Annotated in this window: 191 protein-coding genes, 3 tRNA genes and 21 pseudogenes (2 of these 215 cut by a window edge); 115 read left to right on the top strand and 100 right to left on the bottom strand. The window is 64.7% G+C overall.

The features are described from left to right. A protein-coding gene (locus Atro_RS00285) for a hydroxyacid dehydrogenase (protein ID WP_497925885.1) crosses the window boundary here: on the bottom strand, positions 1-865 show its 5' portion. It extends 113 nt beyond the left edge of the window; only the first 865 of its 978 coding nucleotides appear in the window; the start codon lies at positions 863-865; its stop codon lies off the left edge, out of view. Positions 866-1,102: 237 nt separating this feature from the next. On the opposite strand from Atro_RS00285, the gene Atro_RS00290 reads away from it, so the two are divergent. After that, positions 1,103-1,780 (top strand): RraA family protein, encoded by a 678-nt coding sequence (locus Atro_RS00290; protein WP_497925887.1) that lies wholly within the window; start codon positions 1,103-1,105, stop codon positions 1,778-1,780. Between the two features lie 1,052 nt (positions 1,781-2,832). Then, a pseudogene (locus tag Atro_RS00295) lies at positions 2,833-4,136 on the top strand (OprD family porin). A gap of 194 nt (positions 4,137-4,330) precedes the next feature. Here the strand turns inward: Atro_RS00295 and Atro_RS00300 are convergent. Then, positions 4,331-4,519 (bottom strand): annotated as a pseudogene (locus Atro_RS00300) (IS1595 family transposase); the annotation flags it as partial. An 84-nt stretch (positions 4,520-4,603) separates the two neighbouring features. Next, positions 4,604-7,120 (bottom strand): heavy metal translocating P-type ATPase, encoded by a 2,517-nt coding sequence (locus Atro_RS00305; protein WP_497925889.1) that lies wholly within the window; start codon positions 7,118-7,120, stop codon positions 4,604-4,606. Between the two features lie 363 nt (positions 7,121-7,483). On the opposite strand from Atro_RS00305, the gene Atro_RS00310 reads away from it, so the two are divergent. Next, the gene (locus Atro_RS00310) at positions 7,484-7,768 is read left to right on the top strand and encodes a hypothetical protein (RefSeq protein WP_497925891.1); all 285 of its coding nucleotides are present in this window, start codon (positions 7,484-7,486) and stop codon (positions 7,766-7,768) included. Between the two features lie 402 nt (positions 7,769-8,170). On the opposite strand, the gene Atro_RS00315 is transcribed toward Atro_RS00310, so the two are convergent. From Atro_RS00315 to puuE, 7 genes are all read right to left on the bottom strand, one after another. Next, positions 8,171-9,262, bottom strand: a complete 1,092-nt coding sequence (locus Atro_RS00315) for an enoyl-CoA hydratase/isomerase family protein (protein WP_497925893.1) — start codon at positions 9,260-9,262, stop codon at positions 8,171-8,173. Continuing rightward, positions 9,259-10,155: a 3-hydroxyisobutyrate dehydrogenase gene (gene mmsB / locus Atro_RS00320; protein ID WP_497925895.1), complete on the bottom strand. Its 897-nt coding sequence runs from the start codon at positions 10,153-10,155 to the stop codon at positions 9,259-9,261. The genes Atro_RS00315 and mmsB overlap by 4 nt, the downstream gene beginning before the upstream one ends. Before the next feature lie 526 nt (positions 10,156-10,681). Beyond that, positions 10,682-11,872 (bottom strand): urate hydroxylase PuuD, encoded by a 1,191-nt coding sequence (locus tag Atro_RS00325; protein ID WP_497925897.1) that lies wholly within the window; start codon positions 11,870-11,872, stop codon positions 10,682-10,684. 37 nt (positions 11,873-11,909) lie between these two features. Next, positions 11,910-12,410 (bottom strand): ureidoglycolate lyase, encoded by a 501-nt coding sequence (locus Atro_RS00330; RefSeq protein WP_497925899.1) that lies wholly within the window; start codon positions 12,408-12,410, stop codon positions 11,910-11,912. 45 nt (positions 12,411-12,455) lie between these two features. After that, positions 12,456-13,451 (bottom strand): allantoicase, encoded by a 996-nt coding sequence (gene alc, locus Atro_RS00335; RefSeq protein ID WP_497925901.1) that lies wholly within the window; start codon positions 13,449-13,451, stop codon positions 12,456-12,458. 9 nt (positions 13,452-13,460) lie between these two features. After that, a complete protein-coding gene (gene uraD, locus Atro_RS00340) occupies positions 13,461-13,976 on the bottom strand; it encodes a 2-oxo-4-hydroxy-4-carboxy-5-ureidoimidazoline decarboxylase (RefSeq protein ID WP_497925903.1) in 516 nt (171 codons plus the stop codon). After that, positions 13,973-14,902, bottom strand: a complete 930-nt coding sequence (puuE, locus tag Atro_RS00345; protein ID WP_497925905.1) for an allantoinase PuuE — start codon at positions 14,900-14,902, stop codon at positions 13,973-13,975. The genes uraD and puuE overlap by 4 nt, the downstream gene beginning before the upstream one ends. Positions 14,903-15,009: 107 nt before the next feature. Here puuE and uraH point away from each other — a divergent pair, with 107 nt between their 5' ends. After that, entirely contained in the window at positions 15,010-15,360 is a 351-nt protein-coding gene (uraH, locus tag Atro_RS00350; RefSeq protein ID WP_497925907.1) for a hydroxyisourate hydrolase, read from the top strand. Positions 15,361-15,362: 2 nt separating this feature from the next. Here uraH and guaD read toward each other — a convergent pair whose 3' ends face one another. The 7 genes and pseudogenes from guaD to Atro_RS00385 all read right to left on the bottom strand — a co-directional run bounded on the left by guaD (position 15,363) and on the right by Atro_RS00385 (position 24,207). Continuing rightward, positions 15,363-16,658, bottom strand: a complete 1,296-nt coding sequence (gene guaD, locus Atro_RS00355; protein WP_497927729.1) for a guanine deaminase — start codon at positions 16,656-16,658, stop codon at positions 15,363-15,365. A 130-nt stretch (positions 16,659-16,788) separates the two neighbouring features. Further along, entirely contained in the window at positions 16,789-17,631 is an 843-nt protein-coding gene (xdhC, locus tag Atro_RS00360; protein WP_497925909.1) for a xanthine dehydrogenase accessory protein XdhC, read from the bottom strand. Further along, a pseudogene (gene xdhB, locus Atro_RS00365) lies at positions 17,628-20,005 on the bottom strand (xanthine dehydrogenase molybdopterin binding subunit). Before xdhB ends, xdhC begins: the two are co-directional and overlap by 4 nt. Beyond that, positions 19,998-21,446 (bottom strand): xanthine dehydrogenase small subunit, encoded by a 1,449-nt coding sequence (xdhA, locus tag Atro_RS00370; RefSeq protein ID WP_497925911.1) that lies wholly within the window; start codon positions 21,444-21,446, stop codon positions 19,998-20,000. Before xdhA ends, xdhB begins: the two are co-directional and overlap by 8 nt. 133 nt (positions 21,447-21,579) lie before the next feature. After that, positions 21,580-22,527: an adenosine deaminase gene (locus Atro_RS00375; protein WP_497925913.1), complete on the bottom strand. Its 948-nt coding sequence runs from the start codon at positions 22,525-22,527 to the stop codon at positions 21,580-21,582. Between the two features lie 392 nt (positions 22,528-22,919). Next, positions 22,920-23,834, bottom strand: a complete 915-nt coding sequence (locus Atro_RS00380; protein ID WP_497925915.1) for a TauD/TfdA dioxygenase family protein — start codon at positions 23,832-23,834, stop codon at positions 22,920-22,922. A 175-nt stretch (positions 23,835-24,009) separates the two neighbouring features. Beyond that, entirely contained in the window at positions 24,010-24,207 is a 198-nt protein-coding gene (locus tag Atro_RS00385) for a hypothetical protein (RefSeq protein ID WP_497925917.1), read from the bottom strand. A 43-nt stretch (positions 24,208-24,250) separates the two neighbouring features. On the opposite strand from Atro_RS00385, the gene Atro_RS00390 reads away from it, so the two are divergent. Then, positions 24,251-25,288 carry a sigma-54 interaction domain-containing protein gene (locus tag Atro_RS00390; protein WP_497927730.1) on the top strand — a complete coding sequence of 346 codons (1,038 nt, stop codon included), beginning with the start codon at positions 24,251-24,253 and terminating at the stop codon, positions 25,286-25,288. A 95-nt stretch (positions 25,289-25,383) separates the two neighbouring features. Here Atro_RS00390 and Atro_RS00395 read toward each other — a convergent pair. From Atro_RS00395 to Atro_RS00410, 4 genes and pseudogenes are all read right to left on the bottom strand, one after another. Continuing rightward, positions 25,384-26,423, bottom strand: a pseudogene (locus Atro_RS00395) (NADP(H)-dependent aldo-keto reductase). Between the two features lie 80 nt (positions 26,424-26,503). Beyond that, positions 26,504-27,124, bottom strand: coding sequence for a glutathione S-transferase C-terminal domain-containing protein (locus tag Atro_RS00400; RefSeq protein WP_497925919.1), 621 nt, complete (start codon positions 27,122-27,124; stop codon positions 26,504-26,506). 57 nt (positions 27,125-27,181) lie between these two features. Next, positions 27,182-28,135 (bottom strand): TauD/TfdA dioxygenase family protein, encoded by a 954-nt coding sequence (locus Atro_RS00405; RefSeq protein WP_497925920.1) that lies wholly within the window; start codon positions 28,133-28,135, stop codon positions 27,182-27,184. Positions 28,136-28,195: 60 nt separating this feature from the next. Continuing rightward, entirely contained in the window at positions 28,196-29,557 is a 1,362-nt protein-coding gene (locus tag Atro_RS00410; RefSeq protein ID WP_497925922.1) for an LLM class flavin-dependent oxidoreductase, read from the bottom strand. Positions 29,558-29,993: 436 nt separating this feature from the next. On the opposite strand from Atro_RS00410, the gene Atro_RS00415 reads away from it, so the two are divergent. Beyond that, positions 29,994-31,070 carry an ABC transporter substrate-binding protein gene (locus Atro_RS00415; RefSeq protein WP_497925924.1) on the top strand — a complete coding sequence of 359 codons (1,077 nt, stop codon included), beginning with the start codon at positions 29,994-29,996 and terminating at the stop codon, positions 31,068-31,070. A gap of 103 nt (positions 31,071-31,173) precedes the next feature. After that, positions 31,174-31,905, top strand: a complete 732-nt coding sequence (locus Atro_RS00420; protein ID WP_497925926.1) for a sulfite exporter TauE/SafE family protein — start codon at positions 31,174-31,176, stop codon at positions 31,903-31,905. Between the two features lie 65 nt (positions 31,906-31,970). Here the strand turns inward: Atro_RS00420 and Atro_RS00425 are convergent, their stop codons facing one another. The 3 genes from Atro_RS00425 to Atro_RS00435 form a co-directional block, all read right to left on the bottom strand. Next, positions 31,971-33,239, bottom strand: coding sequence for an OprD family porin (locus Atro_RS00425; protein ID WP_497925928.1), 1,269 nt, complete (start codon positions 33,237-33,239; stop codon positions 31,971-31,973). A gap of 184 nt (positions 33,240-33,423) precedes the next feature. Continuing rightward, a complete protein-coding gene (locus Atro_RS00430) occupies positions 33,424-34,776 on the bottom strand; it encodes a GntP family permease (RefSeq protein WP_497925930.1) in 1,353 nt (450 codons plus the stop codon). An 82-nt stretch (positions 34,777-34,858) separates the two neighbouring features. Further along, entirely contained in the window at positions 34,859-35,383 is a 525-nt protein-coding gene (locus Atro_RS00435; protein WP_497925932.1) for a gluconokinase, read from the bottom strand. Positions 35,384-36,035: 652 nt separating this feature from the next. Here Atro_RS00435 and Atro_RS00440 point away from each other — a divergent pair. The 7 genes from Atro_RS00440 to Atro_RS00470 all read left to right on the top strand — a co-directional run bounded on the left by Atro_RS00440 (position 36,036) and on the right by Atro_RS00470 (position 42,211). Then, positions 36,036-37,109, top strand: a complete 1,074-nt coding sequence (locus tag Atro_RS00440; RefSeq protein WP_497925934.1) for a PhnD/SsuA/transferrin family substrate-binding protein — start codon at positions 36,036-36,038, stop codon at positions 37,107-37,109. Between the two features lie 7 nt (positions 37,110-37,116). Further along, positions 37,117-38,328, top strand: coding sequence for an MFS transporter (locus Atro_RS00445; RefSeq protein ID WP_497925936.1), 1,212 nt, complete (start codon positions 37,117-37,119; stop codon positions 38,326-38,328). Beyond that, positions 38,325-38,732, top strand: a complete 408-nt coding sequence (locus tag Atro_RS00450; protein ID WP_497925938.1) for an ABC transporter permease family protein — start codon at positions 38,325-38,327, stop codon at positions 38,730-38,732. The genes Atro_RS00445 and Atro_RS00450 overlap by 4 nt, the downstream gene beginning before the upstream one ends. After that, positions 38,732-39,157: an ABC transporter permease gene (locus Atro_RS00455; protein ID WP_497925940.1), complete on the top strand. Its 426-nt coding sequence runs from the start codon at positions 38,732-38,734 to the stop codon at positions 39,155-39,157. Before Atro_RS00450 ends, Atro_RS00455 begins: the two co-directional genes overlap by 1 nt. A 12-nt stretch (positions 39,158-39,169) precedes the next feature. Continuing rightward, on the top strand, positions 39,170-39,943 hold the full coding sequence (locus Atro_RS00460) for an ABC transporter permease (protein WP_497925942.1): 774 nt from the start codon (positions 39,170-39,172) through the stop codon (positions 39,941-39,943). 54 nt (positions 39,944-39,997) lie between these two features. After that, complete coding sequence (locus tag Atro_RS00465) at positions 39,998-40,765, top strand: ABC transporter ATP-binding protein (RefSeq protein ID WP_497925944.1); 768 nt, start codon at positions 39,998-40,000, stop codon at positions 40,763-40,765. A 114-nt stretch (positions 40,766-40,879) separates the two neighbouring features. Then, complete coding sequence (locus tag Atro_RS00470; protein WP_497925946.1) at positions 40,880-42,211, top strand: OprD family porin; 1,332 nt, start codon at positions 40,880-40,882, stop codon at positions 42,209-42,211. A gap of 153 nt (positions 42,212-42,364) precedes the next feature. Here the strand turns inward: Atro_RS00470 and Atro_RS00475 are convergent, their stop codons facing one another. Further along, a complete protein-coding gene (locus Atro_RS00475; RefSeq protein ID WP_497925948.1) occupies positions 42,365-42,649 on the bottom strand; it encodes a hypothetical protein in 285 nt (94 codons plus the stop codon). 298 nt (positions 42,650-42,947) lie between these two features. On the opposite strand from Atro_RS00475, the gene Atro_RS00480 reads away from it, so the two are divergent. Together Atro_RS00480 and Atro_RS00485 are read left to right on the top strand one after the other, a co-directional pair. After that, positions 42,948-43,259 (top strand): hypothetical protein, encoded by a 312-nt coding sequence (locus Atro_RS00480; RefSeq protein ID WP_497925950.1) that lies wholly within the window; start codon positions 42,948-42,950, stop codon positions 43,257-43,259. Positions 43,260-43,458: 199 nt separating this feature from the next. After that, positions 43,459-43,887, top strand: coding sequence for a TOBE domain-containing protein (locus tag Atro_RS00485; RefSeq protein ID WP_497925952.1), 429 nt, complete (start codon positions 43,459-43,461; stop codon positions 43,885-43,887). A gap of 45 nt (positions 43,888-43,932) precedes the next feature. On the opposite strand, the gene Atro_RS00490 is transcribed toward Atro_RS00485, so the two are convergent. After that, on the bottom strand, positions 43,933-44,730 hold the full coding sequence (locus Atro_RS00490; protein ID WP_497925954.1) for an NAD-dependent protein deacetylase: 798 nt from the start codon (positions 44,728-44,730) through the stop codon (positions 43,933-43,935). 761 nt (positions 44,731-45,491) lie between these two features. Between Atro_RS00490 and gstA the strand changes: the two are divergent. Continuing rightward, positions 45,492-46,096, top strand: a pseudogene (gene gstA / locus Atro_RS00495) (glutathione transferase GstA). A gap of 117 nt (positions 46,097-46,213) precedes the next feature. Here the strand turns inward: gstA and Atro_RS00500 are convergent. From Atro_RS00500 to Atro_RS00515, 4 genes are all read right to left on the bottom strand, one after another. Then, positions 46,214-47,548 (bottom strand): TonB-dependent siderophore receptor, encoded by a 1,335-nt coding sequence (locus Atro_RS00500; RefSeq protein WP_497925956.1) that lies wholly within the window; start codon positions 47,546-47,548, stop codon positions 46,214-46,216. Further along, positions 47,545-48,615 (bottom strand): TonB-dependent siderophore receptor, encoded by a 1,071-nt coding sequence (locus Atro_RS00505; RefSeq protein ID WP_497925958.1) that lies wholly within the window; start codon positions 48,613-48,615, stop codon positions 47,545-47,547. The genes Atro_RS00500 and Atro_RS00505 overlap by 4 nt, the downstream gene beginning before the upstream one ends. An 80-nt stretch (positions 48,616-48,695) precedes the next feature. Continuing rightward, the gene (locus Atro_RS00510) at positions 48,696-49,649 is read right to left on the bottom strand and encodes a FecR domain-containing protein (RefSeq protein ID WP_497925960.1); all 954 of its coding nucleotides are present in this window, start codon (positions 49,647-49,649) and stop codon (positions 48,696-48,698) included. Next, a complete protein-coding gene (locus Atro_RS00515) occupies positions 49,646-50,170 on the bottom strand; it encodes a sigma-70 family RNA polymerase sigma factor (RefSeq protein WP_497925962.1) in 525 nt (174 codons plus the stop codon). Before Atro_RS00515 ends, Atro_RS00510 begins: the two co-directional genes overlap by 4 nt. Positions 50,171-50,643: 473 nt before the next feature. Between Atro_RS00515 and Atro_RS00520 the strand changes: the two genes are divergently transcribed. From Atro_RS00520 to Atro_RS00580, 13 genes are all read left to right on the top strand, one after another. Continuing rightward, entirely contained in the window at positions 50,644-50,985 is a 342-nt protein-coding gene (locus Atro_RS00520; RefSeq protein WP_497925964.1) for an HMA2 domain-containing protein, read from the top strand. Further along, positions 50,972-51,655 carry a ferritin-like domain-containing protein gene (locus Atro_RS00525; protein WP_497925966.1) on the top strand — a complete coding sequence of 228 codons (684 nt, stop codon included), beginning with the start codon at positions 50,972-50,974 and terminating at the stop codon, positions 51,653-51,655. Before Atro_RS00520 ends, Atro_RS00525 begins: the two co-directional genes overlap by 14 nt. 1 nt (position 51,656) lies before the next feature. Further along, positions 51,657-52,031 (top strand): hypothetical protein, encoded by a 375-nt coding sequence (locus tag Atro_RS00530; protein WP_497925968.1) that lies wholly within the window; start codon positions 51,657-51,659, stop codon positions 52,029-52,031. Continuing rightward, a complete protein-coding gene (locus tag Atro_RS00535; protein ID WP_497925970.1) occupies positions 52,028-52,390 on the top strand; it encodes a hypothetical protein in 363 nt (120 codons plus the stop codon). Before Atro_RS00530 ends, Atro_RS00535 begins: the two co-directional genes overlap by 4 nt. Next, positions 52,374-52,943: a hypothetical protein gene (locus Atro_RS00540; protein ID WP_497925972.1), complete on the top strand. Its 570-nt coding sequence runs from the start codon at positions 52,374-52,376 to the stop codon at positions 52,941-52,943. Before Atro_RS00535 ends, Atro_RS00540 begins: the two co-directional genes overlap by 17 nt. After that, on the top strand, positions 52,943-55,093 hold the full coding sequence (locus tag Atro_RS00545; protein ID WP_497925974.1) for a heavy metal translocating P-type ATPase: 2,151 nt from the start codon (positions 52,943-52,945) through the stop codon (positions 55,091-55,093). The genes Atro_RS00540 and Atro_RS00545 overlap by 1 nt, the downstream gene beginning before the upstream one ends. 27 nt (positions 55,094-55,120) lie before the next feature. Beyond that, complete coding sequence (locus Atro_RS00550) at positions 55,121-55,348, top strand: FeoA family protein (protein WP_349571365.1); 228 nt, start codon at positions 55,121-55,123, stop codon at positions 55,346-55,348. Continuing rightward, entirely contained in the window at positions 55,345-57,681 is a 2,337-nt protein-coding gene (gene feoB / locus Atro_RS00555; RefSeq protein WP_497925977.1) for a Fe(2+) transporter permease subunit FeoB, read from the top strand. Before Atro_RS00550 ends, feoB begins: the two co-directional genes overlap by 4 nt. An 11-nt stretch (positions 57,682-57,692) precedes the next feature. After that, positions 57,693-57,920, top strand: a complete 228-nt coding sequence (locus tag Atro_RS00560; protein WP_497925979.1) for a FeoC-like transcriptional regulator — start codon at positions 57,693-57,695, stop codon at positions 57,918-57,920. 9 nt (positions 57,921-57,929) lie between these two features. Next, positions 57,930-58,481, top strand: coding sequence for a hypothetical protein (locus tag Atro_RS00565; protein WP_497925981.1), 552 nt, complete (start codon positions 57,930-57,932; stop codon positions 58,479-58,481). Between the two features lie 143 nt (positions 58,482-58,624). After that, positions 58,625-59,680 carry a Gfo/Idh/MocA family protein gene (locus Atro_RS00570; RefSeq protein WP_497925983.1) on the top strand — a complete coding sequence of 352 codons (1,056 nt, stop codon included), beginning with the start codon at positions 58,625-58,627 and terminating at the stop codon, positions 59,678-59,680. A 24-nt stretch (positions 59,681-59,704) separates the two neighbouring features. Further along, a complete protein-coding gene (locus tag Atro_RS00575) occupies positions 59,705-59,911 on the top strand; it encodes a hypothetical protein (protein ID WP_497925984.1) in 207 nt (68 codons plus the stop codon). Beyond that, the gene (locus Atro_RS00580) at positions 59,908-60,750 is read left to right on the top strand and encodes a LysR substrate-binding domain-containing protein (RefSeq protein WP_497925985.1); all 843 of its coding nucleotides are present in this window, start codon (positions 59,908-59,910) and stop codon (positions 60,748-60,750) included. Before Atro_RS00575 ends, Atro_RS00580 begins: the two co-directional genes overlap by 4 nt. A gap of 141 nt (positions 60,751-60,891) precedes the next feature. Here Atro_RS00580 and Atro_RS00585 read toward each other — a convergent pair whose 3' ends face one another. From Atro_RS00585 to Atro_RS00615, 7 genes are all read right to left on the bottom strand, one after another. Continuing rightward, positions 60,892-61,320, bottom strand: a complete 429-nt coding sequence (locus Atro_RS00585) for an HMA2 domain-containing protein (protein WP_497925986.1) — start codon at positions 61,318-61,320, stop codon at positions 60,892-60,894. Between the two features lie 123 nt (positions 61,321-61,443). Next, positions 61,444-62,457: a sensor domain-containing diguanylate cyclase gene (locus Atro_RS00590; RefSeq protein WP_497925987.1), complete on the bottom strand. Its 1,014-nt coding sequence runs from the start codon at positions 62,455-62,457 to the stop codon at positions 61,444-61,446. A gap of 271 nt (positions 62,458-62,728) precedes the next feature. Continuing rightward, entirely contained in the window at positions 62,729-64,075 is a 1,347-nt protein-coding gene (gene aptA / locus Atro_RS00595; RefSeq protein ID WP_497925988.1) for an omega-aminotransferase AptA, read from the bottom strand. Between the two features lie 96 nt (positions 64,076-64,171). Then, positions 64,172-65,944 carry a phosphoethanolamine transferase CptA gene (gene cptA, locus Atro_RS00600; protein ID WP_497925989.1) on the bottom strand — a complete coding sequence of 591 codons (1,773 nt, stop codon included), beginning with the start codon at positions 65,942-65,944 and terminating at the stop codon, positions 64,172-64,174. 69 nt (positions 65,945-66,013) lie between these two features. Next, positions 66,014-66,778, bottom strand: coding sequence for a dTMP kinase (locus Atro_RS00605; protein WP_497925990.1), 765 nt, complete (start codon positions 66,776-66,778; stop codon positions 66,014-66,016). Then, entirely contained in the window at positions 66,775-67,452 is a 678-nt protein-coding gene (locus Atro_RS00610) for a nucleoside/nucleotide kinase family protein (RefSeq protein ID WP_497925991.1), read from the bottom strand. The genes Atro_RS00605 and Atro_RS00610 overlap by 4 nt, the downstream gene beginning before the upstream one ends. Before the next feature lie 445 nt (positions 67,453-67,897). Beyond that, positions 67,898-68,554: an ion channel gene (locus Atro_RS00615; protein ID WP_497925992.1), complete on the bottom strand. Its 657-nt coding sequence runs from the start codon at positions 68,552-68,554 to the stop codon at positions 67,898-67,900. A 127-nt stretch (positions 68,555-68,681) separates the two neighbouring features. Between Atro_RS00615 and Atro_RS00620 the strand changes: the two genes are divergently transcribed. Both Atro_RS00620 and Atro_RS00625 read left to right on the top strand, forming a co-directional pair. Then, on the top strand, positions 68,682-69,053 hold the full coding sequence (locus Atro_RS00620) for a DUF2946 family protein (protein WP_497925993.1): 372 nt from the start codon (positions 68,682-68,684) through the stop codon (positions 69,051-69,053). 155 nt (positions 69,054-69,208) lie between these two features. Then, entirely contained in the window at positions 69,209-71,281 is a 2,073-nt protein-coding gene (locus tag Atro_RS00625) for a TonB-dependent receptor family protein (RefSeq protein WP_497925994.1), read from the top strand. On the opposite strand, the gene Atro_RS00630 is transcribed toward Atro_RS00625, so the two are convergent. The 5 genes and pseudogenes from Atro_RS00630 to Atro_RS00650 all read right to left on the bottom strand — a co-directional run bounded on the left by Atro_RS00630 (position 71,251) and on the right by Atro_RS00650 (position 80,477). Further along, a complete protein-coding gene (locus Atro_RS00630; RefSeq protein ID WP_497925995.1) occupies positions 71,251-71,952 on the bottom strand; it encodes a general secretion pathway protein GspB in 702 nt (233 codons plus the stop codon). The genes Atro_RS00625 and Atro_RS00630 overlap by 31 nt on opposite strands. Next, the gene (locus Atro_RS00635) at positions 71,952-73,712 is read right to left on the bottom strand and encodes an AAA family ATPase (protein WP_497925996.1); all 1,761 of its coding nucleotides are present in this window, start codon (positions 73,710-73,712) and stop codon (positions 71,952-71,954) included. The genes Atro_RS00630 and Atro_RS00635 overlap by 1 nt, the downstream gene beginning before the upstream one ends. A gap of 156 nt (positions 73,713-73,868) precedes the next feature. Next, positions 73,869-76,097 carry an Ig-like domain-containing protein gene (locus Atro_RS00640; protein ID WP_497925997.1) on the bottom strand — a complete coding sequence of 743 codons (2,229 nt, stop codon included), beginning with the start codon at positions 76,095-76,097 and terminating at the stop codon, positions 73,869-73,871. A gap of 32 nt (positions 76,098-76,129) precedes the next feature. Next, positions 76,130-77,492, bottom strand: a pseudogene (locus Atro_RS00645) (hypothetical protein). 271 nt (positions 77,493-77,763) lie between these two features. After that, positions 77,764-80,477, bottom strand: a pseudogene (locus tag Atro_RS00650) (cation-transporting P-type ATPase). A gap of 257 nt (positions 80,478-80,734) precedes the next feature. Between Atro_RS00650 and Atro_RS00655 the strand changes: the two are divergent. The 4 genes from Atro_RS00655 (at position 80,735) to Atro_RS00670 (ending at position 86,037) form a co-directional block, all read left to right on the top strand. Continuing rightward, positions 80,735-81,991: an ADP-ribosylglycohydrolase family protein gene (locus Atro_RS00655; RefSeq protein ID WP_497925998.1), complete on the top strand. Its 1,257-nt coding sequence runs from the start codon at positions 80,735-80,737 to the stop codon at positions 81,989-81,991. Between the two features lie 166 nt (positions 81,992-82,157). Next, on the top strand, positions 82,158-83,075 hold the full coding sequence (locus Atro_RS00660; RefSeq protein ID WP_497925999.1) for an AAA family ATPase: 918 nt from the start codon (positions 82,158-82,160) through the stop codon (positions 83,073-83,075). Continuing rightward, complete coding sequence (locus Atro_RS00665) at positions 83,075-84,034, top strand: DUF58 domain-containing protein (protein ID WP_497926000.1); 960 nt, start codon at positions 83,075-83,077, stop codon at positions 84,032-84,034. Before Atro_RS00660 ends, Atro_RS00665 begins: the two co-directional genes overlap by 1 nt. Then, entirely contained in the window at positions 84,031-86,037 is a 2,007-nt protein-coding gene (locus tag Atro_RS00670; protein ID WP_497926001.1) for a transglutaminase TgpA family protein, read from the top strand. Before Atro_RS00665 ends, Atro_RS00670 begins: the two co-directional genes overlap by 4 nt. Before the next feature lie 75 nt (positions 86,038-86,112). Here the strand turns inward: Atro_RS00670 and Atro_RS00675 are convergent, their stop codons facing one another. Both Atro_RS00675 and Atro_RS00680 read right to left on the bottom strand, forming a co-directional pair. Further along, positions 86,113-86,496, bottom strand: a complete 384-nt coding sequence (locus tag Atro_RS00675) for a hypothetical protein (protein WP_497926002.1) — start codon at positions 86,494-86,496, stop codon at positions 86,113-86,115. A 31-nt stretch (positions 86,497-86,527) separates the two neighbouring features. Beyond that, complete coding sequence (locus Atro_RS00680) at positions 86,528-87,340, bottom strand: TatD family hydrolase (RefSeq protein ID WP_497926003.1); 813 nt, start codon at positions 87,338-87,340, stop codon at positions 86,528-86,530. Positions 87,341-87,563: 223 nt separating this feature from the next. On the opposite strand from Atro_RS00680, the pseudogene Atro_RS00685 reads away from it, so the two are divergent. Next, a pseudogene (locus Atro_RS00685) lies at positions 87,564-88,993 on the top strand (MltF family protein). A gap of 12 nt (positions 88,994-89,005) precedes the next feature. Here Atro_RS00685 and thpR read toward each other — a convergent pair. The 4 genes and pseudogenes from thpR to Atro_RS00705 all read right to left on the bottom strand — a co-directional run bounded on the left by thpR (position 89,006) and on the right by Atro_RS00705 (position 93,289). Continuing rightward, positions 89,006-89,536: an RNA 2',3'-cyclic phosphodiesterase gene (gene thpR, locus Atro_RS00690; protein WP_497926004.1), complete on the bottom strand. Its 531-nt coding sequence runs from the start codon at positions 89,534-89,536 to the stop codon at positions 89,006-89,008. A gap of 23 nt (positions 89,537-89,559) precedes the next feature. Further along, a pseudogene (greB, locus tag Atro_RS00695) lies at positions 89,560-90,056 on the bottom strand (transcription elongation factor GreB). A gap of 51 nt (positions 90,057-90,107) precedes the next feature. Then, positions 90,108-92,608 (bottom strand): annotated as a pseudogene (locus tag Atro_RS00700) (ABC transporter permease). Continuing rightward, positions 92,609-93,289, bottom strand: a complete 681-nt coding sequence (locus Atro_RS00705; RefSeq protein ID WP_497926005.1) for an ABC transporter ATP-binding protein — start codon at positions 93,287-93,289, stop codon at positions 92,609-92,611. It abuts the pseudogene before it with no gap. Between the two features lie 10 nt (positions 93,290-93,299). On the opposite strand from Atro_RS00705, the gene Atro_RS00710 reads away from it, so the two are divergent. From Atro_RS00710 to Atro_RS00720, 3 genes are all read left to right on the top strand, one after another. After that, positions 93,300-93,908, top strand: coding sequence for an arylesterase (locus Atro_RS00710; protein ID WP_497926006.1), 609 nt, complete (start codon positions 93,300-93,302; stop codon positions 93,906-93,908). A gap of 92 nt (positions 93,909-94,000) precedes the next feature. Next, entirely contained in the window at positions 94,001-94,294 is a 294-nt protein-coding gene (locus Atro_RS00715; protein WP_497926007.1) for a hypothetical protein, read from the top strand. Between the two features lie 65 nt (positions 94,295-94,359). Further along, positions 94,360-95,316 carry a L,D-transpeptidase family protein gene (locus Atro_RS00720; protein ID WP_497926008.1) on the top strand — a complete coding sequence of 319 codons (957 nt, stop codon included), beginning with the start codon at positions 94,360-94,362 and terminating at the stop codon, positions 95,314-95,316. 107 nt (positions 95,317-95,423) lie between these two features. Here Atro_RS00720 and Atro_RS00725 read toward each other — a convergent pair whose 3' ends face one another. Continuing rightward, entirely contained in the window at positions 95,424-95,675 is a 252-nt protein-coding gene (locus Atro_RS00725; protein ID WP_039804550.1) for an Lpp/OprI family alanine-zipper lipoprotein, read from the bottom strand. Between the two features lie 448 nt (positions 95,676-96,123). On the opposite strand from Atro_RS00725, the gene Atro_RS00730 reads away from it, so the two are divergent. Continuing rightward, a complete protein-coding gene (locus Atro_RS00730) occupies positions 96,124-96,396 on the top strand; it encodes a GNAT family N-acetyltransferase (RefSeq protein WP_497926009.1) in 273 nt (90 codons plus the stop codon). Positions 96,397-96,455: 59 nt separating this feature from the next. Here Atro_RS00730 and Atro_RS00735 read toward each other — a convergent pair whose 3' ends face one another. After that, positions 96,456-97,532 (bottom strand): 3-deoxy-7-phosphoheptulonate synthase, encoded by a 1,077-nt coding sequence (locus Atro_RS00735; protein ID WP_497926010.1) that lies wholly within the window; start codon positions 97,530-97,532, stop codon positions 96,456-96,458. A gap of 298 nt (positions 97,533-97,830) precedes the next feature. Between Atro_RS00735 and cysB the strand changes: the two genes are divergently transcribed. Continuing rightward, the gene (gene cysB / locus Atro_RS00740) at positions 97,831-98,805 is read left to right on the top strand and encodes an HTH-type transcriptional regulator CysB (protein WP_497926011.1); all 975 of its coding nucleotides are present in this window, start codon (positions 97,831-97,833) and stop codon (positions 98,803-98,805) included. A gap of 20 nt (positions 98,806-98,825) precedes the next feature. On the opposite strand, the gene Atro_RS00745 is transcribed toward cysB, so the two are convergent. From Atro_RS00745 to rloA, 5 genes and pseudogenes are all read right to left on the bottom strand, one after another. Beyond that, complete coding sequence (locus Atro_RS00745; protein ID WP_497926012.1) at positions 98,826-99,560, bottom strand: phosphoadenylyl-sulfate reductase; 735 nt, start codon at positions 99,558-99,560, stop codon at positions 98,826-98,828. Positions 99,561-99,679: 119 nt separating this feature from the next. Next, a pseudogene (pabB, locus tag Atro_RS00750) lies at positions 99,680-101,013 on the bottom strand (aminodeoxychorismate synthase component I). Between the two features lie 90 nt (positions 101,014-101,103). Beyond that, complete coding sequence (locus Atro_RS00755) at positions 101,104-102,087, bottom strand: alpha-L-glutamate ligase-like protein (protein ID WP_497926013.1); 984 nt, start codon at positions 102,085-102,087, stop codon at positions 101,104-101,106. Between the two features lie 3 nt (positions 102,088-102,090). After that, positions 102,091-103,617 carry an osmotic stress tolerance membrane protein RloB gene (gene rloB, locus Atro_RS00760; RefSeq protein WP_497926014.1) on the bottom strand — a complete coding sequence of 509 codons (1,527 nt, stop codon included), beginning with the start codon at positions 103,615-103,617 and terminating at the stop codon, positions 102,091-102,093. 5 nt (positions 103,618-103,622) lie between these two features. After that, a complete protein-coding gene (gene rloA / locus Atro_RS00765; protein WP_497926015.1) occupies positions 103,623-104,159 on the bottom strand; it encodes a retropepsin-like aspartic peptidase RloA in 537 nt (178 codons plus the stop codon). 276 nt (positions 104,160-104,435) lie between these two features. Between rloA and Atro_RS00770 the strand changes: the two genes are divergently transcribed. From Atro_RS00770 to prpF, 5 genes are all read left to right on the top strand, one after another. Next, the gene (locus Atro_RS00770) at positions 104,436-105,152 is read left to right on the top strand and encodes a GntR family transcriptional regulator (protein ID WP_497926016.1); all 717 of its coding nucleotides are present in this window, start codon (positions 104,436-104,438) and stop codon (positions 105,150-105,152) included. Between the two features lie 3 nt (positions 105,153-105,155). Then, complete coding sequence (gene prpB, locus Atro_RS00775; protein ID WP_497926017.1) at positions 105,156-106,043, top strand: methylisocitrate lyase; 888 nt, start codon at positions 105,156-105,158, stop codon at positions 106,041-106,043. Between the two features lie 82 nt (positions 106,044-106,125). Then, positions 106,126-107,289: a bifunctional 2-methylcitrate synthase/citrate synthase gene (gene prpC / locus Atro_RS00780; RefSeq protein WP_497926018.1), complete on the top strand. Its 1,164-nt coding sequence runs from the start codon at positions 106,126-106,128 to the stop codon at positions 107,287-107,289. Between the two features lie 2 nt (positions 107,290-107,291). Further along, positions 107,292-109,898 carry a Fe/S-dependent 2-methylisocitrate dehydratase AcnD gene (gene acnD / locus Atro_RS00785; RefSeq protein WP_497926019.1) on the top strand — a complete coding sequence of 869 codons (2,607 nt, stop codon included), beginning with the start codon at positions 107,292-107,294 and terminating at the stop codon, positions 109,896-109,898. A gap of 130 nt (positions 109,899-110,028) precedes the next feature. Further along, entirely contained in the window at positions 110,029-111,222 is a 1,194-nt protein-coding gene (gene prpF, locus Atro_RS00790) for a 2-methylaconitate cis-trans isomerase PrpF (protein WP_497926020.1), read from the top strand. 167 nt (positions 111,223-111,389) lie between these two features. On the opposite strand, the gene ppsR is transcribed toward prpF, so the two are convergent. Next, positions 111,390-112,208, bottom strand: a complete 819-nt coding sequence (gene ppsR / locus Atro_RS00795) for a posphoenolpyruvate synthetase regulatory kinase/phosphorylase PpsR (protein WP_497926021.1) — start codon at positions 112,206-112,208, stop codon at positions 111,390-111,392. Positions 112,209-112,369: 161 nt separating this feature from the next. Here ppsR and ppsA point away from each other — a divergent pair, with 161 nt between their 5' ends. The 6 genes from ppsA to Atro_RS00825 all read left to right on the top strand — a co-directional run bounded on the left by ppsA (position 112,370) and on the right by Atro_RS00825 (position 118,794). Continuing rightward, entirely contained in the window at positions 112,370-114,745 is a 2,376-nt protein-coding gene (ppsA, locus tag Atro_RS00800; RefSeq protein ID WP_497926022.1) for a phosphoenolpyruvate synthase, read from the top strand. 486 nt (positions 114,746-115,231) lie between these two features. Then, complete coding sequence (gene rraA, locus Atro_RS00805) at positions 115,232-115,720, top strand: ribonuclease E activity regulator RraA (protein WP_497926023.1); 489 nt, start codon at positions 115,232-115,234, stop codon at positions 115,718-115,720. Positions 115,721-115,890: 170 nt separating this feature from the next. Then, complete coding sequence (locus Atro_RS00810) at positions 115,891-116,136, top strand: CrfX protein (protein WP_497926024.1); 246 nt, start codon at positions 115,891-115,893, stop codon at positions 116,134-116,136. A 1-nt stretch (position 116,137) separates the two neighbouring features. Beyond that, positions 116,138-116,962: a mechanosensitive ion channel family protein gene (locus tag Atro_RS00815; protein WP_497926025.1), complete on the top strand. Its 825-nt coding sequence runs from the start codon at positions 116,138-116,140 to the stop codon at positions 116,960-116,962. Positions 116,963-117,048: 86 nt separating this feature from the next. Then, on the top strand, positions 117,049-117,639 hold the full coding sequence (gene sigX, locus Atro_RS00820; protein ID WP_497927731.1) for an RNA polymerase sigma factor SigX: 591 nt from the start codon (positions 117,049-117,051) through the stop codon (positions 117,637-117,639). A gap of 99 nt (positions 117,640-117,738) precedes the next feature. After that, the gene (locus Atro_RS00825; protein WP_497926026.1) at positions 117,739-118,794 is read left to right on the top strand and encodes an OmpA family protein; all 1,056 of its coding nucleotides are present in this window, start codon (positions 117,739-117,741) and stop codon (positions 118,792-118,794) included. A gap of 125 nt (positions 118,795-118,919) precedes the next feature. Here the strand turns inward: Atro_RS00825 and cobA are convergent, their stop codons facing one another. From cobA to Atro_RS00855, 6 genes and pseudogenes are all read right to left on the bottom strand, one after another. Beyond that, positions 118,920-119,657, bottom strand: a complete 738-nt coding sequence (cobA, locus tag Atro_RS00830) for a uroporphyrinogen-III C-methyltransferase (protein ID WP_497926027.1) — start codon at positions 119,655-119,657, stop codon at positions 118,920-118,922. A gap of 81 nt (positions 119,658-119,738) precedes the next feature. Then, positions 119,739-122,450, bottom strand: coding sequence for a nitrate reductase (locus tag Atro_RS00835; protein WP_497926028.1), 2,712 nt, complete (start codon positions 122,448-122,450; stop codon positions 119,739-119,741). A gap of 134 nt (positions 122,451-122,584) precedes the next feature. Further along, positions 122,585-122,909, bottom strand: a pseudogene (nirD, locus tag Atro_RS00840) (nitrite reductase small subunit NirD). Positions 122,910-123,002: 93 nt separating this feature from the next. Further along, positions 123,003-125,453 carry a nitrite reductase large subunit NirB gene (nirB, locus tag Atro_RS00845; RefSeq protein WP_497926029.1) on the bottom strand — a complete coding sequence of 817 codons (2,451 nt, stop codon included), beginning with the start codon at positions 125,451-125,453 and terminating at the stop codon, positions 123,003-123,005. 271 nt (positions 125,454-125,724) lie between these two features. After that, positions 125,725-127,398, bottom strand: coding sequence for a bifunctional protein-serine/threonine kinase/phosphatase (locus tag Atro_RS00850; RefSeq protein ID WP_497926030.1), 1,674 nt, complete (start codon positions 127,396-127,398; stop codon positions 125,725-125,727). Positions 127,399-127,488: 90 nt separating this feature from the next. Beyond that, entirely contained in the window at positions 127,489-128,700 is a 1,212-nt protein-coding gene (locus tag Atro_RS00855; RefSeq protein ID WP_497926031.1) for a nitrate/nitrite transporter, read from the bottom strand. 532 nt (positions 128,701-129,232) lie between these two features. Between Atro_RS00855 and Atro_RS00860 the strand changes: the two genes are divergently transcribed. Both Atro_RS00860 and Atro_RS00865 read left to right on the top strand, forming a co-directional pair. Next, positions 129,233-130,954 carry a sulfatase-like hydrolase/transferase gene (locus Atro_RS00860; RefSeq protein ID WP_497926032.1) on the top strand — a complete coding sequence of 574 codons (1,722 nt, stop codon included), beginning with the start codon at positions 129,233-129,235 and terminating at the stop codon, positions 130,952-130,954. Between the two features lie 98 nt (positions 130,955-131,052). Continuing rightward, the gene (locus tag Atro_RS00865; RefSeq protein WP_497926033.1) at positions 131,053-131,979 is read left to right on the top strand and encodes a 1-phosphofructokinase family hexose kinase; all 927 of its coding nucleotides are present in this window, start codon (positions 131,053-131,055) and stop codon (positions 131,977-131,979) included. 9 nt (positions 131,980-131,988) lie between these two features. Here Atro_RS00865 and Atro_RS00870 read toward each other — a convergent pair whose 3' ends face one another. Further along, positions 131,989-133,305, bottom strand: a complete 1,317-nt coding sequence (locus tag Atro_RS00870) for a leucine-rich repeat-containing protein kinase family protein (RefSeq protein ID WP_497926034.1) — start codon at positions 133,303-133,305, stop codon at positions 131,989-131,991. A 72-nt stretch (positions 133,306-133,377) separates the two neighbouring features. Beyond that, on the bottom strand, positions 133,378-134,616 hold the full coding sequence (gene alaC / locus Atro_RS00875) for an alanine transaminase (protein WP_497926035.1): 1,239 nt from the start codon (positions 134,614-134,616) through the stop codon (positions 133,378-133,380). Between the two features lie 219 nt (positions 134,617-134,835). Between alaC and Atro_RS00880 the strand changes: the two genes are divergently transcribed. Then, the gene (locus Atro_RS00880; RefSeq protein ID WP_497926036.1) at positions 134,836-135,135 is read left to right on the top strand and encodes a hypothetical protein; all 300 of its coding nucleotides are present in this window, start codon (positions 134,836-134,838) and stop codon (positions 135,133-135,135) included. A 28-nt stretch (positions 135,136-135,163) separates the two neighbouring features. Here Atro_RS00880 and Atro_RS00885 read toward each other — a convergent pair whose 3' ends face one another. The 3 genes from Atro_RS00885 to acnB all read right to left on the bottom strand — a co-directional run bounded on the left by Atro_RS00885 (position 135,164) and on the right by acnB (position 139,828). Next, positions 135,164-135,742: an ANTAR domain-containing response regulator gene (locus tag Atro_RS00885; RefSeq protein ID WP_131254461.1), complete on the bottom strand. Its 579-nt coding sequence runs from the start codon at positions 135,740-135,742 to the stop codon at positions 135,164-135,166. After that, positions 135,724-136,974, bottom strand: a complete 1,251-nt coding sequence (locus Atro_RS00890; protein WP_497926037.1) for a CmpA/NrtA family ABC transporter substrate-binding protein — start codon at positions 136,972-136,974, stop codon at positions 135,724-135,726. The genes Atro_RS00885 and Atro_RS00890 overlap by 19 nt, the downstream gene beginning before the upstream one ends. A 244-nt stretch (positions 136,975-137,218) precedes the next feature. Continuing rightward, complete coding sequence (gene acnB, locus Atro_RS00895; RefSeq protein WP_497926038.1) at positions 137,219-139,828, bottom strand: bifunctional aconitate hydratase 2/2-methylisocitrate dehydratase; 2,610 nt, start codon at positions 139,826-139,828, stop codon at positions 137,219-137,221. A gap of 387 nt (positions 139,829-140,215) precedes the next feature. Here acnB and Atro_RS00900 point away from each other — a divergent pair, with 387 nt between their 5' ends. Next, positions 140,216-140,692: a DUF1289 domain-containing protein gene (locus tag Atro_RS00900; protein WP_497926039.1), complete on the top strand. Its 477-nt coding sequence runs from the start codon at positions 140,216-140,218 to the stop codon at positions 140,690-140,692. 74 nt (positions 140,693-140,766) lie between these two features. Further along, on the top strand, positions 140,767-141,369 hold the full coding sequence (locus Atro_RS00905; protein ID WP_497926040.1) for a MiaE family protein: 603 nt from the start codon (positions 140,767-140,769) through the stop codon (positions 141,367-141,369). 12 nt (positions 141,370-141,381) lie between these two features. Here Atro_RS00905 and Atro_RS00910 read toward each other — a convergent pair whose 3' ends face one another. The 5 genes from Atro_RS00910 to Atro_RS00930 all read right to left on the bottom strand — a co-directional run bounded on the left by Atro_RS00910 (position 141,382) and on the right by Atro_RS00930 (position 147,290). Next, on the bottom strand, positions 141,382-142,725 hold the full coding sequence (locus tag Atro_RS00910) for a TolC family outer membrane protein (RefSeq protein ID WP_497926041.1): 1,344 nt from the start codon (positions 142,723-142,725) through the stop codon (positions 141,382-141,384). Continuing rightward, entirely contained in the window at positions 142,725-144,065 is a 1,341-nt protein-coding gene (locus tag Atro_RS00915; RefSeq protein ID WP_497926042.1) for an HlyD family type I secretion periplasmic adaptor subunit, read from the bottom strand. The genes Atro_RS00910 and Atro_RS00915 overlap by 1 nt, the downstream gene beginning before the upstream one ends. A 6-nt stretch (positions 144,066-144,071) precedes the next feature. Beyond that, positions 144,072-145,799, bottom strand: a complete 1,728-nt coding sequence (locus tag Atro_RS00920; protein ID WP_497926043.1) for a type I secretion system permease/ATPase — start codon at positions 145,797-145,799, stop codon at positions 144,072-144,074. A gap of 266 nt (positions 145,800-146,065) precedes the next feature. Then, positions 146,066-146,791 (bottom strand): UDP-2,3-diacylglucosamine diphosphatase, encoded by a 726-nt coding sequence (gene lpxH / locus Atro_RS00925; RefSeq protein WP_497926044.1) that lies wholly within the window; start codon positions 146,789-146,791, stop codon positions 146,066-146,068. A 4-nt stretch (positions 146,792-146,795) separates the two neighbouring features. After that, positions 146,796-147,290, bottom strand: coding sequence for a peptidylprolyl isomerase (locus tag Atro_RS00930; protein WP_497926045.1), 495 nt, complete (start codon positions 147,288-147,290; stop codon positions 146,796-146,798). Positions 147,291-147,447: 157 nt separating this feature from the next. On the opposite strand from Atro_RS00930, the gene Atro_RS00935 reads away from it, so the two are divergent. Both Atro_RS00935 and cysS read left to right on the top strand, forming a co-directional pair. Further along, positions 147,448-149,139 (top strand): glutamine--tRNA ligase/YqeY domain fusion protein, encoded by a 1,692-nt coding sequence (locus tag Atro_RS00935; protein WP_497926046.1) that lies wholly within the window; start codon positions 147,448-147,450, stop codon positions 149,137-149,139. Continuing rightward, positions 149,120-150,504, top strand: a pseudogene (gene cysS, locus Atro_RS00940) (cysteine--tRNA ligase). Before Atro_RS00935 ends, cysS begins: the two are co-directional and overlap by 20 nt. 98 nt (positions 150,505-150,602) lie before the next feature. Here cysS and folD read toward each other — a convergent pair. Further along, positions 150,603-151,457 (bottom strand): bifunctional methylenetetrahydrofolate dehydrogenase/methenyltetrahydrofolate cyclohydrolase FolD, encoded by an 855-nt coding sequence (gene folD, locus Atro_RS00945; protein ID WP_497926047.1) that lies wholly within the window; start codon positions 151,455-151,457, stop codon positions 150,603-150,605. Positions 151,458-151,715: 258 nt separating this feature from the next. Here folD and Atro_RS00950 point away from each other — a divergent pair. The 3 genes from Atro_RS00950 to Atro_RS00960 all read left to right on the top strand — a co-directional run bounded on the left by Atro_RS00950 (position 151,716) and on the right by Atro_RS00960 (position 152,051). Continuing rightward, positions 151,716-151,792 (top strand) — tRNA-Arg (locus Atro_RS00950). A gap of 38 nt (positions 151,793-151,830) precedes the next feature. Further along, positions 151,831-151,906, top strand: a tRNA-His gene (locus Atro_RS00955). 60 nt (positions 151,907-151,966) lie between these two features. Continuing rightward, positions 151,967-152,051: transfer RNA gene (locus tag Atro_RS00960), tRNA-Leu, on the top strand. Positions 152,052-152,067: 16 nt separating this feature from the next. Here the strand turns inward: Atro_RS00960 and Atro_RS00965 are convergent. The 10 genes from Atro_RS00965 to Atro_RS01010 all read right to left on the bottom strand — a co-directional run bounded on the left by Atro_RS00965 (position 152,068) and on the right by Atro_RS01010 (position 157,109). Then, positions 152,068-153,180 (bottom strand): tyrosine-type recombinase/integrase, encoded by a 1,113-nt coding sequence (locus Atro_RS00965; protein ID WP_497926048.1) that lies wholly within the window; start codon positions 153,178-153,180, stop codon positions 152,068-152,070. Next, on the bottom strand, positions 153,078-153,374 hold the full coding sequence (locus tag Atro_RS00970; protein ID WP_497927732.1) for a helix-turn-helix domain-containing protein: 297 nt from the start codon (positions 153,372-153,374) through the stop codon (positions 153,078-153,080). The genes Atro_RS00965 and Atro_RS00970 overlap by 103 nt, the downstream gene beginning before the upstream one ends. 5 nt (positions 153,375-153,379) lie before the next feature. Beyond that, positions 153,380-153,562, bottom strand: a complete 183-nt coding sequence (locus tag Atro_RS00975) for a hypothetical protein (protein ID WP_497926049.1) — start codon at positions 153,560-153,562, stop codon at positions 153,380-153,382. Next, a complete protein-coding gene (locus Atro_RS00980) occupies positions 153,559-153,981 on the bottom strand; it encodes a hypothetical protein (protein ID WP_497926050.1) in 423 nt (140 codons plus the stop codon). Before Atro_RS00980 ends, Atro_RS00975 begins: the two co-directional genes overlap by 4 nt. Then, entirely contained in the window at positions 153,978-154,238 is a 261-nt protein-coding gene (locus Atro_RS00985; protein WP_497926051.1) for a hypothetical protein, read from the bottom strand. The genes Atro_RS00980 and Atro_RS00985 overlap by 4 nt, the downstream gene beginning before the upstream one ends. Before the next feature lie 285 nt (positions 154,239-154,523). After that, on the bottom strand, positions 154,524-154,646 hold the full coding sequence (locus Atro_RS00990; protein ID WP_497926052.1) for a hypothetical protein: 123 nt from the start codon (positions 154,644-154,646) through the stop codon (positions 154,524-154,526). Continuing rightward, positions 154,643-154,837 (bottom strand): hypothetical protein, encoded by a 195-nt coding sequence (locus Atro_RS00995; RefSeq protein ID WP_497926053.1) that lies wholly within the window; start codon positions 154,835-154,837, stop codon positions 154,643-154,645. The genes Atro_RS00990 and Atro_RS00995 overlap by 4 nt, the downstream gene beginning before the upstream one ends. Before the next feature lie 35 nt (positions 154,838-154,872). After that, positions 154,873-155,400, bottom strand: a complete 528-nt coding sequence (locus Atro_RS01000) for an adenylyltransferase/cytidyltransferase family protein (RefSeq protein WP_497926054.1) — start codon at positions 155,398-155,400, stop codon at positions 154,873-154,875. A gap of 139 nt (positions 155,401-155,539) precedes the next feature. Further along, a complete protein-coding gene (locus Atro_RS01005) occupies positions 155,540-156,367 on the bottom strand; it encodes a hypothetical protein (protein ID WP_497926055.1) in 828 nt (275 codons plus the stop codon). A 100-nt stretch (positions 156,368-156,467) separates the two neighbouring features. Then, positions 156,468-157,109 (bottom strand): LexA family transcriptional regulator, encoded by a 642-nt coding sequence (locus Atro_RS01010; RefSeq protein WP_497926056.1) that lies wholly within the window; start codon positions 157,107-157,109, stop codon positions 156,468-156,470. A 111-nt stretch (positions 157,110-157,220) separates the two neighbouring features. On the opposite strand from Atro_RS01010, the gene Atro_RS01015 reads away from it, so the two are divergent. Then, positions 157,221-157,448 carry a helix-turn-helix transcriptional regulator gene (locus Atro_RS01015; protein ID WP_497926057.1) on the top strand — a complete coding sequence of 76 codons (228 nt, stop codon included), beginning with the start codon at positions 157,221-157,223 and terminating at the stop codon, positions 157,446-157,448. A 135-nt stretch (positions 157,449-157,583) separates the two neighbouring features. Further along, positions 157,584-158,081, top strand: a complete 498-nt coding sequence (locus Atro_RS01020; RefSeq protein WP_497926058.1) for a hypothetical protein — start codon at positions 157,584-157,586, stop codon at positions 158,079-158,081. A gap of 31 nt (positions 158,082-158,112) precedes the next feature. Here Atro_RS01020 and Atro_RS01025 read toward each other — a convergent pair whose 3' ends face one another. Together Atro_RS01025 and Atro_RS01030 are read right to left on the bottom strand one after the other, a co-directional pair. Continuing rightward, positions 158,113-158,406 carry an addiction module antidote protein gene (locus tag Atro_RS01025; protein ID WP_165893270.1) on the bottom strand — a complete coding sequence of 98 codons (294 nt, stop codon included), beginning with the start codon at positions 158,404-158,406 and terminating at the stop codon, positions 158,113-158,115. Beyond that, positions 158,407-158,697: a type II toxin-antitoxin system RelE/ParE family toxin gene (locus Atro_RS01030; RefSeq protein WP_090620103.1), complete on the bottom strand. Its 291-nt coding sequence runs from the start codon at positions 158,695-158,697 to the stop codon at positions 158,407-158,409. Between the two features lie 146 nt (positions 158,698-158,843). Here Atro_RS01030 and Atro_RS01035 point away from each other — a divergent pair, with 146 nt between their 5' ends. After that, entirely contained in the window at positions 158,844-159,893 is a 1,050-nt protein-coding gene (locus Atro_RS01035; protein ID WP_497926059.1) for a PriCT-2 domain-containing protein, read from the top strand. After that, on the top strand, positions 159,890-161,617 hold the full coding sequence (locus Atro_RS01040) for a primase-helicase family protein (RefSeq protein ID WP_497926060.1): 1,728 nt from the start codon (positions 159,890-159,892) through the stop codon (positions 161,615-161,617). The genes Atro_RS01035 and Atro_RS01040 overlap by 4 nt, the downstream gene beginning before the upstream one ends. Positions 161,618-161,682: 65 nt before the next feature. On the opposite strand, the gene Atro_RS01045 is transcribed toward Atro_RS01040, so the two are convergent. Beyond that, positions 161,683-162,495, bottom strand: a complete 813-nt coding sequence (locus tag Atro_RS01045; protein ID WP_497924896.1) for an IS5 family transposase — start codon at positions 162,493-162,495, stop codon at positions 161,683-161,685. A 344-nt stretch (positions 162,496-162,839) separates the two neighbouring features. Between Atro_RS01045 and Atro_RS01050 the strand changes: the two genes are divergently transcribed. Further along, positions 162,840-163,343 (top strand): hypothetical protein, encoded by a 504-nt coding sequence (locus Atro_RS01050; protein WP_497926061.1) that lies wholly within the window; start codon positions 162,840-162,842, stop codon positions 163,341-163,343. 159 nt (positions 163,344-163,502) lie between these two features. Here Atro_RS01050 and Atro_RS01055 read toward each other — a convergent pair whose 3' ends face one another. Both Atro_RS01055 and Atro_RS01060 read right to left on the bottom strand, forming a co-directional pair. After that, a complete protein-coding gene (locus Atro_RS01055) occupies positions 163,503-164,501 on the bottom strand; it encodes a hypothetical protein (protein WP_497926062.1) in 999 nt (332 codons plus the stop codon). 386 nt (positions 164,502-164,887) lie between these two features. Further along, complete coding sequence (locus tag Atro_RS01060) at positions 164,888-167,029, bottom strand: ATP-binding protein (protein WP_497926063.1); 2,142 nt, start codon at positions 167,027-167,029, stop codon at positions 164,888-164,890. Between the two features lie 310 nt (positions 167,030-167,339). Here Atro_RS01060 and Atro_RS01065 point away from each other — a divergent pair, with 310 nt between their 5' ends. The 18 genes from Atro_RS01065 to Atro_RS01150 all read left to right on the top strand — a co-directional run bounded on the left by Atro_RS01065 (position 167,340) and on the right by Atro_RS01150 (position 181,984). After that, positions 167,340-168,629: a phage antirepressor N-terminal domain-containing protein gene (locus Atro_RS01065; RefSeq protein WP_497926064.1), complete on the top strand. Its 1,290-nt coding sequence runs from the start codon at positions 167,340-167,342 to the stop codon at positions 168,627-168,629. Between the two features lie 267 nt (positions 168,630-168,896). Beyond that, positions 168,897-169,229 carry a phage holin family protein gene (locus Atro_RS01070; protein ID WP_165893261.1) on the top strand — a complete coding sequence of 111 codons (333 nt, stop codon included), beginning with the start codon at positions 168,897-168,899 and terminating at the stop codon, positions 169,227-169,229. After that, positions 169,229-169,630: an HNH endonuclease signature motif containing protein gene (locus Atro_RS01075; RefSeq protein ID WP_497926065.1), complete on the top strand. Its 402-nt coding sequence runs from the start codon at positions 169,229-169,231 to the stop codon at positions 169,628-169,630. Before Atro_RS01070 ends, Atro_RS01075 begins: the two co-directional genes overlap by 1 nt. A gap of 95 nt (positions 169,631-169,725) precedes the next feature. After that, a complete protein-coding gene (locus Atro_RS01080) occupies positions 169,726-170,250 on the top strand; it encodes a P27 family phage terminase small subunit (RefSeq protein WP_497926066.1) in 525 nt (174 codons plus the stop codon). Next, positions 170,234-171,907, top strand: a complete 1,674-nt coding sequence (locus Atro_RS01085; protein WP_497926067.1) for a terminase large subunit — start codon at positions 170,234-170,236, stop codon at positions 171,905-171,907. Before Atro_RS01080 ends, Atro_RS01085 begins: the two co-directional genes overlap by 17 nt. Before the next feature lie 88 nt (positions 171,908-171,995). Continuing rightward, a complete protein-coding gene (locus Atro_RS01090; RefSeq protein ID WP_497926068.1) occupies positions 171,996-173,216 on the top strand; it encodes a phage portal protein in 1,221 nt (406 codons plus the stop codon). After that, a complete protein-coding gene (locus tag Atro_RS01095) occupies positions 173,137-173,850 on the top strand; it encodes a head maturation protease, ClpP-related (RefSeq protein ID WP_497926069.1) in 714 nt (237 codons plus the stop codon). Before Atro_RS01090 ends, Atro_RS01095 begins: the two co-directional genes overlap by 80 nt. Positions 173,851-173,919: 69 nt before the next feature. Next, complete coding sequence (locus Atro_RS01100; RefSeq protein WP_497926070.1) at positions 173,920-175,164, top strand: phage major capsid protein; 1,245 nt, start codon at positions 173,920-173,922, stop codon at positions 175,162-175,164. A 55-nt stretch (positions 175,165-175,219) separates the two neighbouring features. Beyond that, on the top strand, positions 175,220-175,429 hold the full coding sequence (locus tag Atro_RS01105) for a hypothetical protein (protein WP_165893255.1): 210 nt from the start codon (positions 175,220-175,222) through the stop codon (positions 175,427-175,429). A gap of 4 nt (positions 175,430-175,433) precedes the next feature. Next, positions 175,434-175,967, top strand: a complete 534-nt coding sequence (locus tag Atro_RS01110) for a head-tail connector protein (protein WP_497926071.1) — start codon at positions 175,434-175,436, stop codon at positions 175,965-175,967. A 3-nt stretch (positions 175,968-175,970) separates the two neighbouring features. Beyond that, positions 175,971-176,519: a head-tail joining protein gene (locus Atro_RS01115; protein WP_165893253.1), complete on the top strand. Its 549-nt coding sequence runs from the start codon at positions 175,971-175,973 to the stop codon at positions 176,517-176,519. After that, complete coding sequence (locus Atro_RS01120; protein WP_497926072.1) at positions 176,519-177,070, top strand: hypothetical protein; 552 nt, start codon at positions 176,519-176,521, stop codon at positions 177,068-177,070. Before Atro_RS01115 ends, Atro_RS01120 begins: the two co-directional genes overlap by 1 nt. Then, the gene (locus Atro_RS01125) at positions 177,067-177,498 is read left to right on the top strand and encodes a hypothetical protein (RefSeq protein ID WP_497926073.1); all 432 of its coding nucleotides are present in this window, start codon (positions 177,067-177,069) and stop codon (positions 177,496-177,498) included. Before Atro_RS01120 ends, Atro_RS01125 begins: the two co-directional genes overlap by 4 nt. Positions 177,499-177,557: 59 nt before the next feature. Next, on the top strand, positions 177,558-177,734 hold the full coding sequence (locus Atro_RS01130; protein WP_497926074.1) for a DUF7210 family protein: 177 nt from the start codon (positions 177,558-177,560) through the stop codon (positions 177,732-177,734). Next, on the top strand, positions 177,727-178,509 hold the full coding sequence (locus tag Atro_RS01135; protein ID WP_497926075.1) for a phage tail tube protein: 783 nt from the start codon (positions 177,727-177,729) through the stop codon (positions 178,507-178,509). The genes Atro_RS01130 and Atro_RS01135 overlap by 8 nt, the downstream gene beginning before the upstream one ends. Then, positions 178,509-178,949 (top strand): DUF6631 family protein, encoded by a 441-nt coding sequence (locus Atro_RS01140; protein WP_497926076.1) that lies wholly within the window; start codon positions 178,509-178,511, stop codon positions 178,947-178,949. The genes Atro_RS01135 and Atro_RS01140 overlap by 1 nt, the downstream gene beginning before the upstream one ends. After that, positions 178,946-179,089 carry a hypothetical protein gene (locus tag Atro_RS01145; protein WP_497926077.1) on the top strand — a complete coding sequence of 48 codons (144 nt, stop codon included), beginning with the start codon at positions 178,946-178,948 and terminating at the stop codon, positions 179,087-179,089. Before Atro_RS01140 ends, Atro_RS01145 begins: the two co-directional genes overlap by 4 nt. A 45-nt stretch (positions 179,090-179,134) precedes the next feature. Continuing rightward, positions 179,135-181,984: a coiled-coil domain-containing protein gene (locus Atro_RS01150; protein WP_497926078.1), complete on the top strand. Its 2,850-nt coding sequence runs from the start codon at positions 179,135-179,137 to the stop codon at positions 181,982-181,984. 3 nt (positions 181,985-181,987) lie between these two features. Here the strand turns inward: Atro_RS01150 and Atro_RS01155 are convergent, their stop codons facing one another. Further along, positions 181,988-182,224 (bottom strand): hypothetical protein, encoded by a 237-nt coding sequence (locus Atro_RS01155; protein WP_497926079.1) that lies wholly within the window; start codon positions 182,222-182,224, stop codon positions 181,988-181,990. Between the two features lie 109 nt (positions 182,225-182,333). Here Atro_RS01155 and Atro_RS01160 point away from each other — a divergent pair, with 109 nt between their 5' ends. The 15 genes and pseudogenes from Atro_RS01160 to Atro_RS01230 all read left to right on the top strand — a co-directional run bounded on the left by Atro_RS01160 (position 182,334) and on the right by Atro_RS01230 (position 199,429). Next, a complete protein-coding gene (locus Atro_RS01160; protein ID WP_497926080.1) occupies positions 182,334-183,488 on the top strand; it encodes a hypothetical protein in 1,155 nt (384 codons plus the stop codon). Then, on the top strand, positions 183,488-184,378 hold the full coding sequence (locus tag Atro_RS01165) for a hypothetical protein (protein WP_497926081.1): 891 nt from the start codon (positions 183,488-183,490) through the stop codon (positions 184,376-184,378). Before Atro_RS01160 ends, Atro_RS01165 begins: the two co-directional genes overlap by 1 nt. Then, positions 184,379-186,094 carry a hypothetical protein gene (locus tag Atro_RS01170; protein WP_497926082.1) on the top strand — a complete coding sequence of 572 codons (1,716 nt, stop codon included), beginning with the start codon at positions 184,379-184,381 and terminating at the stop codon, positions 186,092-186,094. Positions 186,095-186,096: 2 nt separating this feature from the next. Then, positions 186,097-186,915 carry a phage/gene transfer agent baseplate hub protein gene (locus Atro_RS01175; protein ID WP_497926083.1) on the top strand — a complete coding sequence of 273 codons (819 nt, stop codon included), beginning with the start codon at positions 186,097-186,099 and terminating at the stop codon, positions 186,913-186,915. Positions 186,916-186,925: 10 nt separating this feature from the next. Continuing rightward, positions 186,926-187,162 (top strand): hypothetical protein, encoded by a 237-nt coding sequence (locus Atro_RS01180; protein WP_497926084.1) that lies wholly within the window; start codon positions 186,926-186,928, stop codon positions 187,160-187,162. A gap of 38 nt (positions 187,163-187,200) precedes the next feature. Next, the gene (locus tag Atro_RS01185) at positions 187,201-187,425 is read left to right on the top strand and encodes a hypothetical protein (RefSeq protein WP_497927733.1); all 225 of its coding nucleotides are present in this window, start codon (positions 187,201-187,203) and stop codon (positions 187,423-187,425) included. Next, positions 187,412-189,562 (top strand): hypothetical protein, encoded by a 2,151-nt coding sequence (locus Atro_RS01190; protein WP_497926085.1) that lies wholly within the window; start codon positions 187,412-187,414, stop codon positions 189,560-189,562. The genes Atro_RS01185 and Atro_RS01190 overlap by 14 nt, the downstream gene beginning before the upstream one ends. A gap of 45 nt (positions 189,563-189,607) precedes the next feature. Next, positions 189,608-190,096, top strand: coding sequence for a hypothetical protein (locus tag Atro_RS01195; RefSeq protein ID WP_497926086.1), 489 nt, complete (start codon positions 189,608-189,610; stop codon positions 190,094-190,096). Continuing rightward, a complete protein-coding gene (locus tag Atro_RS01200) occupies positions 190,093-190,533 on the top strand; it encodes a 3TM-type holin (RefSeq protein WP_497926087.1) in 441 nt (146 codons plus the stop codon). Before Atro_RS01195 ends, Atro_RS01200 begins: the two co-directional genes overlap by 4 nt. 442 nt (positions 190,534-190,975) lie before the next feature. Continuing rightward, on the top strand, positions 190,976-192,286 hold the full coding sequence (tig, locus tag Atro_RS01205; protein ID WP_497926088.1) for a trigger factor: 1,311 nt from the start codon (positions 190,976-190,978) through the stop codon (positions 192,284-192,286). An 88-nt stretch (positions 192,287-192,374) separates the two neighbouring features. Further along, positions 192,375-193,009: pseudogene (gene clpP / locus Atro_RS01210) on the top strand (ATP-dependent Clp endopeptidase proteolytic subunit ClpP). A 106-nt stretch (positions 193,010-193,115) separates the two neighbouring features. Beyond that, positions 193,116-194,396, top strand: coding sequence for an ATP-dependent Clp protease ATP-binding subunit ClpX (gene clpX / locus Atro_RS01215; protein WP_497926089.1), 1,281 nt, complete (start codon positions 193,116-193,118; stop codon positions 194,394-194,396). 129 nt (positions 194,397-194,525) lie between these two features. Next, positions 194,526-196,919 carry an endopeptidase La gene (gene lon, locus Atro_RS01220; protein ID WP_497926090.1) on the top strand — a complete coding sequence of 798 codons (2,394 nt, stop codon included), beginning with the start codon at positions 194,526-194,528 and terminating at the stop codon, positions 196,917-196,919. A gap of 136 nt (positions 196,920-197,055) precedes the next feature. Then, on the top strand, positions 197,056-197,328 hold the full coding sequence (hupB, locus tag Atro_RS01225; protein WP_012700946.1) for a nucleoid-associated protein HU-beta: 273 nt from the start codon (positions 197,056-197,058) through the stop codon (positions 197,326-197,328). Positions 197,329-197,554: 226 nt separating this feature from the next. Next, the gene (locus Atro_RS01230; protein WP_497926091.1) at positions 197,555-199,429 is read left to right on the top strand and encodes a SurA N-terminal domain-containing protein; all 1,875 of its coding nucleotides are present in this window, start codon (positions 197,555-197,557) and stop codon (positions 199,427-199,429) included. 309 nt (positions 199,430-199,738) lie between these two features. On the opposite strand, the pseudogene Atro_RS01235 reads toward Atro_RS01230, so the two are convergent. Beyond that, a pseudogene (locus Atro_RS01235) lies at positions 199,739-200,042 on the bottom strand (integrase core domain-containing protein); the annotation flags it as partial. Between the two features lie 10 nt (positions 200,043-200,052). Next, positions 200,053-200,855, bottom strand: a pseudogene (locus tag Atro_RS01240) (IS5 family transposase). A 102-nt stretch (positions 200,856-200,957) separates the two neighbouring features. Between Atro_RS01240 and Atro_RS01245 the strand changes: the two are divergent. Then, positions 200,958-201,980 (top strand): IS630 family transposase, encoded by a 1,023-nt coding sequence (locus Atro_RS01245; RefSeq protein ID WP_497926092.1) that lies wholly within the window; start codon positions 200,958-200,960, stop codon positions 201,978-201,980. A 63-nt stretch (positions 201,981-202,043) separates the two neighbouring features. Here Atro_RS01245 and phaC read toward each other — a convergent pair whose 3' ends face one another. From phaC to Atro_RS01265, 4 genes and pseudogenes are all read right to left on the bottom strand, one after another. Further along, positions 202,044-203,747, bottom strand: a complete 1,704-nt coding sequence (gene phaC, locus Atro_RS01250; protein WP_497926093.1) for a class I poly(R)-hydroxyalkanoic acid synthase — start codon at positions 203,745-203,747, stop codon at positions 202,044-202,046. Positions 203,748-203,991: 244 nt separating this feature from the next. Beyond that, positions 203,992-205,170, bottom strand: coding sequence for an acetyl-CoA C-acetyltransferase (locus Atro_RS01255; RefSeq protein ID WP_497926094.1), 1,179 nt, complete (start codon positions 205,168-205,170; stop codon positions 203,992-203,994). A 63-nt stretch (positions 205,171-205,233) separates the two neighbouring features. Beyond that, positions 205,234-205,977 carry an acetoacetyl-CoA reductase gene (phbB, locus tag Atro_RS01260; RefSeq protein ID WP_497926095.1) on the bottom strand — a complete coding sequence of 248 codons (744 nt, stop codon included), beginning with the start codon at positions 205,975-205,977 and terminating at the stop codon, positions 205,234-205,236. Positions 205,978-206,184: 207 nt separating this feature from the next. After that, positions 206,185-206,484 (bottom strand): annotated as a pseudogene (locus tag Atro_RS01265) (integrase core domain-containing protein); the annotation flags it as partial. Positions 206,485-206,528: 44 nt separating this feature from the next. Here Atro_RS01265 and Atro_RS01270 point away from each other — a divergent pair. Then, positions 206,529-207,214 (top strand): annotated as a pseudogene (locus Atro_RS01270) (transposase); the annotation flags it as partial. 55 nt (positions 207,215-207,269) lie between these two features. Continuing rightward, positions 207,270-208,071, top strand: a protein-coding gene (locus tag Atro_RS01275) for an IS5 family transposase (RefSeq protein ID WP_497926096.1) whose coding sequence is annotated in 2 segments (ribosomal slippage) — positions 207,270-207,604 and positions 207,603-208,071 — 804 coding nt in all. Because the reading frame shifts where the segments join, the coding sequence is not laid out codon by codon here. A 9-nt stretch (positions 208,072-208,080) separates the two neighbouring features. Here the strand turns inward: Atro_RS01275 and Atro_RS01280 are convergent. After that, positions 208,081-209,237 (bottom strand): IS3 family transposase gene (locus tag Atro_RS01280; RefSeq protein ID WP_497926097.1). Its coding sequence is split into 2 segments (ribosomal slippage): positions 208,081-208,979 and positions 208,979-209,237, totalling 1,158 coding nucleotides; the frame shifts between segments, so codons are not numbered across the junction. 68 nt (positions 209,238-209,305) lie between these two features. On the opposite strand from Atro_RS01280, the pseudogene Atro_RS01285 reads away from it, so the two are divergent. Continuing rightward, positions 209,306-209,695, top strand: a pseudogene (locus Atro_RS01285) (endonuclease); the annotation flags it as partial. A gap of 53 nt (positions 209,696-209,748) precedes the next feature. Here the strand turns inward: Atro_RS01285 and Atro_RS01290 are convergent. Together Atro_RS01290 and Atro_RS01295 are read right to left on the bottom strand one after the other, a co-directional pair. Then, positions 209,749-210,267, bottom strand: a complete 519-nt coding sequence (locus Atro_RS01290; RefSeq protein ID WP_497926098.1) for a GNAT family N-acetyltransferase — start codon at positions 210,265-210,267, stop codon at positions 209,749-209,751. After that, positions 210,267-210,542 carry a type II toxin-antitoxin system TacA family antitoxin gene (locus Atro_RS01295; protein ID WP_497926099.1) on the bottom strand — a complete coding sequence of 92 codons (276 nt, stop codon included), beginning with the start codon at positions 210,540-210,542 and terminating at the stop codon, positions 210,267-210,269. Before Atro_RS01295 ends, Atro_RS01290 begins: the two co-directional genes overlap by 1 nt. Before the next feature lie 658 nt (positions 210,543-211,200). On the opposite strand from Atro_RS01295, the gene Atro_RS01300 reads away from it, so the two are divergent. After that, the gene (locus Atro_RS01300; protein WP_497926100.1) at positions 211,201-212,175 is read left to right on the top strand and encodes a helix-turn-helix domain-containing protein; all 975 of its coding nucleotides are present in this window, start codon (positions 211,201-211,203) and stop codon (positions 212,173-212,175) included. Here the strand turns inward: Atro_RS01300 and Atro_RS01305 are convergent. Continuing rightward, complete coding sequence (locus tag Atro_RS01305) at positions 212,165-212,713, bottom strand: helix-turn-helix domain-containing protein (protein WP_497926101.1); 549 nt, start codon at positions 212,711-212,713, stop codon at positions 212,165-212,167. The genes Atro_RS01300 and Atro_RS01305 overlap by 11 nt on opposite strands. Positions 212,714-212,873: 160 nt before the next feature. Between Atro_RS01305 and Atro_RS01310 the strand changes: the two genes are divergently transcribed. The 6 genes and pseudogenes from Atro_RS01310 to Atro_RS01335 all read left to right on the top strand — a co-directional run bounded on the left by Atro_RS01310 (position 212,874) and on the right by Atro_RS01335 (position 223,418). Further along, positions 212,874-213,698: an alpha/beta fold hydrolase gene (locus Atro_RS01310; RefSeq protein ID WP_497926102.1), complete on the top strand. Its 825-nt coding sequence runs from the start codon at positions 212,874-212,876 to the stop codon at positions 213,696-213,698. 74 nt (positions 213,699-213,772) lie between these two features. Next, a pseudogene (locus tag Atro_RS01315) lies at positions 213,773-214,350 on the top strand (cysteine hydrolase family protein). A gap of 73 nt (positions 214,351-214,423) precedes the next feature. Continuing rightward, positions 214,424-215,065: a cysteine hydrolase family protein gene (locus tag Atro_RS01320; RefSeq protein WP_497926103.1), complete on the top strand. Its 642-nt coding sequence runs from the start codon at positions 214,424-214,426 to the stop codon at positions 215,063-215,065. Positions 215,066-215,129: 64 nt separating this feature from the next. Next, entirely contained in the window at positions 215,130-216,185 is a 1,056-nt protein-coding gene (locus tag Atro_RS01325; protein ID WP_497926104.1) for an aldo/keto reductase, read from the top strand. Positions 216,186-217,203: 1,018 nt separating this feature from the next. Further along, positions 217,204-219,774, top strand: a complete 2,571-nt coding sequence (locus tag Atro_RS01330; RefSeq protein ID WP_497926105.1) for a GH32 C-terminal domain-containing protein — start codon at positions 217,204-217,206, stop codon at positions 219,772-219,774. A gap of 1,037 nt (positions 219,775-220,811) precedes the next feature. Next, positions 220,812-223,418 (top strand): alpha-L-rhamnosidase-related protein, encoded by a 2,607-nt coding sequence (locus Atro_RS01335; RefSeq protein ID WP_497926106.1) that lies wholly within the window; start codon positions 220,812-220,814, stop codon positions 223,416-223,418. Between the two features lie 288 nt (positions 223,419-223,706). Here Atro_RS01335 and Atro_RS01340 read toward each other — a convergent pair whose 3' ends face one another. Next, positions 223,707-223,928: a hypothetical protein gene (locus Atro_RS01340; RefSeq protein ID WP_497926107.1), complete on the bottom strand. Its 222-nt coding sequence runs from the start codon at positions 223,926-223,928 to the stop codon at positions 223,707-223,709. A 534-nt stretch (positions 223,929-224,462) separates the two neighbouring features. Here Atro_RS01340 and Atro_RS01345 point away from each other — a divergent pair. The 3 genes and pseudogenes from Atro_RS01345 to Atro_RS01355 all read left to right on the top strand — a co-directional run. Continuing rightward, positions 224,463-225,107, top strand: coding sequence for a sensor histidine kinase (locus Atro_RS01345; protein WP_497926108.1), 645 nt, complete (start codon positions 224,463-224,465; stop codon positions 225,105-225,107). A gap of 5 nt (positions 225,108-225,112) precedes the next feature. After that, complete coding sequence (locus Atro_RS01350) at positions 225,113-226,531, top strand: sigma-54-dependent transcriptional regulator (protein WP_497926109.1); 1,419 nt, start codon at positions 225,113-225,115, stop codon at positions 226,529-226,531. Between the two features lie 218 nt (positions 226,532-226,749). Continuing rightward, positions 226,750-226,812, top strand: a pseudogene (locus tag Atro_RS01355) (transposase) (its annotated part continues 201 nt past the right edge of the window); the annotation flags it as partial.

The following is a 226,812-nucleotide window of genomic DNA, read 5'->3' on the forward strand; positions in this document are numbered from 1 at the left end:
TGGTATTGGCGCCGACGTGGGGTGTGGCCACCAGAGTCGGCAGTCCCAACAGAGGGCTGTCGGCCGGCGGTGGTTCTGGGTTGAAGGTATCGAGGCCGGCACCGGCGATCTGCCGTTCGCTCAGCGCCTGGATCAGCGCTTCGGTATCGATCAGTTCACCGCGGGCGGTGTTGATCAGGATGCTAGCTGGGCGCATGCGCGCGAACTGCTCAGCACCGAACAGCTTGCGGTTGGAGTCGGTCAGCGGGCAATGCAGACTGATGATGTCGCTATCGGCCAGCAGTCGCTCGAAATCCTCCTCGCGCTCGACATAGTCGCGCTTGGGCAGTTGCTGGAGATAAGGGTCATAGACCTTCACACGCATCCGCAGCGGTGCCACCAGGTCCATCAGGATGCTGCCGATCGAGCCTAGGCCGACCAAACCCAGGGTCTTGCCGAACAGCTCCATGCCATTGGCGGTGGCCTTGTCCCAGTAGCCGTCACGCATGCGTGCGTCGAGCAGGGCGGTCTGCCGCGCTACGCTGAACATCAGCGCGAAGGCGTGCTCGGCCACCGACTGGGCATTGGCGCCCAGGGCGATGGTTACCGGAACGCCGCGGGCGCCAGCGGCCTGGATGTCAATACTGTCATAGCCCACGCCGTGCTTGGCGATGATCGACAGCTTCGACGAGGCTTCGATCATTTCGCGGGTCAGCTTGCCTTGGCGCACGATAATCGCATCGGGCTGCTCGGCGCGGATGATCGCCTCCAATTCCAGGGCGGGCAGGTAGGGGGTGGTAGGGATCACCCTGATGCCTTCGGCGGCAGCATGGTTCATGGCATCTGCGGTGAGCTCGGGGCCAGTCAGCAGGATGGTACGGGTCATGGTATGCACCTTTGTTTTTGTCTTGAAGGTCTCGCTTGCACCGCGGGAAACGGCGGCAGGACCTTTTGAACCCTACCACAATGAAATGCCATTTCAAAAGATCATTTGAAATACCGGTTTATTGGCTTAAAAACTGTGTTTTTGGCTGTTGCAACGATAAAAATAAAATGACATTCTAAAAGAAGGCTTCGACATTTCAGTCGACGACATCAAACAACACCAACAGAGGAATGTCAGATGAGCATTGGATTCAGGGTCCTAAACCGAGCGTGCAAGGTCAGTGCTGAGTGGGTATCGCGCTATCGGGAAGTGCCGGTTGCCAACGTCAGTGACTCAATGAACCGCATGACCGCTGCGGGCGCGCGCTTGCGTCCGATGCATCGCGAGGGCGTGCTGGTCGGCCCTGCGCTGACCGTCAGGGCTCGCCCCGGCGACAACCTCATGCTGCACTACGCCCTGGACATTGCAGAGCCGGGCGATGTGATCGTGGTCGATGCCGGCGGCGACCTGACCAACGCCATGATCGGCGAGATGATGGTGGCCTACGCGGTCAAGCGCGGCGTAGCCGGGATTGTGATCAACGGTGCCATCCGCGATGTAGGCGCCATCGGCGCGGGCGATTTTCCGCTGTTCGCCGCTGGGGTCTCGCATCGTGGCCCGTACAAGGACGGTCCGGGCGAAATCAACGTGCCGATTGCTATCGACGGCATGGTCATCGAGCCGGGCGACCTAGTGATCGGCGACGAAGACGGTCTGCTCTGTGTGCCCTGCGATCAGGTGGCCGAGGTGTATGCTCGGGCCGCGGCCAAGCACGCTGCTGAACAGAAGCAACTCGACCAGATCGCCCAGGGGCAGAACGACCGCTCCTGGGTACTGGACTCTTTGAAGAGGAAGGGTTGCTTGCTGCCCGAGTAACTCGCGTAGGCCGCGCGCCGGTAAAGGTGCGCGGCCGTGGAATGGATCACACGGGTATTGTCACGTTGTTAGCGGTTGACTGAGATACGGCGACAATCCTGGCTATGAATCGAGCCACCGTGCCTGCCGGTGTAGTGTCGGTTACCGCTTCCTGGCCGGCGTGATGTACTACCGTTTCTCCCTGAGTCTGCGCATGGCCGGGAGTTGCCGGCCGCGTGCGGCATGGAGCCGGGCTGCGAGACAGTGTAACGCTGGTCGATGGGGTTTGGCTTGGGCATTGCCCGGCATAAACAAGCCCAAGAGTTATATGGCGACGAATAGGGAAATGGGAGTGAACCTCGAACACCACCACACAGACGCGCAGCAGAAACGGGTGGTGTGTACTCAAGCCTTCGTGGCTTGGGAAAGAGTGACGTATGCCCTGATGTTCGAACCGCTCACCGCGTGAGTTCATTATCTTCGGAGCCAGATTTTCGTTCGACCACAGATCGCAACGTGGCACTACCTATATAAATATGAGCAAAAACATCATTTCTGCATGGACATGTGATGCTAAAAAGCCTGGTTGGCTGTCCGGTAGCTCGTTTACTTATGAAGTAGGTTTGTGTGCGGCGAAGCCGTGCTAGCGCTCCTGTTGGCGATGCTCCTGATATCTAGAATGGATAAGCTGACCAATCGAGCTGGCTGCTATTAGTCCGGCAATACAATAGGGTACTTTCTAGCTTTGTTTTTTCTATGAAAATCAAAAGATTATACAAATTCAAGCATGTGCATTATTTGTACTTTCGTATTGCCGGATTAATAACGGTACGGCTTTGCACTGCTAACGATTGTCGAAAAACATTCCTCAGAAGGATTGGGGTGGCGACACGATAGAGTTTAATCTGCTGCCGTTATAGTACCGCAGTTGATTATGTGTTCAAGAGGTACTTATGGCATGTGCTGCCATCTAAAGTGGCATGGCAGTCGTACGCCTCAAATATTGATGTTTGTAAAGTGGATCATATAACAACAATAGCGAGATAAATGAAAGAATGAATAAATCAGGCTCAATGCTGGTCATAACTGCAAGTATGTTAGGCCAGGTATTGTTTCAGCAGGTTTACGCTGCGGGGTTTATTGAGGACAGCAAGGCCACGCTGAGCTTCAAGAACTACTACATCAACCAGGACGTCCGCAACCAGGATGCGCCGCGCTCGGAGGAGTGGGGCCAGGGCTTCTTCCTCGACTTCAAATCCGGCTTCACCGAAGGCCCGGTCGGCTTCGGTCTCGACGTGCTGGCGATGCACGCCATCCGCCTGGACGGCGGCGGCCGCGCCGGCAAGGCGGACATCGAACGCACCCCGGGCACCATGTTCCCGCTGGAGAGCAACGGCAAGGCCAAGACCGACTTCGGCCGGGTCGGCGTGACTGGCAAGCTGCGCATCTCCAAAACCGAAGCCCGCCTCGGCACCCTGATGCCGAAGATGCCGGTGCTGACCTACAACGACGGCCGCCTGCTGCCGCAGCTGTTCCACGGCGCGCAGATCACCTCCAACGAGATCAAGGACCTGACCCTGACCGCGGGCAAGATCGAGCACTCCACCGAGCGCAACTCCAGCGACAGCCACGGCCTGTCCATCGGCGGCGCCAACAGCGGCCCAATGCCCGGTTCAGCAACGAGTTCTACTTCGGCGGCGCCGACTACAAGCCCACCAAGGACCTGCTGCTGCAGTACTACTACGGCAACCTGCGCGACTTCTACAAGCAGCACTTCTTCGGCCTGGTGCACGACTGGAAACTGCCGGTCGGCGCGCTGCAGTCCGACCTGCGCTACTTCACCAGCGACTCCGACGGCAAGAACGAGAGCGCCTTCGGACGTGCCGAGGGCTACCGGAGCAGCGGCGCCAACGGCAGCAGCGGCGAGGTCGACAACAACCTGTGGAGCGCGATGTTCACCTACAGCCTGGCCGGCCACGCGCTGAGTGCCGGCTACCAAAAGGTCACCGGCAACAGCGACTTCCCGCACATCAATCTGGGGACCGGGCGCACCCTGTACCTGATCACCAACGCCCAGATCGGCAAGTTCGCCAGCGCTGGCGAGAATACCTGGGTGGTTGGGCATACCTATGACTTCGCCGCGATCGGCGTGCCGGGCTTGAAGACCAAGCTGACCTACTTCAGCGGCGACGACATCGACGCCGCCGGCAGCGACAACAAGGAGTGGGAACGCGACTTCCGCGTCGACTACACGGTACAGAAAGGCATGTTCAAGGGCGTCGGCCTGTCCTGGCGCAACGCTGCAATTCGTGGCAACGACGGTCGTGACCTGGACGAGAATCGCCTAATCATAACCTACAGCCTTCCCCTGCTCTGATTTCCCTTTTAGGAATACCGCTTTTATCCGAGTAACTACCAACATAGAGGGAGTATTGAATTGATCGCTTCTGGACTTGCCCCTATCAAACCGGACACCGCCACCCCATTAAGTTGATGTTCCCGCCAGGCGCCTGAACTCCCAAGGCGAGCGGTAGTTCAAGGCGCTGTGCGGATGGTGCGGATGGTGCGGATGGGCAGGCCAGCACCGGAGCCCCACGGCCGCAACTCGCTGAACTGGCAATGCGGGCAACTACTGGGCGTGCCGATCATGCCCTGTGGAGGGTCGCCGGACACCGAAAGGCATGCCTCAAGCTGCTGGCGCTGCTCCGGGGTGAGACTGGCGAGCTGGGCTATCCAGGTCGTGAGCTGACTCGCCTTTATGATCACACTCCCGAAGCTGGCGATCTCATGACCAGCTTAGCTTTCTGAAACAGCTAATCCAGACATAGCCTTCTTTTTTCCGGTTCAGCCCTGGAGTGCCCCTGGTGCGTCCGGTCGGCGCAACGCTGGCTGGAAATGCTTCAGGCGCAGCGCGTTGCCGAGCACGAACACGCTGGACAGGGCCATGGCGCCGGCGGCGAGGATCGGCGAGAGCAGCATGCCGTTGACCGGGTAGAGCACGCCGGCGGCCAGCGGGATCAGCGCAGTGTTGTAGGCGAAGGCCCAGAACAGGTTCTGGCGGATGTTGCCGAGGGTCGCGCGGGACAGGGCGATGGCCGTGGGCACGCCGCGCAGGTCGCCGGACATCAGCACCACGTCGGCGGCCTCGATGGCGATGTCGGTGCCGCTGCCGATGGCCAGGCCGACGTCCGCCGCGGCCAGCGCCGGGGCATCGTTGATGCCGTCGCCGACGAAGGCGAGGCGGCCATGGGCGGCCTTGAGGCGCTCGACCGCGGCGACCTTGCCGTCCGGCAGCACCTCGGCGACCACCTCGTCGATACCCAGCTGGCGGGCGATGGCCTCGGCGGTGTAGCGATTGTCGCCGGTGATCATCGCCACCTTCAGACCCAACTCATGCAGTGTGCGGACCGCCGCCGGGGTGCCGTCCTTGAGCGGGTCGGCCACCGCCAGCATGGCCGCCAGGCGACCGTCGATAGCGGCGTACAGCGGGGTCTTGGCCTCGTCGCCGAGCCGTTGGGCTTGAGCGGCGAAGATCGCCACGTCGAGGCCGAGCTGCGCCATGAAGCGATCGGCGCCGATCTCCAGCCGCGCGCCGTCCACCGTGGCGCGCACGCCGTAGCCGGTGACCGACTCGAAGTTCTCCAGCTGGCCGAGGGCGAGGTTTTCCGCCTCTGCCGCCGCGACGATGGCGCGGGCGATGGGGTGTTCGGACCGGTCCTCGACGGTGGCGACCCTGGCCAGCACCATGCCGCGCTCGAAGCCCTCGGCGAGGATCAGGTCGGTCAGCGCGGGCTTGCCGCGGGTCAGGGTGCCGGTCTTGTCCAGCGCCACCACTTGGGCGTCCTTGAGCAACTGCAGGGCTTCGCCCTTGCGGAACAGTACGCCCAGCTCGGCGGCGCGGCCGGTGCCGACCATGATCGAGGTGGGCGTGGCCAGGCCCATGGCGCAGGGGCAGGCGATGATCAGCACGGCCACCGCGTTGACCAGCGCGAAGGTCAGCGCAGGCTGAGGGCCGAAGAGCATCCAAGCGAGGAAGGTGAGCAGCGCGGCGAGCATCACCGCCGGGACGAACCACAGGGTGACGCGGTCGACCAGCGCCTGGATCGGCAGCTTGGCGCCCTGGGCCTGCTCGACCATGCGGATGATCTGCGCCAGCACGGTGTCGCCGCCGATCCGGGTGGCGCGCATGGTCAGCGCGCCGTTCTGGTTGATGGTGCCGCCGACCACGCCGGCGCCGGGGACCTTTTCCACCGGGACCGGCTCGCCGGTGATCATCGACTCGTCGACGAAGCTCGCCCCCTCGATCACCTCGCCGTCCACCGGGATGCGCTCGCCGGGGCGCACCTCGAGCAGGTCGTCGCGGCGCAACGCCTCGATGGCTACCTCCTGTAGCCGGCCGTCGCGGCGTATCCGAGCGGTCTTCGCCTGCAGGCCGATTAGGCGCTTGATCGCCTCCGAGGTGCGGCCCTTGGCGCGGGCCTCGAGGAAGCGGCCGAGCAGGATCAGGGCGACGATCACCCCCGCCGCCTCGTAGTAGACGTGCACGGTGCCGGCCGGCAGCAGGCCGGGGGCGAAGGTGGCGACCAGCGAGAACAGCCAGGCGGCGCTGGTGCCGACCGCGACCAGCGAGTTCATGTCGGGAGCGCCGCGCAGCAGGGCCGGGATGCCTTTCTGGAAGAAGCGCCGGCCGGGACCGAACAGCACCGCCGTGGTGAGCGCGCCCTGCACGATCCAGCTGGCCTGCTGGCCGAGGGTGGCGAGGATCAGGTGGTGCAGGGCGGGGATCAGGTGCGCGCCCATCTCCAGCAGGAATACCGGCAGGCTGAGGGCGGCGGCCAAGGTCAGGTCGCGCTTGAGCGAGGCCAGTTCGGTACTGCGCCGTGCCTCTTCGGCATCCAGCAGTTCGCCGGCGGCGACCGCGGGGCTGGCCGTGTAGCCGGCGCGTTCGATGGCGGCGATCAGCGCGGTCGTCGGCAGGCCGCGCAGAACGCGCACCCGGGCGCGTTCGCTGGCCAGGTTGACGCTGGCATCCGTCACCCCCGGCACTTTCTTCAGCGCCCGTTCGACGCGGCCGACGCAGGAGGCGCAGGTCATGCCGGTCACGCTCAGCTCGACGCTGTCCTCGGCGACCTGGTAACCGGCTTTGTGTACGGCAGCAACGGCGGCGCCGACGTCGGCGGCATCGGCAAAGGTGATTTCCGCCCGCTCGCTGGCCAGATTGACGCTGGCGCCCGTGACGCCGGGCACCTTGTTCAGGACGCGCTCGACCCGCCCGACGCAGGAGGCACAGGTCATGCCCTCGACCGCCAGGCTCAGATGCGCCCCCTGATTCGGGCGATCGATGCTGATTGATGAATCCATGCAGGCCTCCTTGAGAGTCTCGACTGCCGGCACCTTAGAGCTTGCTGTGGTGGCAAGGTCAAGCCTCGGCGAGCGTGTGCACGCCGTTGGGTTGTCCCAAATCATCGGTTGGCGCAGGGCTGGCTGGCAAAATGGCATTGTCACAAGGACGACCCGGGGCAGGCACATGCCCGGATTCCCGCTGCGGACCAGGGAGGGAATCAATCCATCGCTTTTTCACTCGATATTGCTGTCTTGCCATGTCCCCGCTCCGTCGCGACGGAGTACCGCCCGTGCGGATACCGCAACGCTGTACTGCAGCGGATCTGCGGGGGTCGGGAATGGCAAAAACCAGCGCGACGTTCCTCGGAGGGAACCGCCACCATGAAAACATCCGGCGCCCTAGCCCTGACTCTCAGTCTGTTGACTCTCGAAGGTGTGTCCGTCGCCAAGGCCGACGACAAAGCCGAAGAACAAGCCACCGGCCGGTCGCTAGGCGGCATGAACGGCATGATGATCGGCGCCATCGGCGGACCGATCGGCATGCTGGTCGGTGCCGGCGTCGGCCTGCTGGTCGGCGACGGCGCGGAGGAGGTGGCCGAGAATGCCTTGTCCGACAGCGACAAGCCAAAGTCTGCCGACACGGACAAAACCACCATCATCCGCTGAAGACCTGCCGGCCCGGTGCGATCCAGCGGGCCTTTTCTTCGATGCAAACAAAAAGCGGCGAGAGGATCGCTCTCGCCGCTTCATGTCGTTCCTTCGTCCCTGGGTTCATCGTCCTGATGATGCCGCTATCCTGCGGCTTTCCCTAGCCTCCATCCCTGGCAGCTTCCATCGTTCCTTCGATGTCGCTGTGGGAGTGAATCTACCGGGATGGCCGCGTCGGATAAATTGGCAAGGCTCCTGATCTTTCGTAGGTCAGGGCTTACACGGAGTAAGCGCTCGGCAAGCCGGCACCCGGATAGCCTTGGGCCGCAGGGGCGCTACCGCTCGCGGCCGGTGCAGACCTGTGGATGGAGCAGGCCGTAGCGGAGGCGGCAGGAAGCGTAGCCGAAGGCTTTCCTTGCATCACATCGCCCACCTGAGCTGCTCTTCGCCGGGCTTGAAGTCGGCAAAGAAGGCCTGGACCTGCTCGGGCCTGACTTCGGCGAGGGTCGGCGGGTTCCAGCGCGGGGACTTGTCCTTGTCGACCAGCAGCGCTCGCACGCCTTCCATGATGTCGCCTTGGGCGAACCACTGGCGGTCCAGATGCAGTTCCAGGGCGAAGCAGTCGTCGAGGGACAGGTGGCGGCCACGCTGCAGCAACTCCAGCGTCACGCAGAGCGACAGCGGCGAGCGGCTGTCCAGCAGGCGGACGGTTTCCTCGGCCCAGGCGCGGTATTCCGGACGATGCTCGGCGAGCAGCGAGGCGCGGATGGTCGGGATGTCCGGCAGGGAGAAGTGGGTTTCGATGGCCGGGTGCAGCTTCTTGAGCTCCGCGCCCGGCAGGTGGCGCTTGCCGAAGGCGGCCAGCAGGTTGCCGAGCGCCTGGCGCGGGTGCTTGTCCCAGGTCAGCTCGTCGAGACTGCGCTCCAGCTCGGCGAAGCCCTCGCTCGGCAGGTACCAGTCGGCCAGGCCGGCGTAGAGGGCGTCGGCGGGGGACAGATGCACGCCGGTGACGCCCAGGTAGAGGCCCAGGGCATCGGGCAGGCGGGACAGGAAGTAGCTGCTGCCGACGTCCGGGAAGTAGCCGATGCCGACTTCCGGCATGCCCATCCGGGTCCGCTCGCTGATCACCCGCAGCATGCTGCCCTGGACCAGGCCCAGGCCACCGCCGAGGACGAAGCCGTCCATCAGGGCCAGTACCGGCTTGGGATAGCAGTGCAGATAGTGATCGAGGGCGTATTCCCGCTCGAAGAAGGTCAGGTAGCGGCCGTCCTCGGCGCGGAAACTGTCGTACAGCGCACGGATGTCGCCGCCGGCGCAGAAGGCCTTGTCGCCGGCGCCGTGCAGCACCACGGCGAGGATCGTCGGGTCCGCTGCCCAGGCTTCGAGCTGGCGGTGCAGGGCGCAGACCATCGGCAGGGTGAGGGTGTTGAGGCTGTCCGGACGGTTCAGGGTCAGGTGGCCGATGCGGTTGCGTTCCGTAACCAGTACGGGACAGTCGGAAAGGTGCGTCATGAATGATTGTCCTTATTGTAGAGGTGGATAATCGCGGAGAAGTCCAGGGCCTCGTTGCCCTGGGCGACGAAAACTTGGTAGAGCTGCTGGGCGAGGGCGCCGAGGAGCACCGGCTGGCCGACTTGGCGGGCGGCTTCGCTGGCCAGGCCGAGATCCTTGAGCATCAGGTCGCTGCGAAAGCCGCCGCTGTAGCCGCGCGCGGCGGGAGCCTCGTCCAGCACGCCGGGAAAGGGGTTGTAGGCGTCGGTGCTCCAGCAGCGGCCGCTCGAGTTGTTGATAACCCCGGCCAGCACCCTGGCGTCCATGCCCAGCGCTACGCCCAGGCTCATCGCCTCGGCGGCGCCGATCATCGAGATGCCGAGCAGCAGGTTGTTGGCGACCTTGGCCACCTGACCGTTGCCGGCAGCGCCGCAGTGGACGATGTTCCTGCCCATGGCGGCGAGGATCGGCCGGGCCTGCTCGAAGTCCTCCGCGGTGCCGCCGACCATGAAGGTCAGGATGCCGGCCGCGGCGCCCGCCGTGCCGCCGGAAACCGGCGCATCGAGCATGGGGTTGCCATGGACCCGGGCGGCGGCGGCGACTTCGCGGGCGCTCAGCGGGTCGATGGTGGAGCTGTCGATCAGCAGGAGGCCGGGGCGGACCTGTCCGAGCAGACCGTCTTCGCCCAGGTAGACCGCCTTCACATGGGCGGCGGCGGGCAGCATGGTGATGATCAGTTCGGCCTCGCTGTGCGCCACGGCGGCGGGCGAATCGCAGGCGCTCGCGCCGGCTTCGACCAGGGCGGCGACGGCCGCTGCGGAGAGGTCGCAGACGCTCAGCCGGTGGCCGGCCTTGAGCAGGTTGCGCGCCATCGGCGCTCCCATGTTGCCGAGTCCGATGAAACCGATGTGCATGGCGATCTCCTCCGGCTCACTCGAGGGCGGTAGTGGCGTCCAGTGGGCTACCGAGTCGATCTCCGTCGCACCGGCGTGGAGCGACGAGGTGTCCGCGGGTCGGCTGCTGGTGCTTGAGGAGGGTGGGCGCGTGGGCAGCGATCGGTGCCCTGCGACGGGTACGGAGGGTTGCACTTGACTTCGAGCCGGTGACGAAGGAGTCGCGAATCAGGATTTTCCGGGTGGCCGGATCGACTGCAGTGCGCCACTGTTCACTGGCGGAGTCGACGAAACAGCCATCGATCAGCAGCCTGACGCGGTGAATGGCGCCTTGCTCGCTCATGGGGAACCCCCGATCTTCTTGTTTTCGTCCGATGCCGCGTCGGAGCGGACTCTGTCTAGGAGGCTAGCAGTGGGATGCTGTAGGTGCCATTGGCGGTATTGCTAATTGCATTGGCATGGCAATCAACCAGCCCTGCGCGGATTGTGCGGCATCGTCAGGGAGATGTACTGGCCGAGGTCAAGGAATGTGCGATGTCCGCACGCTTCAGTCGATCCGTGCTCCGGCGGCGATCCAGGCGCCGATCAGCTCGCGCTCTTCCGGGGTCATGCCGGTGAGGTTGCCGAGCGGCATGAGCTGACTGGCCACCGCCTGGGCATGGATCTTCGGCGCCAGGGCGCGGATCTGCGCGGGACTGTCGAGCATCACCCCGCCCGGTGCGCTGGCGAACAGCGGGCTGCTTGGCCGGGCGGAGTGGCAGACCGTGCAACGCTCGTGGATCACCGCGGCGACCTGGACGAATTGGCCGGTTGGTGCCGTGTCGCCGGCGACCGGCACGGGCGTCTGCCGCGGCGCGCTGACGAAGGCCAGGCAGAGCAGGCCCAGGGCCGCGGCCGGCAGCGCCCAGGCAAAGCGCTGGCTGGCGTGCCGGGTGTTGAAGTAGTGGCGCACCAGCACCGAGAGCGCGGAGAGAGCGGCGAGGATCGCCCAGTTCCACGAACTGCCGTAGGTGCTGGGGAAGTGGTTGCTGATCATGATGAACAGCACCGGCAGGGTCAGGTAGTTGTTGTGCCGCGAGCGCAAGAGGCCCTTGGCCGGCAGACGCGGGTCCGGTACGTGGCCTTCCGCGATGGCTTTCACCAGGTCGCGCTGCGCCGGCATGATGATGCGGAACACGTTGCCGACCATCAGGGTGCCGATCAGCGCGCCGGTGTGGATGTAGGCGGCACGGCCGCCGAACACCTGGCTGTAGCCCCAGGCGGCGAGGACGATCAGCGCGAACAGCACCCCGCCGAGCAGTGCCGGGCGCCTGCCCAGCGGCGAGTCGCACAGACGGTCGTAGACCAGCCAGCCGGCGATCAGCGAACCGAAGCCCAGTGCCACCGCCGCTGCCGGCGGCAGCGCGCTGCCTGGGGCGAGCAGGTAGAGGCCGGGATTCAGGTAGTAGACCGCGGTGAGCAGGGCGATGCCGGACAGCCAGGTGCTGTAGGCCTCCCACTTGAACCAGTGGAGTTTCTCCGGCATGCGCGGCGGGGCCAGCTTGTACTTTTCCAGGTGATAGATGCCGCCGCCGTGGATCGCCCAGAGCTCGCCGGCGAGTCCTTCGCGGGGATTGTGCCGGTCGAGGTTGTTTTCCAGCCAGACGAAATAGAAGGAGGCGCCGATCCAGGCGATGCCGACGATCATGTGAATCCAGCGGATGGCGAGGTTCAGCCATTCGGTCAGGTGTGCTTCCACGCAAGATACCTCTGGTCCGCGCCAGCGGACCTGTCTGTCACGGATGGCGCAGGAGCAGTTGCTCGTCTTCGCCGAAGAAATGCTCGTCGCAGTTGGGGCCGGCGCCGCTGCGGTCGATCACCAGGAATTCGTCGTCGTCCACCAGCGCCAGCACCGGGTGGTGCCAGACGCCGCGCTGGTAGTTGACGCCCTGGCGGCCGTTGCCGAGGAAGGCGCGGACCTGTTCCGGACGCGGGGCGTCGCCCGGCGGGGCGACCACGATCAGGAAGGGGTTGCCGCGCAGCGGCACGAACGCCTGGCTGCCCAGCGGGTGGCGCTCCAGCATGCGAATGGTCAGCGGCATCGGCAGGCTGCGGGCGACGAAGATGCTGACGATGGCCCGGTCCTCCGGCGTGCTGGTCTGCACCTGGGCGAGGGCGTGATAGCGGCGGGTCGAGCCGTTATTGATCATGAAATAGTCGCTGCCCTCGGTTTCGATCACTTCGCCGAAGGGGGCGAAGGCGGCCTTGCTCAGGGGTTCGATGCTCAGGGTGTGCATGGGGCCTCCAGTGGCTCGCTCTCCCCTCGGGGGAGAAGGGTGGGGTCAGCGGGCCAGCCGCCCGAACAGCCGCAGCCGGCTGACGCCGCCGTCGGGGAAGACGTTCAGGCGCACGTGGGTGATCGGCCCGAGCGGCCTGATCTCTTCGACGAACTCGTGCTCCTGGTGCATCGAGAGCTTCTGGCTGGGCAAAAGCTCGCGCCAGAACAGGCTCTGGGTCTCGATCTGGCTGTCGGTGCCGCCTTTCACGTAGGCCGCCTGGATCGAGCAGCTGTCCGGATAGTTGCCCTTGAAGTGCAGGGTGTCGACGACGATCCGCTCGATCTCGCCGGGATGGCCCAGGGCGACGATCACCCAGTCGTTGCCCGGGGTGCGCCGGCGTGCGGTTTCCCAGCCGTCGCCCATGTTCACCCCGCGTCCCGGATTGAGCAGGTTGCCCATGCGTCCGAAATGCTCGTCGGAGCAGGCCAGGGCGCGCCCGCCGTTGAGGGCCGCGGCCAGGTCGATCGCCTCGTCGGCGCCGACCGCGCTCCAGTCGCGATGCGGAATGCCATAGACGCGCAGACGCGCCACGCCGCCGTCCGGGTAGATGTTGAAGCGCAGGTGGCTCCAGGGACGCGAATCGGCGATGGCGTGGTAGTGGTGGCTGTCGCCCTGAAGCTCCACCGCCGGCAGCACCTCGACCCATTCGGTGCGCTCGTCGGGATCGCCTTCGGCGAGGAAGCAGGCCTCCAGCGAGGCGGACGGCGGGTAGTTGCCGGTGAAATGGCGGGTGTCGATGTCCACGCCCTTGATCGTGCCGGGCATGCCGAGGCGCAGCACCGCATGGTCGTAGCCCTCGAAGCGCTTGCGCCGCGACTCCCAGCCGTCCATCCACTTGCCGTTGTCGTCGTAGACGCCTTCCTTCCACTCGGGCTCGGTGGGCTGGAGCATCCGCTCGACCGGCGCGAACCAGTCGTCGGTGACGTAGAGGGCGCGGGTGCCGAGGCGGGCGTCGGCGAGGTTCAGGTATTTCTCGAAGGGCGCGGCGTAGTTCTTCATGTGTGGTCCTTACATCGCCTGCAGGCGGAACAGGGCGATCTTGTCGATTTCGGCCAGGGCGCGGGCGAATTCCTGCTCGGGCGTGTTGTTCAGGCGCTCCTCGAAGGCGGCGAGGATCCGCTGCCGGTGGCTGCCCTTCACCGCCATGATGAAGACGAAGCCGAAGCGCGCCTGGTAGGCGGCGTTGAGGCGCTCGAAGCGCTCGAACTCCTCGGGCGTGCAGTCCTGGATGCCGGCGCCGGCCTGCTCGGCCGTGCTGGCCGCGCTCAGTTCGCCGCGCACCGCGGCCTTGCCGGCCAGATCCGGGTGGGCCTGGATCAGCGCCAGCTGCGCCGCGCGGGACGCCGTGCGGACGACCTGCGCCAGGCGTGCGTGCAGGCGCTCGATATCGTCGTCCGCAGCGCTGATGCCTTGAGCGAGCAGTGTTTCGGCGATCCACGGCGAATGCTCGTAGACGCCGCCGAAGGTTTCGACGAACGCCTCGCGGGACAGGGTCGAGGGCTTGACGGTGGCGAAGGCGGTCATTGGCCGGCTCCCGGAAAGGGGTGGGTGGCATGCCAGTGGCGGGCGATGTCGATGCGTCGGGCGAACCAGACCTTGTCGTGGCCCTTCACGTAGTCGACGAAGCGCTGCAGGGCGGCGAAGCGCGCCGGACGGCCGAGCAGGCGGCAGTGCATGCCGATCGAGAGCATCTTCGGCGCGCCGGCCTCGCCCTCGGTGTAGAGCACGTCGAAGGCGTCCTTGAGGTAGGTGAAGAAGTCGTCGCCGCTGTTGAAGCCCTGCACCTGGGTGAAGCGCATGTCGTTGGTATCCAGGGTGTAGGGAATCACCAGGTGTGGCCTGTCCGCGGTGGATGCCGGGTCCCAGTAGGGCAGGTCGTCGTCGTAGGCGTCCGAGTCGTAGAGAAAGCCGCCTTCCTCGCGCACCAGCCGGCGGGTGTTGGGGCCGAGACGTCCGGTGTACCAGCCGAGCGGGCGCTCGCCGGCGATCCGGGCGAGGATGTCGATGGCCCGGTCCAGATGCGCCTTCTCCTCGGCCTCGTCCATGTACTGGTAGTCGATCCAGCGGTAGCCGTGGCTGCAGATCTCATGGCCGTCGGCGACCATCGTCCCGATGACTTCGGGATGACGCTCAGCGGCCATGGCCACGGCGAACACGGTGAGCGGAATGCCCTCGCGGCGGAACAGCTCGAGCAGGCGCCAGACCCCGGCGCGGCTGCCGTATTCGTAGAGCGACTCCATGCACAGGTTGCGCACGCCCGGCAGCGGCTGGGCGGCGACCATCTCGGAGAGGAAGGCCTCGGACTCCTTGTCGCCGTGGAGGATGCAGCGCTCGCCGCCTTCCTCGTAGTTGAGCACGAAGGACAGGGCAATGCGCGCTTCGCCCGGCCAGTGCGGATGGGGCGGCTGGCCGGCGTAACCGATCAGGTCGCGGGGGTAGGGGCTGGTCACGGGACTCTCCTGTCGGTGGGCTTGAAACTATCGGGACAAGGGTATCTCCTGCAAATCTACCGCTCATCCGGATGCAGGAGGAAGGGGCCGCCGGCTCCGCAGTACCCATGGCCAGACTGACCACCCACGTGCTCGACACCACCCACGGCTGCCCCGGCGCGGGCCTCGCCATCGACCTCTACCGCCTCGACGGCGAGCGGCGGCAACTGCTGGCCCAGGCCGTGACCAACGCCGACGGGCGCTGCGATGCGCCGCTGCTGGAGGGGGAAGCGTTCCGCGCCGGCGTCTACGAGCTGCATTTCCACGCCGGCGACTACTACCGCCGCCGTGGCCTGGAGCTGGTCGAGCCGGCCTTTCTCGACGTGGTGGTGCTGCGCGTCGGGCTGAGCGGCGAGGGGCATTACCACGTGCCGCTGCTGGTATCGCCCTACGGGTATTCGACTTACCGGGGAAGCTGAGCTCAGCCGCGCCGATGCACCGAACGCCCGGCGGCGAAGGTTTCCCGCACCGCCCGGTCGTCGCCGAGGATCATCAGGGCGAACAGCTTCTCCTCGAGGCTGCGCGCCTGTTCCAGGCGGCGGGCAAGCAGCGGCGTGGCCTTGTGGTCCAGCACCACGAAATCGGCGTCCTTGCCCCGCTGCAGGTTGCCGATGTGCTCGTCCAGGTAGAGCGCCCGGGCGCCGCCGAGGGTGGCCAGGTACAGCGCCTTGAACGGGTCGAGTTTCTGCCCCTGCAGCTGCAGCACCTTGTAGGCCTCGTTGAGGCTCTGCAGCTGGGAGAAGCTGGTGCCGCCGCCGACATCCGTACCCAGGCCGACGCGCACGCCGTGGCCTTCCAGCCTGGCCAGGTCGAACAGGCCGCTGCCGAGGAACAGGTTGGAAGTCGGGCAGAAGGCCACCGCCGAGCCGCTCGCGCCGAGGCGCCGGCACTCGTCGTCGCAGAGGTGGATGCCATGGGCGAACACCGAGCGGGCGCCGAGCAGGCGGTAATGGTCGTAGACGTCCAGGTAGTGCTTGCGCTCGGGGAACAGCTCCTTCACCCAGTCGATCTCCGCACGGTTCTCGGACAGGTGGGTGTGCAGGTAGAGGCCGGGGTATTCGCCCAGCAGCCGGCCGGCCAGCTCCAACTGCTCGGGCGTGCTGGTCGGTGCGAAGCGCGGGGTGACGGCGTAGTGCAGGCGGCCCTTGCCGTGCCAGCGCTCGATCAGCGTCCGGCTCTCGTCGTAGCCGGAGGCGGCGTCGTCGCGCAGGTCGTCCGGGGCGTTGCGGTCCATCAGCACCTTGCCGGCGATCATCCGCAGGTCGAGCCGGCTCGCTTCCTCGAAGAAGGCGTCCACCGACTGCGGATGCACGGTGGCGAACACCAGCGCGGTGGTGGTGCCGTTGCGCAGGAGTTCTTCGAGGAAGAAGCGCGCCTGGGCACGGGCATGCGCCGGGTCGGCGAAGCGCGCCTCGGCGGGGAAGGTGTAGGTCTCCAGCCATTCCAGCAGCTGGGTGCCGTAGGAGGCAATCACGTCCAACTGCGGGTAGTGGATGTGGGTGTCGACGAAGCCGGGGACGATCAGCGCGTCATGGTACTCGACCACCTCGACCCCGGCCGGCAGGTCCGGCAGCAGGCTGGCGGCATCGCCGATCCGCGCCACCTTGCCGTTCTCGACCAGCAGCAGGCCGTCCTCGAAGTACTGGTAGGAGCGTTCGATGCCCACCAGGCGGGGATCGGCGAGGCAGTGGAGCAGGGCGGCGCGGTAGGCGTGCATCGGACGGTCCTTCATGTGTTGAGTCGGTCCCGACAAGGCAGGAGCCAGCTGGCTGGCGATCAGTTTGCAGGGTGGACAACGCCGCAGGCTTGTCCACCATGGTGGATGGCTTCGACCATCCACCCTACTTTCAGGCCGGACTGCGCCGCGAGGCCGGCAACAGTCTGGCGATGCTCTCGCCGCCCTGGCTCTCCTCTCCGAAGCGGGCGTTGTAGGTGGCGATCACCTCGCCGGCGATGGAGATGGCGATCTCCAGCGGCAGCTTGCCCTTCACCTCGGGCAGGCCCATCGGGCAGCGCATGCGCTGCACCACCTCGGGCGCCAGGCCGCGTTCGTGCAGGCGGTGCTCGAAGCGGGCGCGCTTGCTCTTCGAGCCGATCAATCCGAAGTAGGTGAAGTCGTTGCGCTTGAGGATGGCTTCGGCGAGCTGCAGGTCGAGCTGGTGGTCGTGGGTCATGACGATGAAGTAGCTGCCGGCGGGCATCCGCTCGACTTCCCCGAGCACCTCGTCGTTGATCACCCGCTCCACCCCGGCAGGCACGGGATCGGGGAATTCCTGCGCGCGCGAGTCGATCCAGCGCAGCCGGCACGGCAGGCCGGCGAGCAGCGGCGCCAGGGCGCGGCCGACGTGGCCGGCGCCGAACAGGGCGATGCGCGCCTGCGGCTGGCCCAGCGGCTCGAACAGCAGCACGGTGGCGCCGCCGCAGCACTGGCCGAGGCTGGCGCCGAGGGCGAAGCGCTCCAGGCGCGCGGCCTGGCTGCGCGTCTCCAGCATCTCGCGGGCGATCTGCAGGGCCTTGAATTCCAGATGGCCGCCGCCGATGGTGTCGTGCAGCCGCTCGCGCTCGACCACCATCTTCGCCCCGGCGTTGCGCGGCGTGGAGCCCTGTTCCTCGACGATGGTCACCAGCACGCAGGGCTCGCCACGGCGCTGCAGGTCGGCGAGGGCGTCGATCCAGCTCATGTTGCTCATGTGCGGCTCTCCGATTCGCGGGGCAAGTGCAGCCTTTTCATCTGTTCCACGCCCCAGAGCACCCGCTCCGGGGTCGCCGGGGCGTCGATGGCGGGCTGCAGGCGGTAGTCGGCGAGGCTGGCCACGGCGTCCTTGAGCGCGCACCACACGGCGATGCCGAGCATGAACGGCGGCTCGCCGACGGCCTTGGAGTGGAACACCGTGTCCTCCGGGTTGCGGCGGTGCTCCACCAGCTTGACCCGCAGGTCGGCCGGCACGTCGGCGACCGTGGGGATCTTGTAGCTGGCCGGCCCGGCGGTGAGCAGCCGGCCCCGGTCGTCCCAGACCAGTTCCTCGCTGGTCAGCCAGCCCATCCCCTGGACGAAGCCGCCCTCGACCTGGCCGATGTCGATGGCCGGGTTCAGCGAGGCGCCGACGTCGTGGAGGATGTCGGCGCGCAGCAGGCGGTACTCGCCGGTCAGGGTGTCGACCAGCACCTCGGCGCAGGCCATGCCGAAGGCGTAGTAGTAGAACGGCCGGCCGCGCGCCTGGGCGCGGTCGTAGTAGATCTTCGGCGTGCGGTAGAAGCCGGTGCTGGAGAGCGATACCTGGCCGACGTAGGCCGCCTGGATCAGCTCCTCGAAGCTCAGGTAGCGGTCGCGGATGCGCACCTGGCCGTTCTTGAACTGCACGTCCTCCTCGCCGACCTGCCAGTGCCGGGCGGCGAATTCGACCAGGCGCTGCTTGATGGTCTGCGCGGCTTCCTTGGCCGCCTTGCCGTTCAGGTCGGCGCCGCTGGAGGCGGCGGTGGGCGAGGTGTTGGGCACCTTGCCGGTGTTCGCCGGGCTGATCTGGATGCGCGAGACGTCCACCTGGAACACCTCGGCGACCACCTGGGCGACCTTGGTGTTGAGGCCTTGGCCCATCTCGGTGCCGCCATGGTTGAGGTGGATGCTGCCGTCGGTGTAGACGTGCACCAGCGCGCCGGCCTGGTTGAGAAAGCTCGAGGTGAAGCTGATGCCGAACTTCACCGGGGTCAGCGCCAGGCCCTTCTTCAGCACCGGGCTCTGCGCGTTGAAAGTGCGGATCGCCTCGCGGCGCGCGGCGTAGGCGCAGCTTTCCTCCAGCTCGGCGGTCATCTCCTCGAGCAGGTTGTGCTCCACCGTCTGGTGGTAGTGGGTGACGTTGCGCTCGCTCTTGCCGTAGTAGTTGAGCTTGCGCACCGCCAGCGGGTCCTTGCCGAGCCGGCGGGCGATGGCGTCCATGATCTCCTCGATGGCGAGCATCCCCTGCGGGCCGCCGAAGCCGCGAAAGGCGGTGTTGGAGGCGAGGTTGGTCTTGCAGCGGTGGCCGTCGATCAGCGCCTCGCCCAGGTAGTAGGCGTTGTCGGCGTGGAACATGGCGCGGTCGACGATGGCCCCGGAGAGGTCCGGCGAATAGCCGCAGTTGGCCGCCAGCTGGATGTGCACGCCGTGCAGGCGGCCGTCGTCGTCGAAGCCGACCTCGTACTCCACCTGGAAGGGATGGCGCTTGCCGGTGATGCGCATGTCCTCGTTGCGCGGCAGGCGCATCTTGGTCGGCCGTCCGGTCAGGCGGGCGATCACCGCGCACAGGCAGGCCGGCGCCGCGGCCTGGGTTTCCTTGCCGCCGAAGCCGCCGCCCATGCGGCGCATGTCCACCTCCACCTTGTTCATCGGTACGCCGAGCACCTCGGCGACCAGCTTCTGCACCTCGGTGGGGTGCTGGGTCGAGCTGTGGACCAGCATGCCTCCGTCCTCGGTGGGCAGCACCGCGGCGATCTGCGTCTCCAGGTAGAAATGTTCCTGGCCGCCGATCCGCAGGCTGCCGGCGAGGCGATGGGGCGCGCCGGCCAGCGCCGCGGCCGCGTCGCCGCGTTTGTGGCTGTGGCTGTCGAGGACGAACTGCCGGCGGCGCAGGGCCTCGTCCACCGTCAGCACCGGCTCCAGGTCCTCGTACTCGATCACCGCCGCCAGTGCCGCGCGGCGGGCGTTCTCCAGGCTGTCGGCGGCCACCGCCAGCACCGGCTGGCCGAGGTACTGCACGGTGCCGTCGGCGAGCAGCGGATCGCCGGGGAATACCGGGCCGATGTCCAGCTTGCCGGGCACGTCGGCGCTGGTGATGGCGATGGCCACGCCGGGACGGCGTAGCAGGGCGCGGTGTCGATCCTGAGGATGCGCGCATGGGCGCGTTCGGAGAGGCGCGCGTAGACGTGCAACTGGTTGGGGAATTCCAGGCGGTCGTCGACGTAGAGCGCCTCGCCGGTCACGTGCTTGGCCGCGCTCTCGTGCCTGACGCTGCGGCCGACGCCGCTGACCAGCTCCGCGCGAAACAGCGCGGCGAGTTCTTCCTGGGTATGGGGGGTGAGGCTAGACATGATCGGTTACCCGGGTCGGCAGTGCCGGCGTGTGCAGTTCGAGGAAGGCCTTGCGCAACAGGTTCTGCGCGGCGAGCAGGCGGTATGCGCGGCTGGCGCGGAAATCGCTGAGCGGGTCGAAGTCGCCGGCCAGCGCCGTGCAGGCGCGCTCGATGGCGGCGGCCTCGAACGGCTGACCGCGCAGGGCCTGTTCGCAGGCCGCGGCGCGTCTGGGGATCGCCGCCATGCCGCCGAAGGCGATGCGCGCCTCGCGCACCCGGCCGTCCTCGATCGCGAAGTTGAAGGCGGCGCAGACCGCCGAGATGTCGTCGTCCAGGCGCTTGGACAGCTTGTAGGCGCGAAACGCCTGGCCGGGACGGGCGCGCGGCACGAGGATCTTCTCGATGAACTCGCCCGGCTCCAGGGCGGTGACCTTGTAGTCGAGGAAGAAGTCCTCCAGCGCGAGCGTGCGGCTGGCCTCGCCCCGGCGCAGCTGCAGACGGGCGCCGAGGGCGATCAACAGCGGCGGCGCGTCGCCGATCGGCGAGGCGTTGCCGATGTTGCCGCCCAGGGTGCCCTGGTTGCGGATCTGCAGGGAGGCGAAGCGCGCGAGCAGGGCGCCGAAGTCCGCGTACTCGGCGGCCAGCGCCGCATAGCAGTCGGTGAGCGGCGTGGCGGCGCCGATCTCGAGGACGTCGGTGCCGATCTCAACCCGCTTGAGCTCCTCGATCCGGCCGAGGTGGATGGTCAGCGGCAGGGCGCGGTGCTGCTGGGTCACCTCCAGGGCGAGATCGGTGCCGCCGGCGAACAGCCGCGCCTCGGGGTGGGCCACGTAGAGCGCGGCCAGCTCGGCGACGCTGGCCGGCAGCAGGCAGCGTTTGTCGCCGTCGGCCAGTTCGGCGCTGTCCCGGGCGATGGCCTTGAGCGCGGCGACGATCTCGGCCTCGGCGGCGTCGAACTGGTCCGGCTGCGGGGCGCTGCAGGCCTGCTCGGTGGCGGCGAGGATCGGCCGGTAGCCGGTGCAACGGCAGAGGTTGCCGGCCAGGGCCGCGCAGGCCTGTTCCCGGTCGGGGCTGTCGGCATTTTTCTGCAGGGCGAACAGCGACATGACCACGCCGGGCGTGCAGAAGCCGCACTGCGAGGCGTGCTGGTCGACCACCGCCTGCTGCACGCTGTGCAGCCGTTCCCGGTGCTTGAGGTCCTCGACCACCAGCAACTGCTTGCCGTGCAGGGCGGCGACGAAGGTCAGGCAGGCGTTGAGGCTGCGGTAGCGCAGGCGTTCCCGGCCTTGTTCGCCGACCAACTCGCCGACCACCACGGTGCAGGCGCCGCAGTCGCCGGAGGCGCAGCCTTCCTTGGTGCCGGTCTTGTGCAGGTGCTCGCGCAGGTAGCGCAGCACCGTGAGGTTCGGGTCGAGGGCGCGTTCGCTGCGCAGTTCGCGATTGAGGAGAAACTGGATCACTGCATCCTCCGGGGATTCGACGGTAGCGCATGTAGGGTGGGAAACGGCCGCAGGCCTTTCCCACCGGCGGCGCGGTCATGGTGGAAAATCGCGACGCGAGTTTTCCACCCTACAAGAGCCATGGGCCGGCCCCTCAGACCAGACGGGCATCCAGGCTGTTCTGGACCAGGCGCTCGGCCTGCTCGCAGGTCATGCCGAGGCTCTCCTGCAGGGCCACGAAGTTCTCCGTGACGTAGCCGCCGAAGTAGGCCGGGTCGTCGGAGTTCACCGTCACCTTCACGCCCATTTCCAGCAGCCTGAGGATGTTGTGCTCGGCCATGTCCTTGAACACGCGAAGCTTGACGTTGGACAACGGGCAGACGGTCAGCGGGATCTGCTCGTCGACCAGCCGCTCCAGCAGCTTCGGGTCCTCGGCGGCGCGCACGCCGTGGTCGATGCGCTTGACCTTGAGCAGGTCGAGGGCTTCCCAGATGTACTCCGGCGGGCCTTCCTCGCCGGCATGGGCGACGGCGGCGAAGCCCTCGGCGCGGGCGCGCTCGAACACCTGGCGGAACTTGCGCGGCGGATGGCCCCTCTCCGAGCTGTCCAGACCCACGGCGATGAAGGCGTGGCGGAAGGCCAGGGCCTGGTCGAGGGTCTTGTGCGCTTCTTCCTCGGGAAGGTGGCGCAGGAAGCTGAGGATCAGCCCGCTGCTGATGCCGAGCTGCCGGCGGCCGTCCTCCAGCGCCTGGGCGATGCCGCTCAGCACCGTCTCGAAGGGAATGCCGCGGTCGGTATGGGTCTGCGGGTCGAAGAAGGGTTCGGTGTGGACGACGTTCTGCTCCTTGCACTTCTGCAGGTAGGCCCAGGTCAGGTCGTAGAAGTCCTGCTCGGTGCGCAGCACGTTGGCGCCCTGGTAGTAGAGGTCGAGGAATTCCTGCAGGTTGTGGAAGGCATAGGCCTTGCGCAGGCTTTCCACGTCGGGCCAGGGCAGGGCGACCTTGTTGCGTTCGGCGAGGGCGAACAGCAGTTCCGGCTCCAGCGAGCCTTCCAGATGCAGATGCAGTTCGGCTTTGGGCAGGGCATTGAGCCAGGCGTACATGGGAGCGGCCTCCGGTCTTCGTGGGCAAGGCGGGCAGGGCGTTCGGAGCGGCCCTGCCTTTGTTGACTAGCTTGCCTCTTGTCGCCGCGCCCTGCCACTGCCGCGAGGGCCGTGGGCACCGGCACGGCGCTCCGACGAAAGCGATGCTGTGGACTGGCGCACAGGCGGTTGGCGGGAGGGTGTGCGAGCGCCGTGACGGATGGCGGAGCTCGAGGTTTTCGCCGGAATGCGGGCAGGAAGCGGTAGGGGCGGATCCGTCTGCGACCGACGCCAACCTCGAAAGCGTCGCAGCGAATCCGCCCCTGCCAAGCCAACGTCAACCTGATCTCTGGGGTTTGCCTCCTATCTGTCCGTGGCTATGGAAACGTGCGGTGGTCCGAGCGGACCGGCTTTCAGCCGGCCTTCTTCAGCGCCAGCCGGTCTTCTTCGCTGCGCGGGATGCGGCTTTCCGGGCTGGGCTTGATCGCCCGGCTGGTTTCGCCGCCGACCGATACCGGGATCTCGCCGAGCACCGTGGTGCGGCGCACGATGCGCCGGGCGCTGCCGTAGTCGTCGACGGCGATGTGCTGGGTGGAACGGTTGTCCCACAGTGCCACGTCGCCCTCGCTCCAGCGCCAGCGCACGATGTTCTCCAGCTTGACGGCGTGCGCCTGGAACAGGTCCAGCAGCGCCCGCGAATCGCGCGAGTTGAGGCCGACGATCCTCTCCGCGAAGTGGCCGAGCACCAGCGCCTTCTCGCCGGTTTCCGGATGCACGCGGACCAGCGGGTGCTCGCTCTCGTAGACGGTGGAGGTGAACTGCTCGCGGAAGCGCTTGTTGGCCGCCACCTCGATCTGCTTGGGCGCGGCGTAGTCGTAGTCGTTGGTATGACGTACCCACAGGCTGTCGGCCAACCGCTGCAACGGCTCGGGCAGGTCCTGGTAGGCGCTGACGGTGTTGGCGAACACGGTGTCGCCGCCGGCCTCGGGGATCACCTCGCCGCGCAGGATGGTGATCTTCGGGTAGTCGACGACGAAGGTGATGTCGCTGTGCCAGGAGTTGGCCCGCGAGCGCTCGGAGTCCACGTCGAGGATACCGGCGGTGTTTTCCGCGCTGTGCACGGTCGGATGGACCACCAGCTCGCCGAAGCGACGGCCGAAGGCCTCCTGCTCGGCGTCGGTCAGATGCTGGTCGCGCAGGAACAATACCTTGTGCTCGAGCACGGCCTGCTGCAGCTCGGCGAATTGCGCGTCGTTCAGATCGGTCAGGCGCACGCCGCTGACGATGGCGCCGATACGGCCGGTGACGGGGCGGATATCCAGGGACATGGGTTTCTCCTGTGGGGCTGCTGCGGCTCCTTGCCGCAGGCGAATGGTTGAGCCTGCGCGGCGCATCGGCCGGCGGCAGGGTGTGCGGCGGGCGGGCCCGCGCCTTCCTCGACCAAGACGGAGCAGAAAGCGTGCCAGCGCTCGTTGACCAGGAATTTCGCGGCTTTTGGCCGCTTCATGGCTGCAGAACTGTTGGATTTCGCGCAGCTTGCGCGGGCCGCTGGCGGTTATCCGGCAGCGGTCGCGGGTGTTCGGGCAGGTTGTCTCTTGGATTAAATGGAATATACAAATCAAATTTGATTATTTTTAAACATAAGCATTGGCCGCTAGAGTCCTGCCGCACCGAATATCCGTCCGCGAGGCCGTCGTCCATGAACGCTCCCGTCCTGACCCTGGCTCCCCACGAAAACAGCCGCATGGAGATCCGCGCCAAGGCCCTGCTGTTCGCCGACGCCCGCTCGCAGCAGCTGCTGGCCCAGGCCGAGCTGGTCGCCGACAGCCCGGTGCCGGTGCTGATCCAGGGCGAGACCGGCACCGGCAAGGAACTGCTGGCCCGCCACCTGCACCAGCGCAGCGGGCGCAAGGGGCCCTTCGTCGCGGTGAACGGCGCGGCGATCAGCGAGACCCTGGCCGAGAGCGAGTTCTTCGGCCACGAGGCCGGCGCCTTCACCGGCGCCGCCGGCCGCCGCGAAGGCTGGTTCGAGGCGGCCAACGGCGGCACCCTGTTCCTCGACGAGATCGGCGACCTGCCGCTGGCGCTGCAGGTCAAGCTGCTGCGCGTGCTGCAGGAGCGCGAGGTGGTGCGGGTCGGCGGGCGCAAGCCGATTCCCATCGACGTACGACTGGTCACCGCGACCCACGTCGACCTGCAATCGGCGATCGCCGCCGGACGCTTCCGCGAGGACCTGTTCTACCGCCTGAACATCGTCACCCTGGCCATCCCGCCGCTGCGCGACCGGCCCGGCGACATCCTGCCGCTGGCCCGCCACTTCCTCGGCCAGTTCGCCCGCGAGCACGCCCGCGAGGAGCCGGCGCTGACGCCGGTGGCCGTCGAGCGCCTGCTCGGGCACAGCTGGCCGGGCAATATCCGCGAACTGGAGAACGTGCTGCTGTCCGCCGCGCTGATGGCCGGCGGGCAGCCGATCGAGGCCCGCCACCTGCAGCTGCGCCCGCGCAGCACGCCGCCGGCGAGCGCCCGGCCGCTGACGGCGCCGGCCGAGGCCCCGGTCGATCCGCTCTGGCAGGGCATCCGCAGGCAGCTCGGCGAACTGCTCGACCGCGGCGACGACGGCCTGCTGGCGCGCTGGGAGTCGCTGCTGCTGGAGACCACCCTGCAGCGCCATCGCTACAACCAGGTGCACAGCGCCGACCGCCTCGGCATCAGCCGCCACGCCCTGCGCACCCTGCTGAAACGCTACGACCTGTTGCCGGAGACGCGCGCGCCGCGGGTTTGAGGCGTCCTCGGGGGCTGCGGTAGGGTGGATGGCCGAAGCCATCCACCACGGCGGACAAGCCTGCGGCGTTGTCCGCCCTACGGAGGCGCCGCCTCTCAGGGCGCCGGGTTGGGCTGCTCGGTGTGGATGCGCTCGATGCCGGCCAGCAGCTCGTCGCTCGGCTCCAGGTCCAGGCTGGCGATGTTGCTGTCCAGCTGTTCCAGGGTGGTGGCGCCGATGATGTTGCTGGTGAGGAACGGCCGGCTGGTGACGTAGGCCAGGGCCAGCTGCGCCGGATCGACGCCGTGCTCGCGGGCCAGGGCGATATAGGCGCTGGCGGCGCGTCGCGCCTGCGGGCTGTTGTAGCGCTGGAAACGCTCGAACAGGGTCAGCCGCGCCTTGGGCGGCTGTGCGCCGTTCTCGTACTTGCCGGAGAGCAGGCCGAAGGCCAGCGGCGAGTAGGCGAGCAGGCCGACCTGTTCGCGGATGGCGATTTCCGCCAGACCCACCTCGAAGCTGCGGTTGAGCAGGTTGTAGGGGTTCTGGATCGACACCACCCGCGGCCAGCCGCGGGTTTCCGCCAGGTGCAGGAAGCGGTGCACGCCCCACGGCGTCTCGTTGGACAGGCCGATATGGCGGATCTTGCCGCTCTTCACCAGGCCGTCCAGGACCTCCAGGGTCTCCTCGATCGGCGTGATGTGGGCGTCCGGGTCGTGCCGGTAGCCGAGCTGGCCGAAGAAGTTGGTCTGCCGGTCCGGCCAGTGCAGCTGGTAGAGGTCGATGTAGTCGGTCTGCAGGCGCTTGAGGCTGGCGTCCACGGCGGCGGTCAGGTTGGCGCGGTCGAAATGGTTGCGGCCGCCGCGGATGTGGGTGATGCCGTTGCCGGGGGCGCCGCCTTGGTGGCGAGGATCCAGTCGCCGCGCCCGCCGTGGCGCCTGAAGTAGTTGCCGATGATGGTCTCGGTGGCGCCGGCGGTTTCCGCGTTGGGCGGCACCGGGTACATCTCGGCGGTATCGATGAAGTTGATCCCGGCCGCCTGGGCGCGGCGGATCTGCTCGAAGCCCTCGGCTTCGCTGTTCTGTTCGCCCCAGGTCATGCTGCCGAGCGCCAACGCGCTGACCTGGAGACCGGTCCTGCCGAGTGGACGGTAAAGCATTGGAAATTCCCTTTGCTGAGGTGGATGGAAGGGCAGAGTACCCCATGTGGCGGCCCGCCGCGGATCGGCGGGCGCCGGACCTACAGCAATCCTTCGGCGGCCAGCGCCTGGCGGACCGCCGGGCGGGCGCGGAAGGCTGCGCCGACGCGGGCGATCTGCGCGAGGTCGGCGAAGCGCTCGCCGAGGCGTGGCAGCCAGCCGGCGAACACCCCGAGATAGGCGTCGGCGATGGTGTAGCGCTCGCCCACCAGCCACTGCCGCCCGTTCAGGTGGCGCTCGATGTGCGCCAGCGCCTGGTGCAGCTGTTCGGCGGCCTGGGCGCGGATGCCCGGATGGGCGCCTTCGTCGGCCGAGTAGCGCTCCGGACGGTTCAGCGGGCGGAAGCCGCCGACATGCACCTCCGAGGTCAGGTAGCCGATCCAGCTCTGGATCCGCGCGCGCTCCCGGCTTCCGGCCGGGGCGAACAGCTCGGCTTCCGGCCGCAGGTCGGCCAGGTAGGGCAGTAGCGCGCTGTTCTCGGTGAGCACGCTGCCGTCGTCCAGTTGCAGCGCCGGCACCCGGCCCAGCGGGTTGACGGCGTGGATCGGCGAGTCGGGGGTGCGCAGGGCCACCGACTCGATGCGGATCGGCAGGTCGAGTTCGTGGACCAGGCTGTGGGCGGCCAGGGAGCAGGCGCCGGGGGCGATGTACAGGACAGTCATGCGATACCTCGTGGGCGGGGGCGACAGCAGGTCCGTGCCCCCGGTGGGTGGAAGAACTCAGGTAGCCGACCAGGCCAGCACCGGCTCGCCGGCGATGGCGCGGGAGGGGCGGCCGTCCGGGCCGACGGGGACGTCGCCGACCAGGGTGATGCGGTACAGCTGGCGGGGCAGGTCGGTGGCGTGGATGTCCGTCGGCGGCTGGTGGGCGGTGACCCGGTTGTCCCAGAAGGCCAGCGAGCCGGGCCGCCACTTGAAGCGCACGGTGTATTCGGGGCGGATCGCCTGCTCGAAGAGCAGTTCCAGCAGCTGCTCGCTCTCGCGCGGGCTGAGGCCGACGATGCGCTTGAGGAAGCTCGGGCTGACGAACAGCGCCTTCTCGCCGGTCTCCGGATGCACCCGCACCAGCGGGTGCTCGCTGACCAGCGGCCGGGACGCCAGCGGCTCGCTGAAGCCCTGCCGCGCCTCGGCGCCCTCCGGCGGGGTGAAGCGGTGCTCGCCGCGCAGGCCGTCGACGAAGGCCCGCAGGGTCGGCGACAGGCCGTTGTAGGCGGCCACCAGGTCGGTCCACTGGGTGTCGCCGCCATAGGGCGGGATGTCCACACCGCGCAGGATCGCCGCCGCCGGCGGGTTGACCGCCGCGCTCACGTCGGTGTGCCAGCCGCTCCACGGGCGCACCAGGCGCTCGTCGGTGAAGCGCGCCTTGAAACGGTCGCGGCCGACCGAATAGATCTCCGGGTGGCCCTCGACATGGCCGAACACCGGGTGGCCGACGGTCAGCTCGCCGAACTGCCGGCCGAGCGCCACCTGCTGGGCATGGTCGAGGTGCTGGTCGTGGAAGAACAGTACCTTCCAGCGCAGCAGGGCGGCGCGGATGGCCTCGCGCTGGGCGGAGGGTAACGGGCGCGACAGGTCGATCCCGTCGATCTGGGCGCCGATGTGCAGGGACAGCGGGGTGATGACGAGCGCCTCGGCTCGAGGCACGGCCTGCTGCAGGCGGGCGGGGGACGGCATGGCAACTCCTTGTGCGGATGAAACGCTGGGGCGGGCCGCAGTGGCCCGCCGGGACGGGGGTCAGCTCGCTGCGCGCCGGTCGCGCTCGGCGGCATGACGGTTCTGCGGACGGGCCAGGCCCAGGTGTTCGCGCAGGGTGGTGCCGCTGTACTCCTCGCGGAACAGCCCGCGGCGGCGCAGTTCCGGCACCACCAGCTCGATGAACTCCTCCAGCCCGCCGGGCAGCCAGGGGGCCAGCACGTTGAAGCCGTCGGCCGCACCCTGCTCGAACCAGCTCTGGATCTGGTCGGCGATCTGCACCGGGGTGCCCACCACCGTCCAGTGGCCGCGGGCGCCGGCGATGCGCAGGTAGAGTTCGCGGATGGTCAGGTTCTCGCGGTGCGCCAGTTCGAGCAGCAGGGCCTGGCGGCTCTTGTTCTGGTTGGTGGCGGCCAGCTCGGGCAGCGGGCCGTCGACATCGAAGCCGGACAGGTCGCTGCCGATCAGCGCGCTGAGCAGGTTGACGCCGACCCGCGGGTCGGTCAGCTCCTGCAGCTCGCGGTACTTGGCCTGCGCCTCCTCTTCAGTGCGGCCGACCACCGGGAAGATCCCCGGGAGGATCTTCAGTTCCTCGGGCGCGCGGCCGTACTTGGCCAGGCGCCCTTTCACGTCGGCGTAGAAGGCCTGGGCGCTTTCCAGGCTCTGGTGCGCGGTGAAGATCGCCTCGGCGCTGCGCGCGGCGATTTCCCGGCCCGGCTCGGAGGAGCCGGCCTGCACCAGCACCGGATAGCCCTGCGGCGGGCGCGCCACGTTCAGCGGGCCGCGCACCCGGTAATGCTCGCCCTCATGGTTCAGCACGTGCAGTTTGGCCGGATCGAAGAACTGGCCGCCGGCCTTGTCGCGGACGAAGGCGTCGTCCTCCCAGCTGTCCCACAGGCCCTGCGCCACGTCGAGGAACTCCGCGGCGCGCCGGTAGCGCTCGCCGTGGTCGGGCAGCTCGCTCTGGTCGAAGTTCAGCGCTTCGGCCGGCGCCGAGGAGGTCACCAGGTTCCAGCCGGCGCGTCCCCTGGAGATCCAGTCCAGCGAGGCGAACTTGCGCGCCAGGTGGTAGGGCTCGTTGTAGGTGGTGCTGACGGTGGCGATCAGGCCGATCCGCTCGGTCACCGCGGCCAGCGCCGAGAGCAGGGTGAAGGGTTCCAGGCGGGTGCCGCGGGCGGTCAGCGCCAGTTCCTCCAGGCCGCTGCCGCCATTGCCCGCGTTCACCGCCACCGAGTCGGAGACGAACAGCGCATCGAACTTGGCCGCCTCGGCCAGGCGGGCCACGCGGACGTATTCGCCGAAGTCGTGGTTGGCGTGCTCCGGCACGTCCGCACGCCGCCAGGCGGCGATGTGATGGCCGGTCGGCAGGATGAAGGCATTCAGCGCAAGCTGGCGTTTGCTCATGGCGCGTTTCCTCGGCAGGGAGTCGTGAAGAAGGCTTCCGGATTGGCCGGAAGGTCGGTGAAGACCTCCAAGGCAGAATGCATGCCAGCACTTCGCCCTGCCGCTGGAGGCCGCGCCGGATCAGGGCTGCAGGGGACCGCCGGGATTCCCGGCGTCCGCTGCGGCAGAAACGGCGGGCGCGCGCTGGGAGATTTTCAACAGTTGGCCGCGGCGGCTGCGCCGTATGCAACAGTTGCCGCGCTCGAGGATGCCGCGAATTCTGGCCGTTCGCCGGGGAGAACCGGCCGGCGGCGCCGCGCCAGCGGCGGGAAGCGCTCCTCGCCCGGCCATGACGCAGCCGGAGCTTCGTCCGCTTCGGCACAGCGCTTGCTCCGTGGCTGTCGGGCGGTTGCCCCGCACGCCGCCAAGCCCCTCGAGCCGAATAAGGACATCCGCGATGAAGAAGACCAACCTGCTGGCTTCCCTGCTGCCCGGACTGCTGAGCACGGCTCTGCTGCTGGCGCCGCTTCCGCTCAGCGCCGCCGAGCCCCTGACCATCCGCTTCGGCGTCGCCCAGGTCGGCAAGGGCGGCGTGCCCTTTTCCAACGGCGGGGTGGCCGGACTGGCCGACCAGCGCAAGGCGCTGCAGGAGGAACTGGGTGGCGACGTGAAAGTCGAGTGGCACTACTTCAAGGGCGCGGGACCGGCGGTCAACGAGGCGCTGGCCAACAAGCAGCTGGATTTCGCCGTGCAGGGCGACCTGCCGGCGGTGGTCGCCAAGGCCGGCGGCCTGGACACCCGGCTGATCACCGCCGACAACCTGCTCACCTCCACCTACCTGGTGGTGCCGGCCGACTCCCCGGCCAGGCGCCTCGCCGACCTCAAGGGCAAGCGCGTGGCGCTCTTCAAGGGCACCAACCTGCACTTGGCGATCCTGCGCGCCCTGAAGCAGCAGGGCCTCGGCGAGCGCGACTTCCGCACCCTCAACATGGATTTCGCCACCATGGCCGCCGCGCTGACCTCGAAGGACATCGACGGCGCCTGGTTCGACGCGCGGGCCTTCGATCTGCAGGCTTCCGGCGTCGGCCGGATCCTCTACGACACCCGCGCCGTCGATCCGCGGCTGACCCGCCAGGGCCATGTGCTGGTGCGCGGCGAGTTCGAGCGCGAGCATCCCGAGCTGGTGCAGAAGGTGGTGACCGCGCTGGTCAGGACCGCGGCCTGGACCTCGGAGCCGGCCAACCGGGAAACGGTGCTTTCGCTCTGGGCCAAGTCCGGCACGCCGATCGAGGCGCTGCGCGCCGAGCAGGAGGGCCAGTCGTTCCAGCGCCGCTATTCGCCGCTGCTGGACGACTTCTTCGTCGAGCGCTACCGCACCACGGTGCGGGAATCCAAAGAGCTCGGCCTGATCCGCGGCGATGTCGACGTGGCCCGCTGGATCGAGCCGAAGTACGTCCAGGCCGCCATCGAGCAGCTCGGCCTGCAGAAGCTGTGGACTCCCTACGACGCCGACAACCGTCCCGTCGTCCGCTGAGTCCCGCTCCGGCGCTTGCATTCCCTCTGGCCGGCTGTTTGCATCCGCTCGGGCTGCCGCCCCGCTGGAGGCGGCGGTGAGGATCCCGATGGAGAAGGCACGCGTGCAGACAGAAGCGATCATCCTGGCCGGCGCCCTGAGCGGCGGTTTCGTCACCGGCCTGGCCGGGTTCGGTACCGGCCTGACCGCCCTCGGCTTCTGGCTGCATGCCGTGGAACCGGTGGTCGCCGCCGCCCTGGTGGTGATCTGCTCGGTGGTCGGGCAGCTGCAGTCGCTGTTCAGCCTGCGCCGCGCCGTCGTCTGGCAGCGGGCCTGGCCCTTTCTCGTCGGCGGTCTGGCCGGCGTGCCGCTGGGCGTAGGCGCCTTGCGCGTCCTGGACGTCGAGACCTTCAAGCTGCTGCTCGGCGTCCTGCTGGTCGGCTACACCGGCCTGATGCTCGGCCTGCGCCGTCTGCCGAGCGTCCCCGCGTGGGGCGGGCGCCTGGCCGACGGGCTGGTCGGCGCGGGCGGCGGCGCGCTCGGCGGGATCGCCGGGCTGTCGGGCCCGTTGCCGACCCTCTGGTGCGGCCTGCGCGGCTGGAGCGCGGACATCCAGCGCGGCGTCTACCAACCCTACAACCTGGGCATTCTCTGCGTGGTGCTGGGCCTGTACGCCGGCCAGGGCCTGCTGACCGGGGAGGTCTGGGAACTGGCCGCGCTCTGCCTGCCGGCCACCGTGCTCGGCTCCTGGCTGGGCACGCGCCTGTTCCGGCGGATGAGCGACTGGCAGTTCCGCTACCTCGTCCTCTGGCTGCTGCTCGTCTCGGGTCTGGTGCTCAGCCTGTCCAGCCTCTAGTCGAGCGCTCGCGTGCGTCATGCCGGCTATCGAGGCTGTGAAGCGCGACAGGCCTTGCAAAGGGTTCAGAACAGCGACAGCGGGTACTGGACGATCAGCCGGTTGTCGTCGAACTTGTTGTTCGCCCCCCAGTCGCGGCGCACCGTCGAGTTCCGCCAGCGCAGGGTCAGGTTCTTCGCCGGGCCGCTCTGCACCACGTAGCTCAGCTGGGTCTCGCGGTTCCATTCCTCGCCGTCGTCGACCGTGCCGGCATGCACGTTGGTGCCCTTGATGTAGCGGGTCATCAGGGTCAGGCCGGGCATGCCCAGGGTGGCGAAGTCGTAGTCGTAGCGCGCCTGCCAGGAGCGTTCGCGGGCGTTGTCGAAGCTGCCGTTGTAGCTGTCGTTGGCCGCCGTGCCGCCGCTGGTGCCGTTGACCCGCAGCCAGCGGTCGTCGCCGCTGACCCGCTGCAGGCCCAGGTAGAAGACGTGCGCGCCGTGCTTGAGCGAGAACAGCCCGGAGAGCAGCGTGTTGTCCAGCTTGCCGGCCTGGGCGCTGCCGTCCTCCTCGCCGTCGAAGTAGCCGATATTGGCGCCGAGGCTCCAGTCCTTGCCCAGCGGCTGGGTATGCACGAGCTGGAAGTAGCGCTGCTTGTAGATGTCCTCCAGCTGGCCGAACCAGGCGCCGACGGTGGTGCGGTTGTCGTTGAAGGCGTATTCGGCGCCGGCGAAGCTGAAGCGGTCGGAGGTGACCGTGGCGTTGCCGACCCAGCTCATGTCGTTGAGGCTGCTGTCGTCGCGCGGGCTGTTGCCGCGAAAGCGCCCGCCGTAGACCGTCAGGTTCTTGATCTCCTTCGAGGTGAGCATGCCGCCCTGAAAGGTCTGCGGCAGCGAGCGGCCGTCGTCGGAGCGCAGGATCGGTAGTGCCGGCGACCATTCGCCGGCCTTCACCTCGGTCTTGGAGAAGCGCAGCTTGCCGGCCACTGCCAGGCGGCCGAACTGGTCGGCCGGGTCGCCGTCCTTGCCGACGGGCAAGAGCTGGGTGCCGCCGGTGCCCTTGCCGCCGTCGAGCTTGACCGACCAGAGGCCGAGGACGTCGATGCCGAAGCCGACGGGGCCTTCGGTGTAGCCGGACTGCAGGTCGAGGATGAAGCTCTGGGTCCATTCCTCGGCCTTGCTGCGGGTGGCGCTGTCGTCGACGAAGTTGCGGTGGATGTAGAAGTTGCGCAGGGTCAGGGTGCCCTTGGCGTCGTCGAGGAACTCGGCCTGGGCACCGGGCAGGACGCCTGCCAACAGCAGAGGCAAAGCGAGCGTGCGGGAGCGATCCAGCAGGGAAGGTTCATGGCTGTTTTTCATTATTGTTGTCCTGGCAAGCGATGAAGATCGGGCGGCATCCGCTGCCGCCGCTATGGGCTGAAAAGGAGGGCTTATCGGTCGCTGCCGGCACCGGACGGCCGGGAGGAGCCGATTGGGAGGAAGTTGTCCGGGGCTGGCGGCGCTCCCGGCTCGTCGCGCGGGCCGGGAGCGCCTCCGGGCTCGATCAAACCACCAGCGAGAGCAGCAGGATGAACACCAGGCCGACCACGGAGAGCAGGGTCTCCATCGCGGTCCAGGTCTTGAAGGTTTCGCTGACGGTCATGTTGAAGTACTGCTTGACCATCCAGAAGCCGGCGTCGTTGACGTGGGAGAGGATCAGCGAGCCGGCACCGGTGGCGAGCACCAGCAGCTCCCGGTTGACCCCCGGCATCATCTCGATCACCGGCACCACGATGCCGGCGCCGGTGATGGTGGCGACCGTGGCCGAGCCGGTGGCGATGCGGATCAGCGCGGCGACCAGCCAGGCCAGCAGGATCGGCGAGACCTGCGCGCTCACCGCCATCTGGCCGATCACGTTGCCCACCCCGCTTGCCACCAGCATCTGTTTGAAGCCGCCGCCGGCGCCGATGATCATGACGATGGCTGCGGTCGGCGCCAGGCTTTCCTCAAGCAGCTTGAACACCCGCTTGGGCGCGAAGCCGCGGGCGTAGCCGAAGGTGTACAGCGACAGCAGCAGGGCCAGCAGCAGGGCGCTGATCGGGTGGCCGATCAGGTCCATCCAGGCGCGGACCAGGTGCCCTTCGGGCAGGGCCACGTCGGCGAAGGTCTTCAGCAGCATCAGGAACACCGGCAGCAGCACGGTGACCAGGGTCACGGAAAAGCTCGGCAGGTTGCTGGCCTCGGTCTCGTGGGCGAGCTGCTCCATCAGCTCGGGCGAGGGGGTGCCGGGCACGTGGCGGGCGATGAAGGAGGCGAACAGCGGGCCGGCGATGATGCCGGTCGGCAGGGCGACGATCAGGCCGTAGAGGATGGTCTTGCCGATGTCCGCGCCGAACACGCCGATGGCCAGCAGCGGGCCGGGGTGCGGCGGCACCAGGCCGTGGACCACCGAGAGGCCGGCGAGCAGGGGGATGCCGATCTTGATCAGCGAGACCCCGGTGCGCCGGGCGACGATGAACACCAGCGGGATCAGCAGGACGAAACCGATCTCGAAGAACAGCGGAATGCCGACCAGGAAGGCGGCGAACATCATCGCCCACTGCACGCGTTCCTTGCCGAAGGCCTGGATCAGGGTGCGGGCGATCTGATCGGCGCCGCCGGACTCGGCCATCATCTTGCCGAGCATGGTGCCCAGGGCGAGGATGATGCCGACGAAGCCGAGGACGCCACCGAAGCCTTCCTGGAAGGACTTGATGACCTTGTCCACCGGCATGCCCGAGGTCAGGCCGAGGAACAGGGCGGAAATGATCAGGGCGAGGAAGGGATGCAGCTTGAAGCGGGTGATCAGGACGATCAGACCGACGATGGCGACCAGCGCATCGAGCAGCAGCAGGGTGTTGTGGGACAGGCCCAGCATGGGAATTCTCCTATTGTCGTTGTTTTTGGGGGAGCAGTCTGAGACAGCGCTATCTTTGGAGGTTAAATAAAAAGTCGTTCAGTCAGTCTGGCGCATGCTGGCGCCACCACTGCTCGGCCGCGGCGGCCAGTTGCGGAATAGCCTGGCGCGAGGCATCCAGGACCAGGGTCAGGGGTTCGTCCACGGGCGGTTCGAGGGCGGCGAACTGGCTGTCGATCATGCTCGCCGGCATGAAGTGGCCGGGGCGCTCGGCGACGCGACGGGCGGCGACGGCGGGGCTCAGTTCGAGGAACACGAAGCCGAGCCCCGGCACGGCGCTGCGCAGGCGCTCGCGGTAGCTGCGCTTGAGCGCCGAGCAGGAGAGTACCGGGCGCTGGCCGGCGGCGATGGCGCGGTGCAGCTCGTCGCAGAGGATGCCGAGCCAGCCGCTGCGGTCCGCGTCGGTCAGCGGAATGCCGGCGCTCATCTTGCGGATGTTTTCCGCGGGGTGGAAGGCATCGCCCTCGATGGGCGTGGCGCCGTTGAGCGCGCAGATCGCCTGGCCGACGCTGGACTTGCCGCAGCCGGCGACGCCCATGATGACCAGAGCATGGATGGGTGGAAGCATAAGGCACCTCAGTATTCAGACAGCGCTATCTTTACCTGATCAGGAAAATCAGAAGCTAATAACGTTACTGATTTGTTGTCGTTAACATGGGTATGCCCCAATTATGGCTGCCTGTAGGCGATGGCGTGCAGTCATAAAAGCATATGAATGCTGCGTTGGCCATAAAGACAGCGCTATCTTATGGGCAGGCTTTTTGTTTGACAAGTAGCCCGCCAGCCCACGTGGCAAGGCGCCGGTTTGCAGGTGATGCTCAAGCGAGTCGGAGCGAATTCAAGAGATCTTGTCGGGTTTTAGGGGCGATTATCCGCCAAAGAGCATAAACCCGTTTCCGATCCAACGCTGCCCGGCAGACCAGGGCAGGCCGGCCTTGGGCTTTTTCATGGCCGCCCGCTGTGGCATTTCCCGCAGTGCGCGGCACCTTCTGCCGGAATTCCCGCAGTAGCGATGGCGCAGGCCGCGGGTGGAAGTCGCCGGCGAATCGCTCCGGCAGGGCAGGCGAGGGCGCGGCAAGGCCCGAGCCAGGGCTCTTTATGCTCTTTTCGCATGTTTTTTCTGAAAAACAAGAAGTAGTTGGCATAACCCCTGCAGTACCGGCCTTCACCCGCCAGGGCTGCACGGGGCAGCCCGGCATCCGGGCACAGGAAGCCAACCCATGAAACGCACGCTGTTCCTTCCCCTCATCGCCGCGCTCGCTGGCACCTGGCTGGGCATCGCCCCGGCCGGCGCTGCGGACAAACCGCAGGTGATCCGCTTCGGCCTGGCCACTGTCGGCAAGGGCGGCATTCCCTTCGCCTCCTCCAGCGTCACCAGCCTGGCCCACCAGCGCCAGGCCATCGAGAAGGAACTGGAGGCCGACGGCATCAAGGTCGAATGGACCTACTTCAAGGGCGCCGGTCCCGCGGTCAACGAGGCGCTGGCCAACAAGCAGCTGGACTTCGCCTGGCAGGGCGACCTGCCGGCGGTGATCGCCAAGGCCGGCGGCCTCAATACCAGATTGATCGCCGCCGACGGCCTGCTCGCCTCCAACTACCTGGTGGTGCCGGCCGACTCGCCGGCCAAGACCCTGGAAGATCTCAAGGGCAAGAAGGTGGCGCAGTTCAAGGGCACCAACCTGCAGCTGGCCACCGCGCGTACCCTCAAGCGCGCAGGCCTGAGCGACCGCGACTTCCGCACCCTCAACATGGACTTCCCCACCGCCGCGGCGGCGCTGGCCTCCAGGGACATCGACGGCGCCTGGCTGTCGTCCACCGCTTTCGAGCTGCAGAAGAACGGCGTCGGCCGGATCATCTACGACACCCGCGCGGTGGACGCCCGTCTGACCCGCCAGACCCACGTGCTGGTGGACGGCGACTTCGAGCGGCAGCATCCGCAGCTCGTCCAGAAGGTGGTCGACGGCCTGGTGAAGACTGCCGCCTGGGTATCGGCGCCGGAGAACGATAACGCGGCGTTCGAGCTGTGGGCCAAGTCCGGCACCCCGGTCGACTCGCTGCGTGCCGAGCAGGGCGACCTGACCCTGAAACGCCGCTACTCGCCGCGCCTCGACGAATTCTTCGTCGACCGCTACCGCGCCACGGTGCGCGAGTCCCGCGAGCTGGGCCTGCTGCGCGGCGATGTCGACGTCGGCGGCTGGGTCGAGCCGAAATACGTGAACGCGGCCATCGACCGGCTCGGCCTGCAGGCGCTGTGGCCGGCCTACGATGCCGACAACCGCCCGCAGGCCCGGTGAGACGCGCATGACCCCGACCGCTCCCGGCCTGGCCGACACGCGCACCCTGGCAGCCTTCATCCTGCTGGCCAGCCTGTCGGGTATCGGCGTCGGCCTGGCCAAGGTGAACTTCGCGCTCTACGCCCTCAGCCTGGAGGCCTCGCCGCTGGAGCTGGGCCTGGTGGCCGGGGCGCAGACCGCTGGCCTGCTGCTCGCCAGCCTGCCGTGCGGGATGCTGGTCGAGCAGTTCGGCCCGCTGCGCCTGTACCTGTTCGGCAGCCTGGCCGCCGGTGGCCTGTTCCAGCTCCTGCCGCTGGTCGGCCAGCCGCTGCTCCTGCTGCTGCCGACCCTGGCGATCGGGCTGTGCATGCCGTGCCGGCTGGTCTCGCTCAATGCGGTGTTCATGCAGCAGCTGGCCCAGGTCGGCGAGGCGCGTGCCGGCTGGTTCCGCGGCTCGCAGATGATCGGCATGCTGCTGCTCGCGCCGCCTTTGGCGGCGCTGTTCGCCGGCTGGCTGGGGGCGGGCGGCAGCTGGCTGCCGATCGGCCTGCTGTTCGCCCTCCCGGCGCTGCTGGCGCCGCGGGTGCTGCACATCTATCCGAGCCGCCGGCAGGGTGCCGAGCCGCTGAGCCTGGCCGCGCTGGGCCGCCAGCTCGGGGTGCTGCGCGAGCAGCCGGCGCTGCGCGACAACTGCCTACTGGAGTTCTGTGTGCAGGCGGCGGCGATGTTCTTCTCCTATTTCATCGTCGCCATCACCGTGCAGGACTACGGCTGGTCGGCCGGCGAGGCCGCCGCGCTGCTCAGCGCCCACGGGCTGGCCTACATCGTCGCGCTGTTCGGCTTCGGCCGGCTGCTCGGCGGCAGCGGCCAGGCCGGCTTCGCCGCCAGCCTGCTGCTCTGCGCCGCCGCCCTGGCGAGCCTCGGCCTGAGCGGCCGGGCGCCGCTGCTGTGGGGCGGGGCGCTCTTGCTCGGCCTGGGCCTGGGCATGCTGCAGGTCGTCACCCTGTCCGCCTATGCCCGGCACGGCGCGCAGCTCGGCCACGGGCGGATCGCCGGCCTGGCGGTGCTGGCCGGTCCGGGCGGCAGCCTCGCCGGCAGCGTGCTCGGCGGCGTGCTCGGCGAGTGGTTCGGCCTGCAGCCGCTGTTCCTGCTCTTCGTTCCGCTGTTTCTCGGTTTTCTCTTGCGGCCGTCGCCGCAGCATCCGCAACCCGCGCTCTGCGCAAGGAGGATTTCCCGATGAGCACGATTCAGGCTTCGCATCTGCTCCATCCGTTCCCGACCCGCCCCTGGCCGGGACTCGCCCGCGGCCTGCGCCGGACCGGCGCCGCAAGCGCCGCGCTGCTGCTGCCGGCGCTGCTGCTGGTCGTCTGGCAGGTCGCCGTCGAATGGCACTGGGTGTCGGCGCAGATCCTGCCGCCGCCGTCGCGGGTGCTGGAGACCTTCGGCGAGCTGTGGGCGAGCGGCGATCTGTGGTTCCAGCTGTCGATCAGCCTACAGCGGGTGCTGATCGGCTCGCTCATCGGCGGCGCCCTCGGCCTGCTGCTCGGCCTTGCCATGGGCCTGTCGCGCCAGGCCGAGGCCTATCTGCTGCCGCTGTTCCAGGCGGTCAGTCAGGTGCCGGTGCTGGCTGGATTCCGCTGCTGATGATGCTGGTCGGCATCGACGAGGCGCTGAAGTACCTGGTGATCGCCAAGGCGGTGCTGGTGCCGCTGACCCTCAACACCTTCTCCGGGATCCGCAGCATCCCGCCGAGCTACCTGGAAGTGGCCCGGGTGTACCGCCTCGGAGCGCTGCTGCGCCTGCGCCGGGTGATCCTGCCGGCGGCGCTGCCGAGCATCTTCACCGGGCTGCGCTTCGCCCTCACCAAGGGCTGGATCGCCCTGGTCACGGTGGAGCTGCTGGCTTCCAGCGAGGGTATCGGCTACCTGATGGTCGACGGCCGGCAGATGTTCCAGCTCGATCTGGTGATCGTCGCCATGCTGGTGGTCGGGCTGGTCGGCCTGGCCCTCGACCAGGGCCTGGCGCTGATCGAAACCCGCCTGCAGCGCTGGCAGCGCCAGGCCTTCTGAAGGAGCGCGCGCATGTCCGAAGCAACCCGCAAACGGCCCGATCTGCGCGGCTGGGTGGTGCCGGGCGTCCTGCTGCTGCTCTGGTGGCTGGCCACCGCGCAGGAGTGGGTGGATACCAAGCTGGTCGCCAGCCCCGCGGCGGTGCTGGAAACGGCCTGGCAGGCGGCAGCCAGCGGCGAGCTGTGGCGGAGCCTCGCCGCCAGCCTCGGCCGCAACCTGTCGGGCTTCGCCCTCGGCAGCCTGGCGGGCCTCGTCTTCGGCGGCCTGCTCGGGCTGTCGCGGCTGGCCGAGCGGCTGGCCGGGCCGACCTTCCACGCCCTCAAGCAGATCGCCCTGTTCGCCTGGATTCCGCTGCTCTCGGCCTGGTTCGGCTTCGGCGAGCCGGCCAAGGTGGCCTTCATCGCCCTGGCGGTGTTCTACCCGGTGGCGCTGAACAGTTTCGAGGGCATCCGCGCCACCCGCCACGAGCTGCTCGAAGTGGCCCGGGTGCTCGGCCTGAGCCCGGCGCAGCGGCTGTTCAAGCTGGTGCTGCCGTCCGCCGCGCCGGCGATCTTCACCGGCCTGCACCTGGGGCTGATCTACGCCTGGCTGGCCACGCTCGGCGCCGAGTACTTCTTTTCCGCCGGGCCGGGGATCGGCAACACCATGATCGACGGCCGCGAGCATTTCGAGATGGACCAGGTGATCTACGGCCTGCTGGTGGTCGGTGCCGTCGGCCTGATCCTCAACCGCCTGGCCGCCTGGATCGAGGCGCGCGCGCTGGCCTGGCGCACTGGCGGGCGCTGAGCAGTACGTAACTGGACGAAAAGGTTTTGCAATTCAATGTGATGGGAGTTTTCGATGAGAGGGACCGGTTTTCTGAGTTTGCACGGCGTGGACAAGCGCTTTCCCTTGAAGGAAGGCGAGCTGCACGTCCTCGACGACATTTCCCTGGACATCCGCCAGGGCGAGTTCGTCAGCATCGTCGGCGGCAGCGGCTGCGGCAAATCCACCCTGCTGCGCCTCTTGGTCGGCCTCGAGGAGGCCAGCGGCGGCAGCCTGCGCCTGGATGGCGTGCCGATCCGCGGCACCGATCCGGCGCGCGGCATCGTCTTCCAGGACCACCGCCTGTATCCCTGGCTGACGGTGGAGGACAACGTGCTGCTGGCGCTGGCCAACTCGCCGCTGGACAAGGCCGAGCGCCTGGCCCGGGTGCATGCGCACCTGGAGCTGGTCGGCCTGCGTCACTTCGCCAGGGCCTGGCCGGCACAGCTCTCCGGCGGCATGAGCCAGCGCGTGGCGATCGCCCGCGGACTGGTCAACCGGCCGAAGGTCCTGCTCCTCGATGAACCCTTCGGCGCCCTCGACGCGCTGACCCGTGCCCAGCTGCAGGACGAGCTGGCGCGCATCTGGCAGACCGAGGGCATCACCACCGTGCTGGTCACCCACGACGTCGACGAGGCGGTGCTGCTCGGCGACCGGGTGGTGGTGATGGAGCCGCGCCCCGGACGCATCCGGCGCATCGTTCCGGTCGACCTGCCCCATCCCAGGCACCGCGACCATCCGCAGCTCGCCGAGCTGCGCAGCGACATCCTGCAGGACTTCACCCGCCGCCAGGCCATCGCCTGACGCCGCGGGTTTCCTCCAAGCCGACACCTTCACGGGGGTCGGTCGCGACAGCCCATTCGACGACGAAACGTTTTCCCGGCCGACCCGACCATTACACGCTTCCGGAGTCGAAGCATGAGAACGTCCATTCTGGCCATGGCCACGGTGGCGGGCGTCGTGGGTCTGCCATGCGCATCCGCCGCAGGTTTCATCGATGACAGCAAGGCCACCCTCGGCCTGCGCAACTTCTATTTCAACCAGGATTACCGCAGCGGCGAGGCGGCGCCCTCGAAGGCCGAGGAGTGGGGGCAGGGCTTCCTCCTCAACCTCCAGTCCGGCTACACCCAGGGGCCGGTCGGCTTCGGCCTCGACGCCCTCGGCCTGCTCGGCGTCAAGCTGGACTCCGGCGGGCGCACCGACAAGGCCGGGCGCAGCCGCAACCCCGGCCAGCTGTTCCCCCTCGACCACGACAACAGCGCGGTCGACCACTTCGAGTCTGTCGGCCTGACCGGCAAGCTGCGCATCTCCAAGACCGAGGCGCGCATCGGCACCCTGCAGCCTCGCCTGCCGGTGGTGGTGTTCAACGACGGCCGCCTGCTGCCGCAGACCTTCGAGGGCGGGCAGATCACCTCCGCCGAGTTCGCCAACCTGACGCTGATCGGCGGGATGCTGGAGCACGCCAAGGGACGCGCCTCCACCGACCGCCAGGCGCTCAGCGTGCCCGGCAACCGGACCCGGCGCAGCAACAAGTTCTACTACGGCGGTGCTGATTATCGAATCGGCAAGAACCTGCTGCTGCAGTACTACTACGCGACCCTGGAGGACTTCTACGAGCAGCACTTCTTCGGCCTGACCCATACCCTGGCGCTGCCGGTCGGCAGCCTGACCAGCGACCTGCGCTACTTCCACAGCGAGCCGGACGGCGACAACGCCAGCGCCGCCGGCCGCGCCGACGGCTACACCATCGGCGACGCGCGGCTGGCCAACGATCCGGAGAAGGGCGAGGTGGACAGCCGGCTGTGGAGCGCGCTGTTCACCTACCGCCTCGGCGGCCATGCGCTCGGCCTCGGCTACCAGCAGAACGAGGGCGACAGCGAGCTGCCTTATCTCAACCAGAGCGATGGTGCGACCAGCTACACCATCGCCACCCGCCAGATCGGCGGCTTCAGCCGCGCCGGCGAGCGCGTGCTGGGCGCGACCTACAGCTACGACTTCGCCACCCTCGGCCTGCCCGGCCTGAGCGCCCGGGTGATCTACAACAAGGCTTGGCATATCGACGTCGCCGGCCGCTCGCGCAGCGACCGGGAATGGGAGCGCGACCTGCGCTTGGACTACGTGGTGCAGAGTGGCCCGCTCAAGGGCCTGGGCATCGCCTGGGCCAATGCCTCGCTGCGCAGCCACGTGGCCAGCCAGCGCGACATCGACGAGAACCGGCTGATCCTCCTGTACAGCATTTCGCTGCGCTGAGCGGCGGGCCCGCGCCGGTCGGGCTCTTGCCGAGTCGGAGGGAGCCATCGAACGACGGGGATGATCGTGCCCACGCTTCTGCGTGGGCATGGTGCAGACCTGAAATGGCTGGGCTTCAGGCCGTCCCTCCGGACGTGCCGAAGGGCAGGGGGATCAGTCGTTCTCGCTCCACAGGTACTGATCGATTTCCTGCATCAGGTAGGCGTTGCTCTTGATGTTGCGCGCCACCGATTCGGCTTCTTCCTGGGTATAGCCGTTCAGGGTGAAGCTGGTCCGGCCCACCGGCTCGGCTTCGTAGAACAGGCGCACCTCCAGCAGCCAGGTGTCGGCACGGTGCGGATCGGACAGCAGGCGCAGATAGGCCTTGAGCTTCCTCTCCAGCGGGACGATCAGATTGAACACTTCCGTCGCTGCAGGCGATGACTTCACCTCACCCATTGGTTTCCCCTTGTCACGGCAAGGCCGCCGGGGCACCGGGCCTTGCGCTTCATGATGTGCTTCCGTCCATGCCCGGCGGGCTGCCCGGCTTGTCGTTGCCGTCCGACGAGCGGTTTGGCAACATGCCGGCACCCCATCGAGCCGCTTCGGTGGGGTCGACGGATGCCGGGCCGAGCCGCCGGTCGGGCCGCATTAGAGCAGATCGTCATTTGCCTTGATACCGCGTGAAACGCTCGGTTTTTGCAACCGGTTTTGAGTCAGGCTGTTTCGACGGCGGCGGGAGATACGGAGCGCGAGCATGAATATCTGGGCGCTGGACAAACATCAGGATATCCGTCACGTGCTGTTGCTGCTGCAGGAGCAACTGGGGCCGGAGGCCTTCGGCATCGATGCCGCGACCTCGCTGGACCCGCGGGCGGTCTACCTGCTGCACCGCGAGGAGCCCGGCGTGCGCGCCTGGCTCTACACGCTCGGACAGAGTGCGGACCGCTACGGCGTGCACCTGGAATATCCGAACAGCACCGATACCCACGAGAACGTGCCGCTGGCCGAGCTGGTGGCGATGCTCGCCGTGCATTTCGACGTGCCGACCATCCGGCCGTTGCCCTGATTTCCCGCCGGCAGCTTGTCTATCCACCATGCTTTGGCGATTCGCCGACCGAAGGCCGGATTGCCGTTGTTCCGCCGATACGGGATGGCCGCTACAGTGTCGTACGCATGGCCGGTCGGTCCGCAGTGGGTCATGCGGGAAAGGCCATGCCGATTGGCACGAATCCTTGTACTTGCGCATCCGTTATAAGGGAAACAGCATGAAGGTCAGCGCCCGCAACGTGCTCGAGGGCACCGTCAGCGCTTTGAAGGAGGGCGTTCTCAACGCCGAAGTGGATGTCACCCTGGAGGGCGGCGACAGGCTGGTGGCCGTGGTTTCTCTGGAAGGCGCCAAGTCGCTGGGACTGGCCACCGGCACGAAGGTGGTGGCCATGGTCAAGGCGCCCTGGGTCATGCTGGCGATCGACGGCAACAGCCACCACCTGTCCGCGCGCAACATCCTGGCCGGCACCGTCGAGTCGGTCGAGGCGGGCACGGTCAATGTCGAAGTCACTCTGGCCCTGCCGGGCGGCACCCGGATCACCTCCGTGGTGACCAAGGAGGCCGCCGCCGAGCTGGGCCTGAAAGTGGGGGCCAAGGCCAGCGCGGTGATCAAGGCGTCCAGCGTGATCCTCGGCGTTCCGGCCTGAGTCCGGCGTCTCGCCCGCCGCTCGCGGCGGGTGGGACGCAACGCGCTACGCGCTTCCCAGCCGCTCGGCCAGCCAGGGCAGCACCTGCTCGCAGGGCCGTTCGATCTTCAGGTTCAGCAAGGCTTCGGCACGCATCGCGCCCTGGTTGATGGCTGCCAGCGGCTTGCCCTGCTCGGCGATCGAGCGGCACAGCCGGAAGCTCGAATAGGTCATCACCGTCGAGCCGACGACCAGCAGCGCCGCGGCCCGCGCGATGCTCGACGAGGCCGCCTCGGTCTGCTCCGCCGGCACGCCCTCGCCGTAGAACACCACGTCCGGCTTGAGCAGGTCGCTGCCACAGCAGGGGCACCAGGGGATGCGGAATTCTTCCAGATACGCCTCCGCCAGCCGGGCGTCGCCGTCCGGGGCGAGGGCCGCCTCGACGCCCTGCAGGTAGGCGTTCTCCTCCTCCAGCACGCTCTGCACCTCGCTGCGCCGCAGCCGCTTGCCGCAGTCCAGGCAGCGCACCCGGTGCAGGTTGCCGTGCAGTTCGATCACCTCCTCGCTGCCGGCCTGCTGATGCAGCCCGTCCACGTTCTGGGTGATCAGGCCGGCGATCCGCCGTCCGGCCGCCAGTCCGGCCAGGGCCCGGTGCGCCGCGTTCGGCTGCGCCTGGCGCATCTTCGGCCAGCCGATCATGCTGCGTGCCCAGTAGCGCTTGCGCGCCGCGATCGAGCCGGTGAACTCCTGGTAGGTCATCGGCGCCCGGCCGTGGCGGACGCCGTCCTTGTCGCGATAGGCCGGAATGCCGGAGGGCGTGCTGATACCCGCCCCGGTCAGCACCAGCAGCGGCTGCCGGGCCATGAGTTCGCCCAGCTCCAGCAGGGCGGCGGGGGATCGAAGTCGTGCGGCATGGACGTCTCCATATCTGTGGGTTCGGTGCGGGCGGGCGGCCGGTCAAGCGGCATCTCGGCGGAGGGCGCGACGGAAAAGCCGAGCATAAGACAGTGCGGATTCGGCTGTGGTACAGCATCGTTATCCCTCAGGTTATCCACAAATTTTTCTCCGTTTACAGTTGACAGGCCTAGGCTTGTAGTACCTTCGGGTCGGCTGATTATCGCCCGCCGGTCTACTGGAAATGGCTTGATATTTCAGGTGGTTATGTGCTGGCATGGGGCTTTGTCAGGGGATTGGTCAAAAAACGATCAGCGGCCTGCAAGCCAGATTTCATCGGCTCTGCATCGACTCATACCTGACTTATCCACACTACAATCCACACCTTCTGTGAGCAAACATGCAGCCAGCGGCCCGGATGTCCGGATGCCATGCCGGCGGCCGGACTGCGCCAATCCTCCTGCGGTCTTCGATCTTCTGGTGCCCATATTCGAGAATCATCGGCATCTGCGGGCTTGCATGCATGGGGATGCCCGAGTGAGCGAGGGTATCGCCAGGCGGAATCATCCGCAGCGGTGCCACGCCGACCGGCATGGTTGGCTGCATTGGCGGCCGGCGGAGAGGCGAGGGCGCCGCCGCTTGGGCGTTTTCAACGCTCGGTTAGCGGAGGGGCCGGGGCCGTTCTAAGATTGCCCGGCGAGCCGAGTAATTCGTCGATCCAAGGAGAAACCATGAAGCTTTACTACACCCCGGGGGCCTGCTCACTGGTTCCGCATATCGTCCTTTGCGAGCTGGGCCTGCCCTACGAACTGGAGAAGGTGGATCTGAAGAGTCATACCCTCGAGGGTGGGGGGATTACTACAACGTCAATCCCAAGGGCTATGTGCCGACCCTGCAGCTGAACGACGGCCAGCGGCTCACCGAAAGCGGGGCCATCGCCCTGTTCCTTGCCGAGAAGCTGCCCGAGGCCGGCCTGCTGCCGGCCAACGGTTCCCTGGAGCGTTTTCGCGTCCACGAGTGGCTGTTCTTCATCGGCAGCGAACTGCACAAGGAAATCGGCCAGCTGTTCAATCCGCAGCTCACGCCGGAGTGGAAGAAGGCTGCGCTGGCCGCCATCGAACGGCGCCTGGCCTACGTCGACAAGACGCTCACCGGCCAGGACTATCTGACCGGCGTGCGCTTCTCCGTGGCGGACGCCTATCTGTTCACCGTGCTGAGCTGGACCAAGCCGCTGGACATCGACCTTTCCCCCTGGCCGGCCCTGCGTGCCTTCCACGACCGCGTAGCGGCGCGGCCCGCCGTGCAGAAGGCGATGCAGGCGGAAGGGTTGCTCTAGTCCGGCCGGTTCGATGAGCCGGCTCCGGCGCCATGGGCAAAAGCCGGCAGGCCGAAGGGCCCTGCCGGCACCCGATTCGCCCTTTTCTCTTTTCGGTCCTCGGCGCCGGCCGGGGGCCTACCAGCGATAGCTGAGCGTGCCGATGGCCGTGCGTTCGTCGCCGTAGCGACAGGCGTTGGCGCAGTACAGGTAGCGCTTGTTGGTCAGGTTCTGCACCTTGGCGGTCATCTGCCAGTGGTCGTCGAACTCGTAGCCGAGCAGTGCGTCGACCAGGGTATAGGCCGGAATGTTGCGGTCGCTGACGCTCGCCGAGGTGCGCGTGGTGCCGTTGTAGCGGGCGCCGGCGCCGATCTTCAGCTTCGGCAGGCCGAACCTGGCCAGGCGATAGTCCAGCCACAGGGAGGCGCTGTGATAGGGGATGCCCTCGATGCGCGAGCCTTCGAGCACTGGATCGTTGTCGGCGATGATGTGGGCATCGGTATAGGCGTAGGAGGCGCTCAGGTTCAACAGGGGCGTCAGGCCGGCCTTGAGTTCCAGTTCGAGGCCTTTGCTGCGTTCCTTGCCGGTCTGCTCGTCGAAGTCGGAGCCGGGAATCGAGCTGACCACGTTCTCCTGGGTCAGCCGGTAGACGGCCGCGCTGAGCATCAGGTCGCGGCCGGGCGGCTGGTAGCGCAGGCCGATCTCGTACTGTTCGCCCTCGGTGGGTTCGAAGCTGCGGCCTGCGCTGTCGACGCCGTCGGTGGGCAGGAACGACTGGCTGTAGCTGATGTAGGGCGCCAGGCCGTTATCGGCGAGGTAGACCATGCCGATGCGGCCGGACAGCTCCTGGTCGCTCTTGGTGCTGCGGCTCCGGTCGCGATAGTTGCGGGTGTGGCTGCTGGCCCAGTCCTGACGCAGGCCGAGCACGAATACCCAGCGTTCGGCGAATTTGGCCTGTTCCTGCAGGTAGAAGCCGGCCTGCCGGCTGTGCAGGTCGGAACCCCGGTCGATGCTGGTGTTGACCGTGGGCAGATTGCCGTACCTCGGGTTGGCCAGGTCCAGCGAGGGCGCATTGCCGCTCCAGCGATGGCTGTCGTAGGTCTTGTAGTAGTAATCGAGGCCGGCGACCAGGGTGTGCTGCCAGCGGCTGCTGTCGAACGACCATTGCAGGCTGCTGTCGCTGGCCCAGCCGGTGGCGATGTCCTCGCGCGAGTTGTAGCTGCGGGTCAGGGTGGAGAGGTTCGCGCCGGTGACCCGGCTGCTGTTCAGGCTGATGTAGTCGTAGTCGCTTTCGGAGTGGAAGTAGCGCAGGGCATGGCGCAGTTCGAGGCCGTCGTCGAGCCGGTGTTCGAAGAGGTAGCCGAGGGTGCCCATGTCGCCCGAATAGTCGTCGAAGCTCGGCTCGCCGGCGAACAGGTCGTAGGGGATCTTGCGGCCGGGCGTCGCGCTGTATTTGGTGACGTTGTAGTTCATCGCCGGGTCAGGGTCGTGCGGGTTTCCTGATAGGTGGCGAGCAGGGTCAGGCGGGTATCGTCGTCGATGTGCCAGGTGAGGGCCGGGGCGAAGAAGCGCCTGTCGTCGTCGATCGAGGTGTACTGCGTTTCGCTGTCGCGCCAGAGGGCGGTCAGCCGGTAGGTGAAGCGTCCCGACTCGTCGAGCGGACCGCCGTGGTCGGTGGAGATCTGGCGGCGCTGGTAGTTGCCGTATTCGACGTTGATTTCGTGCAGCGGATCGTCGGTGGGGCGTTTGCTCACGGTATTCACCAGGCCGCCGGGAGACAGCTGGCCGTAGAGCACCGAGGAGGCGCCCTTGAGCACCTCGACCCGCTCCAGTCCATAAGGCTCCTGGCCGCCCTCGAACTGGGAGCTCTGCAATTTCAGGCCGTCGCGCAGCACGCCGCCGGTGCGCGGGCCGATGTCGAAGCCGCGCAGGCGATAGTCATCCGCCACGCGGCTGTAGCCGTTCGGCTGGGTGACCACGCCGGAGGTGTACTGCAGCGTGTCGGCGAGGCTGTCGTGCCGGCGGGTCTGCATCTCTTCGCGGGTGATCACCGAGATGGCCTGGGGCGTTTCGCGCAGGGCCGTGTCCGTCTTGGTCGCCGTGGCGCTGCGCCGGGCCACCAGGCCGTAGGCCGGCCCCCGGGCGTCCTCCTGCCAGGAGTCGCTCACCAGAAAGGACGAGAGTTCCAGGGCAGCGCCGCTGTCGGGCAGGGCCTCGATGTTCAGGGTGCCGCTTTCGGTGACGCGCAACCGCAGGTTACGCCCCTGCAGCAGCCGCTCGATCGCCTGCTCGACGGTGAAGTCCCCGTGCAGGGCCTCGGCCTGCTCCCCGCGCATTAGCGCGGGATCGAAGAGAATGCCGCGGGCGCTCTGCCGGGCGATGGCGGTCAGGCTGTTTTCCAGGGGGCCGGCCGGCACGTCGAAGGCCAGGGCCTGCTGCTGCGTGGTGGCCGGGTCCGTGGCCAGGGCCGGCGGGGCGAGGCAGGCCAGCAGCAACGACAGGGACACCGGCGACAGGGGAAAGGACAAACGGCGAGACATGACGGCTCCGCTGAACAGGCAAGGAATACCGTTCATGTGCAACGAGGCTCCGGAATTTTCAGGGGGCGTGCGAAAAAAACTCAGCTGTGCTTGATGGTCGTCCACCAGCCCAGGTAGCGCTGGATGCGCAGCGGCAGGATTTCTTCGAGCGAGGCCAGTACCTGCTCGCTGTCGTCCAGGGCAAACAGGCCCGAAATACGCAGGGCGGCGGCGTCCGGGGACAGGCGCAGGTGGCCCGGGTGATAGGGGCGCAGGGCGGCGATCAGCACGTCCAGCGGGCGGTCGTGGAGTTCCAGCCAGCCGTCCTGCCAGGCGAATTCGTTCCTGCGCTGCGCTTCCAGGCGCTGGCAGCCGTCCCGGTCGAAGCGGGCGCCTTCGTCGGCCGCCAGTACCAGGCTGTTGCCGGAGCGGGTTTCCAGACGGACCTGCGCCTCCTGCACCCAGACCGTGGCATCCCGTTCGCCGAGCGCGACGCTGAAGCGCGTGCCCAGGGCCTGTACGCGGCCGAAGGGCATTTCGACCACGAACGGCCGCCGGGCATCGGCCGTCACCTCGGCGAGCAGGGCGCCGCGGCGCAGACGCAGGCGCCGCTGCCGTTCGTCGAAATCGAGATCGACGCGGCTTTGTGCGTTGAGCAGCACGCTGCTGCCGTCGGCCAGTGCGAAGCGCCGGCGCTCGCCCGTGGCGGTGCTCAGGTCGGCGACCAGGCCGTCCAGCGGCATGCCGGGGCGGGTCAACCCGAGGCCGCCGAGCCCGAGGCCAGCCAGCGCGAGAGCCCCGCGCAGGGCCTGGCGCCGGCTGCTGCCGGCGCTCAGCAGGGTGCTTCGCGCCAGGTCGGCAGGCTGTCCGGCGAGGCCGGCGAAGGCGCTGTCCAGCCGTCGCTGCAGGCGTTCCCAGGCGCCGCGATGCCGTTCGTTTTCGGCGAGCCAGCGTTCGAAGCGCTGCCGCTCGGCATCGCTCATCCGGCCGGAGCGTTGCAGGGCCAGCCACTGGATGGCGGCGGCTTCCTCGGGTGACAGGCGGGGCGGGCTCATGCCGGCTCCAGCGCCAGGTAGCAGGTGGTCAGCCCCTTGACCACGTACTGGTGCACGCGGGTGACGGACACCCCGAGGCGGCCGGCGATCTCGGCGTAGGTCAAGCCTTCCAGCTGGCTATAGAGAAAGGCTGCGCGGGCCTTCGGGGATAGTCCGTCGAGCAACTGGTCGATGGCCGTCAGCGCCTCCAGGGCCAGGATGGTTTCCTCGGCAGAGGGCTGGACGGCCTCCGGCTGCTGCGCCAGAGCCTCCAGATAGGCGCGTTCCAGGTCGCGGCGGCGCCAGCTGGCGTAGATCAGGCGCTTGGCGATGGTGGTGAGCAGGGCGCGTGGCTCGCGGATGGCGCCGGGGTCGTCCAGGGCGACGACCTGGGTGAAGGTTTCCGAGGCGATGTCGGCGGCGTCATGGGCGCAGCCGAGCCGGGCGCGCAAGCGTCCGAGCAGCCAGCCATGATGCTCGCCGAACAGGCGATGGAGAACCTGGAGGCGCAGCGCGGAGGGCAGTTGCAGGGAGGCGGTCATCGGATCGGGTCGATAGTCTACTAATGATAAGCAATATCATTAACAAAAGGGCTAGGCCGGGCAAGCGTCGGGTGCGGACGGATGCGCATGGCCGGACAGGCGGTTGGATGCGCAGGGAACAGGCAACGATTGCGGGCGTCTCCATTCCCTGTCGGCATGGATGCGCGATAAGCGTGGAAACGCCAAGATCGAAATGCGATCTGCTCGCATTTTGACAGCTTCGAACAATGCTGCCATAGCTTGATCGGCGCCATGACGGGGTTGTCGGTTCGCTTGTCCGAATCGAGGTTCGCTTCGGTATCGGGCCGTTGCTGCAGGCAGCGACTGGGATCGGTTTCTCCGTCGCACGGAGCGAAGGCCTGCGCGGCCGTTGCCGCCGGTTGGCCTGGGATGACCGTTCTTCGTCTCGCCGGCTTCTTTCCGACCTGCCCGGTGCCGCTGGGGCGCCGGCTCTTTTCCGTCCCGGGGGTCTCATGGCTCTGCCCTTCGACGAACTGCGCGGCTACCTCGTGCACATCCGCATCGCCCACCACATCCACGGGCGCATCCGCCTCAAGATGATCTCCGGCTACCAGTCGCTCGCCGGGCGCAGCCGGCAGGCCCGGGAATTCCAATCTATTCTGGATCGCACGCCGGGCGTCCATTCGGTGCGGGTCAATCTGCTGGCCCGTTCGTGCTCCGTGGAATACGACCCGCAGGTGATTCCGTCCGAGGCCTGGAACGATTTCCTGGCCGGGGTCGAGTCGCCTGCCGCCGCCACCCTCGAGCAGATTCTGCGTGAGATCTATCGGGAGATCATGCATGAGAAACTATGACGAGCCGATTCTGCGCAGTCAGCGGATCGATCCCGCCGCCCCTTTTCCCGTCCTGCACCAGGCCGTGCGCATCGCGCTCTATGCCGAATACGCCGCCCAGAGTTTTCATGCCGGCGCCGTCGAGGCGTTCGGTCGGCGTCAGCCGTTCGCCGATCTCCTGCGCGCCGAGGAGCGGCACATCGCCGCGCTCTCGAACCTGTGCCAGCGCTTCGGCATTCCCCGCCCGCTGAATCCCTTCCCGCAGGAGACCTCGGTCGCGCCCGGCTGGCTGGCCACCTGCGAGCGGGCCGTCGCCGGCGAGATCGCCAAGCTCCGCCTGTACGACTACCTGCTCGCCCAGCTCGGCGAGCCCGAGGCGCGCCGGGTATTCCAGAGCCTGCAGGCGGATTCGCTGGAGCGCCAGCTGCCGGCCTTGCGCCAGGCGATGGCGGATGCCCTGGCGCAGGAACGCTACCACGCGGCCCGGGGCATCCCGCCGCAGGAAGCTTACGTGCAGCACGGCCCGCTCTCCGACTTCATGGAGCGGGCGCTCGCCCATGCCGGCCCGCTCGGCATTTTCAGCCCCCTCTTGCGTCACAGCCATCCCGCCATGCTGGCCGGCATGGTGGCAGGCGGAGCAGGGATCTACCTGTTGAAGAACCGGCCAGGTCGAAATCGAAAGGAGGACTGAGATGTTCCACATCATTCCCTTTGCCGTCGGCGTCGTGACGGGAGCCGTGATTCTCAAGCTGTTCAAGAACGACAAGACCCAGGAGGGCCTGGAAAAGGCCCAGGGGGGCTTGCGCGGCGCCACCGTCTCCGGCCTGCAGGCGATCGAGAACGCCTCGGCCCGGGCGCGCGCGCGCCTCGCCGCCAGGGAGGAGGCGCCCGAGGCTCCTCCCAGCCAGCCACCGCACCTGAGCGAAGAGGAGGCGGCTACGGCGCGGGCTGCCGCCGAGCCGGCGAAGGGCGCGCAAGGCGCAGCGGGCGGGGGCGAGCACCATCACTGGACCGCCAGCGAGTCCCTGCAGAATACCGAGGGCAGCAAGGGAGGCCGGGCACCATGAGATATCCGCCCCTCGGCCCAAGCCATGCGGCTTATCCGGCCTATCCGTTCTATCCGCCGGCGCTACCCCTGAGCAGCGAATTCACCCGCGCCTTCGTCGCCACCGCCTGCCTCTCGGCGTTCCAGGGCGGCTCTCGTCCGGCCTCGCCGGCGCAGCTCCGGCGCTTGCTGCGCCAGGCCCTGCAGGGCGGCACGGCCTTCGCCGCCGGCTCCCGGGCCGCGACGGCCGTCCGTCAGGGCGACTACTCCAGCGCGCTGCTTGCCGCCGCGGTCGGCGCCGGGGGCGTGCTGCTGCTCGAACAGCTGCTGCGCGATGCGGCTCGGCTCGACAAGGAGAGACAGGATGGCCAAGAAGAATAAGCAGCGGAAGATGCAGCCCGGCTGCCCGGGGCCCGAGGGCATGGGCTACGGCTACCCGCCGCCGGACGCCGCCGCGCCGCCTTATGGCGCCGGGCCGGAATACGGCATGGCGCCGGACTACGGTGCCGGGATTCCCCCGCAGGGCGGCTACGCCGGCTATGGCGGCGGAGCGCACCCGCATGCGCACCACGGCTATGGCTACGGTTACGACCCGGCGGGCGCCGCCTTCCATCATTCGCCGAAACACCAGGGCTATGGCTACGGGTATGGCGGGGGCGCTCCGGGCGGCTTTCCCGGCGCCGGCCTGTTCGATGCCGGCCTGCTGCAGAACATGCCGGCCTTCCTGCGTTCGGGCAATGCCGAGCAGTTCCTGCTCGGTGCGGTGCTCGGCGCCACCGCGGCCTGGGTGCTGGCCGACGAGGAACTGCGCGGCAAGCTGATCAAGGCCGGCATGAAGCTCTATGCCGGCGTCGCCGGCGGCTTCGAGGAGATGAAGGAGCAGATGGCCGACCTCAAGGCCGAGGTCGCCGCCGAGCGCCACGGAGAGGACTGATGGACGGCGCCTGGTTCGTCCGGCTGCAACCGCTGCACCGGACGCCCGGTCGGGTGCGCTACCGCTACCGCTGCCGGGCCGGCACGCCGCTCGATGCGCACAGCATCGAGCACGAGGTGCGGACCCTCAAGGGCGTGCTGCAGGTGCGCGCCAATCCGGCGGCGCGCTCGCTGGTCGTGGAGTTCGAGCCGGCCGTCACCGGTCCGGACAGTCTGGCCGCGGCGATCCTCGCCCTGTCGCCGTCGGGCCTGCCGCTGCCGGTCGCCAACCACCGGCACAGCGAGGCCGCGCGCCTGGGCGCGGTGGCCATGAGCGGCGCCACCCTGCTGGCCACCCGCACCCTGCAGCCGCCATTCCAGGCGCCGGTCGCCTTCGGCGCCGCGGTGCCGCTGCTCGGCGAGGCGGTCGACGACTTCCTCGAACGGGGCATCACCTCCCATGTGCTGGAAGCCCTCGCCGTGGGCATCTCCATCGGCCGCAACGATTTTCTCGCCGCCAACACCACTTCCTTCCTGCTGGCCCTCGGCGAATACCTCGAGGAGTCCATCGAGCGCCGTTCCGACGAACTGCTCAAGCATCTGCTGCGCCCGCCGGGCGGCGAGGTGTGGGTCGAGCGCAACGGCGTCGAGACGCTGATCGACGCCGCCGAGGTGCAGGTCGGCGACAGCGTGATCGCCGCCACCGGCACGGTGATCCCGGTGGACGGCACCGTGCTCGGCGGCGAGGCGCTGGTCAACGAGGCGACCATGACCGGCGAGGGCGTGCCGGTGGTGCGCCGGCGCGGCGACCGGGTGCTGTCGGCGACCCTGGTCGAAGAGGGGCGCCTGCGCATCTACGCCGAGCGGGTCGGCCGGCAGGCCGCCGCCGCGCGGATCGCCGAATTCGTCGAGCAGTCGCTGTCGGTGAAGAGCGAGACCCAGCTCGAAGCGGCGCGCCTGGCCGACCGCCTGGTGCCGATGGTGCTCGGCCTGGCCGGCGCCACCTGGTTGCTGACTTCCGACGGCCAGCGGGTCGCCGCGGTGCTGCAGGCCGACTATTCCTGCGCCCTCAAGCTGGCCACGCCGGTGGCCTTCAAGGCGGCGATGTACCGCGCCGGACAGTCGGCGATCCTGATCAAGAGCGCCAAGGCGCTGGAGCGCCTGGCCCGCGCCGACACCTTCGTCTTCGACAAGACCGGCACCCTGACCACCGGCGTGCTCAAGGTGACCGACTCGATCGCCTTCAGCGCCGCCTATACCTCGGAAGACCTGACCAACCTGGCCGCCTCGGTCGAGGAGCACTACGTCCACCCGGTCGCCGAGGCGGTGGTGGCGGCCGCCCACCGACTCGACCATCCGCACCACTTCGACCACCAGGCCGTGCAGTTCGTCGTCGCCCATGGCGTGGCGAGCGTGATCGACGGCCAGCGCATCGTGGTCGGTTCGCGGCACTTCATCGAGGACGACGAGGGCATCTCCACCGCGGCCCATGCCGAGGTGATCGAGCGCCTGCACGGGGAAGGCAAGATCCTGCTCTACATCGGCTTCGGCGGCGAGCTGATCGGCGTCCTGGCGCTGACCGAGAGCGTGCGCGACAACGCCGCGCAAACCGTGGCGCGGCTGCGCGAACTCGGCATCCGGCGCCTCCTGATGCTCACCGGCGACCAGCCGGAGCGCGCCGGCGCGCTGGCCGCGGAGCTGGGCCTCGACGAGTTCCGCGCCGGCCTGCTGCCGGAGCAGAAGGCCGAGGTGCTGCGGCAGCTCGCCGCCGAGGGTGCGCGTATCGCCTTCGTCGGCGACGGGGTGAACGACGCGCCGGCGCTGACCGGCGCCCACGTCGGCATCGCCATGCACCACGGTGCCGACATCGCCCGCCTGGCCTCCGACATCACCCTGTTGGAGGACGACTTTTCCCGGGTCGCCGATGCCCTGGCGCTGGCGCTGGCCACCCGGCGGCTGATCGACGGCAACTTCAAGCTCACCGCCGGGCTCAACACCAGCATCCTCGGCGCGGCGGCCTTCGGCCTGCTGACCCCGGTGGCCGCCTCGATGCTGCACAACGGCAGCACCATCGCCATCCTCCTGCGCGCCCTGGCCGGCGCCGGCCTGCCGCGCCAGAACGGGGCCCGGACGAAACGCCGCGCCGCGAAGCGTTCCACCACGGGCCATTGACCGAATCCGCACAGGGAGGTTTTTTCCATGCTGCTCAGGGAATTGCACGTCGGCGAGCGCGCCAGGGTCCTCGGCTTCGCCGAGGGCGGCGGCGCCTACCGCCGCAAGCTGCTGTCGATGGGCCTCACGCCGGGCGCGGAAATCAGCGTCACCCGGGTGGCGCCGATGGGCGATCCGGTGGAGATCCGCGTGCGCGGCTTCGCCCTGTCGCTGCGCCGCGACGAGGCCGACGCGCTCTCGGTGGAGCGGCTATGAAGGACCTCTACCGGCTCGCCCTGGTCGGCAATCCCAACTGCGGCAAGACCACGCTGTTCAACGCCCTGACCGGCGCGCACCAGCGGGTCGGCAACTGGCCGGGGGTGACGGTCGAGCGCAAGAGCGGCGAGTATCCGTTCCGCGGGCTGCGCTTCGAGGTCGTGGACCTGCCGGGCACCTACTCGCTGGACGTGACCGACCAGGAAATCTCTCTCGACGAGAAGGTCGCCCGCGACTACGTGCATGGCAACGATGCCGATCTGGTGATCAATATCGTCGATGCCGCCAATCTGGAGCGCAACCTCTACCTGACCAGCCAGCTCGCCGAGATGCGCGTGCCGCTGCTGGTGGTGCTCAACATGGTCGACGTGGCCGAGGCGCGCGGCATGACGCTGGACGCCAAGACCCTGGCCGAACGCCTGGGCTGCCCGGTGGTGCCGGTGGTCGCCTCGGAAGGCGAGGGCATCGAGACGCTCAAGGCGGCCATCGCCGAGGCCGTCGCCGCGCGCCGCGGCGCCACTGCCACGGTCGCCTACGACGCGGCGCTGGAGGAGGCGATCGCCGCCCTGGCGCCGCAGCTGGAGGCGACCGCCGCCCGGGCCGGCACTTCGGCGCGCTGGCTGGCGGTGCGCCTGCTGGAGGGCGACGATCTCGCCCGGCAGACCGCCGGCAGCGGGCTGAGCGGGCAGGCGGAAACGCTTGCCGCGCAACTCGGCGAGGACCTCGATATCCGGGTGGCCGATGCCCGCTACGGCCTGGCCAACCGCCTGGCCGGCGAGGTGGTCGGGGTCGGCGGGCGGGTCGGGCGCGACCTCACCGAGCGTATCGATCGGGTGGTGCTCAACCGCGCCCTGGGCATCCCGATCTTCCTGGCGATGATGTATCTGATGTTCATGCTCACCATCAACCTGGGCGGCGTGTTCATCGATTTCTTCGAGCAGCTTGTCGGGGTGCTGCTGGTCGACGGTCTGGGCGCGCTGCTCGCCTCGTTCGGCGCGCCGGGCTGGCTGGAGCTGCTGCTGGCGCAGGGCGTCGGCGGCGGCCTGCGGGTGGTGGCCTCCTTCATTCCGATAATCGGCTTTCTGTTTCTGTCCCTGTCGCTGCTGGAGGACTCCGGCTACATGGCCCGGGCCGCCTTCGTGATGGACCGCTTCATGCGCTGGATCGGCCTGCCGGGCAAGTCCTTCGTGCCGCTCTTGGTCGGCTTCGGCTGCACGGTGCCGGCGGTCATGGCGACCCGCACCCTGGAGCACCGCCGCGACCGGCTGATGACTATCGCCATGGCGCACTTCATGTCCTGCGGCGCCCGCCTGCCGGTCTACGTGCTGCTGTCCGCGGCCTTCTTCGCCGAGGGCGCGCAGAACGTGGTGTTCGGCCTGTACCTGATCGGCATTTCGGTGGCGGTGCTGACCGGGCTGGTGTTGAAGAACACCCTGCTGCAGGGCGAGGCCACGCCCTTCGTCATGGAGCTGCCGCCCTACCACGTGCCCACCGCGCGGGGCGTGCTGATCCATGCCTGGGACCGCCTGAAGCGCTTCATCTTCCGCGCCGGGCGGGTGATCGTGCCCATGGTGCTGGTGATCAACGTGCTCAACGCGCTGGGCACCGACGGCAGTTACAGCAATGAGAACAGCGACCGCTCGGTGCTGGCGGCGGTGGGCCGCGGCGTCGCGCCGGCCTTCGCGCCGCTGGGGCTGGACGAGGAGAACTGGCCGGCGGTGGTCGGCATCTTCACCGGCGTGCTGGCCAAGGAGGCGATAGTCGGCACCCTGAACGCCGCCTATGCCTCCCTGGCGACGGGGCCGCAGGAAACCGGCGAGCCGGCGCCCTTCGCGCTGGGCGCCGGCATCGCCGCCGCCTTCGCGACCATCCCCGCCAACCTCGCCACCCTGGTCGACGGCTGGCTCGAGCTGCTGCCGGGCAGCGCCACCTGGCGCCGGGATGTCGCCGGGGTCGACGAGCAGAGCCTGCCGGACGCGGAGCAGGCACGCGCCAGCGGCGTCTTCGGCGCCATGGCCGGCCGCTTCGACGGGCGCGCCGGCGCCTTCGCCTACCTGCTGTTCATCCTGCTCTACATGCCCTGCACCTCGGCGACCGCAGCGATCTACCAGGAGTCCGGCCCGCGCTGGACGCTGTTCGTGGCGTTGTGGACCACCGGGCTGGCCTATGGCATGTCGACCCTGTTCTACCAGGCGGCGACCCTGAGCCGTCACCCGTTGTCCTCGCTGCTCTGGATCGGCGCACTGCTGACCGGCTTCGGTCTGGTGCTGTACGCCATGCGCCGTTTCGCCGGCGGCGAGAGCGCCGTAGCGGCCGTGCCCCAGCGAACCTGAGGAGGTGGACCATGATCCTTGCGGAGATCGGCCAGTACCTGCGCCAGCACGGCCGGGCCAGCCTGCATGATCTGGCGACGGCCACCGGCAGCACGCCGGAGGCGGTCGAGGCCATGCTCGCCACCCTGGAGCGCAAGGGTCGCGTGCGCCGCCTGCCGGCCGGCTCGACCTGCGGCTCGTCCTGTTGCCACTGCGACCCGAGCACGCTCGCGCTCTACGAGTGGACCGGCGACTGCTGAGCGGCACCGATGAACAGCCCCCAGACGTTGCTGGTGATCGGCATCCATCGCGAGGAGCTGGCCTTCGGCCAGGCCGTGGCCCGGCAGCTGGACCCGGCGCAGGTGGCGGTGCTGGAGATTCCCGAGGGGCTGTCCGGACAGCCGCCGCCCGCCGCGCGGCGCTTCCAGTACGAGGCCCTGCACCGGGCGCTGTACCTGCAACTGCTGCCCCATGTGCTGAACCGCCACCGCCTGCTCGTCGACCTGCACAGCGGCGCCGACCCGCAGCTCGGCGCCGACCTGATCTGCGCCGACCCGGCGCTGTGCGCCGGCCTGCGCACGGCCCTGGCCGGCGCCGAACGCCTGGCCGGCATGGAGGTCCGCGTGGTGCCCCTCGGCGACGAGGGCGCCGATCTGTACGCGCGGACCATCATCCCGCCGCAGGTGTGGCGCAACCCGGCCTTTCTCTACCTGGGCCTGGAGATCTACCTGCCGGAGGCGGCGGACGAATGGCCGGCCGCCTGCGAACTGGCCGGCGACCTGATCGCCATCGCCGCCGGTTGCGTCGCGCAGCGAAAGTAGCGACGAGCCGATTATTCGCTCGGAGCACATTCTGAATCCCCAGCCAGGCTGATTGTTCTCCCATCGAGGGGGAGTAGCTTCTTGCGGCAAGCCAAGCCACCGAATGGGCTGCGGCATATACCGACAAGAGAGGGAAAACCCCCATGAAACTCAGCATTGCCGTTGCGGGCGCCGGTTACATCGGGCAGGCCCATCTGGGCGTCCTGCAGCAAAGCCCGACGTGCCGGCTGTCTGCCGTCGTCGACCCGTCTCCCGCCGCCGTCGACATCGCCGCCAAGGCGGGGGTGCCGCTCTACAGGTCACTGGACGAACTGATCGAGAAAGACCGCCCGGACGGCATCGTGCTGGCCACGCCGAACCAGCTGCACGTCGAGCAGGCGACGCTGTGCATGGAAGCCGGCCTGCCGATGCTGCTGGAAAAGCCCATCGCGCCCTCCGTCGAGGAGGGCCGCCGGCTGGTGAGGATGGCCGAGCGGACGGGGGCCAGGATATTGATCGGCCATCACCGCGCGCACAGCCCGATCATGGCCAAAGCCCGCGAAATCGTCTCGCAGGGCAAGCTCGGCCGGCTGGTCGTGGTGATGGGCAGCGCCACCTTCTTCAAGCCCGACCAGTATTTCGCCGACGCCCCCTGGCGGCGCGAGCCGGGCGCCGGGCCGATCCTGCTGAACATGATTCACGAGGTGCACAACCTGCGCATGCTCTGCGGCGACATCGTCGCGGTCCAGGCCTTCGCCTCCCACGCCGTGCGCGACTTCCCGGTCGAGGACACGGTGGCCATCAACCTGCGCTTCGCCAACGGCGTGCTGGGCACCTTCATGCTCTCCGATAGCGCCGCCTGCCCGCGCAGCTGGGAACAGACCTCCCGGGAGAACAAGGCCTACCCGACCTACGAGGACGAGGACGAGGACTGCTACGTCATCGCCGGCACCGACGGCAGCCTGTCGATTCCGACCATGCGCCTGAAGACCTATCCCCGTCCCGAGGAGCGCTCCTGGTGGAAGCCGTTCGAGGTGGGCGTGGTGGGCATGGTCCGCCAGGACCCGCTGATCCAACAGATCGAACACTTCGGCGCGGTGGTGCGCGGCGAGGCCCAGCCTCTGGTCAGCGCCCGCGACGGGCTGCGCAATCTGGAAATCACCGAGGCGATCGTCGAGGCGGCCAAGACCGGCCGCGTGATCCCGCTCGGCGACGGCTGATCATTCGCGCCCAGGAGAGGACGCGTGAAGGTACTCATGCTGCATGGCATCAATCACAACCATGCGCGTGCCGTTCCGGCGTTCGTCGAAATCGTCACGGGGCAGATCCGCGGGTTCGGCCTGCACCGCTCCTGCTCGGCCTGCGCGCGGCGGCCGGCGGCTGAGTCGCGCCGCTCGCCGGCGCGAGGCAAGATGACGGTCGAGCTGTCCGGACATGATCTGCCGCGATGAAAAACCAGAATGTGCAACTGACCAACAACGATCCCTTCCTGCGCGACCTGCTGCTGTTCTGCACGGTGGCCCGGCGTTCCAGCTTCGTCGCCGGCGCCAACGAGATGGGCCTGTCGCCGGCTCATGTCAGCAAGCGCATCGCCATGCTCGAGGAGACGCTCGGCGTCAAGCTGTTCAACCGCACCACCCGGCGGGTGAATATCACCAGTGACGGCGAGGCGGCCTTCCGCTGGGCGCGCAAGATCCTCGAGGACGTCGAGGGCATGCTCGAGGCGGTTTCCGGCAGCCGCGGCGAGCCGCGCGGTGTCCTGCGCATCAGCGCCAGCCTCCGGCTCGGGCGCGACTACGTCGCGCCGATCCTCACCGAGCTGCGGCGGCGCCATCCGCTGCTGGAGCTCTGGCTGGAGCTGCTGGACCGGCGCGTCGATCTGATCGGCGAGAACTTCGATATCGACATCCGCGTCGGCGAGGTGCACGAGCCGCACCTGATCGGGCACAGGATCGCCGAAAACGCGCGCATTCTCTGTGCCGCGCCGGCCTATCTGGAGCGCTGCGGCAGGCCGAAGACGCTGGCCGAGCTGGGCCAGCACGATTGCCTGCTGTTCCGCGACCGCGACCAGAGCTTCGGCGTCTGGCGCCTGGAGGGACCGAGCGGCGAGGAGAGCGTCAAGGTCACCGGCCCCATGGCTTCCAACCACAGCGACATCGTGCGGCGCTGGGCGATCGAGGGCTACGGGATCATCATGGCGTCGATCTGGGACCTGGCCCCCAGCATCCGGGCCGGTGAGCTGGTCCGCGTGCTGCCGGCCTACCGGCGCCGGCGGACGTCTGGGCGGTGACCGCGGCCCGCACCTCGGGCTCGGAGCGGGTGCGGGTGTGCATCGAGTTTCTCAAGCAGCAGCTGATCGATGGGCCGCATGCGCTGGCCACGCGGCTGGAGGACTGAGTGGCCGCGGCTTGCGGCGCCGCTGCCGCCGCTTTCAGCGCACCAGCGAGCGGCGATGCACGCCCAGGTGCACGCCCAGACAGGCGACGAACAGGCCGCCGGTGATGGCGTGCGCGCCTTTCTTGCCGGCTGCGGCCAGTGCCAGGGAGGCGGTCAGGCTGCCCAGCATGCCGAGCTTGGCGCCGCGGTTGATCTGCATCTTCAGCGAGCGCCGGCGCGGTGCGTGGGGGCGGGCCAGTTCGGCGTCGATGATCGAGTCGACCTGCGCCTCCAGCGCCTCGACGGCGATCCGCGCGGCGTCGAAGTGCAGCACGAGGCTGCCGGCCCGGGCATTGGGTTGCAGGCTGGCGATGCCTTCGAGGCCGGCGAGCGCCTCCTCGATCCGGGCCAGACGCGCCCGGTCCCGCAGCGCTCGGTCACGGATGCGGATGCGCCCGGGCAGCGCGGAAACGATACGACTCATGGGGGATTCATCCTGTACGACAGATGAGCGACGGCCCCGGCAGCCATGGTTCGGCATGGCTGTCCGCAAGCGGAGGGCGGGGAAGTCGTCGTCAACGGGGTGTGCGAAATTGGCGAGTGATAATTATACGCATTTGCCCATGAGGGCAAGTGAAACCGGATGCTCGGTCGGCCGGGCGATTGGCCTGCCCGCGTGCTCCACCCGGTTGCGCCCGTTGCGCTTGGCCTGGTACAGCGCCGCGTCCGCCAGGCTGAGCATGTGCTCGAGGTCCTGCGAGCCGTCCGCGCAGGCGGCGACGCCGAAGCTGGCGGTGCTGCGGATGTGCGGCGAGCCATGGGCGAGGCTGCCGGCGGCGAGGGTTTCGCGCAGGCGTTCGGCGGCGATCAGCGCTTCGGGCAGGGTGGTGCCCGGCAGGATCAGCGCGAACTCCTCGCCGCCGAGACGTCCGCCGATGTCCGCTTCGCGCATGTGCGAGCGCAGGCTGTTGCCCACCGCGACCAGCACCTTGTCGCCGACGAAGTGGCCGTGAGCGTCGTTGATCTGCTTGAAGTGATCGAGGTCGAACATGACGACGGCGATGGGGGCGGCGGCGCGGGCAGCCTGCCGGAAGGCCTGCAGGCCCAGCTGGAAGAACGCGCGGCGGTTGTTCAGGCCGGTGAGTTCGTCGAGGTGCGCCAGGGCTTCGGCCTGGCGCTTGGCTTCGGCCAGTGCTTCTTCGAGGTGCTTGCGTTCGGTGATGTCGGTGGCGATCTCGATGCGTACCAGGCGGCCGTCCGTCCAGTAGCGGGCCTGATCGCGGCATTCGTACCAGCGGCCGGTGCGGGTGTTGCGGATTTCCCAGACGTAGACCCCGGCCGGTTGGCTATTGGCATCGAGCAGCCGCGGGTTGCTGCAGAAGGCGCAGGGGCCGGTCTGGCCGGCCTGCAGCAGCTGCCAGCATTTCATCCCCTCGGGATCGCCGTAGTGACGGCGCCCGTAGCTGTTGAGATAGAGCAGGTCGTAGGTGTGCATGTCCGCCGCGTAGACGATGGCGTCGATGCCGTCGAGGATGGTTTCGAAGCCGGCGGCGCCGTTGCAGTCGGCGGCCGTCCCTGGCCGGCGACTGGTATTCTCGGGATTGCTTTCTGGCGAATGCATGTTCGGTCTACTGCTGGGCCGGCACTCCGGCCGGCGGGAACATACCCGTCTGCATCGCACGCGGCAGACGGAACTGGAGAGCCGGACGGAGGAGGATACCGATTCGGCTGTCGACGAGGTTTCGCCCCTATCATTTCATGCCTTTTCGTATCGTGAAATTGTCCTCACCCTCGCTGGGTGAAACCACTCCATTTCATTCGAATATGTAAACGCATGTTGGGATTCGTGCCGTCCCGCTGGGTGGCGTCCGCTCCATCGGCGGCCCCGCTCGTCAGTCGATGTGGTCGAGCGTCTCGCCTACGGCATCGAACAGGCGGTCGAGTTCGGTGGCGGAGCTGGTGAACGGCGGGCCGAACTGCAGGGTGTCGCCGCCGCAGCGCACGTAGAAGCCCCGGCGCCAGAGGCGCATGGCCGCCTCGAAGGGGCGCACCAGGGCGTCGCCGTCGCGCGGAGCGAGCTGCAGGGCGCCGGCCAGGCCGCAGTTGCGGATGTCGAGAACATGCCGCGCGCCGCGCAGGCCGTGCAGGGCGTTCTCGAAGTGCGGGGCCAGTTCCGCCGCCCGCTGCACCAGGCTCTCGCGTTCCAGCAGTTCGAGCGCGGCGAGGGCGGCGGCGCAGGCGACCGGGTGGGCGGAGTAGGTGTAGCCGTGGGCGAACTCCACCGCGTGTTCGGGCAGGTCCTGCTGCATGAAGGTGGCGTAGATCTCGCCGCTCGCCACCACCGCGCCCATGGGGATGGCGCCGTTGGTGAGCTGCTTGGCGAGGTTGAGGATGTCCGGCACCACGCCGAAGCGCTCGGCGCCGAACAGCGCGCCGCTGCGCCCGAAACCGGTGATCACCTCGTCGAAGATCAGCAGAATCTGGTGGCGGTCGCAGATCTCCCGCAGCCGCGCGAGGTAGCCCTCGGGCGGGACCAGGACGCCGGCCGAACCGGACATCGGCTCGACGATCACCGCGGCGATGTTCGAGGCGTCGTGCAGCTCGATCAGCCCGAGCAGCGCGTCGGCCAGCGCCGGCCCGCCGTGCGCGGGCAGGCCGCGGCTGAAGGCGTTTTCGGCGAGCAGGGTGTGCGGCAGGTGGTCGGCGTCCAGCAGCGGGCCGAAGGCCTTGCGGTTGCCGCCGATGCCGCCCAGGGCGGTGCCGCCGACGTTGACCCCGTGGTAGCCGCGGGCGCGGCCGATCAGCTTGCTCTTGCCGGGCTTGCCCTTCAGGCGCCAGTAGGCGCGGGCCATCTTCAGCGCGGTGTCGGCGCATTCCGAGCCGGAGTCGGTGAAGAACACGTGGTCGAGGCCGGCCGGGGTCATGCCGGCGAGCTTCTCGGCCAGGCGGAAGGACAGCGGGTGGCCGAACTGGAAGCCGGGCGAGTAGTCGAGGGTGCCGAGCTGGCGCGCCACCGCCTCGGCGATTTCCCGGCGGCCGTGGCCGGCGCCGCAGCACCAGAGGCCGGAGAGGCTGTCGTAGATCTGCCGGCCTTCGGCGTCGGTCAGGTAGTTGCCCTGCGCCGCGACCACCAGGCGCGGGTCGCGCTGGAAGTTGCGGTTGGCGGTGAAGGGCATCCAGTGGGCGCGCAGGTCGAGTCCGGCGGCCAGGGAGGAGGGGGTGTCCAGCGGCTGGTTCATGGGGGCCTCGCAGCAGGGCGTTCGGGTGTGCTCCCAGTCTAGCGGCCTGAGTTGGCCGGTTCGACGGGGCGCCTGCTGCGCCCGGCCCCATGCGCCTTACATCGTCCGGTCCTTGGCCGCCGGCTCCTGCTGGACCAGGTCGGCATTCGCAGGCGCGGGCTTCTTCGGCTTGATCAGGCTGAAGTCGATCAGGCTCTTCGGCTGTGCCGGATTGCCGATCAGCAGCGGATGCGGCTTGAACGCATCGCTCACCAGGCTCTTGCTCGGCTCCAGCTCGTCGAAGCGCAGGCCGGCCAGATCCGCCCAGGTGTGGATGAAGTGCGAGCTGCTGTAGGGACGGTGCAGGCTGGCGCTGAAATCGCGCGGCTGCTGCGCCTGCCACTTCGGCGCGTTCCACAGGATGAACGGCACGGTGTACATCGGGCCGGTCGGCGCGGCCTCGTTGCGGCCGAGCACCTGGGGATCGGGCGCGTCGAACACCGCCTCGCCGTGGTCGGCCAGATACAACAGGAAGCCGTTGGGGTCGGTGGCGCGGAAGCGCTCGATCAGCGAGGAGACCACGTAGTCGTTGTACAGCACGGCGTTGTCGTAGCTGTTGTAGGTCGGCAGCTGGTCGTCGGTGACGCTGGCCGGCACGCCGCTGCGGTCGGTGAAGCGCTCGAACTCCTCCGGATAGCGGTACTTGTAGCGCATGTGGGTGCCCAGCAGGTGCACCACCACGAACTTGCGCGGCGCGTCGTCGGCCAGCACCCTGGCGAACGGCTCGAGCACGTCGCCGTCGTATTGGCTGGTGGTGTTCTGGTCGCGGTTGTTGTTCAGATAGACCTGCTCGTCCGCCTGCCTGGAGAAGGTGGTGAGCATGGTGTTGCGCTTGGTCATCGTCTGCTGGTTGGTGATCCAGTAGGTCTTGTAGCCGGCCTGCTTCATCACGCTGACCAGCGAGGGCGTGGTCAGGTAGAGGTCCGGGTGTTCCTGGTCGGCGAAGGTCAGCACCTGCTGCAGCGCCTCGATGGTGTAGGGGCGCGGGGTGACCACGTTGTCGAATACCTGCAGCTCGCCGCGCAGCTTGTCGAGGTTGGGGGTGGTCGGCCGCGGATAGCCGTAGAGGCTCAGGCGCTGGCGGTTGGTCGATTCGCCGATGACCAGCACCAGGGTCGAGGGCTGTCCGGCATGGGCGTCGACCAGGTTCTTCAGCGGCGGAATCCGTTCCTGGCTGGCCAGCTGGTCGGCCATGCCCTGCAGCTGCCGGCGATACTGGTGATAGCCGACCGCCAGTTGCCAGGGCGAGGCCGCCTCGATGTTCTCCTCGAATTCGTCGATGGCCCGCTGCAGGGTGTCGCGCTTGATGTACTGGCGCACCGCCTCGTAGCCCATCGAGACGCCGAACAGCAGCAGGCAGGCGAGCAGCAGCGCCCGGCGCGGCAGGTACACCGGGCGCACCTTGCGCCACAGCAGCCAGCCGCCGAAGCCGTAGGCGATCACGGCCAGCACGATCCACCAGGCGAAGTAGTGCCCCAGGTATTCGCTCGCCTCGGCCACGTTCGATTCGAACATGATGAAGATGACGCTCTGCGAGAACTCCTGGCCGTACACCAGGAAATAGCCGAAGCCGCTCAGCGAGCACAGCCACAGTAAGGTGCCGATCAGCCCGGCGAGCAGCCTGGTCCGCGCCGGGAACAGCAGCAGCGGGATCAGCCACAGGGCGCTGGCCATCGAGGCCTGGCGCAAGCCCTGGAGGCCGGCGACCCCGGAAAACGCGATCAGCGTCTGGGTGACGCCGGAGAAATACCAGAAGAACAGGAACATCCAGCCGAGCCCGGCCCAGTCGATCCGGGGGCGCTCGGTAAAGAGAAGTCTCGTCGTTGCCATAATGTCCTCGATCGCCGCGCACCGGCGCCGCAACTGCCGGTGCGCGGACAGGTCAGGCCGGCCCGGTGCCTACGCCACCGACCATACCAATTCCGCGGCGGCGGAAGCCTTTATGCGTATCGCCTGTTGCACGGCCGCCAGGACGGCGGCGCGGACAGCCTCGTAGGGCTGGCGGGCATCGATGTCGAGGATCGGCGCGCCGTTGAAGCGCAGCAGCGGGGTGGCGGCCACCTTGTCGCGCAGCAGATCCAGCTCATGATCCGGTTTGCGGGCATGTGCGGTTTCGGCGTCTATGTTCAGGCGGATGACCAGCGTCGGCCGGTGTTGCACCATGTGCTCGTAGAGCTTCAACTCCTGCCGGGCGATCCACTCGACCAGCGGCCCGCCGGCGCGGGCCGTCGAGAGGCCGGGGCCGTCGTAGAAGCCGGGCGCCTCCAGTTGCGGGTAGCGGTCGCAGATCACCACCTGCCCCTGCTTTCGCAGCTTCAGCATGTGCTTGAAGCGCAACAGGCGCCGCGTGGAAAACCAGAAGATCACCAGTGCGGTCAGCAGCCCCGGGATGCGCTGGCCTTTCGTGCGGGCCTGCCGGGCCTTGGCGGAAAGCCGGCGCACGAGCGGCTTGCCGATCAGCGGCCAGGTCGCGATCCGGTCGGCGATGCCGCGCGAGCCGAGGCCGAGATAGCAATAGGTGGCCGAATGCTCCTGCAGCGCCGAGCATATCTCGGAGGCGAGCGTGGTTTTTCCCGAGCCGTCACAGCCGACGATGGCGATCAGCGGTTCTTGATCGGCGCTGCCCTGCACCCGAGCATCGATGAAGTTGATCGGCGCGTTCATAGGCTTATCGCCAGGCGGGAGTCGATGGCCGTTCTCACCCCGGCGAGTACGTTCGCCAGCGGCTCACGGGTGTCGAGGTCCACGATCGGCGCCCCCTTGTACTCCAGCAGAGGCGTTGCCTCGATCTTGGCCTTCAGGGACTCGTAGCGGTGATCGGGCTTGCGCGCGTAGGCCGTTTCGACATCGACGTTCAGGCGGATCACCAGGTCGGGCCGGTAGCTGGTCATGTAGGCGTAAAGCGCCTTTTCGCGGCGCGCCAGGAAGCGGACGAAGCCGTTGCGCAGCGGCACGTTGGACAGGCCGGGACCGTCGAGCTTCAGGCTGGGCACGGCGACTTGCGGGTAGCGGTCGGCGACGACGACGATCCCCTGGCGGCGCAGTGCCATCATGCGCTGGAAGCGGAACCAGCGGCGCAGGGAGAGCAGGTAGATCGCGAAGGCCGCCAGGCTGGTCGGCCCTTCGTCCGGCCCGTCCTGCGCTACGCGGCCGCGCTTGGAGTTGCGTTCGATCAGGCGCTCGGCGCTCCGTCCGATCAGCGGCAGCCGGATGATCGCCTCGCCGATGGTCTTGGACTGGATGCCCAGGTGGCAGTACTCAGCGGGGCGGAAGGTCCGCATCCATGCCAGGGTGGCTTCGGAAACCGTGGACTTGCCGGCCCCGTCGCAACCGACCATGGCGACCAGAGGCGCCAGCTCGCGATTGCCGCGTGAGAATTTGCGGGTCGTGCGCCGAACATGATCGTGAAGGGAGTTACACAAGGCCGATTTGGCGACGCCAAATTTTTGGCACAAGGAATCTTCTTTATGAACTAAAGACATGGTCACTAGACACCCTTAGAAAGGCTATCCCGCCGCGATCCCAACGCGGCGACTGAAGGAGAGCCTTCCCGGGCCCACTGCAAGGCAAGCAGCATGTTTTATTAATCTATGATTAATATAAGGTACATGATTTATTACAGGATGTATCTAAGAGCGTATTGTCAATTAGTAGCGTCAAATTATTGATGCATATGGGATTGACACGCAGGAGCGAGGCGAGGGCGGGAGGCGTTCGTTTTGCGGCGGTCGGTGCGCTTGGCCGGTCGTCGGATGGCCGGAGCGCCGCGGCCGGGCAGCGCTGCTAGCGCTGACTGATCGTCAGGCCGATCAGGCGCGACACCACCAGGGTGAAATACATCACGCCAGTGAACTCCTCGAGCATCACCAGGGCGCGGGCCATGGGCCGAAGCGGGAGGATGTCGCCGAGGCCGACGCCGGACAGGGTGCTGAAGCTGAGAAACAGCAGCTCCAGCCAGCTGCGTGGCGCCTGGGGATCGAGCAGGGCGGTGAAGCTGCCCGGGGCGAGGAGCTGGCAGGCGCCGAACAGGTAGGCGAAGGCCCAGGCCAGCAGGGTGAAGGTCGCGCCGGCGGCGAACAACTCGTCGGTGGTCGCCCGCCGGTCCTCCATCATGTAGAAGATCAGGCTGCCGGCCGCGTAGAAATAGAAGGCGCCTTCCAGCAGGGCGAGTCCCAGGCGGATTTCCTGGACGGAGACCAGGGCGTTGGCCAGCATCAGGACGAGGATGGCGCCGGCCAGCAGCAGGGCGATCCGGGTTTCCGACGAGCTGCGGCGCACCATGCGCAGCGCCGCGCCCAGCACGATCACCCCGAATGCGCCGAGCAGCGCCCGGCCGGTCTGGGTATCTTCCATCAGCGGATAGAGCAGCACGCCGAGCAGCTGGATGAGCAGCAGTCCGGCGGAGGGCAGGCGGATGAGGTGCTGAACGAGTGGCGGCATGGGCGGTCTGGAAATCGGCCGGGAACGGCAGGCATGGGCAAGTGTAAAGAGGAATGCGCGGGGCTGTCATGGAACCTGGCCATCGGCTAGATTCTCCGTCCCCGAATCTTCGGTCCGCCCGCCGCCCATGAACCTTTCGCGCGCCCCTCGCTCGCTGATCGCCTGGATGCTGTGTTTCAGCGTCCTGCTCAGTGCATTGCACTGCAGCATCGGCCACGGGCAGTCGGCGGGCTTCACGCTGGCCGGGCTCGGCGGGGCGTTCTGTTCGGCCGAGGGGCACGCCGGGCCGGCGCTGGACGGCGATGCCGGCGATCTCGAGGCCGCCCCGGCCTTCGCCAATTGCCCGCTCTGCAATTCCCCCGCCCTGGTCGACCTGGCCCTGCTGGTCGCCCTGGGTATCTGGCTGCGCCCGGCGCGCCACTGGTGTTGCCGCCCGACACAACGCGGCAAGTCGCCGCCCCGCCAGCACTGGCCGCCGGCCAATCCCCGCGCGCCCTGATTCCCCTGCGGCCTCGCCGCCGCTCCCTCCTCCGGGCCTGCCCGGAGCGGACGCCTGCGCCGGCGAAGCCGACCCTTCCCGAGACTTCGGTGTGGCCCCGGCCGCGGCCGGGCCATGCCCGACATGGAACGAAGAACAACTTCAGGAGAACGGGGATGCGCCCTTCATCCATTTTGAGCCTGCTGGCGCTGAGCGCTGGCCTGGCAACCCCTGCGCTGGCCGAACAGGTCGAGCTGGACAGCATGACCATCGACGGACAGCGCGAGTCGGACCCCACCGCGCCGAGCCTGGCCGAGAAGCGTGCCGAGTTCGACCGGATTCCCGGTGGCGCCACGCTGGTCGACGGCGAAACCTACAAGACCGGCCGCAGCAGCACCCTGCAGGACGCCCTGGGGATGGCCACCGGGGTGTTCGTCCAGCCGCGCTTCGGCGCCGAGGAGTCGCGCCTGTCGATCCGCGGCTCCGGCCTGCAGCGCACCTTCCACGGCCGCGGTCTGCTGCTGATGCAGGACGGCGCGCCGGTCAACCTGGCCGACGGCAGTTTCGACTTCCAGGTCATCGAGCCGCTGGCCACCGACCACATCGAGGTGCTGCGCGGCGCCAACGCCTGGCACTACGGCACGGCCACCCTCGGCGGGGCGGTCAACTTCGTCGCGCCGACCGGCAAGAGCGCGCCGCCGGTGGATCTGCGTTACGAGGGCGGCAGCTTCGACTACCGCCGGATGTTCATGGCGGTCGCCGAGGACTTCGGCGACTGGGACGCCTACCTGAGCCTGAGCGACTCCTCCCAGGACGGCTTTCGCGAGCATGCCCGGCAGGACAACCAGCGCTACTTCGCCAACCTCGGCGGACGGCTCACGGACCGGCTGTCCACCCGCTTCTACCTGACCCATGTGGAAACCGACTCCGAGCTGCCCGGCAACCTGACCAGGGCGCAGATGCATGACGACGACGAGCAGGCCGCGCCGAACAACCTGCGCAACGACCAGCGCCGCGACTTCACCCTCGACCGCCTCGGCAACCGCACCGTCTGGACGCTGGACGGCGGCCACAGCCTGGAGCTGGCCAGCTTCTACAGCGAGAAGGATCTCTGGCACCCGATCCATCAGGTGTACGACGTGGACAGCGAGGACTACGGCTTGCGCCTCACCCACAAGTGGCAGCGCCAGGGCTGGCGCTGGACCGGCGGCATCGAGGCCAGCCATGGGCGCAACCACGACGTGCGCCACCAGAACGTCGGCGGCCACTCCGGGCGCAAGCTCAACGAGCTGCGCCAGACCGCGCGCAACCTGAACGCCTTCGCCGAGCTGGAGATTCCGCTGGCCGAGCGCTGGGCGCTGATCGGCGGACTGGCCTGGCTGCACCAGGAGCGCGAGGTCGACGACCGCCTCAAGTGCAGCACCGCGGTCACCAGCCGTTGCGTGGCCCAGGACGAATCCTTCGAGGCGACCTACGTCGGCCGCGTCGGACGCATCGGGCTGCGCCACGATCTGGCCGAGGGCGTACAGCTGTTCGCGAACTTCAGCCAGAGCTACGAGCCGCCGACCTTCAGCGAGCTGACCGGCGGGCAGATCGTCAGCAAGAACGACGCGCAGCGGGCCAGGACCTGGGAGGCCGGCCTGCGCTACAACCGCGGCGGCGTGGACCTCGACCTGGCGGTCTACCGCAGCGAGATCCGCGACGAGCTGCTGGCGCTCAACGACGCCAACGGCGATCCGCTGGGCACGATCAACGCCGACCGCACCCTGCACCAGGGCGTCGAGCTGGGCGGCGCCTGGTCGGTCGGCGCCTTCGTCCTGCGCGGGCAGTACCTGTTCAACGACTTCCGCTTCGACGACGACGCTGTCTACGGCGACAACCGCCTGGCCGGCGTGCCGCGCCAGTTCGTCAAGGGCGAGCTGCTCTGGCAGCGGGCGGGCTGGTACGCCGGGCCGACCTTCGAGTGGGTGCCGAGCCACTATGCGGTGGACCATGCGGAGACCCTGTATACCGACCGCTACGCCCTCTGGGGGCTGAAGGGCGGCTACCGGGCGGCGAGGGGCCTGGGCTTCTTCGTCGAGGGGCGCAACCTCTCCGACCGTCGCTACGCCGCCACCACCGGGGTGATCGCCGATGCCCGCGGCAGGACAGCGCGCAGTTCCTGCCCGGCGACGGGCGCAGCGTCTATGCGGGGCTGGAGTGGCGGTTGTGAGCGGCGTCAGCGCGGGCGGAAGCGGAAGCCCCGATAGTTCAGCACCACGCCGTCGCTGGCGATCCGCTCCACGACGATGCCGGGGCCGGCCAGGTCGCCCTGGTGCAGGATGCGCTCGTTGATCACCGCCATGCGCAGCTGCGGCTCCTCGGCGTAGGAGAAGCCCGAGACGGACAGGTGCGGCAGGCTCTGGCGCAGCTCGGCGGGCAACTCCTGGAGACCGAGTACCCGGTCGGGCGGCGTCGGCAGGGGGGCGGGCCGGACTGCCGGTGGGGCGGCGGCGAGCGCTGTGTCGGCGGGCGCCGGCGGGTCCAGGCGGATCAGCGGCTCCGGGGCGACGGCCGGAGGTGTCGACGGTGGGTTGGCGATGACGACTGGCCCGGCCGGTTCCGGGAGCGCTGCGGGGCTGGCGACAGGCGCCGCCGGAGCCGGCTCGGCGGAGGCCGGAGGTGCACTGTGCGGAGCGCGCGTTTCCGCTGGCCGCGCCTGAGCGACGGCACCGGTCGGCGCGTCCTGCCAGGGGCGCCACCAGCCGAGACCGGCGCCGGTCAGCGCCAGGCCGAGCGCCAGCAGCAGAGCGGCCGGCAGGCGGCGGGCGGCGCTCTGGCGAGGCGGCGGGAGCAGCGGTGGCAGGCTGTTGAGGACCGCGGCCTTGCCCTGCTGGCGGGCATGTTCCGATTGCTTCAGGGCTTCGAGTATGTAGGACATCAGTGGATAGGTCTCGTCGTCAGCGCGGCCATTTCGGTGCTGCCAAGATCGGCCAGCCGTTGCAGGGTCTGTGCGCCGACCACGCCGTCGGCGAGCAGGCCGCTGGCTTGCTGGAAACTGCGCACGCGCCGCTCCAGTTCGCTGCCGAACAGCGGGTCGCCGGCACGCGGCCGGGTCTGTCCTTCCCAGCGCGCCAGTTGCAGGTCCACCCAGGCCACGTCGGCGCCGCGGCTGCCCAGGGTCAGGCGCCGGCTGCGGGCCAGCGGCGCCTGCTGCAGGAGGACGTAGCGGCCGCTCCAGCGCCGGGCCAGCGCGGCGAGGCCGACCTCGCGGACTTCGCCGGCCACGACCAGCCTGGCCCGGCGTTCGTCCCGCGCCAGCAGGGTGGCGAGGAAGGGCGGCCCGTCGGCCGGGGCGAGCTCGACGATGAACGGCGGCGGCAGGCTGGCCAGGGCTTCCGGGCCGCTCTGCCGGCGCAGGCAGCGCAGGCTCATTTCCTCGACCTGCCGGCAGGCGCCGTCCAGGTCGCTGGGCTGGCGGATGGCCGCCTGCCACTGGCCGAACAGGGCGCGCACCGCCAGCGCCTCGTGCAGCCAGTGCTGTTCGGCGGCGGGGCCGGCGACGTCCTCGTCCTTCTCCGGCACGACGGGCTCGGGGCGCGGCGGCTCCAGCGGCGGCTCGCTTTCGTTGGCCGGAGAGTCGGCCGGTGCGGCGGGCGGCGCGGGTGCGTCGTCCTTGCCGGGGGCCTCGGGTGCCGGCGCGGGCGCGGGGACGGATACGGGCGGACTGGCCTCGGCCGGCGCGTCCGCGCCGGCGAGCAGGCGCTCCAGGCCGCTGCGGCCCACCTCGCGCACGGGCTGCGGCGCCAGCTGCCAGCCCGCCGTGGCCACGCCGGCGAGCAGGCTGATGCCGAGGGCCGCGGCCAGGGCGGCGGGGGCTTTCGGCCGGCGCGCCGGGCCGAACACCTCGCGGGCGGCGTTGTCCAGGGTGGCCCGGTCCACCGCGGCCTTGCCCTGCACGTAGGCGCCGAGCAGGGCACGGTCGCAGAGCACGTTGATCAGCCGCGGCGTGCCGCCGCTCAGCCGGTACAGGCGTTCCAGCAAGGGCGGCGCGAAGAGCGCGGCGCGGGTGCCGGCGACGGCCAGGCGATGGCGCACGTAGGCGCCGACCTCCGGGCGCGACAGCGGCTCCAGGTGGTAGCGGGCGACGATGCGCTGGGCGAGCTGGCGCATGTCCTCGCGGGCGACGAGCTCGCGCAGCTCGGTCTGGCCGAGCAGGATGATCTGCAGCAGCTTGTGCCGGTCGGTTTCCAGGTTGGTCAGCAGGCGCAGCAGCTCCAGCACCTCGGTGGACAGGTTCTGCGCCTCGTCGACGATCAGCACCGTCTTGCGGCCGCGGGCGTTGCTCTCCAGCAGGTGGGCGTTGATCCGGTCGAACAGCGCCTTGAGGTTGCAGACGCCGTCGGGCAGGGCGATGTGCAGCTCCTCGCAGAGGGTCTTGAGCAGCTCCAGGCGGCTCAGTTTGGGGTTGAAGATGAAGGCGATGTCGCAATGCTCCGGCACCTGTTCCAGCAGGCAGCGGCACAGGGTGGTCTTGCCGGTGCCGACTTCGCCGGTGAGCAGCACGAAGCCACCGTCGATCTGCAGGCCGTAGAGCAGGTGAGCCAGGGCCTCGCGGTGCCGTTCGCTCATGAACAGGTAGCGCGGATCGGGCGAGATGGAAAAGGGGGCCTCGGAAAAGCCGAAATACTGGTTGTACATAAGCGTGCTGTCTGCGTTCCGTGGCTATGGCATTTTCAGGGTAGACCCATCGCGCGACAGCTTGACGGCAGAATCTGGCCTTCCGTCTTCGGCGACGCGCTGGGGGGCGTTTCCGGCCTTGCCCCATCCCTCGGCGGGCGAGGGATGGGGCGGACCTCACTGCACCTGCACGGGGACCACCAGGCTCTCGGTCAGGCTGCTGCCGACCACGATCGTCCCGCCGCTCGGCGGTGCCACGCTGCTGTTGTTGGCGCGAACCTGCCAGCGGCCGTTCTGGCTGGGCGTCGCCGTTCCCAGGGTGACGCCGTCGACCAGCACCCGGATGCTGTTGCCGTTCACCACGTTGGTGGTGCCGCGGATGTCCCAGCTCCAGCGGTTACGCCCCTTGGCCTGCACGGTGGCCCGCTGCACCGCCAGGTTTTCCTGGACCACCGGCGCCGTGACCGCGACGCTGACACTGGCGCTGGCGGAGAGGGCGCCGAGGCTGTCCCGGACCTGGTAGGTGAAACTGGTGGCGAAGTTGGCGGTGACGCCGCTCGGCGGGGTGTAGGTGACCTGGGTGCCGTCGCTGGCGACTGTGCCCTGGCCGCTGGCCGGCTGGGTCAGGTTGACGACAGTCAGCGGCTGGTTTTCCGGGTCGCTGTCGTTGGTCAGCACGTCAATGGTCACCGGTGTGCCGTTGCCGATGGCACTCGCCGTGTCGTTCGCCGCGCTCGGCGCCTGGTTGGGCGCCACCCTGACGGTGACGGTGGCCGGCTCCGAACGGCCGCCGCGGGCGTCCTGGACCCGGTAGGAGAAGGTCGTGACCAGCTCGCTGGCGAGCGGGGTCGGCGGCGTGTAGGTCACCTGGGTGCTGCCGTTGAGGGCGGCGCTGCCTTGCCCGCTGGCCGGCTGGGTCAGGTCGACCACGCTGAGCGGCGTGTCGCCGTCCGGATCGCTGTCGTTGGCCAGCACGGCGATGGTCACCGGATCGCCCTCGAAGGTCGTGGCGCTGTCGTTCGCCGCCACCGGCAACTGGTTGTCCGGGATCGGCGGCGCGCTGTCGAGCACCGTCACCGGCTCGGTATCGCTGCCGCCGGCGGCGGATTTCACCGTGACGCTGGCCGGTGGCTGGGCCAGGTCGGTCACGGTCAGGGTCTGCAGGGGGCCGGTCTTGGCCAGGAGTCCGTAGCCTTCGGCGGCGAGGTCGGGCAGCGCCGTTTCGTCGCTGGAGCTGGCCTCGATGGTCAGGCTGCGGTCGGCCCAGGCGTAGCGGGCGGTCCTGATCTTCACCACGTCGCTGAGACGGGCCGACAGCGTGCTCGGCCGGGTCGCTCCGGAGGGATCGCTGGCGGTGACCACCACGAAGGGAGGCAGGTCCCCGCTCGGCGGATTGCTGGCGAAGAAATGCCCGTTGTTGTCGCCGCTCAGCGTGTGCAGGCAGGGCGAGGGCGGGGTGCCGCCGACCAGTTCCAGGGTTTCGCGGTAGCAGAGTTCGGCGTTCGGGTCGCCGTCGCCGGAGCTGGCGAACAGGTCGATGCGCGAGCCCTCGGCGGTACGCCCGTAGGTGGCGCGCCCGACCGCCAGCGGAGTCGCCGGGCGGGCGTCGCGCACCTTGCCGGACAGGACGAACTGGTCGGTCTGGATGGCTCGTCCGCCGGGGCCTTCGATGCGCACGAAGTTGTTGTTGGACAGGCCGCCGGTCACGCCGGTCGTCTCGTTGGGATCGCCGATGAAGGTTTCGGTCTGGCCGGTTTCCGGGTTGACGGCGCTGATCCGGGTGCCGTCGGCGCGGCTCAGGAAGGGGCCGATATCGCCGGCGAGGGCGCCGCTGAAGTCGCCCGGCGCGCCGATGCCGATGTCGCGGGTGATGTTGATCGCCCGCCGGCCGGGGCTGGTGACCTGGAGCTTTTCCACGCCGTAGGGATGGGTGATGGTGTATTCGCCGGGCACCGGCACCGAGGCGCGGATGCGAATGCGCGCGAAGCTCTGCTGGTCGCCGTCCCTGGGTTGTTCGAGGGCGAAGGCGGCCTCGACGGCGGCAGCGTAGACCTCCAGTTCGAGGCCTCCGCTGTCGGGGATGCTGGTCTCGGCGAGGAACCAGAAGAGCTCCGGCGGCCAGTTGTCCGGGAAGACCATCGGTTTGCTGTCGTCGTAGACGCCCGGTTCGGGGAGCAGGGTGCACAGGTAGGCCGGTGCGTCCGGCGTTCCGGGCACCGTCGGGCTGAGCGCCTTCGACTGGCAGAGTTCCAGGCTCAGCCCGGTGTCGTCCTGATACCACTGGGGAAAGCCGCCGGTCGCCGGGGTGTAGGGGCCGGGGTCGACGGCCGCGAGTTCGGCCCAGGCCGCGCCGGTCGCGGCGACCAGCCCCAGGGCGCCGAGCAGTAATCCTGTCCGCTTGTTCATGATGCCTCCTGGCAATGTGGGTGCGCTGCGGGTCACGGGCGGATGAGCACTTCTTCGGTGTCGCTGCCGCCGTTCGCGGAAGTCACCGTGACCCGTGCCGGGGGGATGGAGCTGATGATGCTGGCCAGGGTCTTGAGCGCGCCGTCGCCCTCGTCGAGCGGACCGATCGGCGTGCCGCCGGCATCGCTGGCGGTCAGTGCAGGCAATGCGATGCGGTCGCTGGAGCTGGCCACGATCAGCAGCTGGCCGGAGCCGAGGCTGTACTCGGCCCGCTCGATGGTGACCTGATCGACCAGCGTGGCGGACTGGCTGGTCGGCGGATTGGGCGGCGTGGCGCCGCTGTTGTCGGCGCTGACCTCCAGCGAGGCCAAGGGTGTTGGGGTAGCGGCCGACTGGCCGTACCAGTTGCCGGTGCCGTCGGCATCGCTCATCTCGACGCTGGCGCCGGCGCTGTCCCTGAACTGGGCCTTGCCGGGCGGCGGCGGGGCCTGGACGAACAGGTCCTGGCTCTGCAGCGGCGCGCCGCTTTCGTCGCTGTCGCGCGAGTAGGTGCTGCGCTGGATGACCAGCGGGGTCGGCCGCTGCAGCGCGGAGAGCTTGCCGGAGAGAGCGAAGACTTCGGTGCGCAGATCGAGACCGTTCGGCCCCTGGATGCGCACGTAGTTGGTGGCGAAGGGGCTGCCGGTGGCGTTCTCTTCGAGGTTCGGGTCGCCGACGAAGAGCTCCAGCGCGCCGGTGTCCGGATTGGTTTCCTGGTAGGGGCCGTTGACGCTGCGCAGGAAGGGCCGACGTCGCCGGCGAGGGCGCCGCCGTAGTCGCCCGGCGCGCCGATGCCGATGTCGCGGATCAGGTTGATCGCGTTCACGCCGTCGCCGCCGATGTCCTCGGCGCTGACCGTGAACACCTCGATCCCGTAGGGGTGGGTGATGGTGTAGCTGCCGGGGTGGTCAGGTCGACGCGCAGGCGGATGCGCGCGAAGCTGATCTGGTTGCCGTCGACCGGTTGCTCGGTGTTGAAGGCGGCTTCCAGGGCCGCGCCGTAGGCGAGGTTGATCCCGCCCTGCTGGATGAAGGCATCGGCGGTGAACCAGAAGGCCTCGCTGGGGAAGTTGCCGGGAAAGGCGAGCGGCTGGGTGTCGTCGTAGACGCCCGGTTCGGGCAGCAGCGTGCACATGTAGCTGGGAGCACCGGGCGTGCCCGGCACCCGCGAACTGAGCGCCTTGGACAGGCACAGGTCGAGTACCCGGCCGTGGTTGTCTTGGTACCAGGCGGCGAAGCCGCCGGTGTCGGTGCCGTAGGGGCCGGGGTCCACGGCGAAAAGCGCCGCCTGGGCGGCATTGCCTGCCGCGAGGCCGAGCAGGGCTGCGGTCGCGGCTGTCGAGAAGGTTCTGCGCATGAGTCTCTCCCTGATGATGAGCAGGGCCGCTCGTGGACTTCTGGACTGCCTGTACACACCACTGGCTGGCTGCCATCAGCGCAGAGCAAATTTCATACCAGGCCGCTTCGTTGATGGCGAAATAGCGAAACGGCGAGGCCTGGCAGAATGCCGCTGTCCGGAGCGCGGGAGGCGGGGAGGCGGGAAGACACCCGGAGTTGGGTGTTTTTCGGGGAGCGGGTGGGGGAAGGGGACGGGCGTGCCGCGCGCCGGCAAAGGCACGCCCGTCGGTTCAGCGGGCCGCCGCCTCCCTTCCGGGACGGCCTGGCTGGCGCCGGCGGCGGAAGGCCTTTTCCAGCTCCACCGCCAGACACACGCCGACCGCGCCGAGCAGGCACCAGCCCAGGCGTTGAGGCTGAGGGCGGCGGTGCCGAACAGCTCCTGCAGCGGCGACCAGTAGGTGAAAGCCAGCTGCAGCAGGAACAGCAGCAGCACCATGGCCCAGACCATGGGGTTGCGGCGCACGCCGAAGTCGGCCGGCTCGCGCAGGCGGCGACAGCTGAACAGGTAACCGATTTCGCCGGCGACCAGCACGTTCACCGCCAGGGTGCGGCTTTCCTCCAGGCTCCAGCCCTGCTGCTGGGTGAGCAGGAACAGGCCGAGGCTGGCGGCGGTCAGCAGCAGCGACACGCAGAACACCCGCCAGAGCAGCCAGCCGCTCAGCAGCGGGGCCTTCGGATCGCGCGGCGGCTGCTGCATGAGGCCGCGCTCGGCCGGCTCGAAGGCCAGGGTCAGGGCCAGGGTCACGGCGGTGATCATGTTCACCCAGAGGATCTGCAGCGGGGTGATCGGCAGGGACAGGCCGAGGGCGATGGCCACCAGCAGCACCATGGCCTGGCCGCCGTTGGTGGGCAGGATGAACAGGATCGACTTCTTCAGGTTGTCGTAGACGGTGCGGCCCTCGGCCACCGCCTGCACCAGGGTGGCGAAGTTGTCGTCGGCCAGCACCATCTGCGCCGCCTCCTTGGCCGCCTCGGTGCCCTTGATGCCCATGGCGATGCCGATGTCGGCGCGCTTCAGCGCCGGGGCGTCGTTGACCCCGTCGCCGGTCATCGCCACGCGGGCGCCGCCGGCCTGCAGGCGCTCGACCAGGCGCAGCTTGTGGGTCGGGCTGGTGCGGGCGAACACGCAGGTCTCGGCGAGCCGGGCATCCAGCTCGGCATCGTCCAGGCGATCCAGCTCGGCGCCGGTCAGCGTGCAGCCCTCGCCGAGGCCCAGGCGCTGGGCGATGGCGCCGGCGGTGGCGGCGTGGTCGCCGGTGATCATCTTCACCGCGATGCCGGCATTGCGGCATTCGGCAATGGCGCGGATGGCCTCCTCGCGCGGCGGGTCGATCATGCCGACCAGGCCGAGGAGGATGAAGCCCTCGTTCAGGTCGTCCTCGTCGAGCTGCTGGCGGCTCTGCTCCAGCGGCCGCATGGCCAGGCCGATCATGCGCAGGCCCTGGCGGGCGCCCTCGTCCAGGCGCTGGTGCCAGTAGCGCCGCTCGAGGGGCTCGTCGCTGCCCGCCCGCCACTGCCGCTGGCAGATTTCCAGCAGGCGCTCCGGGGCGCCGAACTGGTAGATCAGGCCGTGCCCGGCGTGGTCGTGGTGCAGGCTGGCGAGGCTGCGCCGCTCGGAGCTGAAGGGAATGGCATCGACCCGCGGCAGGCGCTGGTTCTCCTGGTGCAGCTTCAGCCCGACCTTGCCGGCCAGGGTGAGCAGGGCCGCCTCGGTGGGGTCGCCGGCGATGCCCCAGCCGTCCGGCAGGCGATGCAGGCTGGCGCTGTTGGCCAGCAGCCCGGCGCGGGCCAGCTCCCGCAGGTCGTCGGCGGCGTCCAGCTGGCACAGTTGGCCGTCGTCGCAGTGGATGGTGCCCTGCGGCGCATAGCCGACGCCTTCCACCTCGTAGCTGTGTTCGCGGGTGAAGACGCACTGCACGGTCATCTCGTTGCGGGTCAGGGTGCCGGTCTTGTCCGAGCAGATCACCGTCACTGCGCCGAGGCTTTCCACGGCCGGCAGGCGGCGGATGATCGCCCGGTGGCGGGCCATGCGCTGCACGCCGAGGGCGAGGATGATGGTCAGCACCGCCGGCAGCCCTTCGGGAATGGCCGCCACGGCCAGGCCGACCGCGGCCATCAGCATGTCGCCGGCCGAGTAGTCGCGCAGCAGCACGCCGAAGGCGTAGGTCAGCGCGGCCAGGCCGACGATGATCAGGGTGAGCTGGCGGGCGAAGTGCGCCATGTCGGCCAGCAGCGGGGTCTGCAGGCGCTGCACGTCGCCGAGCAGGTGGCTGATGCGGCCCAGCTCGGTGTGCCCGGCGGTGGCGACCACCAGGCCGACGCCGCTGCCGGCGCTGACCAGGGTACCGGAGTAGGCCATGCTGCTGCGGTCGCCCAGGCTGGCGGCGGCGCCGACCGGCTCGCGGCCCTTGTCGCTGGGCAGGGACTCGCCGGTCAGCGCGGCTTCCTCGATGCGCAGGTTGCGGGTGTCGAGCAGGCGCAGGTCGGCCGGCACGCGGTCGCCGGCCTCGAGCAGGACCAGATCGCCCGGCACCAGGTGTTCGGCGTCGACCACGCTGACCTTGCCGTCGCGGCGTACCCGGCTTTCCTGGGTGAGCATCTTTTGGATGGCGCGCATGGCCTGTTCGGCCTTGCCCTCCTGGATGAAGCCGACCAGCGCGTTGATCAGCACCACGCCGAAGATCACCGCGCTGTCCAGCCACTCGCCGAGGATCAGAGTGACCCCGCAGGAGGCCAGCAGCACGTAGATCAAGAGGTTGTGGAACTGCAGCAGGAAGCGCTTGAGCGGCCCATCGCCCTTGCGCTGCGGCAGGCGGTTGGGGCCGTGCTGTTCGAGGCGGCGCTGGGCTTCGTCGGCGCTGAGGCCGTCCGGGCCGCTGTCCAGCGCGGCCAGGCTGTCCTCGGCCGGTCGGGTGTGCCAGTCGCTGTGGGGGTGTCCTTGCATCGCGTTCCTCGTCCTGTCTGTCTATCGTCGCGGCGCCGCCGGCGGTGGCCGGGTGCTTTCTTGCTCCCGTTCCAGCCGCATATCGTCGGCAGTCGGACAACATAGCGCATCCGGCACGACAAGCGCCGTTCATCGACTGTTTCCAGATTGTGCCGGAATCTGTCCGGCCCTGCGCCTCGGCGGGTACGACACGAGCTGTCGCACGCTGCAGGCATGCTGACTCCATTCACCGGCACCCCCGCATGGAGTCTTTCACGATGCTCGCACTGGAACGGATTCACCCCTGGATGCTGCTGCGCGACAGCCGCTGCGGCACCTTGCTGCGCGTCCTCCGGGTCGGCCCGCTGCTGGCGGGCTGCGTCGCCGTCGATGGCCAGGATCAGCTGGGAAATCCTGCGGAAATAACCCTTTCGCGCAGCGACGAGGCCCACCTGCAGCCGGTGGACGATGCCCCGCGCCTGAAGCGCGACCCCGCTGCCGTGCTCGGCTGCCTGCTCGGCGGGGCGGTGGGCGATGCCCTGGGCGCGCCGGTCGAGTTCCTCCACTGGGCCGAGATCGAGCGGCAGTTCGGCACGCGGGGCATCGTCGATTTCGTTTCGGCCTACGGGCAGCTCGGTGCCATCACCGACGATACCCAGATGATGCTGTTCACCGCCGAAGGCCTGCTGCGCGCCTGGGTGCGCGGCGTGTCCCGCGGCGTCTGCCATCCGCCGAGCGTCATCCACCATGCCCTGCTGCGCTGGCTGCTGACCCAGGACGAGCACGCGGCCACCACGGTGGGCCGGGATGGCTGGCTGTTCGGCGAGCGGCGCCTGTGGTCGCGTCGTGCTCCGGGCAACACCTGCCTTACCGCCCTGCGCGCCAGCCGCCGCCTCGGCGAGCCGGCCGGCAACCGCAGCAAGGGCTGCGGCGGGGTGATGCGCGTGGCGCCCTGCGCCTTTTTTCCCAGCCCCTTCGACAAGGCCGCCGATTCCGCGCGCCTGACCCACGGTCACGCCACCGGTTACCTGGCCGCCGGGCTGTTCGCCGACATCCTCGCGCGCCTCTGGAACGGCGAGACCTCGCTGGCCGAGGCGACCCGGGCCAGCCTCGCCGCGCATGGCGGGCGGCCCGGCATGGAGGAAACCCGCCGCCTGCTCGGGCACGTCCTCGCGCTGCACGCCGAGGACATGACGCCGACGCCCCGGCGCATCGAGCAGCTCGGCGGCGGCTGGGTCGCCGAAGAGGCGCTGGCCATCGGCCTCTGGTGCGCGCTGTCGGCCGACAGCCTTGAGGACGGCGTGATCCGTGCGGTCAACCACAGCGGCGACAGCGACAGCACCGGCCTGATCGCCGGCCACTTCCTCGGCCTGCTCCACGGTCCCGAGGCCATTCCCGCGCGCTGGGTGGACAATCTGGAGCTGCGCGACGTGATCGAGCGCGTCGCTCTGGATCTCTGCCTGGTGCCCGGCAGTTACCGGGCCGACGGCAGCGAGACGAGCCGGGCGCTCTGGGAGCGGTATCCGGGGTGGTGAGTGAATAACCTTTCATGAAGAGTCAGGTGGCTGCGGATTGGGGCAAGTGGCGTTGCCGCGGCTCGGTCCAATGCCTGCTTCACATTTTTACTTCTGGGTACATCCGCAGCCTTGCCCTCGCCCGGCAGGCCGGTAGCATCGGGCTTTCGCAATCGAGGAGTCAGGCATGCGCACGCGACTGGAAAGCTGTTTGCAGAGTATCGACCGGGTGTTGCTGGGCAAGGAGTTGCAGGTGCGGCTGGCCCTGACCTGTCTGCTGGCGCGTGGCCATCTGCTGCTCGAGGACCTGCCCGGCATGGGCAAGACGACCCTCAGCCATGCCCTGGCCAGGGTGCTGGGCCTGGGTTTCCAGCGCATCCAGTTCACCGCCGACCTGCTGCCCGGCGACATTCTCGGTACCTCGGTGTTCGACAAGGAAAGCGCACAGTTCGTCTTTCATCCGGGGCCGATCTTCGCTGAAGTGATCCTGGCCGACGAGATCAACCGGGCTACCCCGAAGAGCCAGAGCGCGCTGCTCGAGGCGATGGAGGAGGGCCAGGTGACCATCGAGGGCGCCACCCGGCCGCTGCCGGCGCCGTTCTTCGTGATCGCCACCCAGAATCCGGTCACTCAGGGCGGTACCTTCGCCCTGCCGGAGTCGCAGCTGGACCGCTTCCTCATGCGCCTGTCGCTGGGCTATCCGGCGCGAGCCGCGGAGAGGGCGCTGCTGCTGGCCGGCTCGGGACGCCAGCGCCTGCCGGAGCTCGAGCCGGTCCTCGACCATGCCGCGCTGGCGGCGATCCAGGCGGAGATCCCCCTGGTGCGGGTCAGCGATGCGCTGGTCGACTATGTGCTGCGGCTGGTCGAGGCCACCCGCAGCCAGCCGCAGTTCGCCTGGGGGCTGTCGCCACGGGGCAGCCTGGCGCTGCTGGCGGCGGCCCGGGCCTGGGCCTATCTCGCCGGGCGCGACTACGTGATCCCGGAGGACGTGCAGGCGGTATTGCCGGCGGTGGCCGGCCACCGTCTGCGCGAGCGGGCCGACCCGGCGGGGCATGGCGGCGGCACGCTGGTGCAGTGGCTGCTGCGCGAGGTGGTGGCAGTCTGATGCCGGCCGAATCCCTGAAAGGCATCCGTCCCCGCTGGTCGGGGCGGATCGTCCGCGCCGCGGGTGGCGTGCGGCTCGACCGCCGCTGCATCTTCATCGTTCCCAGCCGGGTCGGCCTGGCCTTCGGCGTGGCCTTGCTGCTGATGCTGCTGGCGGCGATCAACTACCGCAACAACCTGGCCTATGTGCTGACCTTCCTGCTCGGCTCGGTATTTCTGGTCGGTGTGCTGCACACCTATCGCAACCTGGCCGGGCTGCGCCTGCAGGCCGGGGCGCCGGCGGCGCTGTTCGCCGGCGGGCAGGCGCGCTTTCCGATCCGCCTGGAGAGCGACGGCCGTGCCCATCAGGCGCTGGCGCTGGGCTGGTCGAGCGGCGATCTGCAGCTTCACGACCTGCCTGCCGAGGCTGCCGCCAGCGTGGAGCTGAGCCTGCCCGCGCCGCGCCGCGGCTGGCTGCCGGCGCCGCGCCTGCGGGTCGAGAGCCGCTTTCCGCTGGGGCTGATGGTGGCCTGGAGCTGGATCGATCCGGGGCAGCGCGCGCTGGTCTATCCGCAACCGCTGGCCGGCGACCTGCCGCTGGCCGCCGGCGCGCCGGAGGAAGCCGAGGACGAGGGCCGGCAGGCGCGCGGCGAGGGCGTGGACGACTACCAGGGACTGCGCGCCTATCGCCCCGGCGACTCGAAGCGGCGCCTGGACTGGAAGGCCTATTCCCGCGGCCGGGGCCTGTTGGTCAAGGATTTCGCTGCGCTGGAGGGCCGCGAGTTCTGCCTCGATTTCAGCGCGCTGGCGGGCGACGGCGAAAGCCGCCTGTCGCTGCTCTGCCACTGGGTGCTGGACCTGTCGGAGCAGCAGCGGCCGTTCGTCCTGCAGCTGCCCGGCCAGCGGCTCGGCCCGGCCAGCGGCGAGGCGCACCGCGACGCCTGCCTGCGTGCCCTGGCACTGTACGGGGAGGCGCCATGACGACGGCGAAGTCCGGCGCGGCGCTGCAGCCGATTCCGCGGGTCGGCCTGACCTGGCTGCTGGTCGCCCAGCTCCTGGTGGTCCTGCCGCACCTGGGGCATCTGCCATTGTGGATCGTCGGCCTCTGGCTCGGCTGCGCCGCCTGGCGCATCCAGATCTTCCGCATGCGCGCGGCCCATCCCAACGGCTGGATCAAGGCCGGGCTGATGCTCGGCACCGGCTTCGGCGTGTATCTCTCCCGCGGCGGGCTGGTCGGCCTGGAGGCCGGGGTGGTGCTGCTGATCGCCGCCTTCATCCTCAAGCTGGTGGAGATGCGCAGCCGGCGCGACGCCCTGGTGGTGATCTTCCTCGGCTTCTTCGCACTGGCCACCGCCGGCCTGTTCGAGGACGGCATCCTCGCCGCGCTCTACTACCTGCTGCCGCTCACCGCCCTGCTGGCGGCGCTGATCGGTCTGCAGCAGAGCGCCCTGGCCGCCGACCCCTGGGCCACCCTGCGCCTGGCCGGCGGCCTGCTGCTGCAGGCGGCGCCGCTGATGCTGCTGCTGTTTCTGTTCTTCCCGCGCCTGGAGCCGCTGTGGAGCCTGCCGGGGCCCCGCGAGCGGGGCGTGACCGGGCTGTCCGACAGCATGACGCCCGGCGATATCGCCGAACTCGGCCAGTCCGGCGAGCTGGCCTTTCGTGCCAGCTTCGAGGGGCCGCTGCCCGAACGCAACCGGCTCTACTGGCGGGCGCTGACCCTGGAGCATTTCGACGGGCGGCGCTGGTCGCAGGCCCAGGGGGCGGCGCAGGTCGAGCCGCCGCTCTGGGAGCGGCGCGGCGAGCCGCTCGCCTACAGCATCGTCATGCAGCCGAGCAACCAGCCCTGGCTGTACGGCCTGGACGTCGCCGAGGGCGGGCCGGACGATGCCCGCCTGCTGGCGGATTTTCGTCTGCAGCAGCGCCGCCCGGTGACCCGTCCGCAGCTCTACCGGCTGACCTCCTGGCCGGATGCCCTGCGCGAGCCGGAAGGCTCCGTGCCGGCGCTGCAGCGCGCCCTGCAATTGCCGGAGCAGGGCAATCCGCAGAGCCGCGCCTGGGCCGCCGAGCTGCGCCGCCGCCATCCGGAGCCGGAGGCGCTGGTGCAGGCGCTGCTCGGACATTTCGGCCGCGAAGCCTTCCACTACACCCTGAAGCCGCCGCGGCTGGGGCGCGACAGTGTCGACGAATTCCTGTTCGTCACGCGGCGCGGTTTCTGCGAGCACTTCTCCAGCGCCATGACCTTCGTGCTGCGCGCCGCCGGGATTCCCGCACGGGTGGTCACCGGCTACCAGGGCGGCGAGCTCAACCCGGCCGGCAACTACCTGCTGGTGCACCAGTTCGACGCCCATGCCTGGGTCGAGTACTGGCAGCCGCGGCACGGCTGGACCAGCGTCGATCCGACCTTCCAGGTGGCGCCGGAGCGTATCGAGCGGGGGCTGCAGCAGGCGCTCGGCGAGGAGCAGGGCTTCCTCGAGGAGGCGCCGCTTTCACTGGCGCGCTATCGCGGCATCGAGTGGCTAAACCGATTGCGGCTGTCCTGGGACAACCTGAACTACGGCTGGCAGCGCTGGGTGCTCGGCTACCAGGGCGAGCAGCAGATGCAGGTCCTGCGCAGCTGGTTCGGCAGGGCGGACCTGCGCTTGCTGGGGCTGACCGCCGTTGCCGCGATCGCGGCGACGCTGCTGCTGGTCGCGCTCTGGCTGTTCAAACCCTGGCGGCGCGAGGGCGATGCGCAGCAGCGGCTGTTCCGGCGCTTCGAGAAGCTACTGGCGCGCCACGGCCTGCACCGAGCATCCGGCGAGGGGCCGCGGGCCTTCGCCGAACGGGCGGCGCGGCGCTTGCCGGCCCAGGCCGGGGCGATCCGCGCCTTCGCCGCGCTTTTCGAGGCGCAGCGCTATGCCGGCCGGCAGGGCGCGCCGGGTGAACTGGGACGGGCACTCCGCCAAGTGCGCCGGGCGCTGCCCTGGCGCTCCGGCGAGGGGTGACTTCGGCCGGGCCGGCGCTGGCCGCTCACTCGCCCTTGCGCTGGCAGGCCCGCCAGGCCCGCCGCCAGGCGCCGCTCAGGACGAACCAGGGAAGGTCAGGAACTGCTCGACCAGCAGGTGGGATACGGAGTTCTCCGGGTGCCGGGGGTCCGCGCCGGCCTCGAAGTGGTGACCCTGGGCGATCAGGGCGAGGGCGGCGGACAGGCCGAGCCCGCCGAGGGTCAGCGTCAGCAGATCCCGTTGCACCAGCGCGCTCGCCAGCACTAGGCAGGCCACGACGAACAGGGGCAGGGCGAGCATGTGCAGGGCCAGGTTGGTCTGGTTGTGATGGCAATCCTCGTAGTGTTGCCAGTGTCGGTGCAGATATTCCGCCGCGCGCTTGCCCATGTTCGTACTCCTCTTCGAGTTCGAGGCGATGAGGATCAGTGTAGGCTCCAGGCCGGCTTCTCGCCGGGGCATGGACGAGTGAGCTCCATCGGCGCTGATCGCCTCAGCGGGTGCTTATGTCCGGCAGGCCGAAGAAGCGCCGGGCGCAGGCGGTGCTGTGTCCGGCCAGCGCCTCCTCGGATTCGCCGCGATGGCGGGCGACTTCGCGCAGCACCTCGGGGAGGAAGGCCGGTTCGTTGTGTCCGCTCTTCGGCCGGGGACGCAGGGTGCGTGGCAGCAGGTAAGGCGCATCGCTTTCCAGCATCAGCCGCCCGGCGGGGATTTCCCTCACCAGCGGGGGCAGGTGGGTGCCGCGGCGCTCGTCGCAGATCCAGCCGGTAATGCCGATGTGCAGATCCAGGTCGAGATAGGCGAAGAGGGCCTGACGGTCGCCGGTGAAGCAGTGCACCACGGCTGCCACCAAGCTGTCACGGTAGTGACGGAGAATGGCGACCAGCCGCTCGCTGGCATCGCGCTCATGGAGGAATACCGGTTTGCCGCACTCGACGGCCAGCGCCAACTGCTCCTCCAGGGCCTTTTCCTGCCGGGGACGCGGGGACAGGTCGCGGTTGAAGTCCAGGCCGCACTCGCCGACGGCGCGGATACGCTCTTCCTGCAGCAGGTCGCGCAGCTGGCGAGCCCTGTCGGGCGCCCACTCGCAGGCATCGTGGGGATGGACGCCGGCAGTGGCGAACAGGCGCTCGCCGGTCTCGTCCAGTTGCTGGCAGAGGGTCAGGGCCTGTTCGCTGTCCGCCACGCTGGTGCCGGTCAGAACCAGCTGGCAGACCCCGGCCTGGTAGGCTCGGGCCAGCAGGGCTTCGCGCTCGGGGACGAAGCTGGGATGAGTCAGATTGACGCCGATGTCGACAAGTTGCATGGCAAAATCTCGGAAAATAACGCAGGCAGCATAGCAGAGCCTTTCCGGCGAAATTAAAAAGCCCGTTAAATCAGCAGGTTGATAGTTGTACAGACGAGCTGGCCTGGCCCTGGGCGGCACACTGTGAGACTCTTGGCGGTCCATGCCCTGGGGAACTTGCTCCAGACACAGGGTTCTCATCGCTTTCGTTTGCCTGTCGAACACGGCTTTTTCTGGAGACCGGATGACAACAACAAGAAGAAGACTGCTAATCCTGTCCTGTCTGTTGAGTCTGCTGCCACTTCCGGCGGCAGCGCGCCTGGCCGGGCCGCCGGAGGCCTGGCAGCGGCCGGGAGAGGTCCGCGATCTGCCGCAGGTGCGCACCAGCGGCGTACTGCGGGTGTTGGTGAACCAGAGCCGGAACAGCTCGGGCGAAGTCAATGGACAGCCCATCGGCGTCGAATACCGGCGCTTGCGCGCTTTCGAGCAATACCTCAACCGTACCGCCAAGGACGGTCGCAGCCTCCGCCTGGAGATCATTCCCAAAGCCAAGGACCAGCTGATTGCCGCTCTGCAGCGCGGCGAGGGCGATCTGGTCGCGCCTGGCGAGCTGGTCCCTCTGCGCGGTCAGGGCGACATCAGCCCCAGCGCGCCGATCATGAGCCGGGTTCCGCTGGTCCTGGTCGGTCGTCAAGGCGCACGCCGCTACCGGCGGCTCGATCAGCTGGCCGGCAAGACTCTGGTGCTGCCGGCCGGCAGTGCCGTCGGTGCGGCCGTTCACAAGGTCAACGAGCAGTTGGTGGCGCGCAGGCTGCAACCGATCGGTATCGAGTGGCTTGATCCCAGCCTGGCGGTGGAGGACGTGCTGGAGATGGTGCAGGCCGGCATCTATCCCCTGACTGCAGCGGAACTGCCGATCGCCGAGCGCTGGGCCAAGGTCCTGCCCAAGCTGCAGGTGGAGCCCGAACTAGCCTTCTCCCGCGACGACAACCTGAGCTGGTTCGTGCGCCGCGATGCCGGCGCACTGCGTGCCAGTGTCAATCAGTTCCTCAAGGACTACCGCAGTCCGGCGGATCAGGATGCCGTCTTCCAGCGCACCTACCGACGCCTCTACAAGGTGCACAATCCGTTGGGGGGGACGGGCCCAGGCGACTCGCGAAGGTCCGTCCGGTCCTGCAGCAATATGCCGAACGCAACGATCTCGACTGGCTGAACCTGGCGGCGGTCGCTTTCAAGGAGTCGACCCTGAATCCGGCGGCGCGTGGCGCCGGCAGCGCCACCGGGCTGATGCAGGTCACCCCGGCTGCCGCCCGCAGCGTCGGCGTGGGCAATATCCATCGATTGGAGAACAACGTTCAGGCCAGCGCCCGCTACCTGGCTTCGCTGCGGCGGAAGTTCTTCTCCAGCCCGCGCCTCAACGAGCGCGAGCGCATGGCCTTCACCTTGGCGGCCTACAATGTCGGGCCGCAGCGGGTGCAGCAGATGCGGGCGGAGGCGAAGCGGCGCGGGCTGAACCCCGACCAGTGGTTCTTCCAGGTCGAGCGCGTCGCCGCCGAGCAGGTGGGCATGGGCGTGGTCAGCTACGTGAACAGCGTGAACAAGTACTTCCTCGCCTTCCACCGCGAGCGCAATGTCCTGGAGTCGCAGCCGCGGGTCGCCAGCCGCGACGAGTGACTGGCTGCCCGCTCAGGGCTGCGGCACGGCCAGCGGCCAATGGAACAGGGGGTGATAGAGGCTGCCCTGTTCGTCGCTCGTCGAATGGAACAGCACGAAGCGTTCGGCCGTCCAGGCGAACGTTGGCGGGTTGTCGAGGCGCGGATGCTTTCGGCATTGCCGGGCCAGGGTGAGATGCGGCCAGAAGGCACGCTCGTCGAGAGCGTAGCCGGCGGCGCGCAGCGCACCCTGTAGCTCGCCGGCCAGGCGCATCAGCGCTTCCGGTGGTTGGCCGGTACCCAAGGAGACCAGACCATGCCGGCCGGCCTCCAGACGATCGAGACGTAATTGGAAGCCTTGCCCCTGTACCTGGCCGGCCAGTTGTTGCAGTTCCTCCAGGCGCTCGACCGGCTGGCTGCCGAGAAAGGCCAGGGTCAGGTGCAGATTGCGCTTGGCGACGGGACGACCGTCGAGCCCCAGCCCGGCGCGCCAGGCATCGATCGCCGTGGCCTGCCGGTACGGCAGGGGCAGGCCGAAGAACAGGCGCAGACCCGTGACGTTCATGACGTTCCCTTGTTGTCCTCGACTCAAGGGTAGTCGATCGCAGTCACATACCAGGTCTTCTCCCCGGTGGGCGTCGGCACCCGGACCTCGGCGTCCAGCTCCTTGCCGACCAAGGCGCGGGCGAGCGGCGCGTCGATGCTGATCAGATTCTGTTTCAGGTCCAGCTCGTCCGGGCCGACGATGCGGTAGCGCGTCTGTTCGCCGTCTTCGTCCTCCAAGGTGACCCAGGCGCCGAAGTAGACCTTGTTCGGGTCGGCGGGGCGCTCGCCGACGACTTTGAGCTTCTCCAGTCGCTTGGTGAGAAAACGCACGCGGCTGTCGATTTCCCGCAGCATCTTCTTGCCGTAGGTGTACTCGGCGTTCTCCGAGCGGTCGCCCTGGGCGGCGGCCTCGCTGACCGCCTGGGTCACCTGCGGGCGGCGCACGTGCCAGAGTTCATGCAGCTCGGCGCGCAGGCGCGCCTCGCCTTCGGGGTGATCAGGGGGGTTCCGGCGGGACGGGGAGGGCGATAACGGCTCATGGGCTTGGTTGTGTCGAAAAAACGAGAAGATAGCAAAGCCTGCCGCTGCGCTCAGCCCTCCCGCAGTACCTGCAGCGGGCTGGCGTTCAGGGCGCGGCGGGTGCCCAGCAGGCCGGCAGCGCCCACCAGCAGCGCGCCAAGCGCCGGCAGCAGCAGGAGCCAGGGATGGGGGTGCCACGGCAGGTCGAAGGCGAAACGATAGAGCAGGGCGCTGATCAGTTCGCAGCCCAGCGCGGCGAGCAGGCCGCTGAGTGCTCCCAGCAGGGCGAACTCCAGGCGTCTGGCCTGAGTCAGCAGACGCCGCTCGGCGCCCAGGGCGCGTAGCAGGGCACCCTGGCGGAGGCGCTCGTCGAGAGTGGTCTGTAGCCCGGCGAACAGCACGCAGAGGCCGGCGGCGAGAACGAACAGCAGCACGTATTCCACGGCTAGGGTGACCTGGGCGAGGATGCCGCGCAGCTGGGCGAGCAGGGCCTCGACCTGGAGCAGGGTCACCGTGGGGAAGCTGCGTGCCAGGCGAACCGCCTCGGCGTCTTGGCCAGGCGGCAGGTAGAAGCTGGTCAGGTAGGTGGCCGGCAGGTCCTGTAAGGTGCCGGGCTGGAAAATCATGTAGAAGTTCGGCTGGAAGCTGTCCCAGTGCACTTCGCGCAGGCTGCTGACCCGGGCGTCGCGGGTGATACCACCGACGCTGAAGGTGAGGCGGTCACCGAGCTGGAGCTTGAGGCTCTTGGCCAGTTCGGCCTCGACCGACACGCCGGGCAACTCGCTGTCGTCGAGCTTATCCCACCACTGGCCGGCGCTCAGGCGGTTGTCGGCGGGCAACCTTTCGGCCCAAGTCAGGCTGAGGTCGCGCTGGGTGGCACGCTCGCCGCGCGAGTCCTTGCTGACAATCTGCTTGACCGGTTCGCCGTTGATGGCGGTCAGACGCCCTGCCACCACTGGATAGAGAGGCGCGCTCTGCGGAGCGATACGCGCCACGTCCGCCATGAAGCGTTCCTTTTCTGCCGGCAGGATGTTCAGAGCGAAGTGATTGGGGCTTGCTCCGGCAGCTGGCTCTGCCAGGTGTCCAGCAGCTCGCCGCGCAGCAGGGCGACCAGGGCCATGGCCAGCAGGATCAGGCCGAAGGCCAGGGCCTGCCCGGCGGCGGCAAGGGGCTGGCGCAGCAGCTGGCCGATTCCCAGACGCCAGGCCAGCGGTGCCGTGGCCAGCAAGCGGCGCAGGGTGCGCAGGCCGAACAGCATCAGGCCGCCGAGGGCGAAGGCAGCGAGCAGGCCGCCGCCGATCAGGGCCAGGGTGAGCCGCAGATCCAGGCTCAGTCGCCACATGATCAGACCGAGCGCCAGCAGGGCGGCGCCGTAGGTCAACCAGGCACCGGGCGGCACCGGCAGGAGGTCGCGCCGCAGCACTCGCAGCGGCGGTACCCGGCCGAGAGCGGCGAGCGGTGGCAGGGCGAAGCCGGCCAGGGCCACCAGTCCGGTCGCGCCGCCAGCGAGCGCCGGCAGCAGCCCGGCGGCGGGGACCCCAGTTGGCAGCAGTCCCTGCAGCAGCCGGAACAGCACCTGCTGGGCCAGATAGCCCATCCCGGCACCCAGGCTGCAGGCGAGCAGGCCGAGCAGGCCCAGTTGCAGCCCGTAGAGCGTGAGGGTGGCACGCCGTGACAGGCCGAGGCAGCGTAGCAGGGCACTGGCATCGAAGCGCCGGGTCGCGAAGCGCGCTGCCGACAGGGCCACGGCGATGCCGGCCAGCAGCAGCGCGGCCAGGCTGGCAAGATTCAGATAGCGTTCGCCGCGGGCCAGAGCAGTGCCGATCTGCCGATTGCCGTCGTGCGCATTCTCCAGTCGCTGGCCGGCGACGAGCAGCGGCTGCACCTGCTGGCGATAGGCCTGGAGCGCTTTCGGGCTGCCGCGCCACAGCTCGCGGTAGCGCACCCGGCTGCCGGGCTGCACCACGCCGGTGGCGGCCAGATCGTCGAGGTGCATCAGCACCCGCGGCGTGAGGCTGTAGAAGTTGTCGGAGCGGTCCGGCTCATAAGTGAGGACACGGGTCAGGCGCAGGCTCTTCTCGCCTACCTCGAAGCGGTCGCCGACCCTGAGGTTCAGGGCGGCCAGCAGGCGCGCCTCGGCCCAGGCCTCGCCGGGGGCAGGGCCCTGGCCGGGGGTATCCGGCTGGTAGGGAGCCGGCGCGCTCTTCAGCTCCCCGCGCAACGGGTAGGCACTGTCGGCTGCCTTGACACTGGCCAGCTGGATGGCGGCCTCGGTGGCGATCACGCTGGAGAATTCGACGACCCTGGCATGCTCCAGCCCGAGTGCCGTGCCGGCCGTCAGCTGCTCCGCAGAGGCTGGAGAGCTGCCGCTCAGGCGCAGATCGGCACCGAGGAATTCGGTGGCGCGCAGCAGCATGCCGGCATTCAGGCGCGCACCGAAATAACCGATGGCGGTGGTTGCTGTCACCGCCACCAGCAGGGCGAAGAACAGTACCCGCAACTCCCCGGCGCGGGCGTCGCGCAGCAATTGACGGACAGCCAGGCTCAGCAGGCGGCGGAGCGATAGGTCCATTCAGGGCTCCGAAGCGACCAGGCGCCCGGCCTCCAGGCGTATGGAGTGCTGGCAGCGCCGCGCGAGTCGCGTGTCGTGGGTGACCAGTACCAGTGTGGTGCCGCGCTCTTGGTTAAGGGCGAAGAGAAGGTCGCTGATCCGCTCGCCGGTCTGGCTGTCGAGATTGCCGGTCGGCTCGTCGGCAAAGAGGATGTCCGGCTCGGCGGCGAAGGCGCGGGCGATGGCGACACGCTGCTGCTCGCCGCCGGAGAGCTGCTTCGGGTAGTGGGTGAGGCGTTGATCGAGCCCTACCCGCTCGAGCAACTGGCGGGCACGGTCGCGGGCGTCGGAGCGGCCCTCCAGCTCGAGAGGGAGCATGACGTTCGCCAGGGCGTCGAGCGTATCGAGCAACTGGAACGACTGGAAGACGAAACCGACATGCTCGGCACGGATGCGTGCCCGGCGATCTTCGTCCAGCCTGGCGAGGCTGTGACCGGCCAGCACAACCTCGCCGGCGCTGGGCAGGTCGAGTCCGGCCAGCAGGCCGAGCAGGGTCGATTTGCCGGAGCCGGAGCTGCCGACGATGGCCAGGCTGGCCCCATGGGGAAGGTCGAGATCGAGCCCGTGGAGGATGACCAGCTCGCCTTCCGCACTGGAAACCACTTTGCTAAGGTTGCGCGCAACAAGAATGCTCGGGTTCATGGAGATTCCAATGCGTGGATGGTTGCTGGGCGGTGTTCTTGCTTCGCTGCTCTTCTGGGCGCATGGGGCGCTGGCGGGGACGGTGCTGGTTGTCGGCGATAGTATCAGCGCCGCTTTGGGTGTGGAAACCAGCCAGGGCTGGGTCTCCCTGCTGGAGCGGCGTCTCGCCGAGCGCGGTCTGACGCACCGTGTGGTGAATGCCTCGATCAGCGGCGACACCAGTGCCGGCGGCCTTGCGCGCCTCCCTACGCTGCTCGCCACTCACCATCCGGAGCTGGTCATCATCGAGCTGGGTGGGAACGATGGCCTGCGTGGGCAGTCGCCACAGCAATTGCAACAGAATCTTGCAGCGATGATCGACCACTCGCGCTCCAGCGGAGCGCAGGTCTTGCTGCTGGGCATGCAACTGCCGCCGAACTACGGACCTCGCTATAACCTGGCCTTCAGCCGGGTCTATGCGGCCCTGGCCGAGGAGAAGCAGATATCGCTGGTACCGTTCTTTCTCGATGGGGTTGGTGGTGTGCCCGGGATGATGCAGGCCGATGGCATACATCCGACCGCGAAGGCCCAGTCGAAGATGCTGGACAATCTCTGGCCTGCCTTGGAGCCGCTGCTCTGATCTGGGGAGAGAGCTCTTTGTGAAAGGGGCTTTGCGGACTTTTCCGCGCATGCCCTTTCGGCTAATGTTGCGCCCCCTTTCTGGAGCCCCCGATGCCGCGCCTTGCCTGGTCTTTGCACGCTTACTACCTGATCGAGCCGGATGAACAGCTCGATCTGTTCGCCTGTCGCGAGGTGCGTCTGCACCTGGTTGGTCGCCAGCTGGAGCTTGGCGGTCAGATCGATCGGACGCTATGTGGCAATCTGCTGCCCGCACAGCCGCGCTGGCGCGGGCTTACCAAGCCGCTGTTGCGCGATGATCGGCTGTGTCCAGCCTGCCGGGCAGCGCTGGAGGCGCAGCGTCGGGGCGATTGCTTAGGCTGGTCGATACCCTGGGTTCTTGGCTAAATCGTCCAGTGATGCGGTACAATCAGGCATTCTCACTTGGGCTACCCATGCCAAGGACTGTTCCGATGCTTGCGCGTGTTGCTGCTTCCCTGTCTTTTTCAGCTCTGTTGAGTGCTCCTCTGGCGGCTCTGGAGCTGCCCCTTCCTCCACCCGGCGAGGATGTGGTCGGGCAGGTGCAGGTCATCAAGGCCAAGTATGAGGACACCTTTGCCGATATCGCCCAGGCCAACGACCTTGGCTATCTGGAGATGGTTGCGGCCAATCCGGGGGTGGATCCCTGGCTGCCGGGAGCGGGCACCGAAGTGCTCCTGCCGACGCGCTATATTTTGCCGCCCGGCCCGAGGGAAGGGATCGTCATCAATCTGGCCGAGTACCGCATGTACTACTTCCCCAAGGATCAGAATGTAGTGCATACCTTCCCCCTGGGGATCGGACGTGAAGGATGGGGATCGCCCATCGCCGAAACCCGTATCACCGGCAAGGTCAAGGACCCCGCCTGGTATCCGCCGAAATCGATCCGCGAAGAGCATGCTGCGGACGGCGACCCGCTGCCGACCGTGGTCCCGGCCGGTCCGGACAATCCCTTGGGACCCTTCAAGTTCACTCTGGGTTTGTCCGGCTATCTGATTCATGGCTCGAACAAGAAATTCGGTATCGGTATGCGGGTCAGCCATGGCTGTTTCCGCATGCTGAACCACAATGTATTGCAGTTGGCGAGCATGGCCCCGGTGGGCACTAAGGTGCGCATCATCAATGAGCCCTACAAGTTTGGTATCTCGGGCGGCAAGGTTTACCTTGAGGCTCATGCTCCGCTGGAAGATGACACCGAGAAGTCTTCCGTGGTGGACAAGCATGCAGCTCTGGTTGACGAGTTGCTCAAGCGTAATGACTTGTTGGGTCAGCGGCGACTGGACTGGGAAGTTGTGCGAGAAGTCGTGGCTGCAGAAGATGGTTTACCGGTCGAAATATCCGGGAGCGATTCGGGGTTGGCCAGCACTACTACTAATGAGTCGCCTCTCTGAGAGTTGTTCTAGGCTTTAGGTGGCCAATACTGCCTTAGTCTTATTTGCCGTATCCAAATAAAAAGCCGACCCATTCGTGGGTCGGCTTTTTGTTTCGAGCGAAACAATTACTTGCGGCTGGCTTTTTCCAGCATGCGCAGGGCGCGCTCGTTGGCTTCGTCAGCGGTCTGCTGAGCGCGCTGAGCTGCTGCCAAGGCTTCGTCGGCCTTGCGGTAGGCTTCATCGGCGCGAGCCTGAGCGCGAGCAGCGGCATCTTCGGTAGCGGTGATGCGAGCTTCGGTTTCCTTGGAGGCGCTGCTGCAACCGGCGGCCAGCAGGGCGGCCAGGGTCAGAGCGGAAATTTTCAGAGCGTTGTTCATCGTGTTCCCCTTTTGAGGTGGCTTTCATCTTAAAAGCAATTTCCCATGCGAGGGAAATTCGCCGAGCAACATACTACCTATAACTTTTAGTAAGTAAACTGAGCATGTGCAAGACTGCTATGTTTTTTTTCGAACGAATCCAAAGGGTTCACGAATTTGTCTAAAATTTATCCAAAATTATGCACTCCAAGGTTCTGTTACGATTGAAAATTACTTGATGGAGCGACCTTGGACGATTGTGCTGTTGCTTCTCTCTGTACATGGCAGTGAGGGCTCAGGAAGGTCCTTGCTGCTCATCTGATCGGCGAGCGGTTTTCCCAGAGGCATGCTACACAGAAAACAAAAATTTGTTGGTCATGTACAGAGATAAAATTCAGTACTTTTCGTCGAAGTAAGCGCGTAAGGTGCATGGCGTACAAAAATAAGACAAGACTTGAGGGGAGACGGAATGAGCGAGGCATTATCCATTCACCATGATCGGGCCGGACATCAGTTCGAGACTGTCGTAGATGGGCACCGTGCCTATTTGGCCTATATGGATCTAGGAAAAAATACCTTAGATATCTACCGCACCTATGTTCCCACTTCCTTGCGCGGTCGGGGTATTGCAGCTGCCTTGACGGCTGAGGCGCTCGATTACGCCAAGCGTATGGGGTATACGGTGATTCCGTCCTGCTCTTACGTCGAGCGCTACATTGAGCGTCAGCAGCACCAGCCGTGAATAGAGGCATGAAAACAGTAAAACGCCGGGATTGTCCCGGCGTTGTTGTTTTTTGATGCTCAGGGGCGCTTCCGTTTCGGCAACACATCCTTGAGCTTGGCATGCATTTCTCGTACTGCCGTGACCGTGGCATCCCAATCGATGCAAGCATCGGTGATGGAGACCCCATATTTGAGATCGTCCAGATTGGCGGGAATCGACTGGCTGCCCCAGCCCAGGTTGCTTTCCACCATCAGGCCGATAATGGATGTATTGCCCTCGAGAATCTGGTTGGCGACGTTAGACATTACCAAGGGCTGCAGAGCGGGGTCCTTGTTCGAGTTGGCGTGGCTGCAATCCACCATGATGTTCGGCAGGATGCCGCCTTTGCTCAGTTCCTGCTCGCAAATAGCAACGCTGACCGAATCGTAGTTGGGCTTGCCGTTGCCGCCGCGCAGCACGACGTGTCCGTAGGTGTTCCCCTTGGTAGCCACGATGGAGACGCTGCCCTGTTGGTTGATGCCAAGGAAGCGATGAGGCCTGGATACCGATTGCAGGGCGTTGATTGCGACGGTCAGGCTGCCATCCGTGCCGTTCTTGAAGCCGACGGCAGACGAGAGGCCGGAGGCCAGCTCGCGGTGTGTTTGGGATTCGGTGGTACGAGCGCCGATGGCCGACCAGCTGAACAGGTCCTGCAGGTACTGCGGGGAAATCGGATCCAGGGCCTCGCCGGCAGTCGGAAGTCCCATTTCGGCGATATCGAGCAGCAGCTGGCGGGCGATGTGCAGCCCCTCTTGAATCTTGAAAGTGTCATCTAGGTAGGGGTCGTTGATCAAACCTTTCCAGCCGACGGTGGTGCGGGGTTTCTCGAAGTAGACGCGCATCACCAGGAACAGGGTATCGGAAACCTCGGCGGCGAGGGTCTTAAGCCGCTCCGCGTATTCGTGTGCCGCCTTGACATCATGAATGGAGCACGGGCCGACCACCACGAACAGGCGATGGTCTTTGCCGTCGAGAATGTTGCGGATGACTTCGCGACCGCAGGAGACGGTGTTCATGGCGATAGCGCTCAGAGGAATCTCGGCCTTGAGCTGCTCGGGAGTGATCAGGGGGTCGTTGGAGACAATATTGATGTCATTGATCGGTAAATCAGCCATCGGGTTACTCGTCAGGTCACGGTGCCGGCCGCCAGCATCCCCGCGCGGCGGGGCACGGCATGTCAGGCAATGGGGAAGGAAAGAACCTTAACGCGTTATGCGCGACGTCGACAATGGGCTTTCGAAGAATACCGAGAGGAGAAATATGTCGGCTTTTCCGGGCGGGTTGAACTGCCAGTCGAAACCCGAATGCGACCGAGCTGACAAAGCGTCTGGATTTATTCGATAAACTATCAATAATGGTTATAAGAATGCTGTCATTTTGCGGGCGTTCGTTATCTGGGTTTGAGGAAAAGCCATGAAGCTTCAGCAACTACGTTACATCTGGGAAGTTGCTCATCACGATCTCAATGTCTCAGCCACCGCCCAAAGTCTTTACACGTCGCAGCCCGGAATCAGCAAGCAGATCCGTCTCCTGGAGGATGAGTTGGGGGTGGAGGTTTTTGCGCGTAGCGGCAAGCATCTGACACGGGTGACGCCGGCTGGCGAGCGAATCATCACCACTGCCGGGGAAATCCTGCGCAAGGTAGAAAGCATCAAGCAGATCGCCCAGGAGTTCTCCAACGAGAAGAAGGGCACCCTGTCCATCGCAACCACTCACACGCAGGCGCGCTATGCCTTGCCCCCGGTAATCAGTGCCTTCATCCGGCAGTATCCGGAGGTTTCCCTGCACATGCACCAGGGGACACCGACGCAGATCGCCGAAATGGCGGCCGACGGAACCGTCGACTTCGCCATCGCTACCGAAGGGCTGGAGCTGTTCAGCGACCTGATCATGATGCCCTGCTACCGCTGGAACCGTTGTGTGGTGGTGCCGCAGGGGCATCCCTTGACCAAGCTGCCCAAGCTGACGCTGGAGGCGGTGGCCGAATATCCCATCGTTACCTATGTGTTCGGCTTTACCGGGCGTTCCAAGCTGGACGAGGCCTTCCTCAATCGCGGCCTGACCCCCAAGGTGGTGTTCACCGCCGCCGATGCCGATGTCATCAAGACCTATGTGCGGCTCGGTCTGGGCGTGGGCATTGTGGCCCGCATGGCCGTGGACGAAAGGCTCGACAGCGATCTGGTTGCCCTGGACGCCAGCGAACTCTTCGAGTCCAGCGTGACCAAGATCGCCTTCCGTCGTGGCACCTTCCTGCGCGGCTTCATGTGCGACTTCATCGAGAAGTTCGCCCCACACCTGACCCGGCCGGTCCTGAGCAAAGCCATGCAGTGTCACAATAAGGCCGAACTGGATGAGTTGTTCGAGGGAATCGAACTGCCGGTATATTGATGGGGCGAATGCTGGCCGGATCAGCCTTTGCCGATCAGGTTTCCGGCATGTAGCCCGCATTCCTTGTGGGTGGCTTCCTCCCACCACCAGCGGCCTTCGCGCTCGTGCTGGTTGGGCAATACCGGACGGGTGCAGGGTTCGCAGCCGATGCTGATGTAGCCCCGTTCATGCAGCGGGTTGTAGGGGATTTCCAGCATGCGGATATAGCCCCAGACCTCTTCGCTGCTCATCTGTGCCAGCGGATTGAACTTGTACAGCGACTTGTCCGGGGAGGAGAAGGCTCCATCCACTTCGAATTCGGCGACCAGGCTGCGGGTCCCGGGACTTTGGTCGCGACGTTGCCCGGTGGCCCAGGCGTCGACGGTGGCCAGTTTGCGCCTGAGTGGCTCGATCTTGCGGATGCCGCAGCATTCGCCGTGACCATCCTTGTAGAAGCTGAACAGTCCTTTTTCCCTGACCAGGGGTTCGAGCAGGCGGGCATCGGGCGAGAGCACTTCGATGCTCATGCCATAATGCTCGCGCACCTGTTCGATGAACCGGTAGGTTTCTGGGTGTAGGCGGCCGGTGTCCAGAGTGAAGACCTTGACGTTCTTGTTGAGTTTCCAGGCCATGTCGACCAGCACCACATCTTCGGCGCCACTGAAAGAGATCCACAGCTCGTCGCCGAAATGATCGAAAGCGATCTGCAGAATGTCCTGGGGCGATTTGCCGGCACAGGCGGCGGCTAGTTCGGCGGTATTCACGGCTTGCTTCATCAGGCGGTTTTCCTAAGTATCGTGAGCGGCTGGGGATTGTGCGTCGCGCATGCTAGCAAAGGAAGTTTCCTCCCCTAAATAGCCGATCTCCAGCGGCAGGTTCGTTTTCGTTATGGAGGCTACAAGGTGCGCAAGGTTTCCAGCAGTGTGCGAACCTTGGTTATGGACTCTTGGTACTCCGCCTGCCAGTCCGAGTCGGCGATGATGCCGCCGCCACCCCAGCAGATGATTTTCCCATGGCGGGCCAGCAGAGTGCGGATGGCGATCGAGCTGTCCAATTCGCCGCGCACATCCAGATAGAAGAGGGAGCCGCAGTAGATCGAGCGGCGTCGGCCTTCCAGCTCCTCGATGATCTGCATGGAGCGGATCTTCGGCGCGCCGGTGATGGAACCGCCCGGAAAGCTGCCGGCGAGCAGGTCCAGGGCATCCTTTCCGGGGGCCAGTTCGCCGCTGACGCAACTGACCAGGTGATGCACGTTCGGATAGCTCTCCAGGGCGAATAGCTCGGGAACGCGTACCGAGCCTGGGCGACAACTGCGGCTCAGGTCGTTGCGCAGCAAGTCGACGATCATCAGATTTTCGGCGCGGTCCTTGGGGCTGTTGCGAAGTTCGTCGGCGAGCAGGCGATCTTCTCTGGTGTCGCGACCGCGCGGACGGGTGCCTTTGATGGGGCGGGTTTCCACCCGTCTATGCGTGACTTGCAGAAAGCGTTCCGGTGAGAGGCTGAGAATGGCATTACCGCCGGGCAGGGACTGGTATCCGGAGAAGGGGGTCGGGCAGGCACGGCGCAGCGCTTGATAGGCAATCCAGGGATCGCCCTGGAAGGGCGCCTGGAAGCGCTGGGCGAAGTTCACCTGATAACAGTCACCGGCCTGGATATAGGCGAGGATGCGCTCGATGGCCTGGCGGTAGTCGTCGGGCCTCAGGTTCGACGTGAAATCCGCATCCAGATGGAATTCCGTGGTCTGGGCTTCGGTCGGCGAAGAAAACAGCCATAGCAGACGTTCGTATGCTGTGTTGTCCAGGCTGGGATGACAGACCAGGGTGGTGGTTCGCAACTGATGATCGCTGATCAGCGCCCAGGTATACAGGCCAAGCTGGGCGTCGGGGAGTTCCAGGTCGTCGAGAGCCGTATCGGGTAGGCGCTCCAGGCGACGGGCGAAATCGTAGGACAAATAGCCCATCAGGCCGCCGGCAAAGGGAAGTCCGTGCACTTCCGCATGGCCCAGGTTCGCCACTGCCTGACGAAGGCGCTGGAGGAAGTCGTGGCCGGTTTCGCCGGGAGCAGGACTGAATGAGGCCTGGGGCCAGGCACTCAGCAGATCGTAGCGCCCCGCTGCGATGCCGGCTGGCCGCTGTCGAACAGCACTGCGCCGGGTGCCTGGCGAATCCTCTCGAAATAGGCGGTTGGATCGGCACTATAGGGAAGGGCGTGAATGCGACAGCTGGGCATGCGGGGGTGTCGGTTGTGGCGGGAGACTGATTGTAGCGCCAGGCGCCCCCGGACTGCTGCCTGCGGCAATCCGGAGGGGCGGAGAGGGGGTCAGGTGGAAGCAGCGACGTGGCCGAACAGCTCCTGGGAGAAGCGCACGCGCTCAGCCGGTGTCTCCTGGACGCCACGCTCCTTCAGTTCGGCCAGATGCGCCTCGATCGCATGGGTGCGCAGGGTCAGGCCGCAGTCGTTGGCGATCTGAATATTCAACCCTGGTCGGGCGTTGAGTTCGAGAATCAGCGGCCCCTTGGTTTCGTCCAGCACCATGTCCACGCCGATATAACCGAGGCCGCAGAGTTCGTAGCAGCCTGCCGCCAGTTTCATGAAGCCGTCCCAGTCCGGCAACTGCACGCCGTCGACCGGGTTGGTGGTGTCCGGATGCTTGGCGATCTTGTTGTTCAGCCAGGTGCCGCGCAGGGTGATACCGGTGGCCAGGTCGACACCGACACCGATAGCGCCCTGGTGCAGGTTGGCCTTGCCGCTGGACTGGCGGGTCGGCAGGCGCAGCATCGCCATCACCGGATAGCCCATCAGCACGATAATGCGGATATCCGGCACGCCCTCGTAGCTGATGCTCTTGAAGATCGGGTCGGGCTTGACCCGGTATTCGATCAGCGCCCGGTCGCGGTGCCCGCCGAGGGAGTAGAGGCCGGTGAGGATGCTGGAAATATGGTGCTCGAGTTCGTCATGGGTGACGATCTTGCCGGACACCGTCTTGTAGCGGCCCTCGAAGCGGTCGGCGATGACCATGATGCCGTCGCCGCCGGCCCCCTGGGCCGGCTTGATCACGAAGTCGCTGTGCTCGCCGATGATCTGGTCGAGCTTCTCGATTTCCTTCTCGGTCTCGATGACCCCGTAGAGTTCCGGCACATGGATGCCGGCCTCGATGGCGCGGTGCTTGGTAATGATCTTGTCGTCGACGATAGGGTACAGGCTGCGCTTGTTGTACTTCAGCACATAGTCCGCATTGCGTCGGTTGATGCCCATGATGCCCCTGGCTTCCAGGGCCTTCCATCTCTTCCACAGGTTGATCATGACTCAGTCCTTCAGGAAGGCCTTGAAGCGGAACAGTTCCGTCAGGCGGTAGCCGCGGTAGCGACCCATCGCCAGCATGAAGCCCACCAGAATCAGCAGCACTGTCGGGAAAGTGAAGACGAAGTAGGTCAGCTGCGGAATGTTCATCAGCAGGTGGGCCAGCGAGGCGGCGATCAGGGTGCCGAGGGCGACCTTGAAGGCATGGCTGCCGCCGCGCTCTTCCCAGGTGATCGACAGGCGTTCGATGGTCATGGTCAGGATCACCATTGGGAACAGCGCCACCGACAGGCCGCGCTCGAGGCCGAGCTTGTGGCTGAGCAGGCTGATGACGGCGATCAGCACCACCACGAAGGTCAGCACCACCGACAGGCGCGGCAGCATCTGCAGCTTCAGGTGTTCGAGATAAGAGCGCAGCGACAGGCCCAACGCGGTGATCAGGGTAAAGAGAATGATGCCGAAGCCCACCTGGGTCTCGCGGAAGGCCAGGGCGATCAACACCGGGGTGAAGGTGCCGAGAGTCTGGATGCCGATCAGGTTGCGTAGGATCAGGATCACCAGTACGCCGATCGGGATCATGATCATGATCTGGTAGGTCTGCTGGGTCTGCAGCGGCAGGCCGTACAGGGTGTACTCCAGGAAGTCGGCATCGGTGTTCTGGTCGGTCATCTTGGCCAGGCCGATGGCGTTCAGCTCGCTGTTGTTCAGGGTGAAGCTCACATTGGCCTGTTTGCCGCCGTCCACGCTGATCAAGGGTTCGTCGCCGGTCCACCAGATCAGGCGGTCGGCCGGCAATCCCTGTTCGCCGGTATCGGGATTGAAGTACAACCACTTCTCGCCGTTGAAGCTGCGAACCCAAAGTTCGGGGCTGACCGTCTGGTCGGCGATCAGTCGCAGGGTGTGCACACGCTCCATCGGTACGTGGGCGAAGGACAGCAGGAGTTCGACGATGCGGACCCGGTTCGAGGTCGAGGTATTGCCGGCGGTGAGCAGCTTGACGTTGTCGTCGTTGAGGTTGTTGACCCGCTTGATGGCCTCACCGATGAAGGTTTCGACATCGGCGGAGTGCTCGCGGATGGGCGCCAGCAGGGCGTCGGCGGCGATCTTCTCGGCGCCCTCCAGGGGGATGCTGTCGCGGAAGACGGGCCCCTTGGGCTTGGGTAGGTCGCCGCTGTAGCGCTTGGTCAGCGCCAGTCGGTAGTAGAGGGTCTGCTTGCCGCTGGTGCGCCGTGCCGACCAGGTTACCTTGCGATTGTTGCCGACCTGATTGACGCTCACTCCATAATTGTTGGAGATGAAGCTCTCGTTGAGGCTGACGTAATCTTGGTTGAGCGGCGGAGCGAACATCTGCACTTTTACCGGCTCGCGGGGGTTGGCCTGAAATTCGACGCGCGCGTCGATGTTCCACAGGTCGTCGGTTTCGTCCTCGGTCACCGGAATGCCCAGGACGAAGATCTGATACGCCGTGACCAGAACCCCGATCGACACCAGCAGAACGATCAGTATTTTCAGATGCAGATTGAGAGCGCGCATGCGTATTACTCGGCGGAATGTGCAGCGGTGGCGCAGCCGGGCTTGCCGGCTGCGTATTTAATGCTCGGATCGACCAGGGCTTCGAAGCTTGCGAGTGCGTCGGAGCCGATCAGCAGCGGGTATTGGAATGTGCTCCGGTCGGTCAGGTTCACCTCGATGGTGCGCAGGGTTTTGCCCATGCAGAAGTCCAGCTCGATCACCGGGCGAGCCGTATAGGTCTTGCTTTCTTCCGGGTCGTAATCGCCGGAGCGGCGCTTGATCTTGCTGATTCGCGCCAGCGGTCGCTCGATGGGATGCGCGTGGCTGTCATCGATGGCCAGATAGAAGCGCACCCAAGTCTCGCCGTTACGCTTGATGCGGGTGATGTCGCGGGCACTGAGCGACGCCGTCTCGGCACCCGTATCCAGCTTGGCCGCTACCTCCAGCTTGAACTCAGGCAGCAACACGTATTCGTTCAAGCCGTAAACGGTCTTCTCGGCCGCGAGGAGATGGTCCGGGATAAACAGCAGGCAAGACAGCAGAGCGAAGGGCTGGAATCTCATAAGTCCTGTAGGCAAAAACAATCGACAGGTTCAGGCATCGGCTTGGCGGGGGCCTCGCTGCCTGGGCGGCGCTCGGCTTGAAGGCAGGCTGCCGGCCGCGTGCGGCGCGCATTCTAGCACGGGTTTCCCACCTCGGCAGACTCTTGCCTCGGCTCTTGGGAAAGGTGCGGAGAGGCGCACGTCATTCGACGATTGTCGACAATCATAAAGATTTGTTTGACATGATAGCCATGCGAGCCTAATTTCTGCGCACCAAAAGAACAAAGTGTCGACAATATGTTGGACGCTACTTACTCATCCCAAGCTGTTCCAAGCGATTCCGAAACGCTCTCCGAGCATGTGTTTAGGCGCATCCAGGCCGCCATCGTGAAGGGCGAGATCGCTCCGGGCAGCAAGATTTCCGAGCCCGAGCTGGCGCGTACCTACGGCATCAGTCGTGGCCCCCTGCGCGAGGCCATCCATCGTCTGGAGGGGCAGAAGCTGCTGGTGCGGGTACCCCATGTGGGGGCCAGGGTGGTTTCCCTCAGCCATCAGGAGCTGATCGAGCTGTATGAAATCCGCGAGTCCCTCGAAGGCATGGCTTGCCGGCTGGCGGCCGAGCGCATGACCCAGGCCGGCGTCGACGAACTGCGGCAGGTGCTGGATACCCATGAGCGCGATGCGGCCTTTCAGGCCGGGGTCGGCTATTACCAGCAGGAAGGCGATTTCGATTTCCATTACCGGATCATCCAGGGTAGCGGCAACCAGACGCTGGTACGCATGCTCTGTGGGGAGATGTACCAGCTGGTGCGCATGTATCGCATCCAGTTTTCCTCCACGCCCAACCGGCCGCGCCAGGCCTTCAACGAACACCATCGCATTCTCGATGCCATCGCCGACCGCGACGGCGAACTGGCCGAGCTGCTGATGCGCCGGCACATCGCCGCGTCCCGGCGCAACATGGAGCGTCATTACGAAAACGCTCCGGTCAATACAGCCAAACAAGAGGGGTAAGTCATGACTCAGACGTCTGCCGGCCAGCGCTTCCGCGATGCCGTTGCCAGCGAACACCCGCTGCAGGTGGTTGGCGCCATCAACGCCAACCATGCGCTGCTGGCCAAACGTGCCGGCTTCAAGGCCATCTACCTGTCGGGTGGCGGGGTGGCGGCCGGCTCCCTGGGCCTTCCGGACCTGGGCATCACCGGTCTGGACGACGTGCTGACCGACGTGCGCCGCATCACCGACGTATGCGATCTGCCGCTGCTGGTGGACGTCGATACCGGCTTCGGCTCCTCGGCCTTCAATGTCGCGCGTACCGTCAAGTCGATGATCAAGTTCGGTGCGGCCGCCATCCATATCGAGGATCAGGTCGGCGCCAAGCGCTGCGGTCACCGCCCGAACAAGGAAATCGTCTCCCAGCAGGAGATGGTCGACCGGATCAAGGCGGCCGTGGATGCCCGTACCGACGACAGCTTCGTGATCATGGCGCGTACCGACGCGCTGGCGGTCGAGGGTCTGAACTCCGCGCTGGATCGTGCCGCTGCCTGCATCGAGGCCGGTGCCGACATGATCTTCCCCGAGGCGATCACCGAGCTGGCGATGTACAAGACCTTCGCCGACCGGGTGAAGGCGCCGATCCTGGCCAACATCACCGAGTTCGGTGCCACCCCGCTGTACACCACCGAGGAGCTGGCCAGCGTCGATGTGTCCCTGGTGCTCTATCCGCTGTCGGCGTTCCGCGCCATGAACAAGGCGGCCGAGAACGTCTATACCGCGCTGCGCCGCGACGGCACCCAGAAGAACGTGATCGACACCATGCAGACCCGCATGGAGCTCTACGAGCGCATCAACTACCACGCCTTCGAGCAGCACCTCGACGCACTGTTCGCTGCCAGCAAGAAGTGACCCGGCACCCGGGCCGGCCCGGGTGGGGCGGCCCTGGGGAAAAACAAAGACAAATATCCAACCGGATTAGGAGAAACGAGCGATGAGCGCTACCGCAGAAACCACCACCGTAGGCTTCAAGCCGAAGAAGTCAGTGGCCCTGAGTGGCACCGCCGCCGGCAATACCGCTCTGTGCACCGTGGGTCGCACCGGCAATGACCTGCACTACCGCGGCTATGACATTCTCGACTTCGCTACTCTCTGCGAGTTCGAGGAAGTCGCCCACCTGCTGGTGCATGGCAAGCTGCCCAACGTCGCCGAGCTGACGGGCTACAAGGCCAAGCTCAAGTCCCTGCGTGGCCTGCCGGCCGGCGTGAAAGCCGCTCTCGAGCAGCTGCCGCCTTCCGCCCACCCGATGGACGTGATGCGCACCGGTGTTTCCGTGCTCGGTTGCCTGTCGCCCGAGAAGGAAGACCACAACTACCCGGGCGCCCGCGACATCGCCGACAAGCTGATGGCGTCCCTGGGCTCCATGCTGCTGTACTGGTACCACTTCAGCCACAACGGCAAGCGCATCGACGTGGAGACCGACGACGACTCCATCGGCGGTCATTTCCTGCACCTGTTGCACGGCAAGAAGCCGAGCGACAGCTGGGTGCGTGCCATGCACACCTCGCTGATCCTCTACGCCGAGCACGAGTTCAACGCCTCCACCTTCACCTCCCGGGTGATCGCCGGCACCGGTTCCGACCTGTTCTCCTCTATCACCGGCGCCATCGGTGCCCTGCGCGGTCCGAAGCACGGCGGCGCCAACGAGGTGGCCTTCGAGATCCAGAAGCGCTACGACAACCCGGACGAGGCCGAAGCCGACATCCGTGCCCGCGTCGAGCGCAAGGAGGTCGTGATCGGCTTCGGCCATCCGGTCTACACCGTCGCCGACCCGCGCAACAAGGTGATCAAGGAGGTCGCTCGCGAGCTCAGCGTCGAGCAGAGCAACACCAAGATGTATGACATCGCCGAGCGTCTCGAGAGCGTGATGTGGGAAATCAAGAAGATGTTCCCCAACCTGGACTGGTTCAGCGCGGTCAGCTATCACATGATGGGCATCCCCACCGCAATGTTCACTCCGGTGTTCGTGATCGCCCGTACCTCCGGCTGGGCCGCCCACGCCATCGAACAGCGCATCGACGGCAAGATCATCCGGCCGAGCGCCAACTACGTCGGTCCGGAAAACCTGAAGTTCGTGCCGCTCAGGGAGCGCAAGTAAAGATGAACACCCAATATCGCAAGAGCCTGCCCGGTACCCAACTGGACTACTTCGACACCCGCGCGGCGGTCGAAGCCATTCAGCCGGGTGCCTACGACAAGCTGCCGTACACCTCCCGCGTATTGGCCGAGCAGTTGGTGCGCCGCTGCGATCCGGCCATGCTGACCGACTCGCTGAAGCAGCTCATCGAGCGCAAGCGTGACCTGGACTTCCCGTGGTACCCGGCCCGCGTGGTCTGCCACGACATTCTCGGCCAGACTGCGCTGGTTGATTTGGCCGGCCTGCGTGATGCGATTGCCGAGAAGGGCGGCGATCCGGCCAAGGTCAACCCGGTGGTGCCGACCCAGCTGATCGTCGACCATTCGCTGGCCGTGGAATATGCCGGCTTCGATCCGGATGCGTTCGAGAAAAACCGTGCCGTCGAAGACCGTCGCAACGAGGATCGCTTCCACTTCATCGAGTGGACCAAGACCGCGTTCAAGAACGTCGACGTGATTCCGGCCGGCAACGGCATCATGCACCAGATCAACCTGGAAAAGATGTCGCCGGTGATCCAGGCCCGCGGCGGCGTGGCCTTCCCGGATACCTGCGTCGGTACCGACAGCCACACCCCGCACGTCGACGCCTTGGGCGTGATCGCCATCGGCGTCGGCGGCCTGGAAGCCGAAACCGTGATGCTCGGCCGTGCCTCGATGATGCGTCTGCCCGATATCGTCGGCGTCAAGCTGAGCGGCAAGCGTCAGTCCGGCATCACCGCCACCGACATCGTCCTGGCACTGACCGAGTTCCTGCGCAAGGAGCGCGTGGTGGGGGCCTACGTCGAATTCTTCGGTGAGGGCGCCGACAGCCTGTCGATCGGCGATCGCGCGACCATCTCCAACATGTGCCCGGAATACGGCGCCACCGCGGCGATGTTCTACATCGACCAGCAGACCATCGACTACCTCAAGCTGACCGGCCGCGAGCCGGAGCAGGTGGCTCTGGTCGAGAACTACGCCAAGACTACCGGCCTGTGGGCGACCGCCCTGGAAGGTGCCGAATACGAGCGCGTGCTGGAGTTCGACCTGTCCACCGTCGTGCGCAACATGGCCGGTCCGTCCAACCCGCACAAGCGTCTGCCGACCTCGGCCCTGCACGAGCGCGGCATCGCCGACGAGGCCAAGCTGGCCGCCGCCCGTGCCGAGGAAGCCGAAGGCCTGCTGCCGGATGGCGCGGTGATCATCGCCGCCATCACCAGTTGCACCAACACTTCCAACCCGCGCAACGTGGTCGCCGCCGGCCTCTTGGCCAAGAAGGCCAACGAGCTGGGTCTGGTGCGCAAGCCGTGGGTGAAGACCTCCTTCGCCCCGGGTTCCAAGGTCGCCAGGCTGTACCTGGAAGAAGCCGGCCTGCTGCCGGAGCTGGAGAAGCTCGGCTTCGGCATCGTCGCCTACGCCTGTACCACCTGCAACGGCATGTCCGGCGCACTGGATCCGAAGATCCAGCAGGAGATCATCGACCGCGACCTGTACGCCACCGCCGTATTGAGCGGTAACCGCAACTTCGACGGGCGCATCCACCCGTACGCCAAGCAGGCCTTCCTCGCTTCGCCGCCGCTGGTGGTCGCCTACGCCATCGCCGGCACCGTGCGCTTCGACATCGAGCAGGACGTGCTGGGCACCGACAAGAACGGCAACCCGATCACCCTGAAAGACCTGTGGCCGAGCGACGAGGAAATCGACGCCATCGTTGCGGCTTCGGTAAAGCCGGAGCAGTTCAAGCAGGTGTACATCCCGATGTTCGACCTCGGCACCGTGGAGGAGGCCAAGAGCCCGCTGTACGACTGGCGCCCGATGTCCACCTACATCCGCCGTCCGCCGTACTGGGAAGGTGCGCTGGCCGGCGAGCGAACCCTCAAGGGCATGCGTCCGCTGGCGGTGCTGCCGGACAACATCACCACCGACCACCTGTCGCCCTCCAACGCTATCCTGGCGGACAGCGCCGCTGGCGAGTACCTGGCCAAGATGGGCCTGCCGGAGGAGGACTTCAACTCCTACGCCACCCACCGCGGCGACCACCTGACCGCGCAACGCGCCACCTTCGCCAACCCGCAACTGGTCAACGAGATGGCGGTGGTCGATGGTCAGGTCAAGAAGGGTTCGCTGGCCCGCGTCGAGCCGGACGGCAAGGTCATGCGCATGTGGGAGGCCATCGAAACCTACATGGAGCGCAAGCAGAACCTGATCATCGTCGCCGGTGCCGACTACGGGCAGGGTTCTTCGCGTGACTGGGCGGCCAAAGGCGTGCGTCTGGCCGGTGTCGAGGCCATCGTCGCCGAAGGCTTCGAGCGCATCCACCGCACCAACCTGGTCGGCATGGGCGTGTTGCCGCTGGAGTTCAAGCCGGGCACCACCCGCAAGACTCTGGGCATCGACGGCACCGAAACCTTCGACGTGATCGGCGAGCGCAAGCCGCGCACCGACCTGACCTTGGTCATTCATCGCCAGAACGGCGAAAGCCTGAAGGTGCCGGTGACCTGCCGTCTCGACACCGCCGAGGAGGTGTCCATCTACGAAGCCGGCGGCGTGCTGCAGCGCTTCGCCAAGGACTTCTTGGAAGGCCAGGTCTGACCGTCCGCCTCTGTCTGTGAACGGTGCCCCGTTGCCCTTTGGCAGCGGGGCACCGGTTTGGACGACTCCCGAACGAATTCGTATCGCTGGCCTGCCGCGAGCAGATCAGCTTCATGAGGATCCGCTGCCCATGGCTCACGTACCCCAGATCAAAATTCCCGCTACCTATATCCGTGGTGGCACCAGCAAGGGCGTATTCTTCCGCTTGCAGGACCTGCCCGAGGCCGCCCAGGTGCCGGGTGCGGCGCGCGATGCGCTGCTGCTGCGCGTGATTGGCAGCCCGGACCCGTACGGCAAGCAGATTGACGGCATGGGCGGCGCCACTTCCAGCACCAGCAAGACGGTGATCCTCGCCAAGTCGGAAAAGGCCGATCACGACGTCGACTACCTGTTCGGCCAGGTGTCCATCGACACCGCCTTCGTCGACTGGTCCGGCAACTGCGGCAACCTGTCGGCGGCGGTTGGCGCCTTCGCCATCAGCAGCGGGTTGGTCGATGTCGCTCGCATCCCACAGAACGGTGTCTGCACCGTACGCATCTGGCAGAAGAACATCGGCAAGACCATCATCGCCCACGTGCCGATCACCAACGGCGAAGTGCAGGAAACCGGCGACTTCGAGCTGGACGGCGTGACTTTCCCGGCCGCCGAGGTGCAGCTGGAGTTTCTCGACCCGGCCGACGAGGGCGAAGGCGAGGGCGGCGGCTCGATGTTCCCCACCGGCAAACTGATCGATGATCTGGAAGTGCCGGGCGTCGGCACCTTCAAGGCGACCATGATCAACGCCGGCATTCCTACCGTGTTCGTCAATGCCGAGGATATCGGCTACACCGGCACCGAGTTGCAGGACGCCATCAATGGCGACGCCAAGGCGCTGGCCATGTTCGAGACCATCCGTGCCTACGGTGCACTGCGTATGGGCCTGATCGCCAACGTCGATGAAGCTGCCAAGCGCCAGCACACGCCAAAGGTGGCCTTCGTCGCCAAGCCAAAGGATTACGTCGCCTCCAGTGGGAAGCTGGTGGCCACCAGCGACGTGGATCTGTTGGTCCGCGCCCTGTCGATGGGCAAGCTGCACCACGCCATGATGGGTACCGCCGCGGTGGCCATCGGCACTGCGGCGGCCATTCCGGGCACGTTGGTCAACCTAGCTGCTGGTGGCGGTGAGCGTAATGCCGTGCGCTTCGGTCATCCGTCCGGCACCCTGCGTGTCGGCGCTGAGGCCAGGCAGGTCAACGGCGAGTGGACGGTGACCAAGGCGATCATGAGCCGCAGCGCCCGCGTGCTGATGGAGGGATGGGTCCGCGTGCCCGGCGACGTATTCTGAGGTGCATTACCGATGAGGTGGCATCCATGATGCTTCGGCAAGATGGATGTCCCCATCGGCTGTTTCATCGATATTTGGCTATTTGATATCGAGGTTCGGATGCAGGCGCTATAAAAAAGCCAGAGTCGATGGCTCCGGCTTTTCAGGCCTGCATATCCTGTCGGTAATTATTTCAGGCGTCGTTCCACGCCTTTTTCGACAAGAATCTTGGCCGAGATCTCTTCCACCGAGAAGTGAGTGGAGTTGATGTAGGGAATATTCTCACGGCGAAGCAGTTTTTCCACTTCGCGCACTTCGAATTCACATTGAGCGAAGCTGGAGTAGCGGCTATTAGGCTTGCGTTCGTGGCGAATGGCGGCCAAGCGCTCGGTGTCGATTGTTAGACCGAACAGCTTGTCCCGATAGGGTTTTAGAGCTGTTGGTAGCTGCAGGCGCTCCATATCTTCTTCGGTGAGTGGGTAATTGGCAGCGCGGATGCCATACTGCATGGCCATGTACAGGCAGGTTGGAGTTTTTCCGCTGCGGGAGACTCCTAGCAGAATCAGGTCCGCTTTGTCGTAGTAGTGAGTGCGGGCGCCGTCATCGTTGTCAAGGGCGAAGTTGACGGCTTCGATGCGCTCCATGTAGTGGGCATTGTGGCTGATGGAGTGCGATTTGCCCACGGAATAGGAGGAGTGGGAAACCAGTTCGTGCTCCAGTGGAGCAAGGAAGGTCGAAAAGATGTCGATCATGAATCCGTTGGATTTGGCCAGAATGTCACGGATTTCCTGATTGACCACAGTGTCGAAGATGATCGGTCGGGCGCCATCCTTCTCTGCTGCGGCATTGATCTGTTGAACCATGCCGCGCGCTTTGTCCGCTGTGTCGATGTAGGGGCGTGTGAGCTTGGTGAAGGAAATGTTTTCGAATTGCGCCAGCAGGCTCTGGCCAAGGGTTTCCGCGGTGATGCCGGTGCCGTCGGAGATGAAGAAAGCGGTTCGTTTCATTGCGCCCTTGGCCTTAAGAACATGACGACAGTTAGGCTATGATAAACCCCGGCATTGCCGGGTATTCTTGCCCGACATTGTCACTTATTTTCATGGGTCAGGCCAGAATCGCGCGGAGAGTATCCCGCCTGCGCCTCCAAACCCCTAGTGGAGAATTCATCTTGGTAGAGTACGTAGTTTCCCTTGACAAGCTCGGCGTCCACGATGTGGAGCGAGTAGGGGGCAAAAACGCATCCCTGGGCGAAATGATCAGCAACCTGTCCGGCGCCGGCGTATCCGTTCCCGGCGGCTTTGCCACTACTGCCCAGGCCTACCGTGACTTCCTCGAGCAAAGCGGTCTGAACGAACGTATCCATGCGGCACTCGACGCGCTGGATGTGGACGATGTGAATACGCTGGCCAAGACCGGTGCGCAGATCCGCCAATGGGTGATGGAGGCCGATCTACCTGCCCAGCTCGATGCCGACATTCGCAAGGCTTTCGCCGAAATGTCGGGTGGCAACGAGCACCTGGCCGTGGCCGTGCGCTCCTCTGCCACTGCCGAAGATCTGCCTGACGCCTCCTTCGCCGGCCAGCAGGAAACTTTCCTCAACATCCGTGGCGTGGACAACGTGATCCGTGCAGCGAAGGAGGTATTCGCCTCTCTTTTCAACGACCGCGCCATTGCTTATCGGGTACACCAGGGCTTCGATCACAAGCTGGTTGCCCTGTCTGCCGGCGTGCAGCGCATGGTGCGTTCGGAAACCGGCACCGCAGGGGTGATGTTCACTCTGGATACCGAGTCCGGTTTCCGGGATGTGGTATTCATCACGGGTGCCTATGGTCTTGGCGAAACCGTGGTGCAGGGAGCGGTGAATCCTGATGAGTTCTATGTGCACAAGTCGACCCTCGAAGCCGGTCGTCCTGCCATCTTGCGCCGCAATCTGGGTAGCAAGGCGATCAAGATGGTCTACGGCGAGGAAGCCAAGGCCGGCAAGTCGGTGAAAACCGTGGAAGTAAGCACTCAGGATCGTGCCCGCTTCTGCATCAGCGACGCTGAAGTCACTGAGTTGGCCAAGCAGGCGCTGATCATCGAGAAGCACTACGGGCGGCCGATGGATATCGAATGGGCCAAGGACGGGGATGATGGCAGGCTCTATGTCGTCCAGGCACGTCCGGAAACCGTGAAAAGCCGCGACAGCGCCACCGTGATGGAGCGCTACCTGCTGAAGGAAACGGGCAATGTCCTGGTCGAGGGGCGTGCAATTGGTCAGCGGATCGGCGCCGGTCCGGTCAAGGTGATCCACGACATTGCGGAAATGGATAAGGTCCAGCCGGGCGATGTACTGGTTTCCGACATGACCGATCCCGACTGGGAGCCGATCATGAAGCGCGCCAGCGCTATCGTCACCAACCGTGGCGGGCGTACCTGCCATGCGGCGATCATCGCCCGCGAACTGGGTATTCCGGCGGTCGTCGGTTGTGGCAACGCCACTACCGTGCTGAAGGATGGACAGGGTGTGACCGTCTCCTGCGCTGAAGGCGACACCGGCTACATCTTCGAAGGCGAACTGGGCTTCGATGTTCGCAAGAACTCCATCGATGCCATGCCGCAGTTACCGTTCAAGATCATGATGAACGTCGGCAATCCGGACCGCGCCTTCGATTTTGCCCAGTTGCCGAATGAGGGCGTGGGTCTGGCCCGTCTGGAGTTCATCATCAACCGCATGATTGGCGTGCACCCCAAGGCGCTGTTGAACTTCGCCAGCTTGCCGCCGGAGGTCAAGAACAGCGTCGAGAAGCGTATCGCCGGCTATGACGATCCGGTCGGCTTCTATGTCGAGAAGCTGGTCGAAGGCATCAGTACGCTGGCCGCAGCCTTCTGGCCGAAGAAGGTCATCGTGCGCATGTCCGACTTCAAATCCAACGAGTATGCCAACTTGATCGGCGGCAAGCTCTACGAGCCGGAAGAAGAGAATCCGATGCTCGGTTTCCGTGGGGCTTCTCGCTATATCAGCGAATCCTTCCGTGATTGCTTCGAACTGGAGTGCCGGGCAATCAAGAAGGTACGCAATGAGATGGGACTGAACAACGTCGAGATCATGATCCCCTTCGTGCGCACTTTGGGCGAGGCCAGTCAGGTCATCGACCTGCTCGGTAGCCATGACCTCAAGCGTGGAGAGCACGGCCTGCGCGTGATCATGATGTGCGAGTTGCCCTCCAATGCGCTATTGGCCGAGGAGTTTCTCGAATACTTCGATGGTTTCTCTATCGGCTCCAACGACCTGACCCAATTGACTCTGGGCCTGGACCGCGACTCGGGTATCGTTGCCCATTTGTTCGATGAGCGGAATCCTGCCGTCAAGAAGTTGTTGTCTAACGCCATTCACGCCTGTAACAAGGCGGGCAAGTACATTGGCATTTGCGGTCAGGGTCCGTCGGACCATCCGGATCTGGCCAAGTGGCTGATGGAGCAGGGTATCGACAGCGTCTCGTTGAACCCGGACTCGGTACTCGATACCTGGTTCTTCTTGGCAGAGGGACAACTGAGCAACTGATTCCAAGTTTTGCTGATACGTGAAAAGGGTGGGCAGCTCCCACCCTTTTCCCATTTAAGGATTTGTATATTCGACGTAGGTCGCTCCCTGTCTGTGCTTTTTTTCAATCGGTCTGCCATTTAACCCAGCTAGGCCCGTCGCTAATATGTGCGACCATCTCATTGTCGATGAAAGCGCAATGATTGTTGTACTTGAGCGGTTGTCGTATCTGCGCGGGAGACAGCGCACTTTTCGAGCCGCAAGGTGCAGTCGTGGGTCATTAAACATCGAAAACAATTCTGTATTGCTGGAAAACCGATATCCATAACCGGCTACGGAATCTGCTCGGGATGGCTGGATGTTGAGTGCAAATGCGCGGAGTTGATAGTGATGACGCTTGGTCATGAGGGGGAAGTCGCACGGGCATCTTCTACCCCTTCGAGCCATCTAGCCAATGGCTAGGCAGAGTTCACCTATTCTATTGTGATCTTCCAAAGGAGTTTTGCCATGCAATATGTCACCCCCGATCTGTGTGACGCCTATCCCGACCTGGTGCAGGTGGTCGAGCCGATGTTCAACAACTTTGGCGGTCGTGATTCCTTTGGCGGCGAGATCGTTACTATCAAATGCTTTGAGGATAACTCGCTGGTCAAGGATCAGGTTGACACCAACGGCAAGGGCAAGGTGCTCGTGGTGGATGGTGGTGGCTCGTTGCGCCGTGCCCTGCTGGGCGACATGCTCGCTGAAAAGGCCGCTCGCAACGGTTGGGAGGGTCTGGTCGTCTATGGCTGCATCCGCGATGTGGATGTAATTGCCCAAACTGACCTCGGCGTTCAGGCGTTGGCCACCCATCCCATGAAAACCGACAAGCGTGGCATTGGTGACCTGAATGTTCCGGTGACCTTCGGCGGCGTTACCTTCCGGCCGGGCGAGTACCTGTATGCTGATAACAACGGCATCATCATTTCTTCTGAACCTCTGAAAATGCCCGAGTAATCGCTCGTTGCCTGCCCCGCTGCAGGGTTTCGACCCGGCACAAAGGGGTAGGCCTCCTGTTCTCCGCTTTCTTGGCACTGATTGCGAATGGGGATTGTGATGTTTGGCCGCACTCGATGTGACCTGTCGGCAAACGACCTCGTCTAGGCCTTACATCCAGAGAGGTGCGCATGCACGATCCATTCGAAGAGTCCTTACGCGACCTGCTCAAGTCTGCGACGCTCACGCATGATGACCAAGCAGCCTTGGGACGTGTCCTGAAAATGGCAAATCGCCAGGCAGGTGCAGGCGATTTGTTCGCTCTGTTGGGACATTGGTTCGAGGCTCTGATGCTCGGCCTGAGCAAGGGCTCGCCTCATGTCATGCCTGTCTCTCATCGTGACACTCTTGATTCATCTGTAGACAAGGCTGACTGAAATGGAACTCGACCCCTGGACTCAAAGCCTGATTGCTGTAATGAAAGCGCTTTGGACTAAGGTAGCCAGCTTCATTCCCAATCTGTTCGTTGCTCTGATCGTAGTGTTGCTTGGCTTCGTCGTGGCCAAACTGCTCGATACTCTGTTGTCCAAGCTGCTGGCAAAGGTGGGTCTGGATCGTCTGATGTCGGGAACCGGGCTGACCCGGCTGTTGGTCCGGATCGGCATTCAGGTGCCGGTTTCCACCCTGATCGGCAAAGTCGTCTATTGGTTCGTGCTTCTCGTATTCATGGTTTCGGCCGCCGAATCCCTCGGTCTGGCGCGGGTTTCTGCGACGCTGGACGTGCTGGCGCTCTATCTGCCCAAAGTCTTCGGTGCAGCACTGATTCTGCTCACCGGATTGCTGCTGGCACAGTTGGTCAATGGACTGGTGCGTGGTGCGGCAGAGGGCGTTGGCCTCGACTATGCCAGCGGGCTCGGGCGCGTCGTGCAGGGGCTGGTGATCATTATCAGCATTTCCGTAGCGATCGGCCAACTGGAGGTCAAGACCGATCTACTCAATACGGTCGTGGCCATTGTGCTGATCTCCATAGGCGTGGCTGTTGCCCTGGCATTAGGCCTGGGCAGTCGCGAAATTGCCGGTCAGATCATCGCCGGCATCTATGTCCGCGAGCTTTACCGGGTGGGGCAGGCTGTCAAGATCGGTGACCTCGAGGGGCATATCGAGGAGATCGGTACGGTCAAGACAATTCTGCTGACTTCCCATGGTGAACTGGTTTCACTGGCCAACCGGGCTCTGCTGGATGAACGGGTTAGCAGTCGTTAAGACGAAGATCTGGTAATCTATGCCGCCAATTTGAACCAGAGGTCTGGGCTTTGGCGGCCGTGACCCGACTGCCAGCCTTTTTTGTCTTGAACACAGACCACTCACTTTCTTCGCGATATGACCCTAAGGCGCTGTCCGACGAGGAGCTGGTTGAGCGGGCACATGACGAGCTGTTTCACATTACCCGGGCTTATGCAGAGTTGATGCAGCGCTATCAGCGCACGCTGTTCAATGTATGTGCCAGATACTTGGGTAACGAGCGGGATGCTGACGATGTCTGTCAGGAGGTCATGCTCAAGGTTCTCTATGGTTTGAAGAATTTTGAAGGAAAGTCGAAATTCAAGACTTGGCTTTATAGCATCACGTACAACGAATGCATTACCCAATATCGAAAAGAGCGGAGAAAACGGCGTCTAATTGATGCATTGAGTCTCGATCCATTGGAAGAGGCTTCAGAAGAAAAAGCGCCAAAACTGGAAGAGCGAGGCGGTCTTGACCGTTGGTTGAAACACGTCAATCCTATTGATCGCGAGATACTAGTGCTTCGTTTTGTCGCGGAACTGGAGTTCCAAGAAATTGCCGACATCATGCATATGGGGCTGAGTGCCACCAAGATGCGCTACAAACGTGCTCTAGACCGCTTGCGGGAAAGATTTTCGGGGCTTGCCGAACCTTAGCTTGACAGCTAGCCTCTTAGCGAATAGCGATCTCACTCCTCTAATTGAAAGTAAATCGAGATTGTCTTTACCGTCAAACACCACGATGGGGAAATACGGATGAAACTGAAAAACACCTTGGGCGTCATTATTGGCTCAGCGGTCGCCGCATCTTCGTTCAGCGTGCTGGCTCAGGGCCAGGGCGCAGTTGAGGTGGAAGCTTTCGCCAAGCATTACTTCAGCGATGAAAGTTCTCGGGACTTCGAGAATAGCGAAGCCGAGCTGTATGGTGCGTCCATTGGCTACTTTCTGACCGATGATGTGGAGTTGGCTCTGTCGCATGGCGTTTACAGGGACGTGACCACCGATGACCCCGTCGGTGATGGTGGCCACAAGGACATCAAGGGTGAACTGACCTCCCTCGATGCCCTCTATCACTTTGGCGAGCCAGGCGCAGGCCTGCGTCCTTACGTCTCGGGTGGCGTGGCTTATCAGAGCATCGGTCAGGCCAAGAGTGGTCGTGATCAGAGTACCTTCGCCAACCTCGGTGCCGGCCTGAAGTGGTACATCACCGACATGCTCTACGCTCGGGCTGGCGTTGATGGTATGTACAACATCGACGAAGGCGATACCGAATGGCAAGCCGGCGTAGGTGTCGGTCTGAACTTCGGTGGCAGTGCAGGCAAGAAGGAAGCGGTAGCGGAGCCGGTGGCTGAAGTCTGCGCCGACGTCGATAACGATGGTGTCTGCGATAACGTCGACCGTTGCCCGGATACTCCGGCCAACACTACCGTCGATGCCGAAGGCTGCACCGCCGTCGCCGAAGTGGTTCGCGTCGAACTGGATGTCAAGTTCGACTTCGACAAGTCGAAGGTTAAGGAAGAAAGCTACGCCGATATCAAGAACCTGGCTGACTTCATGAACCAGTACCCGCAGACCACCACCACTGTGGAAGGTCACACTGACTCCGTCGGTACTGATGCCTACAACCAGAAGCTGTCCGAGCGCCGTGCCAATGCTGTGCGTGATGTTCTGGTCAACCAGTACGGTATCCAAGGCAGCCGCGTAGATTCCGTCGGTTACGGCGAATCCCGCCCGGTTGCCGACAACGCTACCGAGTCCGGCCGTGCGATCAACCGTCGCGTGGAAGCGGAAGTGGAAGCCCAAGCCAAGTAAGCTTGGCAAGCGCTTCGAGAAAACCCGGCATTGCCGGGTTTTTCTTTTCCATGAAAAAAGTGGAAAGGTTTCGGGCTTCTGTTCTCAAGCGAGCATCAAGCTGGCGATAGGAGAGGTTGAGGCGCTCAGGCCGTTTGGGCCATGAGCAATTGCTGAGCGACTGCGGCGACTTCGCCGATTACCAGAATCGCCGGGCTCTTCAGGCAGAAGGCGGCTGCAGCCTGCTGCATGCTGCCTAGACTGCTGCGGCATTCGCGTTGCTGCGGCAGCGAGGCATTTTCGATCATGGCTACCGGCATGTCGGCACGCATGCCACCGGCCAGCAGCCCGTCGCGGATATCGGCCAGCTTGGCCACGCCCATGTAGACCACCAGGGTGGTGCCACCCTGTGCCAGTGCCTGCCAATTGAGGCTGCTGTCGTCCTGGGTGTGGGCGGTGACCAGGGTCACGCCGCGCGCCACCCCACGCAGGGTCAATGGGATACCGCAGTTGGTGGCGCCGGCCAGTCCGGCAGTGATGCCGTTGACGATTTCCGTGGCGATGCCATGCCTGGCCAGCCAGTCGGCCTCTTCGCTGCCGCGGCCGAAAATGCACGGATCACCGCCCTTCAGGCGTGCCACGCATTTGCCCTGGCGGGCATAGCGCAGCATCAGGCGGTGGATGAAGTCCTGCGGCGTGGAACGGCAGCCGCCGCGCTTGCCGACGCTGATGATTTGGGCCTGAAGGCAGTGTTCGAGGACCGCCGGATTGACCAGATCGTCGATCAGCACCACTTCGGCCTCGCCCAGGGCACGCACGGCCTTGAGGGTCAGCAGTTCCGGATCGCCGGGACCGGCACCGATCAGCCAGACCTTTGCGCTCATCTTGTTTCTCCTCGGGCCTGGCCCGTATATCCGTCGGTGTATGTCGTCGTTCTTGTGGCAGGCTTTGATCCGTCCGCAGGATCAGGCTTCTGCAGTCACCGGCTGCGCCAGCAGCCGCTTGATTTCCGGTACGCAGGAGCCACAGCTGGTGCCGCACTTCAGTTCCTGCTTGAGCCCGTCGAGGTCGAGGCCGCGCTCGATGCCGGCACGAATCGCCGCCTCGCCGACGTTCATGCAACTGCACACCGTCTTGCTTTTGCAGGCACCGATACTTCCCGGCGGGGTGCTGAGCGGAGCGAGCAGCCAGCGGCGCAGCTCGGCATCGGCCTTGCCTTCGCTCCACAGCGCCTTGAGCCACTCACGTGCGGCGGTTTCGCCAGCCAGACGCAGCGCGGTGATGCGTCCGTCCTCAATGCGCACGCGCTTGCCCACGGTACGCCGCGGGTCGTCGTAGGCCAGTACCGGACCTGCGTCGAGGTCGAGCAGGGCGTCGATGCGTGCGAGCAGGCCGGCTTCCGGCGGCACGGCGCTGGCCGCCTTGACCAGCAGGGCAGGACGTTCGCGGCCGGTAAGGGTCAGGCTGGCATAGGCGAACTCTTCCAGCAGCGGACGCAGCTCGGCGAAACGCCGTTGCACCTCGCCTTCGACCAGGGCGAACAGCTGCCACGGCAGCTCGGCCTTCTCTACCTCGACTCCGGCGTGCTTGAGTTCCGGCTGCTTGGACAGCGGGTCGAAGGCCGGCAGGGTCAGCACATTGGTGCCTAGGCCCTTGAGAAAGCGGTCGCCCCAGTGCATCGGTAGGAAGGCCTGGCCGGGGCGTACGGATTCGTCGGCCTGTACCGGCAGGATCAGGCTGCCGCGGCGGCTGCGTAGTTTGACCAGATCGCCGTTGGCCAGGCGACGGCGGCGCAGCTCGTCCGGGTGCAGGCTGAGCACGGCTTCTTCCACGTGGCCGAACAGTTGGGCAACGGTGCCGGTGCGGCTCATGCCATGCCACTGATCGCGCAGGCGGCCGGTGTTGAGGGTCAGCGGATAGCGTGCTTCACGCTTTTCCTGTGGTGCCCGGTAGGGATCGGCATGGAAGCGGGCGCGGCCGCTGGCGGTGGGGAATACCCCGTCGGTATACAGGCGCGGCGTGCCGCGGCTAGCGCCGGCCGGGAACGGCCATTGCTGCGGGCCGAGGTCGTCGATCAGGGCGTGGCTCAGACCGGACAGGTCGAGGTCGCGACCGGCCGTCAGTTGCTTGTATTCATCGAACAGCGTGGCGGGGTTCTCGAAGTCGAACAGGCTCGGCTGGCCCGGGCGCAGGTGTTTTTCCAGACGGCGGGCGAAATCGCAGACGATCGCCCAGTCGGCCCGTGCCTCGCCCGGTGCCGGTACGGCCTGGCGCACATGGCTGAGACGCCGCTCGGAGTTGGTCACCATGCCTTCCTTTTCGCCCCAGCCGGCGGCGGGCAGCAGCAGGTCGGCGTAGCGGCAGGTCTCGGTGGTCGCGTAGGCTTCCTGCACCACCACGAACGGGCAGGTAGCAAGGGCTTCGTGGATCTTCTGCTGGTCGGGCAGGGATTGTGCCGGGTTGGTGCAGGCGATCCACAGTGCCTTGACCTTGCCTTCGCGCACCGCTTCGAACAGCTCGATGGCGGTTAGGCCAGTCGCCTCCGGTAGTCGGTCGACGCCCCAGTAGCCGGCGACTTCCGCACGGTGACCGGCATTGCCGGCTTCGCGATGGCCGGGTAGCAGGTTGGCCAGGCTGCCAGTCTCGCGGCCGCCCATGGCGTTGGGCTGGCCGGTCAGGGAGAAGGGGCCGGCACCGGGCTTGCCGATCTGCCCGGTGGCCAGGTGCAGGTTGATCAGTGCGCTGTTCTTGGCGCTGCCCGACGAAGACTGATTCAGTCCCATGCACCACAGCGACAGAAAGCTGGGCGCCTGGCCGATCAGTTCGGCGCAGGTCTGCAGGCTGTCCACCGAGATGCCGCAGATTTCCGCCACCGCCGCCGGGGTGTAGTCGCGCACCAGTTTCTTCAGCTCGTCGAAGCCTTCGGTGTGCGCGTCAATGAAGGCACGGTCGATCCAGCCTTCCCAGAGCAGGATGTGCAGGATGCCGTGGAACAGTGCCACGTCGGTGCCCGGCAGGATCGCCAGGTGCAGGTCGGCCAGCTCGCAGGTGTCGGTGCGCCGCGGATCGACCACGATGATCCTCATCTCCGGGCGACGCTCCTTGGCCGCCTCCAGGCGGCGGAACAGCACCGGATGGGCGTAGGCCATGTTGCTGCCGGCGATCAGCAGGCAGTCGCTCTGCTCCATGTCCTCGTAGGAGCAGGGCGGGGCATCGGCACCCAGGCTGCGCTTGTAGCCGACCACCGCCGAGGACATGCACAGTCGCGAGTTGCTGTCGATGTTGTTGGTGCCGACCAGTGCGCGCGCCAGCTTGTTGAAGGCGTAGTAGTCCTCGGTCAAGAGCTGACCGGAAATGTAGAAGGCCACGCTGTCCGGACCGTGCTCGCGGATGGTTTCGGCGAACACCGCGGCCGCATGATCCAGCGCGCCGTCCCAGTCGGCATGGCTGCGGGGCAGCGCCTTGCCCAGGCGCAGCTCGGGATGGAGCGCGCGGGCGGCCAGATCACCGGTCAGGTGCAGGGTCGAGCCCTTGCTGCACAGCCGGCCGAAGTTGGCCGGATGCGCCGGGTCGCCGGCAACGCCGGTGATCTTCTCGCCGTCGTGCTCGATCAGCACGCCGCAACCGACGCCGCAGTAGCAGCAGGTGGAGGCGGTGGTCTGGGTCGGCCGGGTCATGGCAGTCGCTCCGTGTCGTAGGGTGAACAACGCTTCGCTGTCCACCGGTTCGGGGTGTTCCTGGTGGAAAACGCCGCGCGGTTTTCCACCCTAGGTTTGTGCATCGGTGTCGCCGGTAGGAAAAGCCTGCGGGGTCAGGCGCAGTCCTTCAGGGATTTCAGGGCCAGCAGCACGCGGCCGTCCTCGATCTTGACCGGGTACTTGTGCGAGCAGCCCACGTCCGGCGCCAAGGCCTCGCCGCTTGCCAGGTCGACCTGCCAGTTGTGCAGCGGGCAGGCGACGCGCTTGCCGTAGATCAGTCCCTGCGACAGCGGCCCGCCTTGTGCGGGCAGCGGTCGTCGAGGGCGAAGACCTCGTCGCCAGCAGTACGGAAGATGGCGATGTCGCCCTTGGGCCGGCGACGATGCGCGCGCCGAGCACGTTGATCTCTTCCAGGGCGCAGATATCCAGCCAATTCATGTCGTTTCTCCAGATGCGGTGCAGTTTGGCTGCAGGAGCGGACTCATCGGCGACTGGCGCGAATGACTCCGTTCCTGCAGGGAGCAAGGGATGTCAGGCGGTTTCCACTTCCCTGACCGGGATGCGCTCGAACTCCTTCTTCAGCGCCGGGGTCTCGATCTGCTGCTGCCAGGGGTCCTGCTCGAAGGACAGGGCGAACAGCAGGCGCTGGTGCAGTTCCTTGCGCCGAGCCTCGTTCTCCAGCACTGCTTGCTTGATGTGCTCCAGGCCGACGCGGTGCATGTAGTGCACGGTGCGCTCCAGGTAGAAGGCTTCCTCGCGGTAGAGCTGGAGGAAAGCCAGGCTGTACTCCATGACTTCCTCGGCGCTCTTGACCTTGACGAAGAACTCGCCGGCCTCGGTCTTGATGCCGCCGTTACCGCCGATATACAGCTCCCAGCCCGAATCCACGCCGATGATGCCGACGTCCTTGATCCCCGACTCGGCACAGTTGCGCGGGCAACCGGATACCGCCAGCTTGACCTTGTGCGGCGACCACATGCCGAACAGCGCATGCTCCAGGTCGATGCCCATCTGCGTGGAGTTCTGGGTGCCGAAGCGGCAGAACTCGCTGCCGACGCAGGTCTTCACGGTACGGATGGATTTGCCGTAGGCATGGCCGGAGGGCATGTCCAGATCGCGCCACACGTTCGGCAGGTCTTCCTTCTTCACGCCGAGCAGGTCGATGCGCTGGCCGCCGGTGACCTTGACCATGGGGATCCGGTACTTGTCGGCCACGTCGGCGATACGCCGCAGCTCGGACGGGTTGGTGACGCCGCCCCACATGCGCGGCACCACCGAGTAGGTACCGTCCTTCTGGATGTTGGCGTGAGCGCGCTCGTTGATCAGGCGCGACTGCGGGTCGTCCTTGGCCTCGCCCGGCCAGGTGGAGATCAGGTAGTAGTTCAGCGCCGGGCGGCAGGTAGCGCAGCCGTCGGGGGTGCGCCATTCCATGGTCTTCATGGCCTGGCCCAGGCTGGTCAGGTGCTGTTCGCGGATCGCCTGGCGCACCTGGCCGTGGTTGAGGTCGGTGCAGCCGCATACCGGCTTCTCGCTCTTGGGCTTGACGTCCGCGGCGCCGCCGACGGTGTTGATCAGGATCTGCTCGACCAGACCGGTGCAGGAGCCGCAGGAACTGGCCGCCTTGGTGTGCTTCTTCACCTCGTCCACGGAGAGCAGGCCGTTTTCCTGGATCGCCTTGACGATGGTGCCCTTGCACACGCCGTTGCAGCCGCAGACCTCCATCTCGTCGCTCATCGCTATGGCCTTGTTCTGGCCCTGGTGACCGGCGTCGCCGATGGCGTTCTCGCCGAACATGAGGAGGTCGCGGATCTCGGCGACGTTGTGGTTCTCGCGGATCTGCCGGAAGTACCAGCCGCCGTCGGCGGTGTCGCCGTACAGGCAGGCGCCGACCAGCACGTCGTCCTTGACCACCAGCTTCTTGTAGACGCCGCCGATGGGGTCGGAAAGGGTGATGGTCTCGGTGCCTTCCGAGCCCATGAAGTCGCCGGCGGAGAACAGGTCGATGCCGGTGACCTTGAGCTTGGTGGAGGTCACCGAGCCTTCGTAGCGGGCGTTGCCGAGTTGAGCCAGGTGGTCGGCGCAGACCTTGGCCTGCTCGAACAGCGGCGCTACCAGGCCGTAGGCGATGCCGCGGTGGTTGGCGCATTCGCCGACGGCATAGATGGCCGGATCGGAGGTCTGCAGGCAGTCGTCGACCAGGATGCCGCGGTTGCAGGCCAAACCTGCGCGTTCGGCCAGTTCGGCGTTGGGACGAATGCCGGCGGCCATCACCACCAGATCGGTGGGGATCTCCTCGCCGTCGCTGAAGCGGGCAGTGGCGACCCGGCCTTCGCCGTCGTCGAGCAGGGCGGCGGTGTTGGTGTTCAGGCGGAACTGGATGCCGCGCGCCTCCAGGGCGCTCTGCAGCAGCTTGCCGGCGGTCTTGTCCAGCTGGCGCTCGAGCAGCCAGTCGCCGAGGTGCACCACGGTCACCTCCATGCCGCGCAATTTGAGGCCGTTGGCCGCCTCCAGGCCGAGCAGACCGCCGCCGATCACCAGCGCATGGCGGTGGGTCTTGGCGGTTTCCATCATCATCTCGGTATCGGCGATGTCGCGGTAGCCGATCACGCCCTGCAGGTCCTTGCCGGGGATCGGCAGGATGAAGGGGGTGGAACCGGTGGCGACGAGCAGGCGGTCGTAGTCGGCCACGCTGCCATCCTCGGCGATCACCCGGCGATTCTCGCGGTCGATGTCGACCACCTTGCAGCCGATGCGCAGGTCGATGCCGTTGTCCCGATACCAGTCCAGATCGTTGAGGATGATCTCCTCGAAGATCTGTTCGCCGGCCAGTACCGGAGAGAGCAGGATGCGGTTGTAGTTCGGGTGCGGTTCGGCGCCGAACACCGTGATCTCGTAGAGATCCGGGGCGAGCTTGAGCAGTTCTTCCAGGGTACGCACCCCGGCCATGCCATTGCCGATCATCACCAGCTTGAGTTTTTCCATCGCTCTTCTCCGTTACGGAAAGCGGAAAACAAAAAAGGCGTCCCGCCGGTTACCCAGCGAGGACGCCTTTGTCCATTCCCGTTCTGTCGGGAAACACCGCCCTCCACGTTGAAGGCAGTGTTTATGTGATCTGTCGAGATTTTCTGATGCAGATGCTGTGCCAACTATATGAGCAGCTGATTTACAAAGGCTTTTCCTAGTAATAGGCTGGGGTTATGCATTTGTTTCTGCGCTACCTTGGGGCGTTGTGCTCGATTTTGGTGCTTCATGGCTAGCGGGTAGCGACCAGCAGGGCGAACAGCATCAGGTTGAGCAGTAGGGACAGCAGGGCGATACCGCGCCATACCTTCAGCGGCTCGCGCTCCAGCCAAGGGCGGGGGCGCAGTTCCTGGGGCCGGCGTTCTCCCTGCTCCAGTTCGAGCAACCATTGCTCGGCGGTCTCGAAGCGTTGCGCGGGGTCGGCGACCAGTGCCCGGCGCAGGATTTCGTCGAGCCAGGCGGGCAGATCGGGACGGTAACGGCTGGCTGGGCTCGGGGTGCCGAAGCGCGGATGCTGGAAAGCCTCGATCTCGCCATAGGGGTAATGGCCGGTCAGCAGGAAATAGAGGGTGACGCCGGCGGCGTAGAGGTCCTGGCGGGCGTCGGGCGCGGCGCCGGCGAAAGCTTCCGGGGCGATGTAGCTGGGCGTGCCCGGCAGGCTGTGGGCCTCGTCGCGGGACAGCCCCGGGCAGTAGGCCAGGCCGAAATCGAGCAGGCGCAGCTCGCCGTCCTCGCTCCACAGCAGGTTCTCCGGCTTGATGTCACGATGCAGGATGTTGCGCCGGTGCAGCATGCCGAGGGCGCGCAGCAGGCGGGGTGCCAGGTCCAGCCACTGGGCGAGCGCCAGCGGACCGTGCGCATTCAGGTGTTCGGCCAGGGTTTGGCCGGGATATTCGCGCTGCACGTAGTAGAGGTGCTGGCGCTGCGGCAAGGGGGCGACCTCAGGGAAATAGCGGCCCGCCACCCGGCGCAGGAACCATTCCTCCAGCAGCAGGGCTTGGCCGGCCTCGACCTCGTTGCGCCGGGCGGGCGGCAGGGTCTTCAGCAGCCAGCGGCGCCCCTGGCCGTCGCGCACCCGGTAGACCAGGGACTGGCGCGACTCGGCGAGCAGGCCGTCGATCCGCCAGCCCTCGAACAACTGGCCGTCGCGCAGCGCGGGCGGCGGCGGCCAATGTTGCAACTGTGCCAGGCTGTCGGCCAGCGAGCTTTCCGGCAGGCGCTCGATGCGCAGCAGCAGGGCACTGGCATTGTCCGGGCTGCCGGCCAGGTGCGCGGCGCGCACCAGCGCTCTGGCCGCGGCCGAGGGGTCCTGTTCGTCGGCGAGGATGCGGCGGATACCCGAGTCGTCGAGGGTGGCCCAGACGCCGTCGCTGACCAGCAGGAAGGCGTCGCCTTCCTGCAGATCGCCGTCCAGATAGTCGACCAGCAAGTGCTGGTCCAGGCCCATCGCGCGCTTGAGCACATGGCGCATCTCGGGCTGTTCCCAGACGTGCTCCTCGGTCAGCCGCTCGAGCTGTCCGTTGCGCCAGCGATAGGCGCGGCAGTCGCCGACATGGGCGAGGGTGAAGCGCCGGCCGCGCAGGACCAGAGCAGTCAGGGTGGTGAGCAGCGGCTGGCCGCCGCCGTTGGCTTGCAGCCAGCGGTTCTGCGCCAGCAGCAGGCGGTCTAGGGCCTGCGCCACAGCCCAGGTTTCCGGGGTGGCGTAGTAGTCCATGGCCAGCGCCTGCAGGGTGGCGCGTGCCGCCAGGCCGCCATCGGCGCACTGGCTGACGCCGTCGGCCAGGGCGAACAGGCAGCCCTTGCTGGCCGCCAGGGCCGGGGCCGGGGTGACCACGCGCAGGGCGTCCTGGTTTTCCGGGCGGGGGCCGGCGGCGCTGGCTTCGCCGATGCTGAGTTGCAGGGTCATGCGATCTCCGGGCTGCGAAGCGGCTGGATACGAAATGGCCCCCACGCAGAGCGTGGGGGCCATTCGAGGCTATGGGCGCTGTTGCCGGGATCAGACCCGCGCGGCGGTCACCGCGGCGCTGCCCCAGGTGGTGCGCCAGCGCTTCTTCACGCCGTGCAGGCCGATCCAGGCGATGACGCCGAGGGCAGCGAACAGCCACAGGCCCAGCTGGTAGTCGCCGGTGGACTGCTTGATGGCGCCGAGCCCGGCGGTCAGGGCGAAACCGCCGATGCCGCCGGCCATGCCGATCAGGCCAGTCATCACGCCGATCTCCTTGCGAAAGCGCTGCGGAACCAGCTGGAACACCGCGCCGTTGCCGGCGCCCAGGCTGAGCATGGCGACCACGAACAGGGCCAGCGCGGCGGTCGAGCTGGGCAGGTTGAAGCCGACCACGGCGATGCACAGGGCGGCCAGGGTGTACATCACCAGCAGGGTGCGGATACCGCCGATGCGGTCGGCCAGCGCGCCGCCGAGCGGGCGCAGCAGGCTGCCGGCGAACACGCAGGCGGCGGTGTAGTAGCCGGCCTTCACCGGGTCGAAGCCGTACTGGTCGTGGAAGTAGCCGGGCAGGGTGCTGGCCAGGCCGAGGAAGCCACCGAAGGTCACGCTGTAGAACAGCATGAACCACCAGCTGTCACGGTCGGCGAGGGCTTTCATGTAGTCGGCGACGGCCTTGGGCTGCGGGCGCTCCGGAGCATTCTTGGCGACACTGGCGAAGATGATCAGGGTCAGCACCAGCGGAATCAGCGCCAGGCCGAATACGTTGTTCCAGCCGAACGCGCTGGCCAGGCTGGGAGCGAAGAGGGCGGCGAGCACGGTACCGGAGTTGCCGGCGCCGGCGATACCCATGGCCTTGCCCTGGTGCTGCGGCGGATACCACTGCGAGGCCAGCGGCAGGGCCACGGCGAAGGAGGCGCCGGCGAAGCCGAGGAACAGGCCGAGCAGCAGTGCCTGCTGGTAGCTGTGGATGCCCATGCTCCAGGCCACCGCCAGGGCGGCGATGACGATCACCTGGCCGAGGATGCCGGCACTCTTCGGCGAGGTGCGGTCGGCCAGCATGCCCATGACGAAGCGCAACACGGCGCCGGAGAGGATCGGCGTGGCGACCATCAGGGCGCGTTGCTGGGTGGTCAGCCCGAGGTCGGTAGCGATCTGCACGCCCAGCGGGCCGAGCACGTACCAGACCATGAAGCTCAGGTCGAAATAGAGGAATGCGGCGAACAGCGTGGGGGTGTGGCCAGCCTTCCAGAAACTCGTATTCATCGAACACCTCATCGGTGGCAAGGAACTCCGGTGGGGTGGCAGGCGATGCGCGTGCCTGGACCGGAGCCACAACAGATTGAAAAGGGCGGGCCACGAGGGCCTCCGTTCACCACCCGGACACTGGGGCTGAAACGCAAAAGGCGCCACACCACGACTCGCCGGAGCGAGGGTGATGCGACGCCTTTGTCGTTCAACAGGCAACCGCCGTTGGCTGCCCTGTACCGATTAATTAGCAATACCTGTGCCGGAAATGAACAGCCGTGCTTCCGGGGCTTCCGGAGTTTTTGTAGGGGAATTCTGAGCCAAAACGAGGCGGATGATCGATAGTTGCACAGTATTGGAGCATTGCTGCTCTCATTGGCTGGGCGATAAGGCTGATTTCGCCTTCGAGACCGGTCGTCGCGTCGTTTCATCCTGCTGGGCCGTGGCTTGTGCATCGCAAGCTCGCTGCTAATGTTACGGAGAAGTTACCTGTTCTTGGGCCCCTTCCAGGATGTCGGCGATGCCGCTGGAGCAGATTGGAAAGGAAGCCATGCTCATTTACCTGAAGGAGTTGCTGCTCGGGCTGTATCTGCTGATTCACTTCGACTATTACCTCGAGCGCCTGATGGCATTGGAGAGCGGCGTGCCGGTAGTGCTGTTCGCCGGGATGTTCGCCGTGCTGCTCGTAGCCCTTTGGCTGACCGCCTATATCCGCTGGGCGCCTGTGCGCTATCTGTTCGCCCTGTTGTTTTTCGCCAGCACCTTGTTCTTCGACGTCTACACGCAGGTCACGACCGAGTACCTCAAGTACAGCACCTTCGTGTCGCTGATCTATTCCGGCGGCTTCATCGACGAGGCCTTGTACCAGTACCGGGCGAGCATCCTGAGCTGTGCCGTCGGGGCTTCGCTGTTGCTGTTCGGCATCGCACTCGCGCCCCGGCGACGCCTGCCGCTGCCGGGATATGTGCTGGTTGCGGCGCCGCTCGGCAGCCTGCTGCTGCTGACGACGATTTTGTTTGTGCGCAGCGGCGAAGGTGCCCGTGGCCTGCCGGCGATGTACACGCCGCTGGCCTATCTCAACCTGTTCGCCTACGAGTCGACGAGCAGCACCGTGGGACCGCGGGAGACGGTGAGCCTGCCGCGCCATGCCCAGGCAGTCGGCCACGACATCGTGCTGATCATCGATGAAAGCGTGTCCGGCAATTATCTGGACATCAATGCCGACAATGGCGTGCGCAGCAACCTCAAGCAGTCTCCACCGGGCGCGGCCATCTACAACTACGGCTATGCCGCCTCCATCGCCAACTGCAGTGCCGACACCAACATCACCCTGCGCTATGGCGGTACGCGCAGCGACTACCTGCACATCAATTCGACCATGCCGTCGATCTGGCAATACGCCAGAAAGGCCGGGCTGCGCACGGTCTATATCGACGCGCAACGCACCGGCGGCCGCCTGCAGAATCTGATGACCGGGAGCGAGCGCAAGGAAATCGACGAGTTCGTCCAGTTCGACCATACGCCAGTGCGCGACCGCGACATGGCCGCGGCACAGAAACTCATCGAACTGCTCGGCAACGACACGCCGGAACTGGTCTACCTCAACAAGGTCGGGGCGCACTTCCCGGTGCACGACAAATATCCGGACGACTTCATGCTTTACCGTCCGGTACTGCCGCGCGGCCAGCATGCCGAAGTGTCCGACACCGGCGAGCGCGATGGCTTTGGCGGACAGGCCGACGATTGGGGACGTTACCGCAACGCCTACAAAAACACCCTGCTGTGGAACGTCGGCGAGTTCTTCGCCCGGGTATTCGCCCAGGGCCGGCTCGACAATGCGCTGCTGATCTACACCTCCGACCATGGCCAGGACCTTCACGAGCGCGGCAACCCCGGGCTCGATACCCACTGTGGCGGCGACCCAGTGGTGGAGGAAGGTTTGGTGCCGCTGGTGGTGATCCAGGGCCAGAGGGTGCGCGGCCTCGACTGGCAGCGCGAGCTGGCGGGCAACAAGGACCGCTCCAGTCACTACAACATCTTCCCCACGCTGCTGCAGCTGATGGGCTACGACCTGACGGCATTGCAGGCGATCTATGGCAAGCCGCTGAGCCAGCACACCGCGGACGAGTTCACCTTCAACACCCGCTTCAATGCACGGCTGGGGGAGAAACCGACCTGGAAGTACATCGACCTGCAAGAGGTGGTGACCCCCACGCTGCAGGGCATGTGGCCGGTCGAGCCAGGTAGTACGGCTGCTTCGGGGAGCCGATGAGGCCGGCTGGGCGAGCGCGCTGCTATCATGGCGCCCGGCGAGAGCGAAGACTTGCGATCCTCTCGTGAATCAACGAGCAGGACAGTCTGGAGTTCGCCATGTCCCTTATTGCCACTCTGACCCTGAATCCGGCGATGGACGTCTCGACGATCGCCGCGCGGGTCGAACCGACCCGCAAGCTGCGTTGCGGACTGCCGCGCTACGAGCCGGGAGGCGGTGGGATCAATGTGGCGCGAGTGATCCAGAGCCTCGGCGGCGAAACCGTGGCGGTCTATCCGGCCGGCGGTCCGTTCGGCGCCATGCTGCAGCATGCGCTGGAGACGCTCGACCTGCCCCAGATGCGCGTGCCGATCACCGGCGATACCCGCGAGAGCTTCACGGTGGACGAGGGCGAAACCGGTCTGCAATACCGTTTCGTCCTGCCCGGCCCGACGCTGATCCCGGCAGAACGGCAGGCCTGTCTGGAGGCCATCGCCGCGCTCGTGCCGGCGCCATCGCATCTGGTCGTCAGCGGCAGCTTTCCGCCTGATGTGGCGTTGGGGTTCCACGACGAGATCGTGGATCTGGCCGAGCGCATGGGTGCGAAATTGGTACTCGACTACTCGGGAGAGGCCCTGCGCCATGCCGTGGCTCGGGGAGGCATCCATCTGCTCAAGCCGAGCCTGAGCGAGCTGTCTATGCTGATCGGCCGCTCCCTGGAGAGTGAGACCGAGCAGGAGGCGGCGGCGTGCGGGCTGGTCGAGCGGGGCGCTGTGGAGATCGTGGTCTTGTCCCTCGGTGCCGGCGGCGCGCTGCTGGCGAGCCGGGAGGGGGTGGAGCGCTTTCCCGCCTTCGAGGTGCCGCTGCGCAGCGCAGTGGGGGCCGGCGACAGCGTGGTCGGCGCCACGGTGCTCGCCCTGAGTCGCGGCTGGAGCCTGCACGATGCGGTGCGCTATGGCATGGCCGCGGCGGCCGCGACGCTGATGTGCCCGGGCACCGGACTGTGCCGGGCGGAGGACGTGGAGCGGTTGTTCCGCCAGGGCTGAGCCCGGCTCTCAGAGGGCGGCGAGGCTGGCGCTCAGGGTGGCGAAATCCGGCCGCTGATCGATCCGCGCGGTCATGCACTGCTCCTGCAGAAGGCGCAGGCGCTGCTGGCGTGCAACCTGTTCGTCCGCCGGGCAACGCTCCAGCAGTTCTTCCAGCAGGCAGCCGAAGGCTCGTGTCTCGATGCGCTGCAGGGCTGGGCCGGCAGCGCTGCCCGGAGCGAAGAACGAGGCGGCGCCGAAGTCGCCGAGCAGGCAGTCGCCGTCGCCGTTCACCAAGAGGTTGTGGGCATATAGATCGCCATGCAGGATGCCGCGTGCATGCAGATGCGCCACCGCCGCGGCCACGCCGCGGGCAATGCGCAGCGCCTCGTCGAAGGCGAAACGCCGCTCCGGCACGTAGCAGTCGCGGGTGCAACTGGCCAGCGAGGGCGGCCCGGCGAGCACGCGAAAAGCCGGGTCGATCAGCTCCAGCAGCAGGCCCGGTGGCGCACCCGGCTGTTCGGCCAGCGGCCCGGCCACGCGGATCAGGTTGGCCTGCTCGCCGGCGGCGATACAGGCGGCCATTTCGCTGTGCGGCAGGCCATCGCTGGTCACACTGCCCTTGAACAGCTTGGCCGCCATGGCCTGCGCCGGCTGTCCGGGGCGCTGCCAGTCGGCGCGGTGAATGATGCCGGATGCCCCTTGGCCGAGGATTTCCCCAAGCTCGATGCTGCCGCGTGGAATCGGCGGCAGCGGATGCTGGCGCAGGATCTCCGTTTCGCTGGCGTCGCTGAAGGGATTGCCGGCGAACGCCAGCCAGGACAGCCGGGGCAGCTCCGCCAGCCAGCCGGGCAGGGCTTCGAGGCGGTTGGCGGCGATGCGCAGCAGTTCCAGCCGGCTCAGGCCGGCCAGGCCAGGCGGCAGTGTCTGCAGGCGGTTGCCGGCTAGCATCAGCTTCTGCAACCGGCCACAGTCGCCCAGTTCGGCGGGCAGGCGTTCCAGCCGGTTGTCGGTCAGGATCAGCCAGCGCAGCTGCGGCGGAAGGGCGACGGCGGGCAGGTGCTGGATGCGGTTGGCCTTGAAGCCGACCATTTCCAGCTGCGGGCAGTCGCCGAGCACCTCCGGCAGCGAGGCGAACGGATTGTCCGAACAGAACAGGATGCGCAGCTTGCGCAGGCGCGGCAGGTCCGCCGGCAGGTCGGTCAGGCGATTGCCCGAGAGGTTGAGGATCTCCAGGCTGTCGGCCAGGGCGAAGATTTCCTCGGGAAATTCGTGAAGGTCGGCAGAGAGGTCCAAGCGCGTGCTGCCGGCCAGTTCGCCGCGGCGCAGTTGTTCGAGGGTGGACATGGGAGGCAAGGTTTTCTTTCCGGTCAGGATCGAGGAGCGCTCGCCCCGTCACGGGACGGGGCAAGCTCGGGCTCAGTGGTCGGCGTCGGCCTTGCGCGCCTTTTCCACGCCCTCGAGCAGGCCGTCGGCGCGGAACATGGTCTTGATGCCGCGGATCGCCTGGCGAGTACGGTCGAGGTTCTCGATCAGGGCGAAGCGCACGTGGTCGTCGCCATAGTCGCCGAAGCCCAGCCCCGGCGAGACACAGACCTTGGCCTCGGCCAGCAGCTTCTTGGAAAATTCCAGCGAGCCGAGGTGGGCGTAAGGCGCGGGGATCTTCGCCCAGATGTACATGGAAGCCTTGGGTTTTTCCACCATCCAGCCGATCTCGTGCAGGCCCTTGACCAGCAGGTTGCGGCGCTGGCGGTACTGCTCGGCGATGTCGCGCACGCATTGCTGGTCGCCTTCCAAGGCGGCGATGGCCGCCACCTGCAGCGGGGTGAAGGTGCCGTAGTCGTGGTAGCTCTTGATTCGCGCCAGGGCGCTGACCAGCTCCGGGTTGCCGACCATGAAGCCGATGCGCCAGCCGGCCATGTTGTAACTCTTCGACAGGGTGAAGAACTCCACGGCGATGTCTTTGGCGCCCGGCACCTGCATGATCGACGGTGCCTTCCAGCCGTCGTAGACGATGTCGGCGTAGGCCAGGTCGTGCACCACGAGGATATCGTACTGCCTGGCCAGGGCGACCACGCGCTCGAAGAAGTCCAGCTCCACGCACTGCGCGGTGGGGTTGGAGGGGAAGCCGAGGATCATCATCTTCGGCTTGGGAATCGTCTCGCGGATCGCTCGCTCCAGTTCGGCGAAGAAGTCCATGCCGGGCACCAGCGGCACCGAGCGCACCTGGGCTCCGGCGATCACCGCGCCGTAGATGTGGATCGGGTAGCTGGGGTTGGGTACCAGCACGCTGTCGCCGTGGTCGAGGGTGGCCAGCATCAGGTGTGCCAGGCCCTCCTTGGAGCCGATGGTGACGATGGCCTCGCTGTCCGGGTCGATCTCGACGGCGTAGCGGTCCTTGTACCAGTGCGAGATGGCGCGGCGCAGGCGCGGAATGCCGCGGGAGGTGGAGTAGCCGTGGGTGTCCTCGCGGCGGGCGACCTGCACCAGCTTCTCGACGATGTGCGGCGGAGTGGCGCCGTCGGGGTTGCCCATGCTGAAGTCGATGATGTCCTCGCCGCGGCGGCGGGCAGCCATCTTCAGTTCGGCGGTGATGTTGAAGACGTAGGGCGGGAGACGATCGATGCGCGCAAAGCGGCGCTTGCCGTGTTCGGCCATGATTTCCTCGAAAGACGTAGGCGCCCGGAACCGTCCGAGCGACGTTGGCCAGTGCGCTGGCCTGCCCGCCGAACATACGCGTGTGGCTGGCGGGCTGGCAAGTCAGACCTTGTGATGAGCGCGTGGCACGCGCGATGGGGGCTGCGGCACACGCAAGGCTGGGTTTCGGCACGGGCGTTTTGGTAGATTGCCCCGCATTCTCAACAGGGGGTGAAATCCATGAAACCAGTCAGCAGCAGGTCGTCCACGCAGCGTTCGTCCGGCAGCGAATTTCTTGAAACCCGCTTCGGCGACAAGGTGCTCCGCGTCACGGTCACCATGAAGCCGGACCGGCTGGTGGCCGAGCAGATGATGCCCGAAGGCGACGAGGTGCAGGTGGCGGTGCTGCAGAATCCGTTCGGGGTGACCCGCCAGCTGACCAACCTGTTGAGCGGGGCGAAGTCCGGCGATTCGCTGGTGATCGTCTGCGCCGGCGACAAGATCTACCGGGCGGCGCTGAAGTTTCTCGGCCTGGCCTGACGCGCGAGGCTGAGGGGCCGGGGTCCCCTCAGCTGCCGAGCATGTCGTGCATCGCGATGACCTGCTCGGCGACCTGAATCAGCTTCTGCTGGCGGCTCATCGCCTGGCGGCGCATCAGGGTGTAGGCCTCTTCCTCGCTGCAGTTCTTCATCTTCATCAGCAGGCCCTTGGCCAGTTCGACGCGCTTGCGCTCGGCCAGTTGTGCCTCGCGGGCCTGCAACTGGGCGCGCAGGGCCTGGTCGCTCTCGAAGCGGGCCATGGCCACGTCGAGGATCGGCTGCAGGCGCTGGGTCTGGATGCCTTCGACGATGTAGGCGCTGACCCCGGCCTGGATGGCCTGGCGCATTACCTTCGGATCGTGCTCGTCGGTGAACATCACGATCGGCCGCGGCTGGTCGCGGCTGACCAGCACCACTTGCTCCATCACGTCGCGGCCGGGCGATTCGGTGTCGATGAGAATCACGTCGGGGCGTACGGCTTCGACCCGCGCCGGCAGGTCGATGGTCAGGCCGGACTCGTCGACGACTTCGAAGCCGGCCTCGACCAGGGCGCTTCTCAGGCGGCCGACTTTCTTCGCGGTGTCGTTGATCAGGAGGATGCGCAGCATGGTGATGTTCCTTGGTCGTCGGCCGAGGAGGACGCCTCGTTCAGGGCGTGCAGGGCGAAGCTGCGAGCGTAGACCGCCGGATCGGAGCCGTCCCAGCGCTTGCCGTCCAGCAGGGTGGCGCTGCGCATGGGCGAGGCGGGTTGCGGGATGCCGAGGGCACCGGCGGCGTCGCGATACAGTTCGAGTTGCTGCACCTGGCGGGCGATGGCGAGGTAATCCGGATCTTCGCGCAACAGCCCCCAGCGGCGGAACTGGGTCATGAACCACAGGCCGTCGGAGAGATAGGGCAGGTTGACCTCGCCGTCGCCATGGAAGCGCAGGGCATGACTGTCCCGCCAGGCATGGCCGTTGCCGTCCTCGTAGTTGCCGAGAAAGCGCGGTTCGATCACCTGGCGCGGCGCCGCCACGTAGGCGTCGGCGCTGATCAGCTGCGCGGTACTGGTCTTGTTCTCTTCGCTGGCATCGATGAAGCGGCTCGCCTCCAGCACGGCCATGACCAGGGCACGGGCGGTGTTGGGATATTGTTCGACGAAGGCGCGGGTGCAGCCGAGAACCTTTTCCGGATGGTCCGGCCAGATCGACTGGCTGGTAGCAACGGTGAAGCCCATGCCCTGGTCGATGGCATGGGCGCCCCAGGGCTCGCCGGCGCAGAAACCGTCGATGCGCCCGGCGCGCAGGTGCTCGACCATCTGCGGCGGCGGCACCACCAGGGTGTTCACGTCCTCAAGCGGATGGATGCCTAGGCTGGCGAGCCAATAGTAGAGCCAGAGGGCATGGGTGCCGGTGGGGAAGGTCTGGGCCAGGGTGAGTTTCGCACTGCTGCGGTGCACATGCTGGGCCAGTGTTTCGCCGGTGCACACGCCGGCCTGTCGGAGCGCTGCCGACAGGTTGATGCTCTGGCCGTTCTGGTTGAGCCCCATCAGCACCGCCATGTCGGTCGCCGGTGCGCCGCCGATGCCGAGCTGCATGCTGTAGATCAGGCCGTACAGTCCCTGGGCGGCGTCCAGTTCGCCGCTGATCAGCTTGTCGCGCAGGTTCGACCAGGACACCTGGCGCTTGAGATTGAGGCTCAGCCCGTAGGGTTCGGCGAAGCCCTGGGTGGCGGCTACAATCAGCGACGCAGAGTCGGTGAGCGGCATGAAGCCCAGATTGAGCGAGCTCTTCTCGGGGGCATCGCTGCCCGTGACCCAGGCCTGGGTGTCTGCTCTGGGAGTGATTCGGTGATCTGTCATGGTGTTTTCCGGCGCTGAACGAAAAGGCGTCGCCCGGCAGCTGCCTGGGGCAGGGCCGAAAGCGACGCCATTGTCGGTGAGTGGGGTCCCGCCGTTGGGACCGCCGATGCTGCCAGACACCAAGCAAGCGATATGCCAGAGCCCTGAGCACCGGCCTTTCGACCTGTCGCCACTCTAGCGCAGGAGCCTGGAAAAGAAGAAGCCCCGCACGGGGCGGGGCTTCTCCATTCGGCGCGAGTGACGCTTAGACCTGCAGGACCGGGAGTTCGGCCTTGGCCGCGGCTTCCTTGTACTCGGCGATCTGGTCGAAGGACAGGTAGCGATAGATATCGGCAGCCATGGTGTCGATGCTCTTCGCGTATTCCATGTACTCCGCGACGGTCGGCAGCTTGCCGAGGATCGAGGCGACCGAGGCCAGCTCGGCGGACGCCAGGAACACGTTGGTCGCGTCGCCCAGACGGTTCGGGAAGTTGCGGGTCGAGGTGGAGACCACGGTCGAACCGGTCTGCACGCGGGCCTGGTTACCCATGCACAGCGAGCAGCCCGGCATTTCCATGCGCGCACCGGCCTTGCCGTAGATGCCGTAGTAGCCTTCCTCGGTCAGCTGGTGGGCGTCCATCTTGGTCGGCGGAGCCAGCCACAGACGGGTCGGGATGCCGCCCTTGACCTTGTCGAGCAGCTTGCCGGCGGCGCGGAAGTGACCGATGTTGGTCATGCAGGAACCGATGAACACCTCGTCGATCTTCTGGCCGGCGACGGTGGACAGCAGGCGGGCGTCGTCCGGGTCGTTCGGCGCGCAGAGGACCGGCTCCTTGACGTCGGCCAGATCGATTTCGATCACGGCGGCGTACTCGGCGTCCTTGTCGGCTTCCAGCAGTTGCGGCTTGGCCAGCCAGGCTTCCATGGCCTGGGCACGACGCTCCAGGGTGCGCGGATCGCCGTAGCCTTCGCCGATCATCCAGCGCAGCATGGTGATGTTGGACTTCAGGTACTCGGCGATGGCCTTTTCCGGCAGCTTGATGGTGCAGCCGGCAGCCGAACGCTCGGCGGAGGCGTCGGACAGCTCGAACGCCTGCTCGACGGTCAGCTCGTTCAGACCTTCGATCTCGAGGATGCGGCCGGAGAAGATGTTCTTCTTGCCCTTCTTCTCGACGGTCAGGAGGCCGGCCTGGATGGCGTAGTAGGGGATGGCATGCACCAGGTCACGCAGGGTGATGCCGGGCTGCAGCTTGCCCTTGAAGCGCACCAGCACGGATTCGGGCATGTCCAGCGGCATCACGCCGGTGGCGGCGGCGAAGGCCACCAGGCCGGAACCGGCCGGGAAGGAGATGCCGATCGGGAAGCGGGTGTGCGAATCGCCGCCGGTACCCACGGTATCCGGCAGCAGCATGCGGTTCAGCCAGCTGTGGATGATGCCGTCGCCCGGACGCAGGGACACGCCGCCGCGGGTCATGATGAAGTCCGGCAGGGTGTGGTGGGTCTTGACGTCGATGGGCTTCGGATAGGCGGCGGTGTGGCAGAAGGACTGCATCACCAGGTCGGCGGAGAAGCCCAGGCAGGCCAGGTCCTTCAGCTCGTCGCGGGTCATCGGGCCGGTGGTGTCCTGGGAGCCGACGGTGGTCATCTTCGGCTCGCAGTAGGTGCCCGGACGCACGCCCTGGCCTTCCGGCAGACCGCAGGCGCGGCCGACCATCTTCTGAGCGAGGGTGAAGCCCTTGCCGCTGTCGGCCGGCGCTTCCGGCTTCTTGAACAGGGTGGACGGCGCCAGGCCCAGCTCGGCGCGGGCCTTCTCAGTCAGGCCGCGGCCGATGATCAGCGGGATACGGCCGCCGGCGCGGACTTCGTCGAGCAGCACGTCGGTCTTCAGCGCGAAGCTGGTGACCAGCTCGTCGCTGCCGTTGCGGCGCACTTCGCCCTTGACCGGGTAGACGTCGATCACGTCGCCCATGGCCAGGTTGGTGCAGTCGAACTCGATCGGCAGGGCGCCGGCGTCTTCCATGGTGTTGTAGAAGATCGGGGCGATCTTGGTGCCGAAGCAGAAGCCACCGGCGCGCTTGTTCGGAACAAAGGGGATGTCGTCGCCGAAGAACCACAGCACCGAGTTGGTGGCGGACTTGCGCGAGGAACCGGTACCGACCACGTCGCCGACGTAGGCGACCGGGAAGCCCTTGGCCTTGACCGCTTCGATCTGCTTCAGCGGACCGACGGAGCCCGGCTGGACCGGCTCGATGCCGTCGCGGGCCATCTTCAGCATGGCCAGGGCGTGCAGCGGGATGTCGGGGCGCGACCAGGCGTCCGGAGCGGGGGACAGGTCGTCGGTGTTGGTTTCGCCCGGGACCTTGAACACGGTCAGGGTGACTTTTTCCGGAACGGCCGGCTTGGCCAGGAACCACTCGCCGTCGGCCCAGGACTGCAGCACGGCCTTGGCGGCGGCGTTGCCCTTCTTGGCGCGCTCGGCGACGTCGTGGAAGGCGTCGAACATCAGCAGGGTGTGCTTGAGTTGCTCGGCGGCCACGGTGGCCAGCTCGGCGTTGTCCAGCAGCTCGACCAGGGTGGCGATGTTGTAGCCGCCCTGCATGGTGCCCAGCAGCTCGACGGCGCGGGCCTTGCTGATCAGCGGGGAAGCGGCTTCGCCCTTGGCGATGGCGGAGAGGAAACCGGCCTTGACGTAGGCGGCCTCGTCCACGCCCGGCGGAACGCGGTTGGTGATCAGGTCAACCAGAAAGGCTTCTTCGCCGGCCGGCGGGTTCTTCAGCAGTTCGACCAGGCCTGCGGTCTGCTCGGCGTTCAGCGGCTGGGGCACGACGCCCTGGGCGGCACGCTCTTCTACGTGTTTGCGATAGGCTTCAAGCACAGTTTTACCCTCATCAGTGGTCCCAGGGGTTTCCGGGACACGCATCCTGGGAATCTCCGCACGCAAGCGCTTTCGCCGCTTTATGGGCGGCACGGCCAAGGTGACGGCGATCCCCCTCCAGAAGCTGTTTTCAAAGTTTTACGCCGAGGAGGGGAGGCGTCCGGCACCCCCTGGCGGGGTGCCTGCGCCGTTCCATTCGGGTCGACTGTGCTCGTGACGCTTTGAAAACAGCTTCGACTGGACAGTGGTGCCAAAAAGGCGTTGGCAGTGTACTGGAAAGCGATGGTCGAGTTAAAGCCGCCAAGGGCTTCAGGCGGGTGACCGAGCCTAGACAAAGGGCTAAGATGCCGGCCCATTCCTCGCTTTGCCCAGGCTCCCCCTTCGCCTATGTCCCATCAGCGTATCAAGACGCCCTGCATCGGTCTCTGCTCAACGGTCTATGGCGATCTGGTCTGCCGGGGCTGCAAGCGTTTCCATCATGAGGTGGTGAACTGGAACCAGTACACCGAGGAGGAGAAGCGCGCCGTCTGGGTGCGCCTGGAGGCGTTGCTGGTGCAGGTGGTGCAAGCCAAGTTGGAGGTGTTCGACGCACAGCGCCTGCGCCAGCAGCTGGAGCAGCGGCAGATCCGCTTCGTGGCCGAGCAGTCGGCGTATTGCTGGGCCTACCAATTGATCGTCCGCGGCGCCCGGGCGATCAACCAGCTCGAGGCCTACGGTATCGTCCTGCTGCCGGAGTTCCGCGACTGGGAGCTGCCGGTCCTGCGCGATGCCATCGACCGCGAGTTCTTCCTGCTCTCCGAGGCCCACTACGAGCGCTATATCGCCCCGCGCTTCCTGCGCGAGGGCATGCAGATGCGCATCTGAGAAGGGGCGACCGGCTCCTCCGCAACGGACGGGAGCCGTATAATGCCGGGCCTTCCAAGACCAGCCAGATTGCCATGTCCCTGCTTCCCGAAATCGAAAGCTTCCTGCTTTGCCCGACCCCCCAGGCCTGGATCGAGCAGGCACTGCAGCACCCCGAGATCCTGTTGATCGATCACGCCAACTGCGAGAAGAAGGCGGCCGGCACGGCGCTGACCCTGCTGTTCCGGCATGTCGACAAGGAAGACCTGCAGTACAAGCTGTCGCGTCTGGCCCGCGAGGAGTTGCGCCACTTCGAGCAGGTGGCCGAGTTGATGAAGAAGCGCGGTGTCGTCTACCGGCAACTCAGCGCCTCGCTTTATGCCCAGCGCCTGCATGCGCACATCCGCAAGAACGAGCCGGGCCGGCTGGTGGATACCCTGATCGTCGGCGCCTACATCGAGGCGCGCTCCTGCGAGCGCTTCCATCGTCTGGCGCCGTTTCTCGACGAGGAACTGGAGCGTTTCTACGTCTCGTTGCTCGCCTCGGAGGCGCGGCATTACCAGGACTACCTGGGCATGGCCCGCCAGTACGCCGGCGAGCCGATCGACGAGCGCGTGGCATTCTTCGCCGAAGTCGAGCGCCAGGCGATCCTAACTCCCGATGCGGAGTTCCGTTTCCACAGCGGCGTGACAGCCTGACGGCTGCTGACTTCAATCGGTCAGAGCCAGCTCCGGCCCCAGGTAGGCATTGGTCTGCTCGATGTCGTCGTCGCCGAGCAGCCCGACGGCTTCGGCCAACTGCAGCCGTGCCTGCAGGTAGCGCAGCTTGGCCTCCAGCAGGTCGCGGCGGGCGATGAAGATCTGTTCTTCGGCATTGAGGATGTCGAGATTGGTGCTGGAGCCGGCGAGAAAGCCCTTTCTGGCCGAGTCCTGGGCCCTTTCGCTGGAGGCGACGGCCTTTTCCAGTGCCCTGATGCGCGCTTGGCCGCTCTGTACGCCGCGGAACTGGCGGGTAGTGGTCGAGAGCACCTCCTCGCGGGCAGCATTCTCTTCCTCGATGCTCTGTTCGCGGCTGGCCACGGCCTGTCTCACCCGAGCGCTGACACCGCCGCCGGCGAACAGCGGCATGTTGAACTCCACGCCGGCGGTGGCATAGCGGTTCTGCTGGTCGAGTGTGGAGATCGAGTCGCTTTCGCTGTCCGTGTAGCCAAGGACCAGATCCAGAGTCGGCCAGTGTCCGCTTCGCATCCGCTTGACCTCCTCGTCGGCGACGCCCTGCTTGTAGTGCTGCGCCCGCAGCGTCGGGTTGCTCGCCCGGGCCTGGCTCAGCCACTCCTGCAGGCTGGTCGGCTGCAGGGCCGGCGTGGGGAAGTCCTGCCGCAGGGCGGCGAGCTTGTCCGGCACGCCGCCGAGCAGTTCCTGCAATAGGCGCAGCGCGACTATCAGGCCATCCTGTGCCTCGATCAGTTCGGCCTGGGCGAGGTCGCGCCGGGCGGTCGCCTGATCGACGTCGGTGATAGTGCCGTCGCCCAGATCGAAACGCCGACGGGCGGCGGCGACCTGCTGTTCGAAGGCCTTGAGTTTGGCGCTCGCCAGATCGATGGTTTCCCGGGCCAGCAGTACGTCAAAGTAGCGACCGGCCAGGCGCACTGCAGCGTTCTGCGTCTTGGCGTCGAAGATCGCCTCGCTGTAGCGGGCGCGCTGCTTGCCCTGACGGTACTCGGCGAGCTTCTGCAGGTTGAGCAGCGGCTGGCGCAGGCGAACCGCCAGGTTTTCCGAGTCGTAGTCGAGGTTGCGCTCCACCGTGCGTCCACTGGCGTCCGGCTCGTCGCGGGTGCCGTCCAGGCGGCTCTTGCCGGCCATGGCACTGATCTGCGGCAACAGGCCGGCGCGGCCGATGGCGCGATTCTCCAAGCCCGCGTCACGTTCGTGCAAGGCCGCACGATAGGTCGGTCCCTGGGTTTGCAAGAGCTCCCACGCGCTCTTGAGATCCATGGCGCAGGCGGGCAGGCAGGCCAGGCAGATCAGGCCGGCCAAGGCAAGGCGGACTGCCATTATTGCTCCTTGAAGGCGCTGTCGATCCGGGCGAGCATCGGTTTCATCAGATAGCTCATCAGGTTGCGCTCCCCGGTCTTGATGGTCACGGTGGCGGGCATCCCGGCGCGGATATGGTTGCTGCCGAGCATGTCCATGCCCGCGGCGGTCACCTCGATCTGAGCCAGGTAGTAGGGCTCCTTGCTGGTCTCGTCGATCAGGCGGTCGGCCGATACGGTGAGCACTCGTCCCGGAATGTTCGGGGTCTGCGCGTGGTTGAAGGCGGGGAAGGTAATCTCCACCGGCAATCCCGGCGCCATCTTGTCGATGGCCTGCACCGGGATCATGGCGTCCACCTGCAGCGGCTCGTTCGCCGGCACCACGTTCATGATTTCCGAACCCGGCTGAATCACGCCGCCGACAGTGGTGACATTGAGGCCGAGCACCAAGCCGTCGATGGGCGAGCGGATCACCGTGTGGGCTACTTCGTAATCCAGGGCTTTCAGACGGTCGGCCAGGCTGGCGGCCTCCTTCTGCACGTCGGTCAGTTGCGATTGCACGTCCTTCTGGTAGTCCTGCTCCAGTTGCAGGATGCGCAGCTTCAGCTCGGCGATCTGATTGCGCGTGCGGCCGATGTCGGTAATGGTCTGCGCCCGCTGGGCGTTCAGCTCGGCAGCGTTGCGCTCCAGCTCGAGCAGGCGGTTGCGGGCGACATAGCCTTCGGCGGCGAGGTGGCGTACCCCCTCCAGTTCCCGGTCGAGCAGCTGGATCTGCGCGTTGCGCGCGGCCTGCACCTGGTTCAGGCCCTTGAGCTGCTCCTCGGCGCCACGGATGTTTTCCCGAAGGATGCCGGCCTCGCCGGTCAGTGCCGTGCGGCGGGTGGCGAACAGTCGCGCCTGCAGGCCGAGTGCAGCCTGCAGGCGAGGGTCGCCGGCGAAGCGTTCGAGCAGTTCGGGGGCGAAGTGCACATTCTCCAGTCCGTCGCGCTCGGCCTGCAGGCGGCTTTCCACGCTGCGCGCCACGATGTACTGGGCGCTGATCGCCCCCTGTTCGGCGATGGCGCGGGTCGGGTCGAGTTCGATCAGCTCCTGATCGCGCCTCACCCGGTCGCCTTCGCGCACCAGGATGGCCTTGACCGAGCCGCCGGTCAGGTGCTGGACGGTCTTGCGATTGTCGGTCACGTTGACCGTGGCGTTGGCCACCACGCCGGCATCCAAGGGAGCCAGGTTGGCCCAGAGAAGAAATCCGCCGAAACCGGCAGCTACCAGCCACAGGCCCCAGCGTCGCGGACGGCGGTCGTCGAGATCGATTGGCGGTACGTCCTTCGCCTGCTGTTGATTGCTCGGCCCGAAATCAGGCATGGCGCATCACTCCTTGGTCTTGACCGATGTCAGGGGCGTGGTGGTGCCTGCCATGCCGGCCTGGCGCAGGGCGGCGAGGACCTCGTCGCGGTTGCCGAACATGTGCACCGTTCCGTCGCGCAATACCAGCAGCTTGTCCACGATGTTCAGGACCGTCGGGCGATGGGAGATCAGCACCAGGGTCTTGCCGCGCCGCTTCAGATCGCTCAGGGCATGGATCAAGGCCATCTCGCCCAGGTCATCGAGGCTGGAGTTCGGTTCGTCGAGGACAAGCAGCGCCGGATCGCCGTAGAGGGCGCGGGCGAGGGCGATGCGTTGCCGCTGGCCGCCGGACAGCGAGCCGCCGTCGGTGCTCAGGCGGGTGTCGTAGCCCTGCGGCAGGCGCAGGATCATGTCGTGTATGCCGGCCTGCCGGGCCGCGAGGATCACCGCCTCGCCATCGAGTGTGCCGAAGCGGGCGATGTTCTCGGCGATGCTGCCCTCGAACAGTTCGACGTCCTGCGGCAGGTAGCCCAGCCAGGGACCGAGCTCTTCCTTGTTCCACTGGAACACATCGGCGCCGTCGAGGCGGACCTTGCCGGATTGGGCAGGCCAGATGCCGACCAGCAGGCGGGCGAGACTCGACTTGCCCGAGGCCGACGGGCCGATCACGCCCAGGGCTTCACCGGGCGCCAGGCTGAAGGAGATGCTGCGCAGGATCGAGCTCGACGAACCGGGAGCGCAGGCAAAGGCTCCCTCCACGCTCAGCCGGCCTGCCGGCTTGGGCAGCGCCATGGCCGGCTGGCGCACAGGAAACTCCTGCAGCAGGGCCGACAGGCGTTTCCAGGCCGCACGACTGGACAACAACTGCTTCCAAGTGCCGATCATCTGCTCGACGGGGGCCAGTGCGCGTCCGCCGAGGATGGAGCAGGCGATCATCATGCCCGGAGTGATCTGGCCCTTGATCGCCAGCAGCGCACCGGTGCCCAGGATCAGCGACTGCAGGGTGATCCGGATGAAACGGCTCAGACCGTTGATGTAGGCGGCGCGATCGGAGGCCAGGGTCTGCAGGTCGAGAATCCGCAGATGGTTGCCGAACCAGCGCTGCCGAATGGCCGGCAGCATGCCCATGGCCTCGATGACTTCGGCATTGCGCAGGTTGTTGTTGGCGAAGCTGCCGGACGCCAGGGCGGCCTGGTTGGCTTCGGCGAGCGGCTTGCGGGTGCTGAGTTCGGTCAGCCAGGCGAGACTCACCAGCAGCAGCGAACCGATCAGGGTGATGATGCCGAGCAGGGGGTGGATCAGAGCACTGGCCAGCAGATAGATAGGGATCCAGGGGGCATCGAAGAAGGCGAACAGGCCGCTGCCGGTAAGAAATTGGCGGACCTGGGCGAGATCCTGCAGGGCCTGGGCCGGGTTGCCGCCGGCCCGTTTGAGGTTGCGTTCGAAGGCGGCGCTGAAGACCCGCTGGTTGAGCATCATGTCGAGCCGGTTGCCGACGCGGATCAGCACGCTCGAGCGCACCACCTCCAGCAGGGCCAGCAGTACATACAGGCCGACGACCAACAGGGTCAGCATCAGCAGGGTGGTGACGTTGCTGCTGACCAGGGCTCGGTCGTATACCTGCAGCATGTAGATCGCCGGCGCCAGCATCAGCAGGTTGATCACTCCGCTGAAGAGGGCAAGGGCGTAAAAGGTTCGGCGCAGGCGAAACAGGGTTTCGGCCAACTCGGAGTGGGGTTGCAGCATATCCATGCTTATCCTCGGTGCTGGCGATTGCAGGGTTGTTGGACGTGTCCAAGATTTCCCCACAGCCTCAAGCGTCCCGGAGCGGGTGCGAAAGCGTTCCGGTCGGATGAAAGAGGAAGCTACCGCTAAGTTATAGATCAGGATTATGGCGTTGCAGTGGCCAGATGATGGGGAAGTGCCTGCATAGGGGGCTGTCTGGCCTTAAGCTGGCAAAGCGGGGGGAGTGAAGCCTACCCCCCACGGCGGGAGCCGGTCGTTGTTCCGTTTCAGGGTCAGTCGATGCGGAACGAATCCAGGCGATAGCCGCGAGCGTCGACCTCCAGTACCCAACCTTCGTGGTTCCAGTCGCCTAGGACGATGCGCCGGGCGGCCCGGCCATCGATCTGCAGCTCGTGCACGGCAGGGCGATGGGTGTGGCCGTGGATCAGGGTCAGCACGCCATGGGCGGCCATGATTCGCGGCACTTCCTCGGGGGTGACGTCGACGATTTCGGTGGCTTTCTGGCGGACCTGCTGGCGGCTAGCAGTGCGCCATTTATGGGCCAGCTGCTGACGCTTGGAAAGAGGCAGGTGGCGCAGGAGCCATGTCGACACCGGGTTGCGCAGGCGCCGGCGAAAACGCATGTAGGCGATGTCGCGGGTGCACAGGGTGTCGCCATGCATCAGCAGCACGGGGGCGCCGTTCAGCTCGATGCGGTTCGGATCGTGCAGCAGGGTGCAACCGGCCAGGCGGCAGAATGCACGGCCGACGAGAAAGTCGCGGTTGCCGTGCATCACGAAGATTCGCGTGCCTTGATCCGCCACTTCGCGCAGGGCTTCGGCGATGGAGCGCTGGAAGGGCGTCATGGCATCGTCGCCGATCCAGACCTCGAAGAAGTCGCCGAGGATATACAGCGCTTCGGCCTGGCTGGCGCGCTCCTTCAGGAAACGCAGGAACGCCCGGGCAATGGCCGGGCGCTCCTCGTCGAGATGCAGATCCGAGATCAGCAGCGTGGTCATCGGATTAGTCGACGATCTCGGCCTTTTCGATGATCACGTCATTCAGCGGCACGTCGCCATGGCCGGCACGGCTGCCGGTGGCCACGGATTTGATCTTGTCGACCACGTCCATGCCTTCCACCACTTCGCCGAACACGGCATAGCCCCAGCCCTGTGCGGTCGGAGCGGTGTGGTCGAGGAAGGTGTTGTTGGCGACGTTGATGAAGAACTGCGCGCTGGCCGAGTGCGGGTCCATGGTGCGGGCCATGGCGATGGTGCCGACCTTGTTGGACAGGCCGTTGTTGGCCTCGTTCTTGATCGGCGCGCGGGTGCTCTTCTGCTTCATGCCCGGCTCGAAGCCGCCGCCCTGGATCATGAAGTTGCCGATCACGCGGTGAAAGATGGTGCCGTCGTAATGGCCTTCCTTCACGTACTGCTCGAAGTTGGCCGCGGTTTCCGGCGCCTTGTCGGCGAACAGTTTCAGGGTGATGGTGCCGTGGTTGGTGTGCAGCTTAATCATGACTGAGTTCCGCAGGGTGTGGGTGGGGATGCCCGGAGTGGGCCGGCCGATGGTCGTTGCTGCCGGGTCTCTGTCAGGGGCATGACGGGTCCGCTATGATAAGCCCTTTGCATTGGCCGGCCTACCCTGGCCGGCGCCGACATGTTTCAAGGATCCCATGAGCAAGCCCGAGACTCCCGCCGCTGCCGCGAACTTCCTCCGTCCGATCGTCCAGGCCGACCTGGAGTCGGGCAAGCACGTTAAGATCGTCACCCGCTTCCCGCCGGAGCCCAACGGCTACCTGCACATCGGCCACGCCAAGTCGATCTGCCTGAATTTCGGTCTGGCCAAGGAGTTCGGCGGCGAGTGCAACCTGCGCTTCGACGACACCAACCCGGCCAAGGAAGACCAGGAATACATCGACGCGATCAAGAGCGACGTGCAATGGTTGGGGTTTCAGTGGGCTGGCGATGAGCGCTACGCCTCCAACTACTTCGACCAGCTCTACGCCTGGGCCGTGCACTTGATCGAGGCCGGCAAGGCCTACGTCTGCGACCTGTCGCCGGACGAGGCGCGCGCCTTCCGCGGCAGCCTGACCGAGCCGGGCAGGAACAGCCCGTTCCGCGAGCGCAGCGTCGAGGAAAACCTCGACCTGTTGGCCCGCATGAAGGCCGGGGAATTCCCCGATGGCGCCCGTGCTCTGCGCGCGAAGATCGACATGGCCTCGCCGAACATGAACCTGCGCGACCCGATCCTCTACCGCATCCGCCATGCCCATCACCACCAGACCGGCGACAAGTGGTGCATCTACCCGAGCTACGACTTCACCCACGGGCAGTCGGACGCCATCGAGGGCATCACCCACTCGATCTGCACCCTGGAGTTCGAGGATCACCGCCCGCTGTACGAGTGGTTCCTGGCCAACTTGCCGGTGCCGGCCCAGCCGCGCCAGTACGAGTTCGCCCGCCTCAACCTGAACTACACCATCACCAGCAAGCGCAAGCTCAAGCAGCTGGTCGACGAGGGTCATGTCAATGGCTGGGACGACCCGCGCATGTCGACCCTGTCCGGCTACCGCCGCCGCGGCTACACGCCGGCCTCGATCCGCCAGTTCTGCGACATGATCGGCGTCAACCGCGCCGGTGGCGTGGTCGACATCGGCATGCTGGAGTTCGCCATCCGCGAGGACCTGGACGCCAACGCCGCGCGCGCCATGTGCGTGCTCAAACCGCTGAAGGTGGTGATCACCAATTACTCCGAAGGTCAGGTCGAAAACCTTGAGCTTCCGCGTCATCCGAAGCAGGACATGGGCGTTCGCGTGCTGCCGTTCTCCCGCGAGATCTACATCGACGCCAGCGACTTCGAGGAAAATCCGCCGGCCGGCTACAAGCGCCTGATCCCTGGCGGCGAAGTGCGCCTGCGCGGCAGCTACGTGATCCGCGCCGACGAGGCGGTGAAGGACGAAGCCGGCAACATCGTCGAACTGCGCTGCACTTACGACGAGAACACCCTCGGCAAGAACCCGGAAGGCCGTAAGGTCAAGGGCGTGATCCACTGGGTGCCGGCCGCCGAGAGCGTCGAGTGCGAGGTGCGCCTCTACGACCGCCTGTTCAAGGCCGCCAACCCGGAGAAGACTGACGAGGAGGACGGCAGCTTCCTCGACAACATCAACCCGGATTCCCTTGTGGTACTCAAGGGCTGCCGTGCCGAGCCGTCACTGGCCAATGCTGCGCCGGAAGAACGCTTCCAGTTCGAACGCGAAGGCTACTTCTGCGCCGACCTCAAGGACTCCAAACCGGGCGCGCCGGTGTTCAACCGCACCGTCACCCTGCGCGATTCCTGGGGCAGTGATGACGCTTTCCATCTATAGCACCCTGTCCAAGAGCAAGGACGAGTTCAAGCCGCTGGAAGGCAACAAGGTCCGCATGTACGTGTGCGGCATGACTGTCTACGACTTCTGCCACATCGGCCACGCGCGGGTGATGGTGGCGTTCGACGTGGTCGCCCGCTGGCTGCGCCATCGCGGCTATGAGCTGACCTACGTGCGCAACATCACCGACATCGACGACAAGATTATCAAGCGCGCCAACGAGAGCGGCGAGTCGTTCCAGGATCTGGTGGGCCGCATGATCGCCGCGATGCACGAGGACGAAGCGCGTCTCAACGTGCTGCGCCCGGACATCGAGCCGCGCGCCACCGACCACATCGCCGGCATGCACGCGATGATCCAGACCCTGATCGACAAGGGCTTCGCCTACGCCCCGGGCAACGGCGACGTCTACTATCGGGTCGGCAAGTTCGAGGGCTACGGCAAGCTGTCGCGGCGCAAGATCGAGGACCTGAAGATCGGCGCGCGCATCGAGGTCGATGAGGCCAAGGAAGATCCACTCGACTTCGTCCTGTGGAAGGGCGCCAAGTCGGGCGAGCCGAGCTGGGAGTCGCCCTGGGGCCCCGGTCGTCCGGGCTGGCACATCGAGTGTTCGGTGATGTCCACCTGCTGCCTGGGCGAGACCTTCGACATCCACGGCGGCGGCCCGGACCTGGTGTTCCCGCACCATGAGAACGAGATTGCCCAGAGCGAGGCGGCCACCGGCAAGCTGTATGCCAACGCCTGGATGCACGCCGGCGCGGTGCGCGTCGACGGCGAGAAGATGTCCAAGAGTCTCGGCAACTTCTTCACTATCCGCGAGGTGCTGGAGAAGTACCCCCGGAGGTGGTGCGCTACCTGCTGGTGTCCAGCCACTATCGCAGCCCGATCAACTACTCCGAGGACAGCCTGCGCGAGGCGAAGGGCGCCCTGGAGCGCTTCTACAATGGTCTCAAGGGTCTGCCGGATGCGGCGCCTGCCGGTGGCGACGAGTTCGTCGCCCGCTTCGGCGCGGCGATGGACGACGACTTCAACTCGCCGGAAGCCTGCGCGGTGCTGTTTGAGATGATCCGCGAGGTCAACCGCCTGCGCGAGTCGGATCTCGCTGCCGCCGCCGCGCTGGCCGCGCGTCTCAAGGAACTGGCCGGGGTGCTCGGCGTGCTGCAGCTCGACCCCGGCGCCTTCCTGCAGGCCGGTGCCGAGGGCAAGGTAGACGCTGCCGAGGTGGAGGCGCTGATCGCCGCGCGCCTGCAGGCGCGGGCCGAGAAGAACTGGGCCGAATCCGACCGTATCCGCGACCAGCTCACCGCCATGGGTGTGGTATTGGAGGACGGCAAGGGCGGCACCACCTGGCGTCTGGCTGAGTGAGGGTGTGACCTATTGGCGGCCAACTAAGGGCAGCCATGCTTGAGTATGTCTGCAAATAAAAATGGCATCCCCGGGATGCCATTTTTATTTTTGCTGGATCACTGGTGCAGCTGTTCGGCTGCGTATAGCGTGTTTTCCAGAAGACAGGCGCGGGTCATAGGGCCAACCCCGCCTGGTACAGGAGTGATCCATCCTGCACGCTTGACCGCGGTAGAAAACTCCACGTCGCCAACCAGTCTGCCGTCCTCCAGGCGGTTAATACCGACGTCTATAACAATGGCGCCAGGCTTGATCCATTCGCCCTTGACGAGGTCTGGCTTGCCGGCTGCGACAACCACTAGGTCGGAGCGGCTCACATGCTCCACGAGGTTGCGAGTGAAGCGGTGGGTCACAGTCACGGTACAACCAGCCAGTAGCAGCTCTAATGCCATTGGGCGACCAACGATATTGGAGGCGCCGACTACTGTGGCATCCAGGCCATACAGATCTACGCCGGTACTCTGCAGAAGCGTGATGATGCCTTTGGGGGTGCAGGGCCGCAGCAATGGCATGCGTTGGGCGAGGCGGCCGATGTTGTAGGGATGGAATCCATCCACGTCCTTGTCCGGGCGGATGCGTTCAAGCAGCAGGGAGGCGTCAAGGTGCTGTGGGAGAGGCAATTGCACCAAGATACCGTCGATCGTCGAATCCTCATTCAGTTGGTCGATCAAGGACAAGAGGTCGTCTTGAGTGGTGCAGGTGGGAAGGTCGTAGGCTTGGGAATGAAACCCCACTTCTTCGCAGTCCTTGCGCTTATGGGATACATAGACTTGGGACGCTGGGTCTGTTCCTACTAGGATGACTGCCAGGCCGGGGGCTCGCAGACCCTGCTGGCGTCGCTCGGCGACACGTTGGGCGATCTGCTGGCGAAGACTGGCGGCGATCGCTTTGCCGTCGATTAGTTTTGCAGTCATGACGCTTGCTTAACCATGAGGTTGATGAGACGAAAAGAATATTCTCTCATGGTGAGGCTGGTGGGCCAATGTGCAGACAGCTGAGTGCTGCTGTTGCTCCTTACATCTTGCTGATTTATTTAAAAATATCGTTGACAGGAATTTTCATGCTCTATAAGATTCGCCCCGCTTGTCGAGCGCGGCCTGTTGCAGAGTGAGAGTGCAAAGCCAACCTTAGGGTTTCTGAGTTTGTGCTAGGCGTCATGATGCAGGTGAAAGGCGCCCGTAGCTCAGCTGGATAGAGCATCCGCCTTCTAAGCGGATGGTCGCAGGTTCGAGTCCTGCCGGGTGCGCCAATATGCGGTTCGGTAGCGGGCAAGCAATAGCAAATATGGTGGGCGTAGCTCAGTTGGTAGAGCACAGGATTGTGGCTCCTGGTGTCGTGGGTTCGATTCCCATCGTCCACCCCATATTCCAAAGCGCCAGGCATGAAGCCTGGCGTTTTCGTTTCTCAAGGGTCTGATGGCCACGCGGATGTGGTGGAATTGGTAGACACACTGGATTTAGGTTCCAGCGCCGCAAGGCGTGAGAGTTCGAGTCTCTCCATCCGCACCACCTTTGAGTTCACGGCTTAGAGCCGTTTCCCTCCCTCCGAAACAAGACGCACTGGATTGTCAGCGTAGCGAGATCGTGACACGGCCTCATCACGCTCGGCGTTCAGCCTGTCCAGCACCGAAACCGCATCGCGCACTCTGGCAGGTGCCAGGTGGGCATACCGCTCGGTCATGGTGATCGTGCTGTGGCCCAACAGGTCGCGCACCTCTGCCAGCGGAACACCGGCACTGATCAGATGCGCCGCGCATGTGTGCCGCAAGTCGTGAATCACGAAATCCGTAATGCCGGCCCGCTTGCACGCATTCTCGAATCCGACACGGATCGACACCGCACGCTCTCCGTCAGATCGAGCGAATACCCACGGGCTGGCAGGGCAGTGCTTGGCGCGGAATGCTTGCCTGCTCAGCAGCGCAGACAGCGCGCCCTGGTTGATCGGTATCGACCGTCGCTTGCCTGCCTTGGTGTGCTGTCCCTCCAGGTGGATCAGCCGGTTGTGCAGGTCGACGCGGCGCCACTCGAGCCCGAGCATCTCTTCCTTCCGGCAGCCGGTATTGACCGCCAGCCGGATGAACGCTTCGATCAGCTCCCCGTTCCTGCCTTCCATGGCGGCCCTGCACAGCGCGTCGACCTCCGCTCTGGTGATCCAGCGCACCCGGCCTTCCGGCTCCTTCATGATGCGTCCCTTCACAGGGTTGGGCAGCGCCCACTCCAGTTCCGTGTTGCACCAGTTGATCGCCGCCGAGAGCGCGGCCAGCTCGCGGTTGATGGTGGCTGCCGAGGCGCCGGCCTTGCTGCGCTCGGTGATGTATTCCCTGATGCCTTGTCCGCCCAGGTCGTTGATGATCTGGCCGGCGAAGTGCTTCCTGAGCTGTTTCACTCGATGAGCTGTCGTCTCGTAGCTGCGCTGATGCTGGCGAGCGTGCTGCAGGTACGGGATGATCACCTCCTCGAAGCTCCGGGGCGGATTCACGCCCCATTCCTTTTCCTTCCAGACGTCTGCCCTGGCTTGCTGCTCTAGCGCCTTGGCTACCGCGTGGTCTTCTGTCCCAGAAGATCGTCTAACGTACTTTCCATTTGGAAGCTTGTAGCTGACCCACCAGTAGGGCGAGTCTCCTCGTTTGTACGGCATGATTTCTCCTTCACGCCGCCCGCGGCGCGAATACTAGCAGCGGCTTCTTCTTCAAGCATTGCCTCCAGCTTCTCGCGGTGGATGCGCAGGCTGCGGCCGCGCATTCTGACCACCGGTATCCGGCCATCGTTGGCCATGTTGTAGACGGTTCTGGTGCAGACGCTCATTAGCTTTGCAGCCTGCTCGACAGTCATCAGGCTCACAGGCAAAAGTCTCCTGCCCGGCGCAGGCCGGGGAGTGTGTTATGCGGTTCTGGTTGAATTCGCTTGAACTCGACGACCAAGGCCCATGGGTTTGTGGTCCACAGGACGCCGACGCCGGCCATGCGGGCGCCGGTAGACCAGCCACCCAGCCCGGCGAAAAGATCGACTGCCTTGATCATCGGCCAGCCTCCCGCTTCCCGCTCTCCATCCGGTCCAGCCTTTCGATCTCCGCCAGAATCAGCGCCCCGGCCTTCACCAGATCGCGGCGGGCGCTGGTGGGCTTCCAGTAGGCTTCGCTCCACGGCCAGCGCGGCGGCGGGTTGCAGGTGTCGTAGCCGATGGCCTGCCAGTGGGCCGAGGTGGCGTAGCTTGCGGCGGCGCAGGCGAGTTCGCCGCGGGTGTACTTGTCGTCGTGCTCCGGGCACCACTGCTCCTGCCCGATCTGCCGGCGGCGCTCGGCGAGGATGTCGGCGGCCGCCTGGCTGGCCGGGGACGGCTGGAGGTAGACCGGGGTGAGCCGTTGCTCGCCGTTGGCCACGCCTTCCAGGCGGGTGGGGTAGAAGCCGGCGCTGCCGATCCAGGCGTAGGGTGTGCTCATGCCGCCACCTCCTGCTGCTCCGGGCCGAGGACGGCTGCCAGCTCGCGCAACTGCCCGGCCACGGCGCGGGCGTCGCGGGCCTTGCGGGTGGCGGTCATGGCATCCCAGGTGGCGGCGGCCAGGTCCAGATTGATGCAGGCCTGGCGCAACAGGGCGCTGTGCCCGGCGTTCAGGCCCTGCGCTGCGTCGAGGCGCAGGGTGGCTTCCTCCAGGGCTTCGGCGGCCTGCCGGCGTTCGCGGGTACGCTGGTCCTGCACATGGCCCAGCTCGGCCTGGGTGGCGGCGAGGATGCGCTCGGCGCTGTTCAGGCGCCGGGTGGTTTCGTGCAGATCGGGTTCGAGCTGGTCGAGCGCTGCGCCGTACCCGTCGCGGTGGCCGCGTTGCAGGCCGAGGCGGATGCCCTCGGCCTTGCCGGTGATGTAGCAGGTGGCGGCGGCGAGGGTGGTGCCGACGATGGCGGCGATCTGCTCGGGGGAGTTCCATGCTTGCTGTGCTCCTTGTCGGGCCGCGCCGGCGGTCGTGGTGGGCCGGCGCGGGCAGGGTCATGCCACCTTGGTGGCGTCTTGTTCGGCGCGGTCGAGAAACGCCGCCAGATGGCTCAGGTAGACGATCAGCGGGGCGCGTGCGCTGTCCTCCCGAGGGAGTGCCTGTGCTGCGGGCGTCACGCGGCATCCCCTCCGAACGGGCCTAGGTCGGCGTCGGCAGGGCGCAGGGCGGCGGGCTTGCGGCTACCGCCAGCGATCACCAGCAGGCCGGTGCGGCGCTGGATGCGGGCGATGACAGCGGGGTTGGAGGCTGCTGCCGGGTGCAGGTAGACCGGGCAGCGGGGGGAAGGCTTGCTGTGTTGGGTGGGCATGGTGGGTGCTCCGTGTATGGAGATGCACGGAGATATTACGTATCGTATTTTTTATGGTAAATACATTTTGTGCTTTTGCTGCCGGCTCTTGAGAGGGCGCTATGCTCAGTGGGATAGCGTTGCTGGGCTACAATGCTCGTAGAAATACCCTCTGTATACGGAATTACAATAAGCTCAATCGATAATTCAGCAAGTAACAAATAACGGGATTGCTTTAGGGTTCGATTATTTGGGATAAAGAACCTATTCGGTTTGAGTGTTTTAAATAGCTCATCTGATGATGCTGTTTTTATAAATATTTCCTTTGTTAATTTAAGTCTTAAAATTTTATCTGTTCGTGTTTTTATCTTTTCAAACGGGCGATTATTTCCCTTTTTTTTCTTTACTAGCTCATCATCATCGATCCCGATGATTAGGGTGTCGCAGAAGGACTTGCATAGTTTTAAGTATTTTATATGCCCTTCGTGGAGAAGGTCAAAAACCCCAGATGTGTAGCCGATAATATTCGGGCTTCTTTGTGGTTTGCTTGCAATTTTATTTGGATTTTGGAGGGGGTTGCTCATTTTAGTTTTAATAATTTGTTTGCAAGAAATGCTGTGTCTGTAATTCTATAGGTTCCAATATATACGTTTAGCGGGTGGTTGCTGTTGGTTAGTTCTTCTATTAGTGGTGATATTGTTTTTAAAATGGCTTCTTCTTTTGCTATCCCCCGCTGCCTAGGCCAAAGACTGGAATGAATAGTGATGAGTAGTTTTTTGTTTTACAGTGCTGAATGGCGAATTTAATGATTTTCCTGTTGGTTGGTTCGTCAATGAGTTTTATGCCTGATCCTAGTTTTTCAAGTGCGACTGCATGAATAATTGACTTTATCCCTACGTGGGATGCATTAAATGGTGGGGCTGGAACGCATACTCCTAATTGATAAGGGCCGGCATGTGGTTGATTTGACTTCCATTGGTCAATATGCTTTTTCAGTAAATCATCATTTAGCGTCCCGTCTTTATTGAAAGATGCTGCAAGTGTTCGGATTCTTCCAGAAACAGATGTTCCGTTAATACTCCCTAGATCTAGGCTGGTATCCTCTGATGTGACGATAGCTTCGATGTCAGAAATTGCTAGCACTGACCCGCAGTAAGAGTAAATATTTGAAAGTCCAACTCTGGCAAGGTGGGTGATTGACTTTTTATCGACGATTGGCTCTGGTTGGTTTGTTGTATACCGCTGGGCAAGAGCGGCGAACAATAAAGTCACAGCTAGAAATAATGTTCCAGATAGTGCTGGTGGAATTTGATCACAGAGTTGTTGTGGGTGGGATTTTGATAAAGTGCCTTCCAATAATTGTAGCCAAAACGAGCTTGTAAAGGCTCCCCCGCTGATTACTAGTGATGTTAGTGCGAGCTTCGTATAAGGGGTGCGCGGACTGGTGATGATTTTGATAAATCTATCGAAAATCAGGCTTGCTATAAAGCTAATTAGTTTCATTTTGGTGCTGGTTTGCTTTGGATTTGATTTTGGGTGAAGTCCCTGCATGGACTCTGTGGTTTAGTTGGGGTGGTGTTGGTGGGTAGGTGTAAAACCTTTGGTTTTACTCGTTAGGTGGTTTTTGTAGCTTTTCGTAGTGCTTCAGCGATCAGTAGCTAATTTTACTCGGCGGCACTATCCCCCCAATCGGGTGAATATGCTCAATCTCACTCAACGGAATCGTCAGCCTTCCATAGTTGGCGTTGATTGACATCAGGCTCACGCACTCGCTATTGGCATAGAGCAGTTCCTTGACCATCTGCCGTCCGTTGGTGCAGCGGACCATCACGTATTCGCCAGGCACGGGATCGCGGTTTGGCTCGCACCATACTGCCCAGCCATCGCGGATGGCTGGGGACATGGAGTCACCGCGCACGCGCAGGGAGTAGGCGTCCGGGTCGCTGGAGGGGATGTCGACCCAGCCGCCCGCGTAATCGAGTACGTCCCAGTATCCGTCCGGGCCTAGTTGTGCGATGCCTTTCATTGGTGCGCGCCGGAATGCGCTCGGCTCCAGTTTCCCTTCGTGTACGAGTGGTGTTTCTTCGCTCTCTGCTGGCGGAGCCGTCACTACCAAGGGCGGTAGGTTGAGCAGCTCAAGCATCTGGTTGATGACTTCCAGCTTCGGTTCGCGGCGGCCATTGAGCCAGTGGCCGATGGCGCCCTGGGTTACGCCCATGCGCTCGGCCATCTGCTCTTGACTGATTTGCCGCTCGCGCATGCGCGCTTTGGCTTGTTCGTACCATGTGCTCATGGCTCAGATCCTACATTCCGTATTATTTTCGGCAATCGACATGCTGTATTGCTATTGCGTCGATCAAATACAAATTGTATTTTTTTGCGCCGAAGCACATTGGAGGTCGCCATGAGCGCACTCAAGAACATCCGTACCGCAGCACGGATCACGCAGCAGCAACTGGCCGCAAAGCTTGGCATCACGCAGGCCGCTATCGGCCATTACGAGAAAGGGCGCCGCCAGCCGAAGCTGACCGAGGCACGGCGATTGGTTGCCGCACTCAACGAGCTTGGCGCGGTATGCACGCTGGAAGAGGTATTCCCGCCGGAAGCAGAAGAAGACGCGCAGGCCGCGTAGAGGAAAAGGTGCTGGCGGGGCACCCACCACGGCAACCACCGCCAGCGTGACGTCACACAGCAAGCATCACGTCGCGGCAGATGATAGGCCAGTTGGTCTTCGTCTGGCCACGGCGTGGGCGAGGAATTAACGCCAATGTCTCGAATAGATCCCACCCGTGGCCTCGGCCCCGCTCTGACCCTGGAGCAGGCCGTGGACCACGACACTCGCCGCGAACGCGGCGGCCCGGTCGCGGTGTGCGCGACGCTGGGCCTTCCCTACAACAGCTACCAGAAGAAGCTTTCCATCAGCTACCCGGACCACCTGCTGAGCGTGCGCGATTTCGAGCGCTGGCTCGAACTGGTGGAGGCGGCCGAGACGCTGCGCACCATCGCCCGCATCAAGGGCGGGGTGTTCTATCGCGCCCGGCCGGTGCCGGCCACGGCGGATGCGCTGCAGGCGCTGGCCGAGGTGCTGGCCCGCAAGAGCCGCTTCGTCGGCAGCCTGCACGAAGGCCTGGCGGACAGCCGCTGGGACGAGCGCGAGGTGCTGCAACTGGAGCGCCACGGCAACGAGGTGATCGAGGCGGTGCTGGGCATCATGGCCGGCGCCCGCGAGGCGATGGAGCGCGATCGGGAGGGGTGCGATGACTGATGCCCCGAATCAGGCCCGCGTTCAGCCGCGATCAGGCGGGCGTGACCGTCAGTTTGAAGCCCAAGGCATGAATAACCTTGAGCAGCGTTTCCGTACTGGGGGTCCGCTCGCCGGACAAGCTCTTGTACAGGCTCTCACGCGACAGGCCGGTTTTCTTGGCCAGTTCGGTCATGCCGCGCGCACGAGCGATATCGCCCAGGGCGACGGCCAGCAATTTTGGATCGTTATCTTCCAGCACCACGTCGAGGTAGGCCGCAATGTCCTCTTCGCTGTTCAGGTAGTGGGCCGCATCAAAGGGGCGCGTTTTCAATTTGGCTTTGGTCATTCAGAGCTCCTTGGACAACTGAATTGCCCGCTCGATGTCACGTTGCTGGTTGGACTTGTCGCCGCCGCCCAGCATGATCAACAGCACATCGCCCCGTTGCACGTAGTACATCCGCCAGCCGGGGCCGAAGAACTCACGCATCTCGAACACGCCCTCGCCAACGGGCTTCACGTCGCCCAGATTGCCCAGCGCCGCACGCTGCAAGCGCTTGATCAGCCGCATACGGGTGATGGTGTCTTTCAGCCCACTCAGCCAGTCGCTGAAGGCTTCGGTTTCGATGATGGAATACATGGCTCGCACTGTAGCCAAAAGGCTACACCTGTCAAGCGCACGGGATGCGGTGCGGCGCCCTTGCTCCCTCGTCTTCAGGGGCATCGACTTGGCCAGTTTGGCCTGCATGTTTTCTTTGCCGTGGGTAGGGATAAGGAGCGACGCCGATGAGCGGCAAGCTGGATCTGCAACTGGCCGATCTGCCGTTGCTGCTGCGCTTCATCCCGGCGGATAGCCGGGAGGTGTGGATTCAGGTCGGCATGGGGCTGAAGGTTGAGTTCGGCGAAGCGGCCTTCGATGCCTGGGACGACTGGAGCCAGTCCGGCACCGGCTACAGCCCGCGCGATGCCAAGACGGTGTGGCGGTCGTTCCGCAAGTCGGGCACCGGCATGGGCACGGTGATCAAGTTGGCGAAGGACGCCGGCTGGCTGCTGGAAAAGCGCGAGCTGAGCCGCGAGGATCGGCGCCGGCTGGCCGAGCAACTGGAGGCGAGGCGTCAGGCGCGGCAGGCCGAGGTGGAGGCGGACGAAACCCGTTCGGCACGGATGCGCGAGGCGGTGGCCGAGGCGTGCGGGCGGATCTGGGCCGAACACTGCCGGCCCGAGGGCGCGAGCGACTACCTGCAGCGCAAGCGGGTGGGCGGCCACGGCGTGGGCCACTTCTCGCGGCTGGTGGTGCTGGAGATCGACGATCAGGCGGAGCGTTGCCAGATCTGGGTCGGCGAGGATGCCCAGCGCTGGCTGGGCCTGGTGCCGAAGCCACGCCCAGCGCACCTGTCGATGCTGGTGTTCCGCAAGGGCTACATGGCGGTGCCGCTGCGCGATGCGGCGGGGCGGCTGTGGGCGTTGCAGTCGATCAACGGGCAGGGCACCAAGCTGTTCCCGAAGTACGGGCGCAAGCAGGGCTGCTTCCACCTGATCGGCGAACCGGCCGGCGCCGCCGTGCTGGCGGTGGCCGAGGGCTATGCGACGGCAGCCAGCGTGCACGAGGCCACCGGCTGGCCGGTGGCAGTGGCGTTCGATGCGGGCAACCTGCTGGCAGTCGGCCGGGCGCTGCGCGAGCTGCACCCGGAGGCCGCATTGCTGTTCGCCGGCGACGACGACCCGAGCCAGCCGGGCAATCCGGGCCGCACCAAAGCCGAAGCCGCCGCGGCGGCGCTGGATGCGGTGGCGGCCTTCCCGGCGCTGCCGGCCGGGGCGATGGAGCACGCGGCATGACGAACGAAGCACGGAAGCTGGACTGGAACGACCTGCACGTCGCGCACGGGCTGGAGGCGGTGCGCGCGCAGCTCGCGCAGGCGCTGGCTCTTCCCCGCGCCCCATCTGAGGTGCAGCCGCCCGAGGCGGCTGCGGCTTCCGAGGGGGACGGGGAGGGTGATGAAGCCAAGGCGCGGCGGGAGGGCGCGATTGCCGCGAAGGTCTTCCAGCGATTTGCGCTGGTCGAGGGCAAGACGGCGGTCTTCGACATGCACAAGCAGGCGATCGTCAAAAAGGCGGCGTTCGAGGCGCTGGTGACCAAGCCGGTGGCCAGCGCCTGGTTCGAGCGGCTGGACAAGAAGCTGATCGCCGAGGATCAGGCGCAGCGGCTGGTCGATCAGGCGAAGCTGGCCGGCAAGGCGGCACGCGAGGGCGGCACCGGGCTGCCGCCGACCGAGCGCTACATCTATATCGACGGGACCAAGGATGCCTGGGACGTGGCCAAGCGCCGGCGCGTGCCGGAGGGGGCGGTGAAGATGGCCCTCGGCGATGCCTACGGCCTGTGGCTGAACAGCCCGCAGCGGCGCACCGTGGACATGGATCACATCGTCTTCGACCCGACCATGACCAAAGACCCGGAGGTCTACATCAATACCTTCGAGGGTTTGCCGCTCACGCCGCTGGACGCGCCGGAGAAGTGCCGGACGCTGCGCGGGATGATCGGCTTTCTGTGCAACGGCGACCCGGAGGCCACGCACTGGCTGACCTGCTGGCTGGCGTACCCGCTCCAGCACCAGGGCGCGAAGATGGACACGGCGGTGCTTATGCACTCGACGATGGAAGGCTCGGGCAAGAGCCTGCTGTCGGCGGACATCATGGGTGCGATCTACGGCGCCTACGCCGCCACGGTCGGCCAGGCGCAACTGGAGTCGAACTGGACGGTGTGGCAGTCGAACAAGCTCTACGCCGTGTTCGAGGAAGTGGTGAGCCGCGACCAGCGTTACAACCAGGTCGGCAAGATCAAGCACATGATCACCGGCAAGACGGTGCGAATGGAGTCGAAGTTCGTCAACGGCTGGGAAGAGGCCAACCACATGAACGCCGTCTTCCTCTCCAACGAAATCATGCCCTGGCCGATCAGCGAGAACGACCGGCGCATGCTGGTGATCTGGCCCGAGAAAACACTGCCCGAGGCGCGGCAGAAGGACGTGGAGTACGAGCTGGCCAACGGCGGCCTCGAGGCGCTGTACGGCTACCTGCTGAGCTATGACCTGGGCGACTTCAACCGGCGCACCCGCCCGCCGCACACCGAGGCGCGCGACCGGCTGGTGGCCCTGAGCCGGGCGAGCTGGGAGAACTTCTTCGTGGCCTGGAAGTACGGAACCCTCGGCGTGCCCTTCGGCGTGGCGCGCACCGAGGACGTTCACGACCTGTTCCTGGTCTGGTGCTCGCGCAACCGCGAGCACACCCTCAGCGCCACCAAGCTCTCGTTGTTCCTCTCCACCAAGGTGCCCAAGACCAACGGCCAGATCGGCTGGTACGGCGACGACGGCGTGCGACGACGCTCGATGCTCTTCGTCCCCGAGGAAGACAGCGTGAACCCCAGCGACGGCAAGGCCGTGGGCGCGAAGATCCGCGCCTTCCGCCGCGCTGCGCACTGGGCCGGCTGGGAGCCGGAGAAGTGGGAGAAGTGCCAGGGCTTCACCGTGCCCATGGAAGCCGAAAAACCCATGGAGGTGGCCTGATGGCTCGCCTGTCTAGGGTTGCTAGGGTCTGTCTAGAGCCTGTTATTAACCCGTTCGTTTCTTGATCAGCCGAGTGTTGCCAAGGCCTTGAGAGCAGTCGGCAACATCAGGCAAACAAAGGCTATGAAGTGAAAGCCCGCCAGCGTCGAGGCCAGGCGCTCGTAATCCCGACTCAGTCTTCGAAAGCGGGCCATCCAGCCGAAGCTGCGCTCGACCACCCAGCGCCGGGGCAGCAGGATGAAGCCCTTCTTCGCTTCCGTGTGCTTGATCACTTCCAGCTGGATGCCATGCGCCTCTGCCTGTCGGGCCGCCGACTCGCCGCTGTAGCCCTGGTCGGCGAAGGCAACCTCCACCGCCTCACCGGTCACCCGCTGCACCTGCTCGGCGAGGGCGGCCACCTGGGCGCGGTCCTGTTCGTTGGCGGGCGTCACCCGCAGGGCGAGCAACTGCCCCAGCGTATCCACGGCCATATGCACCTTCGAGCCCTTGCGGCGTTTGGCCCCGTCATAGCCGGCCCGTGCGCCGCTTTCCGGCGTCGACTGCAGGGTGCGGCTGTCGAGGATCACGGCGCTGGGCTGAGCCTTGCGCTTGTCCGCCACCCGGATCAACTCGCGCACATCATGCAGCAGTTCCTCGAAGACGCCGGCCTCGATCCAGCGTCGGGTCTGCTGATACACCACCTGCCACGGCGGCAGATCATGCGGCATCTGCCGCCAGAGCAGGCCGCCGCGGACGATGTAGCGCAGGGCATTGAAGACCTCGCGCAGGCTGTGGACGCGATGGGCGGAGGATTCGGGCATCAGCGCCAGATAGGGCGCCACGAAGGCCCACTCCTCATCGCTGACATCGGTGGGGTAGGGTTTTCGGGTTAACTGCAAACGATAACCAAAGCAGTGGTTAATAACAGGCTCTAGGGTCGAAAACACCAACCCTAGCCAGCGCAAACCCGCGTCGTTACTGGCTTGGCGGGAGTCTGTCCAGGGTGTCTAGGGTTCACGCGGGCGCGCGCGTACGCGGGCACGTTTATTCGCGGTAACTGCGGCACCTCGAAGCGTGCCGACGATTTTTTCTCATGCGTGAAGGAAAACCCCTAGCAACCCTAGACACCCTAGTAAATGGCTTTCAAGCCTTTGAATTTAAAGGCTTTCCAGTGTCTAGGGTTCTGTCTTGGGTTGCGGGTTTTCTGACTAGGGTTCGATTCGACCAGAAGGAGAGCAGGGATATGACGGTTGAGAGCGCAGAAAAGGGCCGGGTGCGCGCCGGCGGCATGGTGGCGGCGGTGGACGACCTGTTGCGCCAATGGGGCCAGGAACGCGCAGCGCCGGCCCTGGAAGCCTCGGTGCGCTCCCCGCTGGGGGATACCGACCAGTGGCTTGGCGGCGGCCGCAGCAGCGGCGGAGAGCCCGGCCTGGGCGTGGCGGCGATGTTCGCCCAGTACAGCCGCGTCTGCCGCGTGCTGGACGACGTGCTGCGCTCCCTGAGCGCCCCACGCGAAGAAGGCGGCCTCGGCGGCCGCGGGCTGACGCTCTACACCCTGGCCAGGGTCCGCTACGTCCACGCCGGCGAGCAGCCCTCAGTGGCCGCCCAGCTCGCCGAGCTGGCGATCAGCGAACGGACCTACCGCACGCAGGTGGCCGAGCTGCACAGGGCCGTGCTGGAGCGGTTGGAGGGGCGATTGCGGGCGGCGGATCGGGCGGCTTGGCGGGTGTTGGTGGGGGAGGGTTGAGAGAGCTGGGTGGCGGCTGGACAGTGGAAGGCCAGGCGGGGAGGGCGGGCCTTTGGGCTGCTGCGTAGTGGTCAGCCGTAGGGTGGGTAACTCGCGCAGCGATTACCCACCGTTGGCATCGGTAGACAAGGCTGGGCCGTTGTCTATCCCACCGGCTTTCTATGTTGGGACATCATCTCCATCAAGATTTACAATTGTAAGTTTTAAAATGGAAATTGATGGTGGGAAGTTGGCTTGCGTATCTGATGCTTTCCCTTCTGGTGGGCGCTTTGGTGGTGTAGGTGGGATATTTTTGATAATTGTCTGTGTGCCTGAATGGTAAAGTGAACAAAATTCGCAGGAAGTGTTTATTCTTTCTTGTCCGCCATATCCACTCATGTGGGATCCGAGATAGTTTCCGCGAAGATCGTTGACTAGGCGGGTCCACTCGCATGTGAATGGGTTTGTTATTTCCTTCCCGATTTCGCCAAGTAATACCATCCGCTGAACTGCCTCCACAATGCCTCTTGGGGACTGGAGGTATGGAGATCGAATTGACCGTGGCCAGCCGACTTGAAAGGGAGCAATTGTTAGGCGATCCGAAGGATATGTAATTAGATCAAAAATACGCCACTGGACTGATTTTGGCATGAGTAAGTAGCGGCTGCAGTCGCCCATTCCGAAAGGTATGCCGTTTAAGATATATGATCCTATTTTTGATGAGTGGCTAATTTTTGTAGCTCTATACAGCTCGATAGGCTTTGATCTATCCATGCCCTCAAGAAGCTGACGTTCTTTTTTTGTTGAGCTGCCAGATGTTAGTTTGTTGTGCTTAGGTGTTGCTTTCCCTTGTATGAGTAGTCCTGTCTCTTTTTGGATGTTTCCATTTGTGCTCTTTTCTTCAAGTATGAATAGCAGGTCTGCGAGTTCGCACTTTATTTGTAAGCCTGAAGAGGTTTCTGCTACGGCTTGTGGTGTTCCATCAATCCAAATTGACTCGGCAGAAACTATGGAGTGTCGGCCGTTTTTTCCGAGGACTGATGCAACTGAATAAGCTAAAGACTCTAAGGAAGATTTTGAGTGTAAGTAGGATAGTCCCCAGCGCTCGATTGATTTGCGCCCACTTTTTCGGAATTTAGCGTGTAGTCTCCGCCATTGACTCCATCCAAACTTTTGCATTTCAATGTTCCCTGGTTTGTAACTATTACTGGCATATAGAGTGCGTATGCTAATCGATATTCTGCGGTAATTGGGTAAGGAAGGCTTTTTGTCGGCTTCTACACCCTGACTAAGATGCGCTACGTCCACGCCGGCGAGCAGCCCCTTGTGGCTGCCCAGCTCGATCAGCGAGCGAACGTACCGCACGCAGGTGGCGGAGCTGCACCGCGCCGTGGCGGAGCGGCTGGAGAAGCGGTTGTGGGAGGCGGATAGGGTGGCTTGGAAGGTGTTGGTGGGTGGACCTTGAGGGGCGTGTGGTGGCTGAAAGGGAAAGGCCCGGCGGGGAAGCCGGGCCTTCAGGTAGTAGATAAAGCTGCGCAGTTGTCTGCTTTTTATGATCACTTATTTTAGCGTTTGAGGCGAATATTTACCTTTCGCGCATCGATCTCAAGACTCTGAAGTGATTCAATTATCTCCTCAGGTGTGCCATTATTTAACTCAATAGAGACAAATGCAAATCCTTTGTTGTTGCTCTCGGCCCTAAATTCTTTTTTGGGAAGAGGAATGTCAATGGATAAAATGCTAAATTTATCGGCAAGCGCTGAGTAAATTGCCTCCCTGTCAGTGGTGTAATTCAGGCCGCCTATAAATAGCGTGCACTCGGCAGCAGCAGTAGCATCAACATCAACATCAACATCAACATCAACATCAACATCAACATCAACATCAACATCAACATCAACATCAACATCAACATCAACATCAACATCAATATCAACATCAGTAACTTGCTCAGGCTTGATGCTTATTTCGATGCTGGGTTCGTTCAGGGAAGGAGGTGTTAGCTCGTTCGGATTTGAAATTACACGGAACATCGGGACAGAGCGCTTTGGTATTTTTTTGGCTTTGGATATTGCAATTGCTTTCGCGTCGTTCTTTGTTCGCGTGACTAATTTTAGAGTCCGCAAGGGGGTGAGGATTTGTCTAACTTGGTCTGTGTCTACAATTCCAAGTCGATCAATAATGTCTTGCGTCGAGAACTCGCGCCCTTCAAATCCAAGCGCCAAAACGGCCATCTGGTTTTCAGGTAGCTTGTAGCCATCGAAGAGTGATAGCCACAGCTTTACACGGGGGTCATAAAGTGAGCGATGGAATAGTGTTACTATAAAGCTGTCATCTCCGCTTTGTATGTCAGGCTCTGCTAAGGCGTTGCTTCGCATGACATCAAATATTCTACGAATTCCCTCGCCCATCTCCCGGACATAACCTACTTCGCGTAGTACTCGCGCTACCAACGGGTTGCGTGACTCATGGGCGCCTTGTAGTTTTCGGATATCATCCAAAGAAATGGTTGAGAGAAGGCGCCCTGGGCTTGCAATTTCGAGGCGGTCAGCAAATATGCTTATTTCAATTCCTCGTCCTTGGATTGCATAGTTTCTATGTACGATAGCATTGATTAGTGCTTCGCGGCATGCGGTTTGAGGATAAAGATAGCTTTGCTTAAATTTTGCATTATCAGTTAGTGCGGTGTGCATTGTTAATGCGTAGCTCAATCGCTCCCATGCCGTCTCAACCAATGTTAATACATTGTCGGAAACTATGTCGTCTTTGACTACGTTGAAGGACTCGCCTGACCTCCTCTCCTTTCCATTGATAGTGAAGATGCGAACAAAGCAGCCGGGGTGGAATTTTCGTACATCTTTGGCGAAAAGTAGTAGGGCTGCTGACTTTAGCTTAAGGCCGGAAGGAGTGAACTCGGCAATGCCAAGGTGTTGTAAGCATTTCTCTGCAGTAACGCCGTAGGCTATCTGGTTTGATACCTGTTGTAGTAATGGGAGGTCAAGATCGTCAAGTGTTGCTGTTGGCTCGATCGTTCGATCCCAAGTTCGAGAGGCTAACTCAAGTCGCTCGGCAATAATTTTTTCAGACCCGACAGGTACGGACTCCAAGTCCATGCGCTTCAGGCATTTCCCGTCTACGGTTAGGTATGCGTACTCATTTCCTTTTGTGATAGAGAAATATAGGATTTGCTTCCCATCGATTGAAACAAGGCTGATTTGCGGTCTGGGTAGGGGTGTGTCTTTATGGACGTGGGTCTGATAGGCAGATTTAAGGAGTTCAATTTCTGAGGGCTCATTTGCTAAGCCTGAGATTGAGCCGTCATCCTCAATTCCAACGAACAATTCGCCGCCGTCCGAGTTTGCAAATGCAACTAACGTCTTGGCGATGTCTGAGCAAATATCTTTGGTTGGCCTTTTTTTCTTGGCCTCTGGAGGACCTTGAAGCGCACTTTTGAATTCCCTGTAATGGCTTTCACCGATACGCGTAGCTAGTTGAACGCGCTCAGTTAGTAGTAAAACTTGATCCATCTGGCTTCCTTGTTTTGCGTACTTGCAAGCAGAATTATTAAACATGGCCACAAGGTGTTGACTAATGCAGCCTCCCTGCAAGGGAGTAGCGAGAAACCTATCACGCTCCCAGCGCTGCTGGGTTTGCTGTTCTACTGACCGTTTGTCGGGTTTATAGCTGCGCCCCAGAGCGCCCGGCAAGCCTTTTCTTGCGGAGCATCACAGCTCCGCCAATCGGTTGACTCACCCGCCCTGATCCCGCTAAGGTTCCCCCGCTGCCGCCAAATCGGCAGCCTGGGCTTGGCGGCCCGGAACTCCGAGGCGGACACAACACCGCCCTAAAAAGCGGTTTTTTTGTGCCCGCAGCATGGCTACACCTGTTATGGGCGGGCCGTGTGTGGGTGCCTTCGGGCACGCCGGTGACTCGGACCGGTCCGCCAACCCGCACGGTTCCGCTCACCCATCTTGGCGGATGGGCGCGGTTACGACTCCGCATCCGAGAATTCAAGCAATGCCGAACACCAGCCCCGTACTTGCCGCAGTTGATTTCCACGGCCAACCCCTGACCGTGCTCACTTCTGCCACTGGCGAACACCTTGTGGCGATGAAGCCCATCTGCGAAGCCATCGGCCTCCAGTGGGAGGCGCAGCTCAAGCGAATCAAGCGACACCCCGTCCTGTCGATCTGCATGTCCATCATGGACATTCAGATACCCGGCGACGATCAGCACCGCGAGCTGGTCTGCCTTCCCCTCGACTACCTCAACGGCTGGCTGTTCGGCGTGGATGCCTCCCGCGTCAAACTGGAAATCCGCGAGCGACTGGTGCAGTACCAGCGCGAATGCTTCGCCGCACTGGCCGCCTACTGGCAGCAGGGCGAGGCGCTGAACCCGCGCACGGCGGCTCCGGCTGCCGCCGAACCCATCCACCTCACCTACAACGACCGCCCGTTCCGCATCGTCCCCGAGGGGGCAGCGCTCTGGTTCGTCGCCATCGATGTGGCCCGCGCCCTGGACATGCGCGACGCACACGGCCTTACCCGTCATCTGCGCACCGAGCACAAGGCACAGCGGCAGGTCGGCCACCGGCGCCTCGGGTTGATCGACCGGGCCGGGCTGGAGCTGGTTCTGCATCACGCCAGCCCGGCGCGGGCCGAGCCGCTGCGGCTGTGGCTGGAAGCGGCGCTGGAGCAGTTCGTGACCGGGGAGGCGCCGGCGCATGCGTTGCCGGGTGGGCTGTCCGGCGAGCAGCAGGGTGCGCTCAAGGCGCTGGTCAGGGCGCGCACCGCCGCTCTGCCTTCCGGCCGGCGCAAGGCGGCGACGCTGCGTTGCTGGTCCGCGCTGCGCGCCGAGTTCGGTTGCGGCTATCGGGAGATCGATCCGGCGCACTTCGACGAGGCGCTCGGTCTGGTGGCGAGCTGCGTTCTGGAGGGCGAGCTGATGGAGCCGGAGGCGCCCAAGGTGCTTGGCCGTCTGCCGATCGACTTCCCCATCGAGGACTGGAAGGCCCGCAATCCCCACCAGTTCCAGCACGACGATCCGCAGAGCAGCACGCTGACGATGACCTGCGGCGATGTGCTGCTCAACGAGTATTCGCCCGGCGAGGCGCTGCTGGGCCAACTGGCCGAGGCCGGCTACCGGGTGGACGGCCCGCTGTACGAGCTGCGCTCCCTGCGCTCGCTGGCCAGGCGTCTAGACCTGACCATGCGGCTGATGGCCGGCAACCTGCGCCAGGCCCTGGAGGGCTTCGAGAGCGACCGCCGCACCTTGCAGCGCTTCGAGGGCGCGAAGGGCAGGCCCTGAGGCGGGGCATTCGGCTTACCGTTCGTCGGGGTGGGTTGCCGCGAGTTGGCGGCGAGTAGGCTGCGAGCAGGCGACGAGTCGATTTGGCGTTTCCCGGCCGTTTACGCCACTGCCGGTCGGGGGGTAAAAAGCCGCTACGTTTGTGGTTGCTGTGACCGGCGACCTTCCCCGAGCACTTGCTGTGTGCCCCGACCGTTCTTGCTGGCGGTCACCCTGGACCCCGCTTCGGCGGGGTTTTCTATTTCCGCTTGCCGGTAAGGAGCACCGATGTCGACCGAGCAGCACACGCTGGCGGACATGCCGTTCTGGATGCTGGTCCTGATCTCCCTGGCCGGGCTGTCCGGGGAGATGCTGCGGGCCTCGAAGTCCGACCTGACCTTCGGCCAGTTGCTGTTGCGGGTGGTGCTGCGCTTCTCGGCCTCGGCGCTGCTCGGTGTGGCCTCGATGCTGTTCGCCGTGGCGCTGTGGGGCGACCAGATGATCGCCGGAGGCATTGGCATCGTGGTCGGCGTGATCGGCGCGGACGTGGCCGGCGGGCTGTATGCGCGGGCGCTGGCAAAGCGGGCAGGGCTCGCCGTTCAGGTCGTGCGGGAGGATTGATGGCCCGGCATGCTCCAAGGCCCTGCATCCATCCGGGCTGTGGCCGGCTCGTCGAGACCGGCAGCTACTGCGGCGAGCACCAGGCGCTGGCCGACCTGCGCCGTGCCGAACAGCGGCGCAAGGTGCATGTGCAGTACAACCGCACGCGATCCGACTCGGACAGCTTCTATGGTTCGGTCGCCTGGCGGCGCTTTCGCAACAGCTACCTGATCCTGCATCCGGACTGCGAGGTCTGTCTGGCTCATGGGCTGGTGGTCGAGGCCAAGGTGGTCGACCACATCAAGCCCTACAAGGAGCGGCCCGATCTGGGGCTGGACGAGTCGAACATGCGCAGTCTCTGCCGTGCGTGCGACAACCGCCTGCGCCACGACCGGACGGGGAGGGGCGGGTCGAAAGTCTAGGCCCCGAAGGCCCGAACGACGGGGGGAGCCATCTTTCGCGCATGTGTGATTTTCAAATAGGGGGGGTCAAAATCGGCCTCCCTTGGGTGATTGCTATGGATACCCGATATCCGCGAGTCATCGAGGGCGGTCTGGGCGACATCGATTCCGCCGCTGCGAAGACCGTCGAGGCCGAGTCGCCGGAGCCCGCCGCCAAGCTGAGCGCGAAGGAGCGCAAGCTCTGGGACTACGTCACCCAGGCGATGGTCGACTACGGGCTGATCCACCGCACCGACGGCATGCTGCTGACCATCATCTGCAAAACCTTCTGCGACTGGGTCGCCCAGGAGGAATTCCTGCAGAAGCTGGTCCGCGAGAACGGCAGCTACTACGTCAAGACCCCGAACGGATACGAACAGCCCCACCAGGCCTACTACGTCGCCCGCGACAAGAAGCGCGAGCTGCTCAAGTGGCTGCCCGAGGCGGCGCTGACCATCCCGAGCTTCCACAAGCTGAAGGCCGAGCAACTGCAGCCGCAGGGCGATCTGTTCGACGATCCGATAGAACAGTTCCGAGCCCGCAAGGCCCAGATGGGCATGCGGGTCATACCAGGCGGCGTGATCGATGACGGAGAAGCCTGAGAGCGATCGGCGCCTCTTCGACTGGGACCTCTACGGCCGCCGCGTCATGGCCGGCGAGATCCCCGTCTGCAAATGGACCCGCCTGGCCGTCGAGCGCCACTACCGCGACCTCGAAACCGGCGCCGGGCGCGGCCTCTGGTTCAGTGAGGCGCATGCCCAGCACGCCCTGGAGTTCTTCCTGTACCTGCGCCACTCCAAGGGCGAGTGGGCCGGGCAGCAGTTCGTGCCCTCGCTGTGGCAGCAGTTCTGGATCGCCGTGGCCTTCGGCTGGATGCGCGCCGACGGCTCGCGCCGTTTCCGCGAGGTCTGGGAAGAGGTACCCCGGAAGAACGGCAAGTCCACCAAGCTCTCGGGCACCGGGCTCTACCTGTTCTTCGCCGACGGCGAGGGCGGTGCCGAGATCTACACTGCGGCCACCAAGCTGGACCAGGCCAGGATCACCCACGACGAAGCCGTGCGGATGGTCGAGTCCAGTCCGCTGCTGAAGCGGCACATCAGCGTGCGCCGCGGCGAGCTGTTCCTGCGTGGCCGTGCCGACTCCTTCAAGCCGCTGGGGCGCGACAGCAAGACCATCGACGGCCTGAACCCGCACGGCGCGATCTTCGACGAGGTGCATGCCCACAACGACCGCGGCATGATCGATGTGATCAAGTCCGGTACCGGCGCCCGCCGCCAGTGGCTGATCTGGATGATCACCACCGCCGGCATCAACCTGCGCGGACCCGGCTTCGAGCTGCACGGCCATGCCGAGAAGGTTCTGGAGGGGCTGATCGAGGACGACGCCTTCCTGGCGATCATCTACACCGTCGACGACCCCGAGAAATGGCAGGACCCGCTGGAGTGGCGCAAGGCCAATCCCAACTTCGGCGTCTCGGTCTACGAGGAAGGCCTGCGCGAAGCCTGCGAGCGCGCCGCCAAGGTCCCCAGCGAGCAGCCGGAGTTCAAGACCAAGCGCTTGAACATCTGGCTCAGCGGCGGCGCCAAGTGGATACCGCTGGCCGAGTGGCGACGCTGCGAGGACAAGACGCTCAGCCTGGAGCGCTTCCGCGGCAAGCGCTGCTGGATCGGCCTCGACCTGGCCGAGCGCCGTGACATCGCCGCCATCGCCCTGGTGTTCCGCGAGGCCGGCAAGTACTACGTGTTCTTCCGCTTCTACATCAACGAATACCAGGCCAACCTGCCGGAGAACCGGCACTACCTGAAGTGGGAGCAGAGCGGGCACCTGATCGTCACCGAGGGCAACGCCACCGACTTCGACGTGATCGCCGACCACCTGCGCGACTTCAAGCGTCAGTTCGCGCTGGAGGAGGTCGACTACGACCCGAAGTTCGCCCCGTACTTCGCCAAGAAGCTCCTCGAGGAGGAGATGCCCATGGTCGAGATCGGCCAGAACCCCAGCACCTTCACCGCGCCGATCATCGAAGCCGAAAACCTCATCCTCACCGGCGAGCTGGTCCACGAGCACAACCCGGTGATGGACTGGATGGTCTCCAACGCCAAGCTGCTCAAGTCCAAGTTCAACGGCCTCTGCCAGATCGGCAAGGACCGCGAGAGCGAAAAGATCGACGGCGTCATGGCCATGCTCATGGGCATCGCCCGGGCCACCGCCGCCGAGTTCGAAGAAAAGCCCGCCGACCCCGGCATCATCCTGCTCTGAGGCAACTCCAGTGCTGACGAAACTTCTTGGCGGCCGGCGGCGAGCGTCGGAGCGCGTGGAGCCGGTCCTCGGCGCGGATCGCGCGCCTGTGTCCACCGGCGACCGCGAGGCCATCCTCGATCTGTTCAACGTCTCCGCCAGCCACGCCGGCCCGGTGGTCAACGCCCGGACGGCCATGCGCAGCTCGGCGGTCTACGCCTGCGTCGCCACCATCGCCGGAGCCATCGCCGCGCTGCCGCTGCCGGTCTACCAGCGCACCGCCGACGGCCGCGAGCGGGCCGATCATCCGCTCTGGTGGCTGCTCAACGAGCAGCCGACGCCGGGCTTCAGCGCCTATGCTTTCTGGGAGTACGTGGTGAGCAGCAAACTGCTGCGCGGCGACGGCCTGGCCATGATCGCCCGCAACAACGCCGGCCAGCCCCAGGAGCTGATCCCGTTGCCGCGCAGCCAGACCCTCATCGAGAAGCGCGACGGCCGGCTGGTCTACTACGTCGAGCTCGACGGCGACTACATCGGCCTCGACCAGGACGACGTGCTGCACTTCCCCAGCCTCGGCTTCGACGGCATCAAGAGTCCCTCGGTCATCAGCCTGGCCGCCAAGCAGGGCGTCGGCGTTTCCCTGGCGGCCGAGGAGTACGCCGGCCGTTTCTTCAGCAACGGCGCCCGCCCGGACTTCGCCCTGAGCCACCCCGGCAACCCGACGCGGCAGCAGGTCGACCTGATCCGCGAGATGTGGGCCGAACGCCACCAGGGGACGGCCAACCGGCACCTGCCGGCGGTGCTGGTCGGCGGCATGGAGGTCAAGGAGCTGACCATGTCGGCCGAGGACTCCCAGCTGCTGGAGACCCGCAAATGGCAGGTGGTCGACATCGCCCGCGCGTTCGGCGTGCCGCCGCACATGATCGGCGAGACCGAGAAGAGCAGCAGTTGGGGCACCGGCATCGAGCAGATGTCCATCGGCTTCGTCCGCTGGACCCTCAACCGCCACCTCAAGCCGATCGAGCAGGAGCTCAACCGCAAGCTCTGGCCGCGCAGCGCCCGCTACTTCGTCGAGTTCAACCGCGAAGGACTGATGGCCGGCGACAGCAAGGCCGAAGCCGAGTACTTCACCAAGGCGCTCGGCGGCCCGGGCGCCCAGGGCTACATGACCGTCAAAGAAGTGCGCCGCATCAAGAACCTGCCGCCGGTCGAGGGCGGCGACATCCTCTACCGACCGGAGAACGCCGGCAATGCCCAGCCCCCTGCTGAACCTGATCAAGGACAACCTGAAGGCGAAGAAGGCCTTCGAGATCCGCAACACGGAGAGTGACGCCCCGGAAATCTTCCTCTACGACGCCATCGGCGACTGGTACGGCATCGGCGCCGAGTCCATCGCCCGCGCCCTGCGCGAGCTGGACGGCAAGGACGTATCCCTGCGCATCAACAGCCCGGGCGGCGACGTCTTCGAAGGCCGCGCCATGGCCACGGCCATCGTCGCCCACAAGGGCAGGGTGACCGCCTATATCGACGGCCTGGCCGCCAGCGCGGCCACCTACGTGGCCCTGGCCGCCGCCGAGGTGGTCATGGCGCCGGGCAGCTTCTTCATGATCCACAATGCCTGGACCCTAGCCATGGGCAATGCCGACGAGCTGGACGAGACCGCCGCCCTGCTGCGCAAGGTCGACGACAGCATCGTCGACGACTACCGCCGCAAGACCGGCGCCGATGTGGAGCAGGTCCGCGACTGGATGAAGGCCGAAACCTGGTTCAACGCAGACGAGGCGCTGGCCAACGGCTTCGTCGACCGCCTGGCCGGGCAGCAGGCTTCGGCCGGAAACCACTGGAACCTGGCGGCCTACAACAACACCCCGGCCGCCTTGCTCAACCGGCAGAGCGACTCGCCCGGGTACGACCGGGCTCGCGCCGAGCGGCGCCTGGCCCTGCTGGAACGCATCGCCGCGTAGCGGGCTCCCGCGCGCAACACCCGAACCGCCGCCCGGCGGTTTTTTCATTTCTGAAACGAGGAAAGACCCATGCCCAGCATTCAGCAGAAGCGGGAGCAACGCAGCGCTCTGGCCACCGAAACCCGCGCCCTGATGGACGCCCACCCGGGGGAGCAGTGGGGCGATGAGCAGCAGCAGAAGTACGACGGCCTGGTCGCCCATATCGAGCGCCTCGATGCCGAGATTTCCCGCGAGCAGAAGGTTCTCGACATCGAGGCCCGCCAGAAGCACAAGGTCCGCGATCGCGCCCGGCGCGACGGCATCAGCGACGACGAGGCCGAGCACCTGCAGAACCAGGACAAGGCCGTGTTCCGCGCCTGGCTGGCCGGCGGCGTGGACAACCTCAGCGCCGAGCAGCGCGAGATCGTCGCCCAGCGCCGCGAGGCCCTGCGCAACACCATGAGCACCACCACCGGCAGCGAAGGCGGCTATCTGGTGCCCAACGAGTTCAGCGCCACCCTGCTGGAGTCCCTCAAGGACTACGGCGGCATGCGCAGTGTGGCCGAAGTCATCCGCACCGAGACCGGCGCGTCCATGGACTTCCCGACCACCGACGCCACCTCGGAGGAGGGCGAGATCGTCGGCGAGAACGCCACCGTTTCCAACGCCGACGCCAGCTTCGGCACCCTGGCCCATGTGGTTTACAAGTTCAGCTCCAAGGACATCGCCGTGCCCTTCGAGCTGCTGCAGGACAGTGCCATCGACCTCGAGGCGCACATCCGCATGCGCCTGACCGAGCGCCTCGGCCGCATCACCAACCGCATGTTCACCACCGGCACCGGGACCGGCCAGCCGCACGGCGTCGTGGCCGGCGCGGCATCCGGCAAGATCGGCACCACGGGGCAGACCACCAGCGTCATCTGGGAAGACCTGATCGACCTGATCCACAGCGTCGACCCGGCCTATCGCCGCTCGGCCAGCTGTTCGCTGATGTTCCACGACAACACCCTGCGCGAGCTCAAGAAGCTCAAGGACAGCCAGGGCCGCCCGCTCTGGCTGCCGGGCATCGACGTCGCCGAGCCGGCCACCATCGCCGGCCAGCGCTACACCGTGAACCAGGACATGCCGGTGATGGCCGCGAGCGCCAAGTCGATCCTGTTCGGCGACTTCAGTCGCTACATCATCCGCGACGTCATGCAGGTCGCCCTGTTCCGCATGACCGACTCGGCCTACACCAAGAAGGGCCAGGTCGGCTTCCTCGCCTTCATGCGCAGCGGCGGCCGGCTGATGGATGTCGGCGGCGCGGTCAAGTACTACCAGAACTCCGCCACCTGATGAGCCCGGGCCGGCCCTGCAGCCGGCCAGCCACCGACTCCACGAGGAAGAACCCATGGCAAACCCGAAAACCGTCAAGGCCCTGGTCTTGGTCGACGAGCCGGCCCACGGCCTGAAATGCGGCGCCGTTGCCGAGATCCCCGCCGAACTGGCCGAACAGCTCGCCAGGGCCGGGCGCATCGACACCCACGCCAAGGCCGTCGCCGCCGCCGAGGCCGCGCAACCGGCGGCTCCCGCAGCGGACGTGATCGAGGCAGAGGACTGATCGCATGCGCCTGTCCCGCATCCAGCCGCCGGCTGCCGAGCCAGTCACGCTCGATGAGGCCAAGTACCAGTGCAAGGTCCGCCATACCCAGGCGGACGCGGCCCTGACCAGGGCCATCCGTGCCGCCCGCGAGCTGGCCGAGCAGCGCACCGGGCGAGCGCTGATCACCCAGCAATGGAGACAGACCGAGCCCTGCGCGCCGACCGAGATACGGCTGCGCGTCTGGCCGGTGACGGCCGTCGACAAGGTGACGGTCGACGGCGTCGATCTGACGCCCGCGGACTACACCGCCTACCTCGGCGACGACCCGCGCCTGCTGCCGAACGGCGACGTCGTCTGGCAGGGGCGGCGGGTCGACGTCGAATACACGGCCGGCTATGGCGCGAGCGGCGACGACGTGCCCGCGCCGATCACCCGCTGGATGCTCCACCAGATCGGCAACGCCCATGAGCACAGCGGCTCGGTGGTGCTGGGCATTTCCGTCAGCGAGCTGACCTTCGTCGACCACCTGCTCGATCCCTGGATCGTCCCGAGGTAACCCATGCGCGCCGGCCGCCTGAACACCCCAACCGACATCCTGATCCTCGCCGCCGACCTCGGCCTGCAGGTACTCGACTGGATCTGGACCAACATCGCCGCCAAGGACAGCGCCGACGCACCGGCCCCCACCAGCCTGCGCAGCCCCGCCAAGGTCGAGGTCCGTGCCTGGTGGGACGACCGCCTGCTGCAGGGCCGCTACCTGCGCGCCGAAGGCCGGCTGTTCCACATCGACAGCGTGCGCGACGTCACCGGCCAGCAGGCTGAGCTGACCCTCACCGCCACCGAGCTGGTCGGTGCCGTCGCCGAGTACCGCCCGGCAGTCGGCGCTCCCGTCGCCTGCCGGGTCCTGCTGACCCACGGCGCCCCCTACCTCGACGAGCTGGGGCAGGTCACCGACTACCGCACCCGCGCCGAAGTGGCGCTGATCGAGGTCGGCCGCCCGCAGGTCGACGACCAGCTGCTGGTGGGTGGCACCCTCTACACCGTCATTGCCTACGCCGACGACACCGACGACGGCGTGGTGCGCGGGCTCTGGCTGGAGGCTTCCTGATGCAGGTAAATATCCGCCTGCAGGGTGTTGAGCAGTTCCAGAGAGCGCTGGCGGCGGCCGGTCGCAAGATCGATCCGGTGTTGCGCGGCGCGCTCAACACCACGGCGACGAAGGCGCGTGCCGAGCGCTACACAACGCCGCTGCGCCCTGTACTGAAGCCGAAGTTCGTCCGCTCGGCGATGAAGATCAAGCGGGCACGGCGAGGGATGATGAACAGCCGAATCATCCCCTCCAGCTCGGGAGTGCCGGTTACCCGCTACGCAAGCTGGGGGTTCGACCCCATCGACAAGACCCGTGCCCGCCTGTGGGTACGCGGCCCGAACGGGCGGAAGGTCGCCGCCGGCTTCGTCAACCCGGCCAGTGTCGGCAAACAGCCGTGGCGCACCCGGGGCGTCAAGAGGGCAGGAACCCTGCAGCCTGCGCTCGGCCCATCGGTCGCCTACTGGTTCAAATCCCTCACCGACCAACAAACGATCACCTGGATCAGCGACTTCCTGCAGCGTGAATTCGAGGCCCGTTTGCAGAAAGGACTTGCCAAGGGGGCGAGATGACACGAGCAACCGATCTATCCGAGGCCATTCTGGCTCGCCTGGCCGCGATCAGCGTGGCCAACGGATTCCACACCGATATCCAGTCGGTCTACGGCTTCGGCGAGCGCAAGCCCGATCGCGCCCTGCCGCCATACCTGCTGGTGCGCATCGATGCCGACGAAGCCGTCAAGCGCTCCTGCAACACCGCGCAGCGCATGGCGACCTACAGCATCGAGGGCGTTCTGTCGCGCGCTGCCGGCCTGCAGGATCTCCAGCGCCTGCACCACGACATCCTCCGGTCGCTCGGCATGGGGCAACTGCCCATCGTGAGCCGCCAGCGTGCCGAGTGGCTGGCCGAAGAGTCGGTCGAGTTCGACCCCGACCAGAACGGCAGCACGGCCCGGACGCTGATCTGCATGCTCCAGATCCACTATCTGGAGGAGTACTGAGCCATCCGCCGTCCGCCAACCAGCCCGCTGCCCTGCGGGCTTTTTTATGGGAGTCCGAAATGGCCACTGTGAGCGTCACCCTCGTTAAGCCGCATACCCATGCCGGCCGGCAGTACCCGGCCGGCGCCGAGCTTCGGCTCTCGCCGTCCGACGCCAAATACCTGCTGGACCGCAAGGTCATCGCCAGGCTGCCGGCCGTAACCTCAACCACCGATAAGGAAGCGACCCATGAGTAATCCCGATCAGTACCACTACGGCCAGGGCAGACTGCTGCTGGCGATCATCGCCGCCAACGGCACTACCGGCCCGTGGCGCTGGGTGGGCGACGTTTCCGCCTTGAGCGGCGCATTCGCCGAAGAGACGGTCAGTGCCCGCGAAAGCTGGTCTGGCTCCAAGTCGAAGGTGCGCGAGTTCAACATCTCCAAGGACATGACCTGGAGCGCCACGCTGCATAGCCTCGTTTCCGAGAACCTGGCGCTGTTCACCGATGGCGCCGCCACGGAGATCGCTGCCGGTACCGTGACCGGAGAGGTGCTGCCGAGCGGGCTGGTCGCCGGCGACATCGTGTCGCTGCAGAATATCGGCATCAGCGATCTGGTCATCACCGACAGCGCCGGCACGCCGGCTACCCTCGACCCGCAGCATTACACCCTGGCGGCGAACACCGGCAGCATCGAGATCGTCAGCCTGCCGACCTCGCCGGCGCCGACCCAGCCGTTCAAGGCGGCATATACCAACGCTGCCGCCAGCCAGGTGGCATTCCTCAAAGCCGCGGCGCGGCCCAGCGTCGCCCTGCGCTACGAAGGCATCAACCTGGCCGAGAATGGCGCGGCGGTGGTGGTCGAGCTGTACAAGCTCAGCCCGTCCCTGCTGCAGGAGCTGTCGCTGATTGCCGACGGCACCGACGTGCTCGGCATGCCGGTGACCTTCAGCTCGCTGCGCGACACTCGCAAGTCCGCCACGGGCGACCTCGGCCAGTTCGGTCGCATCCTGCAAGGGCTGGCTGCCTGATGAAGCCTGGTGCTGACGACCTCGAGGTGCTTCATCCGGAGCGCCTCCTCACTATCGCTGGCCGGGAAATCACCGTGCGCGAGTACGGTTTCGTCGAGGGATTGCGCCTGCTGCGCATCGCCGAGCCGATCATCGCCGGACTGCAGGGCGGTATGGGCAGCAGCGTGCCGGCCTTCGAATCGATCATGGGGGTCATCGCCGAGCACGCCGGAGTGGCGGTACAGCTGATGGCGGCCGCCGCCGATGTCGAGGTGGAGTGGATCGAGTCGCTCAGCCAGGACGACGGGCAACTGCTGCTGATGGTCTGGTGGAGCGTCAACGGCCCTTTCTATCTGCGCACCGCGGCGACTCGGGCAGTCGTGGCGGCGCGCGCTGGGGCGACGTCTACGCCACCCTCGTCGGCGCCGGCTACGGAAGCCCCGCCGAGCTCGGGCGAATGACCCAGCGGCAAATCCTCCTGCACTACGACTGTGCCCTGCGCCGGGAGCGCCGGCTGCGCGCCGAGCGGATCGTCGACGTGGGGCACGGCATGGCTGGAGGAAAGGAGGCGCAGGCGTTGGTCAAGGATCTGCTCAAGTAGAACGCAGCCCCGCTTCGGCGGGTTTTTTATTGTCCGGAGAAACCCATGGCCCAGAAGATCGAAGTCGTCATCGACGGTAAGAACAACGCCGGCAAGGCCATCGGCGAGGCAGGATCGCAGCTCAATGAACTGGGCGCCGTGGTCGCCAACGTCGCCAGCGCTCTTGGCGTCGCTCTGTCGGTTGATGCCTTCGCCGGCTGGATCAAGGGCAGCCTGGACGCGGCCGCCCGGATTCGGGAGTTCGCTCAGGTATCCAGTGCCTCCACTGCCGAGTTCCAGCGCTTTGCCGTGGGCGCGCGCACGGTAGGCATCGAGCAGGAGCAACTCGCCGACATCTTCAAGGACGTCAACGACAAGGTCGGCGATTTCCTGCAGACCGGCGGCGGCGAGCTGAAAGATTTCTTCGAGGGCATCGCCCCGCAGATCGGCGTCACCGCCGAGCAGTTCAAGAACCTGTCAGGCCCGCAGGCCCTGCAGCTGTACGTCTCCAGCCTGGAAAAGGCCGGGCTGAACCAGCAGGAAATGACCTTCTACTTGGAGGCCATGGCGGACGACGCCACCAAGCTGCTGCCGCTGCTGCAGAACAGCGGAGCAGGCATGAAGACCTGGGCCGACGAGGCCGAGCGCATGGGGCTGATCCTCAGCGAGGACACCATCGTCCAGGCGGCTGCGTTCAGCGAGCAAATGAAGGTCGCCGGCCTGGTGACCGACAACCTCGGCACCCAGATCGGCGCCGCGATGCTGCCGTCGCTGCAGGAGCTGAGCGGCCTGCTGATCGACGTGGCCGGCGATGCCGACACGGCGAAAATCGCGGCGGATATATTCGGCACGGCGCTCAAGATTCTGGCCATGTCGGCCATTGCTGCAGGCAGCACCCTGACCAGTGTCGGCAGAGCCATAGGCGGCCTGGCGGCTGCGGCGAGCGCGGTGGCCAGTGGCGAGCTGAAGCAAGCCGGCGAGATCATCCGGCAGCTCACCGAGGACAACAAGAAGAGTGCGGCCGACGCCGAAGCGCGCATTCGCAACCTCTGGTCAGGGGAGTTTCAGCAGGCAGGGAAAAGGGCAGCGGACGTCAACAAGCAGGTGGCGGACTCGCAGGAAAAGACCGCTGCCGCTGCCGGCTCAGCCGCGGCGATGACCGCCAAGCAGAAAACCGAACTCAAGGCGCTCAACGACGAGCTGGAGAAAGAGCGCGGCAAGATCGCCGACCTGAGCAAAGAGCAGGAGGCGATCAACAAGCTCAAGGAGCTCAACGTCGATCTGACCTCGAAGGAGGCCAAAGCCGCCATCGAGAAGGCCAGGCAGGTCGATAACGAGCAGAAGGCCTCGGAGGCCAAGAAGAAGGCCGAGCAGGAGGCGGAAAGCGCCGCCAAGAAGCGCGCCCAGGAGCAGGCGCAGCAAGCCAGGCAGCAGGAGTCCTACGTCCTCGGCCTCGAAAAGCAGGCCGCTGTCCTCGGGCTGACCGCTGCCCAGGTGCGCGCCTACGAACTGGCCGAGAAGGGCCTGGCCGGCGCGCTGAACGACCGCGCGAAGGCGGCGCTGGCAGCTCTCGCTGCCTACGAAAAGCAGCAGCAGGCCGAGCAGAACGCCGCCACCAACGCCGGCCTGCAAGCCGACTACCTGCGCGCCGCCGGGCAGCCGGTCGAAGCGGCCCTGCTGGAGATCGAGACGAAATTCGCACAGATGCGTACGCAATTCGCCAAGGACAGTAACGACGCCGGCCTGGCCTTGATCGACCAACTGATCCCGGTCGAGCAGGCCCGCGCCCGCTTGGACGGCCTGCAGGCCGAGATCGACAAGGCCTTCGATCGCCGGGGCCGCGGCGAGCAGAGCATCGATGCCCAGGTCAACGCCGGGCTGCTGACCGAGTCCGAGGGGCGGGCAAGGCTGCTCGCGCTGCACCGGCAGACCGCCGATGTGGTCGAGCAATACCTGCCCGAGCTGGAGCGCATGGCCCAATTGCCCGGCCCACTGGGCGAGCAGGCGCAGGCTGCGCTGGATAACGTGCGGAGCCAGGTGCTCGAGCTGCGCAGCGCCTCCAGCGATCTGGAGATCGCTCTGCGCGACGGTCTGCAGGGCGGGATTCAGGAGGCGCTGGCCGGCTTGGCGGATGGCACGCTCAGCCTGCGCGATGCGGTGATGAACCTGGTCGCCAGCGTGGCCGATGCCATGGCCCGGCTGGCGGCGCAGCAGCTGGCCGAGCAGGCGTCGGCGGGCATCATGGGCCTGCTGGGCGGCGGACAGGACGACAGCAGCATGACTGCCGGCGCGGCGGCAGTGACCGGCTCGGCTGCGGCACTGTCGACTGCCGGCGGCACGCTACTGACCGGCGCCGCGGCAATTCAGGCGGCGGCCGCCAGTCTGGCCGCGGCCAACGGCATGAGCGGTGTGGCCGGCGGCGGTGGCGGTGGTTTTCTGTCCGGCATCGGCGACTGGTTCGGCGGCCTGTTCGGCGGAGCAGGATTCGCCACCGGTGGCCATGTCACCGGCCCCGGCACCACCACCAGTGACTCGATCCCGGCGATGCTCTCCAACTGGGAGTACGTCACCCGCGCCGCAGTGGTCCGCCAGCCCGGCGCTCTGGACTTCCTGCACGCCTTCAATGCCCGTGGCATGGACGCCCTAGACGACTACGCCCGCCGCGCGCGCCACGCCACCGGCGGTCTGGCCGGCGCGCCGGCCCCGGCCCTGCCGGCGCCGAGCCTGGGCAGCACACGGCTGGCCGAGCCGGCCAAGGCAATGGCTACCACCGTCAAGAATGCTGTGAATCTGCACGTCTACGACGATCCGGTTCGGATTACCCAGGCGGCATTCAACTCCCGCCAAGGGGAGGAGGATTTCGTCGTGATGCTCTCGAAGGATCCGGCCAAATACCGGTCGATCCTGCAGTTGTGAGGTTCAGGAGCGCAGTTTTTCGCGAGCCAGCAGGCCGACGATGATGTGTGCGGCGCGGGATAGCTGCCCCAGGTAGAGATCGCGTACCGCTGGCATGATCGCCGCGACCTGCTGGTCGCTCAGGGCCGCTTCGGGCGGGATGCTGAGCTTGCTCTTTTCCATGTCGAACAGGCTTTCATGGATTGGCTTGTACTCGGCAGCCACCTCCAGGGCCATTTCTCGCGTCAGCCCTCCTTTCATACAGGTCTTCACGATCCAGCTCTCGGTCTGCTGGAGGGTTCGGCCATGGACCGGGAACTCAACAACTTCACCCACTACTCGATCTCCCTACAAAAGGTAATGCCGGACTATGCCCCACCAGATCGGCTTCGTCGACAACGCCAACAGCCAGTTGGCCCACTACAATCTGCTGGCCGCCATCCGCCTGTTCTGCGGCGGCTTCGGTGTGATCGGCACCCTCGGCGGCACCCGCACCGGCAACGGCACCCTCAGCGGGCTGGAGGCCTCGCCGGCGTCGGTGACCGAAACCTGGACCCTCACCTGCACCGCGGCGGCGGCCAACGCCGGCACCTTCTCGGTGGTCGGCTCGGTGTCCGGCGCCAAGCCCGATGCCACGGTCGGCAGCGCCTACGACAACGGGCTGCTGAAGTTCACGATCGGCGACGGGGCGACCGACTTTATCGTCGGCGACACCTTCACCATCCCCGTCACCCAGGGCGCCGCAGCGGCTGCCGACGCCCAGTGGGAGGTGCTGCGCTACGACACCGTCTCGACCAACCGCGAGCTGATCCTCAAGGGCACGGGCCTGAGCCGCACCGAGGAAATCTTCGTCGGCTTCCGCACCTACCACGATGCCAGCGCCGACTACTACAACCTGCTGGCCGGGGTGTTCACCGGCTACGTGGCCGGCAACAGCTTCGACACCCAGCCTGGCGCGCGCCTGTCCGGCGTGCCGGCGCACAACCAGCGCATCGACTACTGGCTGACCCTCAACGGCCAGCGCATCGCCATGGCCCTCAAGGTCGGCACGCCGGTCTACGAGAGCTGCTACGTCGGCAAGATGCTGCCCTACGGCCGGCCCAGCCAGTACCCGTACCCGGTGGTCTGTGGCGGGATGCTCTCCGGCGCGGCGGCGACGCGCTTTTCCGACACCGCGCACTCGGGCTACTTCAAGGGCAACAAGGCCAATATGGCCATGCGCTCCAACGATGCCTGGCAACAGCCGTACTGCTACCCCTGGGGCAACACCTACGTCGCCGGCACCGGCGCCTCCTCGAGCAATACCAACCTGCGCGACACCGGCGGCATCTACCACCTGTTGCCGGTCGAGCTGCACGACAACACGGCGAACCTCTGGGGGGCGCTGGACGGAATCTTCTACATCTCCGGTTTCAACAACGCCGTCGAGAACACCCTGACCCTCGGTGGAGTGACCTACATCGTCATGCAGGACGTGTCCCGGACCGGCCATACCGACTATTACGCAATGAGGCTCGACAGCTGATGGCCTACTACACCGGAACCGCCAACGACATGTCCGCGCTGCGTCAGGCGCTGATCGACGCCTGCGTGCTGGAGGGGTGGGCATGGGACAGTGGCAATGAAGTGCTGAGCAAGGGGTCGATGTTTTTGCGGTTGCAGGTCGTCAGCGGCTACCTGCGCCTGACGGGGCGTACCGGCACCACGGCTGGCGACTCGCCGAACGTGGTACAGATCGGCCCGTTCACGGCCAGCCTGCGACCGCTGCCGGCGCTGACCTACCCGATCAGCTACGAGTTGTTCGTGTTCGCGCAGGAGGTCTATTGCGTCATCAACTACGCCGTGGACTGCTACCAGTGGTGCGCATGGGGAAAGTCCACCGTGCAGGGCCTGCCGGGGACGGGGATGTGGCTGGGGGCGACTGCGCCCAGGGCGGAAACCAATTACCCATACGGATTCGTCATTGGAAAAAACTACGGAACCGCCAATGGCAACAACCTGTGCGGGGCGCTGTTCTGGAGCAACAGCGGGGCGTGGTATGCCGATTATGTCCACTCTGACCTGGACAGTCAGGGCTGGTGGACTGGGCAGGCGTCAACTGCAGATCCCATCGGCATTTTGGCCGGTGCTCCCCTGATCGGACTACTGCCCAATGTTTGGAACAGCGAGGCCGTGCTGCTGCCGATCCGCGCCTACAAGGTTCGTGCGTCCAACAAGGTCAGCCTGGTCGCCGACGTGGAGAACGCCCGCTATACCCGTGTCGACAACTACGCCCCCGGGCAGATCATCACTATCGGCACCGACCGCTGGAAGATTTTTCCGTGGTATCGCAAGGATAGTTCCGTGCGCGATGGCGGCTCCAACATCACCCACACCGGCACCTTCGGCTGGGCGATCCGCTACGAGGGGCCGTAAATGGCCGTGCTCAGCGGGCAATTGGCCCGCCTGGCGCAGGGTGGCCTGACCGACAACCCGAACCTGACCGGTAATCACTGGTCGTTTACGTGGGTCAACCAGTTCGCCCCGTCGCCGTTCGTCAGCGATACCCAGCGCGCCGGGCAGGCGGCAGCGACCACGGCCTGGCCGGTCGAGGCCAACGGCCGCAGCATCGCCGGCCAGAAGGTGCGGGCCCACCTGGACGACTGGTACTACCGCATTCACCTCAGTCCCCGGCAGCTCGACCTGGGCAACGTCGTCTCCACCCAGACCACGGCCGTCTCCCTGTGGAACGCCTACCTGGCACCGCGCACCCTGACCGCCCTCGAGGGCGTGGAGGAGGGCCTGCTGGTTGCCGGCCAGCTGGAGCCGCCGCTGCTGTTCAACGGCCTGCAGGAGCGCGCGTGGCAGGTGTCGGTCACCCCGGACGGCCAGCCGGTGCTCGACACCGCGGTGGTCTGGGTATTCGACAACGGCGATACCGCCGGCCTGCGCATCACCGCCAACCGCATCATCGCCTGGAGTTTCGCCCCGGACTGGGCCGACGGGGTGCTCGAGCGCCTGACCTGGGCCACCGACATCCTGCAGTCCGAGTCGGGCGTCGAACAGCGCCGGGCGATCCGCCTGGCGCCGCGCCGCGAGTTCGAGGCGCCGATGCTGGTCGAGGGCCGCGAGCGGCAGCTGCTCGACCTGGCGCTGTTCGGCTGGGGCTCTCGGGTGTGGGCGGTGCCGGTGTGGCCGGACATCCAACTGCTGGATCAGCCGGTCGCCCTCGGTGCCACGCGCATCGACTGTGCCACGGGCGGCCTGGACTTCGCCGCCGGCAGCCTGGCCATGCTGCGCGGCGAGTCGGCCTTCGCCTACGAGGTGGTCGAGGTCGCCGCCATCGACGCCGCCGGCCTGGACCTGGTACGGCCCAGCCAGCAGGCCTGGCCGGCCGGCGCGCGGCTCTACCCGGCGCGCCCGGCGCAGCTGCTCGAGCAGCCGAGCCTGACCCGGCTGACCGACACCGTGCAGAGCGCCGAAGTGCGTTTCCGGGTGGTGGAGGCCTGCGACTGGCCGGAAGTCCTGCCGGCCACCCTGTATCGCGGGCGGCCGGTGCTCGAGCAGCGCCCGGACGAGTCCGAGGAGCTGACCGCCAGCTATGCGCGGCTGCTGTCCGAGCTGGACAACGGCGCGGCCCTGCCGCGCGTCACCGACGTGGCCGGCCGGACCTTCCCGGTGCAGGGCCATCGCTGGCTGGGTCTGGGGCGCAGCGAGCGCGGGGCGTTCCGCAGCCTGCTCTACGCCCTGCGCGGCCGGCAGGTGCCGGTCTGGCTGCCGACCCATGCCGACGACCTGGAGCTGGTCGCCACCGTCACTGGCGTGGCCACCAGCCTCGACGTGGCCAACGTCGGTTACACCCGCTTCGCCAGTGGCAAGCCGGGGCGCTGCGATATCCGCCTCGAGCTGTGGAACGGCACGGTGTTCCACCGCCGCATCAGCGGCAGCACCGAGCTGAGCGCGGACGTCGAGCGCCTGGCGATCGACAGCACGCTCGGCGTGCCAGTCGAGCCGGCCGATGTGGCGCGCATCAGCTGGATGGCGCTGTGCCGGCTGGACAGCGACGGCATCGAGATCCACCACGAAACCGACAGCGAGGGCGTGGCCAGCTGCGCCCTGGTGTTCCGAGGAGTCCGCGACGATGAGTTTTGACCATGACCTATGACGCCAGCGAGCGCTCGCTCGCCGACGGTCGGCCGATCCGTCTCTACCAGTTCAGCCGCGGCACCCTGGCCTGGCGCTACGCCAGTGCCGACCGCGACATCGTCCACAACAGCCAGACCTTCGCCGCCCTGCGCGGCGGCATCGCCGACAGCGGCGTGCGGCAGACCGGGCAGACCAGCCCGGACACCCTCAAGCTGACCGCGCCGGCCGACCTCGAGGTCGCCCAGCTCTACCGCGGCGCGGCGCCCAGCGCGGCGGTGTCGCTGACGGTGTTCGCCCGCCACTACGGGGTCGACGACTACCTGGTGATCTGGGCCGGCGAGATTCGCTCGGTGCGCTGGCCGGCGCTGGACCGCTGCGAGATCCAGTGCTCGCCGCTGACCGAGCGCATGGAGATGCAGGGCCTGCGCCTGGGCTGGGAGCGCAACTGCCCGCATGCCTTGTACTCGCTGGCCTGCGGGGTCAACCGCGACCTGTACCGGATCGAATCCAGCATCCAGTCGATGGACGGGGCGAGCCTGAGCAACGGCGCCTTCGCCGCCCAGCCGGACGGCTATTTCACCGGCGGGCTGGTGGAGTGGGCCATCGGCGGCGGCGAGTACGAGCGGCGCGGTATAGAGCGGCATGCCGGCAGCAGCCTGACCCTGCTCGGCGGCACGTCCGGCCTCGCGCTCAACCAGGCGATCCGCGTCTATCCGGGCTGCGCCCAGACCACCGCGGCCTGCCAGGCCTTCGACAACCTGCCGAACTACGGCGGCATCCCGCACCTGGCCGGCGAGTCGCCGTTCGACGGCAATAACTATTTCTGAGGAGGCGGCAATGGACCCGACCACGATCCAGCTGGTCGTCATGGTGGCCTCCATGGCGATCAGCTCCCTGATGCGCCCCAAGGCGCAGAAGCCCAAGCCGGCCGGCCTGAGCGACTTCGACATGCCGGTACCGGACGAAGGCACGCCGCAGGCGGTGTTCTTCGGCGACTGCTGGACCGGCGACTGGCAGGTGCTCAGCTTCGGGCGCTTCCGGACTTCCAAGATCAAGAGCAAGAGCGGCAAGTGATGAGCGACGAAGTACTCCCTGCTACCGGGTCCGACGACCTGTTCGTGACCCTGGACCATCTGCACAGCGTACCGGCCTGGGGCAGCCGTCCCGGCTACTGCCACCGCGGCGCCCGGGCGCTGTGCGCACAGTACGGGCTGGACTGGACGGCCATCGTCCGCGACGGCGGTATCCCGGCCAGCGCGCTGCTGGCCACCGGCGACGCCCTGGCCCTGCACCTAGTCGAGCATGCCCGGCAGGAGGTGACCCATGGGAATGGGTAAGAGCGTCGTCATCGGCTACAAGTACTACCTCGGCCTGCACATGGGCCTGGGCCGCGGCCCGGTCGACGAGCTGGTGGAGATCCAGGTTGGCGGCAAGACCGCCTGGAGCGGCAGCGTCACCGCCAGCGGGCGGATCACGATCGACAAGCCCAGGCTGTTCGGCGGCGACAAGAAGGAGGGCGGTATCAAGGGCACGCTCGACGTGCTGATGGGCGAGCCGACCCAGACCACGCCGGCGCTGCTGGCCGGCATGCTGGGCGGCGACGTGCCGGGCTTTCGCGGCATGGTCACGCTGTTCTACGACGGCCTGGTCTCGGCGATGAATCCCTACCTGAAGACCTGGAAGGTGCGCGTCAGGCGCAGTACCGCCGGCTGGGACGGCGGGGCCTGGTATCCGGAGAAGGCCAAGGTCGAGCTGGCAAGCGGCGCCATCCACGCCATGAACCCGGCGCACATCCTCTATGAGTGCCTGACCAACCGCGAATGGGGCGGCGGCATGGACCGCTCGCGACTCGACGACGCCTCCTTCCGCGCCGCGGCCGACCAGCTGTATGCCGAGGGCTTCGGCCTGTGCCTGCGCTGGACCCGGCAGGACTCGGTGAAGGAGTTCGCCCAGACGGTGCTCGATCACATCGGCGGCAACCTGTATCTGTCGCGCTTCGACGGCACCTTCCACCTGACCCTGGTGCGCGACGATTACGACGCCGCTGCGCTGCCGCTGTTCGACGAGGACTCCGGCCTGCTCGGCATCGACGAGGACGACAACGCCGCCAGCGCCGGTGCCGCCAACGAAGTGATCGTCAAATGGCGCGACCCGCTCAAGGATGAGGACCGCCAGTGGCGCGAACGCAACCTGGCGGCCGTGCAGTCGGACGGGCAGGTGCTCTCCACCAGCATGGATTTTCCGGGTCTGCCGACCGCCGAGCTGGCCGGCCGGGTGGCAGTGCGCGAGCTACGGCAGCGCGCCGGCAGCCTCAAGCGCTTCAAGGTGCGCCTGGATCGCAAGGGGTACACGATAGAGCCCGGCCAGCCGTTCCGCATCAGGAGCCTCAAGCGTGGCATCGAGGACCTGGTGGTGCGCGCCGGGCGCATCGAGGACGGCACCCTGGACAGCGCCACGATCACCATCACCGCCGTGCAGGACGTGTTCGGCCTGCCGTCCAGCAGCATGGCCAGCGTGCAGCCCTCCGGTTGGGAGCCGCCGGACCGCACGCCGACCGCCATCGCCGTGCGCCGCCTGGCCGAGCGAACCTGGCGCGACCTGGCCCGCACCACCGATCCGGCCAACCTGCAGCTGCTCGACGCCACGGCCTGCTACCTGAGCGCCCTGGCGGTCAAGCCAACCAGCTTGTCGCTCGGCTATTCGATGGAAACCCGGGTCGGCTCGGCCGCGTGGACGGAGCAGGACGACGGCGGCAGCTTCTGCCCGAGCGGACTGCTGGTGAGCGCCCTGGGGCCGACCGATACCGCCTTCACCCTGACCGGCGGGGCCGACCTGGACTTCGTCGAGGTGGGCGGCGCCGCGCTGCTCGGCGACGAGATCGTGCGGGTGGACGCCTTCGATCCGGCGACCCTGAGCGGCACCCTGGCCCGCGGCTGCGTCGATAGCGTGCCGGCCAGCCATGCCGCCGGCACTCGCCTGTGGTTCCTGGACGACGACGTGGCCGCCGACCCGACCGAGTACGCGCCGAGCGTCACCGTACAGGCCCGCCTGCTGACCCAGACCAGCGAGGGCCAGCTCGACCCGGCGCTGGCGTCGACCGACAGCCTGACCACCTCCCAGCGGCAGGACCGGCCCTATCCGCCGGGGCTGTTCCGCATCGACGGCGCGGCCTACCCGGCCAGCGTCACCGGCGACGTGGTGCTGACCTGGGCGCACCGCGACCGCTTGCTGCAGGCCGACCAGCTGATCGACACCACCCAGGGCAGCATCGGCCCGGAAAGCGGCACCACCTACAGCGCCCGACTGTTGCGCGCCGATACCAGCGCGGTGCTGGTCAGCCAGACCGGCATCGTCGGCACGACGGTGACCCTGAGCACAACCTATGTCGGCGACGTGATCGCCGAGCTGTGGAGCGTGCGCGACGGGCTGGATAGCCACCAGCGATGGCGGCACACCTTCTCCCACGCGATCTGATACCCAGCCCGCCGCGTGCGGGCTTTTCGTTTCTGGAGATCCACCATGACGCTATCCGAGATCCGCGCCGCGGCTATCGCCCCGGCGCTTGCGCTGCTGCCTGCGCGCATGAGCAGCCCCCAGGCCGAGGCCATGCTGCTGGCCATCGGCCTGCAGGAGTCCTGCCTGGTCCATCGCCGGCAGCACAACGGCCCGGCCCGAGGTTTGTGGCAGTTCGAGCAGGGCGGCGGGGTGCGTGGCGTGCTGCTGCACCCGCTGAGCAGGCCGCATGCCCTGACGGCCTGCGAGGCCCGCAGCGTCAAGCCGTCGGCTGCCGCCGTGTATGCCACGCTCGAGCACGACGACATCCTCGCCGCGGCCTTCGCCCGTCTGCTGCTGTGGAGCGATCCTGCGCCGCTGCCGGCGGTGGGAGAGGTGGCCAAAAGCTGGGACCTGTATGTCAGAACGTGGCGGCCCGGCAAACCACACAGGAACCGCTGGGACGGTTGCTATGCGCGGGCCATGGATGCGCTGGCGGGGGAGGTGACGGCATGACGCTGCTCGCCACCGCAACGGCGTTGCTGCCGACCCTCTCCGGCCTGCTTGATCACGTGATTCCAGATCCAGAGCAGAAGGCCAAGGCTCAATTTGAACTGCTCAGGCTTCAGCAGGAGGGCGCGTTCAAGGAGCTGGACGCGGCCCTGCAGGTCAATTTGGCCCAAGCCCGTATCAACGAGGTCGAGGCGGCGAGCCAGTCGGGCTTCCAGGCACTTGGACGGCCGCTATGCTTGCTGGCCTGTGCTGTTGGGCTCTGGTACCAGTTCCTGGTTCGTCCTCTGCTTCCGTGGCTTTTGACCGTCTGCGGTGTGCATGGGGTTCCGGACTTGCCGTCCCTTGATGATTCTCTGCTGGAGCTGACGTTCGCGATGCTAGGCCTTGGCATGCTTCGGACGGCGGATCGGTGGAAGAGGGTGAATGCTTTGTCAAAGTAGGGAAGTGATGTGCCCAAGACGGACGAGGAGGGAGGCGGCGGCCCAGTATTCCAGCACCCGGCCGCCACCGTGCCTGATGCTTTGATATGTAGGCGAGCCGATGCTACCTGCAGTGCCATGCTGTGTGTGGCGTAGCAGCAACGTGACACACAGTTTCCGACTGCGTGACATGGAGTTTAATTTTTTTCACAGCGTAGCGGTTGCGGGCGGCGTAAGCTGTTGATTTAATTGATACAGAGCGCCATGCTTAGGGTTTAGGTTCCAGCGCCGCAAGGCGTAAGAGTTCGAGTCTCTTCATCCGCACCATTTCTTATCTCTCTGCTCTCTCTCGTATGTCGCCTGCGCTCTGTAGGGTGACTTCTGTAATCCGACCCACTAGAATGCATGCCCTTGATTTGGGGCCATCAATGGCCGGCTAACGTCTGTGCAACGAGGAATATCCATGCAAGTTTCTGTTGAAAGCACCTCCGTTCTTGAGCGTCGCCTGACGATCGGCGTGCCGGCCGACCGCATCGAGACCGAAGTCAACAAGCGTCTGCAGCAGACGGCACGTCGTGCCAAGATCCCCGGCTTCCGTCCCGGCAAGGTGCCGATGAACGTGATTCGCCAGCGTTATGAGGAGTCGGCTCGTCAGGAGGCTTTGGGGGATCTGATTCAGGCCAGCTTCTATGAGGCGGTGCTCGAGCAGAAGCTGAAGCCGGCCGGTGCTCCTTCGGTTGAGCCGAAGGTTTTCGAAAAAGGCAAGGATTTGGAGTATATCGCCACTTTCGAGATTTATCCCGAGTTCGAGGTTGTCGGTCTGGAGGGGATCGCCGTCGAGCGTTTGCAGGCGGAAGTGGCCGAATCTGATGTCGATAACATGCTGGAAATTCTGCGTAAGCAGAATACTCGCTACCAGCAGGTCGAGCGTGAGGCAAAGAGTGGCGATCAGCTGAATATCGATTTTGTCGGCAAGATCGACGGTGAAGCCTTTGCTGGTGGTTCCGCTAAGGGAACGTCGCTAGTGCTGGGCTCCGGGCGAATGATAGAAGGCTTCGAGGCGGGGCTGGTTGGCGCGAAAGCCGGTGAAGAGCGCATTTTGTCTCTCACCTTCCCCGAGGACTATCAGAATCTGGATCTGGCGGGCAAGGCTGCTGAATTCGCAGTAACCGTCAATACGGTGTCTGAAGCGGAATTGCCTGAGCTGAACGCGGAATTTTTTGCCTTGTTCGGCATTGCCGAGCCCAATCTAGAAGGCTTCCGTGCGGAGGTTGGCAAGAACATGGAGCGTGAGTTGCGCCAGGCGATCAAGTCCAAGGTCAAAACTCAGGTGATGGATGGTCTGCTGGCAGCCAATCCCATTGAAGTGCCCAAGGCATTGATTGAAAACGAAGTAAATCGCCTGCGTGTTCAGGCGGTGCAGCAGTTCGGTGGCAATATTAAGCCGGAGCAGCTACCGGCGGATCTGTTTCAGGATCAGGCCAAGCGTCGTGTCGCGTTGGGGTTGATTGTTGCTGAGCTGGTCAAGCAGTTTGAAATCAAGCCGGATGAGGCCAAGGTGCGCGCTCTGATCGAAGAGATCGCTTCCGCTTATCAAGAGCCGGAGCAGGTTGTTGCTTGGTACTATGGCAATGAGCAGCAACTCAGTGAGGTTCGCTCGGTTGTGCTGGAGGAGCAAGTTGTAGATACTGTCCTTCAGAAGGCCAATGTAACCGATAAATCGGTCTCTTACGAAGAAGCTGTCAAGCCGGCGGAAGTTCCGCAAGCTGCCTGATTCTTCCCTCGTGTGAGTACTCCATAAGCCAGCCTTCGTGCTGGCTTATTTGTATCTTAAGACCTGACCATTAGGGAGCGATCAGGACATGACCAATCATCTTATGCAAATGCCTGAAATCCAGGCCGCTGGCGGCTTGGTGCCGATGGTGATCGAGCAGTCCGCTCGCGGTGAGCGTGCGTACGATATCTATTCGCGCCTCTTGAAAGAGCGAGTGATATTCATGGTTGGCCAAGTGGAAGATTACATGGCGAACTTGATTGTTGCTCAGTTGTTGTTCCTTGAGGCGGAGAACCCCGACAAAGATATCCACCTCTACATCAACTCGCCTGGCGGCTCTGTGACAGCGGGTATGTCAATTTATGACACCATGCAGTTCATCAAGCCCGACGTTTCCACCATCTGTATTGGTCAAGCCTGTAGCATGGGGCATTGTTGCTGGCCGGTGGGGCCGCTGGTAAGCGGTACTGCCTGCCGCATTCGCGCATGATGATCCATCAACCGCTGGGGGGATTCCAGGGGCAGGCCTCGGACATCGAAATTCATGCCCGGGAGATTCTTACCATTCGGGAACGTTTGAATAAGATCTTGGCGCACCATACCGGGCAGCCTATCGATGTGATTGCTCGGGACACGGATCGTGACAATTTCATGAGTGGCGAGGAGGCAGTCAAGTATCGGCTCATTGATCAGGTCCTCGTGCACCGTCAACTGGTGGGGTAAGTTCCTTTCATAGGGGGCGGCTTGAAATTGGAGCTGCCCTCGGGCTTGAAAATGCCCGCATTTGCCTTCATCTTGTGTTGCAAGCCTACCGGATTGGATTGATCGAATGACTGACACCCGTAATGGCGAGGACAATGGCAAACTGCTTTATTGCTCCTTCTGCGGCAAGAGCCAGCATGAGGTGCGTAAGCTGATTGCAGGACCCTCGGTCTTTATCTGTGACGAGTGCGTCGACCTGTGCAATGACATTATCCGAGAGGAAGTGCAAGAAGCTCAGGCCGAAAGTAGTGCGCACAAGCTACCCGCCCCCAAGGAAATCAGTACCATTCTTGACCAATATGTCATTGGCCAAGAGCGTGCCAAGAAGGTCTTGGCGGTGGCGGTATACAATCATTACAAGCGTCTGAATCAGCGTGACAAAAAGGATGATGTCGAGCTAGGTAAGAGCAACATCTTGCTGATTGGCCCAACTGGGTCTGGTAAAACTCTGCTGGCCGAGACTTTGGCGCGTTTGTTGAATGTTCCTTTTACAATTGCTGATGCGACCACCCTGACTGAAGCGGGTTACGTTGGCGAGGATGTCGAGAACATCATTCAGAAACTGCTGCAAAAGTGCGATTATGATGTCGAAAAAGCCCAAATGGGGATCGTCTATATCGATGAAATCGACAAAATTTCGCGCAAGTCTGACAATCCATCAATCACTCGAGACGTCTCTGGGGAAGGGGTGCAGCAGGCCCTGCTCAAGCTAATCGAGGGAACTGTGGCCTCCGTTCCACCGCAAGGCGGGCGTAAACATCCGCAGCAAGAGTTTCTGCAGGTCGATACGCGCAATATCCTCTTTATTTGTGGTGGTGCCTTTTCCGGCTTGGAGAAGGTGATCCAGAATAGATCGACAAAAGGCGGAATTGGCTTTAATGCCGAGGTCCGCAGTCCTGATGCCGGCAAGAAGATTGGCGAGGCTCTTCGGGATGTGGAGCCGGACGATCTGGTCAAGTTCGGGTTGATTCCAGAGTTTGTAGGACGTCTGCCAGTCATTGCTACGCTTGATGAATTGGACGAAGCAGCCTTGGTGCAAATCCTCACAGAGCCGAGGAATGCATTGACCAAGCAGTATGGCAAGTTGTTCGAGATGGAAGGGGTAGAGCTTGAGTTTCGCCCTGATGCACTGCGAGCTGTGGCTTTGCGGGCTCTTGAGCGAAAGACGGGGGCTCGTGGATTGCGTTCCATTCTCGAAGGTATCCTACTGGACACTATGTACGAGATTCCTTCGCAACTGGGTGTCAGCAAGGTGGTTATCGATGAGAGCGTCATTGTTGGGGCTTCCAAGCCTCTGCTGATCTATGAAAATGTGGAGCCGCCTGCCAAGGCTGCACCCGATGCTTGATTCAGAAAGGGGCCTGCGGGCCCTTTGCATTTCCGCTGTAGTGCTTGTTTTTTCTCAAGGCTGCCCTCATCTTAGAAATCAGGGTGCACCCGTCACTCTCTGACCCTGAGCCCACGTAGAGCCTAAATCATGAATATGATCGAATTACCTCTTCTGCCGCTGCGTGATGTCGTCGTATATCCGCACATGGTAATCCCGCTGTTCGTGGGGCGTGAAAAATCTATCGAAGCCCTTGAGTCTGCAATGAGTGGGGATAAACAAATCCTCCTGCTGGCCCAAAAGAATCCGGCAGATGATGATCCGGGCGAAGACTCTCTCTATCGGGTTGGCACTGTTGCGACAGTCCTGCAATTGCTGAAGCTCCCCGATGGTACGGTTAAGGTCCTTGTCGAGGGTGAGCAGCGTGGGATCATTGAGCGTTTCATTGACGCTGATGGGCATAGTCGGGCAGAGCTGTCTCTGATTGAGGAGGTGCCGGTCGCTGAGCGGGAAGGCGAGGTCTTCACTCGTAGTCTGCTCAGCCAGTTCGAGCAATATGTCCAGCTGGGCAAGAAAGTTCCAGCTGAAGTTATGTCATCGTTGAACAGCATCGATGAGCCGGGACGCCTGGTCGACACTATGGCCGCGCATATGGCACTCAAGCTGGAGCAAAAGCAGGAGATTTTGGAGATTGCCGATCTGTCGGCGCGCGTCGAACATGTTTTGGCGCTCCTGGATGCCGAGATTGATCTATTGCAGGTTGAAAAGCGGATCCGTGGTCGTGTGAAGAAGCAGATGGAGCGCAGTCAGCGTGAGTACTATCTGAATGAGCAAATGAAGGCCATTCAGAAGGAGCTCGGTGATATCGATGAAGGGCACAGTGAAGTAGACGATCTAAAGCAGCGTATTGAAGCTGCCGGATTGACGAAAGAGGCCTTGGCCAAGGCTCATGCTGAACTGAACAAGCTCAAGCAGATGTCTCCCATGTCTGCTGAGGCTACGGTGGTGCGCTCTTATATTGATTGGTTGGTCAATGTGCCTTGGAAGGCCGAGAGTAAAGTTCGGCTGGATCTGCCCAAGGCTGAAGCTATTCTCGATACGGATCACTACGGCTTGGAGGAGGTCAAGGAACGTATCCTCGAATATCTTGCCGTGCAAAAGCGGGTGAAGAAGCTCAAGGGACCTGTACTCTGCTTGGTTGGGCCGCCGGGAGTGGGCAAGACCTCTCTGGCTGAGTCCATAGCGCGGGCCACCAATCGCAAGTTTGTACGTATGGCGCTTGGTGGTGTGCGTGACGAAGCCGAAATCCGAGGGCATCGTCGCACTTACATCGGTTCGATGCCGGGACGGCTAATTCAAAAGATGACCAAGGTTGGGGTTCGCAATCCTTTGTTCTTGCTCGATGAAATTGACAAGATGGGTAGCGATATGCGGGGCGATCCAGCTTCTGCGCTGCTTGAGGTGCTTGATCCGGAGCAAAACCATAATTTCAACGATCATTACCTAGAGGTTGATTATGACCTGTCGGATGTGATGTTCGTTTGTACTGCCAACTCCATGAATATTCCGGCTCCTTTGTTGGATCGTATGGAGGTGATTCGCCTTCCTGGTTATACCGAGGAAGAAAAGGTTAATATCGTAGTTAAGTATTTGTCGCCTAAGCAGATTCAAGCCAACGGCCTTAAAAAGGGAGAGTTGGAGTTCGAGGAGTCGGCTATCCGTGACATGATCCGTTATTACACCCGCGAGGCGGGAGTTCGCAGCCTTGAGCGACAGATTGCTAAAGTTTGTCGCAAAGTAGTCAAGGAAAATGCTAAGGAAAAGCGTTTCAAAATCATAGTTACAGCCGACTCGTTAGAGCATTTCCTAGGTGTTCGCAAATACCGCTATGGCTTGGCGGAGCAGCAGGACCAGATTGGTCAGGTCACTGGTCTGGCTTGGACTCAGGTCGGTGGTGAATTATTGACCATTGAGGCTGCGGTTGTGCCTGGCAAAGGACAATTAATCAAAACTGGTTCGCTTGGCGATGTCATGGTGGAGTCCATTACCGCGGCCTTGACTGTGGTGCGTAGTCGAGCGAAAAGTCTTGGTATTCCTCAAGATTTTCATGAGAAGCGGGACATTCATATCCATATGCCTGAGGGCGCGACCCCCAAGGACGGTCCTAGTGCAGGTGTGGGAATGTGCACTGCCTTGGTTTCTGCGCTAACACAAATTCCCGTGAGAGCCGATGTGGCGATGACTGGCGAAATAACGTTGCGTGGTCAAGTGTTGGCTATTGGCGGCTTAAAGGAAAAACTTTTGGCGGCTCATCGGGGAGGGATCAAGATTGTTATCATTCCCGAAGAGAATGTCCGCGATTTAAAAGATATTCCTGAAAATATCAAACAGGATCTGCAGATAAAGCCAGTCAAATGGATTGACGAGGTCTTGCAGATTGCGCTGCAATATGCTCCAGAGCCGCTGCCTGACACAGCTCCTGAGATGGTTGCAAAGGATGAGAAGCGCGAGACTGATCCCAAGGAGAGAATCAGTACGCATTAGGCATGGGGGCTTTCCTTGACATCTTTTTCGAGCGCTTGATATAAAGCGACTCTTTTCGTGTCGGCAAACCATCCAGCACCCGCTTTGCCTGCACCAAGATCAAGAAATAACCCAAATAGAAATAAGGGGACTTAGAGTGAACAAGTCGGAATTGATTGATGCAATCGCTGCATCTGCTGACATCCCGAAAGCTGTTGCTGGCCGAGCGCTGGATGCAGTGATTGAATCTGTCACTGGCGCCCTGAAGGCTGGTGATTCTGTGGTGCTGGTTGGTTTTGGTACTTTTGCTGTAAAAGAGCGTGCTGCTCGCACTGGCCGTAACCCGCAAACAGGCAAGCCGATTAATATTGAAGCTGCTAAGATCCCTGGCTTTAAGGCTGGTAAGGCTTTGAAAGACGCAGTCAATTAAGCGTCTGCGAGCTTAAAGCTCGTCCAGGCCAAGAGGCTACTTGGTCTGGTTGTGGAGTGGATGGGTATGGTTAGTAGGCTATTGGCCTACCGTGTCGAAGATCATTAATTCGATCTCCCATCTTCTCCTCCAGTTGCGAAAGGCGCATCTAACGAGATGCGCCTTTTTTCTATTCGGACTCTACCAGTCTCAAATGGCTATCTCATGGCCGTTTCTGGAGGGATGTATGCTGCAGAACATCAGGGACAATTCACAGGGGTGGATTGCCAAAACCATTATCGGTGTCATCATTATGCTGCTGGCCTTAACGGGCTTTGATGCCATTCTTAGCAGCACTAGCAATAGCCAAAATGCAGCCGAAGTTAATGGCGAGGAAATCAGCCTAACTGAACTGAACCGAGCGATGGAGATGCAGCGTCGCCAATTGCTTCAGCAACTCGGTAAGGATTTTGATACTTCGCAGTTGAGCGAAGGGTTGCTGCGTAATGCAGCACTCAGTGGCTTGATAGAGCGTAGGCTATTGCTCCAAGGCACAAATGCGGCAGGTTTTGCCTTTTCTCAAGATGCCTTGAATCAGTTGATTTTGCAGACACCGGAGTTTCAGGTAGATAGCAAATTTAATGCTGATAGATTCGATCAAGTTATTGCGCAGATGGGATATAACCGCTCTCAGTTTCGGCAGATGCTAGAGCAAGAGATGTTGATCGGTCAGTTGCGTGCTGGCTTAGCGGGTAGTGGCTTTGTGACGGATCGTGAGGTTGAAGCATTCGCTCGTCTGGAACAGCAGACACGTGATTTCGCTACTATGACATTATCCCCAGATTGGACAAATGCAACGGTCAATGAAGAGGCAGTAAAAACCTACTACAAAGAGCATGCCGATCGTTATATGACTCCTGAACAGGTTGTAGTGGAATATATTGAGCTGAAGCGGAGCGCCTTCTTCGATCAGGTAGAAGTAAAAGAGGCTGACCTGCAGGAGCTTTATCAGCGAGAAATTTCCAGCCTCGCCGAACAGCGTCAAGCTGCTCATATTCTTATTGAAGTGAATGACAAAGTAAGCGATGAGGAGGCAAAGGCTAAACTGCAGGACCTCAAGGCTCGTATCGATAAGGGCGAGGACTTTGCTGCTTTGGCCAAAGATTTCTCCCAAGATCCAGGCTCAGCAGATAAGGGCGGTGACCTAGGCTATGCAGGGCCTGGTGTTTACGATCCGGAATTTGAGCAAGCACTCTATGCCTTGAAAAAAGGGGAGGTGAGCTCTCCAGTTCGTAGCGAGTTTGGCTGGCATCTGGTGAAACTGCTAGACGTGAAGGGGCCTGAGATTCCTAGCTTCGACAGCCTGAAAGAGAAGCTGGTACATGACTTCAAGTCCAATCAGGTCGAGCAAGCTTTTGTCGAGGCATCCCGTAGACTCGAAAGTGCGGCTTTCGAAGCATCCGATCTTGCCCAGCCCGCTCAGGAACTAGGCCTTCAGGTAAGAACCAGCTCGCCTTTTGGTCGCGAAGGGGGGGAGGGGATGGCTGCGAATCGACAAGTCATTCAGGCTGCATTTAGTTCTGAAGTGCTTGAACAAGGCAGCAATAGCGGCATTATTGAACTGGATCCCGACACGGTTATTGTTCTGCGTGTGAAAGACCACAGAAAGCCTGAGCAAATTCCATTGGAGCAAGTAGCCGCCAATATCCGCGAGCAATTAATAAAGCAGAGTGCAGCTGAGGATGCAAAAGTCAAGGGAGAGACTCTACTCAGCGAACTTCGCCAAGGGCACACTCCAGTCGAGCAAGCCCAACAGGGTGAGGGATGGCAAGTCGTAGAGGCTGCTGCTCGTAATCAAGAGGGAGTGGCGCCGGCTATTCTGCAGACGGTGTTTCGTATGCCCAAGCCTACCGCCACAGATAAGCCGACCTTTGCTGGGGTGAGCCTGCCCAATGGTAACTATGTATTGATTCGTCTAACAGGCGTCAGCGAGCCAGAGGACGCTTTGCCAGAAGAGAAAAAAGATATATATCGGCGCTTTCTAGCTTCGCGTAGCGGTCAGCAGGAATTTGCATCTTATCGCCGCCAGCTACAGTCGGTAGCTAACATTGAACGCTTCTGAGATTATTCAGCAGGCAATTGGAATAATTCAGTCATGGCTAGATATTGTTGATATATCGGCATGGCTATAGAGGGCAGCCAAAAAGGCCAGCATTCCCTTGGAATGACTGGCCTTCTTCTTATAATGTGTGGTGACTCGCCAGTATTACTTCAGCTATTCCGAATAGGCACTTGATCACGTGCTGCTCTTTGTAGTGAGCCGTTGTGATGATCTGGCTGTCAGCGCTGACGTAAAAGTATTCCCTTGGCGCCGAAGTAATTTTGACCACTCAGGGAAAATGGACGGCTTTTGAGCCGTCAGTATGGCGCCTTAGCTGTCTGGTTGTGAGACGTCATTGGCATAGAACAGTATGTCATCGACTTTATTCATGAGCTGACTGTCGCTCGAAAGGGGCGATGTGGAACTGGCGAGCTCGGGCATTGCGCTAAGCCGCTGTTGGACTTTTCCGATGGGGCAGCCCATCCAGAACCCGCTGCCTTCGCCGGTTGTAGGCGTGATTGAAGGCTATGAGCAGAGTTTCGAGATCCGCATGGCTGGCGACTGTGATTCCGAGGACCTCGCTGGCAATCCGTCCGTTGAAGCGCTCGACCATGCCGTTGGTTTGCGGAGAATAAGAGCCGCTATCAAAACCTCGCTAATTGTCTGATGCAAATTACGCAACACCCCAGACATAACAAGGCCAGATGAATATCCAGCCGCCGTTCGAAGCGCGTTCGTAGCTTGCCCATGGCCGCCAGCCAGGCGTGGGTCCGCTCGACGACCCAGCGGTGCCGACCGAGCCGTTCCTTGCTCTCGATACCTTTGCGTGCAATGCGGGACTGGATGCCCCGTTGGCGCAGGTGCTCGCGACAGCGTCGGCAGTCGTAAGCCTTATCAGCATGCAGCTTGGTCGGCCAGCGTAGCGGCCGGCCGCGCTTGCCCCGGATGGCAGGCAGGGCATCGACCAGTGACTCGAACACGATGGAGTCATGGCGGTTGGCTCCGGTGACACACAGCGCCAGCGGAGTACCGCTCCTGTCAGGGATCAGGTGGCGTTTGCTGCCGAGTTTGCCTCGATCTGTCGGGTTAGGGCCTGTTTCCGAACCCCCCGGGGGCTGGCGACGCAGGCACCATCAATACTGGCTCGGCTCAGGTCGAGCTTGTCCGCCTGTCGCAGCTCGTTCAGCAGCCATTGATGCAACTGCTGCCAGACGCCAGCCTCCTGCCAGTCCCGCAACCTGCGCCAGCAGGTCATGCCACTGCCACAGCCCATCTCCTGGGGCAGGTCTTCCCAGGGAATGCCCGTGCTCAGTACGAACACGATGCCGTTGAGAGCGCGCCGATCATCTAACCGTGGCCGCCCGCCCTTGGGAGATCGTTTCACTGCAGGCAGCAGTGGCTGGATGCGCGACCAGAGCTCTTCGCTGATTTGAATTCGATGCTTCATGCCCGGATTGTCTCACTCCGGGCCGGAGCTAAGGATGGTTTTGTTAGCCGCTCTAAGTCTTGTCTACCGCGGAGCTGACAGAGTTCTTTCGGAAGACATGCGATGAAAACAGGCCGCCCAGCCGTTCGGATCGAACTGACCGAACAAGAGCATGCCGAACTCACCCGCCGCCGAGCCAGGCACAAGGGGCCTGCCGATATGCAGCTGCGCGCCGAGATCATTCTGTCCTGCGCTCGAGGCGAGTCCGGCTCTTCCATTGCTCGACGGCTTGGCATTACGGCGCAAACCGTTTCGAGGTGGCGCCTTCGCTTCGCCCGTTTGGGCCTGCAAGGCCTCAATGACGAGCCGCGCTCAGGCCGCCCACGCAGCATCAGTGATGAAAAGGTCCAGGAAGTGGTCGACCGGGTGCGGCAGACCCGGCCCGACGATGCCAGTCATTGGAGCTCGCGCCGGATGAGCAAGGCCACCCATATTTCACCGGCGAGCGTACAGCGTATCTGGCGAGCCTTCGGGCTCTACCTGAAGCCGCCGGATAAAGCGCTGGTACTGTGTGTCGATGAGAAAAGCCAGATCCAGGCGCTCAATCGAACACAGCCGGGGCTGCCGCTGGAGCCTGGGTATCCGGCGACCCGTACCCATGATTATCAGCGCCATGGCACGACGTCCTTGTTTGCCGCCCTGGATGTGGCCACCGGCGAGGTGATCGGACGTCTCAAGCGCCGTCACCGCAGCGCAGAATTCCTGGAGTTTCTCAGGGCCATCGAGGAATCGGTCGAGAGCGACAAGGCCATCCACCTGATCATGGATAACTATGCCGTGCACAAGACCGACAAGGTGCGTGCCTGGCTTGTCGCGCACCCGCGTTATCACGTGCATTTCACCCCGACGTCTGCGTCATGGCTGAATCGGGTGGAGCGCTTTTTCTCGATGCTCACCCAGAAGTGGATAAAGTGCCAGGCCCATACCAGCGTGAAGGATCTCGAGCAGTCCATCGAGTATTACCTGGCGACCTACAACCAGAATCCAAGGCCTTTCCGCTGGAGTAAGGGAGCAGGTGAAATCCTGGCCTCTGTCGGCAGGGCTGCTCGAGCCTTGCAAAGAAATAATAATGAAGCGAACTTGTGATTCACCACACTAGGATACGTCTACATATTAACATAATAAATCTATCGTTTCAAATATAGATATTTATCCTTTTACATAACGCCCTGGAGCTGCTTCTAAGATTTGAAATTCATTATTGCCACTTTTTTTGATAGCAGAGCGCTGTTCTCCGGCATGTTGAATAAGCCAGGCAAACCAATCATTCCACCAGCTGCCGGGTTTCTTCTCGGCAGATTTCATCCATACATCCGGATCAGTTGGGGTATTTTCGCTGGTCCAATAATGGCGTTTGTTTTGTGCTGGTGGGTTGATGACTCCGGCAATATGGCCGGAGGCGCCGAGAACGAAACGAACTTCTCCCGAAAGCAGGTTGCCGGTACTGTAGGCACTGCGCCAAGGAACGATGTGATCGTCTTGAGTGCCAAGCAGGTAGGTAGGGGCCTTTATATTGCTCAACTCCATTTTAACCCCGCAACACTCTAGTTTGCCGGACTTAAGATCATTCTGCAGATAGGTATGGCGTAGATACCAGCAGTACATTGGTCCGGGAAGATTCGTACTGTCATTGTTCCAGAACAGCATATCCAAAGTTCTTGGTTTCTGTCCCTTTAGGTACTTGTCGACGGTGTAATTCCACCATAGCTCGTTTGGGCGTAGTAGAGAGAAGGTATTACCCATGTCTTGCCCCCGGAATAGGCCGACTGGACCACCTTTTCCGCCAATGGTACGCTCCCGCTGAGTGACGAGATGTTCATCAATAAAAACATCGATGACTCCCGTGTCGGAATAATCAAGGAAAGTGGCTAGCAGGCTCAAGCTGCTGATGCAATCTTTTTCTCCTTGGGCTTCAAGCACTGCAAGGGCGGTACTCAATAAAGTTCCGCCAATACAGAAGCCAACGCAGTTGAGTTGCTGCCCACCGCTGATGGCCTGAGTGACCTTGATTGCTTTTATTACCGCGTCTTGAATGAAGTCATCCCAGGTTTTATCAGCGCAGCTTGCATCAAAATTGCGCCATGAAATCAAGAATACTTGATGACCTTGTTCGATGGCATAGCGAACCAAGGAATTCTCTGGGCGTAGGTCAAGAATGTAATATTTATTAATTGAAGGAGGTACAATAAGCAGTGGGCGCTGGTATTGCTTTTCAGTGAGCGGTCTGTATTGTATGAGCTGAAATAAATCATTCTCGAAGATAACATCGCCTGGTGTCGTTGCAACGTCACGACCAACTTGGAACTCACCGCTATCACATTGGCGCAGCTTACCCTCTTTCAAGTCGCTTGCTAAATGCAGCATGCCGTTCAAAAGGCTGACGCCATTGCTTTTTATCAAGGCTTCCTGGGCATCCGGATTACAGGCAAAAAAGTTACTTGGTGCGCTGGCGGCAATGGCCTGTTCTACTAGGTAATTAAGGCGCTGACGAGGCTTCTCGTCATCTATCTTGAGCTCCTCGAGAAGCTCTATCATATAGCGAGAGTTGAGCAGATAATATGAGGCTAGTGAGCCAAAAAGAGGGGAGCTCCAGTTGTCACTGGCAAAGCGCTTGTCCGTAAAGCTGAATGGTTTTCTCGATAGGAGCTGAAGACCCAATTGATACCATTCGCGTTGATAGTCGGCCTGCATTTGGCGCAGGCGTTCTGCCGGAATTTCAAACCAGTTCGTATTGTCTGTATCAGCAAACCAAGGGGAGGTATTCACCCAGAGGCGGAGTTGCTGTAAAGCAAATTTAGCCACGAAGGGTGTTTGAGCTGACCAGAAACTTGCAAAGGAGGTGGCTTGATCCATGACATTTATCCTGGAATGCGTGCAAACTTATGAACTGGCCAGGGGCTAGTTCCTTGCCAATGGAGGGCTGGCACTTTGAATGGGACATGGATTTTCTCAACCAAGTCGCTCATTGCTATAGTCATTTATCTTTCAGAAGGATTCATCAATTCAGAATGCCGATTGGTAGCGCACGAACACGAGTGACTTCGTGAGAAATCACTCGTGTCTATCACTGCCCGAGTAGCTTTCAGACTTTCGGAGTTTAACGCTCCACTGCGAGGGCTACACCTTGCCCGCCACCGATACAAAGAGTTGCCACGCCTTTCTTAAGGTCACGTCTAATCATCTCATGCACTAGAGTGACCAAAATGCGGCAGCCCGAGGCCCCGATAGGATGACCGATGGCAATTGCGCCGCCATTTACATTAACCTTGCTGGCATCCCACCCTAATTCCTTGCCAACACTCAAAGATTGAGCTGCGAAGGCCTCATTGGCCTCGATCAAATCCAGCTCATTCAGATTCCAACCAGCCTTTTCCAAGCAGCGGCGAGTTGCTGAGACCGGCCCAATACCCATAATGGCTGGATCGACACCTGCATTGGCATAAGCCTTGATTTTACCTAGGATCGGCAAACCAAGAGACTGAGCCTTCTCGGCACTCATTAGCAGCACCGCGGCAGCACCATCGTTGATACTAGAAGAATTGCCTGCCGTAACAGTGCCGTCTTTCTTGAAGGCTGGTTTGAGTTTACTCAGAGCTTCGAGCGTAGTTTCTGCTCGCGGCTGTTCGTCAGTGTCGAAAACGATCGGATCTCCCTTGCGCTGGGGAATCACGATAGGCGTGATTTGGCTCCGGAAATGGCCGGCTTCGATGGCTGCCACTGCCTTTTGCTGGGATGCGGCGGCGAAGGCATCTTGCTCTTCTCGAGAGATAGCGAATTTCTCGACAAGATTTTCTGCGGTGATACCCATATGGTAATTGTTGAAGGCATCCCACAGACCATCCTGAATCATGCTGTCGAGCAGATTGGCGTGGCCCATACGCAGTCCAGTGCGTGCCCCTGGAAGAACATAGGGTGAAAGGCTCATGTTTTCCTGGCCGCCAGCGATAATCACGTCAGCGTCACCGCAGCGGATAGCTTGAGTGGCCAAGTGCAAGGCTTTGAGTCCAGAGCCGCAAACTTTATTCAGGGTCATGGCAGGAACGGTATGAGGCAAGCCTGCCTTGATCACAGCCTGACGGGCTGGGTTCTGTCCTACGCCAGCAGTGAGCACTTGGCCCAGAATTACCTCATCGATCTGTGCTGCATCCAGTTTGGTCTGTTCAAGCAGGTTCCGGATCACAGCAGCGCCCAGCTCTGCTGCGGGAATACTGGCCAGAGCCCCTTGAAAGCTGCCTACCGCAGTTCGGGTTGCGGCGACGATTACAACCTCTTTCATGAAGAAATTACCTCATCTGAATGGGAGGCCTAGCCGGAAAGCCTAGCAGCTTTCCGACTAGTGTCATTGCATGTTCAGGCCGCCGTTGATTGAGAAGTCGGCACCGGTAGCATAGGCAGCCTCCTCGGAAGCCAGCCAGGCGACCATGCTGGCAATCTCCTGGGGATGTCCGAGACGGCCGACTGGAATGCTGGCGGCAATCTGCTCAAGAACTTCTGGGCGCATGGCGCCAGTCATTTCGGTGAGGATATAGCCAGGAGAGATCGTGTTGACCGTCACGCCTTTATTGGCCACTTCGCGGGCGAGAGCCATGGTGAAACCATGGATGCCGGCTTTAGCTGCAGAGTAGTTAGTCTGACCGAACTGACCACGTTGGCCATTGATGGACGAGATATTGATGATGCGACCCCAGCCTTTGCCAAGCATGTCCTCAATGACCTGCTTGGTGGTGTTGAACATGCCGTTGAGGTTGGTGCTGATCACTGCATTCCAATTTTCTGGAGTGAGCTTGCGGAAGCTAGCGTCGCGAGTGATACCAGCATTGTTTATCAACACGTCGATCGTGCCGATGCGTTCGCGCAATTCAGCGAAAGCACGTTGAGTGCTTTCCCAATCGGTTACGTCATGTTCACAGGCTTCGAAGCTGAAACCGCTATCGCGCTGAGCGGCAAGCCAGCCATCTTTGCGTTTAGATTGCGGGGTACATCCGACAATTACTTTGAAATTTTCCTTGTAAAGGCGTTGGCTGATTGCAGTCCCAATTCCACCCATGCCACCTGTTACAAATGCAATTCGTTGATTGCTCATAGATTTCCCTTCCTTTTTTGTCGGCGGCCCTAGCAACTTATGGCTGCAAGAAACAGCGTGTAAGCCGCTAAGGTCCTTGGTGTTGTGGCTTGCGGGGATTGATTCTCGGAGCGTTCGAGGTTTTAGGGTAGTGCCCAGCGGTGACATCGTACTGGTTATTGGTGACACTGAACCGCCCCGGGGACTTCTGGAGGCTTCTGGCGTGAGTCATGCCGCTTGAGCTGGCCCGGTAAGTTGTCGATAGCAAAGGGTCTCAGTCTCGGCGGGTGGAATGTCGCCGATGGGCTTCAGCAGTCGGCGGTGGTTGACCTAGCTCACCCAAGCCAGCGTGGCCAGTTCCATTGCCTCGCAGCTTTTTCACGACCGCCAGTAAATCACTCAGGCCTTGTACAGGCCATTGATGGTCTCGGCCAAGGCATTGTCATGGGAGTCGCCCACGCTGCCTACCGAGGGCTCGACCCCGGTTTCGGCCAAGCGTTCGGTATAGCGGATCGACCCGTATTGGGCGGATTCCAATAGTCGTTGCAACACCTCCAGATTGGAAGTGTTGGATGGGACGACCACGAGGTTGGGCAACAGAGCGGACAGGGCGATTATCGATGCGGTCGCCAGGTCGGCCGAGCGTCAATCAACGAGAAGCCCGGCAGGCGTTTTGGGACCATATTGCTGCAGGATTGTCGAGTGAGGACGCAGCACTGGCGAGTAGCGTGTCGCAGCCTGTGGGTACCCGTTGGTTTCGCGAAGCGGGGGGAGTGCCACCGGGCAGCTTGGGTCCGCATTCGGGACGTTACCTGTCGTTTACCGAGCGAGAGGAAATTGCACTGTTGAAAGCCCAGCAGTGCGGGGTTCGTGAAATTGCCCGGCAGCTGGGGCGATTGCCATCGACGGTCTCGCGCGAGCTACGCCGTAATGCCGCAACTTATGGCGGTACGTTGCTGTATCGAGCCACGGTTGCCCAGTGGAAATCCGAGAAAGCAGCCACGCGCCCCAAGGAGGCCAAACTCGCCGGCAACGAGTAGCTACGAGCCTATGTTCAGGAGCGGCTCGTCGGTACTATCCGGGCTGCCCGGGGCCAGCTGGTCCGTGGACCCGACGTGCCGTGGAAGGGACGTCGCCATGGTCGCCGGGCAGACCGGCGTGGAGCCTTGAGCAGATCAGCCGTCGGTTGCCAATCGACTTTCCGGAGGATGTCTCCATGCGGATCTCGCACGAAGCCATCTATCAGGCGCTCTACATTTAGAGCGGCTAACAAAACCATCCTTAGCTCCGGCCCGGAGTGAGACAATCCGGGCATGAAGCATCGAATTCAAATCAGCGAAGAGCTCTGGTCGCGCATCCAGCCACTGCTGCCTGCAGTGAAACGATCTCCCAAGGGCGGGCGGCCACGGTTAGATGATCGGCGCGCTCTCAACGGCATCGTGTTCGTACTGAGCACGGGCATTCCCTGGGAAGACCTGCCCCAGGAGATGGGCTGTGGCAGTGGCATGACCTGCTGGCGCAGGTTGCGGGACTGGCAGGAGGCTGGCGTCTGGCAGCAGTTGCATCAATGGCTGCTGAACGAGCTGCGACAGGCGGACAAGCTCGACCTGAGCCGAGCCAGTATTGATGGTGCCTGCGTCGCCAGCCCCCGGGGGTTCGGAAACAGGCCCCAACCCGACAGATCGAGGCAAACTCGGCAGCAAACGCCACCTGATCCCTGACAGGAGCGGTACTCCGCTGGCGCTGTGTGTCACCGGAGCCAACCGCCATGACTCCATCGTGTTCGAGTCACTGGTCGATGCCCTGCCTGCCATCCGGGGCAAGCGCGGCCGGCCGCTACGCTGGCCGACCAAGCTGCATGCTGATAAGGCTTACGACTGCCGACGCTGTCGCGAGCACCTGCGCCAACGGGGCATCCAGTCCCGCATTGCGCGCAAAGGTATCGAGAGCAAGGAACGGCTCGGTCGGCACCGGTGGGTCGTCGAGCGGACCCACGCCTGGCTGGCGGCCATGGGCAAGCTACGAACGCGCTTCGAACGGCGGCTGGATATTCATCTGGCCTTGTTATGTCTGGGGTGTTGCGTAATTTGCATCAGACAATTAGCGAGGTTTTGATAGCGGCTCTTAAGCACTCATCCAGGCCTCGAAGGCTTCCGGACTGATGTATCCCAGTGTGCTATGACGACGTTGGCGGTTGTAGTCGGCTTCGATGTATTCGAACACGGTTTGACGCATCTGGGCATGCGTACCGAAGCGTTCCCCAGGGATGCACTCGACCTTCAGACTGTGAAAGAAGCTTTCGGCACAGGCGTTGTCGTAGCCATTGCCCTTCGCGCTCATGCTGCCACGCAGCCGATGGGCACGAAGCAGTTCCCGATAGGCCGCCGAACAGGACTGGCTGCCTCGATCCGTATGCACGATCACGCCTTGAGGCTGCTTGCGCCGCCACAGGGCCATGCGCAGGGCATCGCAGACCAGCTCGGCCGTCATGCGCTCGCCCATGGCCCAGCCGATCACCCTGCGCGAGTACAGGTCGATGATCACCGCCAGATACAACCAGCCTTCTTCCGTGTGCAGGTACGTCATGTCGCCTACCCACTTCCGGTTTGGCGCCGCTGCCGTGAAGTCCTGCCGGAGCAGGTTGTCCGCCACCGGTAGTGAGTGCCTGGAATTCGTGGTGGCCTTGAACTTCCTGGCAGCCCTGGCCCGCAGTCCCTGGCGCCGCATCGAAGCAGCCACGGTCTTGCGATTGCAGGGCAGGCCCGACGCCTTCAGGTCGAGGCATAACCGCGGAGCCCCGCTGCGCCCCTTCCGCTTGTGGTAGGCCTGAGCTACCAGGCGGTCCAGTTGAATCTGTTGCTGGCGGTGCTTCGAGAGCTTGCGCGAACACCAGGCGTAGTAGCCGCTGCGGGCAATGCCCAGCACACGGCACATGACCTTCAGTGGAAACTGCCGAGTATGGGCTTGCATGAAGGCGTACTTCACTTGAGGCTCCCGGCAAAGTACGCGGCGGCTTTTTTTACGATGGCCAACTCCGCGGACTGTTCGGCCAACAGCCGTTTGAGGCGGGCGTTTTCGTCGGCCAACAACTGCTCGCGCTCGCTGCTGGTCTGGGCCTGCTGTTTCCTGCTCCGCCAGCCATAGAGCTGGGAGGGGTGCAGCCCAAGCTGTTCGGCCGCTTTGCTGACGCCAATCCGTTCGGCCAAGGCCAGCGCTTCGTCCTTGTAGGCTTGGGAGTGGCGGATACGGGTTGGTTTCATCGGGCTTGCTTGCCTTGCCATGGATCACCTCGTTGCAGTGTATCGCTTAACGGGGTGCCCACTGAGGCTGGGCAAGTTCAGTTGTAGTTCAGTTGTTCATGGCCTGGAACCGCATGTACCCGGCCAGCGCCTGGGAGCGTGAGAGGGATCGGCGGATTGCGCAGATCATGGGCCACCACAACCCGTTCGTGACGGGCGAGCGCACCTGGACGCTGGGGCACAAGCCGAGCCGGGGAGGTCTGGCCGGGCAGGGCAGGGCACGGCCACGCCCGCCCGCCGGCCGGCCGGTAGAGCCGCCAGTGCAGGTTGCCGAGCAGGGCAACGGCGCCCCGGTGATCGGCAACAGCGCCAGCAAGGTCTACCACCTGCCGGTCGGCTGCCCGAGCTACGAGCAAGTGCAGGAGAAAAATCGTGTTTCGTTCGACTCGGCGGCGGATGCCGAGGCTGCCGGGTTCCGCAAGGCAGGGAACTGTCGATAGATCCTGGAGTGCGGGCCGATCCGGGCCTGCATGATATTGATGTGAGGGGAGGCTTATCCCCTGGGTAACGCCGGCGGAACAAGCAGCCGACGCGCGTCCTTGAGCAGCAACAGCAATTGCTGTTCACGAGCAGGAGACGCTTCAAAGCCAAAGCGCAGGTAGAAGCGTGAGGCTTCCTCGTCGATCGGATGCGTCAGCAGCGCTCGAACGCCGGCCTGATCGGCGATGGTGAGGGTACGCCGGATCGCGTCCTGCAGCATGCCTACGCCAATGCCGCGCCCTTGATCCTGTCGGGGCACGGCCATCCGCGCCAGGATGACAACGGGTATGGGGTAGCCCCCCATGCCCCGGCGGACACGATCAGGAGCTTCCAGGGTATCGATCTGCCCTACGGTGAGGCTGTAGTAACCCGTGACGCGCACGCCGTCAGCGACCACGTAGGTCTTGGCCGAGCCGCTGGCCTGCGCCTGTCGGGCATGGCGCATCAGCCAATCATCCAGGCTCGGCTTGCCGCAATCGAACCCCTCCAGTGAGTGGTTGGCATCCAGTGCCTGGGGCGAGGTCAGCGGCATCACTTGTCCCAAGGTGCCGATCGCGAGAACAAATCCTTCAGGCCAGGATTGTCCTGGGCGGGCCGGTCCAGCATATCCAGCAAAGCTTGGGACTGGCTCCCGGATAACAGAAACAGGCGTTGATCGAGCAAGGTCTGCTCGGCGGCTTGACAGGCACTGTCGAGGATGAAATCGGTCATCGATTTGTTGGCCACCTCGGCCGCGCGGCGCAGCACCGCTTCCTGCTGCGGCGTGGCGCGCAACCCCAGGCGAGCGGAACGGATGGTACTTGCCATGGTTGCGAATCTCCTAGTCGACTTTGTACGTCACGTTATCACAAATGTCGTACATAACCAGAGTCTGGTGGGGAATACTTCGTCTACAGGAAGACCAGCGGCGCGTCCGGTTTCGGTGCCGGCGAAGGCGATGAGTTTGAGGATTCTGGCCTGCGAGCGGATCGCCGGCTCCTATTTGTTTGTGGCTGAAGGGCATGTGTCTGGCCTCGGGCATGTGCTGCAAGGGTGGTTGCCGGCCATGCTACCTGCCAGCCGGAAAATCCCAAGGCTCTGGCCGGGAAACGCCTTGGGGCCGTGTTGCAGGTCGATGCGGCTAGTCCTTGACGGAAAGCGCCAGCAGCCCGGTCTCCTGCGGCGCAGCGTCTTGCCAATCGCCCTCGGTCCCTCCACGCCACCACGGCTCTACCGCCGCGATCCGGGCCGGCTCGACCGGTTCGCCAAGGCGCGGCATCACCAGCTCTTCCGAGGCTTGTGCCAGCAGCTGTACCTATCGCGACTTGTGTCGCACTTGAGTAGGTATTTGCGAACAGGACGGAACACCGCCTGATCTTTCGTTTGTCCTTGAGCACCGCTTTTCCCACATGATCTTCTATGCCTGAGGCGCGCTTTCGAACTTCGGCCAAAGAAAGATGAGCGCTTTTTCTTCAGGAGAGTGCCAATGAGCCGACTTGTCTGTGCGGACTTCGACGAGTTCGAAGAAGCGCTGTATGGCGTGCAGGGACGTTATGTATTGCGTTCACGGCAGCAGCGCGACTGGCGGCTGCGGGTCGTAGAACTGAACGGGGTTGCCCTGATGTTCGGCCGGGAGGGTGCCGGGACCGTCTACAGCGGCGTCGGTCTTCCCGGCTTCTTCAATATCTTTCTGCCGCTGAATCGACACGAATGCACCGTGGTGGACGGGCATCGCTTCGATCGCCGCCTGCTGGCCTGGATGGTTCCCGATGCGATGTTCCACATCGATGCCAGCCAACCGGCGACCTGGATGACGGTGGCCATGTCATGCGAACTGGTGCTGCGCTGGGCGAATATGCACGAGGACGAGTTCGATCCCTCAATACTGTCGCGCAACCTGGTCAATGTCGCCCAGAGGGATATCGCGCCACTCATCTGGCTCGCACGCCGCCTGTTTCGCATCGATCAGCAGGCGCCGGAGGACTTGCACAACCCTGCCGCCGAGCACGCCGCCCGGACGGAGTTGATGGACCGGGTGTTCCGCACGCTGCTCCCGCTTGCAACGCCAGGCCGGACACCGCGCGCTCGCCTGGATCACCAGCAGATTCTGCGCAAGGCTCTGGAGTTGCTGGCGTCGATCAAGGAGGCCCCGGTCCATATGGAAGACTTGTGTGTCGCGACCGGCGCATCGGAACGTACGCTGCGCAATGTCTTCAACCGTTGTCTCGGGATGAGTCCGCATCGCTACCTGATGATGCACAGGCTGCACGCGATACGTGGCGCAATCCTTCAGGCGAGGCCCGGGGACACGATCACCGACATCTGTGCGCAATACGGGGTATGGGATTTCGGCCGCTTCGCCGGCCATTACAGAACCTACTTCGGAGAACTCCCCTCGCAATCGCTGCATGGCCGGCTGCAGACGGCTGGCGCCCTTTCCCTCCATTCCATTATCCGTTGACACTGCGAAGAAGCGTCGCACTGGGGTACTCGCCGAAGAGGGCATAGTACTCCGAGGCCATGCGACCACAATCCGAATAGCCAAAGCGCATGGCTATCGCCATCACAGTGTCGTGCCGGTGGTCGGCAACGGCGAGCGCGGCTCGTAGCAGGTGCAAGCGACGCAGCCTCAAGTAGCGGCTAGGTCCCATGCCAAAAGCCTCACTGAAAGCCGAACGCAATGTCCGCTCGCTGACGCCTGTCGCCTTGCACAGGTCAGCCAGTCGTAAGGGTTTGCCTTCCCTGTCTGGAAGCAGCTCGAGCACCTTGCCAATGATCGCTTCCCGCGAGGTGCGGCGTCTGCCCATGCGGGATGGGGCAAGCCTGGTTCGAGGTAACGGAACCCTAGCCTTGGTCATGTCCTTGATCGGGAGTGTTGGTATAGGCCTCAGGCTGCGCCAAGCGCCGCCTGGCGCACTACGTAAAACAGGCAAAGAGAAGAGATGATCGACCAGAGGCATACGGGACGTTTGAACCGCCCGGTGCCCAGCCCGGACCATGACGTTCGCTTGCCGATTTTACGTAGCCGCTGGGCAGCAGTCTTCGCAAGAATCCCCCACAACTCGCTATCCGCTGCATCGTCAATCGGCGCTCTGGAGGGTAAATGAAACAGCCGTTCCCACTCCCGCGCCTCAACCACGCAATGGAGAGAGAAAGATCATGAGTACCATCACCACTCGCGACGGCACGCAGATCTATTACAAGGACTGGGGATCGGGTCCTGTGGTCGTCCTCAGTCATGGCTGGCCACTGAACGCCGATAGCTGGGAGTCCCAGATGTTTTTCCTGGCCTCCAACGGCTATCGCGTGATCGCCCACGACCGGCGCGGGCACGGACGCTCGAGTCAACCCTGGAACGGCAACGAGATGGACACCTACGCCGACGACTTGGCGCAACTCCTCGACACCCTGGACGTCGAGGATGCCTCGCTGTTCGGCTTTTCCACCGGCGGCGGCGAAGTGGCCCGCTACATCGGTCGCCATGGAGCCCGACGTGTCGCCAGGGCGGGGCTGATTTCCGCCGTGCCGCCGCTGATGGTGAGGACCGAGGCCAATCCCGGCGGGCTGCCCATTGCGGTATTCGACGAGATGCGTGCCGCCTCTCTTGCCGACCGTTCGCAGCTCTACAAGGATGTCGCCAGTGGCCCCTTCTTCGGCTACAACCGGCCGGGCGCCAAGCCTTCCCAAGGCGTGATCGATGCGTTCTGGCTGCAGGGCATGATGGCCGGGCACAAGAATGCCTACGACTGCATCAGGGCATTTTCGGAAACCGATTTCACCGAAGATCTAAAGAAGTTCGACATCCCGACTCTGATTTTGCATGGCGACGACGATCAGATCGTGCCGGTGGATGTGGCCGCCCGGGCCGCAGCGAAACTGGTCAGTCATGCCAAACTGGTGATCTACCCGGGTGCGCCGCACGGCATCACCGAGACGCACAAGGAAAAGCTCAACGCCGACATGCTGGCGTTCCTGCAGGGTTGAATATCCCTGCCCTCCATTCGTGCCGATAGCCTTGTCCATCGGCCCCTCAGCAGCAGGAGAAGGTCATGAGTAGCATGAACGCCAGCAGGAAGGCACTGATCGTCGTCGACATCCAAAACGACTATTTCCCGGTGGCAGATGGACGCTCAGCCATGTCGAGGAGGCTGCCGGCAAGGCGGCCCTGATGATCGACGCCTTCCGTGAAAGTGGGGACCTGGTGGTGTACATACGCCATGAATTTCCCGGCGACGATGCGCCGTTCTTCCGGCCCGGGTCCGAAGGTGCGCAGATCCATCGCGGTGTGCTCAACCGCCCGGGCGAGCACGTGGTGCTGAAGCACCATATCAACTCCTTCCGCGAGACCGACCTCAAGGCAGTGCTCGACCGCCATGGCATCGATGAAGTGGTGGTGGTCGGCAACATGAGCCATATGTGCGTGGATGGCATTACCCGTGCGGCGGTCGACTTCGGATACCGGACCACAGTGCTGCATGACGCCTGCGCCACGCTCGACCTGGAGTTCAATCGTGTGAAAGTCCCGGCGGCCCAGGTGCATGCCGCCTTCATGGCTGCGCTCGCCTTCGGCTATGCCTCGGTCGTGTCCACCGCCGACTATCTGAAGACATGCGGGACGTCACATCCGCTGATTTGATTCCGATGGTCATCAAAGTGCCAAGGACGAATCCAGAGGCTGCTGTCCCTTACCCTACTTGCAGGAGCGCGTAATGACCGCAAGCATCTACTCCAGCGACGACACAGCCTTGCTGCTCGTCGACCCCTATAACGACTTTCTCAGCGATGGCGGCAAGCTGAACGGCCTGGCCAAACCGGTCGCCGATGCCGTGGGTACTCTGGCCAACCTGCGCGCGGTGGTCGACGCCATGCGCCGGGCCGGCATCCAGATTTTCTATGTGCCGCACCACCGGGCCCGGTCCAACGACTTGCAGAGCTGGAAGCATCCGAGCCCCTACCAGCTGAATGCGAGTCATGCACAGGTGTTCGCGGTCGACAGCTGGGGCGGAGAGTGGCATCCGGACTTTCAGCCCCAACCGGGCGATATCGTGGTCCATGAGCACTGGGGCGCAAGCGGCTTCGCCAATACCGACCTCGATTTCCAGCTAAAGCAGCATGGCATCGAGAAGGTTATGGTGGTTGGGATGCTGGCCAACACCTGTATCGAGTCCACCGGCAAGTTCGCGGCGGAGCTGGGCTATCACGTGACCCTGGTTCGCGATGCCACGGCGGCATTCAGCGCCGAAGCCATGCACGCCGCCCATGAGATCAACGGACCGACCTACGCTCACGCGATTGTCAGCACTTCCGAGCTTCTTGCTGCATTGCACCAGGATTCAGCGTCCCGGTTTTAAAAATTATGATCGCAATATAAATGCAGGCGCGCCCCGGTGTGCCGACAATCAGGGAGAGAGTTGCATGCGTTACATGACCTTCGGCCGGAACACCGGCCTGCGCGTTTCCGAGCTGGCGCTGGGCACCGGCAACTTCGGCACGGGCTGGGGCTACGGCACCGAGCGCGACGAGGCGCGGCGGGTGTTCGACGGCTACGTGGAGGCCGGCGGCAACTTCATCGACACCGCCGACATCTACCAGTTCGGCCAGGCGGAGACGCTGCTCGGCGAGTTCATCGCCGGCGACCGCGAGCACTTCGTCATCGCCAGCAAATACGGCCTGGGCGCCTCGCCTAACGGCGGCGTCTCGCGCACCGGCAACGGTCGCAAGAACATGGTGCGCTCGCTGGAGGATAGCCTGAAGCGGCTCGGCACCGACTACCTCGACCTCTACTGGGCGCACACCGCCGACGGCGTGACGCCGCTGGAGGAAATCCTCCGTGCCTTCGACGACCTAGTGCGTGCCGGCAAGATTCTTCACGCCGGCCTGTCCAACTTTCCTGCCTGGCGCATCGCCCGCGCGGACCTGCTGGCCGAGCTGCGTGGCTGGGCGCCGCTGGCCGGCATCCAGTTCGAGTACAGCCTGGCCGAGCGCAGCGCCGAACGCGAACTGCTGCCGATGGCCGAGGCGCTGGGCCTGGGCGCGGCGCTCTGGTCGCCGCTCGGCGGCGGGCTGCTGACCGGCAAGTACCGCGCGGGCACGACGGAAGGTCGCCTGAGCGGCCTCGGCACCCTGGTGCGCACCGAGAACTCGCCGCGCGAGACGGCGATCCTCGATGCCCTGCAGGCGGTGGCCACGGAACTGGAAGCCTCGCCGACCCAGGTGGCCATCGCCTGGCTGCGCGAGCGGGCGGTCCGCTCGAGCACCAGCCTGATCCCCATCCTCGGGCCGCGCACTCGCGAGCAGCTCGACGCAACCCTCGGCGCGCTGCAGCTCGCCCCGAGCGCGGAACAGCTCGCCCGCCTGGAGGCCGCCAGCGCCGTCGCGCCGGGAACACCCCACGAGCAGATCGCCGGGCAGCTGTCGGCTGTCCTGGGCCACCATCCGGACTTCCGGCTACCATCCATTCCCGTCGCCTGACTCCCCTTGCCCGTCATCCATCCACCGCTCATCCGTCGATCCCGGCAAGGAGCAAGCATGGCCATTGGCTATTGTCACATTGCTGATGTACAGCCGAGCGAAAACATGACTGCGCGAGGATGAGGCACTCACGCGACGAGACGTCCAGGCATCGGGGCACACGTCATTAGAACCGGCCGCTCTCCAGTTTCGTGCCATCGCTGCAGGTGGCAACGTCCTTGAGGCCGAGGTTGATCATGAGCAGTATTTGGCCTAAGTACTTATCCAATAACAATTTAAGAACCATCTTACATTGCGTTCGTAAAAATAATTTTATAGGAGGAGTTGTCGTTGCTGAAACGTTTCTTCTATGATTTGAGGTATGGGATTTATTAGAGGTGCCATCATTTTTAGAGACATCGATTGCCAAGACTCATAAGGATAATAGAATTCCTCGAAAATTATTTTCCTAGGCTGCTGCGAAGCAGGGATAGGAAGCTTCTTCGATATGGCGGAAAAGTTTTGGAGTCAGATAGGTTTTGATCGAGGCTCGATCAGTGGCCTCAGTGAGGAAGGTTAAGCAGTCTGTCTATAGAGAAGCTGATTCAATAAGTCAGCTAAAGTGTGCCGCTTTGCCTTAATAATGTATTTGCCGATGGAGACCGCTGACGGCAACTATTTCTCCAAGTGGACTATCAGGGATACATCAGTGCCGGTCGTGCAGGCAGGAGCTTGGCTGGGGCGATATCGCCCAAATAAAAGCGGATACTCTTTGCATGATAGAGAAAGAGCGACTTTTGTATCCGCTGAAAGTCATGTGCTGCGTTGCAGGTCGCGAGTGCACATTTACAAGTGAGTAAGCAGTTTTCCTGGGATTTGTTTTGGGAGGATATATTCTCAGTCGAGTCGAAGTTGTAATGCACTGGGAATAATTCAAATAAATAACTCAACGCTCCGCGCTTTTGTTGTAAAGGCTTGTGCATAGTGAGCCCGTATATGCCTGGCCGCCTGAAAAATTCAAGCTAGGGAAGGCTGAAAAATGAACAATAACAAGCATGCAAGTCGGGGGCGTGGTGATCTGGTCTGCCGACGTTCGACCATACCGCTCCTTACGCTGGCGATTTTCGCAGCCAGCCTCGCCATGCAGGATGCCGCCGGGGCGTCGGGCAATGGCACCTATCAGGAACTGTACCGGCCCCAGTTCCACTTCAGTCCTGCCGAGAACTGGATGAACGATCCGAACGGACTGGTCTACCACGAGGGCGAATATCACCTGTTTTACCAGTACAACCCGTTCGGCGACACTTGGGGGCATATGTCCTGGGGGCACGCCGTCAGCCCGGATTTGATGCATTGGGAGCATTTGCCGGTGGCCATTTCCGAACAGGGCGACGAAATGGTCTTTTCCGGCAGCGTGGTGGTCGACAAGCACAACACCAGCGGTTTCGGGAGCCGCCGCACTCCGCCGATGGTCGCCATCTACACCAGTGCGCGGCCGGGATCGCAGGCGCAGTCACTTGCCTACAGCACCGACCGCGGTCGTACCTGGAGCCGCTACGATGGCAATCCCGTGCTCGATATCGGCTCGGCAGAATTCCGCGATCCGAAGGTATTCTGGTACGCGCCGGGGCAGAAGTGGGTCATGGCCGTGGTCTCGGCGCTGGAGCACAAGGTCAAGCTCTACAGCTCGCCCGATTTGAAGAACTGGACGCACATGAGCGACTTCGGCCCTGCCAACGCCACGGGAGGAGCTTGGGAGTGCCCCGACCTCTTTCCGCTTCCCGTCGATGACGATTCCAGTCGGATCAAATGGGTGCTCCTGGTCAGCCTCAATCCCGGCAGCATCACGGGCGGCTCCGGCATGCAGTACTTCGTCGGCGACTTCGATGGCACGACCTTCCGGGCAGACAACGTCCTCGGCGACTATATGCCGCCTGCCGGCGAGCTTTACCAGGGCTTCGAGGAGCACGACTACGGTGAGTGGACCACGACCGGTACCGCCTTCGGCTCGGGCCCGACCTCCGGCACAATTCCGCCGCAGGGCGAGGTGAGCGGATATCTCGGTGGCGGCTTGGTCAACAGTTACCATGACGCGGATCTGGGAACGGGAACCCTGACATCGCCCCCCTTTACCATTGAAAGCCCTTACCTCAACTTCCTTGTCGGTGGAGGCAAGCATCCGCACGATCCCACGATCTCGGACCAGGCGGTACCTGCCGGCTCGGTATTCGCCGACTTCGAGGGCAACACTTACGGCAGCGGTTGGACCGCCACCGGCACCTTCGCCGGTAGCGCGCCGGCGGCCGGCACACTTGATGGTCAGCAGACCGTCAGCGGCTACGAGGGGCGTCAGCTGGTCAACACCTTCATCGACCATGACAATGGAACCGGCACTATTGTCTCGCCCGGCTTCACCATTATGAGCGACTACATCAATTTTCTGGTTGGCGGTGGCGCCCATCCTTATCCCGGCACTGCCAACAATCCCCCGACAGCGGTCAACCTGGTCGTCGATGGCGAGGTGGTGCGCACGGCCACCGGTCAGGACAGCGAGGCCCTCAACTGGACCCACTGGGACGTCTCCGAGCTCAGCGGCAAGACGGCGCGCATCGAGATCGTCGACAGCAACACCGGCGGCTGGGGACACATCAACGCGGACCACTTCATGTTCTCCGACGAGCCGGCCTTGCCGCGCTCCACGGAGACCACGGTCAACCTGCTCATTGATGGCGAAGTGGTCCGAACGACGACGGGCCCCAACAGCACTACGCTGGACTGGGCCGCATGGCACGTCCGGAACCTTATCGGCCAAACCGCCCAGATCCAGCTCAGGGACAAGAACACGGGCGGCTGGGGTTACATTCTCGCCGATCACTTCATGTTTGCGGATGAGCCCGCGCTGTCGCTCCTGCAGCGCAGCAGTTGGGTGGATTACGGTAAGGATTTCTATGCCGCGATCACCTTCAACAACGTGCCCGATGCGCGCCGCCTCGTGATCGGCTGGATGAACAACTGGAATTACGGCCAATTGACGCCGACGAGCCCCTGGCGCGGCGCAATGAGTATTCCGCGCGAGTTTGCCTTGCGCACCATCGATGGCGCTCTCCGGCTGGTTCAGCAGCCCGTGCGGGAACTTGATCTGCTGGGAGAAGATTGGCAGACGTTCAGCCAACAGCAGATTCCGTCCGGCACGACCACGCTTCCGCTGCAGGGCAAGGCGTTCGAAATCAAGGCCGACCTGCTTCCCGGCGACGCGAAGCGGGTCGGTCTGAAGGTTCGTAGCGGCAATGGCGAGGAAACCCTCATCGGTTACGACGCCGAAGCCGGCGAAATCTACGTCGACCGGACGCGCTCCGGAGAGGATGGCTTCAGCACTGACTTCCCCGGCGTCCAGCGGGCGCCCCTGGCTGCACGCGACGGCAAGGTTCGGCTGCATGTGCTCGTCGACTGGTCGTCGGTGGAGGTCTTTGGTGACCAGGGGCAGACTGTCATCACCGAGCAGATCTTCCCGAGTGCGACGAGCGATGGCGTGCAGCTCTTCTCCGAGGGAGGCAGCGCGATGCTCGACTCGTTGCAGGTCCGGCCACTGAGTTCGAGCTGGACGCAGTAGAGCAGCGGCGGCAACACACTCGAGCGCTTCCCTGCGGGAAGGAAAGGGCGACACACCGGTCCGCGGCCCTGGCAGGATGCGGCCGGGGGAGAAGCTCGATCCGTTCGAAGGGGAGCGCCGTTCGGTGCTGCACGAGGATGGCATGGCGCCCGATCAGACCCTGTCGCCATCGTGGCTGGAACGTCAGCTTCATGCACGCGGCTGGTGTCAGGAAGGGATGACGGGAGCGCAGCCAGCTCAGGTCATGCATGAAGATGGGAACCTGTGGAGTTTTCGGACTGCTCACATACATCATGCCTACCATCACCGCATATGGATTTCCGGTTGTTTGCCGCTCGATCGCGGTAGGCGGGTACTTTTGAATAAATGAAAGCTCCGAACTTGGATCGATTTAGCCCGGTTTTTCGGTTTGCCGAGAGTGATAATGAACTTCGCCTGACCCCGCAAGCTTCGCGCAGCTTGATAGAGCTGCAATAGCATATTGATATGCAATATAGAGGAAGGCTTGGCGCCAGTTGCAATAGTATTAAGCTGCTACAGCTGAATGGTTTCATCAAAGTAGAAATTAATGATTTATCTGTGATTTCGAGGTTGCCAAAAAAGGTTTCATTTTTTTAGGATAGCGCTATCTTTATGAGAATGGAGTCGCCGGGCTCCAGGCATTGCCTTAATGCAGCCCAGCGATAATCAATAAAAATAACACGGTAGTGGCAATAGGCTTAGCTGGGTGGTAATGCGACCACCTAGGGGTAGCGCTGTCTATTGCCGAGGTATTCCAGGATGGCTTCCTTATTCCTTCGCTCCGGATCGTGGGCATTACCTCCTGTTGTCTTCCTCCAAGTGCTTTCACGCTGCCCCGGTAGCCTTCGAACACGGCGAAAGACTGCTCGGCGCGCCCGTGCACACCACAAACCGAATTTCCCCACGTCTGCTCGCCATCTGTGACTACGGAAGTAGGTTTCATCTCGCGAAGAAGACACGCGCCTCGCAGGAACGCGCACATTGCTTACCCATAACTTCAATAACAGGAAGCTTGTATGTTTCGTCGTAAATATCTGGGCACCACCGTCATGACCGCTTTGGCGCTGTCCTTGGCATCCCTTTACGAAGGCGCTTGCGCTGCCGGCTCCCCGGCGGCCAGGACCGGGAAGGATTCAATGCTCTTTCCACCCTATGCGCTCGAGCCGAATGGCCGCGATGAAACGGTCGCCGTATCGGTAATCGATCCGGAGGCGACGCAGCGCACCTATACGATCAGCACGACGATGGACCTTCGTGACAATGCCGAAAAGCAGCGGGTTTTCACGGAGAGCGCCGGGCATCCCTTGCTGCGCAGTGGCAGCCTGATGTTCGACGGCCTGTTCGCCATGGCCATGGACGACCTGCAATTGCTGAGTGTCAGCGAGATCCGGGACGGCAACTACAACGCTGGCGAGCCCATTGACTGCAACTGTTTCCAGACGGGAGAAAAATGGACCTATGTCTGGACACGGGACCTGTCCTATGCCGCTCGACTCGGCTTGGCCGGGCTTTACCCTGAACGGGTTATCAATTCGCTGTTCTTCAAGAGCAGCGGCTTTCGGGAAGGGGTTTCGCCGCCTGCAAGCCTTCCCAAGGACAGTCTTCAGATCGTTCAGGACACCGGCTCCGGCGGCAGTTGGCCGGTGAGCACGGATCGCGTGACTTGGGCCTTGGCGGCCGAAAGCGCTCTCGACAGCCTGTCCGGCGAAGCCTATGACGAGTTCTCGGATTATGCCTACGCCGCCTTGCGCGGCACCGTGGAGGCAGATCGTCAGGCGGCCTTCGATCCGCTGCTCGGCCTGTATGGTGGCGAGCAGTCCTATCTCGACTGGCGCACACAGACCTATGCGGGCTGGATCATCGATAACCTGAGTCACATGTCCGAGTCCAAGGCGCTGTCGACCAATGTCGTCCACTACCAGGCGCTACGACTGACCGCGCGACTGGCCATGGAGCATGGCGATGCTCTGCTGGCGCAGCGCTACGAGGATTGGGCCGAGGAGCTGAAGGAGCAGATCAACAAGCATTTCTGGCTTGAAGAAGCGGGGCTGTACGCGAGTCTGACAGGCGCAGCCGAGGATCAGGCGCCTGTCGAGAAATTCGACATGCTCGGCTCGGCCCTGGCCATTCTGAGCGGAATAGCTCCCCCGCGGCATGCAGCGGAGGTTCTGGCCAACTATCCCCATAGCCAGTTGGGCGTTCCGGTGTATTACCCGCAGCAGCCGGATATAGCGGTCTACCACAATCGTGCGCTATGGCCCTTCGTCACAGCCTATGAGCTGCAGGCAGCCGCCAAGGTCCGTAATACGGCGGTCGCAGACAATGCCATCCAGTCCCTCGTGCGGGGCGCGGCACTCAACATCTCCAATATGGAAAACCTGGAGTGGCTGACCGGAAAGCCTTTTTACGATGATGGTCCAGTGATCAATTCTCCCCGTCAGCTATGGTCTGTCGCGGGTTATCTGAACATGGTCGTCGGGACGCTATTCGGATACCGCGTCGATCAGTCCGGAGTTACGGTCGAGCCTTTCCTCACTGCCAAGGCACGGCAGTTGTTCGGCGATTCGCCCCAGGCCCGGCTTTCCGGACTGAGCTACAAGGGCCATCCCCTCGAGGTGGTGCTGAAGTTGCCGGAAGCGATGTCCGGGAGCGGCTATTACTTGGTCCAGACAGTACGTCTGAACGGAACACCGGTTACCGGCGTCATTGAAGAAAGTCAGCTGAACGGTATGGCGAACGTCATTGAGGTCGAGTTCGGTGGCCTGCAAAGCGGTGATGCGCGCATCACCCTGGCGCCGGAGGTCGATCCCCGTGATCACCGGGATCCGCGTGTCTTTGCGCCTGTCGAGCCGCAAATCACTTCTGTCGAGCAGAAGGACGGCAAGTACAGGGTCTACTTCATTGACAATGGAAATAGCGGGATTTCGAGCGACTCGGTTTACTACCGCATTTTCCGCAATGGCAAGCTCGTTGACGGTCGAGTGACGCAGGCGAGCTGGACCGACCGTGACAGGATCCCTGCCGGAGCCCGCGTCTGTTATGCGGTACAGGCTGTCTTCGCCAGCAGTGGCAACCATTCGCACCATTCAGCGCCGTTCTGCACGGAGGAGGCTGCTGTCCAGGTCATTCCCGTGACCGATACCCGCGTGCTCAGCAATGTCATGGTAACGCCGCCTTCCGACGGTATCGCCGAGCCGACGCTGCGCGATTGGGGCGCTCCCAGCGATACGCTGGAAATCCGGGATATCGCTGTCTCTGAGCCCGGCCGCTACGCTATCGAGCTGGTCTATAACAACCATCAGTATGACATCAGCACCGGAGTCACCAACGCGGTGAAGCAGATCGACGTGTTGAGTGAGCACAATAGGATAGTGGCCAGCGGCATCGTGCAGATGCCCCATATCGACTCGCGTAATGAAGAGCAACCGCTGAGAACATCCACCGAAGTCGTGGCCGATCTGAAGCCTGGAATCTATCGGCTCATATTTAAGGATTATTTCAATATGAGTTATCTGGAATCGAATGGCACTTATGCTGGCAGTGGCGGGACAGGCGGTCCGGTCAACCGGGCCAGTATTGCCACGGTGCGGATCCTGAAACTCGGACGTCCAGATCTCCGCTGAACATGCCCGAGCGGCAGCTTCGACGTTGAACTTACCAAGAGCCGGAAACCTCTGCCGTCGACCCGATGCAATGCATCAAATCTTCCAGAAGTTTCTAGCCCTAGAGCCGCGCATGTTCCTTCCGGTCGCAGTCGGCGCAAAGGCTCGATAAGAAGAGCCTTCGCATGGCGCGCCTGAAGGACTTCAATGCCAGGAGATCACGCCTGGATATTTGAGTCTTTGGCGAGCAGGGCCGCTCGCCTCTTGGGTGGCCTCGCGAAGTTCACATTCGATAGAGGCATTTGATTCCTAGGATGCATTGTTTCTATCAAGAGCAATGAACCACACAATAATAAAATTCGGGATGGTCCTTGCGGTTTCAAAGACATCCCGTACAGGGAGATAAGCCATCGTGCTCTTGGAGGTGCCAAGACGGCTCAATTTGAGAAGAGGGGGGTTGCTGGCCAGCTTCATCGTTGGCGCGACAGTTGCCGTATCGGTCGTTGTCATTGCAACCCATTCTTTGTTCATTGCAGGCGTCGAGCGCGACGCCATGCTGATCGGTCGTTTCGTCAATTCGGTTGCCAACCTGCAGATTCCGGAAATGACCTTGGCCGGCTTGTTCGGTCCTACCCATCTTCCCGAGGTGCGGCAGGCCAATCTGTACGGTCCCGACCGGGTGGTGCGCTGGTCGACCGAGCCGTGGCTGATCGGTAGCAAGGGCGGCAGCGAGCACCTGGAGGCAGCCCTCACCAGCGGAGCCATCGTCACTGCCGGCCATCTCGTGGCGGGCGGCTCGGGGCTGCTCGGCAGCTTCGCCGCCGAGCACTACATCCCGCTACGGGACGAAACAGGCCGGGTGGCGTCCCTGCTGGAACTGCACAAGGAGCCGGTCGACCTGCTCACCCACCTGCAGCGCAGCTACCTGGTGTTCTGGCTGGCGGCCGTGCTCGGCGGCCTGCTGATCTATCTCGGCCTGTTCTGGATGATTTGGCGGCTCTCGGGACGGCTCGCCGCCCAGCAGCGGCAACTGGTCGCCAACGAGACGGTGGTGGCCTCGGCGAAATGTCCACGGCGGTGGCCCACAGCCTGCGCAACCCGCTCGCGGCGATCCGCTCCAGTGCCGAGCTGGCCCTGGATGCGCAGGCCGAGGCCTTGCCGCTGCGCAAGAACATCGAGGACATCATCGGCCAGGTCGATCGCCTGTCCAAATGCGTCAGCGAGCTGCTGATTTCCTCCCGCCCGCTCTGCGGCGACCGCGAGGCGGTGGACCCGGTCGCCGCGGTGGACGAGGTGCTGCAGGCCTTCGCGCGGCAGATCCGCGCCGCCGACATCCGGGTCGACTGGCAGGCGCAGCCGGCGCCGGCGGTGGTCAGCCACCGGGTGCTGTTCGCCCAGGTGCTCAACAGCGTGATTTCCAATGCCATCGAGGCCATGCCGCGGGGCGGCTCGCTGCGCATCCGCATCGCCGTCGACACGCTGGAGCGGCGCCTGCGCCTGACCATCGGCGACAGCGGCAACGGCATGACCCAGGAGCAGATGGCGATGGCCTTCCGGGCCTTCTACACCACCAAGCGCGGCGGCCTCGGCGTCGGCCTGGTGCTGGTGAAACGGATCATGGAGCGCTTCGGCGGCTCGATCCGGCTGGACAGCCGGGAAAAGGAGGGAACCGACGTGTGCCTGGCTTTCAGGATCGCAGAGAGGGGATAGACACGATGGAGCACAGCATTCTGATCGTCGAGGACGACGCGACGCTGGCGGGCAACATTCAGACGTATCTCGAACGCAAGCAGTACGAGGCGCGGGTCTGCGGTTCCGCCGAGGAGGCCCTGGCCGTCCTGGAGACCTACCGTCCCGACGTACTGCTGACCGACCGCTCGCTGCCGGGCATGAGCGGGCTGGAGCTGATCGCCCGGGTACGCGCCAGCGATCCGCAGATCAAGCCGATCGTGATGACCGGCTACGGCAACGTGGAGGACGCGGTGGCGGCGATGAAGGCCGGCTCCTACCACTACCTGACCAAGCCGGTGGTGCTGGCCGAGCTCAGGCTGCTGATCGACAAGGCGCTCGAGGCCCAGCGCCTGGAGCACACGCTGTCCTTCTACCAGGCGCGCGAGGCCAGGGACGCCGGGCTCGCGGCGCTGCTCGGCGAGTCGCCGGCGATGCGGACCATGAAGGCGACGGTGCGCCAGCTGCTGGAGGCGGAAAGCCGGATGACCGACGCCGACCTGCCGGTGGTGCTGATCCAGGGCGAGACCGGCACCGGCAAGGAACTGATCGCCCGCGCCCTGCATTTCGACGGCAGCCGGCGCCACGGCCCCTTCGTCGAGGTCAACTGCGCCTCGATCCCGGCGCACCTCTTGGAGGCGGAGCTGTTCGGCCACGAGCGGGGCGCCTTCACCGACGCCAAGGAGCGGCGCGTCGGCCTGGTCGAGGCGGCGGACGGCGGCACCCTGTTCCTCGACGAGATCGGCGAGATCGAGCTGTCGCTGCAGGCCAAGCTGCTCAAGCTGCTGGAGGACCGCAGCATCCGCCGGCTGGGCGCGGTCAAGGAGCGCCGGGTCGACCTGCGCATCGTCGCCGCCACCAACTGCAACCTGGAGCGGATGGTCCAGCAGGGCCGGTTTCGCCGCGACCTGTTCTTCCGCCTGCGGATCATCGAGATCAGGGTGCCGCCGCTGCGCGCCCGCGGCGACGACGTGCTCGCCCTGGCCGAGCATTACCTGGCCCTGCACGGCCGGCGCTACGGCAAGCCCGGCCTGACCTTCAGCGCCGAGGCCCGGGCGCTGCTGAAGAACTACAGCTGGCCGGGCAATGTGCGCGAACTGCGCAACATGCTGGAGCAGACCGCGCTGCTGGCGCCGGGCAACCTGGTCGGCGCGGCCCAGCTGGCGCTCTGCCCGGAGCTGATGGACGGCGGCGAGGCGCGCCCGGCAGCGTCCCGGGACTATGCGCCGGGGTTGCCCGAAGAAGGACTCAACCTGCCCGAAGTGGAGCGCGACCTGGTGCTGCGCACCCTGGACAGGACCGACTGGAACGTGACCAAGTCGGCGCGCTTGCTGGGCCTGACCCGCGACATGCTGCGCTACCGGATCGAGAAGCTCGGGCTGGCGCGGCCGCATCGCCGTTATTAGGCTCGGCCAAGGTATTTAACCTTACTTAAATAATATTTATTGAGTTTAAATTCTATCTTTTAAGGGATTTTTGCTATCCATTCGAGATGATTTCGGCACCGCGCAGGCGGCCGGCGCCCCCGCAGGTACAGCCGGCAGGCGATCCGTCCCACACGGTACTGAACTTGCCCAGCCTCAGTGGACACCCCGTTAAGCGATACACTGCAACGAGGTGATCCATGGCAAGGCAAGCAAGCCCGATGAAACCAACCCGTATCCGCCACTCCCAAGCCTACAAGGAC

The organism is Azotobacter tropicalis, assembly GCF_059739045.1.

Bases quoted from the DNA above. Each gene is read 5' to 3' on its own strand.
- Atro_RS00615 (WP_497925992.1), bottom strand. From the start codon at position 68,554: ATGCCGCCACTCGTTCAGCACCTCATCCGCCTGCCCTCCGCCGGACTG.
- phaC (WP_497926093.1), bottom strand. From the start codon at position 203,747: ATGGATCAAGCCACCTCCTTTGCAAGTTTCTGGTCAGCTCAAACACCC.
- Atro_RS00330 (WP_497925899.1), bottom strand. From the start codon at position 12,410: ATGCACACCCTGAGCATCGAACCCCTGAGCAAGGCCGCCTTCGCCCCC.
- Atro_RS00720 (WP_497926008.1), top strand. From the start codon at position 94,360: ATGCTTGCGCGTGTTGCTGCTTCCCTGTCTTTTTCAGCTCTGTTGAGT.
- Atro_RS00715 (WP_497926007.1), top strand. From the start codon at position 94,001: ATGCCGCGCCTTGCCTGGTCTTTGCACGCTTACTACCTGATCGAGCCG.
- Atro_RS00445 (WP_497925936.1), top strand. From the start codon at position 37,117: ATGACCCCGACCGCTCCCGGCCTGGCCGACACGCGCACCCTGGCAGCC.
- Atro_RS00545 (WP_497925974.1), top strand. From the start codon at position 52,943: ATGGACGGCGCCTGGTTCGTCCGGCTGCAACCGCTGCACCGGACGCCC.
- Atro_RS00975 (WP_497926049.1), bottom strand. From the start codon at position 153,562: ATGATCAAGGCAGTCGATCTTTTCGCCGGGCTGGGTGGCTGGTCTACC.
- Atro_RS01080 (WP_497926066.1), top strand. From the start codon at position 169,726: ATGGATACCCGATATCCGCGAGTCATCGAGGGCGGTCTGGGCGACATC.
- Atro_RS00580 (WP_497925985.1), top strand. From the start codon at position 59,908: ATGAAAAACCAGAATGTGCAACTGACCAACAACGATCCCTTCCTGCGC.
- Atro_RS01245 (WP_497926092.1), top strand. From the start codon at position 200,958: ATGAAAACAGGCCGCCCAGCCGTTCGGATCGAACTGACCGAACAAGAG.
- Atro_RS01290 (WP_497926098.1), bottom strand. From the start codon at position 210,267: ATGCCGCTGACCTCGCCCCAGGCACTGGATGCCAACCACTCACTGGAG.
- Atro_RS01295 (WP_497926099.1), bottom strand. From the start codon at position 210,542: ATGGCAAGTACCATCCGTTCCGCTCGCCTGGGGTTGCGCGCCACGCCG.
- Atro_RS01020 (WP_497926058.1), top strand. From the start codon at position 157,584: ATGTCTCGAATAGATCCCACCCGTGGCCTCGGCCCCGCTCTGACCCTG.
- Atro_RS00305 (WP_497925889.1), bottom strand. From the start codon at position 7,120: ATGGATTCATCAATCAGCATCGATCGCCCGAATCAGGGGGCGCATCTG.
- Atro_RS00450 (WP_497925938.1), top strand. From the start codon at position 38,325: ATGAGCACGATTCAGGCTTCGCATCTGCTCCATCCGTTCCCGACCCGC.
- Atro_RS00735 (WP_497926010.1), bottom strand. From the start codon at position 97,532: ATGGCTGATTTACCGATCAATGACATCAATATTGTCTCCAACGACCCC.
- prpC (WP_497926018.1), top strand. From the start codon at position 106,126: ATGAGCGCTACCGCAGAAACCACCACCGTAGGCTTCAAGCCGAAGAAG.
- Atro_RS01165 (WP_497926081.1), top strand. From the start codon at position 183,488: ATGGCCTACTACACCGGAACCGCCAACGACATGTCCGCGCTGCGTCAG.
- Atro_RS01230 (WP_497926091.1), top strand. From the start codon at position 197,555: ATGCTGCAGAACATCAGGGACAATTCACAGGGGTGGATTGCCAAAACC.
- Atro_RS00605 (WP_497925990.1), bottom strand. From the start codon at position 66,778: ATGAACGCGCCGATCAACTTCATCGATGCTCGGGTGCAGGGCAGCGCC.
- Atro_RS00560 (WP_497925979.1), top strand. From the start codon at position 57,693: ATGATCCTTGCGGAGATCGGCCAGTACCTGCGCCAGCACGGCCGGGCC.
- rraA (WP_497926023.1), top strand. From the start codon at position 115,232: ATGCAATATGTCACCCCCGATCTGTGTGACGCCTATCCCGACCTGGTG.
- Atro_RS00850 (WP_497926030.1), bottom strand. From the start codon at position 127,398: ATGACCCTGCAACTCAGCATCGGCGAAGCCAGCGCCGCCGGCCCCCGC.
- Atro_RS01140 (WP_497926076.1), top strand. From the start codon at position 178,509: ATGAAGCCTGGTGCTGACGACCTCGAGGTGCTTCATCCGGAGCGCCTC.
- Atro_RS00815 (WP_497926025.1), top strand. From the start codon at position 116,138: ATGGAACTCGACCCCTGGACTCAAAGCCTGATTGCTGTAATGAAAGCG.
- Atro_RS01070 (WP_165893261.1), top strand. From the start codon at position 168,897: ATGTCGACCGAGCAGCACACGCTGGCGGACATGCCGTTCTGGATGCTG.
- Atro_RS00290 (WP_497925887.1), top strand. From the start codon at position 1,103: ATGAGCATTGGATTCAGGGTCCTAAACCGAGCGTGCAAGGTCAGTGCT.
- Atro_RS00900 (WP_497926039.1), top strand. From the start codon at position 140,216: ATGTCCCATCAGCGTATCAAGACGCCCTGCATCGGTCTCTGCTCAACG.
- prpF (WP_497926020.1), top strand. From the start codon at position 110,029: ATGGCTCACGTACCCCAGATCAAAATTCCCGCTACCTATATCCGTGGT.
- Atro_RS01065 (WP_497926064.1), top strand. From the start codon at position 167,340: ATGCCGAACACCAGCCCCGTACTTGCCGCAGTTGATTTCCACGGCCAA.
- folD (WP_497926047.1), bottom strand. From the start codon at position 151,457: ATGACTGCAAAACTAATCGACGGCAAAGCGATCGCCGCCAGTCTTCGC.
- Atro_RS01075 (WP_497926065.1), top strand. From the start codon at position 169,229: ATGGCCCGGCATGCTCCAAGGCCCTGCATCCATCCGGGCTGTGGCCGG.
- phbB (WP_497926095.1), bottom strand. From the start codon at position 205,977: ATGAGCAATCAACGAATTGCATTTGTAACAGGTGGCATGGGTGGAATT.
- Atro_RS01030 (WP_090620103.1), bottom strand. From the start codon at position 158,697: ATGTATTCCATCATCGAAACCGAAGCCTTCAGCGACTGGCTGAGTGGG.
- Atro_RS01160 (WP_497926080.1), top strand. From the start codon at position 182,334: ATGCCCCACCAGATCGGCTTCGTCGACAACGCCAACAGCCAGTTGGCC.
- Atro_RS01130 (WP_497926074.1), top strand. From the start codon at position 177,558: ATGGCCACTGTGAGCGTCACCCTCGTTAAGCCGCATACCCATGCCGGC.
- Atro_RS00705 (WP_497926005.1), bottom strand. From the start codon at position 93,289: ATGAACCCGAGCATTCTTGTTGCGCGCAACCTTAGCAAAGTGGTTTCC.
- Atro_RS00680 (WP_497926003.1), bottom strand. From the start codon at position 87,340: ATGCAACTTGTCGACATCGGCGTCAATCTGACTCATCCCAGCTTCGTC.
- Atro_RS00655 (WP_497925998.1), top strand. From the start codon at position 80,735: ATGCTCGCACTGGAACGGATTCACCCCTGGATGCTGCTGCGCGACAGC.
- Atro_RS00890 (WP_497926037.1), bottom strand. From the start codon at position 136,974: ATGACAGATCACCGAATCACTCCCAGAGCAGACACCCAGGCCTGGGTC.
- Atro_RS00885 (WP_131254461.1), bottom strand. From the start codon at position 135,742: ATGCTGCGCATCCTCCTGATCAACGACACCGCGAAGAAAGTCGGCCGC.
- Atro_RS00385 (WP_497925917.1), bottom strand. From the start codon at position 24,207: ATGGACGACGGCCTCGCGGACGGATATTCGGTGCGGCAGGACTCTAGC.
- Atro_RS00970 (WP_497927732.1), bottom strand. From the start codon at position 153,374: ATGACTGTCGAGCAGGCTGCAAAGCTAATGAGCGTCTGCACCAGAACC.
- Atro_RS00770 (WP_497926016.1), top strand. From the start codon at position 104,436: ATGTTGGACGCTACTTACTCATCCCAAGCTGTTCCAAGCGATTCCGAA.
- Atro_RS01200 (WP_497926087.1), top strand. From the start codon at position 190,093: ATGACGCTGCTCGCCACCGCAACGGCGTTGCTGCCGACCCTCTCCGGC.
- alaC (WP_497926035.1), bottom strand. From the start codon at position 134,616: ATGGCCGAACACGGCAAGCGCCGCTTTGCGCGCATCGATCGTCTCCCG.
- Atro_RS00585 (WP_497925986.1), bottom strand. From the start codon at position 61,320: ATGAGTCGTATCGTTTCCGCGCTGCCCGGGCGCATCCGCATCCGTGAC.
- Atro_RS01135 (WP_497926075.1), top strand. From the start codon at position 177,727: ATGAGTAATCCCGATCAGTACCACTACGGCCAGGGCAGACTGCTGCTG.
- Atro_RS01335 (WP_497926106.1), top strand. From the start codon at position 220,812: ATGTTTCGTCGTAAATATCTGGGCACCACCGTCATGACCGCTTTGGCG.
- Atro_RS00375 (WP_497925913.1), bottom strand. From the start codon at position 22,527: ATGTACGCCTGGCTCAATGCCCTGCCCAAAGCCGAACTGCATCTGCAT.
- Atro_RS01320 (WP_497926103.1), top strand. From the start codon at position 214,424: ATGACCGCAAGCATCTACTCCAGCGACGACACAGCCTTGCTGCTCGTC.
- rloB (WP_497926014.1), bottom strand. From the start codon at position 103,617: ATGCGCGCTCTCAATCTGCATCTGAAAATACTGATCGTTCTGCTGGTG.
- Atro_RS00930 (WP_497926045.1), bottom strand. From the start codon at position 147,290: ATGATTAAGCTGCACACCAACCACGGCACCATCACCCTGAAACTGTTC.
- Atro_RS00410 (WP_497925922.1), bottom strand. From the start codon at position 29,557: ATGAGCAAACGCCAGCTTGCGCTGAATGCCTTCATCCTGCCGACCGGC.
- Atro_RS00630 (WP_497925995.1), bottom strand. From the start codon at position 71,952: ATGTCCTACATACTCGAAGCCCTGAAGCAATCGGAACATGCCCGCCAG.
- Atro_RS01010 (WP_497926056.1), bottom strand. From the start codon at position 157,109: ATGAGCACATGGTACGAACAAGCCAAAGCGCGCATGCGCGAGCGGCAA.
- Atro_RS01005 (WP_497926055.1), bottom strand. From the start codon at position 156,367: ATGCAGGGACTTCACCCAAAATCAAATCCAAAGCAAACCAGCACCAAA.
- Atro_RS00730 (WP_497926009.1), top strand. From the start codon at position 96,124: ATGAGCGAGGCATTATCCATTCACCATGATCGGGCCGGACATCAGTTC.
- Atro_RS01125 (WP_497926073.1), top strand. From the start codon at position 177,067: ATGACACGAGCAACCGATCTATCCGAGGCCATTCTGGCTCGCCTGGCC.
- Atro_RS00540 (WP_497925972.1), top strand. From the start codon at position 52,374: ATGGCCAAGAAGAATAAGCAGCGGAAGATGCAGCCCGGCTGCCCGGGG.
- guaD (WP_497927729.1), bottom strand. From the start codon at position 16,658: ATGCACGCCTACCGCGCCGCCCTGCTCCACTGCCTCGCCGATCCCCGC.
- Atro_RS00995 (WP_497926053.1), bottom strand. From the start codon at position 154,837: ATGCCCACCCAACACAGCAAGCCTTCCCCCCGCTGCCCGGTCTACCTG.
- aptA (WP_497925988.1), bottom strand. From the start codon at position 64,075: ATGAACCAGCCGCTGGACACCCCCTCCTCCCTGGCCGCCGGACTCGAC.
- Atro_RS01035 (WP_497926059.1), top strand. From the start codon at position 158,844: ATGAGCGGCAAGCTGGATCTGCAACTGGCCGATCTGCCGTTGCTGCTG.
- xdhC (WP_497925909.1), bottom strand. From the start codon at position 17,631: ATGAGCAACATGAGCTGGATCGACGCCCTCGCCGACCTGCAGCGCCGT.
- ppsR (WP_497926021.1), bottom strand. From the start codon at position 112,208: ATGAAACGAACCGCTTTCTTCATCTCCGACGGCACCGGCATCACCGCG.
- Atro_RS01310 (WP_497926102.1), top strand. From the start codon at position 212,874: ATGAGTACCATCACCACTCGCGACGGCACGCAGATCTATTACAAGGAC.
- Atro_RS00870 (WP_497926034.1), bottom strand. From the start codon at position 133,305: ATGTCCACCCTCGAACAACTGCGCCGCGGCGAACTGGCCGGCAGCACG.
- Atro_RS00910 (WP_497926041.1), bottom strand. From the start codon at position 142,725: ATGGCAGTCCGCCTTGCCTTGGCCGGCCTGATCTGCCTGGCCTGCCTG.
- lon (WP_497926090.1), top strand. From the start codon at position 194,526: ATGAATATGATCGAATTACCTCTTCTGCCGCTGCGTGATGTCGTCGTA.
- Atro_RS00625 (WP_497925994.1), top strand. From the start codon at position 69,209: ATGCGCCCTTCATCCATTTTGAGCCTGCTGGCGCTGAGCGCTGGCCTG.
- Atro_RS00710 (WP_497926006.1), top strand. From the start codon at position 93,300: ATGCGTGGATGGTTGCTGGGCGGTGTTCTTGCTTCGCTGCTCTTCTGG.
- Atro_RS00500 (WP_497925956.1), bottom strand. From the start codon at position 47,548: ATGAACTACAACGTCACCAAATACAGCGCGACGCCCGGCCGCAAGATC.
- Atro_RS00660 (WP_497925999.1), top strand. From the start codon at position 82,158: ATGCGCACGCGACTGGAAAGCTGTTTGCAGAGTATCGACCGGGTGTTG.
- Atro_RS01300 (WP_497926100.1), top strand. From the start codon at position 211,201: ATGAGCCGACTTGTCTGTGCGGACTTCGACGAGTTCGAAGAAGCGCTG.
- Atro_RS01040 (WP_497926060.1), top strand. From the start codon at position 159,890: ATGACGAACGAAGCACGGAAGCTGGACTGGAACGACCTGCACGTCGCG.
- lpxH (WP_497926044.1), bottom strand. From the start codon at position 146,791: ATGACCACGCTGCTGATCTCGGATCTGCATCTCGACGAGGAGCGCCCG.
- uraD (WP_497925903.1), bottom strand. From the start codon at position 13,976: ATGACCGCCTTCGCCACCGTCAAGCCCTCGACCCTGTCCCGCGAGGCG.
- prpB (WP_497926017.1), top strand. From the start codon at position 105,156: ATGACTCAGACGTCTGCCGGCCAGCGCTTCCGCGATGCCGTTGCCAGC.
- Atro_RS01330 (WP_497926105.1), top strand. From the start codon at position 217,204: ATGAACAATAACAAGCATGCAAGTCGGGGGCGTGGTGATCTGGTCTGC.
- Atro_RS00565 (WP_497925981.1), top strand. From the start codon at position 57,930: ATGAACAGCCCCCAGACGTTGCTGGTGATCGGCATCCATCGCGAGGAG.
- nirB (WP_497926029.1), bottom strand. From the start codon at position 125,453: ATGGAAAAACTCAAGCTGGTGATGATCGGCAATGGCATGGCCGGGGTG.
- Atro_RS00665 (WP_497926000.1), top strand. From the start codon at position 83,075: ATGCCGGCCGAATCCCTGAAAGGCATCCGTCCCCGCTGGTCGGGGCGG.
- Atro_RS00980 (WP_497926050.1), bottom strand. From the start codon at position 153,981: ATGAGCACACCCTACGCCTGGATCGGCAGCGCCGGCTTCTACCCCACC.
- Atro_RS00590 (WP_497925987.1), bottom strand. From the start codon at position 62,457: ATGCATTCGCCAGAAAGCAATCCCGAGAATACCAGTCGCCGGCCAGGG.
- Atro_RS00860 (WP_497926032.1), top strand. From the start codon at position 129,233: ATGCTCATTTACCTGAAGGAGTTGCTGCTCGGGCTGTATCTGCTGATT.
- Atro_RS01095 (WP_497926069.1), top strand. From the start codon at position 173,137: ATGCCCAGCCCCCTGCTGAACCTGATCAAGGACAACCTGAAGGCGAAG.
- uraH (WP_497925907.1), top strand. From the start codon at position 15,010: ATGGCCAGACTGACCACCCACGTGCTCGACACCACCCACGGCTGCCCC.
- Atro_RS01100 (WP_497926070.1), top strand. From the start codon at position 173,920: ATGCCCAGCATTCAGCAGAAGCGGGAGCAACGCAGCGCTCTGGCCACC.
- Atro_RS00880 (WP_497926036.1), top strand. From the start codon at position 134,836: ATGAAACCAGTCAGCAGCAGGTCGTCCACGCAGCGTTCGTCCGGCAGC.
- Atro_RS01155 (WP_497926079.1), bottom strand. From the start codon at position 182,224: ATGAAAGGAGGGCTGACGCGAGAAATGGCCCTGGAGGTGGCTGCCGAG.
- Atro_RS00390 (WP_497927730.1), top strand. From the start codon at position 24,251: ATGGAGATCCGCGCCAAGGCCCTGCTGTTCGCCGACGCCCGCTCGCAG.
- Atro_RS00865 (WP_497926033.1), top strand. From the start codon at position 131,053: ATGTCCCTTATTGCCACTCTGACCCTGAATCCGGCGATGGACGTCTCG.
- thpR (WP_497926004.1), bottom strand. From the start codon at position 89,536: ATGAACGTCACGGGTCTGCGCCTGTTCTTCGGCCTGCCCCTGCCGTAC.
- Atro_RS00400 (WP_497925919.1), bottom strand. From the start codon at position 27,124: ATGACTGTCCTGTACATCGCCCCCGGCGCCTGCTCCCTGGCCGCCCAC.
- Atro_RS00475 (WP_497925948.1), bottom strand. From the start codon at position 42,649: ATGGGTGAGGTGAAGTCATCGCCTGCAGCGACGGAAGTGTTCAATCTG.
- Atro_RS01190 (WP_497926085.1), top strand. From the start codon at position 187,412: ATGGGAATGGGTAAGAGCGTCGTCATCGGCTACAAGTACTACCTCGGC.
- Atro_RS01325 (WP_497926104.1), top strand. From the start codon at position 215,130: ATGCGTTACATGACCTTCGGCCGGAACACCGGCCTGCGCGTTTCCGAG.
- Atro_RS00610 (WP_497925991.1), bottom strand. From the start codon at position 67,452: ATGGTCGGTTGCGACGGGGCCGGCAAGTCCACGGTTTCCGAAGCCACC.
- Atro_RS01195 (WP_497926086.1), top strand. From the start codon at position 189,608: ATGACGCTATCCGAGATCCGCGCCGCGGCTATCGCCCCGGCGCTTGCG.
- Atro_RS01015 (WP_497926057.1), top strand. From the start codon at position 157,221: ATGAGCGCACTCAAGAACATCCGTACCGCAGCACGGATCACGCAGCAG.
- Atro_RS01345 (WP_497926108.1), top strand. From the start codon at position 224,463: ATGTCCACGGCGGTGGCCCACAGCCTGCGCAACCCGCTCGCGGCGATC.
- cysB (WP_497926011.1), top strand. From the start codon at position 97,831: ATGAAGCTTCAGCAACTACGTTACATCTGGGAAGTTGCTCATCACGAT.
- Atro_RS01105 (WP_165893255.1), top strand. From the start codon at position 175,220: ATGGCAAACCCGAAAACCGTCAAGGCCCTGGTCTTGGTCGACGAGCCG.
- Atro_RS00725 (WP_039804550.1), bottom strand. From the start codon at position 95,675: ATGAACAACGCTCTGAAAATTTCCGCTCTGACCCTGGCCGCCCTGCTG.
- Atro_RS00460 (WP_497925942.1), top strand. From the start codon at position 39,170: ATGTCCGAAGCAACCCGCAAACGGCCCGATCTGCGCGGCTGGGTGGTG.
- Atro_RS01180 (WP_497926084.1), top strand. From the start codon at position 186,926: ATGGACCCGACCACGATCCAGCTGGTCGTCATGGTGGCCTCCATGGCG.
- Atro_RS01175 (WP_497926083.1), top strand. From the start codon at position 186,097: ATGACCTATGACGCCAGCGAGCGCTCGCTCGCCGACGGTCGGCCGATC.
- mmsB (WP_497925895.1), bottom strand. From the start codon at position 10,155: ATGCACATCGGTTTCATCGGACTCGGCAACATGGGAGCGCCGATGGCG.
- Atro_RS01350 (WP_497926109.1), top strand. From the start codon at position 225,113: ATGGAGCACAGCATTCTGATCGTCGAGGACGACGCGACGCTGGCGGGC.
- Atro_RS00310 (WP_497925891.1), top strand. From the start codon at position 7,484: ATGAAAACATCCGGCGCCCTAGCCCTGACTCTCAGTCTGTTGACTCTC.
- Atro_RS00430 (WP_497925930.1), bottom strand. From the start codon at position 34,776: ATGCTGGGCCTGTCCCACAACACCCTGCTGCTGCTCGATGCGCTGGTC.
- Atro_RS00835 (WP_497926028.1), bottom strand. From the start codon at position 122,450: ATGACCCGGCCGACCCAGACCACCGCCTCCACCTGCTGCTACTGCGGC.
- Atro_RS00550 (WP_349571365.1), top strand. From the start codon at position 55,121: ATGCTGCTCAGGGAATTGCACGTCGGCGAGCGCGCCAGGGTCCTCGGC.
- Atro_RS00380 (WP_497925915.1), bottom strand. From the start codon at position 23,834: ATGTCCCTGGATATCCGCCCCGTCACCGGCCGTATCGGCGCCATCGTC.
- Atro_RS00920 (WP_497926043.1), bottom strand. From the start codon at position 145,799: ATGGATATGCTGCAACCCCACTCCGAGTTGGCCGAAACCCTGTTTCGC.
- Atro_RS00530 (WP_497925968.1), top strand. From the start codon at position 51,657: ATGTTCCACATCATTCCCTTTGCCGTCGGCGTCGTGACGGGAGCCGTG.
- cobA (WP_497926027.1), bottom strand. From the start codon at position 119,657: ATGAGCGCAAAGGTCTGGCTGATCGGTGCCGGTCCCGGCGATCCGGAA.
- Atro_RS00440 (WP_497925934.1), top strand. From the start codon at position 36,036: ATGAAACGCACGCTGTTCCTTCCCCTCATCGCCGCGCTCGCTGGCACC.
- Atro_RS00825 (WP_497926026.1), top strand. From the start codon at position 117,739: ATGAAACTGAAAAACACCTTGGGCGTCATTATTGGCTCAGCGGTCGCC.
- rloA (WP_497926015.1), bottom strand. From the start codon at position 104,159: ATGAGATTCCAGCCCTTCGCTCTGCTGTCTTGCCTGCTGTTTATCCCG.
- Atro_RS00455 (WP_497925940.1), top strand. From the start codon at position 38,732: ATGATGCTGGTCGGCATCGACGAGGCGCTGAAGTACCTGGTGATCGCC.
- Atro_RS00490 (WP_497925954.1), bottom strand. From the start codon at position 44,730: ATGGCCCGGCAGCCGCTGCTGGTGCTGACCGGGGCGGGTATCAGCACG.
- Atro_RS00810 (WP_497926024.1), top strand. From the start codon at position 115,891: ATGCACGATCCATTCGAAGAGTCCTTACGCGACCTGCTCAAGTCTGCG.
- Atro_RS01115 (WP_165893253.1), top strand. From the start codon at position 175,971: ATGCGCGCCGGCCGCCTGAACACCCCAACCGACATCCTGATCCTCGCC.
- Atro_RS00635 (WP_497925996.1), bottom strand. From the start codon at position 73,712: ATGTACAACCAGTATTTCGGCTTTTCCGAGGCCCCCTTTTCCATCTCG.
- Atro_RS00745 (WP_497926012.1), bottom strand. From the start codon at position 99,560: ATGAAGCAAGCCGTGAATACCGCCGAACTAGCCGCCGCCTGTGCCGGC.
- Atro_RS00485 (WP_497925952.1), top strand. From the start codon at position 43,459: ATGAAGGTCAGCGCCCGCAACGTGCTCGAGGGCACCGTCAGCGCTTTG.
- Atro_RS00525 (WP_497925966.1), top strand. From the start codon at position 50,972: ATGAGAAACTATGACGAGCCGATTCTGCGCAGTCAGCGGATCGATCCC.
- tig (WP_497926088.1), top strand. From the start codon at position 190,976: ATGCAAGTTTCTGTTGAAAGCACCTCCGTTCTTGAGCGTCGCCTGACG.
- alc (WP_497925901.1), bottom strand. From the start codon at position 13,451: ATGAAGAACTACGCCGCGCCCTTCGAGAAATACCTGAACCTCGCCGAC.
- Atro_RS01000 (WP_497926054.1), bottom strand. From the start codon at position 155,400: ATGAGCAACCCCCTCCAAAATCCAAATAAAATTGCAAGCAAACCACAA.
- Atro_RS00465 (WP_497925944.1), top strand. From the start codon at position 39,998: ATGAGAGGGACCGGTTTTCTGAGTTTGCACGGCGTGGACAAGCGCTTT.
- cptA (WP_497925989.1), bottom strand. From the start codon at position 65,944: ATGGCAACGACGAGACTTCTCTTTACCGAGCGCCCCCGGATCGACTGG.
- Atro_RS01170 (WP_497926082.1), top strand. From the start codon at position 184,379: ATGGCCGTGCTCAGCGGGCAATTGGCCCGCCTGGCGCAGGGTGGCCTG.
- Atro_RS01050 (WP_497926061.1), top strand. From the start codon at position 162,840: ATGACGGTTGAGAGCGCAGAAAAGGGCCGGGTGCGCGCCGGCGGCATG.
- Atro_RS00570 (WP_497925983.1), top strand. From the start codon at position 58,625: ATGAAACTCAGCATTGCCGTTGCGGGCGCCGGTTACATCGGGCAGGCC.
- Atro_RS01025 (WP_165893270.1), bottom strand. From the start codon at position 158,406: ATGACCAAAGCCAAATTGAAAACGCGCCCCTTTGATGCGGCCCACTAC.
- Atro_RS01145 (WP_497926077.1), top strand. From the start codon at position 178,946: ATGACCCAGCGGCAAATCCTCCTGCACTACGACTGTGCCCTGCGCCGG.
- Atro_RS00535 (WP_497925970.1), top strand. From the start codon at position 52,028: ATGAGATATCCGCCCCTCGGCCCAAGCCATGCGGCTTATCCGGCCTAT.
- Atro_RS00425 (WP_497925928.1), bottom strand. From the start codon at position 33,239: ATGAAAAACAGCCATGAACCTTCCCTGCTGGATCGCTCCCGCACGCTC.
- Atro_RS00755 (WP_497926013.1), bottom strand. From the start codon at position 102,087: ATGATCAACCTGTGGAAGAGATGGAAGGCCCTGGAAGCCAGGGGCATC.
- Atro_RS01085 (WP_497926067.1), top strand. From the start codon at position 170,234: ATGACGGAGAAGCCTGAGAGCGATCGGCGCCTCTTCGACTGGGACCTC.
- Atro_RS01340 (WP_497926107.1), bottom strand. From the start codon at position 223,928: ATGAACAAAGAATGGGTTGCAATGACAACGACCGATACGGCAACTGTC.
- Atro_RS00505 (WP_497925958.1), bottom strand. From the start codon at position 48,615: ATGTCTCGCCGTTTGTCCTTTCCCCTGTCGCCGGTGTCCCTGTCGTTG.
- Atro_RS00515 (WP_497925962.1), bottom strand. From the start codon at position 50,170: ATGACCGCCTCCCTGCAACTGCCCTCCGCGCTGCGCCTCCAGGTTCTC.
- acnD (WP_497926019.1), top strand. From the start codon at position 107,292: ATGAACACCCAATATCGCAAGAGCCTGCCCGGTACCCAACTGGACTAC.
- Atro_RS00415 (WP_497925924.1), top strand. From the start codon at position 29,994: ATGAAGAAGACCAACCTGCTGGCTTCCCTGCTGCCCGGACTGCTGAGC.
- Atro_RS00470 (WP_497925946.1), top strand. From the start codon at position 40,880: ATGAGAACGTCCATTCTGGCCATGGCCACGGTGGCGGGCGTCGTGGGT.
- Atro_RS00905 (WP_497926040.1), top strand. From the start codon at position 140,767: ATGTCCCTGCTTCCCGAAATCGAAAGCTTCCTGCTTTGCCCGACCCCC.
- Atro_RS01055 (WP_497926062.1), bottom strand. From the start codon at position 164,501: ATGCAAAAGTTTGGATGGAGTCAATGGCGGAGACTACACGCTAAATTC.
- Atro_RS00675 (WP_497926002.1), bottom strand. From the start codon at position 86,496: ATGCCCCGGCGAGAAGCCGGCCTGGAGCCTACACTGATCCTCATCGCC.
- Atro_RS01110 (WP_497926071.1), top strand. From the start codon at position 175,434: ATGCGCCTGTCCCGCATCCAGCCGCCGGCTGCCGAGCCAGTCACGCTC.
- clpX (WP_497926089.1), top strand. From the start codon at position 193,116: ATGACTGACACCCGTAATGGCGAGGACAATGGCAAACTGCTTTATTGC.
- Atro_RS01150 (WP_497926078.1), top strand. From the start codon at position 179,135: ATGGCCCAGAAGATCGAAGTCGTCATCGACGGTAAGAACAACGCCGGC.
- Atro_RS00480 (WP_497925950.1), top strand. From the start codon at position 42,948: ATGAATATCTGGGCGCTGGACAAACATCAGGATATCCGTCACGTGCTG.
- Atro_RS00640 (WP_497925997.1), bottom strand. From the start codon at position 76,097: ATGAACAAGCGGACAGGATTACTGCTCGGCGCCCTGGGGCTGGTCGCC.
- Atro_RS00620 (WP_497925993.1), top strand. From the start codon at position 68,682: ATGAACCTTTCGCGCGCCCCTCGCTCGCTGATCGCCTGGATGCTGTGT.
- Atro_RS00935 (WP_497926046.1), top strand. From the start codon at position 147,448: ATGAGCAAGCCCGAGACTCCCGCCGCTGCCGCGAACTTCCTCCGTCCG.
- Atro_RS00965 (WP_497926048.1), bottom strand. From the start codon at position 153,180: ATGCCGTACAAACGAGGAGACTCGCCCTACTGGTGGGTCAGCTACAAG.
- Atro_RS01305 (WP_497926101.1), bottom strand. From the start codon at position 212,713: ATGGTCCGGGCTGGGCACCGGGCGGTTCAAACGTCCCGTATGCCTCTG.
- Atro_RS00435 (WP_497925932.1), bottom strand. From the start codon at position 35,383: ATGCTTCCACCCATCCATGCTCTGGTCATCATGGGCGTCGCCGGCTGC.
- Atro_RS01120 (WP_497926072.1), top strand. From the start codon at position 176,519: ATGCAGGTAAATATCCGCCTGCAGGGTGTTGAGCAGTTCCAGAGAGCG.
- Atro_RS01255 (WP_497926094.1), bottom strand. From the start codon at position 205,170: ATGAAAGAGGTTGTAATCGTCGCCGCAACCCGAACTGCGGTAGGCAGC.
- Atro_RS00315 (WP_497925893.1), bottom strand. From the start codon at position 9,262: ATGACGCACCTTTCCGACTGTCCCGTACTGGTTACGGAACGCAACCGC.
- Atro_RS00405 (WP_497925920.1), bottom strand. From the start codon at position 28,135: ATGCCGTCCCCCGCCCGCCTGCAGCAGGCCGTGCCTCGAGCCGAGGCG.
- Atro_RS00510 (WP_497925960.1), bottom strand. From the start codon at position 49,649: ATGAGCCCGCCCCGCCTGTCACCCGAGGAAGCCGCCGCCATCCAGTGG.
- Atro_RS00520 (WP_497925964.1), top strand. From the start codon at position 50,644: ATGGCTCTGCCCTTCGACGAACTGCGCGGCTACCTCGTGCACATCCGC.
- feoB (WP_497925977.1), top strand. From the start codon at position 55,345: ATGAAGGACCTCTACCGGCTCGCCCTGGTCGGCAATCCCAACTGCGGC.
- Atro_RS00670 (WP_497926001.1), top strand. From the start codon at position 84,031: ATGACGACGGCGAAGTCCGGCGCGGCGCTGCAGCCGATTCCGCGGGTC.
- Atro_RS00915 (WP_497926042.1), bottom strand. From the start codon at position 144,065: ATGCCTGATTTCGGGCCGAGCAATCAACAGCAGGCGAAGGACGTACCG.
- Atro_RS00855 (WP_497926031.1), bottom strand. From the start codon at position 128,700: ATGAATACGAGTTTCTGGAAGGCTGGCCACACCCCCACGCTGTTCGCC.